Raw genomic sequence first — 230,686 nt, 5'->3', positions numbered from 1 at the left:
GAAAAAATATTAGACAGAAAAATCACCATCGCCGAAGGAGTATTAGAAAAAGGAGACTTTTTAGGCGCAGTTAGCGATGGAGTATTATATGCCGGTTTAGGAGTCGCCCTAAACTTTGGTTGGGGGTGGGAAAACATCGGAAAATACATCGAAAACATCTTTATCAACCACACCCACAACGCCCGAACAATCGTTCAAAAAGTCATAGCTGAAACCCATTCTCTTTATCGAACACAAATCGGAGATGACGCCACATTTGTCGGCGTTTATGTACGCAGCAGAAACCCCTTAATGATTTTCACCGGCCCCCCACTCGACGAAAAACAAGATATAATTTATGTAGAAAAACTCTTAAACTTTGAAGGCCGAAAAGTTGTCTGTGGAGGCACAACCGGCAACATAGTAGCCAGTTTCCTAGGCGAAACAATCGAAATGGACATCTCCACCATGCGAAAAGAACTCCCACCCATCGGTAAACTCAGCGAAATAGACTTAGTAACCGAAGGCATCCTTACCATTTCCAAATGTTTAGAAGTTTTAAAACAAGCAAATTGCGATATATCCCGCCTTTCCCATGACAAAAACGGAGCCGTCTTACTCGCCAAAGAAATCATCGAAGCCGACTCAATCTTATTTCTAGTCGGCCAAAAAATCAACGAATTTTATCAAAACCCCCTCCTTCCCAAAAACATCTCAATTCGCCGTAGTTTAGTCGAAGAAGTCGTTAAATTTTTGCGAGACAAGCAAAAAGAAGTACAAATCGAATACTGTTAAAAAAAGGTAAAAAACATGGATTGTAATATAGCCGCCAAACTCAAAAGCCTTCATCACCGTATCACCTTGATCGGCTATGGAAACGACCTCCGCAGCGACGACGGAGTAGGGCAAAAAATAGCACAAATAGTATCTCATTGGGGCGTTCCTAACCTCGAATCCCTTGCCGTTACTCAACTCACTCCAGAACTTGCAGAAACCTTATCCCAAACAGACATAGCTATCTTTGTAGATGCCTATCCAGCCAATCAAAATGATGAGCTACAAATAGTCGAATTAAAGCCGGCATCAAACCCCAATTCTGTAATCGGACACACAAGCGATCCTACAACCCTTTTAGCCCTCACCCAAGAACTATATCAACACACACCTAAAGCCTGGTTAGTAGCCATTCCCGCCACCAACTTCGACCTAGGAGAAACCCTCTCCCTCCTCACAGAAAAAGCAATGGCAGACGCCCTCGAAGAAATCGATTACTTAATCAGACATCCAGAATAAGCAGTTTTTGTCAACAATAAACCCAAGCAATAACTGATAAAAATGCACGAAATCAGCTTAATGCAAAACACCATAGAAATAGCCCTAGAACACGCCCACCGGCAACAAGCAACCAAAATACATCGCTTAGTTCTGCGGATAGGAGAAATATCTGGAGTCGTCCCCGAAGCCCTCGAATTTGCCTTTGATATTTGCACCCAAAACACCCTAGCCGAAGGCGCAAAACTTGAAATACAAACAGTCCCCGTTGTTTGCTATTGTCCCCACTGCCAAACAACCTTTCAACCAAGCGACATCATTATTTACGAATGCCCAAAATGTAACAAAATCACAAACCAAATTCAACAAGGAAAAGAAATCGAACTATCATCCTTAGAAATCTCCCAACCCGAACCATAAAAAACCCTATTAAAACAAAGAAAAGGAGAATTAAAATGTGTAAAGATTGCGGCTGCAACACCGGCGGAGAAATCACCCTCCACGATCACACCCACCCCCATGAGCACCACCACGATCATCACGATCACCACCATCACGAAACCCATCATAAAACCGTCCCCATCGTCCAATCCATCCTCGATAAAAACGACCGGCTTGCCGAAAGAAATCGTGGTTATTTCCTCGCCAAAAACCTCCTCGTTTTAAACATTCTCTCATCCCCAGGTTCAGGAAAAACAACCTTTTTAGAACGCACCATCAAAGACATCGGAAATCAAATTAAAATAGGCATCGTAGTAGGAGACTTAGAAACCGACAACGACGCACACCGGCTAAGTCATGCCGGCGCCCCAGCCATTCAAATAACCACCGGCACCCTTTGCCACCTCGAAGCCGAAATGGTATTAAAAGCCGCTCAAAAACTCAACCTAGATAACCTAGACCTATTAATAATAGAAAACGTCGGCAACCTCGTTTGTCCCGCCGCCTACGACCTCGGAGAAAACCTAAGAATCGTATTACTATCCGTCACCGAAGGCGAAGACAAACCCCTCAAATATCCTACCATGTTTAAAACAGCAGACATCGTAATTGTCAACAAAATTGACATAGCCGAAGTCGTAGGATTTGACAGAGAAAAAGCCCTCACCAACATTCAAAAAGTGGCCCCCCAAGCCACCATATTTGAAGTTTCATCAAGAACCGGCAACGGCATGGAAAACTGGTATAATTTATTACAGGAACACTTAGGCAAAAGCGCAAAAAAAACCGCTTTGGCCATTTAAAAAATGTTAAAAAGCTTCCCCAAAACCCAGGAGACAAAATGATGAAAGCAGCAGATATTATGACCCAAGAAGTCATCACAATAAAAGGCTCAGCCACAGTAGCCGAAGCCGTAAACTTAATGAAAGAAAAAAATCTTCGTGCCCTTATCGTTAACCGCCGGCACGATGAAGACGCCTACGGCATAGTAACAGAAACCGACATCATTTATAAAGTCGCAGCCTATGGCAAAGACCCCAAAAATATCCGTGTCTATGAAATAATGACAAAGCCCTGCATAGTCATCAACCCAGACTTAGGAGTAGAATACGTTGCTCGCTTATTTGCCAACACCGGCATCCGAAGAGCCCCCGTCATCAAAGATAAACTTTTGGGCATTATTTCTGTCACCGACATCCTGCGGAAAAGTGACTTTGTAGAAAAACCCAAAGAAACCGTTATTCAACAAAAAATTCAACAAGCCCTCGAAGAAGCCCGCGCCGTTTCTGCTCAAAAAGGAGCCACCTCAAAAGAAGCCGCCGCCGCCTGGGATATCGTCGAAGAATTAGAAGCCGAAGCCTCCCATCAACGCGCAGCTAAACCCCTCAAAACCTCCTTTCAAGTTTACTGCGAAGAAAACCCAGAATCCGCAGAAGCACGCATTTATGACACCTAAATTCTAGCCCGCTTTTAAGTAACTTTCCTTCCACGAATTACCCCCCTTTTTTAGGGGGGTTTAAGCGCTTACGCAGGCTCTTTCTTTGCAGGCTCTACATTTCTTAATCAAAAGTTATTTTTTTAGAACAAATTAACGCCATCAACTTACATTCTTAAAATTGTGCTCTTAGACAATAGACGGTGATTTTAAAAATAGGGAGGTTAGGAAAAATCAGCAATTATGAAAAAACCCTACTTATTAAAAAATCAAAGTCTCCAGCCTTCCAACTCCGCAGTCAAAACCAGGCTCCACATCATCATCCAAGGAGCAGTACAAGGAGTAGGTTTTAGGCCATTTATTTACCGGCTTGCCACAGAAATGCAGCTTACCGGCTGGGTAAACAACTCCTCACAAGGCGTATTTATCGAAGTAGAAGGAAACCAAAAAACCTTACAAGAATTCCTCTTAAAAATCGAAAAACAAAAACCACCCTTAGCCATCATTCAAGCCTTAGAAACAACCTGGTTAGACACCATTGGCTATACAAAATTTGAAATAAAACCCAGCATCACCGGCCAAAAAACAGCCCTAGTATTACCCGACATCGCCACCTGCCCCGACTGTTTAAAAGACATTTTCGAGACCAAAAATCGCCGCTATCATTACCCCTTCACAAACTGCACAAATTGCGGCCCACGCTACACAATCATCGAGCAATTGCCTTATGATCGTAGCAACACAACAATGAAAAAATTTACCCTATGTTCAGAATGCCAACAAGAATATGAAAACCCCCTTGATCGCCGGTTTCATGCCCAACCAAACGCCTGCCCAAATTGTGGCCCCCAACTCCAACTATTAGACAACACCGGCACCCCCATTACCACAAAAGACCCGGCAATTTCTAACACAATTCAAGCCCTAAAACAAGGAAAAATAATCGCCATCAAAGGCTTAGGAGGCTTTCATTTAATCGTAGACGCCGGCAACCCTACAGCAATCAACGAACTACGCCGGCGCAAAAAACGCTCAGAAAAACCCTTCGCCCTAATGTATCCATCCTTAGAACAAATCAAACAAGATTGCCACATTTCACCAAGCGAAGAAAGATTACTAACCTCCCCCCAATCACCCATAGTATTACTCAAACACAAAAACAAACCAACCCATCCCAACTCAATCCTTAAAAATCTCAACAACATAGCCCCAGGCAACCCCTACTTAGGAATCATGTTGCCCTACACACCCCTGCATCACTTATTAATGGCAGAATTAAACCAGCCAGTAATAGCAACCAGCGGCAACCTTTCCGATGAACCCATCTGCATAGACGAACAACAAGCCCTTATCAAACTATCAGAAATAGCCGACTTATTCCTCATACATAATCGCCCCATCCTACGCCCCGTAGACGACTCCATCGTTCGCATCATAGCCGGTAGAGAAATGATACTACGCCGCGCCAGAGGCTACGCCCCCCTTCCAATTTCCCTACCAACCTCAGAAAACAGCAAACAATCCCCAATTTCCAATCCCATATTAGCCACCGGCGCCCACCTAAAAAACACCATAGCCCTAGCCATAAAAAACCAAATATTTATAAGTCAACACATCGGAGATTTAGAAACCCCCGAAGCCTTCAACTCCTTTCAACAAATCATCGAAAACTTCAAGCAACTTTATGAAATCAAACCCAGCATAGTAGTTTGTGATGCACACCCCGATTATTTATCAACAAAATACGCCCAAAACTTAAACCTCCCAACTTTTACCATCCAACATCACCACGCCCATATACTCGCCTGCCTAGCCGAAAATCAACTCCTAGGAAAATCAGCCCTTGGCATCGCCTGGGATGGCACCGGCTACGGACTAGATAACACAATTTGGGGAGGCGAATTTTTCCAAATATTACCCATCCAAGAAACAAAAAATACCACCAACTTAAAAATACAAATATCCCGCATCGCCCACTTTCGGCAATTTCCCCTTGCCGGTGGAGACAAAGCCATCAAAGAACCCCGGCGCATTGCCTTGGGCTTACTTTACGAAATCTTTGGCAACAACATCTTTACCAACCCCCCAGAAAACCTTACTTTCCACACCCTCAAAGCCTTTACCCCCCAAGAAATAAAAATCCTGCAAACAATGTATCAACGCCGCATCAACAGCCCCCTAACCTCCAGCGTTGGCAGATTATTTGATAGCATCGCCTCCCTCACAAACCAAAGGCAAATCATCAACTTTGAAGGGCAAGGCGCAATGGAATTAGAATTTGCCATAGAAGACATCGAAAACAATCAAACCTACCCCTTTAAATTAACTCCCCATCCCCCATCCCCCATCATTATCGACTGGCAGCCCACCATCCTCGCCATATTAAACGACATCACCCAAAAAGTACCCTTAGCCACCATCTCTGTAAAATTTCATAACACATTGGTAGAAACCATAATCGCAGTGGCAAAATATAGAAAAGAACAAAAAATCATCCTCAGTGGGGGCTGTTTTCAAAACAAATACCTACTCGAAAAAACCATCCGCCGGCTACAACAAGAAAACCTACAACCCTACTGGCATCAACGCATCCCCCCCAACGACGGCGGAATAGCCCTCGGACAAATTATCGCCACCCTTTTTCAACATCCCTAAATAAAAACATTTCACCATCCCCAATCCCCAATTATGTGTTTAGCAGTACCCGGAAAAATCATCAGCATCAACAATAATGAACCCCTTCTCAAGAGCGCCAAAGTCAGCTTTGGAGGCATCCTCAAAGAAGTCAGCCTTGCCTATCTACCCGAAGCAGAAATAGGCAACTACGTTATTGTTCATGTCGGCTTTGCCCTCAGCATCGTAGACGAAGACGAAGCCCTAAAAACTCTTCAATATTTTTCGCAAATGCAAAAAATGTAACAATTCTTAAATTTTTTACATATTTTTTCAAGATTAACCGCTTTCCTTCATCCAACTGCTTTTAGTGCGGCATTTCCACACCACCCAACAGCCGCCTAAAAGCCCCCCAAAGCCCTAAAAATCAAGCAAAAACCCTCAACAGCCACCAGTCCCCAACAACAAAAATTAATCAAAAAATAATAAACATCACTATCACAAAAAGCTTTATAATTGATACTGTAAGAAAAAATTAAGCCCCTCAAATAAGGTTAAACAAACCTTAACAGAACCCCTTATGAAAAAGAAAAAATCATAGGGACACTCCCAGAATAAAACAACATGATTGTTGTTTAGAAGTTCCACCAAAATAGCTCATAAACAAACAAATTTTGCACCAAGTTCCCGGCCATACACGCCACCGTGCAAAAAATTCCTTCTTCACTTACAAGGTTTGAAAATATGACTACCGCCACCTTTTCCACATTAGACGGCAACGAAGCCGTTGCCCGTGTTGCATACAAACTCAACGAAGTCATAGCCATCTATCCCATCACCCCCGCCTCACCAATGGGCGAATGGGCAGACGCATGGATGTCAGAAGGACGCCCCAACCTGTGGGGAACCATACCCAGCGTCATCGAAATGCAAAGCGAAGCAGGCGCAGCCGGCACAGTACACGGATCACTACAAACCGGCTCCATAACAACCACCTTCACAGCCTCCCAGGGATTATTACTAATGATCCCAAATATGTACAAAATAGCCGGAGAATTAACCAGCGCCGTCATCCACGTTGCCGCCCGTTCCCTAGCAGCCCAAGGACTATCAATCTTCGGCGATCACCAAGACGTAATGGCAGTAAGGCAAACCGGCTTCGCCCTCCTTTGTTCAGCCTCCGTCCAAGAAGCCCACGACTTCGCCCTCATCGCCCAAGCCGCCACCTTAAAATCAAGAATTCCGTTTATACACTTCTTCGACGGCTTCCGCACATCCCACGAAGTCCAAAAAGTCCAACTACTCGAAGACAGCCACCTACGGGCCATGATCGACGACGAACTGATCTTTGCCCACCGGCACCGAGCCCTCACCCCAGACAACCCCGTAATGCGAGGCACCGCCCAAAACCCAGACGTTTACTTTCAAGGCAGAGAAACAGTCAACCCATTTTATGCAGCTTGTCCAGACATCGTACAACAAGCAATGGACAAATTTGGCGACCTCACAGGTCGGTATTACAAACTATTTGAATATCACGGAGCACCCGACGCCGAACGCATCATAATCTTAATGGGTTCCGGTTGCGAAGCAGTCCACGAAACCGTAGATTACCTAACAGAAAAAGGCGAAAAAATAGGAGTAGTAAAAGCCAGACTATATCGACCCTTCGACATGAAAAAACTCGTCGAAGCCATCCCCCAAACAGTCAAAAAAATCGCCGTCTTAGACAGAACAAAAGAACCAGGAGCCGGCGGAGAACCCCTCTACCTAGATATAGTCACAGCCCTCCACGAAGAATGGCCAAACGAAACCCTACCAAAAATCGTAGGCGGACGCTACGGGTTATCATCCAAAGAATTTAACCCAGCCATGATCAAAGCCATCTTTGACAACCTCAACCAAACCAAACCAAAAAACCACTTCACCATAGGCATTAAAGACGACCTCACACACACATCCCTAGACTACGACCCCAACTTCTCCACCGAACCCGAAAACGTAGTCCGAGCCCTATTTTACGGCTTAGGCTCAGATGGAACCGTTGGCGCCAACAAAAACTCAATCAAAATCATCGGCGAAGACACAGAAAACTACGCCCAAGGATACTTTGTTTACGACTCCAAAAAATCAGGAGCAATAACCGTATCCCACCTACGCTTCGGGCCGCAACAAATTCGCTCAACCTACCTCATAGAAAAAGCCAACTTCGTCGGAATTCATCAAGGTCATTTCTTAGAAAAACTCGACGTTTTAAAAGCCGCCGACAACAACGCAACCGTCCTACTAAATAGCCCCTACAGTCCAGAAGAAATCTGGGAAAATTTACCCCTAGAAACCCAAGAGCAAATAGTCCGTAAAAACTTAAAACTTTACACAATTAACGCCACCAAAGTCGCCCGTGAAAGCGGAATGGGCGGACATATAAATACAGTCATGCAAGTATGCTTCTTTGCCCTAGCCAACGTGCTACCCAAAGAAGAAGCCATTGAACGAATCAAAAAAACCATCGAAAAAACCTACGGCAAAAAAGGTGCAGAAATCGTTCGCATGAACCTCCAAGCCGTCGATAACAGCCTACAAAACCTCTTTGAAGTCAAACTCGGCACCGTCAGCAGCACCATTCAAAAAGCGCCCCCCGTTGCCGAACAAGCACCGGCCTTTGTCCGCGAAGTCCAAGGAAAAATGATGCTGCGCGAAGGCGACGAACTACCCGTCAGCGCCTTACCCTGCGACGGCACCTATCCCACCGCCACCTCCCAATGGGAAAAACGTAACATCGCCCAAGAAATCCCCGTTTGGGATGCCGACGTCTGCGTGCAATGCGGCAAGTGCATAATGGTGTGCCCCCACGCCGTCATACGCGGCAAAGCCTACGAACCGGCCCTCCTAGAAAACGCACCGGCCAGCTTTAAACACATCGCCACCAAAGACAAAGACTTCGCCGACACCGAATTTACCATCCAAGTATCCGCCGAAGACTGCACCGGATGCGGCATTTGTGTAGAAGTTTGCCCCGCCAAAAACAAATCCATGCCATCGCGCAAAGCGATTAACATGGAAGAACTCTTACCCTTGCGGCAACAAGAACGGGAAAACTGGAGTTACTTCGAGACCTTACCACTACCAGACCGGCGCCATTTGCACGTTGATCGCATCCGTCAACAACAATGGCAGTTACCCCTCTTTGAATTCTCCGGCGCCTGCGGAGGCTGCGGCGAAACCCCTTATCTCAAACTTGTCTCGCAACTCTACGGCGACCGCATGATCATCGCCAACGCCACCGGCTGCTCCTCCATTTACGGCGGAAACCTACCCACAACCCCCTGGAGTAAAAACGCCGAAGGACGCGGCCCAGCTTGGTCAAACTCCCTCTTTGAAGATAACGCCGAATTTGGTCTTGGTTTCCGAGTTTCCATCGACAAACAAGCCCAATTTGCCACAGAATTATTGCAAAAATTGGCCGGTGAAATAGGAGATAACCTCGTAGGCGAACTGCTCAACAACGAGCAAACCAACGAAGCCGACATCTGGGAACAACGCGAAAAAGTTGAAAGCCTCAAACAAAAACTGCAACAACTCAACTCCCCAGAAGCCAAACAACTACTCAGCGTCGCCGACTACCTCGTGAAAAAGAGCGTTTGGATTATCGGCGGTGATGGATGGGCTTACGATATTGGCTATGGTGGATTAGATCACGTCATCGCCTCTGGCCGTAACGTCAATATCTTAGTATTAGATACCGAAGTTTATTCCAACACCGGCGGACAAGCATCTAAAGCCACCCCACGCGGTGCCGTCGCCAAATTTGCAGCCGGTGGCAAACCCGCAGCCAAAAAAGACCTCGGCCTAATAGCAATGACCTACGGTAACGTCTATGTTGCCAGCGTCGCAATGGGTGCCAAAGACGAACACACCCTCAAAGCCTTCTTAGAAGCCGAAGCCTACAACGGCCCCTCGCTGATTATTGCCTACTCGCACTGTATCGCTCATGGCATAGACATGACCACCGCCATGAACCATCAAAAAGAAATAGTAGAATCAGGCCGGTGGTTGTTATATCGCTATAACCCCGAACTGGTTCACCAAGGCAAAAACCCCTTAACTTTAGATTCTCGCGCACCCAAGAAAACCGTCGAGCAATCGATGTACGCCGAAGCGCGGTTCAAAATGCTAACCAAAACCAAACCCGCCGAAGCAAAACGCCTCTTACAACAAGCCCAAGAAGACGTTAGCAGCCGGTGGCAGATGTACGAATACATGGCAGCCCGCAACAGCCACAGTGCGGATAAACCAGTAACCCCCGTATAACTCCTCATCCCTGTAGCAACCCAGTGGCGCAGGCGTCTCGCCTGCGATAGCCGACTGGGGCAACCACTGGGGGATTGCCCCTACAAAAAAACATTTGACCAACCACCCATAAAAAAGGACAAATAACTATGGATATCACCACAGAATACCTAGGCTTAAAACTGCGTTCCCCCCTTGTCCCCTCAGCCGCAGCGCCCTTAACAGAAAACATCGATAACGTCCGAAGAATGGAAGATGCCGGCGCCGGTGCAGTCATTCTGCATTCACTTTTTGAAGAACAACTGATCCGCGAAAAATTTGAACTTCACCATCACCTAACACACGGCACAGAAAGCTACGCAGAAGCCATTACCTACTTTCCAGAACCCGAACTTTTTCACGTTTCAGGAGAAGAATATCTCGAACATATCCGCACAGCAAAAGCAGCCGTTAATATTCCCATTATTGCCAGCTTAAACGGATTTACCACCGGCGGCTGGGTAGAATATGCAAACTTGATGCAGCAGGCGGGTGCCGATGCTATCGAATTAAACATTTATTACGTTCCCACAGATCCCAATCTTTCTGGTGCAGAAGTCGAGCAAAATTATATCAACATTTTGCGAGAAGTAAAAGCCGAAGTAACCGTGCCGGTTGCCATCAAAATCAGCCCATTTTTTAGCAACTTGGCAAACATGGCAAAACGCCTAGACGAAGCCGGTGCCAATGGCTTAGTATTATTTAACCGTTTCATGCAGCCAGATATTGATTTAGAAAATCTCGAAGTTTCCCCCCACATTTTGCTAAGCACCCCCCAAGCCATGCGATTACCGATGCGTTGGATAGCAATTTTATATGGCAAAATAGGTGCAGATTTGGCCTCAACCGGCGGAGTTCAAAAAGGACATGATGCCATTAAAATGTTAATGGTAGGAGCAAAAATCACTCAAATTTGCTCTGTATTAATGCGGCATGGCATAGAACATCTGAGTGTTTTAGAACAAGAAATAAAACATTGGATGGAAGAGAACGAATACGAATCAGTTAAACAAATGCAGGGCAGCATGAGTCAACAAAATTGCCCTGATGCTAGTGCTTATGAAAGGGCACAATATATGAAGGGGATTCAAAGCTATAAACCACCCTACTCTATGGCTGATTTGCGAGTCTCTCAATAAACCTTCCAAACAACCTCAGATTCAAACAATAAAACCATGTGTGGGGCAGGCAACATGATCTGCCATACATCTGCGCTTATTTATGAGTTTAATTTTAAACCGCAGATTAACGCAGATTAACGCGGATAGGGTATCTGCGTGCATCTGCGGTTTTTTAACTCTTGACAATCAAGCTAAAGCCCAACTACATCGAAACGCTCCTTTGTGTTAAAAAAATCTATTAAGCTACGGATGAAATGTTTTTTTAACCCCATATTATGTCCATAACACAAAAAAAACGAATTGGTGTTTTAACCAGTGGCGGAGATGCACCAGGGATGAATGCAGCCGTGCGTGCTGTCGTGCGTTCTGCTCTGCATTTGGGAATGGAAGTTTATGCTATCTATGAAGGCTATCAGGGAATGGTGGATGGCAATGAATGCGAACCGATAGAAACAGCCGCCAGCCATCCCCGTCTTGCCCGTCCCTGCATTCATGCTTTAAGTTGGGATGATGTGGGGGGAATTTTGCACCGGGGCGGTACGATTATTGGTACGGCTCGCTGTCTGGAGTTTCGCACCCAGGTCGGTCGAGTAATTGCTGCTCGCAATTTGTTGATACATGGTATAGACGCTTTGGTGGTAATTGGTGGGGATGGTAGTCTCACCGGCGCCGATCTTTTCCGCAAAGAATGGTCCCAAATTCTCACAGAGTTAGCTGATTCGGGGACTATAGGCCCAGAAATCATCAAACAGCATCCTTATCTCACAATTGTGGGTTTGCCGGCCTCCATAGATAATGATATGTGTGGCAGTGACATGACTATAGGCGCTGATACTGCCTTACATCGTATAACAGAAGCCATTGATGCAATTTCCTCTACCGCAGCGAGTCACCAACGCACATTTGTAGTGGAAGTGATGGGGCGAAATTGTGGTTATTTAGCCTTGATGGGAGCTTTAGCAACCGGCGCCGATTGGGTTTTTATTCCTGAATGTCCCCCATCAATGGATGATTGGCAGCATCAAATGTGTGAAGTCCTCAACGCGGGACGCGAGTCAGGCCGCAGAGATAGTATTGTTATTGTTGCAGAAGGAGCAAGAGACCGCCAAGGCAACCCGATTACTTGCGATTTAGTGAAAAAGGTTTTAGATGAAAGACTTAATGAAGATACTCGTATAACCATATTAGGCCACGTCCAGCGCGGCGGCGCACCGACAGCCTTTGACCGGAATTTAAGTACGATGTTAGGTCATGCAGCAGTAGAGGCGATTTTGGGTTCAACTCCCCACAGTGAGCCTTTGATGATTGGAATTCAAGGAAACCGCATCTGCTCAAAGCCTCTGATGCAATGTGTACGCGAAACTCATGCGGTGGCTGATGCTATTTCTCAAGGGCAATATGATCAGGCGATGGATATGCGGGGAAGTAGTTTTAAGGAAGCTTTTTATACGCTCAATACTTTAATGCAGGCTAAACCGAGTAGTCGCGGAGCTTCTTCTCCTCCTTTACGTTTGGCGGTACTCAATTGTGATGCGGCGGCGCCAGGGATGAATACGATTGTCCGTGCTGCTGTGCGTTTGGGAATTGATAAAGGTCATACGATGTTGGGGATAGAGCGCGGTTTTCGTGGTTTTATTGAGGGAAAGGTTAAGGAGTTAAATTGGCTGAGTGTGCGGGGGATGGCAACTACTGGTGGCTCGGAGTTGGGTACTTCTCGTCGCGTTCCCCAAGCAAAAGATTTTTATGCCATTGCTCGTCATATTGAGGAAAATAAAATTCAAGGTTTGCTTGTGATTGGCGGCTGGTCGGGTTATGAGGCTGCTTATAAGTTATTTTCTCAGCGTGATACTTTTCCGGCGTTTAATATTCCGATTGTTTGTCTGCCGGCTTCGATTGATAATAATTTACCGGCTTCCGAACTCAGCATTGGTGCGGATACGGCTCTCAATAATATTATTGAGGCGGTGGATAAGATTAAGCAGTCGGCTGTGGCTTCTAGTCGCTGTTTTATTGTCGAGGTGATGGGCGGTTATTGTGGTTATTTGGCCCTGATGAGTGGTTTGGCCACCGGCGCCGAGCAGGTGTATTTACATGAAGATGGTTTGAGTATGGGTCATTTACAGAAAGACTTGCAACGGTTGATTGATGGCTTTAATCAAGGTAAACGGGTGGGTTTGGTGATGTTTAATGAGGATGCTCACCAGGTTTATAACTCTAATTTTATTTCTTCGATGTTTGCTGAGGAAGGCAAGGAGGTTTTTCAGGTACGGCAAGCAATTTTAGGCCATTTGCAGCAGGGGGGTGATCCTTCTCCTTTTGATCGTATTCAGGGGACACGCTTTGCTGCTAAGTGTCTCGATTTTTTGATTGAGGAAGCGAGTAACCCTATCCCTGGTGCAGGGTTTATTGGTTTACAAGGCGGACAAACTTGCTTTTTTGATTTGGGTGAGTTACCACGTTTGATGGATATGAATTTGGGCCGTCCTAAACAACAGTGGTGGATGAGTTTGCGTGATTTGGCTAATATTCTTTCGATGTCGGCTCCTTAGTCGTGTCTTCTGCTCTTTAGTTGGCCAAGTCAACTTGTGGGCTGAACAAATACAGCCCACTTCTGTTTTTAGGTGTGATTTATTAAAGCCCCGGACGTCTGGGGCTAGTTTTTTTGCTTGTAGTGGTTGCTTCACTTCGTTTCTCTCCTTTCTTCCCCTAGGATTCGTTGACACCAACGCCCTAGTAATAGGTGGCAGACATTGTTTTTAGCGTTTCCTGCGCTCGTTGCAATCATATTTTCCTGAAAAAAATAACCGTAATAATACTGATTTTTGAGGAGGGGTTCCACTTATTAATAGAAAATTGTTAAAAATACTGAGGGAATTAGGCTCAATATTTCCAAGTGATTCAGGGTAATTACGGAGGCTTGCTAAATGGCAACGGAAAGGGGAGAGATTGACAGGTTCTTTATTCAATCTTTAAAAATTGTTGGAAAATATATTGTTTGATTCAAGCTTCCCAAAAAGGCTTGTCAAGGACAAAAAGCCATGCAATGATATATTCATACAAGAAAAGAAAAACATCTTACACAAACGACCCAACTATATCAGCTGCATCTCCGCTTAGTTAATTAATGCCAAAAGAAAACTAAGTATGAAAGTATTTTTCTAGTGGGAGGCCGGTAAGCAACAATTCTTTTCTGCTACACGTTTTAGAGCTAAGGCTTTTTAACTCGACAATATTTTTAGGAAGGACAGAGACCATGAAATCTACACATAATTTTCAACTTAAGTCTGCTTTGTTGATGGCCGGTGTTGCTCTTCCTTTGTTGGCAAGTCTGCCGGTTAAAGCGGCAACAACCAGCTTTGATGCAGCGAATTTTACGGGCGATCCTTTAAAAGTCAATGTTACCTTAGATGATAATGGCGGCAATGGCACGGTTACGGTAACTTTGCGGGTTGTCACTGATGCTCAGAACCCAAATACTGCTGATTTGCGAGGATTTTTCTTTAATGCTGCCGACGGGATTACCGGCCTCACAGCTACCGGTGCTCAAGTTAACGCTACAGATTTTAGCGGTAATGTTAGCAATGTTGGTAACGCTAACTTAAATGGTGCTGGCGGTCAAGCTTCTTATGACGGCGGAATTGAAATCGGTAACAATGGTTTAAGAGGCGGTGCTGATGATTTTCAAACCACTACTTTTACATTGTCGGCTAATCAACCGCTAACGTTAGCAATGTTTAGCGCTCAAAATATTGGTGTGCGTGCTACGAGTGTAGGTGCCCCCGGAAGCAGACGTGAAGGCAGCAGCAAAACAGAAGGGGCTGCTCCTGTATATACTCCGCCGGTCAGCAGCAACCCAGTCACCCCCAGCAACCCAGTCACCCCCAGCGAGCCTGTCACCCCGATCAGCCCTGTCACCCCCAGCGAGCCTGTCACCCCCACCAGCCCAATCGGCAGCGAGACTCCCGGTGGTGGCACCCCGGTCGAACAAGTACCCGAACCTACTACGATCATCGGTTCTATTATGGGTCTGGCCGGTTTGATGGGAATGCGCCGCAAAGCCAAAGCTAATAAAACTGAAGAATAGGCCGATTGGTAAAGCCCTTAAACCAGGCTCTACATAGTATTCTTCAAGACCTATAAGTAAAAAAAACCCGCCCTCTTAGAGAAGGCGGGTTTTTAATACATTAATACCTATCAAGGGGTTTGCAGTGTTCCCCGTACAGTTTGGGCCTTCTTTAAACCCACTCTAGGAGGTCGGGTTTTGGTCGTAGCAAGTCATAAGAAAACCCCTATAAAAAAACCCACCCTCTTAGAGAAGGCGGGTTTTTAAAACATTAATAGGGGAGAGGCATCTGGGAAACAGTAGGCCATCCCCACTTACTTACTAGCTCTTGACTTCTTGGGGTTCAGCCGCCGGCCCGCGTACAATTTCACTTTGTACCTGCTGGCGACCCCGCTTGATTAACTTCGGTTTGGGAGTTCCCGATAAATCTTCTTCCGGCATATCCGATGTTAGCCATGACGGACGAGTTTGGTCGTAAGCCATCTGCAAAGCGGCTGCGGCAATGGTGTGAGCATCGTATTCTTCACCCAATTGAGCGACTATGGGCAAGAAAGAAGCCAACCGCTCGCCAGACAATGCCTCCAGCACCTTATTTTTCAGCTTTTCTAGCTGACGGGCTTCAATTTGGGCGCGTGTCGGCACCGGCATGGTGCGTAAAGCTTGGCGAACATGGCGTTCAATTTGCTGCAACTTGCGGCGCTCAAAAGGTACCACCAGGGAAATTGCTGTTCCTGCCTTACCGGCCCGTCCTGTCCGTCCGATGCGGTGGACATAGCTTTCGACGCTATCCGGCAAATCGTAGTTAATAACGTGGGTCAAATGATCCACATCCAAACCGCGAGCGGCGATATCGGTTGCAACGATCCAGCGGACTTGTTGCTGGCGGAAGCGATTCAGCAAGCGTTCCCGCTGAGACTGATTCAAATCGCCATGATATTCATCAACACTGTGACCGGCTGCTTGCAGGTCACTGGTGAGTTCTGCTGCTGCTTTGCGGGTGCGGACAAATATAATTGCTGATTCTGGATCTTCTAGTTCCAAAATCGGTTGCAACGCTTTTGCTTTTGTCCAACCACGCGGTACGTTGTACACAACTTGGTTGATTTGCTTGGGTGTTGCTTTCGGTTGCTTGATGCTGACATTGACCGGATCGCGGAGGAATTTCGATATTAACTGACGAATCGAAAAGTCCATTGTCGCCGAGAAGAATGCAGTCTGGCGGTCTTTTGGCGCTTGGGATAAGATTTTTTCGACGTCATCGATAAAGCCCATGCTCAGCATTTCGTCGGCTTCATCTAATACCATCCAAGAAAGCTGATCAAGCTTTAAGTTACCGCGTTCGAGCAAGTCAATTACTCGTCCTGGGGTTCCCACGACAATTTGCGTACCGCGTTGCAGTGAGCGAATTTGCCGGTCAATTGCCGAACCACCATAGACGGATAAAATACCTATGCGCCGGTCGCCACTCAAGTCGCGCATGGCATTACAAACTTGCAATGCCAGTTCGCGGGTGGGGGTTAGAATCAGCGCTTGGATGACTGATTTTGTTGTATCAACGTTGTCCAAGATGGGCAGGGAAAAAGCCGCCGTTTTGCCGGTCCCGGTTTGGGCTTGCCCTACTACATCGCGCCCCGCCAATAATTCAGGTATTGCTTGCGCTTGAATGGCCGTCGGGGCTGTGAAACCTAGTTTCTCTAGTTGGCTAACACGAGCATCAGAGAGACCTAAGCTTGCAAATGTCAAATCCATTTAATCTCCTATAAACCTTATACTCTTTCAATGCACTTTGTTGGTGATGGGTTATTGGTCATTAGCTATTAGCCCTTTATTGGTTCTTGGTTTTTTTACCACTTACCAAATTTTTTCACTAATTTCTAGCCACTAATTCCCAGTCACTTTATACAGCGTGAGGTTTGGATGAATCTTTGGATCGAGCTTCAGGTATCTCTGATAGACCGGTATCGAACCTTAGAGAGTCGGCTCGCACCCAAACGATTCTTCTTGCGTAATCTTAACTCTATTGTAAACTATTGTTAAGTATTTCGCAACATTTTTTACAATTCCTAACGCTGTGCGGACATAGCCACTGGCAACAAGTCTGCTGCCGTCGCTACATGACCATACAGATCGTAGATATCTGCGTTGATTATTTTCACCGGCACTACTGAACCCAGCCGAGCCGACCCCTGAACGTAAACTAAACCATCTACATCAGGCGCAAAGCGGGCACTGCGCCCTACTAATTCGCCCGTTTCAGGATTTTCTTGCTCGATTAATACATCTACCACTTTGCCAATTTCTGCTTGATTTTTTTTCAGCGAAATTGGTTGCTGCGCTTCCATGATGGCATCCCGGCGGGCATCCATCACTTCTTGCGGCAGTTGGGAAGGCAAACTGTAAGCTGGTGTCCCCTCCTCTGGAGAAAATGTAAAGACACCTACATGATCAAATTCATGTCGCTTAACAAATTGTAGCAAATGTTCATGGTGTTTTTCATTTTCCCCCGGAAATCCCACAATAAATGTTGTCCGCAGTACAGCATTGGGGATTGCCGTTTTGATACGCTCGATAATGGTGTCGTTGACACCCGCTTGCCAGGGGCGATTCATGGCCCGCAACACTTCGGCATGGGAATGCTGCAACGGTAAATCGAGGTAGGGCAAGATGTTCGGGACTTCCTGCATCGCTGCGATCACTTTGGGAGTGAGGCCGGTGGGATAGGCGTAGTGCATCCTTATCCAAGGCACATCGACTTTACCCAGTTCCCGCAACAATTCGGCCAACTTTGGCTCGCCATAAAGGTCGAGTCCGTAGTTGGTGGTAATTTGGGAAATTAATATAATTTCCTGAACACCCTCTGCGGCTAGCTGTTGGGCTTCCGCGACAATCGATTCTATCGAGCGCGATCTTTGATTTCCCCGTAAATGAGGAATTATGCAAAAAGCGCATCGATAATCGCATCCTTCAGCAACCCGCAGGTAGGCGACTCCTTCGGTGGTGGTGCGATAGCGGGGGGTTGTTTCGTCGGCGATGTAAGTAGGTTCGGGGCTAATTTCTTTGACCCGTTCACCACTTTCTGCTCGCTCGATAACTTGCACAATTTTGTTATAGTCGCCGGTGCCAACTAAAGCAACCGCCTCTGGCAACTCTTCGAGGAGTTGCTCTTGGAAATGCTGCGCCATGCAGCCGGCGATCACGATTTTTTTATTGGCTTCTGCGAGTTCTACCAAGGTTCGCACCGATTCTTCGCGGGCGGCTTGGATGAAACTACAAGTGTTAACGATAACGTAGTCGGCTATTTCTTCGTTGCTATCGACTTCGTAGCCGGCTTGTACGAGCAAACCGAGCATATGTTCCGTATCGATGCGGTTTTTCTCACAGCCTAGGTGAGATACGGCAATGATTGGCTTTTTGCCCATCTATAAAATAGAGTCAAGTCCCTGTTTGTACGATATTTGACCGGGCGCGAGGCCGGGGTGTGCCATAGGGCGTAGGCCGGCGGATAGAGTTCCTGGTCAGCTTTATGAGTTTAACATATTTTAATGTCCAAATTCTGCCGCCACATAAATTTTTCTTTAGCATCTTTGCCATCAACAGGCGTCCATCCGCGAGAATTAGAGAATTTTAGAGTTTAACTTTTAGATTTTAAAGGGCTAAAAATCCTTTATCTACAAGGGTTTTAAGATTTATATCTCTAGCAGCGTTTTTGCTAAGTGGTATAAAATAAAAACAATTCCCTAGTCTCTGGGGAGTTGAGTTGAACGGAAATAACGGAAACAAGGTAAACAACTGGAAACCTATGTCTGACTTAAATCGCGGAATTATGAAGTTTCCAGGGGCAGATAGCCCCATTGCCGTCGCCATCTCTTCAGTAGTGGTTTTAGGCGGTGTAGTATTTCTGATTATCTGGGCGCTAAAGTCCGCCTATGCGCTTGGTTGATCGAGAATGGCTGATAGGGAGGGGTGATGGATGAGGGGCAATTTTTTTTATCCCGATGCTATCACTGCTTCCCCGATTCTCCAAAATTTTAGATACCTTCCTAAGAATGCTTTTTTGCGAGCGGTTATAAAAATAAGGCTTTACTGGCAAAATAAGAAAGTTTCTCACAAATGGCGGCAACGGGCCGGCCAATTGAATTAAGACAAATTTAGTCAGTATTTTAACGCAATGAATTAGATGCGCTCTGATAAAATTCAGTTGCATTTATGGGGCTTTCCAAAAAAATAAAACTGCAATAAATAATGATGATTTTTTGAGAAAATTTTAAAATCATCATTATTTATTACTAATCTTTTCTGACTAGCCAAAATTGTTAAATCGGGAAAACAAGCCAATATTTTTAACTTAAATTCCCTCTTACTTTGCCTCAACCATCATCCGCACAACATCAGGCATTTTATACTTCGCCTCCCATCCCAACTTCTCTTTCGCCTTAGCAGGATTTGCCCTCCCCACCGCCAACTCCGTCGGACGATATAAACTCTCATCAATCATCACATGATCCTGCCAATTCAAACCGGCACAATTAAACGCCTGCACGACAAAATCCTCCAAAGAATAACTCTCACCCGTCGCAATCACATAATCATCCGCAGCCTCTTGCTGCAACATCAAATACATCGCTTCCACATACTCCGGAGCCCAACCCCAATCGCGCTTAACCGAAATATTTCCTAACCGTAACTTCTCCTGACTTCCCTTAGCAATTCGACAAGCAGAAGCAACAATCTTTTGCGTCACAAAACGCTCAGGACGCAACGGTGACTCATGGTTATATAAAATACCAGAACAGGCAAACAAACCATAAGCTTCTCGATAATTTGCCAACTCCCAAAAGGCCGTTGCCTTCGCCACTGCATAGGGACTTCTCGGACGAAAAGGCGTCATTTCATCCGCCGGTTTATCTCCCGTATCCCCAAAACACTCACTTGAACTCGCATTATAAAGCTTAATATTCCCACCGTTAAAACGAATCGCCTCCAACAAATTCAAAGTCCCCGTCGCCACACTTTCCAAAGTCTCCACCGGCAAATCAAAAGACAACCCCACCGAACTTTGACCGGCCAAATTATAAACCTCATCAGGTTGAACTTTACTCAACACCTGCAACGTACTCCGAAAATCCGTCAAAGACATTGAAACCAACTTCACATCTTCCCGAATTCCCAACCGTAAAAGATTGCGAAAAGACGAAATTTGAGCATCTCGTGATGCCCCTATCACCTCATAACCCTTACTAATTAATAACTTCGCCAGATAAGCCCCATCCTGACCGGAAATGCCACAAATCAAAGCCTTTTTCATAAATTTTTCCTAATTAAAACTTTTCTTGAAAAACTCTAAAGCACCCCTATTTTATCCTCAAAAAATTACCCAAAATTTCCTGAGTTCGAGACAGAGATTTTTTCCCATCCAGTTTTGAGGCAGCCTAATTAACCACCGGCTTCGTCTAGTACGAATAATAAGCAGAATAATACACATTTTGGGGCCGGTCAACAAAATTAACCACCATCTCAGCCATATTACACCGACATCCCGCCAAAACCTCTATTCCTTCAGACAGAGACGAACGAGTAGCCCGTTCCACCCCAGCTACCAAAACCATCCTATCCAGCTTTGGCACCACCGTTTGAGCATTCGTCACCCCCACCACCGGCGACATATCCACCAACAAATAATCATAAGCCTGACACCATTCTTGCAGCAACAGCGACATCTTCACACAATCCAGTAAAGCCAAATAATTCGGAGGAGTTGGCACTAAACTTTTATTATCCAGAAATATTAAACTATGCAATTGATATGAAAATTATCTTTCATCATCCCGCCGTACAAATGCCGGTAAATCCACAATCTAAACTACACTCAATGGCCTTTTCAAAATTCCTTAAGCCTAGCCCAAGTTTTAGAAACCTTTTCTTCTTCAAAAAATAGCCAAAAAGCCAAAAAAATATCCTACCAACATATTAGTAGGACAAAAATATTGCCATTTTTATTATCTAATCAAACCCGACAAAAACCGATAACCCATCTGCGTTAATCTGCGTTTATCTGCGGGTAAATCAAATTCCCTCCAACCACCGCAAAACCAACTCATTAACAACATCAGGACGCTCATCATGGGGACAATGACCTGTATTAGGAATAGCTACAAACTCCACCGGCACACCCTTAAACTCCTCAAAAACCCGACCCCCATTAATAGGAGTCCAAGGATCATCAGCCCCCCATAAAACAAGCAAAGGATGCTTAACTTTTGGCAACAAATCAGCAAGACGTGGCCCAGGAGGAGCAGTCAAAATCGAAGCAAAAACCTGTTGAGCACCGGCATGACAAGAAGGCTCATAAAGCATCTCCACCAACTCATCAGTAATCGCCTCGTGATTGCGATAAACTTGGCGCAAAGTATTACGAATTCGGTGTTTTTGACGAATATTATTAAACATCAAACCACCCAACAATTTAGAACTCACCAACTTGGTAAAAGTCCCCATCACAAAACGCAGAGGAAAATTTAACTCATCAGGCCGGTGATTTAACCCCCCAGCACAATTAATTAAAACCGCACCCAGGCTAATTTCTGGATGATTTGCCACCACCATTAAACTCAGCAAAGCGCCGATAGAATTGCCGACAAAAATAGCCGGTTCATTAATTTTTTCTGTCCAAAAATCCTTAAGCAACTCTTGCCACAATTCCAAAGAGTAACTTAAAGCCGGTTTATCCGAAGCACCAAACCCCAGCAGATCCAGCGCAAAAACCCGATAACCCCCACTCGCCAACACAGGGATATTATTACGCCAGTGACCAATTGATGCACCAAATCCGTGAATTAACACCAAAGGCCGGCCTTCACCGCTTACAGTGTAATAAATTTGATGCCCACGCCAAGACCAGATAAACTTTTCAATTGTTTTGGAGACGGAAATCTGTTGTGTCGTCACGGTAGTGTCTTCTCAAATTTCTTAAACTAACTTAATAATAAAGGCGACTGGCGATTGTAACCTAGCTGGATGCGAACCCAGAAAAATCACCTCACCGGCACAAAATCAAAACCCGTACCCGAATTGCCACCAGGCACAATTTTAACCAATTGCGAAGCCCCATTTCTGTCTCCCGACGGCAAAAACTGAATTCTTCCGGTAGCGCCTTCAGTAGAAAAATTCAGACTCGACAAAGTTTTTTGCAGAGATTCTCGACTCGAACCACCCTTAAAAGCGGCAATAATAGCCTGAGTGGCATCATAAGCCAAAGCCGTGCGCCAATTCACCGAACCGCCCCAAAGTTTAGCCGCATTTTCTGTAAACAAATTATTTTCAATTGCCGCCGGATGCCAAGGAACCGCCAACAGCATCCCATTCACATCTGCCTTACCTTGATCTAAAGTTTGAAAAGTATAAAGCGCATAACTTCCCAACAAGTGTAACCTGTTTTTATTTGCCTTTGCCACCTGAATTGCCCGATTAATATTACCCACAGAAACCGCCAATAACAAACCATCAGCCCCATCACTTACCGCCTGAGAAACAATTTTTTGAGCATTAAAATCTGCCGCCGAAAAATCACAGCGATTCCCAGAAATTTTGCCTCCATCGGCAAAGAAATTTGACGTAAATTCTTCTTTGAAAGACAGACTCGCCTCTGCTTGAGAATCTGCACAAATGGCAATATTTTTTAACTTCTCCTTTCCAGCAGCATAGCGAGAAAGGACAGTTGCATCAAAGCGAATACTAGGAATCGTGCGAAAAATATAACTTCCAATACTTGATAAACTTTTGGCATGACTCGTCGGAGAAATCATCACCAGTTTGCCTTGTTGATAAACCGGCGCCGCCGCCAGCGAAGCCTCACTTGCATTATGCCCCACTACTCCTAAAATGCTGGAATCATTAACCAATTCCTGAGCCACATTTTTTGCCACACTTGCATCATTATCATCATTAGCAATTACCACTTGTAACAAAACCCCATTCAATCCACCGGCCTGATTAAATTCATCTTGGGCTTGCGCCACTCCTCGCAGCAATTCCTTCGCAACATTCAAATTGCCGCCAACCGGAACACTTGTGGCAATTTTATAAACTTTACCGGTCAACGCCGCCTTAGCATTATTCAAATAAATCAAAGATTCGGGGTCATTTCTATTTTGTTGCAGCGAAGTTTGAAACTCACGAATAGCCGTCGCATAATCCCCCTTAGCAAAAGCTTCAACCCCAGCTTTTTTATTATTATTTGTATCAGCCGTAATTAAAATTTTTTCGCCTAAACTCAACCGGCCCGAAGAAACATTGCCCCCAGAATTTTGGCTTGAATTAACCAAAGGAAAATTCACACCAGAACGATTCATTAACCACCAAAACCCTCCCGCCAATAACCCAACCGTAATCAACAAAGACAAAATCAGAACAGGCGCTTCATTTTTTTGAGACATAAAAAAACTTACAATTAATTATAAAAACTCATTCTAACAAAACCCCCCAACCACACACCGCCTCTTATCCCAACTACCAAACCCAAAAATTAACTTATCTGCGTCCATCTGCGTTTATCTGCGGTTTAAAAAATCCGTCCCCGAATTTTCTTAAAAAATCCGAGAAAGAATGACATAAACCAAACGAAATAAAGCCGTCACCGCCAACGCAGACAAAGCCGCACCCACAGCAGCGATCAGCACCACATCCAAAGCCAACCCCCCACGCAAAGGCGAAAACCAAACAATTAAACCTGTAATCACAGCAAAAATCGGTAAATCTTTTCCTTCAATAAACCGGCGATTTTGAGCAAAAATTAACAGCGACAAAACAAGCACCAATACCCCTATAAGTATTCCGGGCGTAGGTAACAAAGTCTGCAACCCAATAAATAATAATCCCCCTTCAAAGCCGGTAAAAGCAGCCCCAAACAAAATTTCTAAGGTCGAAAATTTACGTTTAGTCTGTTTTATACTTGTCGGCGGCGCTTGCGTAACGTTAACGGGGAAAGTCTTTGCGCCTGTCGGTGTATTTTTAGAACTTCTTTGTGTAAAAATTGCCAGCACTTCTTCAGCAGACTGAAAACGCGCTGAAGGAGAAGCTTTCAGCATTTTATCGAAAACCTCTGCAAGTTGTTTACTAACTTTAGCGTGGGGTCGCCAGTTCCACTGATTTGTATAAGAATCAAATAACTCAGATGCCGGTTTACCTGTCAATAAACAAATACAAGTCACCGCCAAAGCATATAAATCTGTAGAAGGAAAAACACTACTTCCTGTCATTTGTTCAGGCGGCGCAAACCCCATTGAATAAATTCCCGTACTGCGATCTAAATTGCCGGCCCCTTGAGCAATTTGTTTAACCGCGCCAAAATCAAGCAACACAACCTTGCCGGTGCGTTCCCTCATAATATTGGCCGGTTTGATATCACGGTGAATAGAATGGTGGGAATGAACAAAGGTCAATATTTTAAGAATTTCTTGCAAAACTTCTAAAATTTCAGCCTCAGAAAACTTGCCTTTTTGAGCTAGTTCTTCTTCCAAATTTTGACCATCAATGAATTCTTGAACCAAATAAAAAAAACGGGCCGGTTGACCGTGAGAACCGCCCGAAACTTCCAAAGGAAAAAAGGCAAACAAATCAGGAATTTGCGGATGAGTATTGCCAAGTTGTTCTAAAACTTCCGCCTCGCGTTCAAACAATTGACGAGCAATTTGCATTTGTTCGGCAGACAACTCGCCGGCCGGTTGGAATTGTTTCACCACACAGCGACGCATCCCTGGCGTATAGCGGTCGCGGGCCAAATAAGCCGTGCCAAAACCACCTCTACCCAAACGTTTCACCGGCAAATAACGGCCAACTAAAATCAAAGGCATCCCGCAACTAATGCAAAATTTTTGCTGCACCGTTGAGAGAGTATTACTATCATCAAGGTCAGCAAAAGAATTGACAGGACGAGGGCAACCAGGGCGCGTACAAAGAATTTCCATATCCGTACTAGGGGCTGTCGCCCGATAGGTTAACCGGCAGTAGAATTCGGGCTAGTAATTTCTATTTCTGTATCAAGGGTAGGAGTTGGGGGATTGGTCAGACGTTTATCAAGTCCGAGTGTAGCAAAAAGCGGCAAAACTTCGCGACTAAAAGCTTCTGCTGCTTTGGAACGATAGCGATTAGGATTATAGATAACCGAAAGCATCCTTTTAACAACCACATCATCAGTTTGAGCGCGATAAAGAATACCCATTTGCAGTTCTTTTTCGATAGCAGAAACCGAGACAAAAGCAGCGCCCAGGCCGGCTTGAACTGCATTTTTAATTGCTTCTATTGAGTTGAGTTCCATTTCAATTTTGAGCCGACGAGTATCAATTCCCGAACGAGTTAGAACGGCGTCAATTACTTTGCGAATCGTCGATTGCGAGTCTAGGGTAATAAATTGCAATTTATATAAATCATCTTTTTGAACTGTGCCGTTTTTCGCAAAAGGATGAGCCACCGGCAAAATCAAAGCCAGTTCATCTTCGGCGTATGGCACCACTTCCAAAGATTCTTGTAACTCTGCCGGCACCTCTCCCCCGACAATTGCCAAATCGATTTGACCATTGGCCACACTCCAAGACGTGCGTCTGGTCGAATGGACGTGCAACTGAACGGCCACATCAGGATAACGCTGGCGGAATTGACCAATCATGCGTGGCAATAGATAAGTGCCGGTGGTTTGGGATGCCCCAATAATTAAAGTTCCGCCTTGCAGGTTTTGTAAATCTTCAATAGCGCGACAGGTTTCTTGACATAAAGTTAATATTTTTTCACCATAGCTAAGTAACAAATATCCCGCCTCAGTGAGTTGCGCTCGCCGGCCCCCCCGGTCAAAGAGTGGCACATCCAACTGTCTCTCAAGGTTTTGAACTTGTAAGCTAACGGCAGGTTGGGAGACGTAGAGACTATCTGCGGCTCTTTTAAAACTGCCCTCAGCGGCAATGGCTTTGAGAATGCGTAACTGGTCTAAAGTGAAAGGGAGGTCAGACATATTCCTAAACCAAAAAGAGGGATGCGTAGGGGGTCAGCGAGTGGAGTTTGCTGAGCGAGGGAGCGGGCTGCGATTTTAGATGCCCCGCTAGGATGTTAGAGTGCAACGATTTTGACAGTAGCACGGCGAGGCAAATCATGGGAGAATCGTGTTACTTAGCGTTGTATTAACATTTACTTGATTTGGAAAATATATCAAAGAGAGATTGAAGGCTGTTCTGAATGTATCAGGAATTAACCGGCTCTCCTCAACTTGCGGCTGGGCCCGGATTGGGCCAAAACGCACCCTGTGCCTTTGACTGTATTTTATTGTTTCTTTTTAAAAGTCTGCGATGTCTCTAGTTTCCCTAACCACCAGCCATTTTATAATGCTGGGCTTGCTTTTTGTGTTTGCAGTAGCCCATAGCGGTTTGGCCGCCTTACGGTCAAGGGGCGAAAAATTAATCGGTGCCAGACTGTACCGAGTTTTGTTTGCCTTAGTAAGTTTACCGTTGGCTGTGGTCTTGATTGTTTATTTCTTTAACCATCGTTACGATGGCCTGCAATTGTGGCAATTGCAAGGAGTACCAGGAATACAACCTCTGGTGTGGATACTTTCAGCCATTTCTTTTATTTTTCTCTACCCGGCGACGTTCAACTTATTAGAAATTGCCGCTGTCCAAAAGCCAGAAGTCCATCTCTACGAAACCGGCATTATTCGCATCACTCGTCATCCCCAAATGGTGGGCCAGATCATCTGGTGTGTGGCGCATACGCTGTGGTTGGGTACTTCCTTTACGCTGGTTACTTCTTTGGGTTTAGTGCTACATCATTTATTTGGGGTGTGGCACGGGGATCGCCGTTTATTGGCCCGTTATGGCGAAGCCTTTGAGAAGGTTAAAGATCGCACCTCTGTGATTCCTTTTTTGGCAATTTTTCAAGGCCGGCAGTCTTTACAGTGGGCTGAGTTTCTCCGTCCCGCTTATCTAGGCATAACGGTGTTTGTTTTGTTGTTGTGGTGGGCACATCCCCTCTTGATGCGGGCTACAGCCAGCGTAAATTTGTGATTTGTCAAAAGTTTTTTGTCATCGGTCATTTTTTATCCTCTCAATATCTGCTGTTGTGAGGATTGACGAAACTTAAACTATATGTTAAAAAATTTCCTCTCAAAGATGACAAGTGACAATTGACAATTGACAATTGACAAAAGATTTTTTGTACCCAGACGATCCCAAATAGAGGTACCATGATCCCAAAGCAGATAGTAAACAGAAATAAGCACGAGGGATCATGCTGCTGTCATCGATTAGCGAGCGGGCTTTTACACAAGAAGTTTTAGAATCTCCTACTCCTGTCCTTGTCCATTTTTGGGCACCTTGGTGTGGTGTTTGCCGGCTGATTAACCCCCTTTTGATGCGTTTTCAAGCCGAATGGGGAGAAAATATTAAGGTGGTGGGCTTCAATGCGGATGAAAGTTTAAAGGTAGCGAATGCTTACCGACTCACTAATTTGCCCACACTGATTCTCTTTGAAGGCGGCAAAGTTCGTTATCGTCTCGATAGTTTCTCTGGACGGGAGGATCTGCGGCAGTCTCTCGAAGTGATGACTCAGATGTATGTCCACCCTAAAACGGTGTGGCTGCATTCTTCAGGAGAACGTCATCCCTATTCCGCTTAGGTTTTAGCAGTCAACCGGTTTTTTTTAATATCGCCCCGCCGGTTTTATCCCTTTATTTTTTCACCCCTCCCAGTTTTATGAATGGGTGGGGTTTTTTATCTGCAAAGAAGCAAAGCAGACTGAAGTATTTTAAAAATTGAGCGTGTTGTTTGCCTATCCCTAACTCGCCTGCATCCTTACTGCCGAGGTGTTTTCGCACCCCCCGAAGAGGTTTCCCTAACCTCCACAGCAGTCGCCCTTGTCTCCATAATTGTACTTAGGGCAGTTTTTCGCGGCGCACTGCTGTGCCACAATGAAATCAAATCTGCCTAAAACGTAAAGAAAATTAAAGTAGGCGCGAGCGTGATGGAACCTCTGTATCAATATGCCTGGTTAATCCCCGTGTTGCCGCTATTTGGCGCGATGGTGGTGGGACTAGGATTAATTTCCTTTAACAAGTTCACGAACAATCTGCGAAAAATAAATGCAGTATTCGTGGTGTCAACGCTTGGGGCAGCGATGGTGCTGTCATTTGCCTTGTTGTGGAGTCAAATTCAAGGCCACCCTACCTATACTCGTACCTTGGAATGGGCAGCAGCAGGCGATTTTCATCTGCGAATGGGTTACACAATTGACCACCTGACGGCGGTAATGTTGGTCATCGTGACAACGGTGGCCTTTTTAGTGATGATCTATACCGATGGATATATGTCTCACGACGCTGGTTATGTGCGTTTCTACGCCTACCTGAGTCTGTTTAGTTCATCGATGTTGGGTCTGGTGGTTAGCCCTAATTTGGTGCAAATTTACATTTTCTGGGAATTGGTGGGGATGTGCTCTTATCTCCTCGTCGGTTTCTGGTATGACCGCAAAGGCGCTGCTGATGCTTGTCAAAAAGCTTTTGTTACCAACCGCGTTGGTGACTTTGGTCTGCTGTTGGGGATTTTGGCCCTTTATTGGAGCACCGGCAGTTTTGAGTTTAATGTGATGGGCGAACGCCTGCACGATCTGGTTGAAACCGGCGCGTTGTCTGCTGCTTTAGCCGCGTTGTTTGCCGTGTTGGTATTTTTGGGGCCGGTGGCCAAATCAGCGCAGTTTCCGCTTCATGTTTGGCTGCCTGATGCAATGGAAGGCCCAACGCCTATTTCTGCTTTGATCCACGCCGCCACAATGGTTGCAGCCGGGGTATTTTTGATTGCCCGGATGTACCCGGTATTTGAAGGGGTGCCGGTGGTGATGGATATCATCTCTTACACCGGCTGCTTTACGGCCTTTTTGGGGGCGTCAATTGCTATTACCCAAAATGACATTAAGAAAGGATTAGCTTATTCGACCATCTCCCAGCTTGGCTATATGGTAATGGCGATGGGAGTTGGAGCCTATTCTGCCGGTTTGTTTCACTTAATGACTCACGCCTATTTCAAAGCAATGCTTTTCCTCTGTTCGGGATCGGTGATTCACGGCATGGAGGAAGTGGTCGGCCATGATGCAGTTCTGGCCCAGGATATGCGTTTGATGGGCGGTTTGCGTAAGTATATGCCGGTGACGGCTATTTGCTTTTTGACGGGAACTTTGGCCATCTGCGGGATTCCGCCTTTTGCCGGCTTCTGGTCAAAAGATGAAATCCTCGGTGCCACGTTTGCGGCAAATCCTGTTTTATGGCTTTTTGCTTGGCTGACGGCGGGAATTACGGCGTTTTATATGTTCCGTATGTATTTCTCGACGTTTGAGGGCAAATTCCGAGGCAATGATATCGATATTCGCAATGAACTTTTGGCAGAAAGTACGGTTGCTTTGGCACCGGCTTTTGGCCCTGGGGCAATGGATCCAAAAGAGTTGGAACATGATAGCGACTCCCACTCGCATCATCACAGCGAATATCCCCACGAATCGCCTCTAACCATGACTTTTCCTTTAATGGCTTTGGCAATTCCTTCTGTTTTAATTGGCTTTGTGGGAACTCCCTTTGCTAATTATTTTGAAGAATTTATCCACCCGCCGATGGAGGCTGTTGTAGAACACGGTGAGGAATTTAATTTAACTGAATTCCTAATCATGGGCGGTTCTTCTGTGGGCATTGCTTTAATCGGCATTACTCTGGCTTCTTTGATGTATTTGTCACGGAAAATTGACCCGAAAGCCATTGCCGAAAAAATTAAACCGCTTTACAACTTCTCCCGCAACAAATGGTATTTGGACGATATCAATGATTTTCTCTTCGTCAAGGGTAGCCGCCGGCTTGCCCGTCAAGTGATGGAAGTTGATTATCGTGTTGTGGATGGGGCCGTAAATTTAACCGGCTTGTTAACAGTTTTAGGCGGCGAAGGTTTGAAATATTTTGAAACCGGACGCGCTCAATTTTACGCCCTGATTGTCTTCGGTGCCGTCCTAGGTATCGTAGTAGTATTTGGCGTAACCTAATCCTAACTCATCATTTGCCCACCCATACCCAATGGTGGGCATACTCCTCTCCACAGAACCACAAACCCATCACAAAAACCCGTAACCTATCCGCTATAGGCTGCGTTTATCTGCGGTTAATAAAAAATAACAACCGCTACAACAAAACTTTTTCATCCATACGCTATCTTAAGGCTAAAGCCTAATTACGAAGCTATGAATTTAGAACATTTTCCCTGGTTGAGTTTTATAATCTTGTTTCCAATAGCAGCCGCGCTGCTGATTCCAATTTTGCCAGATAAAGATGGCAAAACTGTAAGATGGTTTGCCTTAATAATTGGACTAATTGATTTTGCTGTTACCGTCTATGCCTTTTACACCGGCTATGATCTGAAAAACCCAGAATTGCAACTTGTAGAAAGTTATTCTTGGGTACCGCAGTTAGATTTGAGATGGACAGTAGGCGCTGATGGCCTTTCAATGCCATTAATTCTGCTCACCGGCTTTATCACAACTTTAGCTATTTTAGCAGCTTGGCCGGTGACTTTAAAACCGAAACTTTTTTACTTTTTGATGCTGGCAATGTATGGCGGCCAGATTGCGGTTTTTGCGGTTCAAGATATTCTTTTGTTTTTCTTGGTTTGGGAACTGGAATTAGTGCCGGTTTACCTAATTTTGGCAATTTGGGGCGGCAAAAAACGTCAATATGCGGCTACTAAGTTTATCCTCTATACGGCTGGTGGTTCGCTGTTTATTTTAGTGGCCGGTTTGACGATGGCATTTTATGGCGATACCGTCACTTTTGATATGCGGGCAATTGCAAATAAAGATTATGCGATGAATTTGCAGTTGTGGCTTTATGGAGGATTTTTAATAGCTTATGGTGTGAAGTTGCCGATTTTTCCGCTGCATACTTGGCTACCAGATGCTCATGGTGAAGCTACTGCACCGGCGCATATGTTACTAGCAGGAATTCTGCTAAAAATGGGCGGTTATGCGCTGTTTCGTATGAATGCGGGGATGTTACCGGATGCTCATGCGGTGTTTGCCCCCATTTTAGTGATTTTAGGTGTGGTTAATATTATCTATGCTGCACTCACTTCTTTTGCTCAAAGGAATTTAAAACGCAAGATTGCTTATTCGTCTATTTCTCACATGGGTTTTGTTTTGATTGGCCTTGCTTCTTATACTGATTTGGGTGTTAGTGGGGCAATGCTGCAAATGATTTCTCATGGTTTAATTGGGGCGAGTTTGTTTTTTATGGTGGGTTGCACTTATGACCGGACTCATACTTTGATGTTGGATGAGATGGGTGGAGTCGGTCAAAAAATGCCGAAAGTTTTTGCTATGTGGACTGCTTGTTCTTTGGCTTCTTTGGCATTACCAGGAATGAGTGGTTTTGTGGCAGAGTTGATGGTGTTTGTTGGTTTTGCTACGAGTGATGCTTATAGTCCGGTGTTTAAGGTGATTGTGGTGTTTTTGGCGGCGGTTGGGGTGATTTTAACTCCGATTTATCTGCTATCAATGCTGCGGGAAATTTTCTATGGCCCGGAAAATAAGGAACTTGTGGAACATGAGGTTTTAGTAGATGCAGAACCTCGTGAGGTGTTTATTATTTCGTCTTTGTTGGTGCCTATTATTGGGATTGGTTTGTATCCCAAGATTATGACGCAGGTTTATGATGCAACGATGGTGCAGTTTACTCAACATTTGCGTCATTCTGTGCCAACTTTGACGGAGAATGTGGCGTTTGAGGGGCCGGCAATGGTTGCGCCTAAGCTTCGTTAGATAGGCTGAAATGGCCTTAATAAAGATTTTTAAAAAACCCGGTTTAGTTAATAAACCGGGTTTTTTTGATGTCTATAAAAGGCTGGTTTGGATGTCGCTTACTGCTAAAAGTAGCTTGTCGTTTTGCTCTGTATTTAGGGTATCTGGTTTTAGGTTATCAGCCACCGACAAACTGATAATATTTTCTCCGGGTAGGTTAATTATGGCTGGGTTTTCTCCGGTAAGAAAACTATCTATGTTTAACCCTTGAGGGTCTGTTTTTTCTGTTTTTGGTGTGTTTTGATTTTCCGAACTGGTAACTGGTGCATAGGGGTTTTGGGTATCTTTGAGGATGGCTAAAAGTTGGCCGGTGAGGCTGTCGCTGACGAGGGTATCTTTGGCGTTGATGTCTGTCCCTTGATTATATGTGAGATTAGAGAGGTTGAATTTATCTTTCTCGAAATTGAAGTTATAGATAGTATCAATTCCGCCGCTAAGTCCCAGTATGATGTTGTCAATGGCATTGCCAGCGTAGATTTCATCGTCTCCTAAACCGCCGTCAAAGGTATTAAAACCTCCGTGTCCGTTTAGCACATCATTGCCTAATCCGCCTAACAATGTATCATCGCCACCGGCCCCGTTGAGGCTGTCGTTGCCATCTCCACCAGCCAGATAGTCGTTGTCTTTGCCACCGTCGAGGTAGTCGTTGCCGGCTTCCCCATAGAGGCTATCACTACCATCAAGTCCTTTGAGGGTGTCGTCTCCGTCTGCTGCGTTGAAAATGTTGGCTTGTTCGTTGCCGGTGAGGGTGTCGTTATAGTTGGAAGCTTGGATATATTCGATGTTGCGGATATTGTCGCCTTCTGCATCACCAAACTGGCAGCGGTTTTGTTGGAGGTTGAGGCTGATAGCGGTGTTGGAGTTGAGGTAGGTAAGGGTGTCTATGCCGTTACTGCCATCCATATTATCAACACCGGCCCCTCCGATAAACCAGTCTTCGCCGTCGCCGCCGGTGAGGGTGTTGTTTCCGTCGCCGCCGTCGAGGGTGTCGTTACCAAGATCGCCGGAAAGGTTGTCGTTGTCTTGTTCGCCAAATAAGCGGTCGTCATTTTCGCCACCGGCTAAGTTATCGTTACCTTTACCGCCTTTGAGTACATCTTCTCCTGAGTCGCCGCTGAGGTTGTCGTTGCCGTCGTCTCCGTAGAGATGATCGTTATCTTCACCACCGGCCAGGTTATCATCGCCGGTTTCGCCACGCAATATGTCTTTGCCTTCGCCACCGGAAAGCTTATCATTGCCTTCTCCACCGAGTAGCGAGTCGTTGCCTTCGTTGCCTTCTAGGTTGTCGTTGCCTGCTTCTCCGAAAAGGGTGTCTTCTCCGAGACTGCCGCTTATTTTGTCGTTGCCGTCTCCACCGAGTAGGGAGTCGTTGCCGTCTCCACCAAGGAGGGAGTCGTTGCCGGCTTCTCCGAAGATCAGGTCGTTATCGAGGCCGCCTTCAATGGTATCGTGGCCGGTGCCTCCGTAGAGGGTGTCGTCGCCGCCGCGTCCGTCGATGATGTCGTTTCCACCTAAACCGTTGAGGATGTTGGCGCCGGTGAGGTTGTCGTTGCCTTTGTATTCGTAGGTTTTGTCGTGGCCGGTTGGGGGTGCGTTGTAACCGTATAGACTGTCGTTATATTCGGAACCTTCGGCATTTTCGATGCTGCACAGTTCGTCACCGGCTGCGTCGCTTTCCCAGGCTTTTTGTTGTTGCAAGTCTACACGAACTCCTGCGGGGGAGGTGTGATAAGAGATGGTGTCGTCTCCGTTGCTGCCGTCTAGGATGTCTCCCCCGCTGCCTCCTATCAGGGAGTCGTTGCCTTCTTCTCCTTTTAGTATGTCTTTGCCGGCTTCTCCGTAGATGGTGTCTTCTCCTGCATCGCCGTAGAGTTTGTCGTTGCCAGCATTGCCGTTGATGAAGTCTTGTCCGTCGTTGCCGTTGATGTAGTCATCGTTTGTTCCTCCGCTGATGGTGTCGTTTCCTGCGTCGCCGGTGATGTTGTCTTCTCCTGCATCTCCGTTGAGGATGTCGTTATCTTCGCCGCCACTGATACGATCATCTCCTGTTCCGCCGTTGGCTGTGTCTTCTCCTGCGTCGCCGGTGATGTTGTCGTTGCCGCTATCTCCATTTATGAGGTCGTTTTCTGTTCCACCGGAAATGATGTCGTTGTCTTCGCCACCGTTGAGGGTGTCGTTTCCTGCATCTCCGGTGATGTTGTCGTTGCCGCTATCTCCGTTTATTAAGTCGGTGTCTTCGTTGCCTGAAATAATGTCGTTGCCGTCGCCGCCGCTGATGGTGTCTGCGCCTTCGTTGCCAGTAATAGAGTCGCTGTTTTCGTTACCGGCTATGTTGTCGTTCCCGATACCGCCGCTGATGGTGTCGTTGCCTGTTCCGCCGGTGATGTTGTCGTCGCCGTCTTCCCCATAAATGCTGTCGGCGCCTTCGTTGCCGTACAGGAGGTCGTTGTCGGTACCTCCAAAGATGCTGTCTTGTCCGTTGTCTCCGTTGATGCTGTCGGCGTTTTCGTTGCCGTACAGGAGATCGTTGCCGATGCCACCGCTGAGGCTGTCGTTGCCTTCGTTGCCATAAGCGATGTCGTCGCCAGCGTCGCCGCTGATAATGTCGTCGCCTGTTTGGCCGGTGAGGCTGTCGTTGTCTTGTCCACCGCTGAGGATGTCGTTGCCGTCGTTGCCTTCGAGGGTGTCGTTGCCGATGTTTCCAAAGAGTAAGTCGTTGTCTTCGTTGCCAAACATGAGGTCGGCTTCGCTGCCGCCGCTGAGGGTGTCGTTGCCGGTGTGGCCATAGAGGGTGTCTTCGTTGGCGTCGCCGGCTAGGATGTCGTTGTCTTCGTTGCCGTTGAGGAGGTCGAGGCCGTTTCCGCCGCTGAGGTTGTCGTTGCCTTGGTGTCCGTTGAGGAAGTCGTCGCCGTCGTTGCCTTGGAGGGAGTCGTTGCCGGTTTGTGCTTGGAGGGTGTCGTTGTCTTGGCCGCCGGCTAGGTTGTCGTCTCCGTTTCCGCCGTCTAGGGAGTCGTTGCCAGAGTTGCCAAAGATGCGGTCGTTGTCGTCTTGGCCTTCAATGGTGTCGTTTTCGCTTCCTCCTAGGATGAGGTCGTCTCCGCTGCCGGCTTGGATGCTGTCTTCTCCGGCGTCTCCGTTGATGAGGTCGTTGCCAAGTTCTCCAAATATGGTGTCTTGGTTGTCGCCGCCGCTGATGTTGTCGTTGTCTTCTCCGCCAAGGATGCTGTCGTTGCCGGTGTCGCCAAAGATGCGGTCGTTTCCGAGTTGTCCAAATATGGTGTCGTTGTCTTCGTTTCCTGAGATGAGGTCGTTTCCGTCGTTGCCTTCTAGGTAGTCGAGGCCGGTGTTGCCGGTGATATTGTCGTTACCGGCGTTTCCGTAGATGGTGTCTTCGTTTTCGTTGCCTGAAATAATGTCGTTTCCGTCGTTGCCTTCTAGGGAGTCGTTGCCGGCGTTGCCTGAAATAATGTCGTTGCCTTCTTCTCCATAGATGCTGTCGTTGTTTTCGCCGCCGCTGATGCTGTCGTTGCCGAGACGTCCATACAAGAGGTCGTTGCCGTGATCGCCAAAAATGGTGTCGTGTCCAAAACCAGCATCGCCTGCAACGGTGTCATCGCCTCCACCGGCATAGATAAGGTCGTCTCCGTCTCCACCTCGGATCTCGTCTGCATCTCCGAGGTCGCTGATGTTTTCCAGGTCGCCGTAAAGGGTGTCTATGCCTAAGTTACCAAAGATTGTATCTTGTCCTAGGCCGCCGATTATGTTGTCGTTGCCGGTTTCGCCGTAAAGGGTGTCGGTGTTGTCTCCGCCGTTGATGGTGTCGTTTCCGCCGCCGCCGGTGATGATGTTGATGCTGCTGTTGCCGGTGATGTGGTCGTTGCCGGTGTCGGAGGCGATGACGTATTCAATTTTGGTGATGATGTCTGTGTTTCCCCAGCCGTCGGTGGTGATGCCGGTTTCTAGGTTTACGGTAACATTGCCTGGGTCTCGGCGATGGCTGAGGATGTCTTGATCTCCGTCGCCGCCGTCTAGGGTGTCGTTGCCGGCGGTTGAGATGAGTAGGTCGTTGCCGGTTAATGCGAGGATGATGTTGTGGCCGGTGTTGCCGATGAGGGTGTCATCGAAGGCTGAACCGATGATGTTTTCTAGGTTTCGGAGGGTGTCTGTTGTACCAAAACCGTCGAATGCTGTGCCAGGGCTGATGCTAAAGGTTTTTTCGAGGTCGGTGTAATATTCTATGGGGTTGAGGAAGTCGTTAACTAATGCGTTTTGCCGTTGTTGGGTGTCGTGTTGATAGTTGCGTGTTTCGTCTATGTTGACGACTACGCCGCTGGGGGAGTTGTCGTAACTGACGGTATCGTTTTCTGTTCCGCCGTCGATAAAGTCGTTGCCGGTGTCGCCTTTTAGGTAGTCGTTGTTGCTGTTGCCAAAAAGTTGATCGTCTCCGCTTTCTCCGTAGAGGAGATCGTTTTCTGTTCCGCCGTCTATGTAGTCGTTTTCTGTGCCTCCATATAATACGTCGCTGCCGGTTTCTCCTAATAGGGTATCGTTTCCTTGTTGTCCTAATAAAGAATCATTTCCACTACCAGCAGAGACATAATCATTTCCATCTTCTCCATAAACAGTATCATCTCCAGCTAACGCATCAACAACATCATTTCCACTGCCACTCGTAATGATATTAACTCCATCATCACTTTGTATTTGGTCACCAAAGCTTGAACCAACAACGTTTTCTACACCAGAAATAATATCTTGACCACCAAAACCATCTGTAGCAATACCATCTCTGAGGCTGACGGAAACACCATTAAGATCTCGACGGAAACTTATAAGATCAATTCCCTCACCTGCGTCTAGTTGGTCGTTTCCACCACTGCTAATAAGAAAATCGTCACCAGCACTCGCTTCAATCACATTATCTAAAGCATTGCCGATTAAAATATCGTTATAAGAAGAACCAACGATATTTTCAATTTCAACAAGATTATCCTGCGTACTAAAACCATCTAATGCTGTACCTGAACCAATAGCAAAATTAGTTTCCAGGTCAAATATTCCTGCTGTTTGTTGGTTTGTATAGCCCTGCGTTTCATCAATGTTGACAATAATTCCGCTACTTGAATTGTTATAGTCAATAGTATCTTTGCCAAAACCTCCATTTAATAAATCATTGCCTTGTTCAGCTTGTAAAATATCATCTCCTTGTTCACCATGAAGGCTATCATCACCAGTCCCGCCGTAAATAGTATCATTGTCTTCGGCACCCATAATTCTATTACGAGATGAATTGCCGTAAAGAACATCATTCCCTGCTTCCCCATATAGATTTTCATCACCAGCAGATTCAGGTAAGGTTAAAATGTCATCGCCAGCAGTTCCTACATTGGGATAAATAGAACTAAAGGGTATTGGAACAGAAATCTCGTTAAATGTTGGATCTGCACCATTATTAAACTTCGCGTACAGATCGTTGAAAGGTATGCTGACATCCGTCTTGAAAACATCAATGCGAGAGCTTAAGAAATCAGGAGCAATTTCAGGCAGATTAATAAGATTAACACTTCCACTGATATTGTTCAGAAAGGGAATGTTTTTGAATGGGGATGGTAGCTTATTAACGTCTAATTTTATCTTTCCTCTCCCAATGTCTACGTTAAACTGTGTTTCCAATTCTAATGCAATGGTTGGCTTAAAGAAAATATCTGGATTCAGTTCAAACGTAACATCTATGTTGGAATCATTATCTATATCCTTTGCAAGTAATTCATCAAGCTCAGAGTACGGAGTAGTGAAATCTAAAAATTCCCCTCCAATTATTTTTGGTTCAGTATTTCTAATTCCAACCTCAAGTTCATAAATTGCGTTTAGTATACCACTAAGTTCGATTGGTAGTAGCCTGTATTCAGCCTCAAATGGCCCAGCTTCTACTTTGTTAGCGAGAAATTTTAACTGTGGTATTTGTGCTAGAATTTTATCAAAATTTACGGTTAGGCGAGCCAACTCATCAGGATTAGATGGATCGGGGTTGGGTTCGCCCGGAGGAAGCTCTTCAGGATTGGGAGGGCTTTGATTACTAACCTTTATAGAAAACTGGTCTTCTGTAGATGAGTTTTCCACGCTAGAGTTGAACTTGGGAACGATACTTGCTTTGAAAGTTGCCAAGCCATCGAACAGGGAAATTTCATTAACGCTCATTGAAGAAGTTAGAAAATCAACTTGTCCTGGCAATAGGTTCACCTGTACTACAGGATCGTTTAAGGTATTGATATTAACCATTCGGTGTATGAAGCTTCCATTTACACCACCAATAAGGGTTTGCTCTATACCTGCTCCCGGAATACTTGCAAAAGCATTCAGTGATCCAATATTGTAGTCAAAGACAGCATCTAAAACTGCATAGGCAGAAGGAATTTTATAGTCAAGCTTGGCATCAAAGATAGTTGTGAAGTCAAACTGAAGTTTCTTCTCCGAATCACTCGCATTTAAAAGAGCTTGCAATGGGAGATCGAAATCTATTTCACCTAAATTTAAACCTGCGTATGCTTTAAATCCTGCACCAAATGATCCACCTTCTAGTTCAATTCCAGCCTGCAATCCCCCTTCATCTAAGAAGTTTGTCTTGAAGCCAGGGTATCCTGTACGTAGAATGAGAGAGTCTCCAGAGTCATATTCATAAGAATTATCGACTTGTATTCCTAAAAACTTTTCTATATAGTCTGCTGTTTTACCTTGAAAAACATAACGACCAAAATCGATACCATCAGAATAAGTTCCTGTTGTTATCGACTGTTCAACAAAGATACTAGAATTGCCTAAATTCAAAACTTTAGAGTCATCTTCTTGTTTCATTGAATCCAAAGTATCGGAATCTAAATTTTGGCCTAAAACTATCGCTGAGAAAATTGCTCCTTCATCCCCTGGTGTATCTTCACTATTAATCTGCAAATCTACATAATGCCCAATTTCCTCAATTAAAACTGCACTAATCGCTTCAGGATTACTCGCATACTTATTCAAGAAATCTTGAGATAAATAAATTGTATTTGTTATTCCTGCATAAGCAGCATTAGCCCCTTGTAGTTCCAACCCATCGACAATTTCAATTTTTGGAAGAGATGTAAAATTACTATTAATCCATTCGCTACGAATTTCTTCTAATTTACTACCGTTAAAATTACTACCAAATACACTTTCACTTTTTGTCAAAAAATCATCAGCTTTGGCAAAATTATTTAAGCTGCTGTAAACCTGTTGAAGAGAAACTTCAAGTGAAGAATTGAACAAATTTTCAGAATTAAACGTCGCCATGATTTTTTCCTCTTGGTAAATGCAAAAAAAAACAAAAAATCTCCCATCACCCACCCCCAACAGGGAATGAGCGCCTCAAATAAATCTCACAAACGTGAGATAACCGGCCCACAACCAGGCCATCAAAATTTAAGTAAAAACACGCAAGACAGTAAACTGCCTTTTCCAGTCCAAACTACGGAAAACCACTTATCTCAACGCCTTACTATGTAAAGGCTTACAACTCTAATCAAACTTAACCGTAATTTTACGGACAAACCAAATATAGCACGGCAATTACCAATGTCAAGTAGAAATATTTTACAAAGTGTGAACAAATGCGAGCCACATTAAATGACCGCACTAATCACATATATTTTTTTTGAAAATCAATCTATATCAACCATTCAGCCAAATAGCAACACATCCCACGACCTTCACAGTCGCAAGAAGAGAACTTATACATAGTTAACTTTTGTTAAACAACCGGCCCACCCAACCCAACATCAAAAACCGGCCCACCTACCCCCTCACAACCAACCCCAAAACCTCAACCGCCGCCCGTTCGCAAACACCCACCGGCCCCAACAACTCCCGCATCTCCTCATACCCCCCCAACACTTCCTCATACCCCTCACCACCCGGCAGCAACCGCAAAGCCTCATCCACAATTGCCTCTGGTGTAGCCTCTTCCTGTAACAACTCCGGCACCACCGACTTCATCCCCACCAAATTCACCGGCGACATAAACGGAATCTTAAACTTAAACAACCGGCGCGCCACCCCATACGTCAGCCCGCTCACCCGATACACCACCACCATCGGCACCTTCAAAAGCGCAATCTCCAAATTTACCGTCCCCGACTTAGAAATAGCCAAATCCGCCGCCGCCAACACCTCCCACGACCGGCCCGCCACCACCTTAGCCCGTAACCCACACGCCCGTATCCCTTCCTCAATCGCCCCTCGATACTTCTCCAACGACAGCGGAACCCAAAAACTCACCCCCGGAACCCGTTCCTGAAGCAACCTAGCAGCCTCCAAAATCACCGGCCACAAATACTTCACCTCCTGCTGACGGGATGCCGGCAACAACGCCACCGCTAACTCCCCCTCCTCAATCCCTAACACCTTGCGCGCTTCCTGGCGAGTCGGAAACTGCCCTAGCCGGTCAATTAACGGATGCCCAACCCAGCAAACGTTAGCGCCTTTTTCCTTGTAATAGCTTGCCTCCTGGGGAAACACCGCCAAAATTAAATCTGATATCTTGACAATTTGACGAGTTTGTGATGGAAACGGTGCCCACACCCACAACTGAGGCGCAATATAAAAAACCACCGGCACTCCGGGTAAATTTCCTTTTACATACTCCCCCAAAGCAATATTTGGCCCCATATAATCAATCAAAACCACCACATCTGGAGGATTTTCTTGTAAATACTTTTTGGCTTTCTTTTGCACTTCCAAAGTTGGCAAAATAAAAGGAATAGATTCTAGTAAACCCACTGAACCGATTGCCGTTGTATCTCTCAACAAATGGCAACCGGCATTAGCCATTCTTTCTCCACCTAAACCTACAATTTCTAACTCAATTCCAGTTTGTTTTGCATGGCTGAAAAGAGCTTCTATTAATAAGCCTCCTTGTAAGTCTCCTGAAACTTCGCCGGTGCTTATGAAGATTTTCAGGGTTTGGGGATTGGGAAGATGGGTTTTTTCTGGCATTTTTTCACTAAAATTTAGGCCGTAAAGTTTTTTTGGCCGGTGGAGGTTTGGGGTTTTGATTTTTTAACCGCAGATAAACGCAGATGAACGCAGATAAATAGGATAGGTTTTTGGGTTGGGTTTAGTCTTCGTCTGGGTGGGTTTCTTGAGTGTGGGATTTTGATTTTTTGCCTGGTGTTAAACCGCGCCGGCCTGGGGTTTGCGACATTTGTAAAAACCGGCTCAAATGTTGCAAATGTTCGTTTTCTGGTAATAAGCTTACGGCTTCTAAGGCTTGACTTACTGTTAACCCTGAACGGTAAATTGTTCGGAAACCTTTTTTTAGTAAACTTACATCCCCTGCTGTCAACTTTGCTCGTTTTAGACCCAGCAAATTGAGAGAATAAACCCGTGCCGGTGTTCCTTCTATTAGCATATAAGGCGGTACATCTCGGCTAATTCGACTCATTCCCCCAACCATAGCCAACCGGCCTATACGGACAAATTGGTGAACCCCTAAAACACCTCCAATAGTCGCCCTTGACTCAATATAAACATGACCCGCCAAGGCAACAGTATTGGCAATCACCACATTATCTTCAATTGTGCAATTATGGGCGACATGGCAATAGGCCATCAATAAATTTCCATTGCCGATTTTTGTAATTTCACCGGCCCCAGTTGCCCGATTTACCGTCACATATTCCCGAATCGTATTGTCATCGCCAATTTTTACACCAGTTGACGCACCATTGTATTTAAGATCCTGTGGTTCTAAACCAATAGCCGCCCCGGCAAAAATGCGATTTCTTGACCCAATTTCCGTATTTCCCTCAATAACAACATGAGGGCCAATTTCCGTTTGGGCACCAATTTTTACGCCTTCCCCAATCACCGCATAGGCACCCACTTTAACCGTTGGGTGTAACTCGGCCTGGGGATGAATAACAGCGGTGGAATGAATTAATGTTTTCATAATTGATTGATCGCTTGTTCAATCTTTCCTTGTGCGATTAAACTTGATGCTTCAACCCCACACAGTGACAGATTGAACTATCCAGCACACTCGAATAAATTTTTCAGTCCACCAAAGAGAACATCAGTTCACCTTCGGTGACCAATTTCCCATCTACCTCAGCACGGCCTTGCATTTTGGCGATCCGGCGTTGTTTGAGACAAATTAACTCTAAAGTCATTACCAATTGGTCACCAGGAACCACCGGCCGGCGGAATCTTACTTTATCAATACCGGCAAACACAAATAAACCTTTTGGCAAATCAGGTATTTGTGTTAAAACAATTCCTCCCACCTGCGCCATCGCCTCCACAATCAAAACTCCAGGCATAATCGGACGACCTGGAAAATGTCCCTGAAAATGCGGCTCATTGATACTCACATTTTTAATCCCCACCGCTTTTTTTCCGGGGACATAATCAATAATTCGGTCTACCAGCGCAAACGGGTAACGGTGGGGGAGTAATTGTTGGATTTCTTCAATCGTAAAAAGCGTTTTCGGGGCCGGTGTTGCTATCACTTGCTCGGAAACCTCTTGATTTGGGGAAGGGTACTCGGTCGAAATTTCGGGAGAAGTGGGAGCGTTAACGTCGGTCAAAGTGGACATGAGTTTTTTGGTAGATGGTGTGCTGGAATCTGAGTTTTTTGGCAAATCGGTGATCGAGGATTGGTGAAGGCGTGAAAAAATTACCATTACACCAGCCACCAGTCACCAAGGACTCTTGATCGGGTTGCAATAGTTGATTATACAAGCCGGTGGCCCACGATCTAACGCATCTTGCCACAAGTTTTGCCAAAGCACGCTCCGGCTCTTCACTGACAAATTTTCGCAACCATTGGAGACATTTTTTTCGGCATCAAACCACCGTTTCAAAGGTCAAGATCACACAACCCGACCTAATAACCGGCATCATTTGCAGCCAAAAGTCTCGCTAGTTGGACGTGCAACTTGTGACTGGCTTTGTAGGCCACATAATGAGCGCAAGGAATTTTTCCAAGCAAGCTTAGATCGCCCACTAAGTCTAAGATTTTATGACGTACCGGCTCATTTGCAAATCGCAGAGGCGGATTTAACCAGTCGGTTTCGTCACAAACCAAGGCACTCTCAAGATTTCCCCCTTTAATTAAACCGGCCTGCCGCATCTGCTCGACATATCGCGCCAAAGTAAAAGTCCGTGCCGGCGCAATTTCATCACTAAAACTTTCAATGGCCGGCGTCCAACTGTGCCACTGTTTACCAATGGCGGCAGATTCAAACTCAATACCATAGGTAAAACGAGTTACTTGAGCCGGTAGAGCAGTCACAAAGGCATCACCTTCTTGAACAAAAAGCGGAGATAAGGGCCGGCGAACGCTGTCACCCTTTCCTAGTCCCATTTCTCCTAGTGCCAGAATCGAAGACTGCTCAGCCCCACTCCCCGACACCGGCACCACTCCTGCGGAGGCAATTGCCATCACCCAAGGTTGAGCCGAACCATCCAATAGCGGTAATTCCGGCCCATCTACTTCGATCCGAACGCTCTCAACGCCCAAAGCCACACAAGCAGCCAGCAAATGTTCTACCGTCCGCACAGAAGCATCACCCTTAGCAAGTTCCACTGAAAGCGTCGAAGATCGCACAAATTCCACCAACGCCGGGATACTAGGCTTTCCAGGTAAATCAGTTCTCACAAAATAGCGACCTTCTCCCGCCGACGGCAAGATTTTCAGCCGAGTCAAAGTGCCGGTGTGTAACCCTACGCCTGAGATTTCAATCGCGCTTCCTACCGTATAGGAAGTCACAGAAGACGTTTCTATTGTTTTGAGCATCGTTGTAATGTTCCATTTAATTCACAACAACTATACAAATCAGCCATTACCCCATTACCCATTCCCTGTAGCTATCAGCCTTTCAAATCAACATTTCCAAGGCCGGCAAAATTGAGTCGGTAATTTTGACAACCCTTGGGTTCCAAAAATAAGTGGCCCCCAAAGGGCTAGATAGATGCTTGAAAACCGGGCAATTTTGTATCTAATTGCACACAAAAATAAGCCTTTTGAGGGTACTTAACTTTAGAAACGTTCTCCGATACCAAAGTGAAATCTGGCATCGCCTTCGGTACTGAAACCATAATCCACACGAATCGGCCCCAAGGGAGTATCAACGCGCACACCTAAACCGTAACCAAGGCCGGTGCCTGGTTTACCCCGCACTCCTGCCGGATCGCCTGGGACAGAACTGCCGCTGCCTAAATCACTGCCAAAATCCACAAATAACGCCCCATTCAAAAACGAAAACACCGGAAAACGATACTCAGCCGTCGCCTGAACAAAACTGCGACCGCTTCCTAAATCACCTTCATCAAAACCGCGTACCGAGTTGCTACCCCCCAAAGCAAACGCCTCATAGGGTGGCAAATCGCCTAAAATCGTACCGATTTGGAAATTAAATGCCAGAGTTTGCGCCCCTTCAGCAAATCTAAAAAAGTTCACCGGCACATACTGCGAATAACTACCGCGTAGGCGGTTGAGGAGAATATTTCCGGCACCAATCGGAATCGATTGTTCTGTGGTCAACCGCAGCACTGAACCCCTGGTTGGTTTTAAAGCGTTATCCCGCAAATCTCGGACTAAGCCAAACTGAACCGTAGTTAAATCATCCTGGCCATCTCCACTAAAACTTAAGGGACTGCCGGCTTCATCGACTGTGGCAATATCACCATCAGAGTCGCGGGTTTCCACGCGCTGATACTGCAAACCGAGCGAGGCTGTCCACTCAGAAGCTACAAGAGGATTGGGAGTCAAAGGACGAGTAAAGGTGACACCGCCGCCGGTTCGCACAATTCGAGGCCGTCCCTGATCATCCGGTAACTCGACTTCATTGGGCCCCCCAGCGAAAATTAAAGAAATCGACCGGCGGCGGAAACCGTTCACTGTATAAGAAGTACGGAAAGGATCACCGGCAATCCAAGGATCTGTGAAAGATACATCAAACAATAAAGCGCGTTCGCTGACTTGTAACTGCGCCCCTAATTTTTGGTTATTTCCACCTAGGTTTGATTCTTGATAGCTGACAGTACCAAACAAACCGGTGGCCGAAGATAAACCGGCACCGGCACCCAGTGAGCCGGTATTTCTTTCTGTAACATTCAACACCACCACAACCTTGCGGGGATCTTGACCTGGATTTAAAGACGGTTCGACTTTTTCAAAAATCCCCAACCCAAATAAGCGGCGCAGATCGGCGATCAAGGAAGTTTCATTAAGCACTCCCCCAGGCTTTAGTGCCATTTCTCGCGTAATAATAAATTCACGAGTGCGGCCTCGAATCGGATTCCCCTCTTCATCAGTCGCTTCTCCTTCTTTATTAAGAAAGCGAATTTGGACATCTTCGACGACACCTTCAGCTACTTGGAGAGTCACTCTGCCTTGGTTATCCACCGGACTTGAGGCGATGACCTGCGCCAAAATATAACCGTTGTCTTTGTACCACTGATTTAAACGTCTGACGCCTTCTTGAAATTGCCGCAAGTTGAGAATCGTGCCATACTGCGGCCTAAAAATTTCATCTACGACGCTTTGCGGCACCACACCAGCGGCACCGGCCGGCACTGCATTAATTACCACACTTTGCAAAATTGGGTTTTGTTGTACCACAAAGGTAACTCTCACCCCCAAGGGCGTGTCTTGTGGTTGGTAATCAACGGTGGAAAACAACCCCGTTGCAAAAATTCCGTTTATGTCTTCTTGCAATTGGCAGCGGTTGGTAGTCCGTCCGGGTTGTGTGCGAATCACGCGATACACTTCATTTTGCAATTCGCCTTCTACCCCACTGACGGCAACTTCGGCCACCAAAACTTGAGGCGCATTCGGATCAGGACAATCGCTGCTTTGACGCGGCGGTGTCACCGGCAAGGGTATGGGGGCCGGTGGCGGCGCTGGTCTGGTCGGTGGCGGTGTTTGTGGTGGTGGTGGCGGTGGGACTGGTTCGGGGTTTTGGGCAATGGCTGGGTGTTGTTGGGGTTTGAGTAGGCCGGTTGATAACACTGTTAACCATTCAGCCGTAGTCGCCTCTGTCTGGGCGGTCGCTATCTGTTTTTGCTCACTTTGAGCCCCGGAAGGCAAAAAAGACTTTATTTCCCGAAAATTTGTCGGCGTAGGGGCCGGTTGAACCGAGATGTTTCTAGGTTCGAGAGATTTCTGTGCACCTGCGCTTATATCATTGTCTGTACTTTTGTCGTCGGCAAGTCCGCTAAAAATCGCCCTGTTCGGCGCAGCTTTTAACAAATCCTCAGCCGGCATTTCCCTAGAAAATAAGGGTAAATTTTCGGTTTTTGTGGCAATTTCTGGGCTTTCAGATGTCTGTTCTTTTGCTTGCTCATTCAGACGACTGCCGGCCCGCATTCTTTCATTGATTGGCACAACTGCCATTTTCTCCGCGCCTTCGCCACGCTCAAAACTAAGGGATGTTTTTGGCAGGCCGGCTGAGAACAATGGGTTTTTTGCCAAACTCAGATGCTCACTGGCACTATCTGCGGAATAAGTATCAGTCGAAGTTAGAGTTTTTGCACTGATAGAGTTCGATAATGAGAGGGTTGTTGAGGCGGTTAAAACTGCCACCCATACGGGAGGTAGTCGCATTTTGTTAACGTTGTTGTTCACTTCCCACACACCTAAATTTTTGAAAGTTGATGATTCATGGTTCATTGTATGTGGTCAGCGCTCAGTAATCATCAGTATCTTGATTTGCTCGCCCTCATGCCGGCAGATTCTCTTTATCACTTTTGATTGGTTTTGTCAAGAAAATTACTTGCTTTTGACCGCTGTTTTTTAAACCATGAACCATGAATTATGAACAAAGCGCTTAAATTGTCTCAACAGCAGACAAAACGCGCTCTAAAACTCTTTGATAAGCTTCTTCGACGTTTCCGAGATCGCGGCGAAAACGGTCTTTATCCATAACGCGCTTTTGTGGATCTGCTTCGCTGTTATCCCACAATCGGCAAGTGTCGGGGCTAATTTCATCGGCGAGTTGCAGTTTTAAGAGGCTGTCAATACCAAATTCTAGTTTAAAGTCTACGAGGGTGATGTTACATTTTTCAAAAAAGTTTTGCAGGTACGAATTAATTTGCAATGCCATGTTTTGCAGTTCTTCAACTTGAGAGGGGGTGGCGAGTTCCATTTCGTAGAGGCGTCCGCGAGTGAGCAAAGGATCTCCGAGTCCGTCGTTTTTATAATAAAACTCGACTAGGGGAGTTTTGAGTACCTTTCCTTCCGGTATGCCGGTTTGTTTGCACAGACTGCCGGCGGCAATATTTCTCACCACCACTTCTAGGGGAATGATCGTTACACGCCTGACTAGCATTTGGTTTGCGGTGGGGCAGTCGATAAAGTGGGTGGGAATGCCGGCGGTTTCAAGTTGCCGAAAGATATGGCTAGAAATGGTACAGTTTATCTGGCCTTTGCCGACAATTGTGCCTCGCTTTTGAGCATTAAAAGCTGTGGCATCGTCTTTGTAATGTGCCAGTAAAATTTCTGGATCATCGGTTGTGTAGATAATTTTTGCTTTGCCTTCGTAAAGCTTTTGTTGAGAAGACATGAGGGATACCGTTATTTAGGGTTATTTAATTGCCGGCGGTTTCCCGATTGGTAGTGTGTTGTGCGGGTCAAAGAACACTGCAAACGTGGGTTTTTCTGCCACCGGCAACAGTTATTTTAGCTTTCTAGTGTACCGCACTGAGTATTTTAATCAGAGATTGGGAGATACATCAAGCTTGGTATGTAGTTGCACCTTGGCTCCGCTGTTGGTAGCATTTAATGGCCTGCAAAAGGTAAAAAATATGTATATATAGCGATATTTTTAAGACGGGGAACGACCAAAAACCGATTTTCATATAGACAGATTTTTAAAACGCCTAAACTGTATCAGGATCAATGAAAACCGCTATAGTTGCGACAATGTAGAATTTATTTAGTCGTCATAGTGTGAACACCATCCCAAGTTTCCGGCGGAGGATTTTTGAGATAATTTAAGCAGCGTTCCAGATATACAGCCACAACGCGATCTGTGGGGTCGATTTCTTCAATTTGATTAAAATAAACCAGTGACTTTTTAAAATTCCTTACTAAATAAGCATGGCGTCCAGCCTCATAGAGTTCTAGCATTTTCGCTTTTTGGCCATCTAAAGGCTGGCGGCGGTCGCCTATTAATTCATAGATATTAACAGCTTGATGTTTGCCTTTGACGCGAATTTTATCTAATTCTCGCACCCAAATTTTATCAGCGCATAACTCGTAAGTGTACTCGCTCAAAATAATATCACAGCCATATTCTTTAGTCACACCTTCCAAGCGAGAACTTAAATTAACGCCATCGCCAATTACCGTATAATCCATACGTTTTTGAGAGCCAATATTTCCTGATACGACGTCTCCCGAACTGATGCCAATACCGACATGAATTTGTGGTTGGGCTTCCACAATGCGTTTTCTATTAAATTCTGCTAAACGCCGGCGCATATCCAGGGATGATTCTACTGCCTTCCAGGCATGATCTGCTAAAGGAAGAGGTGCACCAAATACGGCCATCAAGGCGTCACCAATAAATTTATCTAAAGTGCCATCGTGATCAAAAACAGCCTCCACCATTGTTTCAAAATACTGATTAAGTAATGAGACAACTTCGGAAGCGCCTAAATTTTCTGTAAGGGTGGTATAACCGCGTATATCTGAAAATAAAATGGTGACTTCTTTGCGTTCTCCCACCATCAAAGAGTCTTCGCCTAATTCCATAACTCTTTCGGCCACACCAGGAGTTAAATAACGATACATAGTGTTTTTTAGACGTTTTTCGCGGCTGATATCTTCTAAGACAACTAAGCCGCCTCGCACGCCTCCTTCCGGGTTGGTGAGGGGGTTAATTGTGAGGTTGATACTGCGTTCAATTTGGGTGATTTTTTCTTGGGGAATTGGGGTAGCAATTTGAGAACCACCGGCCTCAAATACCAACTCATTCCAAGGAATATAAAAATCAGGTTTGATGCGATCTTGTACAGCTAAAATATAACTTTCTTTTTTCCTGGCTTGGGAAGAAGAACCCTTATGATCCACGATATAAAGCCCGACAATTAAGTTTTGTTCGGGCAGATAATGGTGACTTTTTTTGCTGAGACTATCTTGCAAACGCCAACGCAAACTCTCGATAGGTACGACTTCCCAAATGTAGCGATCAATTAGTTTATTTTCCCATAAAAGCCGGTGTTTTCCGCCTTCGGCTTTGACGGGACAGCCTAATAATTCAAGGGCGGCATCGTTGATGGTGACGATTCTGCCTTGCATATCTGTGGAAATGACTGCATCAGATAAACTTTGAAGAATGTCTTTTTGATATTGTTTTTCGATGAGGACGTTTTTAAAGAGTTGGGCATTTTCAAGGGCAATACCGGCCTGGCGGTTAAAGGCTGCCATAAAGGCTTCATCGGTACTGGTAAAAGTGCCTTGATTTTTTTTATTAATTAACTGAGTAACGCCAATTAAATCTCCCGATGAACTGTACACCGGCATACATAATATTGTCCGAGTCAGATAGCCGGTGCGTTGGTCGGTGCTAGGATCAAACCGAGGGTCTTGATAAGCATCAGTGATATTAAGGGTTTGGCCGGTGGAAGCAACATAACCGGCAATGCCTTTATTAGCCGTGATGCGAATTTCAACTTTATTTTTACTGTTTGTAGTAGCTACTTTTGTCCACAATTCATTACTTTCTTTACTGAGTAAAAATAAGGTACTGCGATCTGCCTGCATTAAATCACGAGCTTGCTCCATCACCGATTGTAAAGTGGCATCTAAATCTAAACTTTGTCCCAAGGAAGATGTCGCCCGTAAAAGTGCAGAAACGCCTCTTTGTTTCCGCGCCGCTACATAAAAAGACTGACAACTTTCTAAAATGATACCTATTGAGCTTGCAAAGTTACGAAATTCATCTTCATCTTCACTACTAAAAGGCACATTACCGGCTTTATTTAAAAGCTGGACTACGGCGACAACTTCGGAAGGATTTTTATTACTAAAAATCGGAATACAGAGCAGACTTTGGGTTTGATATCCGGGGTGTTCGTCAATTTCTTTGTTAAAAGATGGATGAGTGTAGGCGTCGGCAATATTGATAAGTTCGCCGGTTTCTGCCACTCGCCCAACAATGCCAATATGCACAGGTATGCGAATTTCTAAAGGTTTAGCATTGGGAGCCTGAGTAATTTTAGACCACAGTTGTTTTTTTTCTGTATCAACTAAAAAAATGGCGGTACGATCTGCCCGAATAATTTGCCCTAATTTGAGGGTAAAAGCATCAAGTAATTGCTCTAACATCGTCTCTAGGGCATCATTATTAATCAGTTCTATTGCCCTAAGAAATTGCTGAAACTCAGCGGTAATAAAATCGAGCAAGCAGACAAATTCGGGAACTGGTAGATCCTTAACGCGACGGGCTAACGCACCCATGCCATTAGCTTGTGTTAATGTAGCCAGAATGCTACCAGCATCAGAAAATGTCATAGTATTAATCCTTAAGAGGGTGGTTTTTGCCCACCGGCATGAGAGAAACTAACGTTAAATTGATAACATATAAATTTTTGAGCGTCGCGTATCCCCAGATAGGCAAAGGACACTCAGTTTTATTTGCTTAAATACGGGCCCTTTCGCTGTACATCGGTTTGGCTACCATGAGTTTTTACGCAAAGCTGATAATTTGCGTTTTGCCGCATAGTGGTACAGAGATGCTAGGGCTTTGAGCCGAGTTAAGCCTTGCTGGGGTTGGCAAGACTTGCCACCGGCGCATGGGAGTAACACTTATAGAGAAGGCACTTTACCTAAGATAATCTTGTGGGTGAAGTTTGACGCTTGGGGGTTTGAAAACCAACTTAACACTATCTATCAATTCCGACTACCGTTCATTTAGTATATAAGCCATCGGGATTGTTAGATGGGAATAAGAAGGGCCTGGTAGCTATTATTTTTTTATCTATGAGCCGGCTGTGATGTTACTGCACCCCTGAAATCATTAAGCGGCGTTGGACATTTCTAAGCAAGCAATGACTCGGTGATAATAGCGGCGCAGTTGGGCAGTTGCGGCTGGCCAGCCCCAGCGTTCTGCTTCTCGGCGGGCGTTTTGTCTTAAGGTTTCCCTTTCGCTGGCATGAGCTAACAGGCGTTGGGTGGCTGTAATAGAGCCGGTTTCGTCTGTTGGATCAAAAAGATAGCCATTGACACCATCAGTGACGATATCGGGAATGCCTCCCGACCGAGCGGCAACAACAGGACAGCCGGCAGCCATTGCTTCAAGCAAAACTAAGCCTAAAGTTTCTGTGCGTGAGGGAAAAATAAAGGCATCGGCGGAAGCGTAGGCGGTGGCGAGTTCGACTCCTTGGAGGTAGCCGACAAAATGGGTGGGGGTACCGGCAAAGTGTTCTTGCAGAGCTTGGCGGTTTGGCCCATCGCCAACAAGGGCTAGTCGGGCTCCGGGGATGGCTTCCAACACCGGCTTGATTCTTTCTATTTCTTTTTCTGCTCCTAAACGTCCTACATATAAGAGTAATGGATTGTCGGGGTTGCCTTGACTCAAACGCACTCGCATGGAGTGTGAGGCTAAACTTGGGTGAAAAGTTTCGGTATCAACACCGCGCTGCCAAAGATCAACTCGTTCGATGCCGTGACTCGATAATTCTTCTACCATTGCAGTAGACGTGCAAAGATTGAGTGCCGCTTGGTTGTGGGCATTTTTTAGCAATTCCCAGAGTAAAGGTTCCAGCACTGCCCAGCCGTAATGTTGCAAGTATTGCGGCAAGTGGGTGTGGTAGGAAGCCAAAAGGGGAATTTGCATGGTTTTTGCATAATAAATTCCGCCTAATCCTAAAATTGCTGGGTTGACAACATGAACAATATCGGGTTTAAATCTTTGCAGTTCCAATCCAATTGAAGGCCGAGGAAATGCCATTTTTAATTCGGGATACCAAGGCAAAGGATATCCCGAAATGCCGTGAATTTCTGCGCCTTTATATTCGGTGAGTCCTCCTTCTGGGCAGAAAATTAAGACTTGATCACCGCACCGCTGTAATTGTTCGACGGTGTGCCGCAGTCGGGTAACAATTCCGTCTACTTTGGGTAAAAAAGTTTCTGTAAATAAGGCAATTCGCATAAAGGTCAGTGGTCAGTGGTCAGTGGTTCTTTTAGTTGTTGTGTGGACAATAGCGAGATTAGTAATAGGATCAACGCATGGGGATTATGTCAATTTTTGAGGGTGCTGTTTCCTAGCTTTTCTCAAAAAAACAGGTTTTTTAACCACACATTAACACAGATATAAAATCAATGTTTTTTGAGGCTTTTTGGCAACAAGAGATAATCAAGAATTCTTAATTACCTCTTGCGCTTGTTGCTATTTACCGGCGCCAAGATACTTTGGGCAGGATATGGTTTTTATCGACTCGATTTTGATATTTGACTGCAAAGTTTAGCAGGGAGTCGAGCAGGGAATCTGAAAGTAAATGAGGTTGTAAACCTAGTTCGAGGAGGTTTGTATTTTTAGCGTTGAAATAGTGTTGTTCATTTTCAACGCGGGGGTTGTCGATGTTGTTGATTTCGACGTTTAAACCGAGTGCATTTCCGGCTTTTTTCACCATTATTGCCAAGTCGCCGACGTTAAACATTTCGGTGAATTGGTTAAAAACTCGAAATTCTCCGGCTTGAGCAGGATTGGCAATTGCTAATTCCATACATCGCACGGTATCTCGGATGTCTAAGAAAGCGCGAGTTTGTCCGCCGCTTCCGTAGACGGTGAGGGGGTGCCCGATGGCTGCTTGGATGCAAAACCGGTTTAAGGCGGTTCCGAATACTCCGTCATAGTCAAGCCGGTTGATCAGCATTTCATCCATGCCGGTTTCTTCGGTTAAGACGCCATAAACCACACCTTGATTTAAGTCGGTGACTCGCAATCCCCAAATCCGGCAAGCTAAATGTATATTTGTGCTGTCGTGAACTTTGCTTGCGTGGTAGAAACTACCTGGTTGTTTTGGATAGGGGAGGGTGTCTTTACGCCCGTTGTGTTCAATGGTGATGTAGCCTTCTTCGATGTCTATGTTGGGAGTGCCATATTCTCCCATTGTCCCCAGTTTGACCAAGTGGCAATCGGGGAATTCATCTTTCATGGCGTACAGAAGATTTAGCGTCCCGACGACGTTGTTAACCTGAGTTAAGACTGCGTGTTCGCGGTCAATCATCGAGAAAGGCGCGGAACGTTGTTCGCCAAAGTGAACAAGGGAATCGGGTTGAAACCGGCGGAGCGCATCAATTAAAAACTCGTAGTTGTTGATGTCGCCGATAAATAGGTCAATTTTTTTGCCGGTCAAATCTTGCCAGCGTTGGATGCGTTGCTGTATGGGAGCTATGGGGGTTAAGGTATCTGCTCCAAGCTGCATATCCCAATGACGCCGCACCAAGCTATCTAATATGCCGACTTCATAACCTCGATTTGAAAGATGGAGGGCAGTTGCCCAACCGCAATAACCATCGCCGCCAATAACCAGGACTCTCATCGTGTTCGCTTATTTTTGCTTGCTGACACTCGCTAAATGTACCAGCTTTGTGTACCTTGTGACATATCTGCCATTTGTGATTGGTCATTTGTCCAGAGTCAAGAGTCCAGAGTCAAGAGTCAAGAGTCATTTAACCGATAACTAAGGATAAATGACTATGGACTAGGGACAAATGACTAATGGACTTCTTGGGCAAAACTGGCCTTACGGATGAATTCAAAGGGGCCGGCTACTGATCCCCAGATATGCTCATCGGTTTCGGGGTCGCGTCCTCGATCATGGCTGATAAATTTGTGTTCGTCTATTTCAAAACTGCTTTCTAAATAGGTATTTTTGCCTTTGCGGAATACCATACAGCCTTTGCCTGGTTCGACTTCGCCTTTAAATCCGTTCCCTGTCCAGTGGGTGATAAATTTACATCCGGGTAAAAGTTTGAGCCGGTCGGCTGTTAGGGCTTTGAGTTTTTCGGGTTGGCGGGAGTTGCCATAAAATTCTTGTTCGTTTTCGATGGCGTAGTTTTCGATTTCGATGTGGTCGCCGGCGGCGATTATTTGCAGGACTCGAACTCGATAAGGTTGGTTGAGTATGTAGTCATAGGCTTGCTCGACGTAGAGGCTTATTCCTCCTAGCAGTTCCACCGGCAACGGCCTCATACAGACGCGAATGTGGGCAAAAAATGGCGGGTTTTCAAAGGCTTGGGCTTGGTTGCTGAAGTCTGCTGCCATTAATCGAGCCAATGCGACAATATCTGTGGAGTGTGACATAGCGATTTTATGCGTGGATTTTAGATGAGGTTTTAGAGGTTGACTAATTGTTTTGTTTATGGTATGTGCTTGAGGTGAAAGAGCGCTCAAGCGCAACTACATACCAACAGAGATTATCGTCATGGTAATAGGTAATGGGTGAGTTTTTAGATTAAGAATCTAGCAATTGACCAATTTTTTTATTTAGTCTAGCGATTTTATCCCCCGCTCAAAAAACGGGCCTTGATTAGCCCGTTAATTTTTCACCCTTCTATCTAGTAGGCTAAGATTCCAGGTTAACCCAGAAACTAAAAAACCGACACTTTGTATGAGTGCAGGTTTGTAGTTTTTTATAAAGGGAAGTTTGGGGAAGTTATTACCGCTTCCATTCCTTGACCAATTCCTTAAAGAGGAGTTTGACTGCTTTGGAGCAGTACCGACTTTGAGCGATCCTTTAATAGAACCCTTCAATTTTGACTTAGCCGTTTTATTGAGCTTACGGACTTGGGAGGCTTTGGTCATCTGTTGAAACGCGGGTATAACCGATATTCATACAAAAAAGGTGGTTTTTTAGACTTTGATTATTAGATGGCTTTATTTACAATTTTGCCGTAACAAAACCCTGAATAAAGAACAGACTCTTATTAAAGCCTTTGGGGGTTAGTATGCCATTAGAGCCGGTTTTTTTTAAATAGAAATTTAAGCCCTGAGATTACCTCCATCAATCAAGAGGTTTTGCTTTATACTCCATCAATTAAAGACAGCATCCCATTAGAGGGTTATTTGTTTGATATGAGGCTGTTTGCAAAGCTTCCTAGCATTCAAGAGTTAAAGTTTGCCAAACCGGCATCTACAGAACAAAAGCCCTATTATTCCGAAACGAAAATTGAGCAATATCAATACAATTTAGTTTCCGAAAACTTCCCTCACAAACTTTTAGAAATTTATTTTAGTGAAGGGTTGAATGGAGAGAAAAAATATAAGTTTTCCGTGCCACTATTTCATCGAAAACCCCATCAAGAAGTAAACTTATTAGAGATATTAACAAACAATCCGAGTCTGGTTCAAAACGGCACGCATATTTGGGGTAAGTGTTCATTAAGTGCAGATGATTCAATATCATTCTTTATGGCTGCTTATGAAGAAGGCTATCAGCAATTTTCAGATATTGCCAACTTGGTAGAGTACAGAAGTCTTGTAACCCTTACTGCAAACGAACCTCACACCTTTAGCCTACCAGACAATACGCAAGCATATTCCTTTAAATGTAGAGGGGCCGGTCAAATTGGTTGGGGAATAGGGAAAGCGATCCTTAACTGGATAGACCCAACAATTATTAGAGATTCTCAACTAGACGGGCCGGGAAGTTTAGAGAGAGAGGTAGATCGTCCTATTGAAAAAGAGGGTGGACAAAGAGAGAATCCCCTACCACCGGCACCGCCACCCGGTCAACCTTACCCACCGGGGTCAGGTTCGATAATTTCAACGCTTGAAATAAGCGGGATTTCCACAAGCGCATTTATTCAATTGAGTTATCCTAACGGCTCTCTAAATAATGGGGTAGGTGCCGGTTGTGTTTCCAGAATTTATGTAGTATATAGCACCTACGTTTTAGACATTAAAGAAGAGACGGGCTATAGAATTTTGTCAGCCCCAGTAGACCTCACAAAGGAACGCAATTGATTTTTAATGGCTGGTCTTATTTAGGCGTAAAAAAAACTATATTTCCAGGGTCAAAATCCAAACCTAAAACCTTATCTATTTGCAGCATCAAACAATGACCCCTATTCTCCTGCTCAATATTTATGGGGGGATGGGTTTAGATGGACAAATGTAAACTTTAGACCCATTCCGAATATTTGGAAAGATGTAAGAGCAATTCATCCCGATAGCCCTTTAATTATTCCAGATTATTTCTATCCCCCTTACAAAATAAATGGAGATGACCCTTTCAAACAAAGATGGGAAAAAACAGATCCTTGGAACACCCCACAAAGAGAGGATGAAGAAATGCCCTGTGATTTGTCGCCAATTATGCAACAGTTGCCACAGCAAAAGAACCAGATGACGACACAAAATACTGTTAATAATATATCTCTCAATAATTCCAGCATTCAAAATATAAACGCAAACACTACTACCGTCGTAAACAATGCCATTAGTAGCATTAACAGCAATACTTCTAGTGTAGTAAATACGGCTACCAATGTCATCAATACAAACACTGTAAGCGCTGTAAATACGGCTGCCAACGCAATTAATACCAATACAGTTAGCACTATAAACACGGCTGCAAATGCAATTAATAGTAATACCGTTAGCACGGTAAACACGGCTGCCAACGCAATTAATACCAATATTGCAAGCCTCTCAGCTAAATTGTCTACCAATTAACTGTGAATTTGCACTTAATATAGAGTCCCGGATATAATCCCAACCACAAACAGATAAAATCTCTTCAATTGTGAGAGATTCCAGAATCACATTGACGTTTTGTTTGAGTTCATCTAAACTGGAGTAGTTTGACCATTTTAGGTCTCGCTTTACATATTCCCACAATCTTTTAATGGGATTTAACTCCGGACTATAAGCAGGCAGATATATAGGAATCACATTATCAGGCGCTTGTTAAATCAATCGCTTTATGAAAGCTGCCATTATCCATAATTATTAAATTAATTTTTTTGGAATATCGTTGAGATAATTTGTTTCAAAATTCTTGAAATATCTCGGTATTTAGTTTAAAATACTGCTGCGGTTGTGGCCCGTGCGAGCCGATGCTCTAGTTCCTCAACCGTTTTCTGGATTTCGACCTGAAATTTGTTGGCCATATTAGCTCATCTCTAGTTGGGTTCTATGTATTTAGTGTACCTTCTTAGTGAATTGAAATTGTAGGTCAAATTCAATCCTCAGTACAAATTAATGGGGTAACAAATTATCCAATAACGACTTTACCTTTAGACTTTAGGCCATCGCTTAACAGACGGTTTGCTGTCCCATTAATAGTTACAGGATCAGGCGAGAGCAGAATAAATAGCAATGGAGTTTTATCTTTTATAACCGGCGGTAGTGCAGCGAGTGTTTTAACAATTTATGTCGAGATTTCCATGCCCTTGCTTTAACCAACCGACAGGATAAACACCCTAACAACCTTCAATTTACTAAAAACCATGCACCCAGCCTAACTCGAATTAACAGACGAAATTATCAAACAGATAAGCACCCTCGACAATTTATATTGTCTTGATTTGATTAAAAAGGCAGTAGAGGCGGAAATCGTCATCACGTCTGACTGTCCAAAATCTGATGATTTGTTTGATGACCTAATGAACGTTTTAATGGCAGCTAAGAAACCTAACCTGCAATAAGAAAAGCCAACACACCGACTTTTTGCCAAAATAATCAACAAAAAACCCACCGGGTAGGCGGGCAAACAAAAGCTATTAGAAGCGAATAAACATCACTTTACATCGATGGTAGACTCGGAGCGATAGTAAACCAATCCGCCTTGATCTGAGACAAAATGACAGCTACGGTAAGAGTTCCAGAAAGCCTTCAAGATAGGCTGATTAGAACAGCGGTAGAAGTCGCCCAAAACCGGCTTAAGCGCTTCCGTAGCCGTTTTCAGGTGATAGTGAGGAATCCCGATAAAAATATGATGGGCTACATGAGTACCGATATTGTGGTGGATATTATTGATCACTCCATAATCTCGGTCAATTGTAGAAAGCGCACCTTTGAGGAAATACCAATCTTTGCCACGATACCAAGGAATATCGGGTTCGGTGTGGTGCAAGAAAGTCACCAAGTCCAACCAAACCACAAACACAAGATAGGGGCCAAGATAGTATTTCAACAAGAACAGCCAGCCGTTTTGATAGGTAAGAAAGCCTAAAAAGCCCACCATCAAAGCACAGCAAATTGTACTGGTGATCACATCCCATTTTTCTGTAGGCCGAAACAGAGGGCTATCCGGCATAAAATGGGAAGCGCCCGGACGTTCGGGAGAGCGACGAAACAAATAAAGCGGGTAAGCAAACAACAAAACCGGCTCAAAGCGGAGAAACTTTTCCCACCATGCCATCTGCCGATATTTGCTTTCAGTCACCGGATACCAACTTTCATCGGTATCAATATTGCCGGTGTTGTTGTGGTGAGTGCGGTGAGAGATCCGCCAACCGTGAAAAGGAACTAAAATCGGAGTGTGGGCCAAATGGCCGATCAAATTATTGAGCCATTTAAGCCGAGAAAACGAACCATGTCCGCAGTCATGGCCCACTACAAACAACGCCCAAAACATCGTGCCGGCCAGCAGCCAAAAAACGGGCCAAACAAACCACGAGTCTAGGTAATGGGCCCCCGCATAGAGGCCGGCCACAATACCAATATCCAAAAAGAAATAAGAAAGCGATCTCCAAGTGGAGGGCACAAAACAATGTGCAGGAATAGCAGCTTTTAATTGCTGCAAGGTAAAAGGAGGTTCGGGAGAAAAAGGAGTCCCTGCCTTTATGTCCCCATTTTGTTGCTCAACTTTATTGATTGCGACCAAAGTTTTACTTTTACCTGTATGTAATAGACGTGCTTTATATTACCGCTCTCCGAGTCCTTGTAAATACCCCCGCCTCAGATTTTTTGCAATCATCCGGGGTAGTCAAACCCGTAGTACAACCTTCCACTGCGGGTTGTTTCTATTATTTTTATAGAGAAAAACTTTTCTGGCCCTTTCGTCCCAAGCGGCTGATAATCTGCAATACCACGAGTTCATAATTTTGTCAATAAAAACCCGCCAAATTTCCCTATTCGTCTGTTATTAAAAAAACCTCGCCACTTTTGCACAAACTCTAATTGTTTGGCTTCGCTTAAAGTTTATTCCTCTTGTTGATGATGCTGTTATTTAATTGCTAAACTACTGAGAGCGGCAAGAAACATACTTTCGATGCCAGCTAGAACGTCAGCACGTTAAAATCCGCCTGCCAAAAAAAACGGGGCAAAGGTAGAAATTAAAGCTTATTAAGCATAGAGTTGGGGGTATCTAAAGCCCTGATAAGGTAACTAGAAAGGTGGGTAAATATCAGGAATTTAGACTAAAAATTAATCAAGAAAGTCCGTAGGTTCATCAAATTTAATCGAAATAGAAGCCCAATTTTTAAAATCAGGAACGTGACGAATCAGCTTTTCGAGAACTTCATTAGTGACCCACAACACAACAGGAAAAGGAAACTCGCGGAATTTTTCCCTCACCAAATTAGCAGCTTTAAGAACCTCATGTCTTGCAATCACCGATTCTAAACCCACGACCATCAAAGCTTGCGGATAGTTGGAAGCCAGTTCATTTACAATTGTTGTATAAAGGGTTTTTGCAGAAGGGTCTAAAACAATCTCTTGAATTTTAAAGTTGCAGGCAGTTCGCACAGATTCAAGAATCTGGTTTCGTAAATCCAGATTATTGCAGCGCACCAAAACTAAAGAAAATTCGCCTTGAGACTGCTCGAGCGCCCGCACTAGCGTATTTAAGGAGGCTCGCATGACGAGGCGGGAAAATAATCTTCGATTCTATTCAAGCATTAAAGTAACAACGTGCGCCACTATCTTTAAATATATTTTTGAGGGCAAAGAAGAAAGGGCCGGTGTAATCAAGCCAAACGCCAAAACATTTAGATTTAGCTCAACCGGCCCCTATAGAACCTAGACTAGGAAAGCAATTGCCGTTGCCAAACTTTAAACTGTTCGGCTTCTGCTAGAGCCGGGTTGATATCAAACCACCGGCCCGTATCATCGCGGTATTCAAACAAAAACATACTGTAAAGCAGGCTTTTGTAATCCTCGTCTCCCCGGACGGTTTGCTGGCGCACCGCCTGCAAAAGCAACTCCCACTCATCAGCAGTGATCGGGCCTATCAAGTCGTCGCGGTCTTCTTTAATCACGTTTTCGAGACATTCGCGCGAGATGGGGGGGTCTTGACGCTGCAAACAACTGTAGAGCAGCCTGAGCAAATTTCGCACATGACCACCACTAACACGACAAAGCCGGTCGAGAGTGTCTGAGTGATCAAAAACTTGCTCAATCAACTCAAAACGAGATTGCTCCATCACGTCAGGAAAAGCTCGCGCCAGAACCATGCAGCGCAAAAGCGCCATCCCCGCTTGATTATCTGAACCATCTCGACGACGCACCGGCACCATTGGCAAAACTTTAGGCTTAATGCCAAAGCGACTCGTAAGCCGGCCTAACTCATTAGAAAAAATTAACTCCAAAGGAATCGTATAAACCAAATGGCAATTAATTTTTCGCAATTGCTCGCCACGCTCGACAAACAAATACTCTGGCTGAGAGCGGCCCGTAGAATTAGGATGATTGTCTACGCGGTCAAGATTATCAACAATTACCACCAAACCTTGCTTACCCCGTTGTTTGAGGGTGAGAGTAGCCGGTTCGATCAACTCCTTATTAATCGCTTCCAAGATATTATTGGTACGCGGTTCGAGATATTGACGTAACTGTGAGCGTAGTTGGGGGCTTTCCTTGGTTTTCGCGGTAATTTTGCCAATTCCCCCAGGCAAAGAAAAACCCAACTCACCCTCACCGGCACTAACCGTCCCGACAAGAGGAATTTCGGCCTGAGCCTTTAACTCAATAGGGGTTTGTAAGAGATCCGCCGCACCTTTGAGCAAAGCCTTAAAACCCTTTGGTTGTAAAGAAATGTCGATTTTTTCGAGACTTTCGCTAACTTGACGAGTAATGGCCAGCAAAATATCGCTGATATCCACATCCGCCATATCCAAACCCTGAGAAGACTCAAAATAAACCACATGAAAGTTTTTTTGCTCTAACTCATCCTTAAGCCTGAGCAACTCCGTTGATTTGCCGCAACCGATGTGGCCGGTAAAAAGCTGACAAGTGGGATCATCACCAGCCAAAAGCGAGATAGTCCGGCCCAACTCTCGAATCATGTTACCGCCGCGTACCGCCGAAAAATCGATGTAATACTTACGATCTTCGGGATTTTTGAGATCAAGCGTTTTAGACGGGTTGCAAGCTCGGTAAAACCGCTGTAAATCTAAATATTCTGTCATTAAACCTTACTCTCGTGAGCGCCCTGATGTTGTAAAAAGCAAGCGGCAGAAAAGCTTTAGCCACCAAACCACTTACTTGATGAGAGGCGGCTTTTGTGTGTGCTTCAATGCTTTGCTGATGATATTAATCACCGAAAAACCCCGCCGCTAACGCCCCTGAAAAAAGCGAGAAGTTTAGAGGAATATCCCCGCTTTTAATTCAGGTTCGGGGGAGCAAAAAATTTTCAACAGACACTAAAAGCGCCTCTTTCGATCAACCGATCTCATTTTAAAGTTCCGGGGGAGTTTTAGAATCATGGCTGATAAATTCTTAAATGCTACTTGACATGGGCCGGCAACTGTGCAAAAAGTCATAGCAGATAGATTGGCATTGCTCTTTGTGGTAAAGCAAGTTCTGGGCAAACCGGCTGGATGTGACTCTAAGGTTTATCATCAAAAAACATCTTGCCACTGTTGTTTGCTTGTCGGCCTCCGACCTCCCCTAACAGGGCATCCGGTTGAGGCTTATCGACTAATCCCAGAACGAAAATTTTAGGATTTGTCTGCTAGGAAGATAAAAAACCTAATTTCTAACAGCAAAAATTAGCAACTGCCCTATAAAAATAGCCACCCAAATACAAAAACCCAATGAAAAACTCTATAAACAAAAAGATAAGATTAACCTTAAACAACCATAATGGCGAGGGATAAAATGAGCGGCATCGCATCAGGAAGCGCCTCAGAACTAGGACAAAGACGCGCTAAGCTGCGAGCGCTACGCTCAGAGCGATTTTTCCAAATGTGCTGGCAAACTCTAGGCGTAAGTGGCTTAGCCGCCGCCTCAGTATGGGCAATTTCTCAACCGGCTTGGGTAATCCACCAGCCTGAGCAAATTTCCGTCTTTGGCAATAAATTTCTGTCGAGCGAAACCATCCGCTCGTTGCTGCCGATGAAATACCCCCAATCATTGTTATCAGTGCAACCCCAAGAAATTGCCCAAAAGCTAGAAACCGCCGCCCCCATTGCCAAAGCCACCGTCCACCGGCATCTTTTCCCCCCTGGCTTAACTGTCCACATTAAAGAACGTTATCCTGTAGCCATTGCTCAACTCAGCCAGGGCGCGTTAGATGCCAAACAAAAAGACTCCGGCAATTCGACTTCGCTCATTGTAGGCGTCCTTGACGAAAACGGCTGGTGGACTCCATTAAAAAATTACACAGCCCTCCAGCAAACTATTCCCCTACCTTCGTTAAAAGTCATCGGCAACCCCAGCAACTATCGGGAGAATTGGCCCCAACTTTACCAAACCCTCAGCCAGTCTCCCGTCAAAGTTTCAGAAGTTGACTGGCAAGATTCAGGCAATGTAATTTTAAAAACAGAAATTGGAACTGTCCATCTTGGCCCGTACAGTTCTAAGTTTGACGAACAACTGCAAGTTATTGATCGAATGCGCCAATTACCCAAACACCCGCGTTACAGTCAGATCGCCTACATTGACCTTAAAAACCCCCAATCCCCAGCTATTAAACTGCAACCGGGTAAAATTCAGCCACCCGCTGCCAAATCTCCCTAGCAGGGGAACTAGGCTTTGGCCATGCCTCCCCCAGTACCAGGTACGGTTGGTTGCAAAGCGCAACATCCCCTATAGTTGACAACAAGAACCGGCCACCTGAAGCGTTGTTTATTTACCTTAGCTAATACCAATGACACTTAATAGTAAAATAGGGCTTGAAAATGACAGCCCGCATTCCCAAGGGCAAACAGGTTTTCCGACTAGCGCGGATAATTCAAATCCTTTCGGTAACGCTGGCTTATATATAAATCAAAATCGAGATCCGAAAGGCATGGCTGGGGAAGAATCAAGGAGTGGAGATATTGTGCCCAGCAGCGTAGCAAGAATTAAAGTAATCGGTGTCGGCGGTGGTGGCGGCAATGCCATTAATCGCATGATTGCTAGTGAAATTTTGGGAGTTGAGTTTTGGTCGGTTAATACCGATGCTCAAGCTCTCAGCCAGTCTGAAGCACCTAAAAGACTGCAAATTGGTCAAAAATTGACGCGCGGACTCGGTGCCGGGGGCAACCCTGCTATCGGCCAAAAAGCCGCTGAGGAATCCCGCGATGAAATTGCCCAAGCTCTAGGGCAGTCTGATTTAGTGTTTATTACCGCCGGCATGGGTGGGGGCACCGGCACTGGTGCTGCTCCTATTGTGGCGGAAGTGGCTAAGGAGTTGGGCGCGTTAACGGTGGGAGTTGTTACCCGTCCGTTTACTTTTGAAGGACGCCGCCGCCTTAGCCAAGCTGAACAAGGGATCGACGCCCTGCAAAGCCGGGTTGACACGCTGATTGTTATTCCAAATAACAAACTTTTAGACGTTATCCAGGCAGATACGCCGGTTCAAAAAGCTTTCCGCGAAGCTGATGATATTCTCCGCCAAGGTGTTCAGGGCATTTCGGATATCATTACGATCCCAGGGTTGGTAAATGTGGACTTTGCCGATGTCCGGGCCGTTATGGCAGATGCCGGTTCGGCTTTGATGGGTATTGGAATTGGTTCTGGCAAGTCAAGAGCCGTTGATGCTGCTTCCCAGGCTATTTCTTCGCCATTTTTGGAGTCTTCTATCGATGGCGCAAAGGGCGTTGTCTTTAATATCACAGGCGGAACTGATCTTACTCTTCACGAAGTGAGTGCAGCGGCAGATATTATTTATGAAAACGTCGATCCCAATGCCAATATTATTTTCGGGGCAGTTATTGATGAGCGGGTTCAAGGTGAAATTAGAATTACGGTGATTGCCACCGGCTTTTCACCCGAAACGGTGGTAGGTGCACCGGCAGCAAAAACTGCTCCGGCACCACGTCCGGTTACTCCCACCAGCAGGCCGGCAACGCCACCCCCACCGGCACCGGCATCCGAACCTCAAAAAGCCCCTGATGGTTTAGATATCCCAGACTTTTTGAAGCGCCGGCGTCCCCCTCGCTAAAGCGCCTCTCTAACAATCAAGAAACTCGGTTTTTCTCAAAAGACCGGGTTTCTAAATCTACTCTCAACCTTGTTTTAAAGATTTTGCCCACTCGGCGGCGAGGGGAATTTCTGTAAAGGGAATTCGCTGGGGAGTAAGCTTGCCAAAGCTGAATTCCAGTTCAATTTTTTTGCCTTGGGTGGGGGGTGTATTAGCATCCACCGCAACTCCATCTACCAAAAACCGTATTTCTGTAACATCATCAAGGGAAAAACTTTGCAGATTAACCGGCCCCTTCTTTGTCGGTTTTCCCCAGGTTAGTTGATTGCCGGTTTTCCCTAAAACTGCATAAATATCATATTTGGCTTGTTCAAATTGTTTGGCCCACAGACGATAGGCTTCTACTTTTTGATATTCGTTACTGCCGGCCCAAGCCAACCATATAAAAACCGCCAAGAGTGGCAACCACAGCAAACCCCGTTCCATTTTATATCTTAGATTTTCGATTTAAGGATTGGTAGAAAATAACGCTTTCTCGAAAAACTCCCAGAAAGCAATTCATGCAATTTTATAGTAAAAATTCCTTTTTTTCAAGATTAGCTCCCGACTTAGGCCAAATGTAATACCCTTAAGCTATCTTCAAGATACACCCGCACGACCTTAGAGGTGTTTTATGCGAAAGTTTTTCCTGCTATCCCTATTTATTGTTGGGGTGGCTGTTGCTTTGTTCAATTTCAAAGGTTTGGCAAATCAAGGCAGTTTTAATCAAATTGTGCTGGATTTCCGCGAGGATATACCAGCTTCTCAAATTGAAACACAACTCAGCCAGCTTTCCCAGCAGTACGGCGTTACTCCTCAACTCAACAGTGAGTTTTCAGTATCAGATAATGTCTATATTGTCAAGGGGAATAAGCAACTTCTTAAAGCTTTGAAAAAATCCGATCTGCGACAATCAACAGAATTCATTGAACCGGATTATATTTACAGCGTTTTGGAAATTCCCAATGATCCCATGTATCATCAGCAGTGGAATTTTCGCAGCATTAATATTGAGAAAGCTTGGGAAGAAAGCAAAGGCAATGGCGTAACGGTGGCTGTCATAGACACCGGCGTCACACCCGTAGCAGATTTAAAAGATACAAACTTCACCCCAGGCTACGATTTTGTCAACGATAAAACCGAGGCTGCCGACGATAACGGACACGGTACCCACGTTGCCGGCACCATTGCTCAAAGTACAAATAACGAGTATGGCGTGGCCGGTATTGCCTATCAAGCCAGTATTATGCCGCTGAAAGTTTTGGCATCTTCCGGCGGTGGCACCATTGCTGATATTGCGGAAGCGATTAAATTTGCGGCTGATAATGGTGCCGATATCATTAACATGAGTTTGGGTGGCCCTGGTGAAAGCCAACTCATGCAAGAAGCCATTGATTACGCTCACAGTAAAGGCGTTGTGATTATTGCCGCCGCCGGAAACAGTGCTGATAGCTCGGCTGGCTATCCGGCTCGTTATCCTAACGTGGTGGGAGTTGCGGCGCTGGATGCTTCCGGGCAAAAAGCCTTTTATTCTAATTTTGGGGCCGGTGTGGATATTTCAGCACCCGGTGGCGATACCACAAATGGTGAAGTTGGCGGAATTTTGCAAAATACCATTGATGAGCAAGGAAACTCAATTTTTGCCGCTTATCAAGGCACGAGTATGGCGGCGCCTCACGTTGCTGGCGTGGCGGCTTTGATTAAAGCTGCCGGTGTTCAAGAACCAGAAGAAATTGTGCGGATCTTGAAACAGTCAGCGCGGACGGTTGCAGACGATCCGCTTAATCATTTTGGGGCCGGTCAATTGGACGCAGCAGCGGCGGTGCAGTTGGCAACCAAGGGCCAGATTACCTTCCGCGATTTCTTCCGGTGGTTGCGGGATAATGGCTATTTGAATCCTCGCTTTTGGATTGATGGCGGCGCGGTGGCGCTGTTGCCAAAACTGGCGATGGTGTTGGGTTCTTATATGTTGGCTTGGTTTTTGCGAAATTATTTCCCGTTTGCTTGGAGTTGGTCGCTTTCTTCCGGTTTGGTAGCTGGAAGTTCAGGTTTGTTTTTCCTGCGCGGCTTGTATATTTTTGATCTTCCCCAATGGCCTTTTCGGGCAATGGGTAGCTCGATTCCTGAATTGGGGAATGTTGTTCAGGGGAGTAGCGCTTTGAATCCGCTTTTTGCTTCAGCGTTGATTCCTGTGGGGTTGGTGCTGTTGCTGTTGGGCCACAAGTCTTTAAAGTGGTTTGCGATTGGTACGTCTTTGGGCGTGGCGAGTTGTTTGGCGGTGACGGCGCTTATCTCGCCGAATGTTTGGCTGTTGGGAGGCGGTTTTGTCGCCCAGGGATTTTTGGTGATAAATGCGCTGCTGTGTTTTGGTTTAGCAAAATTAGCTGCAAAATCTGAGGGGGTAGTTGTATGAGTGTGACGATTCAGGGCAAAATAGAAAGGAAAGGCTTCGGCCCTGGAACTTGGGCACTGGTATCAGAAAAGGGTGAAAGCTACGAAATTCATCAGGGAGCGCCGGCAGAGTTGCTCAAGTCGGGCCTAGAAGTCAAGGTTAAAGGGAAAGTCCGTGACGACGTGATGAGCTTTGCCATGATTGGGCCGGTGCTGGAAGTGGAAGAGTTTTCCGTCCTCAATTCGGATTGATCCCACCGGGGGCTGCGTCCGGGTGCTTGTTAAATACTCACTTTTTTGTTTTGCCTCAGTATGTCGTTACGCTTTAGCAGTATCTACCTGCGATGCGGCTGCATTCAGATTCTCTGAGGGGCAAAACAAATTTAATATCCCCTTTGCCTATTTGGCAGGGGGGGTAGGGTGAGGTTTGTGAATCTACTAGCAAAAAGCAAAAAAAACCCCGGTTGGTTTAACCGGGGAGCTTAATCAGGGTGCATCTACCATTTCTTTTTCCTAGGATGAGTGAAGTTAATCCGGAAAAGCTGAAGAAAGTTTTAAACTTTAAGGCTTGATGCTCATTAGGGGAAAAGAAGAGGAAAGTAGGGTTAAAAGCAGAAAACAAAAGGTTTTTTATGAATGCCTAAAAATTGAATCAAAATTTATTAGTTAGGATCAAGGGAAGAGTGATAAAAAAAACAAAAATCCCGGCCTAAAACGACCGGGAGCATCAATCAGGGTGCATCTACCATTCCAAGTTTCTGCGGTTGATGGGGTGCGTCAGGAAAATTTAAAAAAGAAATTGGTGAGAAGGTGGGGAGAAATTTTTGGGGGTATGACAAGCTGAATTTGGTGCCGGTTGGGGTTGGGAAAAATTAGGAATTTGTCTACATTTTTAGGCCATAAGAAAAGAATTGCCAAATAAAAAACCCCAGCAATGGTTAGCCAGGGCAATCTATCAGGGTGCATCTGTTAATAGTGTTCTTAGGGGTGCTGATGCAATCCGGAAAAATCTGTTATCTATTAGTAGTACCTGAAAAGTTTAGGCTAGGTGGTAACTTTTCCCATCAATAGGTAGTCGGATTGTTTGAATCAATAAAATATTGAGGTCTGGAGTCAATAGTTTTTAGCTACGGTGCCGGCTTTTCTGGCGCTGGGGGGTGGGAAACCCTCTTGTGGCTTCAGCCAAAAAATTGCGACAATACAGACAAATTGATATGAGTGTGTATTTGTAGCACATAATCGAATTCTAAGAGCAGGACTGACGTTGTGACTCAGGAACTAGAATTTCAAATTTCAGTAACCCCGGTTCGGGGTAATGAATATCTTGTGAGAACGGAAGATGTGGTGCAGGGGGCGCCATTGGCCGAGGAAATTTTAGAGTGGCCGGTGGATGACTGGCTTGTGCGTGCTTGTCAGCTTATGAATGACCCGTTGCTGGGTTTGTTAGAGGAAAGTGATATGGCTTGGCCTTCGCAAACTGGGAATGGGAAAACGAGTCTAGGAGAGGTCGGTTCTTCGCCTGAAGCTGGGGTGGCGAGTTTGGTTGCTTTGGGCCGGCAGCTTCATCAGCATTTATTTCAAGGTAGGCTGCGTGATAGTTGGATATCAGCCCAAAGTATTGCTCAGCACCGGCGCTCTCAGTTACGTCTGCGTTTGGCGTTGAAAGGTGATGTTTTGCCGCGTTTACCTTGGGAAGTTCTCCACGACGGCAACCGGCCTATTGCTACGGGGACGGATGTTTTGTTTTCGCGCTATCAACCGCCGACAACGGCGCTGATGAGTGAGGTGGTTGAGGGGACTCACAAGCAAACGACTTCGACGGCGTTAAAGATTTTGATGGTGTTGGCCGGCCCGACGGATCAGGATCGTTTACAACTTAAGCAGGAGGCTGAACACTTACAGAGAGAGTTGCTTTCTCGTTCTGAGTCTGGTGGGCCGGCTATGCAGCTTCAGATTTTGGAACAACCCGACCGGGCGACTTTGACTCAAGCGCTGGAACACAATCAATATCAGGTTTTCCATTATGCCGGTCATAGTAATTTGGGATCAAAGGGGGGCGAGCTTTATTTGGTGAATCGCAAAACCGGCCTGACGGAAACGCTGACGGGTTATGATTTGGCTGGTTTGCTGGCAAATAATGGGGTGCAATTGGCGGTTTTTAATTCTTGTCGCGGCGCGGGGATGTTAATTAGCGGACGTAATGATGATACCGGCCTTGGGAATTTGGCGGAAGCTTTGGTTAATCGAGGAATTCCTGGGGTTTTGGCAATGGCAGAATGTATCCCCGATGATGTTGCTTTGACTTTGGCGCGGCTTTTTTATCGCAATTTGAATTTGGGTCAATCGGTGGATTTGAGTTTGAGTCGGGCTCGACAGGGGCTTATTTCTGCCTATGGTTCTAATCAGCTTTATTGGGCGTTGCCTATTTTATATCTGCATCCTAAATTTGATGGTTATTTGCGGTCTAATTATCATATTAATTCTATTTCTTCAAGTCAATCTGAGGTGGTTTCGCCTATTTTGTCTCAAATTCGTTCGCCTCAAGTGGCGGAGCCTGATGATTTAGAAAATTTAGATGATGAGGAAATAGATTCGATTTTAGATGAAATGGATTATGCCGAGTTAAAGGAGGATTTGGGGCTTTTTAAGGATGATGAATTGATGGATTTGGAGGGGGAAAATGAGGCATGGGATGATGATTTTAATGAGGAGCCTTTGGATGATGGGGCAGAAGCAATGGTGGCTTCTTTGCTGCGTCAGCTTTCGCCTCCTGATCCTTTACCGGCCGGTGGTAATCCTCCAGCAAGCAATGTAATTGCCAGTGAAATGCGGCAAGCTGATTTGATTTTTTCGGATGAAGAATTAGAAGAGTATGATCTGCAAAAATACCAGCAATCAACTGAGGCGATTGATTCTAATTCACAAGAGAGAGAATCAAGTGAAAGTAATGTTAAAGCGAATTCTGGGGATCTTTCTCGTACAAAAACGCCTCGTTTAATTGCACCGGCACCGGAAAAGCTGAATAATGCTAAGAAAACGTTGCCGCCGGTTGACCGCTCTGCCTGGATACCGAAGGCGCTGGTAGGTGTTGTGGCAGTTGGGTTGTTGCCGATTTTGGGGTTTTGGTTTTTGCGAAGTCGGGTTGAAGAAAAAAATGTGGTGGGGAATTCAGGAAAGCAAGCTGTGACGATGCCGGTGGAGTCGGAGGTGCCGGTGCAAAGTTTAAATACTCTTGATTTCCAAAAAACTCCTACTTCTCAAGTGGTTGCTATTGCTATTGAGCGGTTTAGTCAGGGAAATTTAAAGGAGGGTTTTCCGGCGGTGGAGGCGCTTTTAAATCGTTCAGCTTTGCCGCAGGCGCAGGCGGCGTTGGCGGCGATACCAAAGGCACAGGAAAATCAGCCGGAAGTTAATTTTTTGAAAGGCCGGTTGGTGTGGCAGTTTGCGGCGGCGGGAAATCAACTTTATAGTCAATCGGATGCTCGCCGGTTTTGGGAGGTGGCGGTAAAAGATAATGGTAAATCTGCTGAATATTTTAATGCTTTGGGGTTTGCTTATTATGCGGAGGGAAATTTTGACCGGGCGGCTCAAATGTGGAGTCAAGTTTTGAATTTGCTTGAAAATAATCCTCAGCAAAATAGTACAATTCGTCAGGATTTAACGGCTTATTCAGGCTCGGCTTTGGTGTTTTATAAACAAGCAAGAAGTCTGGCCGGTGAGCAGAAGGAAGTTCGCTTAAGTAAGGCGATTAAGTTTCGCAATTATGTTTTAAGTGAAGATGCGGTAAGTTTTCAACCGGATGCGCTTGCTAAAAATTGGATGTGGTCGGATCAAGCGATTAAAGATTGGCAAGGGGTTTTACAGTTAAAAGAGTAATTTGTCATTTGTCATTTGTCAAAGGACTAAGGACTAAGGACTATTGACTTAACCATTTTAAGATTGCTAGGGAGCCGCCGGCACAAGTTACGATAATAATTATGATTGCTTCTTTTGGAATGCTGCCGTCTGTTTGGGGGGGCTGGGGCTTATTTGAACCAGGGAAAATTAAGCCAAAAATTGCTATGGCTGTTAGGGTTATTATTGTTAAAACGGTGAAAAACCACACTAAAACAAGGGGAGGAAGGCGCGGCGAGCGTTTTTTTGATTTCGGCATGGGAAATAGAACATTTTATTTAAGGTGGGCGAAGCCCACCCTACTATTTAGTTGGTGTGGCGTTCTATTGCTAGTTGAATGAGTTGTTCAACTAATTGGGAGAAGGGGATGCCGGTGGCTGCCCAAAGTTGGGGATACATACTGGTGGCGGTGAAGCCGGGGAGGGTGTTAATTTCGTTGATTAAGACTTCGCCGGTTGATTCTACATAAAAGAAATCTACTCTTCCTAAACCGGCTCCATCAATGGCTAAAAAGGCTTGGATTGCCATTTCTTGTACTTTTTGGCTAATTTCAGCGGGGATTTTTGCGGGAATAAATAAGTCGGCTTGGCCTGCGGTGTATTTGGTTTCGTAGTCGTAGAAGTCGCTATTAAAGGTGATTTCTCCTACTACAGATGCTTTGGGGTTGTCGTTTCCTAAAACGGCACATTCGACTTCTCTGGCGATGACTCCGGCTTCAACGATGATGCGCCGGTCATAACTGGCGGCGTTGTCTAATGCTGTTTCTAATTCGCTGCGGTTGCGTACTTTGGAAATGCCGACGGAGGAGCCAAGGTTGGCCGGTTTTACAAAGCAAGGATAGCCTAATTTTTGTTCGATTTCGTCGCAAAGTTTGGGAAATACGCAGGGGTTTGACCAAATTTGTGAGCGGTTTATTGCCATGTATTTAACTTGGGGTAAACCAGCTTCTGCAAATGCCATTTTCATTGCAATTTTATCCATTCCCAAGGCGGAACCTAAGACGCCTGACCCGACGAAGGGAACTTGCATTAATTTGAGTAATCCTTGTACGGTGCCGTCTTCGCCATTGGGGCCGTGTAAGATGGGAAACCAGACGTCTACTTGGGCGACTTCTGGGGGGGTTTGCCAGCGGGCGAGGGGTTCATTATCGCTGGAAGTTGAGAGGGGTTGGCCGGTGGTTAAGACTTGTTGTGCGGTGTCGCCGGCTTGCCAGAGGCCGTCTTTTTGGATATATACGGGCAAGATATCGTATTTTTCGCTGTTGCTGTCTGCGCTTAAGGCGCGTGCGATGGCTCTTGCGGAGCTAATGGAGACTTCGTGCTCGCCTGATCTTCCGCCAAATAATAATCCTACCCGTAGTTTTGTCATTGTCTGAATACTCCGCATTTGTGCTTCTGAATAAATATAGCCGGCGGTGGGCCGGTGATTTTCTCTTGGTTGGAAGTTTACGGAGTGGGAGAGTGGTTTTCGGGGAAAAGGTGGGGGGAGGTTAGGCTGTATGTTGAGAAACCGGGTTTCTAAGAAAAATTGAAGTTTATAGACTCAATATTTATTTAGAAACCGGGTTTCTGATGTGGATATAAAGGTGTTAAGAGTTTTGCTGCAACCAAGTAATTAAATCAGAAAATTGGGAAAAGTCTAAAAGCGCCTCTGCTAGGTCTTCTAATTTGGTTAAAGATAATGCCTGAATTTGCTGCTGAAGTTGCTCATTTACAACACCAAGCCGGCGGGATAGCAGGCGGATAATAAGTGATGCTGCTTCCTGTTGTTTTCCTTCTTGGCGGCCTTCTTGGCGGCCTTCTTGGCGGCCTCGTTGGAGACCTTGTTGGAGACCTTGTTGGAGACCTTCTTCGAGAATACTTTGATAGAAAACAGACTCGCGCATAATATTACTCCTGAATAATTGTTGAATCAATGTTTTTTCAAACCGCAAACCGGCCAAAATGCCGGTACAAGTTGCTATATTCTGACGTTCGGAGACTGACTCAATTCTAGCGACTTGTTGGGCCACTTGGGACAGCAATGCTTCAGGATCATTAGCTCTTGCTAAACTGGCAAACGGCAGTAGTGCAGGATTGGCTAAAAACGGCGTCGGGTCTTGTTCCCAGAGGCGAATGACGAACTATTGATGGGTTGTGCTACCCTCACGATAGATTTCTGTAAAAGCTACTTCGGAGGTTGTTTCTTTTAAAAAAATAACCACCTGTTCAACATCACAATTATATAGTCGTTTTAGCCTGACCCAATAATCAAGCATTCTGAATGGCAGCGGCGGCGTTGAACTGGGGAGGGTTTGAAATTCTATGTGTAGAATTGAAGATAGAACTCGCAGAAATGTAAGTGAGTCTGCACGAATCGGTTCTAGGTTTAATTCGGTTTTGAGAACCTGAATATCGCCGGTTTCCACTGATAGCAACCAGCGAGCTATATCTTGGGGGTATTTTTCGGCGATGTATTTACAGGTATTATCGTAAGCCAAGGGAAAGAAGATTTTTATACAGGACTTTTTTATTTTAGTTTAAAAATTTTGAATAATGCAACGATTTTTAAAATTTATTTCAACTCGATTTCAATAAAAGACACTGGTTTTTTGTTGAGTAAATATGTTAAAAACTTTTATCAAATCAAGGAATTAACCGGGTTGCCGGCTCATTTTATGAGGGAGGCAACCTGAGCGCTAGATAAAATATCCGGTTATCTGGTTAATAGATAGGATTTTTCAAGATGTAACGCAACATCCCTGGACTAGATGACATAAAAATTGTGATCAAGAAAACTAAGCCATAGGCGATAATTTGATTTGCTTCTGGTTTGATAAATCCGAAGCCGCCCAGTAAAGAAGTGATGAAATCAACGATAACGGCTAATAGCCAAAAACCCCAAATTATTTTTGCTTTCCTTTCAAAAATATCTATCGTGAAAATGTTAAATCCTGTGATAACTCCAGTTGCTAAACCCACAAATATTAAAACTCCAATGTCTTCTGAAGAATTTGCTGTTTGTCCGTTCAAGGCCGCCAACAAGCCAAAAAAAGTAGTGTAGGCATCACCTATCATGCCGGCAAAGAATAAAACTTGTAGCAGTTGTTGCATGATAATATCCAAAATTTAACGACGTAATTTAACTACTAAAATGGCTGCTCCTATTGCAATAGTTAGCGCAGCAGCACCGAAAAAAGCGAATTGTGTATCAGGGTCTAATCGTACTTTTTTAGGCTTTTTCCCGGCCTGCTTTTCTTCATAGCTGATGAAACAAAGCCTTGCCATGAATTCTTGCCAAATCTTGAGGCTGTTTTCTCTAAGAAATGAGATATCTTGCAATTGAGTTAGCTGGGTGCTTTTTTTGAGCAGCAAATTGATAATTTGCTGATATTTTGGCAAAAATTGCGCTGATAAATCCTCGAATTTAAACGAATGTGAGGAGCTAGAATACTGCTGATACCACAGGGCAATTGCGATGTCATGCAATGTCTGCCACTCTTTCAATGTGAAAGGTTTATGAGCTTTATAAGCTTGCTCAATTGCCCTTGTATAGCTGAGATATTTCGGCTTAACTGAGATGAATTTTGATGTTAGGAGTAAAACTTGCTCAAACGAGTTTGTATCTTCCTCAATTTGTTGCCAAATAGGTTTATTAGCCATGATTAAATTTCCAGAAAAGGCCGGTTTTACCACCAGTCACTACTGCTATAGCTACTGTCAGAGCTACTATCGCTGTCATTGTCACTGCTGCTGTAATCGGAAGTATCGCTTGGACTGGAATCATAGCTACTACCAAATAAATCCCAAGAGCCGCCGGTATCTCCTGAATCACTGCTGCTGTAATCGGAAGTATCGCTTGAGCCATAATCACCGCTACTGTTATCGGAAGTATCGCTTGAGCCAGAATTACTCCCGCCAAAGAAATCCCAAAAGCCACCACTATTTTCTGAATCATTGCTGCTGTTATCAGACGTATTGCTTGAGCTAGTTTCTTCGTATCTATTGCCAAACAAATCGTAATATACGTTGCTATTTTCTGAGTTGGAATTGTTATCAACTGAGTCACGATCATTGCTGCTATCATTATGAGTATCAATGGATTCGGATTGAGTCCCAGTACCAAATCCCTCCCAGTGATCTTGAAGGTCAGGCGGAAGTCCTGGGGTAACACCTGTCTCTTTGACATCCGATGGATCTGCAAAGAAAATATTGTCAACAGAAATTACAAAACACTGAGTTTGATTAAGCACTTCCATTACATCTTTGCCAAAGCAGTCAGTCGTTCCATCAGAAGTAGAAAAAATCAGCGGGATTCCTCTTTCTTCAGCTACATGAATTAGTCGGTTTACTTGATCAACTGCATTGGGTCCTGATAACCTTGAATTTGGCCCGTAAGCTTTGCATTCTATTATGGCGAGTTCCTCTCCATTATCATCTTCAATCGTGACTTCTACTTGGGTGAGTTTACCAAACTTCTCGGATGTTTCATCGAAAAGAAGCTTATTTTCTGGGGGATACCAGTTAGCATTTAACCCAAACTCTTCGAGTTGTTGTTCTGTGTATATCTCTAAGTCTTCGCCTTGTATATAACTGGCTTTGCCCCTTTCTTGAGCGCTGCTATTGCTTTTACCCTCCACCGGCACCGAATCACTCCCACCGGCATCATCTTTAAACACAGAAACAACGTGAGAGCCTATCTCAGATAAACCTTCACGAACCCAATTCAAAGGATTAATGTCATTACTGCTATTACTTTTACCCTCCACCGGCTCAGAATTACTCCCACCCGCATCATCTTTAAATACTTCTCCAACCTCAGAGACTATCGCAGAAAAGAAGCCCCCAATCCAACCGGGTAATCCTCCACTCATAGCTCTATCCTCCTGCCAAGCTTATCTCACTTTTGCTATCCCTATGCTAGACCGCTTGACTATCAACTGGAAAGCGGAAAAAGACGGATCTTTTTAATTTTTTAGGAGCAGATCGGATTAAGACGGATGAAGGCGGAAAAAGTCGGGTATAATAACAGCAAATTTCTCAGATTTATCCAAATGGACATCCCAGAAGTATTAAAATTTGTGGACGATTTGCTGTACGAAAAAACCGGCCAGCATTTAAATAGTTTACAGCGAGGAATTATTGAAGGAACCCTCAAGCAACAAGAATATTCAGAAATTGCTGAAAGTCACCGTCTTTCCGCCGGCCATGTTAAAGATGTGGGTTATGAACTTTTACAAAAGCTAAGTGAGGTTTTTGATGAGCCGGTTGATAAAAAAAATCTTAAAGCAGTCTTATAACGTCAAGGAAATTTCACTATTTCCGATTGTAGTTTTGGTGATAATAATATTGTAGGTTACATAAATATTTGCTCCGACCGGCCTAGTATTACCCCAGATAAGATTGAATCAATTATTAAATTACGGCAGTTTGGCTTGAGTGATAATAAAATTGCCGAGGCGCTAGGATTAACTGTGGAGCAAGTTAAACAAGTAATATCACGTCCGGTGGATTAACCAGAATATTTGTAGGGGGGTTAAGGGGGGTAGGATTCAAAAGTCAGTAGAAACCAGCCCCCATTGGTTTCTGATGTTGGGTTTCGTGCCTCAACCCAACCTACAAGAATTACACAGGCACCCCAGTCAAACTAAACGGACGCACCTCCGTAATTTTCATCTTCACAATTTGCCCCTTTAACTCATTAATATCTCCAGCACAAAAAGCGAGCCGGTTGCCACGAGTTCTTCCCATAACTTGTTCGGGATATTTGGGATTTTGCTCTTCAATTAACACCTCTTCAACACGACCAAAATAACGTTGCGAACGTTCAGCAGCCTTTTGATTAACCAAGTGATTTATCCGTTGCAAACGATCAGCTTTTACCTCCTCAGAAAGTTGATTTTCCCAAAGGGCTGCCGGTGTACTAGGACGCGGAGAATAAGCCGCCGTATTCACCAAATCAAACCCAATATCTTCAATCAACTTCAGCGTTTTTTCAAACTGTTCTTCCGTCTCACCAGGGAAACCAACAATCGCATCAGCCGTAATCGAAGCATCAGGCATATAAGAGCGAATTGTATCAATAATGCGGCGGTATTTTTCCTGCGTATAACCCCGCGCCATTGCCTTCAAAAGTTCATTATCTCCTGACTGAAAAGGAATGTGGAAATGCTCACAAACTTTCGGCAATTCCGCACAAGCTTTAATCAATCTTTCTGTGAAATAACGAGGGTGAGATGTGGCAAAACGTAGACGCTCTATACCGGGGATATCGTGGACGTAATACAGTAAATCAGTGAGGGTGTGGAGGTGCCGGCCTTCCGGCGTTGTCCCCGGTAAGTCGCGTCCGTAGGCATCAATATTTTGACCCAACAGCGTCACTTCCTTGTAACCCTGCCGGCTAAGTTCTTCCATTTCTGCGCGGATAGCTTCCGGTGTGCGGGACTGCTCGACGCCTCGCACGTTGGGGACAACGCAATAGGTACAGCGTTCATTACAGCCGTAAATAACGTTTACCCAAGCGCTAACGCGGCTGTCGCGGCGGGGTTTGGTGATATCTTCCATGATATGCACCGGCTCGGTTGCTACCACCTGCGAGCCTGCAAATACTTGCTCTAGTAAGTCTCCTAGCCGGTTGGCGTGTTGGGGCCCCATTACGAGGTCTAGTTCTGGTACACGCCGCAATAGGGTTTCGCCTTCTTGCTGGGCCACACAACCGGCCATAACCAAGGTCAGGTCAGGGTTAGAGCGTTTGCGGTGTGCTTGCCGGCCCAAATGCGAATAAACTCTCTGTTCGGCATTGTCCCGAATCGTGCAGGTATTATACAAAATTAAATCTGCATCGTTAGGGTCTTCTGACCAAGCAAAGCCCATATTTTCAAGGATGCCAGCCATGCGTTCGGAGTCGGCTTTGTTCATTTGGCAGCCGAAGGTTGTAATGTGATACCGGCGGGGTGTTGCAGTCATGGAAACCAGGGAAAAATCACGCTTATAAGTTTAGGCAGGTTCCGAAAATTCGGTTTTGCTGCCAATATAAAAATTATAGATTTGATTGGGGTTTTTACCTAGAGGACGCACTGAAGGCTTTTTTCAGACTAGCAAGCGCTAACATCCGGCTCTTGACATTTTTTAATGTTATCTGATACTGTAACGTTCTTAACAGGCTGGGCGTTTTCTATTGCCTAAATTTTGAGGAAAAAATGAGTCAAAGATTAAATCTGATAGGGTTTTCTGTTGTTTCTGGTTTGATGTTTTTGTTGGCGGGTTGTGGGGGAAGCAATGAAACGTCTTCTGCTAAGTCTTCACCGGCTGCCACTTCAACACCGGCTATAATTTCTTCGCCAACGCCTGAAACTGTACCCACCATTTCTTCTTCTTCACAAACATCGCCAACGGCTGAAACTTCCCCAACGGCTGAAAGTTCACCAACGGCTGAAACATCGCCAACGGCTGAAACATCGCCAACGGTTGAAATATCGCCAAATGCTGAATCTTCCCCAACTACTGCAACCGAAAATGATTCAGAGTTAAAAGTTGCCACATCAATTTTTGCCAAAGAAAATACAGCGACGGGTCAGGTTGAACCAATGGCAGAAGGAATTTTTAAAAAAGGCGAACCTGTGAATTTAGTATTGCTGAATGTTGGCAAATTTCAAAAGGGTGAAAATGGCAAAAATCAACTTGATTTAGATGTTGAACTTAAAGACGCTGAGGGTAAAGTTTTAGGCTCCCAAAAAAGTTTGCTAGGGGAAAAAGGAGTAATTGATTTACCGGATAATATTGCTAAGTCTCCTGTGGGTACTGTAGACTCTAAAACCACCAGTGAACTACCGGTAGGAGAGTACACAATTTCGATGACTGTTCACGATAAAGTAGCCGGTAAAAGCGTTACCGAAACCAAAACTTTTACTTTGGAATAACGTTTAAAATTTTTACCATCAGGGTTAATTATCGGCAAAAATTGGCGCTGCGGCTTTAAGGATTTGCGTTGAGTGAATCGAAAAGCGAGAGAAGTTGCGCCGGTTATTTTTTATTGGGGTTTTGTTTGTTATAGGTTGCCAATGTTAACACAAGAACAAAAGCATTTTTGGGACGAAAACGGTTATTTAATTTTACCGGCTTTTTTTTCGGCTGAACAGATAGATAAAGTGGTAAAACTCCATCGGCGTTTGTGGGAAGAATGCCCTAGTAATGTGGTGGTTGATGATATGGAAACTAACCGCCGGTGTTATATGATTGATTTGTCGGAGGAGGAAAAAAACCACCGTTGCAAGGTAAATGATTTATATCTAAATTATGAAGAAATCCGCGATTTAAGTTTAAATGAACGATTAGGAAATATTTTAGGGGAGTTGTTAGCAGATGTGCCAGTGCTTTGTAATACTCTGAGTTTAGATTATGGCACTGAGCAGTTTCTTCATGTTGATTCGCTTTACATGACTCCGTTTACAGATCATGCTTTGGTGGCAACTTGGATAGCTTTGGAAGATTGCCACCCAAATGCAGGGCCATTATGTTATATTCCAGGCAGTCATAAAATACCAATTTATCGTTTTTCGAGTGGTAGTCCTCATGTAATTGAAAATGAGTTCCCTGCTTGGCAAGAATATATGGCTGAGGAAGTGAAAAAGAATAATTTAAAGGAGGAATTTTTTACGCCTAAAAAAGGCGATGTTTTTATCTGGCACGCCCAACTTTTGCATGGCGGAAGTGCGATTAAAGATTTAAATTTAACTCGCAAAAGTTTAGTAAACCATTATTTTACAAAAACCGATTGTGTCAATTTACAATCTAAGTTAGTTCGCTGGGATGGCGGTTATTGGATGAATAAGCCGGTGTTGCAGGTTGTGCAAGAAAAGCCGACAGTTGAAGAAAAAAAAGAAGAAACTAAGCCGGAAATAAGCCAAATTGAACATAGTTTAAGGACAACTTTGCATTATTTCCGGTTGTGGAAACGCGATGTTTTTAAGCCCACCGGCTTATGATATGGTGGGCAAAATATCGTCCTAAGAAATAACCGGCTTGACGTAAGATAACCAGGTTTGCACCGGCTTGAAACCGACAGACTCATAAAGTCGCGTGGCGCCGGTGAGACTATCGGCATCAACTGCTAGTTTTACGGTATCCATTCCTGCTGTTTTGAAAGCCTGCATTGAACCTAGCAATACGGCTTTTCCTAAACCCATTTTACGGAAATTTCGAGAAGTACCTAACCAGTTAATCCAACCTTCTTTTGTCCCCAGACGGTTGTTTTGTTCCGGGTAAATACTGGCATAAGAAAAGCCTGCTATGGTGCCATTGGGGGCGACAATGACTAAGTTTAAATCTGGCCTATATTGGGCATCGTTAAACCAAAACTTTGCCGTTGTAAGGGTTAATTCGTGGTGATTCCAATGGTCGATAAACGATTGGTTAAAACAATCTACCCATGCTTTTATTTCTGTTTCACCGGCCAACGGACGCAGGCTAAAACCTTCTGGTAATTGAGGGGTAGATATTTCTTCATCCAGCCGGCGAGACATGGTGAAAAAACTGCGGTCAACTTTAAAGTTGTGTTCTTCTAACAAACTGCAACGATCTCTTAAATCATCTCGACTACTCGAACGCAAATTCACCGGCAGATGTTTTTCTTTTTGCAGTTGTCTCATTCGCCTTTCACTCCAGCGGATAATTTCTGCTTCCAGACTTTCTTGATGTGCCCTGGGGTGAACATAGAAATATAGATAACCGTCAATTGCTTCTTTTGCTTGAGGTCGAGAAATGTGCCCAAAACCCATCAAATTACCGCTGTTGTCTTCCCACAAACGCACGTCTTTTTTAGGCTCAAAAAACGGCTGCTCAATCTCCATTTCTAAGTCCGCAACAGACTTATCTTTATCTAATTGTCCGACTGGATCGCAAGTGTTTACTAAGTCGGCGATGGCTTTTATGTCTGATTTTCCCAAATAGGGACGCATCATTAGCGTATTCATACAAATGTTTTTGCCGGTTTTTCGGCTTTTTACTAGGGTTGAGACTGTTATTAAATAGGCAAAAATTTTCCTCTTTTTGGAGGAAATAGCTAGGAATTTTTGGCGCCCATTGGAGGCATTTTTAGAAAAATCCCGCTTTTCAATTGCAAACAGCAGCTATCCCGCTAACCACTATCTGCGGATAACAGTCTCAGCAATCCTCTGTATTTTTGTTCGTAAAGCCTTTGCAGCCTAAGTTGGTAATGGTAATAGAAGATTAATTCACCTCGATTTGGGGGAAATTTCCACCCGCTTCTTTAGGGGTTTTCTGGCCGGTTGCCTTCACTTTATCACAAGGCTGAGTTACGCCCCGTTGCTTTAAGTTATCTATTGGTTAACGTTTGTTTAAAAAATCCGATTTTTGGTTAAATCCTAGTGAAGTTAGCCACCCCCTGGGGGGAATTTTTGTTTAATTGGAATCGTAGCTCTAACCTAGCACAAGTTTTTATAACTGACCTCAGTGATAACCGAACCGAGCATGATTGGAAAAGTTTTAAATTCCCTCCCCACTGACGGGGAGGGCAAGATGGCGTAGAGAAAAGCGAATAGAAATTAAACTATTGCCGGTGCAGCTTTCATCTCAAAAATTTTCTCGATCACTTCTTCAACAACCTTATCAGGAGTCGAAGCCCCAGAAGTAATTCCCACAACAATTTCCCCCGCCGGCAACCAATTTTCTGAAACTTCCAAATCCCGATTTAACGGTTTATGCTCAATCGACTTTTCGCTCACAATTCGCTCCGCACAATCAATATGATACGAGGGAATATTTCGCTCAATAGCGATTTCTTGCAAATGGGTTGTATTAGAAGAATTAAACCCGCCAATCACAATCATTAAATCAAGCTGATCTTCGACAATTTTAAACATCGCATCTTGTCGTTCTTGCGTCGCATCACAAATAGTATTAAACGCCAAAAAATGCTCATTTAACTTGTCAGGGCCATACTTTTTCATCATTGTCCGCTCAAAAAGCTTACCCATTTGCTCGGTTTCGTTTTTCAGCATTGTGGTTTGATTAGCAATGCCAACTTTTTCTAAATCTTTATCTGGGTCAAAACCGGCACTCATAGACTTTTTGAACTTTGCCAAAAATTCCTCTTTATCACCGCCATGCAGAATATAATTAGCCACATATTCCGCCTGCTGCATATTAAGCACAATCAAATAAGTGCCGGCAAAAGAACTCGTTGCTAAAGTTTCCTCATGGTTATATTTCCCATGAATAATTGAAGTAAAGTCGCCTTTTTTGTGCTTCTCAACACTATTCCAAACCTTAGAAACCCAAGGGCAAGTGGTATCTACAATTGTGCAACCTTTATCATTAAGTAACTGCATTTCTTGAACCGTCGCGCCAAAGGCCGGTAATATTACCACATCGCCTTTTTCAACCACAGAAAAATCTTTATTTCCCCCTTTCACTTCAATAAACCCAACTTGCATTTCCCGCAAATGCTGATTTACCGAGGGATTATGAATAATTTCGTTAGTAATCCAGATGCGTTCGGTGGGAAAATGAGTACGAGTTTCATAAGCAATGGCCACCGCCCGCTCAACTCCCCAGCAAAAACCAAAAGCCTCAGCCAGCCGAATGGTCACATCACCGCGTTTTAAAGTGTAATTATTGTCTCGAATTTGCTGGATGAGGGGACTTTGATAAGCTGACTGCATGACACCGGCCACCTCTTCCTCATGGCCAAATCCTTTACGGTAGTAGTTTTCTGACTGTTGCAGTGACCGTTTGAAAGCTTTTGTATCCATATCCCTGTTTTGGTTTTCTTTTCTTTGATTTTATGTTTTTTTGGGGATTGACAAAAAAATAATCACAAAAAAATAAGCTGAGCAAAGCCCAGCCTACCAGATAGGATAGAACAGTTAGGAAAGTTTACTCTTTAGCTAAACTCAGACCAGAAGCAAATTCCTCGCCATAACCTTCCTCGCCGTGTTCGTTGATGTCGATACCTTGATCTTCAGCCATAGGCTTGACACGCAGATCCATTACAGCACCAAGAATTTTGAGAATAATAAAAGTGCCAACGGCTGCAAAAATGTAAGTTGCAATAACGCCCACAAGTTGCGTAACAACTAACCCCGGATTGCCATAAAACAAGCCATCATTGCCAAATTCATTAATTCCTTTGCTGGCAAAAAAGCCGGTGAGAATTGCCCCAACTGTTCCGCCGACACCATGCACAGGATAGGTATCTAAAGAATCATCAAACTGCCATTTTGCCCGCAAACTTACGGCAAAGAAACAGCAAACAGAAGTAATAGAACCGATTAAAATTGCTGCAATGGGAGCCACAAAACCTGCGGCTGGGGTAATGCCAACCAATCCCGCCAAAAAGCCACTCGCAATGCCAACAGCAGTAGGTTTGCCACGCAGTACCCATTCTAAAATCACCCAAGTTAAACCACCGGCAGCCGTAGAAATGATGGTTGTTACTGTTGCGACCGCTGCCAAACCACCGGCACCTAAAGCACTACCGCCATTGAAACCTAACCAGCCAAACCACAACAAGCCAATGCCTAACAATACATAGGGTACATTATGAGGGGCATGAGGTTTTACCATAAAGTCTTTGCGGGGGCCAATCATCCAAGCAGCCACCACCGCAGATATGCCAGAACTAATGTGAACAACGGTTCCACCGGCAAAGTCTAAAGAACCAATTGCAGCCAGCCAACCTCTGCCCCAAACCCAATGTGCTAGGGGGGAGTAAATAAAAGTTGACCACAGCAAAATAAACCAGAAATAAGCTTTAAAGCTAATACGTTCGACAATTGCCCCAGAAATTAAGGCAGGGGTAATCATAGCAAACATCATTTGATAAGCCATGAAAACTTGGTGCGGAATCGTGGGAGCATAGCCTACAGGATCGGGTGCATTAGCGGCAACGTTGTTTAAAAGTATCCAGTCAAAACCACCAATAAAAGCTTCAATGCCTTGGCCAAATTCTGGGGCTTTAATAGAAGTATCAAAGGCTAAACTGTAACCCCACAGTACCCAAGTTACACCTACCACCGCCATGAGAATTAAACTCATCATCATGGTGTTAAGGACGTTGCGAGAACGCACTAAACCGCCATAGAAAAAGGCTAAACCAGGTGTCATTAACATCACCAGGCCGGTAGAAACTAACATCCAAGCGGTATCGCCGGTGTCAATTTTTGAGCCTTCTGCGGCGGCTGGGGCTGCTTGTTCACCTGTGGCCGGTGTGGTGAGTGCCGGTGTGGGGGATGGGGTGGCGTTGGGTGCCGAGAGTCCGGGTGCCGGTGTGGCGTTGGTTTCTGGGGATGGGGAAGCCTGTACTGTTGGTGTTGCAGTTGGTTGATCTTGAGAGAGTGCATTGCCAATGAGCGGCACAAGCAGCACCCATACTGCCACTATCGCCCCTGTTAGTAACTTTTTAATCACGTTCCTACCTTTGTTGCCTTTGTTTTCTTCTATGGATGACTATGAATTGCATCAATTTTTAGATGGATATTTCGGTATTCTATGATACAAAATTGGATAGCCAAGTTTATAAGTTTGTTAAATTTGGTGCGGTTGCTGAAATACAAAATTGAAGTTTTGGTTAAGTTTCTATTAGTCTGGGTAGAGTTTTAAGCTATAATCAACTTCATTTTTAAAAAACTTTTTAATTTGGATCGGTGGGTAGGATGGGGAAGTTTTTTAACCGCAGATGGATAGCAGGCAAGATGCCTGCTCCACAGATGGTTTGTCTGCTGATTGCTGGGTTTATGAAACTTGTTTTAAAGAAATATAGTATATCAGTGGGGCAGGCATCTTGCCTGCCTTACCGAAGCGGTAGTAAGAGCCCATCCACAAAAAGGATTCATCTGGCATCGAATCTGGGATGAGGTTTTTTCGTCAAAAATAACCGATTAAAAGAACCGATTTTGTGAAACCGGCCAAAGAATAACAGAAAAATATAAAGATTTTTGATTTAATTTGGTTGGGGTTCTGGAGATTTTAATTCCATTTGGCTAAAAAGCTGTAATGCCGAAGCCCAAACCAAATAACCTTTATCATTTAAGTGTAAACCATCAGTCGTCAAATCGAGGCGCAGATTGCTTTCTGCATCGGCAAACAAAGGCAACAAATCGAGATATTTAACTTTTTCTTCTGCCGCAATTGTAGCAATTTGTCGATTGAGTTCTAAAATGCGATTGTTGGGAACTTCTAATAAACGGTCGCGGCCTTCCCAAGTTGCCTTAGCACCACTGTGGGGTAAAATTGATTGCACCACAATTTGAGCATCAGAATGTACTGATTTAACATCTTGAATAATTGAGCGATAGTTAGCTAAAATCTGCTCATCAGTAAAGCCGCGCAGCACATCATTAATGCCAATCATCACAAAAACAACTTCAGGTTTTGTGCGGTCAAGAATTGGTAAACGTCGCAATAATCCTTCGCTAGTTTCACCAGAAATGCCTTGATTTAACCAAGTAACTTTTGCCGGCAACAAAGAAGAAGGAAACCAAAGACTAATCGAATCTCCTGCCAAGATAGCTAAACGTTCGGGAGGATTGTCTGCCATTACACCGGCTTCTCTCTCTAACTGAGCCACCCATTGGTCATAAGTCCACTGTTGACGCGAGCCAAACGAACGACCGGCTGGGGGTTGTTCAAGCTTTGCTTGAATGTTGATGGTGGCAGTTTGGTTGGGGGCCGGTTTTTGACTGTCTTTATAAAGCAACAAAAACACTGTTACCAAAAGTAATACATTGGTTAACAAAGAAAGCTTTGCCCAAGAAACGGCTATTTTTTTGCCTTTTGGGGAACGAAGAGACGCAACAGGGTTGCGAAGAGATTTTATTTGCAATCGCTCCACGATTTGAAACTCCCAAGCCTGCACGCTTGTTTGAGGAGGTAGTTGCCGGTTTTGGAATTGTGCGGAAAGTTTGGTTTAAATTTCCAACAACAACTGCCGGCACAGAATCTCTCAATAGATTACGACAGTTGAGCCAATATGGGCAAGCCGTCCCAAGGAGGGGAGGAGCCATATCAATAAAAAAATCCCCCTTTTTGAGGGGGGGAAGGGCAAATCAAAGTGAATAAAAAACAAAGACTAAGGCCCACCGGCCATACCGCGATTATCTTTGACAAAACCGCTGTAAGCCTCCATACCGTGTTCGCCGATATCCAGACCTTGCTTTTCTTCTTCTTCGCTGACACGAATACCGAAAATCGATTTCAGCGCATACCAAAAAATCGTAGACAGCAGGACAGTAAAACCACCCACCGTAACGATGCCGATAATTTGGGGGATAAGTTGGGTTAAACCACCACCCATCAACAAACCGGCAGCCGGCCCATAGCCTTCTTCATACAAAACTTGTTCGCCAATTCTTGCACCAGGGCCAACAGCAAACAAACCAACTGCCAAAGTTCCCCAGATACCATTCACCAAGTGAACAGAAAGAGCACCCACTGGGTCATCAATATTAAGTTTGTCAAAGAAAGGCACTGCATAGACGGCCAACACACCACCTATTGCACCAATCAACACAGCAGAGGGAATATTGATAAAAGCACAACTGGCAGTCACAGCCACCAAACCGGCCAAAACGCCGTTAATAATCATCGAGAGATCCGGTTTACCCAGATAAAGCCAAGCGGTAATGGTAGCGGCAATACCACCGGCAGCACCACCCATATTAGTTGTGACGGCAATGTGAGCGATCTGCCAAGTAACGCTCATGGTGGAACCAGGGTTAAAGCCAAACCAACCGAGCCAGAGAATCAAACAACCCAAGGTAGCGATACTCATATTGTGACCAGGCATGGCGACAGTCTGGCCGTTGTAATATTTGCCGATGCGGGGCCCCAAAATGGAAGCACCCATCAAAGCTGCCCAACCGCCTACCGAGTGAACAACTGTGCAGCCGGCAAAGTCCCAGAAACCGGGTTTTTGGGCGGCAACAGACAGCCAACCACCACCCCAGATCCAGTGGCCGGTGATGGCGTAGGAAAACCCAACCAGCAAAAGGCTGAAAATTAAGAATTCTGCAAATTTAATGCGTTCTGCGACTGCACCGGAAACGATGGTGGCGGCGGTACCGGCAAAGGCAAGCTGGAAGAAGAATTTGGCTGCCAGGGGTACCCCTGTCCAGTTGAGGGCGTCAAAGATTCCATTGTAGGCATCTCCTGTGGCGGGGCTGTTGTCGGGGCCGGCCAGGAAAAAGCCATTCATACCCATAAAGCCATTGCCATCGCCAAACATCAAGCCAAAGCCAATCGCCCAAAATGCAAGGGTGGAGAGGGCAAAGACGATCAGGTTTTTTGCTAAGACGTTGACGGCGTTTTTTTGCCGACAGAGGCCGGTTTCTAACATACAGAAACCAGCGTTCATAAAGATCACCAGCATTGCGGCAACCATTACCCACATCGTGTCGATTGCCACCTTGAGGTCGGCTGTTGTCGGGCCTGCTGCTGTTGCGGCGGCGGCATCTGGGGCGGCTGGGATTGGTAGGGCCGGTGGGGCATCTTGGGCGACGCTGGCGGCTGTCCAGGCTAGGAAAATCAGGGTGGCTAAAACAATGCAAGCTTGCCAAGTCGGCGCTAGGCGGGCGATGGCAATTTGCAATTGTTTAAAAGATTTGCCCAAGGGTGAAAAAATTATGTTCCACCTCTGGCTTTTTGTTGGCAAGTTTTTTTTGGGCGTTCGTTTATAGTTCATCAGCAGGTTATAGCTTGATACGCGATAGAAATCTAAATTGGAACTGAGGCAAGTTTCATTAAATCAGAGAATGCGACCGCTATTGTTTTTCGGGTTTTTTGTGTGAATTGGAGGGGGGGCTGTCTTTTTGTTTTGCGTGGCTTGCAATAGCTCGCTTTGCAGGTTTTCCTGGCTTGGGTTGCCAGCCAAGTTAATAAATCTTAAAATTCCTAAGACTCATCTCTCGATTGCAGCAATTCTGATTAAAGGCTGCTGTATAATCAGTTACATTTAGAGCTTTTTATTTGATAAGCCGGTTTTGATGGCTGACTAAATAAAGCTCTCAGTCAGCCGCAAAAACTTTTTATTGTCCCATGTTTTGCAGATATTTTTGATAGCCAATTTCGTCAAGGCGTTTTTGTTTTTCCATAACGCTATCGTTGAGACTTTGCCGGTATTGTTGAACGCGGTCTAAAAGTTCTGGTTGGCCGGTGGCTAAAATTTGGATGGCAAGCAGGCCGGCGTTTTTGGCATTGCCGATGGCGACGGTGGCGACGGGGATGCCGGCGGGCATTTGAACTATTGAGTAAAGCGAGTCTACGCCTTGCAGTTGTCTGGTGGTGACGGGTACGCCAACAACCGGCAGGGGGGTGAGGGAGGCAACCATTCCGGGCAGATGGGCTGCCCCACCGGCACCGGCAATGATGACTTTTATGCCGCGTTTATGCGCTGTTTGGGCGTATTCTACCATCCGATTCGGGGTGCGGTGGGCGGAAACAATGGCGACTTCCCAGGGAATGTTAAATTGTTCGCAGACTTCAATAGCTGCTTGCATGGTGGGCAGATCCGAGTCGCTGCCCATGATAATACCGATTTGGGGTTGGGTCATGGTGGTATTTTTAAACTGTGCTCTCAGGTATTCTGGCCTGTAGGACAGTTGGCAATTATTGATTATTTAAACTCAATCTACTATGCCATTAAGTGTTTCTAAGATAAAGGTTTTGAATGCTCGTGTGCCTGGTTATGCAGGGTTACAAGCTATTTTTATAGATGATTTGGGGATGATTTCGCACATTGAGCCGGTGGAGTCTGCTGATAGAATATCCGGCAATTTTAAAGTTTTGGATGTTGGGGGTGATTGGGTTTCTTTGGGCGGTATTGATGTGCAAATTAATGGCGGTTTGGGTTTGGCTTTTCCTGATTTGTCTGAGGAAAATGCAGAGAAATTAGAGGATATATGCCGGTTTTTGTGGGAGCAGGGGGTGGATGGGTTTTTGCCTACTTTGGTAACGACTTCTGTTGATAATTTTCAGCGGTCTTTGGCAGTTTTGGCTGAGTTTATGGAACGGCAAAAAGAGGGGGAAACTGCGAAAATTTTGGGAGTTCATTTGGAGGGGCCGTTTCTTAATTTTGAAAAGCGGGGTGCTCATCCAGCGGAGTTTTTATTACCATTAAATATTGAAAATGTCAAGCGAATTTTAGGAGATTATGGGGAAATTGTTAAGGTGATGACGTTGGCGCCGGAGTTGCCTGGGGGTGAGGAGGTGATTGCTTATTTGCGAAGTAAAAATATTATCGTGAGTTTGGGTCATTCTCTGGCGACTGCTTCCGAGGCTGAGCAAGCTTTTGAATGGGGGGCTTCGATGGTGACTCACGCTTTTAATGCAATGCCAAGTTTACATCACCGGCAACCGGGGTTACTGGCGGCGGCGATGGTTGATCCGAGGGTTGCGTGTGGTTTTATTGCGGATGGCGAGCACGTTTCGCCTTTGATGTTAGATGTGTTTTTGCGTAGTTGTGGGGGTGCTTTTTTGGTGAGTGATGCTTTGGCGCCGGTGGGTTTACCGGATGGCTTTTATCCTTGGGATACTCGGAAAATTGAAGTGAAAAATGGTACTTGTCGGTTGCCAGATGGCACGTTGGCGGGAACGACTTTACCGCTGTTGGTGGGGGTGCAAAATTTGGTTAAATGGGGAATTTGTGAGGTAGAAAAGGCGATTTTTTTGGCGACAGAAGCGCCGAGGAAAGCTTTAGGGATGCCTGGTTTTTCTGTGGGGAGAGCGGCGAATTTGTTACGCTGGAATTTTGAGAAATCTGGGGAAAGTTTAAGTTGGCAAAGGTTGGAAGTTTAAGTTTTTTAGAAACCCGGTGTTTAGAAAAGACCGGGTTTCTAGCTAATCCCTAATCCTCTTTTTTGGCTGAAATTTTGCTAACGACTTCATACAATCCTGTGACTGGGGGTTTGGCAAAGAGGGGGTTTATTTCGTGGATGATGGCTTCGGATGCTTCGGTTTGGTTGGCTTCCATGTCCCCAGGACTTTCCCAAAAAATGATGGCGATGCCTTTGTCTGTGCCTGGTTCTTGTAGGAGATAAGATCCTTTGAAGCCTTCTCCGTAGTTGGATACGGCTTTTTCATAAAGTTGCTCGGCTTTTTCAAATTGGCCTGGTTTAAATTCGCCTATAGCAACGTAGGCGTAGTTATGTTTAAGGAAATCTTGGAATTCTGACATTTTTTTGTCCTCTGTTATAGATGATGTTTTCCTAATTGATAGGCTCGGCGATTTGGGCCATTCCCAAGGCTATAGGGTAGATTGCTTTTGGGGGATGGCTTTTGTTTGTTGTATTATTTTACGATACCATTATTGTTATTGCTAGAATTAAGAAAGTAAGGGGTTTAGAAACCGGGTTTTTTAATTGAATCTTTGCTCAGCCGCAAAAGTTGCAGAAACCCGGTTTCTCAAATGTCCTCTAACCAGGTTTGAATGGCAGATAACGAGGTTTTCGGTGAGGAGGGTGATGAGATCCTATGACTAAATATCCTATGTTTCTGGATCAAAATCCATGCTTTCAAAGCCTAACCATAAGCGTAAAATTTTTTCAATTTGTGACAACTGATCCGTGTCTAATTCACCTAATTTCCTCAGTAGCTTTGCATGAGGAATGGTAATCAAGTTTTGCGCGTCGAAAACTCCGGGCTTTAGGAAGCTTGTTTTAATCTCTACTTCAAAACGTGAACCTCTAGGGCTGGTTGTGTGAGGAATCAATGTTGTTAAGGCTCTATCCTGCATCAAAGCCGGAATACTCACCACAAGACATGGCCTAACCTTGGCGGCGTAACCTAAATCGACAAGCCAGACTTCTCCTCGGTTAGGGCTACTCATAATCTGTTTCTTGTTGGTCTAATGCTAAAAATAGCTCTTCTGCATTGAGGACTAAATCCTCGTCTGTCAGGGGTGGAACGTCAAAATTTCCCAACCGCTTCAATATTTCCACAGCGAGCGCCCGTTGTTCGGTATCTGGCAAATTATCAAAGTTTCTGAGAATTTCTTGAGCTAGGGTATTCATTATGAGTTGAGCCCGTTTTACTACGAAAAATCAGGTTTTAAAGTCAATTCTAATTTTATCCCAAGTTTAACGAAGAAAGCCGGTTTCTCAAATCTCCTCTAACCAGGTTTGAATCGCAGCCTATCAATTGGGTTGATTCGACGGAAAGCCTTTTATGGTAAATTAAGTTTTGGCAAACCCTTAAGCACTCAGCAGATTGATGAACGCACTTGATGATAAAACCATTGTCAAAGATTATTTTAATGCGACCGGCTTTGATCGCTGGCGGCGTATTTATGGCGATGGCGAAGTAAATAAAGTCCAGAAAGATATTCGTGAAGGACATCAGCGCACGGTTGATACTGTGGTTGGTTGGCTGAAGGCGGATGGCAATTTGAAGGGGTTATCTGTCTGCGATGCCGGCTGTGGTGTTGGCAGTTTGAGTATTCCTTTGGCTCAGGAGGGTGCGCTGGTTTATGGCAGTGATATCTCGGAAAAAATGGTTTTGGAGGCTTATGAACGGTCTCAGTTAGCAATGTCAAATCCAAGTAATATTGCCTTTATGGCGCAAGATTTGGAAAAGTTGACGGGCCGGTACAATACGGTGATTTGTTTGGATGTTTTGATTCATTATCCGCAGGATAAGGCGGCGGATATGATTGCACATTTAAGCTCGCTTGCAGAGTCTCGTTTAATTCTTAGTTTTGCGCCTAAAACTTTGGCTTTGTCGATGCTTAAAAAGGTGGGAGAGTTGTTTCCTGGGCCGAGTAAAACTACTCGTGCTTATCAACATCGTGAGGCGGATATTGTTAAGATTTTGCAAGCAAATGGTTTTTCTGTAAACCGTTCGTCGATGACTAGCACTCGTTTTTATTTTTCTCGTATTTTGGAAGCGGTTCGCCGGTAGCTTTGTAGGGTGGGCTCTGCCCACCATTTTATCAAGCCTGGGGGCTATATTCCACTCTTCAGTTTTGGAGGTTTAAGTTATGTTGATTCGAGTTTTTATGGGAATTGCGGCAGTTTTTGCCGGTTTGTCTGTGGTTTTGGGTGCGTTTGGTTCTCACGCTTTGAAGGATAAATTAAGCGAGCGTTATTTAGAGATTTTTGAAACCGGCACTCGTTATGAAATGTATCATGCTTTGGCGTTGTTATTGGTGGCGTTGTTGCTGATGGTGGCCGGTGAGCCTCAACCTTTTCTTGTGGCTGCCGGTTTTGCTTTTATTGCTGGGATTGCTATTTTTTCTGGCAGTTTATATGCGCTTAGTTTAACCGGCATTTCTTGGCTGGGTGCGATTACTCCTTTGGGTGGTTTGGCTTTTATTGTTGGTTGGGTTTGTTTGGCGGTTGGGGCTTGGAATTTTAAAGGTTTATCTTGATGGTTTTTTACAAAATTTGATGTAGATACTCTCGCTTTTATTAAGCTAGACAAAGAAACGTAACGAAGTTTAAAGGAATGAAAACTAATCATAACAATAGCTCATTTGAGGCCGGTAATCGTATCAAATTATTGAGAAGTTAGCCTAATTTTTAGGGAAGGCTATAAACTAAAAGTATCGAAGGAATCGGTACAAAATTATCCCGAATTCGAGGAGTCTTTATGAATTTCTCTCAATCGATGAGTGATGCAATCAACTATTTGATGGCGGCTTTTGCCCGGATTTTTACCCCCACTGATGATGCTTATCCGATGATTGGCGTTCAACCTTTTGAAGGAGATCCTTATAAAGGTTCGCGTTGGGCAGACTGACGGGCTTTAAGGAGAACACATTTTGACTGGAGAATTATGTCAGCTAAGGCTAAATTTTTTCGATGCCTGTCAATCTTTAGATGAGTTTGAACACCTAGATGGTGGAGAGTGACAATATCTCCACCAAATTTTTTTTAGAAGCCGGAAAAATGGGCGAGTAAAGCTAGATTTAAGAAATAGGCAATGGTGGCGCTTCCGAGAGGAACGGTGAGGTTATCTATGCCATATTTAGAAAAGGTTTCGAGGCCGGTGGCGGTGAGGGCAACAGCGGCGGCGACTAACCATGTGGGGGGGATATTGCCTTGAACTGTGAGCAAAATTAAGCCACAAACAAGAAAGGAAATAATGGTCATGGTTAGGGTTCCTTGGAGGCTTTTTTTGCTGCCAAAAACTTCATATTTGTTGCGGCCAAAACGCTGACCGATAATGGCGGCTAAACCATCGCCATAGGTCATAATTAAGATGCCAATGGCGGCGTATTCGGGTTTGCCTTGGGGCCAAAACCAGGCAATTAAAAGGCCAATGCTGAGGGCATAAAAGAAGGTTCCAAAACTTTGCCGGCCTATGCTATTGACACCGGGTAGGATGGGAAAGCGATAAGAGATAAGGGTGACAATAGCGGCTAAAATTGCTGCGCCAATACCAACCCAGGCGGGGATGTTTAAAAACCAGGCAAATAAAATAACGTTGCCGGTGCCGATATGGACAATTTTACGGGTAATTTCGCTATCGGTGCCGGCAAAGCGATTGAGGGATTCAGCTATTAGCAAAATTCCGCCTAGCCAAACGGCGACGAGGGAAATTTGCACCCACAAATTTGAGGTCAAGCTATCAGGTAATAGTTCATTCACGGTAGCCACGCTGGGGAGAGAGCAAAAAAATAAGATGAATGTTTTATCACTTTATTCGATTTATGACCTCGAAATGATGAATTAATGGGCAATTTTTTCAACCATGACTTGATACTCTTGCTGGAGTATTTTCAGCTTGGGTTGAAATGCTTTTAAAAAAGCATCAATGCCTATTTTTGTATCCTGAGTAGGTTGGTTTGGCACAGAGAAATCATAATCATCAAAAATCATCAAGCCTCCGAGTTTTAAAATTGGCCACGATAACACTGCATCTGCTAAAACATCACAGGCTAGGTGGGAACCGTCTATATAGATAAAGTCGTAGGTATTTAAAGGTAATGTTCGCAGAATTTCGTGAGAATTGCCGATTATTTTTTTGACTTTTTGACCGGCTTGTGTTAATTGGATATTGAAGTCAAACCGGCTTTCAATTGAGTTTATATAAGTTTGATTAAAAAAGGTTGTATGCTCAATACTTCCCTGAAAAGTATCAATACAAGTAATTTCTGCACTGGGATGAATGAGGATATTTTCTAGTAGCCAGCAGGTTGAACGTCCTTCCCAACTACCGATTTCTAAGGCTTTAATGTCGGCAATATTAACATATCGCTCTAGGTTTTTTTGGAAACCAGGGATATTTCTGCTAAACCAGTCTTGGGTAAATTGATAACCTTTTAACTGGGTTTTTAATCGGTATTGGTTTTTCTGAAGTTCGCTGGCGGCTTGGGCAAAGTTTGGCGATAAATTTAAACTGGCTTCAAACAAAGGAATTGCTGCTTGAGTTTTGTTTTGGCTGACACAGCATAATCCCTGCATATATAAAATTTCGGCTTGGGTATGGGGGGCCATATTATCTTTAAAATTTAGGGCTTTTTGCAATTGTTTAAAAGCTGAGGCAAAGCTTTTTTGCTGGTAGAGATGAATGCCCAATTTTATAAATAAACCCCTGTATTTTGCGGTAATTTTTTTGATTTCTTCGTTTTCACGTTCAAGCTTTGGACATTTTAATCCAACTTCGATAAAAGCATCATAAGGATTAATTTCGAGGACGGTTTCTAGGACTCGCAAAAGTAAGTCGCTATTGACTTTTTCAGCTTGGGCAGAGTTTAAAAGCACTTGTGTAGCTTGCAAAAGGGCGGATTGTCCTTCGGTTTCAAATTTATTCAATTCGATATAAAGCCAAGCTAATCCGAGCAAATTGTTGATGTTATGTGGTTCTAATTTTTGAATATAAAGACGAATGGTTAAAGCAGTTTCATAGTCAAATATTTCGACTTGTTTAGAGGCTTCGCTTATCAAAATTTCGATTAATTCTGCTTTGCGTAAATCTGCTTCTTCAGAGGTTCCCTGGCTGATTCCTGTAAGCCAAATGGCCTCAGCTTCAGTTTGTTGTCCTTGGAGTAAATAGGCTAAGCCCAAATGTGCATAATTTGACATTAAATGGGGGTTAACTTCAATTGCTTGCTCATAATGGCTAATTGTTTGAAGAGTGTTTTTGTTTAGTAAATCATCATTGGCTTGTTTTTCTAGTTGTACCATTTTGGCTTTTCTCATTTTGTGATTTTATTTAAGTTGGCAGTCTTGCCCAAGATGAAGTTTGAAACTAATACTTGTTTAAGACTGCTTTTTTTCTAAATTATACCTTTGACAAAGGCTTCTAACCGGCTCATTCCTGTTTCGATGGTTGCCAGATCGGTTGCATAGGATAAGCGAATGCAATCATCGGCACCAAAAGCTCCCCCTGGAATGGTGGCGACTTGCTGAGTTTCCAGCAAAGCATTACAAAATTCCATTGAATTCAGGCCGGTTTTACTGATGTTTGGAAACAGATAAAATGCGCCTTCAGGTTTAGGGCAATATAAGCCGGGAATGGCGTTGAGCATTTCATACATAACTTTGCGACGTTCTGCAAAGGCTAAACGCATTTTTTCGACGCATTCTTGGGAGTTTTCAAGGGCAGCAATTCCACCATATTGAGCGAAAGTACACACATTTGAGGTACTATGCCCTTGAAGAGAATTTGCTGCTTTAATAATCTCCACCGGCCCGGCTAAATATCCTAACCGCCAGCCGGTCATGGAGTAAGCTTTGGCAAATCCGCTGCTGATTATTGTCCGCTCAAAAATTTCTTTTCCCAGCGAACCGATGCTAATATGCTTGGCATCGTCGTAAATAATTTTTTCGTAAATTTCATCGGAAACGACTAAGATATTTTTTTCTACCACGACTTCTGCTAAGGCAGAAATTTCTTCCGGTGTGTACACCATGCCGGTCGGGTTTGATGGCGAATTTAAAACAAATAATCGGGTTTTTTCTGTGCAAGCATTTCGCAGTTGTTCGGGGGTAATTTTATAGTTACTTTCTGCATCTGTTGGCACAATTACTGAGACTCCACCGGCCAATGCTACCATTTCTGGATAAGACAGCCAATAGGGCGCAGGAATAATTACTTCATCCCCCTGATCAAGGAGCACCATCATTAAGTTATAAAGGGAATGTTTGCCGCCATTCGTAACAATTACGTTTTCGGCGGCATAGTCTAAATTGTTGTCATTCTTCAGTTTCCGGGCAATTGCTTCGCGTAATTTTGGCTCACCGGCAGCGGGGCCATATTTGGTTTTGCCGCTATCTAGTGCTTGTTTTGCGGCGGTTTTGATGTGTTCCGGCGTGTCAAAATCCGGCTCACCGGCGCTAAAACTACAGACATCAATTCCGTCTGCCTTCATCGCTTTGGCTTTGGCGGCGATTGCCAATGTGATAGAAGGTGTTACCTTACCCACTCGTGCTGCCAGCTTCATAGTTACCCTGCGTCTGGAATTTGTAGAGTTTTGAGTTTTCTTTTATGTTCCACTGGATTTTAACCCAAAACCCTAGAAGGAAATTTGAAAATTTGCTAAATTCTCAAATTTTTAACTTATTTTTGTCAAGCTATCGTAATCTCAGGATTGAGATAAACATCCTGTATGGCGTGAAACAGCTTGACACCTTCATCGAAAGGACGCTGGAAAGTCTTACGGCCCGAAATTAAACCGGCACCCCCGGCCCGCTTGTTGATCACTGCGGTTCGCACTGCTTCGGCAAAATCATTTTTGCTGGTGGCTCCGCCAGAGTTGATTAAACTCGCACGACCGCTATAGCAGTTTAACACTTGATAGCGTGTTAAATCGATAGGATGATCGGTGGTTAATTCGCTATAAACTTTGGCGTTAGTCATGCCATATTTTTTGCCGGTGGCGTCTGCAACTCCGCCGTAACCGTTGTTGCATTCTGGCAGTTTTTGTTTGATGATATCGGCTTGAATTGTTACGCCAAGATGATTGGCTTGGCCGGTGAGATCGGCGGCGGTGTGATAGTCTTTGACTTGTTTAAAAGCGTTATTACGAAGGTAGCACCAAAGTATTGTTGCCATGCCTAATTTATGAGCATGAGCAAACGCTTCGCTGACTTCTTGTATTTGCCGAGTAGATTGATCGGAACCGAAATAAATAGTTGCTCCAACGGCTACTGCTCCTAAATTCCAAGCTTGTTCTACGTTGGCAAACATGATTTGGTCATATTTGTTGGGGTGGGTAAGCAATTCGTTGTGGTTTATTTTGACAATAAAGGGGATTTTGTGGGCATATTTGCGGGAAACACTGCCTAATACTCCTAGTGTTGTCGCCACCCCATTGCAACCGGCTTCTAGGGCTAATTTGATGATATTTTCTGGGTCAAAATAGATGGGATTGGGTGCAAAAGATGCGCCGGCAGAGTGTTCAATTCCTTGGTCAACTGGCAACATAGAAAGATAGCCTGTGTTGGCTAAGCGTCCGCTGGAATAAAGTTGTTGCAGGCTGCGTAATACTTGAGGGTTTCTGTCTGTTTGCTGCCAAATTCTATCAATCCAATCTGGGCCGGGGAGGTGTAATGTTTCTTTGGAGATTTTGGCTTGATAGTTGAGGAGATAGTCCGCTTCTTTTCCTAGTAAGCTTTCAATGGATGAGGGGGTTATTAATGTGCCTGTCATGGGTTTATCCTCAAATTTTTATTCTAACAAAGGTATTTATTCTTCATAGTTGCCTCCTGCCTAATGCCCTATTGACGGTAGAATATTAAGAAACGTTAAGTAAAGCAAAAGTTATGAAAGTAGCAATTACAGGGGCCACCGGCTTTGTTGGGACGCGATTGGTTGAGAGATTGCAGGGAGAAGGGCATCAAGTTGTGGCGTTAACGCGGGATGCAGAACGGGGACGGAAATATTTTCCGGCGCAAGCGTTTCCTAATGTTGAGGTGGTGGTTTATGATCCCAAGCAGTCGGGGGAATGGCAGAATGCGATTTCTGGGTGCGATGGGGTGGTAAATTTGGCGGGGGCGCCGATTGCTGAGGAACGCTGGACACCGGCCCGCAAACAAGAAATTATTGAAAGTCGTCAACTTGGGACGCAAAAAATTGTAGAAGCGATTGCTAAAGCACAGCAGAAACCTTCGGTTTTAGTTAATGCTTCGGCGATAGGATATTATGGGGCGAGTGAAACAGCAACGTTTGATGAAAATAGCGCTGCTGGAAATGATTTTTTGGCACAAGTTTGCACGGCTTGGGAAACAGAAGCTCAAAAGGTAAAACAGACAGGAACTCGTTTAGTTATTTTGCGGACGGGGATTGTTTTGGGGATGGGAGGTGCGGTGGCAAAAATGTTGTTGCCGTTTAAAATGTATGCCGGTGGGCCGTTGGGAAGTGGCCGGCAGTGGTTTTCTTGGATTCACCGCGATGATTTGGTAAATTTGATGATTGAGGCATTAAAAAATCCCCAATTTGAAGGGGTATTTAATGCGACGGCACCTAATCCTGTACGGATGAATGATTTTTGTAAGGTGATGGGAGACGTGATGAACCGGCCTTCATGGTTGCCGGTGCCTGATTTTGCTTTAGAGATGTTGTTGGGTGATGCTGCTCAGGTGGTTTTGGAGGGGCAACAAGTGTTACCAAAACGTGCATTAAATGGCGGTTTTAAGTATCAGTATTCCACTGTAAAACCGGCCCTTGAGGATATTTTGAAAGGGGCTTAAATTTCATCGGTGGGATGAATACATTTCTGGTTTAAAACCTATAGTGGAGCGGGCATCTTGCCCGCTATAAATATCCCTCCTGTAAATATGCCAAAATATGCCCCCTATAGATATGTCAAGGCAAGATGCCCGCCCCACTAAAAAGATGAGTTTTCTTGTTGTAAAAATTCAATTTCTTCGGGGGTGCTTTCTCGGCCCAAAATGGCATTGCGGTGAGGAAACCGGCCAAAACGTTCCATTATTTTAAAATGCTGAATGGCATAATCAATGGCATAACCACTTTCGGGGTCGTCTTTTAACGCCTCAAACAATTCTATACACCGGCGTTGATGTTCCATATTTTCGCTATGTTCAAAGGGTAAATAAATAAACCATCTCTCCACCGGCAGCATTTCTTTATCAAAGCCTTTTTCAATGGCATTTTGAGCAGCAACAACGGCTTTAAAATCAGTGCCAAATGCCTCAATTTGTCCGCGAAATATATTGCGGGGAATTTGATCTAACAACAGAATTAAAGCTAAACAACTGCGCGGTGAGTCTTGCCAGGTATCGAGTGAGCCGGTGGTGGCTAATTGATAATCTGTATAAAATCGGTTGCGTAGTTCTTCATCAAACAACGGATCTTTTGTGAACCATATTTCTCGACGTTTGCCATAGTTAGAATCCGAAGATTTGCCAAACCAAAATTCTAAGATTTCATCAACTTTTGACATGATATCCTGCGTTCTTTCAAAAAGGTTGAATGGTAAAATCGCCTAGTGTTATTGTAAAACTTTCTTGGGTGCCGGTGGCTGCAAATTTAATAATAATTTCAGATGCGACAGCCACAGCCAATAACACTAGGTTTCTGGCTAAGGGATAATCACAGACATCATCATTGACGGGAGAGGGAACGCGATAATTTTGATTCCAAATAACCTCGGCATAATCTGATGCTAAACCAATGTGCAAGCAATCAAGGTTTGCTGCTACACAATAATCTTTTACGGTTTGGCGGGAGATGCTGTTATCAAAAGTATCGATAACTAAGCTGGGTTTGGCGATGAGTTGGGCTGCATTTTCTGCGGTTAATTCTTTGGTTTGTACCTCCATTTTTAACCCCAAGGCGCGATAGAGGCTGTTGCTGAGAATTTTGGCTTTGAATGCGCCAATATCTGAGCGATAATAGGGTTGGGTGGAAAGATTTCGCTCTTCTATGCGATCTCTGTCGATGATTTTGAGGTTAGAAAAACCGGTTCTTGCTAGGTTTTCTGTAAGGTTTGCTCCTAATGCACCGGCTCCACAAATTGTCACGGGTAGTTTTTTAATTTTCGCCATGACTTCCGGGGTTCTGTAAATTTGTTCGTGCAAAAAAATTGACATGGGAATTTTGATTTTGTCAAAGGGCTAATCTGCGTATTCAACTATTCCTACTAAAGATTGCAAGTCAAACTTACGATCTTCTCCGCTTAAACAAATGCCGGCGCTGATAACGGTGAGGTCGGTTTTAGAAATGGCGCTGCTGTGACGTTCGCCGGTGCCGGTTGTCCATTCTACGAGCCAATAATCGGGGCGTTCGCGGAATTCTTGCAAGGTTCCTCCACCCATTTTTAAGGCTTCTTTGAGGCGTTTTTCATCTCGCTCTTGTTGGAATTCTGCTTGAAATTCTGGGGTTTTTTGGGCGACTAATTCATAGACAATTCGCATTTCTGGGGTCATGCCTTTGAAACGTATTTGTTTGGGAGAAATGACGTTTTTGAGGGCGTTTTTTAAGTGTTCTACCGGCTCAATTTCGGCGCGGCGGTCGGTGTCTTCATACCAGAAGTTTTTGCCATCCCAGCGCGCAATAATTGTCTCAAATGCTGCGCCATCGCTGACTAGATAAACGGGGACGGGTTTAAGAATGCCGGTGCGCTGCTGCATATCGGACTCGTTAACAGGATAAGCCAGCCACGTTTGCTCACGCAAAACATTATTTGTTTGCTGAGGCAAAACGTTATTTGTTTGCTCACGCAAAACATTATTTGTTTGCTCACGCAAAACATGAGCTAAAAATAAACGAATTGGGGTAAATTTTTCTAGGTATTCTCCTATTTCAGGGAGGCTGGCTTGTTCGATGAGTTTTGCTTGCTTGGGGGAGGCCGGTTGAAAAATTCCCCAGCCTTCAAAGTTGCGGGGTTTGGGAGTAAAAGTGTACATCATTCCTGCTACTTTTGTCCGCAATTGTCCGCCGAGCACGCAGGGGGCAAGAAATTGAGTTTTCAGTAGTTGGTTTTCTTCTGCGGCAATTTGGTTGATAATTTGCTGAATTTTTTTCATATTTTGCCTTTTGAGGTAAGTTAAAATGGGCTACTCATCCAAATGATCCGGGGCTTTATAAATATACTCATTTTCAAAAGTAAAGTTTTGAGCGCAGCTTCCTAGAAAAATGACTTTTTCTAAAGTAAATAAGTCAAAAATATAATCTAAAAGTTGATGTTCTCCGAGCCAAGGCCGGTTATAATAATAATGACCAATTAAATCGCGGTTAATGACTTTTTCTTTGATGAGTTTAGCGCGAATAGGCCGAATATAGCGATAAAATAAGACGACTTGTGTGGAGTAGTTGCCTTGGATTTCAAAAAATCTCTGCTGTTCGACAAAGCTCATTAAAAATAGCATTTTGCTGATTTCTATTCCCAAAACAAAATTGACAAGAATTTTCAGAAATTCAGCGGTGAGTTTTTCGGGGATAGCGCCAGTGATTAGGTAATAGCGGTAATAATATTCGGCAATATCTTTTTTGTTGAGTTTTTTATCGATATCAAATTTGCTTAGAATTACTTTAATATTATCATACATATATCTCTCGGTTTTTTCTGCTAAAATAAACAGTTCCGATTGGATGAGGTCATTTAAAATTTGATGCTGTTGTTCGGGGGAGATACTCGCAAACAAAGTCATCGTGTTGAGTAAATATCGCCTGGTACTTGGATCTTTTCCACGAAAATCTTCTAAAAATGATTGGGGGGTGATTCCAAAGCGGTCTGAGCGTTTTTTTGAAAAATCTTTTGCCATACAATCATCCCCTTATGTTTTCGCTACCTGACAATTTCCAGTAGCTTGATAGCGTTGAAGTGAATACCGGTGCCGGTAGGCGGGAAGCCTTATAACCTAGTGTTATATCATTTTTTGGCGGTATTCTGGGTGCGTGGGGGGATTATGTTTTACCAGAGGAGGGGTGCGGTGAGAAGCGCACCCAAGGTTTGAGGATATTTTTCTTTGCGGAGAAAAACGTTGTTTTAATTACACAAAGCGATGGGTAAATTCATAGGTGAAATCAACGCGACCTTTTCGTAAAACGGCAGGATCGAGTCTTTCTGTGGTGTTACAAGTCATTAAAATGACAAACTTTTGTTGAGATTGAATGCCTTTTTCATCAATGACACTTTGATAAAGCGTTCCATCCAACAAGCTTAAAATATGCTCAGTTTTGGTATTGCCCATAGCGGCGGTACTACCACGATCTTGAGCTAAGTTATCGGCTTCGTTGATAATGATGCAAATTCGCTCTAAATAAGTGGGAGGAACGAAGTTTTCAACAGCATCGTGATCGAGGATGAAAATCACAAATCCCAGAGGAACTAAAATTTCTTTGGCGACAGCTTGAGTCCAGACAGTTTTGCCGGTGCCGGGGTCTCCATAGACAAGTACAGCTAATTGGTTTTGGTCAAGAATTGCCTGCTGGATACTATCGCTAAAGCTTTGAATATCTGCGGGAAATGAGCGCAGGGGATATTGGCTGTTAATTTGTCCAACTCGGCTTTTATAACCGCTGAGAATTACTGCCAGATTATAGGTAGATTTGTTGATCAAAGGGGCTAAGTTTTTGCCAATTAGTGTGTATTGCCGGCGTCCGCGATCATAGCGATCAATTTGCAGCCAAACTTGATCTTTTGACCAATAAGCAAATATGGTGCCGATGGTTTCTAAACGTTCCCAATTTACAAATCGCTCGACGGGATAGTAGAAATATCGCTCCAAATAATATTGAGTGATGATGGTGGGTTTCCCCAAAATTTCCAAAATTTTTAAAACCGTAATTTCTTGGAGTTTGTTGAGGACGTAATCAATGGGAATATTGTTGCGGCTAACAATTTGTACCACCGGGGTTTCTACGCTTAAAACGTCTTTATACCGATAGTCTGGGGATGCCGGTTCGGGGGTGATATAGTTCCAGAATTCATCTAAGTGGTAGCGGGTGTTTTCAGAAAAAACGTTTAAAATATTCGCCCACCAAGCGTATTGGTGTCGCCCTAAAGCATCGGCTATATCGCTAAACATATCCATTGTTTTTTGGGAAAGTTCCCAGGTGTCATTTACCATCAGATGTGATAAATACTCCCAGTCTAACTGTCGGGTTAAAGGCCGCCAACCGGCCCCCAGCAATCCTTTACTTTGCGGGTTGTTTTGCAGGTTTTTGTCGTCGTTTCCAAAAAATCCCTGGGTCATAGTTTCCTTTTTTTACGGTTATTTTAGCAAAAAAATAAGAACTTTAAACAAACAGCTTTTCCTGGTTATTCAGATAAGTTGCAAATACTCTGGGGGGACGCTTTCGACTAACCAAACTCCATTATCTGAACAGTAAAAAGGATATCCGGCTTTGTACATAGTTTGAGCATCAACTGCTAAAATAACCGGTTTACCGTGACGTTTTCCTACTTTTTTTGCAGTTTCCATATCGGCGGATAAATGAACGTGATGCCGAGACATTTTGGATAAACCTTTATGCAAAATTGACTCAACGGTTTTCTGTCCTGTACCGTGATAAAGGATATCCGGTGGGAGGGCTTCTTTTAATTGTAGATCGACTTTTATGCTGTGTCCTTGGTTGGCGCGGATCAGCTTGTCGGTAAAATCAAAGGAATAGCGTTTTTTATCATCTTTATCAACAACTTGTTTTAACTCTTCTAAGGAAATTGGAAACTGATCTTTTTTGGCGGACTCTAACAAGTCTAACACCGGCACCCACCCCCCTTCATCAAGTTTAAGGCCGAGTTTTTCTGGCGCGTGTCGCAGATGGTAACTCAAGTATTTACTTATTTTAACGAGGCGAGACTCGCTGAGCATTTTGTTTTCTTGTCAATAAAATTAACCTAGCATCCCAGATTAAAAAAATTGGAGCATTCCCCAGTTACCAGTCCCTAATCACCAGTCCTTTGTCTGGGTTTTTGTATTATAGCATAATACAGTTGCCATCAGTCTAACCGAGCGAACCAAAACATTATCCATTTTGCCGGCCCCAAAAATCCCTAAATTTTTCTATCTTCACAAAATAAATACAAAAAGATGTTTGATCGCTCGTTTTTTGCTCTAAAAACTTAGAGAAAAAAATCCCGCCGGTTCCTTAGTGCGGTAACCGCTATAAAACACAATAAATCCCATCAAGACGCAACGTAAGTCTGAGTTGTTCCACAGCAGACAATTTTTCGCAAACACTTCATTAAAGATTAACAATTTACCCATTGACACCTCTATCTAAAGGCAGATACAATTGACAGCACTATCTTTTTAGGGAACCTTTTTTACAATTTGGTGAATTCTCATTTCAACTAAGAACACAAAATGTTTAAGAAATCTTTGCAGACAATCTTAAGGCAGTATTTTAGCCTTACCCGTTGTGTCTTTTTGCTTGCCAAATACTTAAGCACAACAAAACAATAGCGTGGCTACTTTTACCTTGGTTGATAAAACTTCCCGCCCCTTGAAAGCGTTCTATGCAGCGCCTCCTCAAGTAGATAACTGGGAAGAAGATATTTTAGAGGGGAAACCTCTTATGCCGGGTGAATCAGTAAAAGTAACTATTGATGATGGCCGGCCAGATTGTAAGTATGATTTTAAAGGCACTTTGGGGCCCGCTCCCGATGGTTCTGTTGGACGCGGCGAACTGATTCAATCAGCCGTCGAAGTCTGCGATGGCGGAAGCTACGAATACACCGAGTAAAAGTAAAAAATCCCGCTTTTCTATTTAGTAAAGTTGGCATAAAACATGATGCCAATTTTCTAGTAGGGGAAAGTGAGATGTCAGCAAAAGAAAAAAATATCCATCCTGACTTGACAAAACAAACAAGTGTGTTTTAATTGAATTAAATCCCCAAATTTGGAACTTTCAGAGGAATTGAAATATGTTGAAAAAGTCATGGCGTAGTTTACTGGTTGCCGGCTTAATTGCCATCCCCGCAGTTGCCATTCCCGCACAAAGCGCCAAAACCCAAACCGACGATTTGGTTTTCAAACTTGTTAACAACACCTCCAAAACCATTGTAGATTTTCGTGTTGATCCTTCCAGCCAGCAAAATTGGGGGGAGAACATTTTAAGCGAACCCGTTCCACCCCGCGAAACCATCCCTGTGATCATTGCGGATGACCGCACAGATTGCACCTATGATATGTACACAAAATGGTCAGATGATACCGACAAGGTAGAGTTAAACGTCAATATGTGCGAGTTGGGCACATGGGAATATAAGGAATAAATTTTTTCTGCTAATTCACTAGAGATAGAAAAAACCCGGTTTCTTTCACAAAACCGGGTTTTTATCATTTGAAAAACCGGCACCACAAACCTACTTATCATCACGCAGCGGCAGCGCTGTCTCCATAATTTCCATCAACAAGTCAAGACGCGATGGACGAGACAAAAGCGGCACCAAATTAGGCAGCGAATAATAATCACCGGCAAACGTAAAAGTCTCCACCGGCACCTGCTTTTTCTTTAATTGAGTTTCCACCCAATTCGTAACAGAACCCACCCGAACAATCACCACATTAGGCATCACTGCCAAATCACGGCAATAACTCGTATAAGCATCAGCAAAATAAGGTGCAGCATTTTCCCCTTCATCCGTCACCAAAATGATTTGTTCAACCACCTGTTTCTTAACCCGCATCGCTTCCAAAGCGCAACCACAACTCGTACCACCCCCTGCTTTAATTAACTTAAAAGCCTTCTCCCAATCGCTCAATTCTTGACCATTTGCCTTCACCGGATAAGGCATCGTATCAAAAGCATAAACAACCAAATCTGCATCAGAAATACCCGAAATTAAAGCCGCCAAACGCTTGCCAAGTTCGATAGCATTTTCCATCGAGCCAGACTTATCAATTAACAAAGCGGTTGACTTTGCAATTTTGCCACGCTTTTTAACTTGCTCATTGGTGATATTTTCCAACTTCGCAGCCGTTTTTTCATCCAACAAAGCAACATCGCCGGCAACCCGCGCCTTAAAAGCAGAAACCCGGTCACTTTTAGCAGCTTCCTCAAGCTTTTGATCAATCAATGCCTTAACATCCGGGTGATCCATCGCACCGCGAACTTGCAAAGATTTCAGGTTATTAATAACCTCTTGAGGAGACATCGAATTAATCAACGCCACCAACACCGTTGGAGTAACTTGCTTAACCGCACCAACTGCCACCGTATAAGGCAAATTATGTTCAACAATTAAAGCAGCTTGTTGGGCCGGTGTTTCCGCTTTTGCTAATTGTTTTAAAACAAAAGCAAGGCTATTTTCCGGTGGATTTTTCTTAAACAAAACCGCATCTGCACGACTTGATGGCTTAATGTGCAACGTGGCGTAAAGATGCTTCATCGCCTTACGTCCCCGCATCGCAGCACGGTCAAAAAATTGCGGATTTTTTTCACGAGCACGCAGATAACGAGTAACAGCAGTACGCGCAGATCGTGGCATTTTATTTTGTTCTTTCTTCATAAAATCCACAATTCTCGCCACTTCATAAGGTGGGAATTCTTGCAGCATCATAAAACCGGCATCACGGTGTTCTACTACCGCAGATGTTAACAAGTTGCCCACAAAAACTTCCTTATGATCACGCACATCACCGTTGCGCTGATACCACACCGCTAAATGTCCATAAAAAAGCGGGTCAAGTTCGACAATTAACTTGTGTATTTCTGCTACTTTTTCCAGTTGCCGGTGAGGAGTTGTCAGCAAACTGTTGAGCATTTCTAAACGCAAATCGCGTTCATCCTTATTCATCACCTTTACCTCCTTTTGTAGTAGCGTAGTCAGGAGATAGTTATCGCGTTGCCGGTGTTTACAAAATCACCGCACAAGTCAAAAAAGCTTTTCTATTACCGGGAAAGGGTATGTAAGCTTTTTAGGTTAGGGCGCGGCGATAACTATCATTTTATGCAAAGTTTTTCAAATCAGGTTCCATCCACTTTATGCGAGCTTCCCAAGATAACAATCGTTCCCGACTGTAATATTTGAAAGGCAAATAAACCTCTCCCAAGTTTTCAATTAAACTCCTCGCTGTTTGTTCAAAATAACGAGCTTGATCAGTTTTTAAAAGATAACAACTCACCATTTTTATCCAGAACAGCGTTAAGGTTTCGTGATAGCCATTATCCTTTGTTGTTTTGATGCCACAAAGGCGGTTATATCTTTGAATTCCATAACGAATGCGGTTGATTGCTTGCGTTTCTGGATAATTCTGCAAATACCACAAAGCAACAATTAAATGCGCCTCATGGTTCCACTCACTTCTCGGCAAAGTTGCAGATTGAAAAGCCGTTAGTAATTTATCTATTTCTCCGGTTGTCCAAACTTTTGCCGATTTCGTTATCGAAGTTTCCTGAATTCGCTGCACCATTTCCCCTTTCTCTTGGTCGGTTAAGCGTTTAATTTTTTCTAAAATTCCTGTATTATTTGCCATAACTTTACCCTCCACAAACCTATTTTTTAAATTAAAAATTAACCACCCCGCGCAAGTCAGCAAAGCCTTGTTTACAAACGTGGGAATTAAACCCACAATCTCTTGCGAGACTTGATCTTGAGTCAAGCGCCTGTAATTCGGCTAGTATGTATGTAAGCTTTGCCGGTTAGGACGCGGAGTGGTAATTTTCGGCTGAAAAAAGGAGCAAGAAAGTTGTAAATTTCTTGAAATGGTTTTTGCAACAGGTAACAGAAATAAAATCACTTCACGCAAGTTAACAAAGCCGTTGTTTCATACGCAGGAATTGAACCCACATATACTTGAACCTAAATCAAGCGCCTTTTCCATTTGGCTAGTATGTAAGCTTTGTTAGTTAGGGCGCGAAGTGATTATTCGCCTAGTCCCGTTAGGGACTTTGTTCGTGTAGATGCCGGTTTTAACCGCCGACTAACTCCGACATAATGAACTGGATTTCTTTCTTACTACACTGGCGTTTGTGTGCTGCATAAACAGACCGGCCATAGCAACAATTTGCCTGATAGATAGTGATATTTTCCTTCATCACAACATCTCGCAACACCACCGGCCTAGGAAAATCTGCCAGCGTCACCACATACCACCGATCATCAATTAAGCGATATTGGCAGTAATCATTAATTTTCACAACCCCAAGACTCAACTTTTGCTCATCAAGAGATTGCAAAAACTTCAACTCATCCTGCCGGCACAATTGTTTTTTAACCGCATAAACAGCCTTGCGGTAAAAACACCAACACTCACGGCGAGAAATTTGTTTTTCCAAAATCACATCCCTTGCAATCAGAACCGGCGGAAAATCCTTAAACTCCACCTCATACCAAAAATCATTAATCTTTTGATATTCGTGGTAAGCATCAATAACAATTTTCTCGTTTCTGATTGCTGTTTTGGGCTGCCATATCGAGGGAGTTGACTCAAAAAAACAAAGAATGCCGGTTTCAGGGTGGATATAAAAACGATCTCTCCGGCCACCAAATCCGCCTCCAAAGCGCCGGCTTCCAGCTTTCAAATAAACCTCCCCGTCAATAATCTCCACATCCTTATAGACAAAATCCCAAACATGAGACAGAACGTGCAAGCCGGTTACAGTATTAAAATCAAGTCTCCGCCGCAATTCACTATACACCTCATCCCAAGGTTTCCCCACCTTAGAACGTAAAAGCCGGCGTAACGGGCCCAAATGATCCGACAGATATTTTGTCCGAGTTCTTGTCTTAATCAAATACGGACTCAACAAACCATCTTCGGTGGCAATTTTTGTTAGTTTGTACAGAGACTTTTGAAAACCTTTAACCTTTGTTGAACTCAACCTCATACCATTGCGAGGCCGTTCAATCACAATTTCATTTAAGCGGTGTTCGCTCATTCTTTCTTTTGACTGGCTTTTATGGGTTAACAAAATCCAGTTGCCGGCACCGCCAAACCTCTCATCTTTCACCCAAATAAAAGTCACTTCGCGCAAGTTAAAAAAGCCATGATCACATATACAGGATTTGTTCGCGTAGCGTGCGCGTAAGCGCATACCTGTGACAAATCGATTAAGAGTCGAGTGCTCTACCACTGAGCTAGTATGTAAGCTTTTTCAGTTAGGGCGCGAAGTGAAAATTTTGGGATTTTAAACTTTAAACGCAGAGGCAAAAACAGGAATTTAAAATTGTTTACTATCAGCATGAAAAGTCCCCCCGCGCAAGTCAAGAAAGCTATGGTGTTATACACAGGGGTCGAACCTGTAACCTTTACCTTAAGAGGGTAATGCTCTACCAGTGAGCTAGTATGTAAGCTTTCTAAATTAGGGCGCGAAAGGCAATTTTTCAAACCAAGAAAACCTTTTTACGTCAATGGCTATAGAAGCCGGCGTACAAGTCAAAGCAGCGTTATTTTGCCACCTCTCCAAACAACGGAGAGGGTGGGATTTGAACCCACAAAGAACTTTCGTTCCAATTACCAAAAGCGTTTGTAAGCTGCTTTTATTAGGGTACGCCGGCCTCAAAAATCCTCGCCAGATTTAGCCATAAACCGCTTCAGGACGAATAATTAAATCCCCACCGGGGCGCCGGTCAACCACATAAGACTCAAAGCGATTGTGATTAACATCAAAATGTTGCGCCAGACGTTCTTTAATCGCCGTGTCACTCATCGAAGCATTAACGCCAAGCTGCGTTTCTGCCACATCATAAGAACGCCCGTCAAAGCGAATATGAACCATGCTGACACCTCCTCTTAAATTTTCAAAAATTCTTACAACAAAAACCTTCGTTCCAAACGATACACCTTTCCGACTTTTTGGATTTCCTCACCCAAATTTCCTGAGTAGAGGCCGGTAGAACCACTCGGATCTAAATCCACATCGGAACTCTTAAAACCAGGCTGTTTTGGCCGGTCATTTAAACCAAACAGCCTCACAAAAAGTAACAACATCATCTGAAAGTCCCCCAACGGGACTTATAAATTGACGTGCCTTAAAATTGCCCAATTCTTATTAAATTTTCAAGGTTCAGCCGGCCCACATCCGCAGAGTTTTTCGCCCTTGCCTTTGTTTGCCACATTTACATACTACACAGCATACTACAAAATTGTCAAGAGGTTGGAAAAATTTTTTTTTGCAAGCTTATAACCCTTGTCCTGCAAAGCTTATAACCAATACAGCCCTCCACATTACAAGCCACTACACCAAAAAAATTACCCCCCTTCCTTGTCAGGGAAGAGGGGCTAGGGGAATTAAGATTATTGGAGAAATTACCAAACAAAATCCTTTCTTTCCCGCACAACCCGCTCATAAACCTCCTCAGTAGCGACAGCCAACTCACCCCACTTAAACCGCTCCAAATCCCTATAAGCATTTTCAACCAACCACTTAGCATAACTTGGATTTTTCAAAACCTGTAAAATTCCCCAAGCCAAAGAATTATAATCTCCCGCCCAAGTCACAACCCCCGTTTTAGTATGCTGAACCACCTCTGGTAAACCCCCAGCATCCGAAACCACCACAGGAACCCGCGCCGCAAAACTTTCCAAAGCAACAATTCCAAACGGCTCATAAAGACTTGGAAAAACCGCACAATCAGCAATCGCCTGAAACTTATTTAAATCATCCTCCGGCATAAAACCCGTAAAATAACACTTATGCCAAATTCCCAAATCCCAAGCCATTTTTTTCAAATGATCAGTATTTCCCCCACCAATAATCACAAACTTAACATCACCCCCCATTTCCCATAAAACCTTCGGCGCAGCACTTAACAAAACCGCCACCCCTTTCTCATAACTCATCCGCCCCACATAATAAACAATTTTCTCCTCATCAGTTGCAAAACGGCGGCGAAAACTCCAAGCATCAAACTCATCCCAGCGAGGCTTCTTTTCCCGGCGAATTCCATTATAAATAACATCCACCTTATCCCAAGGACTATTTAAAGCCCAAGCCACCTCACGACGCATATAACCACTACAAACAATCACCCGCCAAGCGTGATAAACTAAATCCTTTTCCTTATTACTAACATACCGATGTTCATCATTGTAAATCCCATTATATCTGCCATGTTCCGTCGCATGAATTGTCGCCACCAAAGGCACTCTAAAAAGATACTTCAAAGCAATCGAAGCATCACTAACCAACCAATCATGTGCATGAATAATATCAAAAGGCCCCTCCTCCAACATCAACTTACCAGCATGATCTCCCATACTGATATTCATCTTGCCAACCCACTCAAAAAAATTCGAGCTATCCCCAACCGGCACCCGATGAACACGAATTCCCTCCACCACCTCATACATCGGAGCATTGCCAAACTCAACCGTAATTAAATCAATCTCGTGACCTAACTTAATTAATTCAGGATACAACTCCGCCACATGACGGCTAATTCCTCCCACAATTCGCGGCGGAAATTCCCAACTTAAAGCAAGAATCTTCATCGTCTTTAATCTCAACCATTTATACAACTTTAGATAGATTGATTAATTTTGATTTCCATCCTCTCTCCAGCATGACACAAAAAAGCCAAGCCGAAGGAAATGCCTTGAGAGAGGAACAGAAACAACAAAACACACCCCAATCCCTAAATCCCCCCGTCCGCAAAAAATTCTATTCAACGCAAAACCGGCTCAAGCTGCTTGCGAAAAGCCAACCACCCCCGCACAGCCTCCGGCTGAGAAGCCACCCCCCGACGCATAAAAATTACCCCATCTTTAAAACCAACAATTCCGTACTCCCCATTACCAGTCACCTGATCAATAACCGGCACAATATTTCTAATGCGTTCCCGGTCATTTTTAAAAGCCACCTGATACTGTTGCAAATTCCACAAATCAGCCAAAACATAATCCATCCGAATCACCTCCCGTTTATCATTTCGTAAACTCAAAGACGGAAAACGCAAAATCTCCCGCCGGCCCGACAAATGCGGAATAATAAAAGTCGTCGCCGCCACACTCGCATCACTAGGAATTTGGCTCATAAAAGAGCGAATAGTTCCCACCTGCTGCCACTGACGGGGAAGCGAAACATAAACCCAAGGCTGAAAAGAATCAGGAATCGCAAAATAAAAAACTCGATTTGGACTAGACACCAAACTAAAAAACAAAGACACACAAAGGCAAGCAGTCCAAAACTTTTGAAACGAACGTTTTTTAAACACATCCTGATGTTGCGACCACCACAAAATCGCACCATAAAACAACCCCGGAATCACACTCATCGCATAGCGAATATTAATTGAAAGCGAAGACTCCCCCTGACTCAAAAACAACTTCAACAAAGGAAAACCAGCAATCATCCAAGCCGGCCCAGAAACCGCCGGCACAAAAGCCAGAGGCAACCAATGACCCACCAAATATTTCACCGTCGGAAAAAACGGCGTCACCAACTCCACAACAAACCGAAACGGATTACTAACAATTCCCCACAAAATCTCTACCGTTGAAGCTTCTTCTCCCTCCGCATATTGCCCAAACCGTTCCATCATAAACCGGCGAGAAATATCCTCAGAAAACAACGGCATAATCAAATTTGTCAGCGCCACAATATAACCAAAACTCACCACACAAAGCGCCAAACCGGCCCTAGGAAAACGCCGAGAAAGCACCATATAAACGCCAACACCAAACAACGTAATTCCCGCATCTTCTCGCACCGCCAAAGTCAGCGGCACCATCAACCAAAACAACCACCACCAGCGTTTTTCCATCGCCAACAGCAACGTAAAAACAAAAAGCGGAATTTGACAAATATCGTGAAAATTACCCAAAGAAGGCCCAATTACCGCATTAGCCGCATAATAACTCACCGTAATTTTTGCAGCCATTGGCGGCTCAAGATGCTGTCTAGCCAGGGCATATAAAACCAACCCACCCGCAGTAACAATTGTTACCAAAAGCACCGATAAAGTAGCAGGATTGGGAAACAAAGCATAAATCGGCCACCACAGCAACAAAGCCGGTGTAAAATGTTGACCCAGCCGGTGATAATAAACCTCTGGAACTTCCCCAGCATGAACACTATTCGTAGACAAAGCCGAAGAAAGCGAACTTTGGAAAAAACGACCGTGATAATTATTCCAAAAAACTTGGTTAAAAATCCCCTGGTCATAGGACGAATAAAAACTAAAATGCCGGTGTAACGTAAAAATTAGACCAAGCACCAAAAACAAACTCGCCGTAATCACAACAACCCGCAAACTCGGATTTTTTTTCAAATGCAGCAACATCACTTACTCACTTTCACAAACTATGCCGACATTTTATCTGTTGTTTGTTGAGATTTAACTTCACTCCTGCTCAATAACCTAGCTTGAACCCAAACCAGTTAAACCCGAAGAAGTTTCGCATCACTAACCGCAACTCACATTCACAGACAATCTCCCACTCCACAGGTAAAGGTGTCCTCAAAAAATCCCCAACCGTTTTAAAAAGTTTCATCCAACTTTTAACCACAGCCGGTCAACCTGCAACAGCGCCAGATTATCAGGATTGTCAGACACCAATTAGATTGGTATCATTTTATGGGTCACAATGCCACCCAATCAATAAATCAATAAACCAATAAGTAAGTCAACTTAATTAAACTAACGGTGTAATGTAGGTTGGGTAGAGGAACGAAACCCAACACTATCGAGGCTTTGATGGGTAAGGCTTACGCTAAAACCATCCTACAAATAATTAAGTGCTTGTACTTAACTCCATTTCCACAACCGTCTAGGCTTGCCAATCAACAACCCTGTCCCCTCATACCCCAACCAACCCATCAAACAGCAAACGATCTGACCGTACCGTGCAGGCGTACCCTTCAAACTCCTAACCTCATAACTTATAAATAGTTAAAAAATATCTACCAAAAGGAGAGGAAATACAGTTATTGTGGTAGGAGGGTTTTTTGTTTCCTTAACCCCAGTACCTCTGAGCAACCACTAGCTCAATGGTCGCTTCGCCTTAAAGAAACCCACACAACCCCCTGATTCCTGCTCAAAAGTGATTGGATGTTAGCACCACCTGAGCAACCCACCAACTCCGAAGCCCCTTTACAGCTATTGCTTTTTGTCGATAAGCGTCCCATTTCCTGGCAGCACATTCGACAAATTCGCACCTACTTACAACAAGTTAAAACTCAATACCCCTTTGACCTTCAAGTAATCGATGTCGGCGAACAACCATACTTAGCCGAACATTTTAAACTCATTGCCACACCATCGCTGATCAAAATCCATCCCGAACCCAAACAAACCCTCGCCGGCAGCAACATAATTGCTCAGTTAGAAAACTGCTGGTCTCGCTGGCAGCGTTCCGCCGAAGAATACCTCGCTCAGCAACATCCCCCAACTGAAGCCCTACAACTCGACGACCTCCGCGATATGGGAGCCGGCTCCATCAGTTGCTCCGCAGAAATGATGCGGCTGTCTGACGAAATTTTTCGCCTCAAACAAGAAAACGAAGAACTCTCCGCACAACTACACTTTAAAGACCGGCTCATCGCCATGCTGGCCCACGACCTGCGCAACCCCTTAACCGCCGTCTCCATCGCCATCGAAACCCTCGAAACCCATTACAAACCCCACGAACCCCAACGCTTTAACCTCCCCCCAGCCTTAACCACCCAATTACTCAAACACGCTCGCACCCAAACCCGCACCATCGAGCGCATGATCGGCGATCTTTTAGAAGCCGACCGAGGGGCCACTGCCTGTTTCTCTTCTGTACCTCAACGCCTAGATTTAATCGCCCTTTGCTTAGATGTCATTCAGCAATTTAAAAACCGTTTGAATGCTAAATCTCAAACTCTCAAAACCGACCTCCCCTCCGATTTACCCCTTGTCTATGCCGACCCCGAACGAATCCACCAAGTAATGATGAATTTACTCGACAACGCCAATAAATACACGCCAGAAGGCGGCACAATTCAGGTTTCGGCCCTCCATCGCACCACCCAAAGAGTACAAGTCACCATTTGCGACACCGGCAAAGGCATTCCCGAAGAATCTCAAAAGCAAATTTTTGAAGACCGTTTCCGCCTCCAGCGCGATACAACCGAGGAAGGCTACGGCATTGGCCTCTCTTTATGTCAGCGAATTATCCGCGCTCATCACGGTCAAATATGGGTAGATTCTAGTCCCAGTTCTGGCAGTTGCTTTCACTTTACTTTGCCGGTTTATCAACGTTAATACTTCGCCTTCATCAATAACCTTGATTGTTCCACGCCGCACACTATACAGCAGGCGTGTAATAATCGCATGGTGCTCTTCACTCAAAAAATCGTTCAGCAGCGCTAACTTCAACCGATAACAATCCCTCCGTCTAATTTCCCCACTCATCAAAATTTCCGCAAACAATTCCTCTAAACTCAAGGGCTGTAAAAAATCACCCCATAATTCTTTTTGCAGATGCCCCTTCATTGGCCTATCTCCTTGATGATTATCTAAACTCGTTTGTTTCACTATTAAAGAAGCCTTATTAACTTGTAAGTGACCCAATTCTTATCTACTCTGTGATTATTTACGCCCCCCAGCCTGATCAAAATCATTGACAATTTAATTTTCTTCTTGTAATAAAATTTTATTTGGGCTTTCCTAACTGCGGCAACCAGAAAGCCTACATCCCTTACCTAATTTTATAATCAAGCTTCAAGAAATTAACCCCAACAATCATCTTTTTCCATCCCTCAGTCTTCTCTATTCCTTTAGATATAGTCCACCACCCGCACTCTCAGTTTTTCCTCTATCTTTCGATATATTCCGCCCATACTGCTCACTACTGTGCCTACATTCCGGCTTTTGGGGGCCAATCGTTTTCATCTGAATCACCATTTTTACCCTTAATTTTTATCGCCATTGCCAACCTCACACCAACTCGCCAATCTTCAAGGCATTTGTCAGCATCAAAATCTTACAATCACTCGCGCCCGCCTTTCCCTCATTGCCAACCCCATCAAACCTCCAAAAATCCCATCCTTCTATTTCTCGTATTTGATTTCTTCTCAGTTTTATAATTTAGATTCCTACTGTTTGCTTTCTTTTACTTTCCAGCCACCTTTTTAATCAAAATCGACTTTTCAGCCTAATGTCTGTTTCCTAAATAAAGCTTTTTTGATTTTATTAAGTATTTTTCCCGACCCATCTCTCTCAAGAGAACATAAAAATCATCATTTTTTCACCAAAACCTATGAAACTTTATATGTGATTAGCGCTAAATGGTTAATTTTCTCTCTTTCAAGTTGTTAGCTTTCAAAAAACTGCCTTCTTACTGCTATTTCGACCCAAAATATTGTTATTTTAAAAAACGCTTTATCCCAACAATTTTAACAAAGCAACTTTCCGCCTTCCTCGCTTTAACTCGCTTGGCTAGTGGTAAAATCTTTTAGCAGTGATTTTGTGTTTGCCCACCTTCCACGAAGAAGGCGTTAAAAACCGTATTTTTAAATAATCTTCAAGCAAAACTAAGGAAGAAATTGCCAAAAAACTCTAAAATAACCAGGCTATCAGCAGAAGACAAGGGCGAAAATACCTCTATAAGCTTTCACTAAAAAGCTATTGGGATCAAAGAAATCCAAAGTTTATCGCCAAAATATTGCACTGGCCAGAACAATCATTGTGCTGGAAAAAACCCCAAAAACGGCATCAAAAAATAATGTCAGACCTCACCCGCCTTATATCTATCTTACGAGGGATGAAAGAGATCAACTCGTCCCACTAAAAATACGATCAGATGTTCAAAAAAATTAATGTCTGATTTTCATTTGCACCAATTTTCCTCGGCCTCCGCAGCCGCAAGCAACGCTACACAATCGCCCTTAATTATTCCCGCGACCTTAACAATCACAGCCTCAACCGACACCGGACGCATCCACATATCAGGATGCTGTATGTCAGTCACCAGAGTAGCCGTAGCAATATCCCAAGTTTTAGATCAAACCGGCGGTAGCATTGTCCGCTGTGCTGCCGAAACCGACGGCTTGCACCGGCACCTTTCCATTGAAATGCAGCTACCCTTACTTTCGCTAGTAGAAAACCTTCGTAACGCCATCACAGGTGCCGGTGGAATCATCGAAAGACTCCAAATACACTATGGCATTCAAGAAGCCAACAGCCCAACCAACAGCCCCGACTACCGCTCACAAATTTACAAAAGCTGGCCTAACCCTCGCCCAAAAACTTGTCAAGAATGCAAATACTATCACGGCCAACGTTACGGAAACAGCTTGCTGATCTGCGCCATTCATCCCGATGGCCCCGACGGCGACGAATGCAGAGATCGAGAAATTACAATGAGCCAAACGTGATATTTCCGTAAATTTACTTAAGTATATCCGTACTTTTAAGAAGGTTAGACCCCTTATTAACCTCTTTATGCAGCAGCAATATCCTTTTTTTGTTCGGAAAGGCAAGCTTTTAGAAGCTTTCCGCTGCTTAGTAATTTTTGCACTAACGTTTGCAAATTTTAATTTAAAATTCAGGGGTTACGCGGTTTCAAAAACAGCCCTTAATATTTTATGATCCCAAAAGAATAATAAAAAAATATCAAATAGAGACGGGTGTATGTTAGCAGACTTAACCACAAAAACCAGACCCAGCTTTACCAGAGAAGAAATCTTAGAAAAATATGCTGATGGGGCCAGAGACTTCAGCCGAGCAAGCCTTTGCAAAGCAGATTTGAGCGGAGCAGACCTTAGAGGAGCCTATTTAAGTGGAGCCGGTTTAAGCAAAGCTGACCTCCGCAACGCCAACCTCACCGGCGCCGACCTCAGAGGAGCAAGTCTCAGCGGAGCCAACCTCAGCGGAGCCAACCTAACCAAAGCAAACCTCACCGGAGCGCATTTAAACTGGGCCGACTTGAGTGCAGCGAACCTGACCGATGCAAATCTTAGCAAAGCAGATGTTTCCGGCGCAAATTTCAGCCGTGCCAACCTGACCGGTGCAAAGCTCAATCAAAGTTACTTAATTGGGACAACTTTAAGCAAAGCCAAGCTTAACAACGCCAATCTCAGCAATGCCAGCCTCAGCAAATCTGACCTCTCCGGCGCCGACCTCAGTAACGCTAACCTGAGTGGAGCAAAACTCAAACAAGCAAACCTAACCGCAGCCAACTTAACCGAAGCCAACTTAACAGGAGCAACTCTCAAGCAAGCCAACCTCAACAATAGCCACCTGTTGCGAGCCAACTTAAGCGGAGCCGACTTGTGCGAAATCTCCTTCATTGGAGCCAATTTGAGCAAAGCCAACTTGAGCAACACTGATTTAAGCAAAACCTGTCTCAAAACCGCAAACCTCAGCGGCATCAACCTCAGCGGCGCAAACCTCAGTGGCGTAGACTTGAGTGGAAAACTGCTCACCGACTCCAACTTCAGCGGTGCAGATTTAAGTTTGGCAAACCTTAGCGGTGCTTATTTAATTCAAGCCAACCTCAGCAACGCCAAACTGATCGCCGCCAACCTCACCAATGCTCAATTAATCTCAGCAAACTTATACGGAGCCGACCTCAGTAATGCCAACCTTTCCAAAGCCAACACCATGAACGCAGACCGCCGAAATCTCATTCTTAAGGGTGCTATCTTACCGAACGGCAAAACTTACACTGGCTGACTCAAAAAATAAAGATTCCCGCCGGTCAAAAACTTTGCCGCTGTTTAATCTTCTGTAAAAAAAACCTCAATTTTTTAATTTCTTCCCAGGTTTCTTTATCACCCAGGCTCAAGGCGGCACCACAGGAACACCCTCTTGATCTGTGGTTTTTTTTGAGAAAAATCCATCCGTCCAACAAACTTATTCTCAGTGGTAGCGATAGCCGTAAACAACCCACTCTCAGAATTTTTTAAACTAAAAACTAGCAAAACTCCCCTCAACTGCCGTTCAGACTTTAATTTTTACACCGGCCAGTCAGAAAAAACCATGCAATGCCAACTGTGTGAAAGAGAAATCGAACAATTAACCGTTCATCACCTCATCCCCAAACAAAAAAAAGGCACACACGGCCCCACCATCGAAATTTGCTCAGCCTGTCACCGTCAAATTCACACGCTTTTTGACAACAAACGCCTCGCCACCGAACTCAACACCCTCGGAAAACTCCAATCCGAACCCCAATTACAAAAATTTATTGCCTGGGTTAAAAAACAAAAACCCGATAAGCGTGTCAAAGTCCACCGGCATAAAACCTAACTTGTCAAGCCGCCACAGTCAAAAGCCAAAAACTCAGCACCTCTTGTCAAACCCACTAAGCCTGTGCTATAATAGTTAAGCTTTGATAAAAATTCCTCAAAACGCCTAACAGCGTTGCTAAAGGGAATTTCAAAACAAATCAACAACAGCGTTGTTTTAACGTCAAAATGCCATAAAATAAAAAAAGGCACTTACGGGATGTAGCGCAGCTTGGTAGCGCACCGCATTTGGGATGCGGGGGCCGCAGGTTCGAATCCTGTCATCCCGATTTATTTGTAGCACAATCAGCCTGCTAACAATAAACAACAACTAAACACAATAAACAAAAGGCCGGTATTTAAACCAAAACCAGCCAAAGTTTTCTCTGGAACTGTCAGCTATTGCAGCAAGTCAGGTAGCATTGATTGATCAAACCAACGCTCTAGGAAGAGGTAATTTTGGCTTGTTTGTCGCCTATAAACCCAAAATGATTTATCGAGAGACGTCTCAAAAATCTGTCTTTGTTGAATTATCCTGTCATAACCCTCAAACTCAAGTTATTCTATGAACCAGGTTGCACAATCTCCGAGTCCAGGCGCTTGAGCGAGCCGTAATATTTCTGAAGCTACTCTTAAAGCAAAAAATCTCGGCACCGTGAAAAGCTAAACTAGCTTCTCAAACCTGACTCAGCATAAGAAATGCTCATCATTAGAGCAGCTACCAAACAAATGCTCAGCAACTCTCGTCAACGTTCTCAGCACTAATCTTTAGACGCTCTCTCTCATCTGTATCCCAAGCTCAATTGTAGGAGAAAATATGAAATCACTAATCCGCTGGAGTGCCGTATTGGGTTTAGTTAGCACTACCTTTTTTGCTTCTTCCCTCAGTCCAACAATGCGAGCGCTGGCACTTTCAGAGCAACAAATTATGGAAAAACTCCGCCCGGTGCCGGTGTTTACCATTACCGATGCTCAAGGCTCTCCCCTCATCGCTAATGTTCCCAACGAAGGCAAACAAACTTCGGTGGCTGGTGTATTCATTAGTATGCAAGATGCACAAGCCTTTATCGATCAGTTAAAAAGTAAAAATCCGCAGTTAGCTCAACAAGTTAAAGTCGTTCCGGTGTCTCTGGCGGAAGTGTACAAAATGGATCAAGATAACAAAGCTAAGCCAGAACAACTCTCCGTTGCTTACGTTCCTATGAAACAGCAAGTTGACTCAGCCTTAGCTTTGCTTCGCCAGCAAGGTCAACAAGTTAGCGAATTTAACGGCGTCCCCATGTTTATTGCCACCGGCGGAGCAGACAAAGGTTATTTAACCATCAAACAAGGTAACGAACAAATTATCCCGATTTTCTTTAATAAAGAAGATTTACAGGGGATGATTACCCGTTTTGGACAACAGCAACCTGATTTAGCTAATCAAGTCCAAATTAAAGTGGTGGATCTCCAAGGGATTATTGAAACTTTGCAAAAAAGCAATGACCCTCAACTCAATCAAATCATTTTAATTCCTCCCCGCGAGTCTGTTGAATTTGTCCGCTCTTTAATGCCGGCCCAGGGTCAAGCACCAGCCCAACTGCCTGCCGGTCAGCAAGCACCCCGCTAACCCTAAATCACTTTTGTCAATTGGCAATAGTCTTTTGTTCTTTGTCTTGATTTTTTCTAATCAGATGACCACAAAGATCCCCCCTGGCTTCAAAAAAAGGGGGGATTTTTACACAAATGACCATTGACAATTGACTTTTGACAAATGACGATTGATTATTGATAAATGACACATATTATTTCAGGCAGAGAACTTTGGCAGTGGAGAAATCAGGCTGTTGCTGCTTCTTTGAAAGCTAATATTTCTGCATCAGAATTAAACTGGTTACTTAAAGAAATTGCCGGCCTCGATAGTCTTAGTTTGCGCTTAGAAAGTTTTAAGAATCAACCGGAAATTAAACTTTCTTTGCCTTTTTTTGAACTCAATCAATTGTGGCAACGCCGTCTGATCGAAAAGGTGCCGGTGCAATATTTGCTAGGAATCACTCATTGGCGTAACTTTTCGCTGACTGTTTCTGAGGCGGTTCTTATTCCTCGCCCGGAAACTGAACAAATTATTGATATTGTCTTGGCTGAAACTTCTGGGGGCATCAATTTTCAAGGAAACTGGGCCGATTTGGGTACCGGCAGCGGTGCTATTGCTATTGGTTTGGCAGAAAGCTTGACAAAATCTACAATTCATGCTATTGACTACAGCCCCGAAGCTTTAAGTATTGCTAAAACTAATGCGGAAAAATTGGGATTTGCAGAAAGAATAAAGTTTTATCAGGGTTCTTGGTTTGAACCGCTGGCAGAACTGCAAGGAAAATTAAGCGGTATTGTTTCCAATCCTCCCTATATCCCTGCGGGGATGATACCTGATTTGCAGCCAGAAGTTGCCTTACATGAACCGCATTTAGCCTTGGCGGGTGGGGAAGATGGTTTAGACTGCATTCGCCATTTAATTAACACTGCGCCCAAGTATTTGCAAAATGGAGGTATTTGGCTGATAGAAATGATGGCCGGACAAGCTGACACGGTAGCGAAGTTACTCCACTCACAAGGAAATTATCAGCGAATTTCCATTATCAAAGACTTGGCCGGTGTTGAGCGTTTTGCTTTAGCGTATATTGGAGATTAAAAATTGAAGAATCCGAACGCCAGCGCCACTGGGGGGCTTTTGGCGACCAATGAAGAGAGAAACAGGGAGATTTAAGAATGTAAAAATTATGTTTGGTGAATTTTATATTTTAAAATCTAAAATCTAAATTCGGAAATATCAAAATGCCGCTAGTTTCCATTCCTGAATTGATTGCCGGTGCAAAAGACGGTAAATTAGTTAGCTTTCCTACGGACACTGTACCCGCTTTAGCCAGCCGGCCCGACAAAGCGGAGTTAATTTTTGCCGCCAAACAACGCGGCCAAGATAAACCGTTAATTTTAATGGCCGGCTTTGCGGAAGACATCTGGCCCTATGTCACCGGCACTCCTGAAGAGTTGGAAATTTGGCAAAACACCGCTAAAAAATACTGGCCTGGGGCGCTGACTCTGGTATTGCCGGCCAGCGAAAAAGTCCCCCCACAAATGAACCCCCTTGATCCTACGACGTTGGGGGTTAGAGTGCCGAATTGTCCTATAGCCCGACAAATTTTGCAACAAACCGGCCCCCTCGCTACTACAAGTGCAAACAAAAGCGGACAGCCTGCTTTGCTTAGCCTACAAGAAATTGCTGCTGAATTTTTGGAAGTGCTTGCTCTATCGCCGCAAGAGTTTGAAACAACTCCTACCACCGGCATTCCTTCTACGGTTGTTAAGTGGAGGCTGGGCGGTTGGGAAATTCTACGTCAAGGGGCAATCATTCTATAGCATTTTTAAATGATAAGACTAAACCTAACCTACTCGTCCCCTTGCCGATAGGGGAAGCAAAGTAAGATTTTGATTTTCCTTTGCTTCTAGGGGTTCAAGGAGAAGTTTGATTTGTCTTTCCAACAATTGCAAAGCGCTATAAGTGCTTTATAAGCGAGGATAAGCTATCAATAAGTTATTCGTTGTGACGCGCAACGGATAACGCATGACTCCTCGCTTTTTGGTAAAACTTATGAACTGGACGAATTGGCTATATTGGGCTGTTGGCTTAGGAATTGGCTTCGGTGTAAAATCTCTCTGGAAGTCTACACCCACCGGCACTTTCAGCGCCACTGCTCCCCCGCCTGTGCCTACTCCCAACACATCTCAAGTATTAGAGCAATTAAAGCAAACTCAAGTAGCTTACTTGATGGCATCACAAATTAGCCAGTTTAAAGGCGGTTTTTTAGCAAGAATTTCTCACGAATTGCGAGCGCCTTTGAATGGGATTATTGGTACACATCAGTTAATTTTAACCGGCCTCTGTGACAGTCCTGATGAGGAAAAAGAGTTTTTAGAGCAAGCTTCGGAATCAGCGCTAAAGTTAGTTAAGTTAATCGATAATATTCTTTCGGTGGCTAAGGCGGAACACGGCACCGAAGAAATGAAAATGCAGCCCGTGTCTTTGGCTGAGGTTTTTGATGAATTGGAAGATTTAACGCATCTGCAAGCGGAAGACAGAAATTTGAAATTGCAAATTTTTATGCCTGAAGAGGCTATTTATGTTTTAGCAGACCGCAGCCGGTTAATTCAAGTTTTGGTGTGTTTGGTTGATGAAAATTTGCGGCTGATGAAAGAGGGCAGTTTGACTGTTTCCGCCTCTCTAAATTCTGGCGATGGAGAAGTTGGAATTATGATTGATAGTCCTTGTTTACTAACAAGTTGGAACGAGCCAATAGATTTATTAAAACATCTGCCGACCCCGCAATTGCCCATTAATCCAAGTTTCCAACTTTCACCCGGAATGTCGTTGTTGATGTGTCAAATTTTGTTGGAATTGATGAATGGAAAATTAGAACTTGTGCCGGCAGTTTCGCCGCGAAGTAATGTTGAAATTAGCCAATTTCGATGCTTAGTTCAACGTTGTGTTCTGCCTCAGAAACCTGGCTCACTAGCAGAGGGTTATGCAGCACCATCGTTGTAGTTTTGTTTTCTTCAAAACCAATCCGTTCATAAAATTTTTGCTGGTAACTGGTCATTAGATATACACGCTCAACTCGGCTCATTTTGGGATGACTTAAGACGGTTTGAACTAATTTTCTGCCTAAACCGGCCCCTTGGTAATCTGGGTGGATCACAACATCCCAAATTGTGCCTCTATAAATGCCGTCTGATGTGGCGCGAGCAAAGCCGATCATTTTATCTGTATCCCAAGCGGTAATCACGGGTTCGCTGTTGGCGATGGCTAGGCTTAAATCCTCAAGGCGACGGTCTGCTGCCCAAAATGCGGCTAGTTTAAAAAGGTCTTGTAGTTGGTAGAGGTCTACCTTTGTTTTTTGATCGCAAAATTTTATATGCCGACAATCCAATTTGTCCTGTGTCATTTGTACGAGTGTCATTAATTTAGACTTTTCGGCTGGGTTGCGTACATTTTTGATGCTCTTGATTGTTGAGGTTTTTTGAGCTTTTTTATGGCTCTTTTATCTTCTCAATAATTAGCTTTTCCCTAGAGCTTAAGCTGTTGCCGATTGCGTTCACCTTTAAAGGCCGCAAACTGCTGAGCATCTCGGAGGCTGACAGGCTTGTTAGCCGATTTTCATCCTATCCTATCTTTTCTGGTTCCATCACTCAATATCTCTGCGGCTTAATTTGCTGTTGGTGTGAGGATTTGTTGACATTATTTGCGGCCAGGAATTGCTTTTTTATAGCTAGAAGCGGCTTGAAAGTCCAAGGGCGACAATAATTTTTTTTATATTTACAATCTACAATCCCCAGCCATAATTTACCTATTTGCCAAAATCACGCCCCTCAACGACGATTTTTCAGAAATATTTAAATAGCAGCTTTTAAGCAAGTTAAATGTATAAAATCTATCAAAAATAAAAACTTCCAAAAAAACGCACCGTTGGAGGTGCGCTATTTTTCTAAAGGGGATTACGGGTTTGGCCACGCTTTCCCCTATTGTTCAGTTTTAAGCTTCTGCGGCGGCGACAGCACCGGCATAGACGCTGACTTTTTTACCGCTTTTGCCTTTGCGCTCAAATGTCACTACGCCATCGATCAAAGCAAACAACGTATCATCGCTACCACGACCTACATTATTACCAGGGTGAAATTTGGTGCCGCGCTGACGCACCAAAATATTACCGGCTCTGACCACTTGACCGCCAAAACGCTTGACACCCAAGCGCTGCGCGTTAGAGTCACGTCCGTTGCGTGTGCTTCCTGTACCTTTCTTATGAGCCATAATTTCCTCTAATCTTGGATTGTCAATTTTTGACGTTGCACAATGTCCATCCTAGTAGGGGTACTGCCCCCCTGCCTACTTTGGCTAGGGTGGCCACCCTTTTTCCTCTATTCTGCCGCCGGCTCGCTGCTTGCTGCCGGTGCAGTGCTAATGGCAGTACCGTTGAGGCTAATAGAGTTAATCATTAGGCGGGTGGTTTCTTGCCGGTGTCCCCGTTTTTTGCGGGTTTTCTTTTTCGGCTTCATTTTATAAACAATCACTTTGCGACCCCGGAAGTGACGCAAAATCGTTCCTTCGACTACCGCGCCAGACACAAAAGGCTGACCGATATGCAAGCTGTCTTCGTGCTGGACAAGCAAAACTTTATCAATCGTCACATTTTGCTCAGCTTCTTGAGCCAACAGTTCGATGTCGTAAAAACGACCGGGTTCGACGCGGATTTGTTTACCGCCGGTTTCAATAATTGCGTAAGTCATGGTTCCGTAAATGTGTGTTGCCGTACAGGTAGCAGAGTTTCCTCGCTTTTGCTGTGCTTTTTGCCCCAGCCTGACCCCTTATAAAATCTAGTGCCATAGCCCTAGAAGTCATACCTGATCCGAGCTAAAAAATTAGACAGCCAATCTTATATTATTTCTTGTTGTCGTCGTTTCTGTCAAGCTTTTAATTTTATTCCCGCTTCTGATAATGCCGGCATCCTTCACAAGGGCCATCAGGATTGACCGCACAGCGAATATAAGGCGATCTGGCATTAAACCGGCAAGTCGCATCCCCCACCTGCTGAGCTATCAAAACCGGATTATACAGTTCAGTGGAGCCTCGCACTGCGGGAAGTCGCCTCAACGATGCACTTTGCCTAGCAGCTAACAGTCTTGCTCCTACTGTTCTCTCAGTTTGCCGCCATTTCCACAAAGACACCAAGGGTGGTGTTAAAGCAATTGTAAAAATCAATACGATCTCTAACACGGCTGTTTCCTAAACAATCTTTTCTTTATCAAATAATAACGTTATCTTTTTTGACTGTTCCCCTCCTTTATGCTTCTTTTAGCCCTCTTGTATTAAAGATTAAACTCTCTTTGGTTTGTCATAATCCCTCTCCAATTGTACTTAACGTTTTTTCTTAAAAACGTCAATATTCCTAGAGATTGACTTTTGCCATAAAATCTCACTTCGGCAACCAAAAACAGGCCATTATGAGAGCGTTGCCATAAAAATTATTATCGGCTAAAATTTAACAGCTTCGCTTCTCATTTTGCATCCCAAATGCCACAAAAACCCCAATCCACCGCCAAACAATTAGTCCTCGTAGGCGGGGGTCACTCCCATGCGATTGTCCTCAAGCAATTGCGGGCCAAACCCATACCAGGGCTAGAAATTATTTTAATTTCAAATACCCGTTTCGCGCCCTATTCAGGAATGTTACCAGGGCATATTGCAGGATTTTATAGTTTTGAAGAATGTCATATTGATTTAGAGAAATTAGCAAAAACCACCGGCATTGATTTCATTGTTGACGAAGCGGTGGGATTAGACTTACAAAAAAATCTCGTATTTTCTACAAAAAGTCAGCCGATAAAATTTGATTTTCTGTCGGTGGATATTGGCAGCACACCGGCCACCCTTTCGGTTCCCGGTGCAGCAGAATACGCCATTAGCGCTAAGCCGGTGCCGCAATTATTAGAAAAATGGAAGCAATTGCTCACAGAAATTTTAGCCCAACCCCAAAAACACTGGCATTTAGCAATTGTCGGAGGGGGTGCCGGTGGGGTTGAATTAGCTTTAGCCCTTGAGGCGCATTTAGGCAAATTGATTAAAAATCCCCATCACTTAACGCTACATCTTTTGCATAAACAAGATGAAATCATGTCATCTCATAGCCAATGGGTGCGCCGGTGTCTAACAAATATCCTTACCAATCGCGGTATCCAACTACATCTCAATCAAGCGGTTTCTGCCATCAAAAAAACTTCTCAAAAAAAGATTATTTCCTGTGAGTCAGGCTTAGAGGTAGAGTGTGATGAGGTTTTTTGGGTAACTCAAGCTTCGGCACCGGCATGGTTAAAGGAGGCCGGTTTAACGACAGATGAACGTGGTTTTATTTTAGTCAACGACAAATTACAATCGCTTTCGCATCCGCAAGTATTCGCAGCTGGCGACATTGCCAGCATTATTAATAGTCCAACACCCAAGGCGGGAGTTTTTGCAGTCAGACAAGGTAAGCCATTGTATGAAAATTTGGCTTGCGTACTACAAGCAAAGCCATTAAAGCCATACCAACCCCAGAAGCAATATCTCTCCTTAATAGGCACCGGCACCGGGGAAGCTATCGCGTCGCGCGGAAACTGGGGTTTTGGCCCGTCTCAAGTCTTGTGGTGGTGGAAAGATTGGATAGACCGGCGGTTTATGAAGGGATTTTAGCCGGGCCGGTGTACTACAAAAAATTTTTTTTAGACTTTCCCCCTTTTTTTCCGTACTACAAAGCCTAAACCCTTGATGAACAAGAAGTTTAGGCTTTTTTGCTGATGCCCAAAAATTTTTGCCAGACCCCTTGACACTTTTTGTAGTATTTATGTAGTATAAAAGTAAGGCAAAAGGGAAACAGCCAAAAGCGATATCCCACAAGCCTTACAAACTCAGCACCTTGAAAATTTAATAATAATGGACAAAGACGGCTTGTAGTAAACCTGTATTATACCCCCTTGGGTTGTAAACACCGGCCGGCAAACCGTCAAAACGTCCAAACAAACCCATTAAATTCCTGGGGGTATAGCTTAGTTGGCTAAGAGCGCTCGTCTGTCGAACGAGAAGTCGCGGGTTCAAATCCCGTTATCCCCGCTCTCTATTTTTGGGTCAGGTAGCCAAGTTGGCAAGGCATCGGTCTGCAAAACCGAAAATCGTGGGTTCAAATCCCACTCTGACCTCTGGTGACATCGCACCGTAGCTCAAAAGCAGAGCAATAGGTTCATACCCTAAAGGTTGCGGGTGCAAGTCCCGCCGGTGCCACCAACAGGGGGTAGTGTAAATTTGAGCATTGCTGCTTCAAATCCAGATTCTTTGGAGAGGTGGCCGAGTGGCTAATGGCAGTTTCCTGCTAAGAAAGAGCGGTTTAACTAACCGTCAAGAGTTCAAATCCCTCTCTCCGTATATCAAAATCCCCTGGTAGCTCAGTTGGTGAGAGCGCTTGTCTGAAAAACAAGAGGTCGTCAGTTCGATACTGACCTGGGGGACTGGCATTGCCCTATAGCTCAATGGCAGAGCGACGCGCTGTTAACGCGGATGTTGTAGGTTCAAGTCCTACTGGGGCAGCCTGTTAATGCCTTGTGGTGTAAGTTGGCAGCACATCTGATTTTGGATCAGACAGTCTAGGTTCGAGTCCTAGCGAGGCAGTAAAACTCCTGTAGCCCAATTGGTAGAGGCGGCTGTCTTAAAAACAGTCTATTGTGTGAGTTCAAATCTCATCAGGAGTACCAATTTTTTCAATAAATTTTCACTTGCTCTTAGCTTGGAATTGGCAGATTCCGCATACTTAAATTTTGTTTTATTTTAAGTGTGGGTATGCCTAGGACACGCCAAGCGAACAACTTCCAAACTAAGAGCATAAACGGGATGTAGCGCAACTTGGTAGCGCGGCTGGTTTGGGGCCAGAAGGTTGCAGGTTCAAATCCTGCCATCCCGACTTTACCCCTGTGATGTAATTGGAAAACATCACTCGCTTAGAACGAGTGTTTTTGCTGGTTCAAATCCAGTCAGGGGGACTTGGTGAAAAACCAAACTTTTGCTTTCTATGGTGTCTGAAGTCGAAGTGGTCGAGACGCTGGTTTGTGGAACCAGTAAAAGCGGGTTCAAGTCCCGTCAGACACCCTCAATACCTGTAGGGGTAGGATTTCTCGATTTTACCCTCATCCACCGGCAGCCGAAAAGCGAGGCGCAGTCCTGATAAGACTGAGGTAGGAGGGGCAGTACCTCCCCGGTGGATTTTTTAGAGCCAAAAAGTCTATTTTTAAATCAAAAATCAAAAAACCTTGGGAGTAGGTTAGGTTGAGCAAAAAACCCCAATCTACAAATCAAAATTTTTCATTTTGGCAAAGCTATTCTTACAGAAAGCAGCTTTATTGATAGAATTATCAAAATTAGGGTTTTCTAAATTTTGCGCTAACTTAGTCTTAGTTGAAAATTTTTAAGCAATTTTTTATTCAATTCCCCAAATATGAACAAATCCTCTAAAAAAACCGGCCCCGTCAATTATGAAGCCAAAGTCGCCAAAATTGAAGAAATTATTCAAAAAATAGAAACCGGCAACCTAGAAATGACCGAAATGTTCAACTCGTTTACCCTTGCCAGTCAATACCTACACGAGTGCGAAGATTTTCTCACCGAAAAACAACAACAACTAACTATCAGTGTCGAAACCTTGGCGGAGGAATTAGATTTTTAAGACTTGACAAAATTAAAATTATATGTTATGAAAACCTCGAAATAAACCCGGAACCAAAAGCAGAAGCCGAGCAATGAGAGGAACCGAGACATGGTAAAAAAGAGAGATAAGTAAATATGCCGGGGAAACGATAAAGCTTATGAGCAACGTCACCCTAGAGAGAAATCCCAGTGTTCTCTTCATCGAAAGCGACCCAGTATTAGCACACCAGGTTAGCCTAGACTTAAAAGAATCAGGCTATGAGCCGGTGCTTGCCACCGACTCCAAAACCGGCCTAGACAAAGCCATTGAACTACAACCGGCCCTAATTATAATTGACCGAATGCTGGCCGGTGAATCGGGTATAGAATTATGCGCCCAATTACGCACAAAAGGCAACCGTGCGCCGGTGGTATTATTAATGGCGCGGGATACGATAGAAGATCGCGTGGCTTGTTTAGAGGCCGGTGCAGACGATTACTTTCTTAAACCCTATCGTAGCGAAGACTTTTTACGCTTAGTGCGTATTTATTTACAGCCAGAAACCAGTCCAACAGAGCAATTAAGATTTGGCGACTTGGTACTAGAGTTAGCAACGCGCCGCGCCTTGCGAAACGGACGCACCATTGAACTCACCATGAAAGAATTTGAACTGTTAAAATTTTTAATGGAACATCCCCGCGAAGTTCTCACCCGCGATCAAATTTTAGAGAACGTCTGGGGCTATGATTTCATGGGAGAATCGAATGTTATTGAAGTGTACATTCGGTATTTGCGCCTCAAAATAGAAGATGAGACTCAAAAACGCCTTATTCAAACAGTCCGGGGTGTCGGCTACGTCCTGCGAGAAACATAAAAAATTAGTCGATTGACCAATGAGAAAAAATAATTTATTTGCCATCGCCATAAGTATTTTATTGATGGGATGCAGCCAGCCAGCCACATCCACTATTCCAGAAACGGCCACCCCCACCCCTACTGCCCAAGCACAAACACCACAACCTCAAGACTTGCCAATTTCAGCAAAAGCAACAATAGCCGGTGAAATTTTCGAGTTAGAAGTCACCGAAACCCCCGAACAGCAAGCAATGGGGTTAATGTTTAGGCGTTCATTACCAGACAACCGGGGGATGCTATTTAGTTTTAATCCACCCCGGCCAGTCATGTTTTGGATGAAAAACACCCTCATTCCCCTAGACATGATTTTTCTGCGCGATGGCGAAGTCAAATATATTGCTGAAAACGTCCCCCCCTGTACAACAATGTCTTGCCCTACTTATGGCCCACCCGATCAAATTTCCATAGATCAAGTTATTGAAGTGCGGGCTGGACGAACTGCCGAACTCGGCTTAAAAACCGGCAACCGTATTACTATCGAATTTTTAGATCAAAAAAAACCCAGATAACCGCCCTAGACTTTTAGATTTTAGATGCTAGGATTTTAGAGGCTAAAATACTGTCGGGTGTTGCTCTCTAAGGATTCCATTTGTAGCTGTAATTTAGGTAAAGGCTAAACAACCTGCCAATTTAGATAAAAATCATAAGAATTTTATAATGTGTAGCTCTGTACACTGCGACAGTGATTTGTTACTCTGTCTGAATACTTGCGCGTTGCCGATAAAAAAACGGCACAGCTTTCGGGAAAAAAGTTTTCCCTGCTGTAGCACAAAACTTAGTATGTTTGTATTACACTGAGATTTGATGCAGCAGGAGACGTTACGTTACAATCAAAGCTTAAGATTGAGGCCGGCCCTCAACCTTAAGAAAGATTGGAAAGTCAGAGAAGGCCGGAACCCGATAATGCTGGTGAGAAATGCTTTTTTGGTGTGAGAATCAAAGCATCGCATAAAGCCCATAAACTACTCCAAAAGAGTAGAAAGCGCTGCAACGCAAAAAAAAGGTGGTTGTGCGTAACAAATCGAGATAATTCAGGTCTCAGTATAAAGGCTGAGACGGCATGAGGGAGTAGGACAAAAATCTGTAATTGTACAGATGTCGTTGATCCCCCCTAGTAATGCACTATGAATTAACAGCCGCAAACTTTAGCTGATGTTCAGCAATTAAGTTTGTAGAGGTTTTGCAACCGGCACAAAAGTCTGCACAAGGAAGAAAACCCCCCAAGCAGATCCAGTCAAGCTTTGCAACAAGCTTACGGCCTTTTGTCGTCAAAAAAACCACCAGACAGATAACGTACTGACCACTAACCACGATTAAGCACGGTGTTAATGGAACAAAATTGAATTTAACCGAGGAGTGAACTCTTAAATGGCACCAGCAACTTTTTCTCAATTTCTGCGATTTTTACAAGAAGATTTAGCTATTTCCGCGCCTTCGCTGAAAATTGCCTTACGCCATAGGGAACAAGATCCAGGCCCACTGCCCATGATTCTCTGGCAATATGGTTTAGTGACAATGGAACAATTAGAACGTATCTACGACTGGCTGGAAACAGCATAGGAATGGAATTTATGTCAATTGATTGCAGTGACAAATACCAACGGCAAATCAAAATTCCCTGGACAAAAAGGCTTCAGGGATATTACAAAAAAAAGAGCGGTACTGATTTTCAGCCCGCTTTTTTGATGTTAACTTTTTTCTTTACAAGGCTTTTCCTCTCTCGCCCTGATTAAGAGACGAGGTAGAGCCGGTGAAAAGCTGTCTGCCCTCTCCGGTGCCCGTTAAACTAGAAATGCCGAATCACTCCGCAAAAACCTTAGCCGCCGCCGCAACACCGGCACCCGAAGTAAAACCATTACCGCCAAGCTCAACCAGCGTAGCTTCCAAAGCACCAATCGCCGTTAAGATATCGCGTTCGCTGACAAAACCCAAATGGCCGATACGGAAAACCTTACCCTTCAAATGATCCTGCCCACCGGCCAAAACAATATCAAATTGCTTTTTCATAGTAGCGCGCACTTGTTCGGCATCCACACCCACCGGCGCCACCGCCGTAATAGCTGGACTAGCCGACTCATCCGGGCCATATAAAGGCAAATTCAACGCCTTAACCGCTTCTCTTGTGGCATTCATCAAGCGCTGGTGACGGGCAAAAATATTTTCCAAGCCTTCTTTTTGCATCATTTGCAAAGTGGCTTGCAGGGCAAAAAACAAATTCACCGGCGGAGTAAAGGGCGTTGTATTTTTAGCAGCATCCTTGCGATATTTGCCCAAATCTAAATAATATCGGGGTAATTTCGCCGTTTTATAAGCTTCCCACGCCTTTGCACTCACCGCCACAAATCCCAAACCAGGCGGAATCATGTAGCCTTTTTGAGAGCCAGAACATACTACATCTAGCCCCCATGTGTCAATAGGTACATTTACTGCACCTAAACTTGTCACAGCATCAACAATAATTAACGCTTCCCCATGTTCTTTAACATAGCGATTAATGGTTTCTAAATCATTAATCACACCCGTTGAAGTTTCGCTGTGAGTAACAATAACCGCCTTAATTTCCTTATTTTTATCCGCCTCTAACTTTTCGCGGATTTTTTCAGGATCAAGCGCTTTACCCCACTCGGTTGTCACCGTCTCCACATTCAAATTATAAGCCGTACAAACTTCTGCCCAGCGTTCGCCAAACTTACCATTAGTACCCACCAACACGCGATCACCCGGACTCAGAAAATTAATAATTCCCGCTTCCATCGCGCCGGTGCCACTTACCGTCAGACACAGCACATCATTTTGGGTTTGATGAAGCCACTTTAAATTTTGCGTCACCTCAGCCATGATCTTACTAAAATCACCGCTTCTATGGCCTATTGGGTGTTTTGATAAAGCGAGTAAAGCTTGTTCCGGCACCGGCGTCGGGCCAGGAATCATTAACATTAACTTATCGTCCATGATCCGTTTTTTCTCAGAAAATTCTTACTTGTTTGCTGTCAATTGACATTTTTTCACACCGGCGGTGTTGGGTGCACATTTGGGGAATTCAAAGAAGAACCAGACTTTCCATTACCTTCATTAAGTGACCAACGGTACTCTACCGGCAGATTTTCTCGCTCACAGCTTTCTTCTAAGTGCTTTTGTTGCGCCAAAGCTTTGCGGAGTGTTGCGATTAACTGCTGTACTTGCTCTCGCTGCGATGGCTTTTGCGACACTGCAAAAATCGTCTGACGCTCTAGCAATTGTAGTAGCAGTTCGTAATGAATATGAGAAGGAAGGGGAATCGGTTCCATCAAAGCTGATTTACCTCAAAAAAATTGAACCCCAATCAAGTTTAAGCATAGCCCAGCGTTCACCGTATCGGTAGTTTACCACAACTTACCACATCAACCACCCAACTTTTTATCCTTTTTGCTAAAAGAAATCCCCAACAAGAACAAAAGTTTGCTCTACGGGTGCCGGTGAGCCAATAGATTCTCCCCAAGGTCGAGATGTCAACCAATGCTCACTCTAAATCGTTGAATAACTGATCAGAATCTAGCCAATCAGACTTAATGACAATTTCTGCTTTAATCGTTCGCCTAATCAAATCAAGACAATATAAATTGTCGAGGGTGTTTATCTGTTTGATGATTTTGTCTGTCAATTCAAGTTTTGTGGGTTGGAGGGTTTTTTATCAAAAATTAGGATGTAAACTGGATGATTTTAAAATTTTTAAACAAAGCGGAATTTATGCCAAACAGTAGCTACAGCTTATAGCAGACAAATACTATCAAGCTATCAATCGCTATCAGGCTAACAGCCTAACACCTTCTAAAAAGCCAAGAAAAGCTAAACTAAGCCAAGAACAAAAACACCGGCTACGTCAAGATTTAGCGTGGCAATTCCCAGAGGTTGCACGGAAACGAGTACAACGCTCTCAAAGCAAAAAAGAAAATGCAGATTTAAGCCCGCCGCTTTGGGGGTGGATTGCTGGGGAAAAGTTGATACCACGATAGCACCGGCTTTACTCCAAGACAATCAAATCAAGTTTAACCGAATCATCCAGACTAGACACGGCGCGCCCCCCTCACCTAGAGAGAGAAATGGCAGCAATTGAAAAAGAGGTTTGCAAGAAGGTAGAACTTTAAAACTTGAACTGGCCAATCAAGGCCCGTTTTTTAATCTCGCATCAAAATAGGTAGACTAAACATAAGCAGGTTGGGAGATTGGATTTATGGGGTTATTTGACCGAATCGTGCGGGTGATTCGCGCTAATTTTAACAGTCTGGTTAGCGCTGCTGAAGACCCAGAAAAAATACTCGAACAGGCTGTTATGGATCTGCAAGAAGACTTGGTACAATTGCGGCAAGCTGTGGCCGGTGCCATCGCCAGCCAAAAACGCACCGAACGTCAATACACTCAAACTCAATCGACTGCCGAAGAATGGTATCGCCGCGCTCAACTGGCTCTCCAAAAAGGTGATGAACACCTGGCAAGAGAAGCTCTCAGCCGCCGCAAAACTTACCAAGAAACGGCACAAGCTCTTGCGGGGCAAATCGATCAGCAAAGTGTGATTGTCAACCAGCTAAAGCAAAATATGCGCCTGCTGGAAAGCAAAATTGCTGATGCTAAAACCAAAAAAGATATGTATATTGCTCGCGCTCGTTCTGCTATCGCCTCGGAAAAGTTAAACGAATTGGTGGGCCAAATCACTGCCGGCGGTACGGTTAATGCTTTTGAGCGTATGGAAGAAAAGGTCTTGCAACTTGAGGCTCGTTCCCAAGCAATTGCTGATCTCGGTGAGGATACTATGGAAAAACAATTTGCTTCTCTTGAAGCTTCCAGTGATGTAGATGCTCAACTGGCTGAGTTGAAAGGCCAAATGCTGAAAAGTTCTCAGCCCCAAAAGCTGCCTCCTACTGTTTGAGGTTTTCTCATGGGTGTGCTTTTATAGCCTAAAATGACGACAGCCAAAGCCAACGCACTAACTTAAACAAAATGTTAAGTTGAAATCAGTTGTTGCGGACTGACGGCAATGATGCGATCCGGTGTATTGAATAATATTGCCGGTGCCTGCTGCCAGTAGCCGCGAATCCTCGCAAACCCCTTTATAGGAAAGATAGAGTTATGGGATTGTTCGACCGCATTAGCAGAGTGATCCGGGCCAATGTCAATGATATGGTCAGCAAGGCGGAAGACCCGGAGAAAATTTTAGAGCAGGCCATTATTGATATGCAGGAGGACTTGGTGCAGTTGCGTCAAGCGGTGGCTACTGCTATCGCTACGCAAAAACGCACTGAGCAACAATATAATCAAGCCGAGTCTCAATCTAATACTTGGCAGCAACGTGCTCAACTGGCTCTCCAAAAGGGTGATGAAAATTTGGCCCGTGAGGCTTTGGTTCGCAAAAAAACTCATGCCGAAACTGCTGGTACTCTCAAGGCGAGTTTAGACCAGCAATTAGGCCAGGTGGATACGCTCAAACGTAATTTAATTGCCCTAGAAAGTAAGATTTCTGAGGCGAAAACTAAGAAAAATATGCTCAAAGCACGCGCTCAAGCTGCTAAGGCTAATGAGCAATTGCAAAATACGATAGGCAATTTGGGCACCGGCAGTGCTATGGGTGCGTTTGACCGCATGGAAGAAAAGGTTTTGCAACTTGAGGCTCGCTCTCAGGCGGCTGCTGAGTTGGGTGGTTCTAGTCTCGATGAACAGTTTAAGCTGCTTGAGTCTGGCCATGATGTTGATGATGAGTTGGCCTCTTTGAAGGCTAATATGGCTCTGGGTGGCTCCACCGGCGCCACTACGGCTTTACCGGGCACTGCTCAACCTACCGGCACTCCTAATAAACCAGCTTCGGCGGTTGATGATGAGCTCGAACAGTTGCGTAAACAACTCAATAACGAAGCCTAGGCTTTTTTTAGGGAAACGGTAAGCGCCGTTTCCTTAACATATTTTTTGAGAAATGGCAAAAATTTTTACAAAACTTAATAATTGACGGGCCGGTGCAAAAATTAATAATCTGATGACTTTATTAATTTGCATTGGGGACGCAAAAAGCCTGAAAATAAGATAACAAATTGTAACAATCGATGCGAAGTTAGAAACGAGAATCTATGAGTAGCAGCGTCCTGGTCATCAATGATGGAGAATTTCAAACAGAAGTCGTTAACGCCACAAAACCGGTGTTAGTCTATTTTTGGGCTGATTGGTGTGGGCCTTGCCGGTTGGTGTCTCCCTCCATAAACTGGGTGGCTGAAACCTACGGTGATCGCCTCAAAGTTGTCAAAATGGAAGTAGATCCCAACCCCAATAGCGTAAAAGAATACCAGATTGAGGGTGTACCTGCCTTGCGTTTGCTTAAGGGCAATCAAGTAATCCTCTCCTATGAGGGCGCCATCACCAAACAAAAATTAGCCGATTTAATAGAACCCCTCCTGTAACACCCATTAAACCCCTTGCATCCCACCGATAACTTATCTGCGTTAATCTGCGTTCATCTGCGGTTTAAAATTAAACTTATAAACAAGCGGTTTTTATTTAACCACAGATAAACGCAAATGCACGCAGATAATTTTATTGTTTTAATCTGAGGTTGGTTGTAAGTTTTATTTTTGTAGTTTTTTGGCTTGGTAATTATGAGATTTGCTAAACGTTTAGAGCCTTTACAAGCTAATGTTTTTGCTGATATGGATCGGGCAAAGGCTAAGGCTTTGGCTGCCGGTTTAGAAGTGATTGATTTGTCTTTGGGGTCTTCGGATCAACCGGCTGCTGAGCATATTTTAGCGGCGATTTCTGAGTCTTTGCATGACCAACAAACTCACCAATATTTACTTTTTAATGGGACGAGAGATTTCCGCAAGGCGGTGGCTGTTTGGTATGAAGAAAGATTTGGTGTGCCGGTTGATGCGGAAACGGAAGTTTTAACTTTAATTGGTTCGCAGGAAGGTACGGCTCATTTACCTTTGGCGGTTTTGAATCCGGGTGATTTTGCATTACTTTTAGATCCTGGTTATCCTTCCCATGCTGGGGGGGTTTATTTGGCTGGCGGGCAAATTTATCCGATGGAGTTACGGGCGGAAAATGGGTTTTTGCCGGTGTTTGAAGAGGTGCCGGTTCATGTTTTGGAACAAGCAAAAATGATGGTGTTGAGTTATCCTCATAATCCTACTTCTGCGATAGCGCCACTTTCTTTTTTTGAAAAGGCGGTGGATTTTTGCCGGCAGCATGATTTGGTTTTGGTGCATGATTTTCCTTATGTGGATATGGTTTTTGATGGGGAAAAACCGCCTTCTGTTTTGCAAGCTGACCGCGAAAAAAGTGTTTCGATTGAGTTTTTTACGCTTTCTAAGTCGTATAATATGGGCGGTTTTCGGATTGGTTATGCGATTGGAAATGCTGAATTAATTCGGGCTTTGCGTCAGGTGAAGGCGGCGGTTGATTTTAATCAGTATAAGGGGATTTTAAATGGCGCTATTGCGGCTTTAACCGGCCCTCAAGAAGGTGTTACAGCCACAATGTCTGTGTTTCGTCAACGGCGGGATGCTTTTATTAAGGCACTTAATGATGTTGGCTGGCCGGTGGAAATGCCGGTGGCGACGATGTATGTTTGGGCAAAATTACCGGACAATTGGGCAAAAGATTCGATGGGTTTTTGTCAGAAATTGGTGGAGAAAACAGGGGTTGCTGTCTCTCCGGGTAGCGGTTTTGGTAAGGCGGGGGAAGGTTATGTGCGGTTTGCTTTGGTTCACGAACCGCGAATTTTAGAAAAGGCTGTGTCAAGAATTGCTGAGTTTTTAAAGTCATCGGGTAGAGAATAATGCCACGAGTGATTTTAATTGCCAATACGGTGATTTTTGGTTTGGTTTTAATACCTTCTTAAGTTCTGATTTTGTGGCGCTAAAATTTGGCGAGGCAAAAAAAGTTTTTATAGCAGAATAAAAACCCGGTAGCTTAAAGAAACCGGGTTTTTAAAGTCATTTTCAACGTTCGCCTTAAAAAAGCGTCGCTTCCAACTGGTCTAAGAGTTTTTCAATGTAACTCAACGCCGATTGAATCGTTTGGGGATCTTCTAAATCTACGCCTACATACTGGCGCAAAGCTTCCACCTGATTAAGGCTACCACCGGCCCCCAATAATTTCATATAACCGGGGATAAATTCTTTGCCGGTTTCTTGATATTTTTGATAGCAAGCCAAGCTGACAATATTTGAGGCTGTGTATTGATAGCAATAGAAAGGTTTAAAGAAAATGTGAGCAATTCTTGCCCAATCATACTGATGTTCGCTCAACAATTTTACGGCATCGCCACAGAGATTTTGATACAGTTCCATCCATTTTTCATTTACCCAGTTGCGGTCAAAACTTCCTTGTTCGGCGCGTTCGTGAATTGCCAATTCAAGCCGGCTAATTGTGCTTTGACGAAAAAGCAAACTAAACTGGTCTTCTAATTGCCGAGTTAACAAAGCTTTGCTTAGAGTTTTATTGCCCTCAGCTTGTTTCAGCAGGTAATCGAGCAACAGTAATTCATTAAAGGTAGAGGCAATTTCTGCTAAAACTAGGGGCGGATTGCTATTAAAATAAGATTGCTTATCGCCAATCCAAGCAAAATGTAAACCGTGACCCATTTCGTGAGCGAGGGTAAACAATGAATTGTAATCCTCGGTATAGGAAAGTAGGAGATAGCTATGCTTACCGTGCGTGTAGGAACAAAATGCACCGCCACGTTTTCCAGGGCGTACTTTTGCATCTACCCAATTTTTTACAAAAAATTCTTCGGCGCGACGAGCATAATTTATATCAAATTCCTCAATGGCTGCAAGTAAGGTTTCTACACCAGCTTGATAATTAATACTCGGTAATGCCGATTCCTCCCCAGTTGTCCAAGGTGCATAAACATCGCAAATACGGATTTTTTGACCGAGGTATTTTCCTTTGAGTTGATAATAACGTTGGAACAAGTCAAACCGCGAGCCGGTGCCGTCCATAATTGCCCGAAAAACCGGCTCGTAAACTTCATCAATTAATAACTGTTTTTGCAACGTGGAAGCATAGCCACGCATTTGATTTTCGATGCGATGATCTTGAGCAACGTTGTTAAGAATGTAGGCGTAGAGAGAGTTGTGCTGTTTTACAACTTTTCTCACAGACTGGTATGCTTGATAGCGTAACTCTGCATTTGGTTGAAATAATAAAGCGCTGAGTTGAGCTTCTTCGCTAATCGTTTGGCCGTCAGGAGTAGTCACCGGCTCGTATTCTTGTTCACCTAAATGAATTGTGCGTAATTCTATAAACGCTTGTCTGCCGGTGAGGTTATCTTGGTTGCGAGTTTGTTCTACTTCTTCTAAGAGTTTGTGCGGGCGAAATTCAGCGATGCGATGCAAATAATGTCCATAGTTGGCGAGGGCCGGTGAGTTTTGTAATTCCGCAAATTGTTCCGCATTTAGCTCTTTGAGTTCTAAGTCAAAAAACAGCAACTGATTTTCGATTAAAGTCAGTGCTTCCATGACTTTATCGAGGTATTGTTTCGCCTCGCTGTTGCGAGTGTCCGCAGAAAACACAAGGGAAGGAAAGGCATAAAGATAGCCGGATTTTTCGGCAATTAGTTCTAGTTGTTTTAAGCAACTAGCGACTTCTTCCGGTCGGAGTTCTGCTACTTTACCGCGATAGTTTTCTCGAAACTGTGCGGCGGTTTGTTGCAGAGTTTGTAAGTCTTGGTTGAGGTTAGGATCGTCAAAGCTAGTGTAAAGATCGGATAAGTCCCATTGTTGCGGTGTGTCGAGTTGAGCCGTGATCTGAGCCAAGGTTGTACTCCTTAAATGAAAATTTTTAGGGTTTTCTTTATTATTTTGGCGCCAAAAGAGGCTTTTGTAATCCCCAAAAGTTGTTACATTGAGGATAAAGGTTCAAAAGAAGGTGTTATGAGCGATCAAAACTTAAAAGTGGTGCAGGATATTTACGCAGCGTTTCGACGCGGAGATTTATCGGGTATTTTAAGTAGGCTGGCCGAAAATGTGCAGTGGGAAACGGCGTTTAAGCGCGAGATGATACCGTCTACTGGCCGGTGGGAAGGCCGGCGGAGGGTGGAAGAGTTTTTTGGTGCTATGTTTGCAGCAGAAAAAGTTGAGCATTTGGAAGTTAGAGAGTTTATTGATGCCGGCGATCAGGTGGTTGTTTTGGGGTTTAATCGTATGCAAACGCCTTTCAGCGGCATGATTTATGAGAATGATTGGGTGATGGTTTGGACGCTAAAAGATGGCAAAATTACGCGGTTCCGCGAGTTTTCTGATCGGGTGCCGGCTCGTGTTTTGTTTGCTGGGTAGTTTGTGTTGGCTGGTTGGGAGGTTTTTTAACCGCATCCTATAGCAGATAAACGCAGATAAATGCAGATGTGGGATGGTTGTTTACTACTGCGTTTTGCGATTTTTTGGTGGAGAAGGTAAAATAAGATTAGTATCCGATGGGATGCCGGCACTTTTGAAATTTTACCTTTTTGTTTTTATTTGTAATGCCATTAATTAAAATTCTGACTTTGGTTAAAGATCCTGAAAGGTTGGAAAGTCGGCTTAAGGAAATTCCCGCCGAACCTGGGGTTTATTTGATGCGGGATGGAAATGAGCGCATCCTTTACATTGGTAAGTCTAAAAAGCTGCGTTCGCGTGTACGTTCCTATTTTCGAGAGTCGCAACGTTTGAGTGATCGCATTGCGATGATGGTGCAACAAGTCGCAGAAATTGAGTTTATTGTGACGGATACGGAAACGGAAGCTTTGGCGCTGGAAGCGAATCTTGTTAAGCAGCATCAACCTTATTTTAATGTGCTTCTCAAGGATGATAAAAAATATCCTTATTTGTGTATTACTTGGTCGGAAAATTATCCGCGAATTTTTATTACTCGCAAGCGTCGTGCCGGCAATAAAAAAGACCGCTATTATGGCCCTTATACGGATGTGCGGGCTTTGCGGACGACGCTGCATATTATCAAGCGGATTTTTCCCCTCAGACAACGCCCTCAACCTCTGTTTAAAGACCGGCCTTGTTTAAATTATGACATTGGCCGGTGTCCGGGGGTTTGTCAATTGTTGGTTTCGCCGGAAGACTACCATAAAACAGTGCAAAAAGTGGCGATGATTTTTCAAGGACGCTCTCAGGAATTGGTGGAAATTTTAAACGCCCAAATGGAAGAGGCTGCGGAAAATTTGAATTTTGAGAAGGCGGCGAAAATTCGAGATCAAATTAATAGCTTAAAGTCGCTGAATGCTGATCAAAAAGTTTCTTTGCCGAATGATACCGTTTCGCGGGATGCGTTGGCTTTGGCTACAAATGGCGAAATTGCTTGTGTGCAATTGTTCCAAATTCGGGCCGGTCAATTAGTTGGCCGGTTGGGGTTTGTGGCTGAGGTTCCTTCGGGAAAGGCTGAACCAGGGGCGATTTTACAGCGGGTTTTAGAAGAACATTATCAAACTGTTGAGCCGGTGGAAATTCCGACAGAAATTTTGGTGCAATATGAGTTACCCGATAGCGAAATGTTGGAGAGTTGGTTAAGTGAACAAAAGGGGAGAAAAGTAACCGTTGTTGCGCCGCAACGACAACTCAAAGCTGAGTTAATTGAGATGGTTGAGCGCAATGCGGAATATGAGCTTGAACGGATGAAAAAGCAGGGGGATCGCAATAACGAAGCGATGCAAGATTTGGCGGATATTTTGGATTTACCAGATGTGCCGCATCGGATAGAAGGTTATGATATTTCTCATGTTCAAGGCTCAAATGCTGTGGCTTCTCAGGTGGTTTTTATTGATGGGTTGCCGGCTAAACAACATTACCGTCATTACAAGATTAAAAACCCTAATGTTACTAGCGGACATTCCGATGATTTTGCAAGTTTAGCAGAAGTTATTGGGCGCCGGTTTCGTAAGTATTTGGAAGACCCAAATTTGCAGCGAACCGGCAATCCAGACTGGCCAGATTTGGTAATGATTGATGGTGGAAAAGGTCAATTATCTTCTGTAGTTGCTGTTTTGCAAAATATGAACTTGTTGGAAGATTTGCGGGTAGTCAGTTTGGCAAAACAACGGGAAGAAATCTTTTTACCAGGGGAATCTTTTCCTCTGGAAACAAATGCAGAACAGCCAGGAGTACAGTTATTACGCCGGCTTCGGGATGAGGCACACCGGTTTGCTGTAACGTTCCACCGGCAACAACGCAGCGAAAAGATGAAACGTTCTCGTTTAGATGAAATTCCGGGGTTAGGTTTTAAGCGGCAAAAAGAACTTTTAGCGCATTTCAGATCTATTGATTATATTCGCATAGCAACACCGGCACAGTTGTCAGAAGCACCCGGAATTGGGCCGCATTTAGCACAGGAAATCTACAATTATTTTCATCCCTAGTTTTTTAGTGGAAAGCTGAAATAAAACCCGCGCCGACGGGTTATTTTTTATCCATTTAAAATTTGCTCGGCGGTGAGGGTTAATTCGGGAAAAGTTGGGGAAATGAGAGTTTGCGGGCCGGTGAACACAGCCTCATCATAAAACCCATCAATTAACTGTAAAACTGTCACCTTTGCTTCAATCGGATCGACAATCCAATATTCAGGAATTGCCACTACTGCATATTCTGAACGTTTGTAACGATAATCATCTTGGGGGTTGCCGGGGCTGACAATTTCCACTGCCAGAAGTGGGGGGTTTTCCAACACAGCGCAGGACATGGTTCTGATTTCTTCGCACTGGTTTTGTGAAAGAATCACTAAGTCAGGAATTCGAGATTTTTTATCAGCCGTCCGAACGCCCACATTACTAGGAATGACTTTCCAATCTCGATTTAAACGGTTGATTTCAGCTTTCAACACATCGTAAATATAAACCAAAATCAGCGCATGAATTCCACTAGCTGGGGGCATAGGTTTTAATTCTCCATTAAATAGTTCATATTTGCTATCTGTGCCATCACAGTAGCTTAGATACTCTTCAAAGGTGTAATATTTTTGGGCTGTTAGTGTCATAGTGTTGCCTCCGGCAATAAGTTGGCTGCTTTAGGCGAAAGTTAAATTTTATCATTACACCCGTATTCTTGGCAATTTAAGCAGCATGATATATTTTCTCACAAAATGGCGGGCAGGATGCCCGCCCCACTGGTGGAGCAGGCAACATGAGCGCTATACATCTGCGGTTAAAAAAAACACCCCAACAAAAAAACATCAAAATAGGCTCTAGTATTATTAGAAAACCTAAAATCTGGCAATCAAAAATACCCCGATGGAACGTATCATAAAAACCGGCAATGGTTGGCGTTTAGGATGGCAACCAAACGCATCGCAATATAACGGGTTAGTAGCAGGAGAAAATTGGGCAATAGAACTCACAGAAGCCGAATTAAATGACTTTTGTAGACTTGCCAAACAACTAAGCGACACAATGCAGCAAATGACAACCGAACTCATGGAAGAAGAGAAAATAAGCTGCGAAGCCGAAAGCGAACAATTGTGGATGGAGGTAGAAGGCTATCCCAGCGCCTACAGCCTCCACTTTATCCTCTATTCAGGACGCGGAGCCGAGGGCAAATGGCCACCAGCGGCAGTGAGCGAAATGATCACCGCCATCGAAACCTTAAAAGTTTTTTGAAAAAAGGGGTTGACTTTCTTGCTGGTTGTGCTAATATAAATATTCGCAGGCGGGGCGTAGCGCAGCTTGGTAGCGCACTACTTTGGGGTAGTAGGGGTCGTGGGTTCAAATCCCGCCGCTCCGATTGCAAAATTAAACGCCAGAAACCCCACTGGCATCTTCACCTCAGAGGTCAGGCGATCTCTGAGGTGAATTGTTTTTTGCCCTCTGGCTATCGTAGTTAACTACTAATCCCCAGACACTCCTGGGCTTGAAATAAAATATTGCTAAACGCTATTTTGTTAGTTTGTGTAAAAGTAATTCCCTTAACGCTCCTATGACAACGGTAATTTCAACACCGGCTCACGCAATGGCAACTTCTCCCACAGTCACGCCAGATCGTGCCAGTCAAGTCATCCAAAAACCTTATCCAAATTACAAGGTAATCGTCTTAAATGATGATTTTAATACCTTTGAGCACGTTGCTGAATGTTTGATGAAATATATTCCAGGGATGACAGGAGACCTCGCCTGGGATCTCACCAATCAAGTACATTTTCAAGGACAAGCAACCGTGTGGGTGGGGCCGCAAGAACAAGCTGAACTATACCATCAGCAGCTAAGTCGGGCCGGTTTAACAATGGCGCCGCTGGAAAAAGCATAAATTCACAAGGCCGGTGGAATCTTTTTACCCTGTGACGTGAAAATTAATAGTTTTTGTCAATAAGCAGCCTAAACTAAAAAGGTACTGATTTGGAGGCAAAAATTATGCCAAATTCAACCACCGGCAGACTTGTTTGGAATCATTCGACCCATTTACCGGGATTAATTGCAATTTTAGAGCGCCTGTGCAAATGCGCCGGCATTCAAACCGTCACCCCCGGCGTTATCAGCAACGTCAAAGGGCACATCCCCCACATGACCGTCAGAATTTCTGTTCCCATTCGTGGCGGCTTTAAATTAATTGCCAGACAAGGCAAAACTGTTCAAGAAGTATTTATTATCACCGCACTCTCTCAAAAAGAGCTAGAATCAGCCCTAGAATTAGCCATCAAGAAAAAATAACTTTTCTTTAATGGCTTTTTGTTCTACATTTCAATTGGTTAGTGTCTGTGAAACAATCTAAAAATAGCATCTACCTAAAAGCCGGTTGCCCTAAGAAGCCGGCTTTTTTTAATTTCTCCAAAACCCCCATATTCGCCCATCCATTAGCCTTGTAGGGGCCGGTTCTCCCTAGCCTTAGCCTCTAAACAATAATCTCCCTTATTCCCGCCCCACCAAAGCCCGAAAAAAGCAGAAATAGCTCCTTAATTTATTGCATTTTCGCCCCATCATCTAAACCAAAGTTTCACAGAATTATCTTTTCCCGAACTTGCAAGGCTTTTGCCATCAGGACTAAACTGCACCGCATAAACCTCATCAGAATGACCCTCAAGAGTATTAATCAACTCCCCAGAATCTAAACTCCAAAGCTTCACCGTTTTATCCTTACTTCCACTCGCAATTGTTTTGCCATCAGGACTGATCGCCAGCCCCACAATTTGATCAGAATGTGCTTCAATTGTGCGAATTAAATCACCTGTTTCTGCATTCCAAACTTTCAAAGTTTTATCATAACTTCCACTCACCACCGTCCTACCATCCCGACTAATCGCCACCGCACGAACATCACTTAAATGTCCAGAAAGATTATGTAATAAAGTGCCGGTGCCAAACTCCCAAATTTTAAGAGTTCCATCCCGACTTCCACTCACCATAGTTTTACCATCACCACTAATTGCAAGCGAATACACATAATCTGCATGATCTCCTAGGGTATAAACCGGCCTCCCCGTCTCCAAATTCCAAACCTTAATCTTTTTATCCTCACTTCCCGTCGCCAAATTATTCCCATTAGGATTAAACGCCACACTCCACACCGCCGCGTCATGTTCCATAGTGCGAATTAAATCACCAGTTTCGGCATTAAATAACAAAACTCTCCAAAAAAAACTGCCGGTTGCTAACTGCTTGCCATCAGGACTAAACGCCACCGTCCAAACTGCACCCTTATCGCCATCTAAACTGCGAATCACCTCATTTTTTGCCAAATCCCAAATTTTTATTGTTTTATCTCGACTGCCGGTTGCTAACAGCTTGCCATCGGGACTAAACGCAACTGCACCCACAGCATCCGTATGGCCGGTTAACGTCTTCACTTCTGCATTTTTCCAATTAATACCGGCTTCACACAGCTTTAAAACTCGCTCCGATTTATAATAAAAACTGCTATTTTGTGGAAAGCCCTTAGCCTGTTCAATACACTTTTCGTAATTTCCCTCTTTAGCTAAAGACTCAATAGCGCTTAATTGCTTTTCTAAACCCTGCCGGCGCTGCGTAGATTCAAAAAACTTGACCACTCCCCAAATAACGCCAATACCCAGCAAACCGGCCACACCAATTGCCCACCAACGACTCGGAAACTTCCAATTTGGCAAAGTAGGAGATAACTTAATAGCCGGCAGTTTTCCCCCCAGCTTATTTTCTATTTTTGTAATATCCTCATCCTTTAAACCTAAAACTTGCTGCAACCGTTTCAACTCATCCAAAGTCTCTTGAGAAAGTGGGTTTTCTTGTTTTCGCGCTTCCACCAAAGCTCGCCGGTATTGGTCAACTTTTTCTTGATAATTTCGATAAGGTCTTAAAACTTCCTCTTCTATTTTCTCCGCCTCCTCAGATTCCAACTCCAAACTATTACGAAGCGCATCTAAAATACTGCGTCCCACCACCGAAACTTCACCACGACTGCTTGCACGTCTTTCCACTTCTTCCCGATAAATCATTAGCTTAGGAACCCGAATTCCTGAACGGTCGCCAATTTTAATTAAATCCGCCAACACCTCAGACGAAGACTGATAGCGCTGTCGGTAATCATGGCGCACCATTTTATCTAAAATATCCGCAAACTCCGCCCCTACAATTGCCAAATGTCGCCAGACAATATCCCCATTCTGGAAATGTTTAGGATCTCGAAGCTTTGGCAAATCATAAATCGGTAAACCTGTCAAAGCTTGAATGCCAATCATCCCCAGCGCATAAATATCGCTATTTAATTGGGGGTTATATTGAAATTGCTCCACCGGCATATATTCCATTGTTCCTATTCGCATCGTCGGCGGCATTGGAGTTTGGGAAAACTGGGTACCAATTTCTTTAACAGCGCCAAAATCAATTAAAACTAATTTTCCATCAGGATGCCGGCGAATTAAATTACTTGGTTTAATATCTCTGTGAATTACTCCATGTTTATGCACAAAAACCAAAATTTCCAGCACTTCCCGCATCAAAGTCATTACCTGATTTTCTAGCAACGGTTTACCCGGTAAAATTTCCTCTGCCAAAGAATGACCAGGCACAAATTCTTCAACTAAATAAAACTCTTTATTTTCTTCAAAATAAGCAAATAATTGGGGGATTTGTTCATGCTGACCTAACTTTTCTAAAATTTCCGCTTCCTTATCAAACAATCGACGAGCAGTTTCCAAAAGCTTGACATCATTTGCCGATGGTTTTAAATGCTTGACAAAACATTCTGGATGTCCTGGCCGGTGGGTGTCTTTGGCCAGATAGATGTGTCCAAATTCCGCCGTTCCAATAATTTCGGTAATTCGATAACGTCTGTCTAAAAGTTGACCTATCATAGCTGAGGATATCCTTGTGTTGGTAGATGATGACATGAAACTGTAATTTGTGATGCTTTGCAACCGTTGCCGGCAAAAAAGTATGAGATTCTTAAATCAGAGTCTTGAGATTTTAGCAAATCATAACACCCTTACACAATTCGTGAATTTCCCGAAACTACATTCAAACAGATAAAATGCCGGTCGCTTGCTCAATTTACTCATTTCTTGCTGTCATAGTCCGTCGAGAAGCCGGCACACAAATAAGAGCAACCCCAAATACAATAACTGCCCCCAAAACAGCATTAATCCCATTCATTTTTCCAAACCAAAGATTAATCATCCTAAATAATACCATTGCCGCCCCATTACCTCCCAAATATAAACCAGTCGCTAAACCGGTTTTTCCCTCAGAGACTACCTCCAAAGCAAAAGGAACCCCACAATTAAACACCATACTTAACCCCAAACCCAACCCAATTATTAACGCAAATGCCACAGCAGCACTACTGTTAACAACCGCCAACGCCATCAAGCCGGTTAACCCACCCATTCCCAACAATAAAGCCTTTTGATTCCCTAATTTAACCGCTAAATTGCCTAAAAAAATAGCACTCACACCCGCCACAAACAACATTAAAGCTGCAATAAACTCCACCCCCACCGCTAACTCTTCTTGCAAAACTATCGGAAAAACTGCCAACACAAAATTAACCAACATTCCCGCACAGACGCCTACCACAAAAATATAAATAAAAAAAGATAACTTTTCTCGATAATATATCCGGTTAGTTTTGACATTTAGCGCTTTTCTTGGTAAAAGATACTTCATCACAGTAGCCGCCAAAACTAACACAATTGCTCCCAACAAAAACGTAACAACACCCCCAAGCAAATCAATAACCTTGCCCACAAACGGCCCCAAAGAACCCACCAAACCCGCCACCAAAGTTAAAACCGCATTCGCTCTAGGTAACTCATCAGGAGGAGCATAACGGCTCAATAACGAAATAGCCGGAGTTTGAAAAATTTTCATCGAAGCAACCCAAAATAACATCAAAACCGGCAACACCCAACGCCAACCAACAGAAGGATTAATTTGCAAAGTCAAAGCCACAGAAACGAAAATTAAACCCGTTAAAATCACACCAATATTAATAACAGGCCACCGGCTGCCAGTAGTAATCTGGAATCGGTCAGAAAAAGCCCCTATTAACGGATCAATAACCGCACTCAGCAAACCTTGAGCCATGCCAAAATAAACTACTAAACCCGTAAACTCATAGGTTTGCAAAATTTTCGGCTGGGATATCTCATAAGCCATCCAGCTAAACGTAATCGCCGCTTGTAACGCTGCCAAACCCCAAACGCAGCGCCACAAAATCCCCCGCGTAACTATTGTATTGCTCATCTGGTTCCTCCTGTTTAATGCTTTGGCTGGCTCAGCCACCTCTCTTGATCCCGAAAAAAGGCCGAATTGTTGTTATTTTTTTCCTGATCCACTCAGCCAAAATTGTTAACTTTTATTTATAACTTCAGACCAGTTTGTGTTCAAAAGTACCGACAGGCTAGACAATAGAAGTTAGAACAGACCAGACCGACCTATCGAGCTAAAAGTTCCCATTGTCCAAAAGCTTGCCGACAAAAAAAGACGAGCAGGCAGAGGGTTCAAAAAAACTGAAAATTATCTCACCTGAAAACACATCAAAAAAAGGAAAAAAAATGGGTCAAACCATCAAAAAAATCTACCTTCACTGGACAGCTACCCCCTATAACTGGGTAGAAGCCGGTCACTATCACACCGTTGTATTAGGAAACGGTAAAGTAAGACGCCTCACAGCCTACGACCAATTTCTGCCAGAACACACCGCCTGCCGAAATCAAGACTCCGTTGGCATGGCAATTTCCTGCATGGGAGGCGACGGTTGGGAAGACTATCCCCCCACAGAAATTCAAATTGAAAACCTTTGCAAAGAAGTCGCTCAACTCGCATTTAAACTTGGTTGGAAACCCGATCAAGTGACCATCACGCGCATATTAACCCACGCAGAAGCAGCCGCAAATCGAGACTTTTCCATCGAAAGAGCTAAAAAAGTTTCTGGTTGGAGACTCCCCACCTCCACACCCCAAGCAGATCAGTACATGGACAGAGCTCGCGCATTAGGATTACCCCACGAAAATTACGGCCCTTCCTCCTGGTTTGATGGATGGCCGGGGGGATTTGTTGAACGCTGGGATTTATGGCAACTTAAACCCAACGAACGCAAAGGAGAAGGCGGTTTTATCCTCCGCGATAAAATCAAAAAATACCTCACAAAAATGACCACCCCCGAAATCGTCATTAAACCGGCAACTCCCACCCCCTCCAACGAATGTAAAATTTATCTTGATTCAAAATTAATCGCCACCGGCTACGTCTTATCAGACAACCGTTGCTACGTCCAACTAACCAAACTTACAGAAGCCTTAAAAATTTCCCTCAGAGTCAACAAAGACCCCGTTTATATCAACCTCTTGAGCGAAAAATTTACCCCCAAATATCTCGCTGATTCCCCCGTACTCATGGGTTACAGAAGCGTTGATATTTATATAAACCGGCCCGAAGACGAAGAAGGCGAAGCCATCAACGACCAAAAATTTCCTGCCCGTCCATTTATGCAAGGAATTCTTATCGACAACAGCACTCATGTTTTATTAGCAGACTTCTGCAATGAACTCAAAATTACCTGGGCGTTTCAAAGTTCCGACCGCTCAATTCGCATAACCACAACTCCACCCACCCCCGCAGCGAATACCAAATTAAAATAACCTCCAAATAGCTAAAAACCCGGTGCCTTAAAAAGACCGGGTTTTTATGAGCAAAAACTTGATTAATTGCGATGATTATTATCATAACGAATGCGCGCACCGGCCCACTGTAACTTTTCTCGCAAAGTTTGATAATAAGAATAATCGCCCCGCAAAATAATAAACTTTGCCTGACACTCAGCCATCCGTACATCAACTCGTTGACCAGACCAAATAGAAGTAGCCAAAACCCCATCCATCCACAACTTCATATCCGAACCGCGACTTGCCAAAGGCCAAATGCTCACCACAGAACCAGGAGGCAAAACCACAGGACGCGACGACAAACTCAAAGGACAAATAGGAGTAACAGCAATAGCCTCCATTGCATCGTGAATAATCGGGCCATTCGCAGAAGCAGTATAACAAGTTGAGCCCGTTGGAGTAGCCACAATCAACCCATCACCTTGATATTGATCAACCACCTCCCCATCAACTTCCATCTCCAAAATAGCCGTCGGCATACGATCAACAGCAGCCGGTTTCACACACATTTCATTTAAAGCCAAAAACCGATCAGAAGCCGGTTCTAAATTCTCACGACCGCCATCAAAAATCGTCGCCTGCAACATCATCCGCCGTTGAATTGCATAACGATCCTCCAACAAACGATCCCAAACCCCAACAGAATCTTGGAACAACTCAGAAGGCTCCGTCAAAAACCCCAAATGCCCCCCCACATTCACCGCCAAAATTGGAATTCCATCAGCCGCCACCTGACGAGCCGCCGCCAAAGCCGTACCATCCCCACCCAAAACAATCGCCAAATCAATCGGAGAACTAGCAGAAGCCAAAAAAACCGGATAAGGATTATCATTAGGCCCAGAAGGCCCCATCAAAACCTTACAGCCCCGCTCTTCCAACTCACGCCCACACTGCTCAGCCCTGCGCCGGCTCACAGCATCCCCCGCCTTATAAGCAATAATCACCTGCTTTAACAGCACAAATCCACCCCTAAACATCAAAAAAATTATAACAACCCGCAAAAAAAACCCGGCCTCTCAAAGAAACCGGATTGCCCCACAAAAAATCCGCAAATCAAGCCCTAAACCCATCTCATTTATCTGCGTTCATCTGCGTTCATCTGCGGTTAAAAACTTACCACTTCAGCAAATTAAACTGCTCCATATCAACAGTATCCCGGTTGCGATAAATCGCCAAAACAATAGCCAAACCAACCGCCGCCTCAGCAGCAGCCACAGTAATCACAAAAACCGTAAAAACCTGACCCTTAATATTTTGAGGATCAATATAATTAGAAAACGCCATCAAATTGAGATTAACCGCATTCAAAAGCAACTCAATAGACATCAAAACCCGCACAGCATTACGGCTAGTAATCAAGCCAAAAATGCCAATACAAAACAAAGCCGCCGCCAACAACAAAAAATACTGAACTTGCAACATAAAACTCCCCTCATCAAACGTAGTAAAAAGCACTTTCCCCAACTTTTAAAAACATTGAGGAGAAATGCCAGTCAACAAAAAAATTATTTGGAATTCCCCGAAGGAAATTGAGGACGATCTACCTGAGAAGCAACCAAATCGCGCGGACGTTCTGGCAGAGTCAAAACCGGCGGCTGAGGTAACTGAGAAGAAATTTCTTCCGGCAGATATTCCCGACGCGCCAAAATAATCGCCCCCACCATTGCCATCAGCAACAGCACAGAAGCCATCTCAAACGGCAACAAAAAGTCGCTAAAGAAATGTTCGCCCAGCTTAACAATCGACTCATCACCGGCCGGTACAGCCGCCGAAACAGCCCAAGGAGTAGACAAAACCATCGTCCCCAAAAGCGCAAACAAACCAACACAAACCAACGCCGTCGCACCTCTGCGAATCCAAGCATTAGTCATCGGCACAAAATCCTCGCGCTTATTGACGAGCATAATTGCAAACAAAATCAAAACGTTAACAGCGCCCACATAAACAAGCAACTGCGCCGCCGCCACAAAATCAGCATTTAGCAGCAAATACATCCCTGCAATACTGATAAAAACAGCCGCCAGCAAAAACGCCGAATAAACAATATTAGAAAGCAGCACCACACCAAGCGCCGCCCCAATCATCATCAATGCCAGCAACCCAAAAGAAACAACTTGAACGCCTTCCGCTAAATTCACAGCTTTTTGTCCTCAGTTAGTTGAAAATCACTTTGGGTAAGAGGTAATCGCTCAAAAAATCCAGCATTTTTTGTTTCCAATGAGCGACAAAATTTCCCCCTTACCACGCACAGAAAATTACTTTTTGGTTTGTTCCATAATTTGCTCAGGGCGCAAACCGGCACGCTGGGAACCCGCAGGCAAATCGTGACCATCAATTTCGCCCTTCGGCAAATAAGCAAACTCACGAATCGGAGTCACCATCGGGTCATTTGTTACCTTATAAGGCAAACGACCCAAAGCAACGTTATCAAAATTCAACTCATGCCGGTCATAAACAGCTAACTCGTACTCTTCCGTCATTGACAAACAATTAGTCGGGCAGTATTCCACACAATTTCCGCAGAAAATACACACCCCGAAATCGATACTATAGTGCTTAAGCTGCTTCTTCTTCGTTTCCTTATTAAACTCCCAATCAACCACCGGCAAATTGATCGGACAAACCCGAACACAAACCTCACAAGAAATACACTTATCAAACTCAAAATGAATCCGACCCCGGAAACGTTCAGAAGGAATCACCTTTTCGTAAGGATATTGCACCGTCACCGGGCGCCGGCGCATATGGTCAAAAGTCACAGATAAACCTTGACCAATATATTTAGCAGCTTGAAACGCTTCTTTTGTGTAATCGCCCACTTGATTGAGAAACTTTAACATGATGCTCTTTCTCTTTTGTTAGGTCAAAAATCCTTAATCAAAAGTCCTTGGTCATTGGGCAAATATATCGCCAATGACCCAAACTTTTTTAGCCACCAAAAGCAAACGGAAAAGCCAGTTTCAGACCGGCAGTTAGTAACAAATTAACTAACCCAACCGGCAACAAAAACTTCCAGCCTAGATCCAGCAATTGGTCAATACGAACGCGGGGAACAGTCCAGCGCAACAAAATCGCCAAAAACACAAAGAAATAAGCCTTGAGCAAAGTCATCGTAATGCCCAAAGTCCCATTCACAACTTGCAACCAAGGAGTAGACTCACTCACGCCCAACCAACCGGCAACCACGCCAACCGGAAGCGGAGACTCCCAACCGCCGAAATACAAAACCGCAACCATCAAAGCCGACAGCACAAGGTTTACATAAGAAGCCAGATAATAGAGCGCAAACTTCATACCAGAGTATTCAGTTTGATAACCGGCCACCAACTCTTCCTCAGCTTCCGGCAAGTCAAAAGGTAAACGTTCGCATTCCGCCAAAGCAGCAATCCAGAAAATAATAAAACCCACCGGTTGCCGCCAGATATTCCAGCCCAAAATTCCATAACCGGCTTGTTGGTTAACAATATCAATAGTGCTGAGACTATTCGACATCATTACCACAGCCAAAACAGCCAGAGCCAGCGGAATTTCATAACTAATTGATTGTGCTGCTGCCCGCAACCCTCCCAACAGAGAGTATTTATTATTAGAAGCGTAACCAGACATCAACAAACCAATCGGCTGAAGGCTGGCCAAAGCAATCCACAAAAACACCGCCGAACCCACATCACTAAGGATGAGATTTTGTCCAAACGGCACGATTAGATACGACACAAAAACCGGAATAATCACAATGATTGGCCCAGCCGTAAACAGAATCGTATCTGTTTTCGCAGCCACCACATCTTCCTTAAAAACCAACTTCAAACCATCAGCCGCCGCCTGCAAAACACCAAGCGGGCCGGCATACTCTGGCCCGATTCGCTGTTGAGCCGCCGCCGAAATTTTTCGCTCAAGCCAAACAGTCACTAGCACCCCAACGGTAGCCGCCACCAGCAACACCAGCATCGGCAAAGGCATCCAAAGCACCTTTGCAGTGCCGGCTGGCAGGCCCAAATTCCGCAGGGCTTCTATAAAACTTCCTTGCAGGTCTATTCCAGGGTTCATGTTTCCCGCTCAATGACAGATTATGAAGATATTTAACTTGCCCCAACTTAGTATATCGCTCGGTGGTGGACACAAGGAAAGCCCCGACCGGCTCTTTTACTCACCGCCCCATCATCCCTGCTTATAACCTTCATAGATTTTTCCCTTTCCGCCTACAGACGTTCCGCCGTCCAGACGTTCCAGCGGAACGTCTCTACCATAAACCCAAAAAACAAACAGACAACACATCTGTGGGGCATCCTGGCTGCCCTCAATATGCGCTAGTAAAACCCTCAACCACGCACCAGCAGCTTTCGCCCCACCAAAATCAGCAAAAACACCAAAAACTGCACCACCACAATACTAGGGCCAGACGCCAAATTAAACGAACCCGAAACCACCATCCCGCCAATACTACTCAAAGCCCCCAAAAACACAGAAATTCCCAAAAATCTCGCAAATTGATGCGTCACCAATTTAGCTGTCGCCGCCGGAATCACCAAAAAAGCATTAACCAACAACACACCCACCGCCTTAATAGCCACCGCCACCGCCAAAGAAAGCAACATCACAAACAAATATTGATGCAGCTTCACCGCAATTCCTTGAACCTTTGCCACCCCAACATTTAACGTAATCAAAACTTGCTGCCGCAACGTCGAAAGCAAAAACACACTACTACTAACCAACAACCCCAAAATCAACAACAAATCTGTATTCCCAATCCCTAAAATATCCCCAAACAAAACCCCCATCAAATTACCTTGATAGCCTTTAATAAAACTCGTCAAAATCACACCAGCAGCCAAAGCCGCCGAAACAGCAATACTAAAAACGCTATCATTATTTAAATCAGTTTGCTCAATTAAATATAAAACCAAAACCCCAAAAGCCAGCGTAAAAGGTAACAAAGTCCAAGTCGGATCTATCCCTAACAATAACCCTATTGCAATTCCCACCAACGCCGCATGACCGACAGTATGACTAAAAAAAGATAACTGTCTCAAAGTCACAAAACATCCCAATAATCCCCCCAACATTCCCATCAAAACCCCACCGGCAAGCGCTCTCTGCATGAAGGGATATTGCAGCAAAGTTAAAAAATCATTGCTTTGAGCCAAACCAAAAAACGAAGAAAAAAATAGCATGATTTCCAGCCGATAAAGCTTTAATGTTTGTGGTAATACCGACTAAAAGCCGGCCCATAAGTCGCCAAAAGATTCTGCGTAGAAAGAGCAATTTCTGGCGTGCCGGTGCAAACAATACTTTGATTTAGGCAAATAACGCGGTCACAATGCCGGCTTACCATATCTAAATCATGGGAAACTTGCAACACTGTCCAATTTTGCTCACTTTTTAGCTCATTTAACAACGAATAAAATTCAGCCTCCCCTTGAGCATCAACCCCCGCAAAAGCTTCATCTAATACCAACAACTGCCGCCGCATCACCAAACAATAAGCCAGCAAAACTCTTTTCAATTGTCCGCCACTTAAAGTCCCAATTGCTTGATGCCTCAAATGATAAGCATCTACTCGCTGCAAAGCAATTTTTACAGCCATTTCTTTTTCAGGATTTTTTTGCCAAAGTTCCTTAAATCTTAAAGAAAATTTCCCAGCCTTCTTTGTATTCCCATCCCCAGTTTCCCTTTTCTCTTCCTTCACCCATCCCAAAGCTACCAACTCCGCTACCGAAAGCGGAAAACTGCGATCAAATACAAAATTCTGTGGCACATAGCCAATTTGATGTGCTAAATTTCCCAACCTTTCTAAAGACCGGCCAAAAATTTCTATATTTCCAGAACTCCGTTTAATTAAGCCCAGAATCGCCCGCACCAGCGTACTCTTGCCCGCCCCATTTGGGCCGACTACAGCAGTATCCGTTCCCCGTTGTAATTCAAAGGAAACATTATTAAGCGCTGCATAGTTACCTTGATAAACCGTTAAATCGCTGACCTTCAAAACGGGCACATTTAAAGCAGCAAGTTGCCAACTTTCAGACAAATTATAATTACTCACGTTTTTTACTTACACGCCGATTTAATAGTTTCTAAATTTGTTCGCATAGCCGAAAAATAATGCTGAGGTTCCAGCGGGCCGGTTTCCAAAGAATCCAGCGGACGCAACTCTAAATTCAAATCTTTTGACAGACTCGACAACAACTTATTATCAACCCCAGACTCACCAAACAAAGCCTTAACATTATATTGCTTAACCGCTTCAATTGTTCTCTGCACATCTGCCGGTGACAAACTTGATTCGGGAATTTCCACCACAGCCACTTGTCGGAGGTTATAACGCTTCGCCAAATACGGAAAAGCGTCATGGAAAGTAATAAAAGTACAGTTCGGATACTTTGCTAATTGTTGCTTAAATTCAGCATCCAACTGTTCAAGCTGCTGAATATAAGCAGCGGCGTTTGCTTGATAGGTTCCCTTATTTTCTGGATCAACTTCCATCAAATTATCCCGAATCACCTCCACTTGCTGTTTTGCCAAAACTGGATCAAGCCAAACATGAGGATTACCATCACTGTGCGAGTGATCATGTTCTTTTTCACCGCCACTTTTAACCGGCTTCTCTACCGGCGAAACTTCTTCTAATATTGAAATACCCGAACTCGCTTCAATTTCCTTTAACTTTGTATTTTGAGCATTCTTAACCGTCGTTTCCAAAAACTCCTCTAAACCCATACCATTTTTTACCAAAATATCCGCTTTCGATATCGCTTGAACATTCGCCGGTGTTGCTTGATATTCGTGTAAATCTGTCCCCGGAGGTAGTAAAACTTCTACCTCTGCTTTTTCCCCCGCCACCGCCTTCGTAAACCAATACATCGGCAAAAATGTCGCCACTATTTTAAGTTGAGGTTTTTCAGATACCGGACTTTGCAATTTAGATGCAGGCGGTTGAGGCTGCTCACTGCACGCCAAAAGCAACAAAAAAGCCGGTAACAAATTCCGCAGGTTGAGATATCTCACACACTTTCTCCGCAAATCAAACTCAAAGCACCTTTGTGCTCTCGATCTTCATTTTAGCTCTATTATGAGACTTATTCTCATTCTCTTTTTAGGCCGAAAGGCCAAAGGAGTCAGCGAAAAACCGGCACCCCTACCCCCCATGAAGATGTTTTTCCACAAAATCACCCTCCCGAAGTTAGGATGAATTTTTCAAACCAACCTAGCCATGATGATCGCTTCCTGATCCAAACTTCCAGCCATCCAACCGGCGCTGCATATAATAATCCCATCCCGCCGGCAAACTTTTTAAACCCAATTCCAAGCCATTCCCCACCGAAAACAAGCCGGTATAAACCCCCAAATTCACATAATGCCCCATCCACTCCACCAACGGCATTATCCCCAACTGCGGAACTAAATTTGCAATTAATTTCGGATGATTCAAAGCAGTTTTTAACAACGTTTGACTCAATCCCGAAAACTGCACCACATCCTGCAAAAACGGCTTCAAAACCGGCTCACCCAACTTTTCCATTTCTGCAAACACCGCCGACAACAAACGATTAATTTGTTGAGGTTCTGCCTTTTGATTCAATCCCACAGTCATCGCCTTTTGAAACAACCAAGTCACCGACAAACTTGGCTGATAAGGTTGCAACAAAGCCAACGCATTCTGGCTCAAAATATCCGCTTTTAACGCCTCCTCAACCCCCACCGTTAACCGCTGCAAATGGCGCAACATTGCCCCAAAACCCCCAAAACTCAAAGGCGACTGACACCCACTACTATCCCCCACCGCTATCACCCGATCCCAAGGCATTTGGACAGGGCTTTGACGATAAGAAGGAAAAAAACCAAACAACGCCCGCACCAAGTTTAAATGCTCAATTTCCACATTTTGATATTGAGGCAATAATCGCAAATATTCCTCAAACAAAAACTCCAAACTAAACCTATCTGCCTCAGCATCCAAATAAGTAAATAAATAAGTCGTTCTGCCATCGCGTGCCGGAAAAGCTTCCCAAAAATATTGACATTGGTGCAAAATTGGAGTAAAAGAAACCAACAAATCCCCCGTTTCATTTTGTGCAAACCCTTTCGCACAACTCCCCACCACCAAACAAATACCATCGGGTTTTTCTCCTTGGCGGGCTTGTTTAATAATCGGCGAAAAATGCCCCATTGCATCCATTAACAACCGGCCTTTCAACTCTTGCTTGCCCGCCTCCACCACCACCCCATCAGGATATAGCACAGCTTCTTTAAATGCCGTATCTTCTAACAAATATCCACCGCAATCTAAAAATTTTTTCTTTAATTTTTCTAGCAAAAAAACAGGATCAACACCTATATTTAAAACATCCCTGATCCAAACTTCCTTACCCTCAAAAAATCTCACCCGCGCCGGATTATATTCGGTAGCAATAGCTTCATTTAACTCGCTTTGGGTTAATAAATCTAACTCCAAAAAAACCTCTAATTCCTGCCGAGAAACATTCCATTCCTGTTCCCTCCCTCGCAAAATTCCGCGTTCAATTAACGCCACCCGCCAACCACGAACAGCCAAAGCAGCCCCAATAAAAACTCCCAGAGTTCCCCCACAAATCACCACATCCCAATCAACATTTCCCAAAACTTGATTGCTTGTTTTTATAACCACCGGCACATCAGGGGACGTATTTTCTTTGATGTTTTTCCACAGGCTATCTACTCGTTGCAAACCGCTATAAACATCCCCCGGAAGTTGAGCTAAAAATTGTTGAGTTTTGGTCATGGGTGGGTGGGAATTTTAATAAAAATTATCTATGTAGTAGCGGTAATTGAGCCGGTATGTAGTATGGAGAAAAATAGCTAAAGTCCAACTACATACCTAAAATTTATTGATCTTCACCGCTAGGGACTTAGGAAGCCGATCTCTGCAAAAAACCGGCTTTCTACAACATTTTAAGTTCTCGGACGCGGCGTATAACTTCCAATCACACCCCCCGTCGAATCATACACCTGAACAGGAATACCCGCCCGATTACTAATAGTCTCCAAAGTTGATTGCAACTTCTGCACACGACTGTCTACAGTAGCCCGTGTTTTAGAATCATTCTTGCGATCTGCAATAGTCGCAGCTTGACGAATTGCCTTTTGATATTCAGGGCTAATATAAACCGTAATTCTATCTCCCGTCACCGCATAATCGCAAACCTTCAACCGGCCAGCGCAAGTTGTCCTTAAATCTTGCCGTACCTTTTGCAAAGTAACCGCAACTTGTAGCTTTGCTTGCGCTCGTTCCAAAGAACTATTATAAGCTTCCTTAAGAGGCAAAGACTGCTCATAATAATCGGTTCCCACCGGCACCTTTTCAGTATTAACAATCGCTTGTCGCCACAAAGAAACAGCTTGAGTCCACTGATTTTTTTCTTCAGAACGCTGAGCATTTTCTGCCAAACGCAAAGACTGATTATAAACCGCCGCCGCCTTTTCCTCCGTGATTTTCCGCGCTTGAGTTTCCAGCAACTTCGGCTGATAATTTTGCATTATTTGCTGAGCTTCTCGATGCGCCATAGTCCCCACCGGCACCTGCTGCAAAGCCTTTATTGCCGTTTGCCAAGTTGCATGAACTTGCTGCCAACCTTCCAAACTTTGAGCCACACCTTGACGAGCTTCCGCAATTTGTCCCGCTGAAATCGCTGCTCTTAGCTGATTTTCAGCTTTTTGCTCGCTTTGAATACGCTTGTTAACCACCTCTACATTCTTCTGGTACTCCTTAATTTTCTCCTCTCTCCAGCCATCAATTTGACTATCTGCGGGCAGCTTTTCCAATTTCGCAATAGCAGAGCGCCACAAACTTTGAATTTCTTGCCAAGTTCCCAGAGAATGCGGAGGATTTTGGCTTTTTTGTGAAGCTAAAGTAGCACTTTTTTGAATTTCCAACAAATCATCAAACACCCCGGCTCGATTTTGATAAGTTTGAATTAAACTCTGAGCTTCTTGATAGTAAAAAGACCAAAAAGGAATCGTTTTTAAAACTTCTTCAGCTTCTCTTAATTTGCTTTTTGCTTGTATCGGCGCAGCGGCAGTTTTCGCGCCTTCCAAAATTTTAACCGACTCCTGACCGAGTTCTTTTGCCGTTGCCAATTCCACACATTTGCCAATCACACAAGGCCGGGTCAAAGGATAAACAATCCCCAGCAATACCACCAAACTTACACCGGCACCCATAACCGTTGCCGGCAACCAGACGTTATCTTTCCTTGGCACCTCATCCACCGGTTTTGATACTGGCACCTCTTCCGTCATCATTTCCGGTTCTGGGGTAGAGGTTGCCTCCTTTGTTTCCCAAGGATCAGCCACATCCGCCGTCACTTTTGCCCTGTTTTCTGCCGTTAGAATCGGTTCCTCTGGCGAAAACTCAGCAGTAGCAACTTCCGACAGCGGTGGCATTTCTTCTTTGCTTACCAGTGGCACAGGCGGCACACCTGTAATGGTGGGCGCTGCAATACTAAAACTGTGAGTAGCGTAGGGTTGTTTTTTTTCTGTCACCTGGAGAAAAAGCTGCACTTTTTCCACCCAGTCGGGATGCAAAGCTGTGATGGCTTGCTCCAAAATGCTGAAAATTTGCTGAGTATCGGGCATTACTAACTCGCTATGCTGCCCCAAAACCATCAGCGTTTCGCTCCGGCGAGCACACCGCACTTGCATCGGGCCATTGGGAAATAATTTGAGTTGTAGGCGTTCTTCTAACTGCTGCCCTAAATGGCGTAAATCAGCCGGACGCACTGCTACTGTTGTTGTCATGGCTATCTCGTTTATTGCGTAAATTTCATTATGAAGCAGTTTTTAACATAACTTGGCTGTGTTGGTCGAATCCCCTCCTTAGCAGCTTGCTTAATCATCAGCCGTATGTCTAGTATCCTATCGCCTCAGCTTACCCCTACTGGCTCAACAATTGATCGCCGGCTCGTTTGGTTTTGGTGGCGATCATTTCCGATAAGCTAGATCAGGTGGCGACTCGCAGCTACCCACGCTCTTGCCGGAGTGCTGAACAGTTCTAACGGATATGACCACCACAAAAGATATACCAACTTGGATGTCATACCAAATCCGATGCCCAAAAGATACCCTATCTGTGATACAGCATCGGCGCTACTGTACATCTGTGGTTTAAAAAAAGCTCTAATGGGAAATCCAGAAAAAGACCTTGTATAAATCCAAGCTGCTATCCACCGGCAAAATTTCTACAAAATCAATTCCATAAGTGCTGAGTTACAAAAGCGAGCAATTTATAACTTTGGCAAGGGGCAATTAGCAATGGCAACATAAAAAAACTACCACTCCTAAAAACCACTCCCAAAAACCCTCCCTTATGATCCAAGACCAATAACCAAAAATTATGGATTTATTAGAATATCAAGCCAAAGAATTATTTAGAGAAATGGGCATTCCCGTTTTGCCTTCCCAAAGAATTGACCACCCCAGCGATCTTAAAGGGTTAAGAATTCCCTACCCCATTGCTTTGAAATCTCAAGTGCGTACCGGCGGACGGGGAAAGGCCGGTGGTGTTAAGTTTGTAGCAACTACCATCGATGCTGTTGCGGCTGCCCAAACTATTTTTAACTTGCCGATTATGGGAGAATATCCCCAAGTTTTACTGGCTGAATCAAAATATAATGCTGACCGCGAATTTTATTTAGCTGTGGTTTTAGATCGCAATGCCCGCCGGCCTGTTTTATTGGGTTCTGTAGAGGGTGGAATTGAGGCAGAAGCCAGTTTTCATCGCATCCAGCAAGTGGTGGTAGACCGGCAATTTTCGCCTTTTTATGCCCGCCGTTTAGCTGTGAAAATGGGACTGCAAGGTGCATTAATTCAATCGGTGAGTGCGGTGGTTGAAAAAATGTATCATTTGTTTGTAGATAAGGATTTAGATTTGGTAGAAATTAATCCTTTGGGAATTAGCGCCAGCGGTGAAGTTATGGCACTAGATGGCAAAATTAGCGCCAATGATGAAGCTTTGGGCCGGCATCCAGAAATTGCTACTTTGGCACGAATGATCGCTAAACAAGTTAAACATGAAGATGTGCCGGCTTTGCCTTTTAACCAAAATTTTGTTCAGCTTGATGGCAATGTGGCGATTATTTGCAATGGTGCCGGTTTGACAATGGCAACTCTGGATTTAGTTTGCTTTGCCGGTGGAGATCCGGCTTGTTTTTTAAATATTTGGCCGACTTATTGTGAAAGCAATAATTGTGTAATTTACAGTGATTCTAGCCCGGAATTATTACGCGAAAATGTCGAGCAAAGTTTGGAACTTGTCGGCAATGATAAAAAAGTTAAAGTGATTTTGGTGAATATTATCGGCAGCCCTATTGCCTGCGAAGCCGCCGTGACCGCTGTTGAAAGTTATGTGAAGCGGAGAGAAGTGAGTCTGCGCGGCAAAACTCCTTTGCATATTGTTATGCGCTTGATTGGAGCCGGAGATGAAGATTTAAAGCAACGATTAGCTACACTAAAATTGCATTTTTTGGAAGATTTAGAACAGGCAACAAAAAAAGCAGTTGACCTCGCAAGGCTTTAAAATTTGTCTTTACCTTTTCACCTATCACTTTTTCACCAATTAGCCATTTATGTACTCTAAATCAGACCTGAAAGTAATTATTCAAGGAATCGGACAGCCGCTAGGACAAACCCACGCCGCCCTAATGAAAGCTTACGGCACAAATGTTGTCGCCGGCATTAGTCCGGGGATGGGCGGCCAAACTATTGAAGAAATCCCGATTTTTGATATGGTAGAGCAAGCTTTGCCAGAAGTTGGGCCGGTGGATGCAAGTGTTATTTTTGTGCCTCCTTATTTGGTTTTAGATGCTGCCAAAGAAGCAATCGCTGCGGGTATTCGCCAAATTATTATTACAAGTGCCGGTGTACCTCCTTTGGATATGGTAACTCTGGTTAGAAAGGCAGAGGCTACAGATACTTTGGTAATTGGCCCCAGTTCTCCGGGTGTGATTGTTCCGGGTAAAGTTTTATTGGGTACTTATCCCGCCGAGTTTTATACCCCAGGGCCGGTGGGTTTAATTAGTCGCAGTGGTACCCTCAGTTATGAAATTGCCCGCGAACTCACAGAAGCCGGTATCGGTCAATCAATTTGTGTGGGTATTGGTGGTGATTCGATTGTCGGTTCTTCTTTTCAACAATGGTTACAAATTTTAGAAGAAGATGACAAAACTGAGGTGATAGTTTTAGTCGGCGAAATTGGCGGAGCAGGAGAAGAAGCAGCCGCCCGATATATTGATGAGGCAATTGATAAGCCGGTGATTGTTTATGTGGCAGGAATTCATGCCCCTAAAGGCCGGCGTTTGGGTCATGCGGGCGCCATTATTACCGCCGGTTTGGTGGGAGATGTGGGCGCAGAAGTTGGCACCCCTGAAAGTAAAATTGCCGCGTTTAAAGATGTGAAAGTGCCGGTGGCTGAACGCCCTTCTCAAATTCCTGAATTAGTTAAAAAAGTCCTTAAAAAATCTGGGCATAAGAAAAAGTAAAGCTTCAAAATTCAACAGCTAGGGCCGGCTACTTTATCCGGCCTTTCTCACCAAAATCTCTCTTAAGGCACAGGGGTTTTTAACGACTTTTTCATAACATTAAAATTGGAAAAGTCAAGAGATTTTAAAAATGATTTACTTCAAGAAAAGCTTGCCGGTTCTTGCCAAAACACTCCTATTTTCCTTGCTCTTGAGTTTGGTTTGTCTCACCGGCTCTTTTGCCTATGCCTCTACCCCCGGAACCACCACCGAACTCACACAAGGAGATTCTGTGGTTTCCAAAGAAAGAGTGCAGCGCATTGGCGCAGTGGAAGAATGCAGAAAATATCTCAAAAATGGCGATAATAAAACAACAGCCAACCTCGATAAACCCCTAGATAAAATGGGCAATAAACGCGTTGTTGGTGCTTTAAAAGCCAGCGATAACCCCGAACCAACACCAGCCGAAGTTGAGTTTAAACGCTGTCTGGAAGAACAAGGCGTTGCCCCGGAAATTTAACTTCTCCTTTCGGTTCTGTAGGGGCGGTTTCTCTTCAATTTATACGGCCAAAAAACAGCTTTTATAAACCGCTGAAACTTCGGATCACAAGCCTGCCCCACCTTTCTGATCCGAGCAAAAATTTCAAGTTCCTGGGCTTTGTTCGGGTTCTTTTTGCGCCGGCAACTTTTCCCCAATTCGCGGTTCTGTACCCGCTAAGAGTCGCTGAATATTGCTTTGGTGACGCAAAATTACATACAACCCACCGGCCAAAGCAAATAACAAGTAAGGCAAAGGTAGACCCGCAAAAAACATCAACACAGAACAACCCATTGCGGCAATAATTGAACTCAAAGAAACAATCCGCGAAAGCGCGATAACTACCCCAAAAATGCCTAACGTTCCCAACCCAACCGGCCAATAAAGCGCCAACAAAACGCCTAAACTGGTAGCCACAGATTTACCGCCGGTGAAGTTGAGAAAAATTGATTTACTATGGCCTAAAAGCGCTAATAAGCCGGAAGCAACCACCATCCAAGGCAACCAATTTTCCAGAATTGGCGGCGAAACCAAAACCGAAGTAAATTCCTGAGTATAAATTAAGCGAGTTAATAAAATTGCCGCCGCCCCTTTTAAAACATCAACCAAAAGCACAGCAATAGCCGGCCCTTTGCCAAGGGTTCGTAGGATATTTGTGGCGCCGGTGGAACCAGAACCCACTTCTCGAATATCAATGTTTTTCAGCAAGCGTCCTGCTATGTAGCCGGTGGGAATTGAACCCAGCAAATAAGCAGCAAGTAAGAGTCCAAGATTTAAACTTAACCAAAGAATCATTTTTGTCCTTTGTTATTTGTCATTTGTCATTTGTTTAGCAACCGGGTTTAGATTAAGGATTTTTGTAAAAAACCCGGTTTTTGTGGGATTTTAATTAAAAATCGCGCATAGATGGCTGCATTTGTTGCGGTTCTGGTGCAAAAGCTAACCATAGGGGAAATTGCAACAAAGAAAGGCTAATTTGATCTTCCGTTTCATCAATAATAACTAACGGCATTTGACCTTCTTTTAACAACCTTTCAGCTTTCTGCACCAAAGGTTCTGGCGCTTCAAATAAAACCACACCTCTTTCGGGGCCAAATTCGGTACGAGTAATACCCAAACAGTCTTGTAAACCCCGGCGCCACTCGCCTAAACGTTCCGGACTGTTGGCTAAAACTAAAGTTCTTAAACGATTTCCATAAACTTGTCTTAATACAGAAATCACCGAAGAACCCACCAAAATATTCTGCAACCTGCTACCCATAGAACGCAAAGCACCGCGTCCACCTTGACTGAAAAACCAGTTAGAAACTCGTTCCGCATGAATGGGTTCAAAAGTGCGGCGCAACTGCCAAGGCGGGCCGTAATAATCAGGCGTATTGCGATATTGATCTATGATGCGGCGAATTTGTTTTGCTTGGTCTTGAAACGCTTGTTCGGCAAATTTTGGAGACGACGCTTTGCGGTCATCTCCTCTTGTTTCTCTGGCCGTTTGTTGTGGTTGTTGTTGTTTTGGCGGCGCTTGGGGAGGCGCTAATTCTAATTGTTCTGCTGAACTTGCTAAATCTTGTAAACTGCCTACCAAATAATCTTTAAAGCCTTGAACGCGAATTGCTAAATCTTGGGAAACCCCAGCAAAAGTTGTCCGCATTTCTTGGCGAATGCGTTCTTGCCGACGTTCCAATTGTTCAACAGTAATTTGCAGCGCTTGTTTGCGTTGTTCTAGTTCGCTTAAACCTTCTTTTACCAGCCGGCCTAAAGCAGTTTGCGTTTCAACTTGTAACTCTAATAATTGATCTCTCGTTGCTTGCAATGAAGCTACTTCTTTTCGCAATTCTTCTTCTTGTGCTTGCAAAGATGCTACTCTTTGAGCTAATAAAGCTGCTGCATTTTCTGTTGCTTCCACCGGCACCAGTGGAGAAATTTCCTCCTCATTATTAGCAGCAATATTTTCTGCCTGCGGTTGATTTATTGCCCCAGTTTCCTCTTCACCGGCAGGAATAGTTTCCGCATCTGGTTCATCTGCCGGCACTGTATCCTCATCACTAGCAGTAATTATTCCCGTATCATATTCATCTGTCGGCACTGTTTCTTCTTTACCAATAGGCATCATTTCGCCATCTGGTTCATCTGCCGGCCAATTTTCGCTTTCTTCTGGCACCGAAACATTTTCTTGTTGATTTTCGTGATCTGAACTCATAACATCTAATCTCAATATTGCAAAAATTTCAAAGCCTAAATAACCTTTTGGCCGAGCCAAAAAAGCATTGTTTCTCTCAGCGTTTTTCTGCCTTCATCTGCGTTTCATCCCAAATTTGGTTTAACAATTAACCTATCTGCGTTAATCTGCGTTAATCTGCGGTTGAAAAAAAAACAACAAAAAGACACCATTACAATCATATCTAGTTTCATGTCTCAAAAATTTCTACCAATCCCAACAATTTTACCTGAAAATGCAAAACGTGATACCTCCTTAAAAAAATAGTATCACGTCTGCCAAAAACTCAAATTACTTTCGTGGACAACGTTGTTCGAGACAAACTTGCAGCATTTTTGCATCAAACAAAACCGGCAAAAAGTGAATACTTTTAACCTCTTTAAAGTAAAACAAAATTGGAAGGGCCGGCCAAAAAACGCGCCAATTTTCCCATTCTGCGTAAGGAAAACGTCTAATTAGCTTATCAGAACGGTAGACATCAAGAGCGGTATCGGTAAATTTTAGGCGAATTGTGGCGCTCTGAATCATCAAAAACAAGCCAAACAAAGAAATTAACCCAGCCACCCAAGGTTGAATAACAAAGAAGGGAACCGAAGAAATGACCAAAACCAGGGGGATCGCGTAACTGGGGGACAGTTCGACGGTTTGAGTCGCATTGACAGAAGAAGTGCTGATGGTCATGTTTTTAAAATGCCTTGGTTTCTTTTTAATTCTAAAGCGTCAGATTCAAAAATCGTTACAAAACCGCATTGCCGGTGCCTTGAAACATTACCCACGAAAGGAAAAAATTGCTAATAAAGATGGCCAAAAGCGAGGTAACAACCGCAGCGGTAGTAGATTGTCCTACACCTTTTGCACCTCCCGTTGTCGTTAAACCCCAGCTACAACCAATCACAGCCACCAAAGCCCCAAAGCAAACACCTTTTAGACAACAACTCGTTAGATCCCAAACATTGAGAAAATTGCGAGCAGACTCAAGAAAAACTTGTTGAGAAATGCCGTAATAAGTTGTGGCCACAAGTAAACCGCCGGCCATCCCGGTCAGCAGAGATAAAATGGTTAAAACCGGCAACATCATGCAGCAAGCAATCACACGCGGCACTACTAAATAATCAACCGGATCAGTTTTCAAAATATAAAGCGCATCAATTTGCTCGGTCACTTTCATGGTGCCAATTTCGGCGGCAAAAGCCGAGCCAACCCGACCGGCAATAACTACAGCAGTTAAAACCGGCCCCAGTTCGCGGGCCAAAGAAATCGCCAAAACCCCACCTACTGCTTTAGTAGCGCCAAAATTAATAAATTCTCGTGCTACCTGAATTGTAAACACCATACCAACAAACGCAGCAGTAATCAAAGCAATAGAAAGAGATTCTGGGCCAACTGCGGCCATTTGGTCAAGGGTATTGCGGCGGTGAATTTTACCCTGAATAATATGGACGAGAACTTGACCGCCTAGCAACACAGCGGCGGTTAAGCGTTGACCCCAAATGCCAAAAAGAAAGTTAAAGCTGCTTAGTTTCATAGGATGTTTTTTAACACAGAGGAACACAGAGGTTAACACAGAAAAGTTAAATAGACTCTATCTAAGTTCCTCTTGTTCAACCTCTGCAACTTCTGCGTTAAAAAAGCATGAGATACAAGCGTTAACGGCTTTCCATGTCAATATAAGGAGCATTGTGCGAGCCGGTGTAAATTTGAGTAGGCCGGTAAATGCGGTTTTCTCCGAGTTGTTCTTTCCAGTGCGCTACCCAACCGGCCACCCGTGCAATAGCAAAAATCGGTGTAAATAAGTCGGTGGGGATGCCTAGTTTTCGGTAGACTAAACCAGAGTAAAAGTCTACGTTGGCATAAATGCCTTTATGACCGAGTTTTTCGGCTACGACTTTTTCAAGTTCAAGGGCGATATCGTAGTATTTATCGCTGCCAAATTTAGCAAACAGTTGTTCCACTAAGCTTTGCAGAATGGTGGCTCGCGGATCTTTGACTTTATAAACGCGGTGCCCAAAGCCCATGATTTTTGATTTACCGGCCACACATTTGTCAACGTAAGCGCGGACGTTTTCAACGCTGCCAATTTCTTCGAGCATATCGATGACTTCTTCATTGGCACCGCCGTGTAGAGGGCCGGCTAGGGTTCCAACTGCTGATGCTACCACAGCATAGGGATCGGTTAGCGTGGAGGCAGTGACTCTGGCGGAAAATGTAGAAGCGTTGATCGTGTGTTCCGCGTGTAAGATTAGGCAAACATCAAACACTCTGGCTGCCAGTTCGTCGGGTTCCCGTTCCGTGAGCATATACAGGAAGTTGGCAGAATAGTCAAGATCATCGCGGGGTTGGATCGGATCGTTACCATTCCGCATCATTTGAAATGCTGCAACCATTGTCGGAATTTTGGCCAGCAGGCGGACGGTTGCTGCGCGAATATAAGCAGGATCATCAAGGGCCCGGCGCGAGTAAAATAGTCCCAGGGCGGCGGCGCTGGCTTGGAGGGCGTCCATTGGGTGGCCGGTTTCGGGGAAGCATTTCATCATGTCCCGAATACGGTATTTGATGCGCCGGTGATAGCGGATCTCGTGTTCAAATTCTGCCAGTTCTGCTTGGGTCGGCAGTTCGCCCCAAATTAATAAATAAGAGGTTTCAACGAACGAGCTTTTAAGAGCAACCTCTTCTATGGGAATGCCTCGATATTCTAATATTCCTTGTTTTCCGTCTACATAACTGATGCTGGATAGGGTTGCTGGTACTCCTTCTAACCCAGGCTTGAATTCAAAGCCGGTCTTAACTTCACTGGCGACACTCATGGCTTACCCTTTGCGTGTATCTAATATACAGGTTAAGTTACCAGAAACCGAAGACCTGATTTCTGTTTCAAAACAATCTTTTTACAAGATCAGCCGTCCACCAGATATGTTTTCGTAAAATTGCTCAGAAATAACTATCATCTAATCAAAGCTGTAATTGTAGAAACCGGCCCCCTAAGATTTATCACATCTCAGCAACCAAGTTTATTAAAAAAACCGGCTTTAAGAAGAGAGATTTTGCTTGACAACACCGCCCCGGACATGATATGCTAAACCTGATAAGGAAGAACTATCATCTAATCAAAGCTGGAATTGTAGAAACCGGCCCCCTAAGATTTATCACATCTCAGAAACCAAGTTTATTAAAAAAACCGGCTTTAAGAAGAGAGATTTTGCTTGACAACTCCGCCCCGGACATGATATGCTAAACCTGATAAGGAAGAACTATCATGCGATAAAAGCGGCAATTGTAGAAACCGGCCCCCTAAGATTTATCACATCTCAGAAACCAAGTTTATTAAAAAAACCGGCTTTAAGAAGAGAGATTTTGCTTGACAACTCCGCCCCGGACATGATATGCTAAACCTGATAAGGAAGAACTATCATGCGATAAAAGCGGCAATTGTAGAAACCGGCCCCCTAAGATTTATCACATCTCAGAAAAAACAACAGACCTAGCCGATGAGAAACTTAGGAGCAGTCAGCCAAAACATCTCACACCGGCCCAACGGCAGACCATCTTGAGGCAAAATTAAGCCAATAATGCCAGCCTTTTTAAGAACCAGCTTTTCTTTTACCTCTCCCCACACCAACAACTCCGCCCAATTAGCCAGATTTGGCTGATGACCAACCAGAGCCAGAGAATCACCACCGGCAGCCTGCCACTTCAAAAGCCAATCAAACCAGCCTTGAATATCTCCATTGGTCGCCAAAAAAATCGATTCCTCTAGTTTAGAAGATAAACCGGCATTTTTCAGCAATTCTGCCGTTTGCTTTGCCCGTACCAGCGGGGAAGTCAAGATTAAATCAAACTGCAAATCCAACTCTCGCAAGCGTTTAGCGATTTTTTGGGTTTTGCGCTTACCGTCCTCAGTTAAAGGCCGGTCTTCGTCTTTTTCGTATTCTACGGGATCAGCAGCAATGCCATGACGGATCAGATAAAGTTTCATAGCTCAGGGTTGGTAATACTTAACTTACTATTGTGATCTATAGGCTTTTTTTCAAAGCGAGGGCACGAAAGATAACACCGCCACTAAAAAACTAAGAAAAAGCCCAGTTTTTAGCGTAATTACCATTACCGAACCAATCAAAAAAGAACTTGAATAATATATTAACAGCAGATAAACGCGGATGAGATAAAATTGGGTAGAAAAAGTTTATTTAACCCAGACTACAAACAATTAACCCATCTGCGTTTATCTGCGTTTATCTGCGGTTAAATAAAAACCTCCCCTAGCAAGCAAGATTCTAATCTGAATGATGAGGATAACTCGTATCAGGATTAACCAACTCAAGAAGCTTTTGTTTAATTTGCATATCAAAAACCTCCCATTTCAGACGAGCATACTCCTTATTTTCATTACAACCAGAAAGAAAACCCATAGGAATTTCAAAACCACCGGCTTGACTTCTACCACCGCCAAAAAACCGGCCATGAGCATCTTGTCCAAAAGCCTCTTTGATAAACTCATCAGGATCTAAAGTAAGCTTATCAGTGCGGAGACTGCCGGTGACAACTTCCAATTCTTGATCCTCATCATGGACAATGCCATAAACAACAGCAGTATGGACATTTTCTTCAGTTAGCAGAAAATCAGCCGCTTGGGGGATGGCATCGCGGTCTTCATATCGGAGATAACCAACACCGGCAATAGAAAAATTATTTTGTATCATTCGGTTATGCAAAGCTCGCTCAATCACATCCATAACCCGCTTAGAGCGAGAAGCTTGCAAAACAGCGCTTAGTAATTGGCTATCATAAAACCGGCTCAAAAAAGCAGCCGCTAAAAAATCCTCTTCTTGAGCTTGGCGCAAAGCATCAGTATCAGAGCGTAAACCGTGCATCAGAGCAGTAGCACATTTGACATGATCATTAATTTGATTGTCAAACTTGAGCAGGCCGGCTTGCAGGTATTGGCTGAGAATAGTAGCAGTAGCGCGAATATGGGGGCGGATATCAATAAACTCGGCCTCAGTGTTGCCTTGTTGGGTGTGATGATCAATGATCATCGTGATTGGTAGCTTGGCAGCCTGGATGAGGGGGGTGAGGGTGCTGGTAGTGCCTTGGTTATCGATCAGTACGCAGCCTTGATAAATGGATAAATCTTTTCTTTTGGCAGTTTCCACCGCCAAGCGGGTGACAGGGAGGCCGGTGAGTTTAACAAGGGCGATGTTTTCTTGGTGAGACAGCGCTCCCGCATACACGATATCGCAGACAATGCCGTATTGCTGGGCAATGAGTTTATAGGCCCAGGCGCCGGAAAGGGCATCAGGGTCGGGGAAGTCTTGGAGGATGATAAGCTGACGTTCCCCTCGGTGCCGGTGGAGGGTTTGCCGCAGAGCTTCCAGTTTGCTGTCGAGCGACTGGGCTACGGGCAGGATGCTATTAGTAGACGGTGTTTTGACGATGATAGCAGTTTCAAGAACGGTGGGTGCTAGTGGGTCAGCGTCTTCTGCCGTTTCGGGTTCGGAGGCGGCAGAGTTGTTATGCTCAGTGGGACGTTTTGTTGTAGATGCCATTGTGGCTTGGTTGGCTGTTGAGAGTGAATGAGAAGATGGCATGGCTGAAGAAAACCGTATTTAAGGAGATTTGTAGATGACTTTGATTGATTTGTGATCTTAGATTTGAAATTTTATAGTTTATTTAAAAACTATCTCAAATTCCTATTCTTGATCTTGACAAAAAAAAGCGCCTACGGAAATGTGGGTCTGCCGAATACGGGTAAGTCGGCAGACACCTCCAAAAAAAGTAAAAGTATGGGTTATAGCAAAAAGCCCCCAGCGTTTTTTCAACGACCGGGGACTAGGAACCGATGACGTATTTTTGCCATTCGTCATTGTGTCCGTTTTTTAGGTGTTTGCTCACCTCAAAGTACAGACCGCTATACGGTTGGCGGGGTGGGTTATCGAGAGGCATATTCGCTTCTTTGGGGGTACGGTTGCCTTTTTTGACATTGCAGCGCACGCAGGCGGTAACAATGTTTTCCCAGGTATCAGGGCCACCTCTTGAACGGGGATGGACGTGATCGAGGGTCAGGTCGTCGCCGGTGTATCCGCAATATTGACAAGTGTGGCCGTCTCGGTGCAAGATGTTCCGGCGGGTTAGGGGAATTTCTTTGTAAGGGACACGAACGTAGTAGCGTAGCCTGATCACTGTCGGCAGGGGAAATTCGGCAGAGAGGTATTTGCCGTTATGCTCGACTTGTTCGGCTTTTCCTTTGAGCAACAAAACGACCGCTCGCCGCCAACTGGTGATGTTGAGCGGCTCGTAGGAGGCGTTCAGGACTAGAACCTTGCCCATTAGATTTTTAATAGGGGGGAATATTTTTCCCAGATGGTAGCACAGTTGGACAAGAAGGGTAGGGGCGTTCGATCAGTTGCGGTGGGACTGGTTTAGATAAAGTCTATTCTTGTCTGCTGAGTTCTTCTATCATGCCGGCTACTACGCGATCTCGTCCTTGCTGTTTTGCTTGATAAAGGGCTTTGTCTGCGAGGGTGATCAGTTTGTCTGGGCTGGTGTCAAGCCGGGGAATGAGGGTGCTTGTACCTAAACTTAGGGAGACTATTTTGCTGATCAGAGATTTGCTGTGAGGGATGGCTTGGTTTTTTATGGCGAGACGGATGTTTTCAGCGGTTTTGAGGGCTGTGGTTTGGTCGGTGTTGGGTAAAATTATGGCAAATTCTTCTCCGCCGTAGCGAGCGGCTAAATCTCCGGGCCGGCTGATGGTGCTACTCATGGCGCGTGCAACTTGTCGCAAACAGTCGTCACCGGCTTGATGTCCGTAGGTGTCGTTGTAGAGTTTAAAACAATCGACGTCACATAAAATTAAGGATATCGGTTGATTTTCTCTTGCCATTCGTCGCCATTCTTGGCTGAGAATTTGGTCAAATTTTCGCCGGTTTGCTAATAATGTTAGCCCGTCTAGGCTGGCTAAACGATGGAGTTCTTGGTTGGCTGCTTTGAGTTGTTCGTAAAGTTGGGCTTGTTGAATGGCGATGGCAATTTGTGAGGAAAATTGTTTGAGTAGGTCTATATCTAAGTTTTGCCAGGTTCGCGGTTCTGTGCAGTGGTGGGCGATTAAGAGTCCCCATAAACTATCTGTTTGAAGGATAGGTACTACTAGGTTTGAGCGAACTTGAAATTGTTCTAAAAATTCGATGTAGCATGGTTGTAAATTTGATTTATAGATATCTTTGGTGCTGTGGATTTTGCCTTGGCGGTAGGGCTTTATATAGTTTTCGCCGAAACAGGGGTCTGTGATTTGTTTATTAAGGATAGAAAATGTTTTTTTGCTAACAGATTCTACGACTACTATGCCACTCCAATCTTCTTGGAATTGATAAATAAGTACGCGGTCTGTTTGTAAAAATTTGCGGACTTCTTCGACGGTGGTTTTTAAAATTTCTTGGAGGTTTAAAGATTGTCTGATTCGCTCTCGCATTGAGCCTAAGATTCGTTCGCGGACGATTTGGTTTCGGAGGGTGGCTTCGATTTTTTGTTTTTTCACCGTTTCTAGTTGAAGTTTTTGGTTTTTATCTTCTAGGTTTTTGTGGAGCTTACTGAGGTTTAAGTGGTTGTTGATCCGGGCTAAAAGTTCTTCTGGTTGAATCGGTTTTGTTATATAGTCAACAGCCCCTATTTTAAAGGCTTGAACTTTATCTACGACTTCGCAAAAGGCACTTATAAAAATGACAGGAATGTTTTTTGTTAAACAATTTGCTTTGAGTATTTTGCAGGTTTTAAAGGCATTTGTATGTTCCCTCATTATGTCTAAAAGAATGATGTCTGGGTTTGCCTTTTGGGCTTTTTTTATGGCGCTCTCTCCATCGCTGGCTGTCAACACTTCAAAGCCTAATTTGGTTAAATCATAGCTCATGGTGTTTAAGGTGTCATCTACAATTAAAATGACGACCGGGGCTTTTTTATTATCGTTCATCTGTTTTTGGCTCTCTTGAATTTTTTGGTTTTGTTTTTTAATTCGAGAGGGACGAGACGTGCTGGGTTTTGTTGCAAGGTAGATTTGGGGAAAGTTTAGGTTTTAATTATAAAGGAGATTTTTGATTGCTTATAAAAAAGTAGAAATATTTATATTTTGGAAAATTTAGCAAAAAAATCCTTCTCCTTTGATCGCAAGGTGCGCGTCAAAAGAAAGCCGGTTTTTGGCGATTGGGATAAGTTTAAAAAGGGGATAAATGAGGCTTGTACTCAGTGAAAGGTTTTGGATGCCGGCCCAAAGATAAGTCAGCATTTCCATTTTTCCTTCGATGTGAATTGTACCGCGTTTTTGAAAAAGATATTTTTCTCTCTGGTGGGCCGTGATGTGTAGGCGGCCAAGAATGCCTTGGGACGGTATGCTAGAGGATAAGTTTTTCTTGGTAAATGATCAGGCCGGTATTGAGGGCTTGGCGCTTGCAGATGGGGGCTGTTGTCTTGATGCTGGATGGTTGTTTTTTTCAAGTTTCTAAGGCTTGCAAAACTTGCTGGGCGGTTGCTGTCCATCCGATGATACCCCCTTGGGCGGTGATCATTTCTAAGGTGGCTTGTTTAAATTGGGGAAAATAACTTTCTGTGGCGTCTTCTACTAGCAAACATTCAAAGCCTCTGTCGTTGGCTTCGCGCATGGTGGTTTGGACACAAACTTCTGTGGTGACGCCGGTGAGGATCAGATGGGTGATGTTTTTTTCTCGCAATAAGTGTTCTAAAAAAGTTTTATAAAATGCGCCTTTTCCTGGTTTGGAAATGACTATTTCTCCGGGGAGTGGTTGCAGTTGGGGGATGATGTTGTTTCCTGGTTCTTCTAAAATTAAAATGCGTCCCATTGGGCCTGTATCTCCAATTTTTAAGGTGGTTTTACCTCGATTTATTTTAGAAGGTGGGCAGTCTGATAAGTCGGGTTGGTGTCCTTCGCGGGTGTGAATAATGGGGAGATTTTTGCCGCGAAAGCTGGTTAATAATTGTTGGATAGTAGGGATAATTGTTTGCAACCGGCTGACGTCATTGCCGAGACTTTCTCCAAACCCACCGATTTCTAAAAAATCTCGCTGCATATCGATAATAACCAGGGCAACTTTTTGGAGATCGGGGAGTTCATAGTTGTAGGGTTGAGCAGGAATTGAAATCATATAAGTGTGCTTTTCGCAAATTTGAAATCGTAGTAATTAGGGGTGAAGATAAATCTTAATAAGAGTGGTTTTATAGTTTTTTTTGGGGGGGAATAGGTGAAAAAGTTAACTTTAATATAGTGACTGAAGATATCTAAAAATGCAGGCAAGATGCCTGCCCCACTGGGTTTTTGCAGATGGTTAATGTCCTGCCATCCGCTGACCAAGAGTAGATATATCTGTTTGATTTGTCAGGGTTTCCCAGACGATTTTGCCTTCACTCATCACGACAATTTTATCAGCAAGTTTGAAAAGTTCGTCTAAGTCTTCGCTGACTAATAAAACGGCTACACCTCGGTTTCTGGCTTCGATTATTTGGTTATGAATATACTCGACGGCTGCAAAATCTAAACCAAAACAAGGGTTAGCGGCTATGAGAAGTTTGATGTTTGGATCAGAAAGTTCTCTTGCTAAAACGCTTCGCTGAATATTACCGCCGGAAAGGTTGCTGATGGGGGTTTCTGGGGTGGGGGTTTTAATGGCAAAGGTTTGTATTAAATTGATTGCCCTTTCCCTGATTTTGGGTAAGTTTAATAAAAAGTTTTGGGCTTGGGGGGGCCGGTCAAAGGTTCGCAAGGCTAAATTTTCGGCGACACTCATGTTAGGAACGCAGGCGTTTTTTAGGGGTTCTTCGGGTAGGGTAAAAACTTTGTGGCGAAACATTTCTGCACGAGTGGCGGTATATTTTTCGCCGTTGACTAATAGTTCGCCGCAGGTGGGTTGACGCTGACCGGCCAACACTTCAACGAGTTCTTTTTGTCCGTTTCCAGATATGCCGGCGATGCCAACAATTTCTCCGCTTTGAACGGTTAAGTTAATGTTAGAAATGGCTTTTAATCCGTTATCTTTGTCGCTGTGGAGGTTGTTGATTTGCAAAATGGGGGCGGGGTTTGATGGGGAAATTTTGACGGTTTCTTGCACCGGCCTGATTTCTCCTAACATCATTTTTGCCATGTCGGAAACGTCGAGGTTTTTGACTAGGCCGGTGCCGACAAATTTGCCTTTTCTTAATACTGTGATTTCGTCAGCAAAGTTGCGAACTTCGCGGAATTTATGGCTAATCATTAAAACGCTTAATTTTCCGTCTTCTACTTGTTCTCGCAGCAGTCCTAATACTTCGTCTGCTTCTTGGGGGGTGAGGACTGATGTGGGTTCATCTAAAATTAAAATGCGGCTGTTTAGATAAAGTTGTTTGAGAATTTCGAGTTTTTGTTTTTCCCCTGCTGCTAATTGGCAAATGGGTATTTCTAAGGGCAGTTGAAAGGGGGAAAATGCCATGAATTCTTTCAAGTTTTCGTTTTCTTTTCTCCAGTTAATGAGGTTAGATGTTTGAAGACGGGAGAGAATTAAGTTTTCGGCAACGGTCATGGCCGGCACGGAGGTAAAATGTTGATAAACCATGCCGATTCCATATTTGTGGGCTTTGCGGGGGTTTGTGATTTTGGAGGGTTGTTTGTTGAGGAGAATTTGGCCGGTGGTGGCTGGATGAAACCCCATAATACATTTAACAAGGGTGCTTTTTCCTGCGCCGTTTTCACCGAGTAAGGCGTGGAATGTTCCAGGTTTAAGGTGCAGGTGAACGTTATCTAAGGCGGTGAATGTGCCGAATTTTTTTGTCATTCCAATAACTTCTAATTCTGGGGGAACTAAGGCATTATTGTTGTTGACAAAAGCGGAATTTTGTGTTAAGGTTTGGGTTGATTCCATGATTTGTTTTTCCTGGGTTTTTAATTCTCTTTAATTACGTCAAGAAAGGCTTGGGATTCGGCAACTGCTCCAAAAACTCCGCCTTGCATTTTAATCATTTTGAGGGCGGCTAAGTAGTTTCCGTAATCGGTGGCGCCGGTGCAGTCGGAAAGCAATAAACATTCATAACCTCGGTCGTTGGCGTCGCGCATGGTGGTATGAACACAAACGTCTGTTGTGATGCCGGTGAAGATTAAATTTTGAATGTTTTTGCGTTTAAGAATTAGGTCTAAGTCTGTGGCGTAAAACGAGCCTTTTCCGGGTTTATCGATGATTGTTTCACCGGCAATTGGAGCGAGTTCGGGAATAATTTCCCATCCTGGTTCACCTCGCACTAATATTTTCCCACAAGGGCCAAGATCGCCAATTCCGGCGCCAATTTGTCGGGATCTCCATTGTTTATTTTCGGGTAAGTCTGATAAATCTGGCCGGTGCCCTTCACGGGTGTGGATGATGTGATATTTTTTGATCCGGGCTATTTCTAGGAGTTTTTTGATTGGTTCAATGGGTGCGCGAGTTAAGCTTAAATCGTAGCCCATTTTATCAACATATCCGCCTTTTCCACAAAAGTCTGTTTGCATATCTATGACGATAATGGCGGTGTTTTCTGGGCGTAAGTCGCCGTTGTAAGGATAGGGGTAGGGATCGGAGTTGACAAAGCGTTTCATGGCTGGATTAAGGGGTTAAATTGTCTTAGAGTTAAGCATGAGAGCAGAAACCGGGTTTTTCATCAGTATTAATGGCTAAAAACCAGCATTTTTATAAAAAAACGGTTTCTATTTGCCGGGTAAAAATCAAGAAATTTTCAGCGGTTTTCTGCACCTAAAGCGCCAGGGGAACCGGCTAAGGTTCGTTTAGGTGAGCAAGTAAAAATCATAATAATTAAGGTGAGAATGTAGGGCGAGGCATTCCATAAATAATAATTGGATTCTACACCAACCGATTGCAAGGTGGGGCCGATGGCTTGGGCACCTCCAAATAAGAGGGAGGCGTATAAACATTGTATGGGGTTCCAACGAGCAAAAATAACGAGAGCAACAGCCATTAATCCTTGTCCGCTAGAGATGCGTTCTGTCCAACTCCCCGGATAATAAAGAGAGAGATAAGCGCCGCCAATTCCTGCTAGAAAACTGCCGCTAATAATGCTAAACATTCGGACTTTAAAGAGGGAAATTCCCAGGGCTTTTGCTGCATCAGGATTATCACCGGCGGCGCGGATATATAACCCCCAGCGGGTATTACGAAAAAACCATTGCATTAGGGGTGCAAGGATGACTCCTAAGAGAAAAAGTGGGCATATTTTTAAGGCTGATTGTAGTTGGGGTAAGTTGCTCCAAAATCCAAATTCTAGGGCTGGTAATTGGGGGGCTGAGGGTTGAATAAAGGGTTTACCAAAAAAGAAGGCGATGCCGCTACCAAAAATGATCATGGCGATGCCAACGGCGATGTCATTAACTCGTGGTTGTTGGGAAATTATGCCATAAATTATGCCTAATATCATGCCGCTAATTCCTGCGCCAAGTACGCCTAACCAAGGGGAGCCGGTGAGGTAGGATATGGCATATCCACTCATGGCGCCGGTGAGGAGAGTTCCTTCAAGTCCTAGGTTAATTTTGCCGCTCTTTTCTGTTAGGCATTCTCCTAAACTGACAAACAAAAAAGGTGCGCTACCTCGCAAGGTTCCTGCTAATATTCCTAGGGGTACGCCCCACCAGCCGATTGCTTCTGTCATTGTTTTTTTCTCCTGTTTGTGTTACACCGGCCCGGCTTGTATTTGAGTAGATTTTTGTTTAAATAGTTCTAATCTACCGTAGAGCGATTCGCTAAACAAAACCACTAAAAATACTAATCCTTGAAAAACTAAAACTGTGGCATCGGGTAAATTATGCGCTCTTTGTAATATACCTCCGCTGGCAAGAATACCGCCTAATAAAATGGCTACAACTGTTGCAGCCAGAGGGTTATGCCGGGCAATGAATGCAACTAAAATGCTGCTGTAACCATAGTTGGCGTTGAGGGATTCGCTGGCGCGTCCGTGTACGGCAGCCACTTCTACCATACCAGCAAGACCGGCACAGGAGCCGGCTAAAAAACAAATTGCTATCGTGATTTTTCCCACCGGCAAACCGGCTATTTTGGCGGCGCGAATGTTTCCGCCAACGGTTCTAGCAGCAAAACCAAATGTTGTACGTTGAATTAAAAAGTAGGCGATAGCACAGGCAATTAAGCCATAAATTAAGCCATAATGAACGCGAGTTCCGGGGATTTTTTCCAGCAAGTTGAACTCGGCGATGGGATAGCTGGAGGGTTTATTTAATGAGCTTGGATCTTTCATTGGCCCGCCCACTAAATGATTTAAAAAGGCAATGGCAATGTAGTTTAAAAGCAGGCTGCTGATGGTTTCATTGACTCCGCGATAGTGACGCAAGGCTCCAACGGCTGCGATCCATAATCCCCCAGCGATAATGCCGGCTATTGCCATGCTTATTTGAACTATTAAGGGGGGTAAATTTGCCAAGGCTAAACCGGCACTGACTGCTCCTAAACCGCCGACAATTAAAGCGCCTTCGTTGCCAATTATTACCAGTCCTAAACGTGCCGGTAGGGCGGTGCAAAGGCTGCTTAACATTAAGGGGGCGGCTCGAATTAAGGTGTTTTGAAAGGAATGCCAACTGCCAAAGGCTGCTTTATAAATTGAGCCATAGACTTCAAAGGCATTAGCACCGGCCAAAGTGCAAAAAATGCCAAATAAAATCAGGGAAAATAAAATGGCGCTGAGGGGAAGTAAAACGGCTTCCCAGTGGTTTTTCAAGGTATTTAACATGAGTTTGATGGCTTAACTGCTAACTTTTCCCAAAACTCCAGAAACTAACCAATTCATTTTTTCTAATTCAGGGTCTTGTTGTTGAAATTGTTTATCGTTGGGGATGACAATTTTGCCGGTGTTGTCTTTGATTTCGCCTTTATAAATGACCATTGAGCCGTCTTTAAATTTGGCAATAGCGGTTTCGGCATCTTTTTTTGCTTGTTCGCTGACGGCGGTGCCATAGGGGGAGATTTTCAAGAAGCCATCTTTTAAACCGCCGCGCACAATGTGGGGGATTCCTCCGTTCATTAAGGTTTTGCCTTCTTTGATCATTTCGGCATATTTGGAATAAACGTTTGTCCAGTCCCATTCTGCGCCGGTGAGGAAGCCTTTGGAGGCAAGGCTTGCTTGGTTGGCGTGGTATCCGCTGCTAAAAATTCCCCGTTTTTCGGCTGTTTCTACGATTACTTTGGGGCTGTCTACATGAGAGGTGAGAACGTCGATTTGTTGGTCGGCCATGCTATTAGCGGCTTCGGCTTCTTTGACCGGCAATGCCCAGTCGCCGGTAAAGATTACTTGGGTAATAATTTCTGGTTTGACGCTGCGTGCGCCCAGGGTGAAGCTGTTAATATTTCGCAAAACTTGGGGGATGGGTTTTGCGGCAATAAAACCAAGTTTTCCTGTTTTTGATGCGTGGGCGGCGATGATGCCGGCAATATATTGAGCTTCGTCTATATAGCCGAAATAACTGCCGACGTTTTTGGGATGTATTCCTTCTTGATACAGTCCGCCGCAGTGGATAAATTGTACTTCTGGATAGTCTTTGGCGATTGTTAAAATGTGGGGATCAAAGTAACCAAATGATGTGGGAAAAATTACGGTGGAGCCGTCTTGTTCAATCATGTTTCGCATGGTTTCTTGAACGGCTGTGGTTTCGGGTACGTTGGCTTCTTCGACGGTTTTTACCCAGGGTAATTTGGCGACACCGGCTCGCCCTTCGGCGTGGGCTTGATTGTATCCATAATCATCTTTTGGCCCTACATAAATGAAGCCCATTGTTATTGGTTTTTCTTGGCCGGCTGTGGATGTGGAAGCGGCGTTTGTTTGTGTTGTTGATGTGCAGCCGGTGCCAAATTTTGAGGTAACTCCAAAGGCGGTTGTGGCTAACAGCGCGCGGAGAACGTAGCGGCGCGATAGGTAGTTTTTCTTATTCACAGTTGGCACTCCTGTGTAGGGGGTAAGGGATAATTGAGGAGTTGGAAAAATATTAAAGATACGATTTTTCTTTCCGTCAAATAATATGCTTATCAAAGCATTGGTTGAAGAGAAATTTTGTATAAAAGAATACAGCGGAAAAGTTTTTTTAAAAATAGCTTTGCTAATTAATTTTTACAATTGATGGGGAATAGGCTTTACCCAGAGTGCTTTTTTGGTTGGTTTCTGTTGTGATGATGGGTTCTGATTTTTTAAGGGCAGATGTAAGGCAGGCTCTATAGCTCCCCCACAGACGATATTTATAGAAAGGGAATTGTTATAAAAAAGGGTTTTTTGAATTGTGATTTTTGGGGGTATTAGTTTTGGTTTTGTCTGCCGGTGAGTAAGTATGTGAGCATATCGCCTTTGCCTTTGATGTAGCTCATTCCTCTTTCTTGAAATGTGTATTTATGGCGTAGGAGAAGGTAGGTAGTTTCCGAGACTTGAATGGCGCCGGGGATGCCGTGTGATTCCATGCGGGAGGCTGTATTAACTGTGTCGCCCCAAAGATCATAGGTAAACTTTTTTAAGCCGATGACACCGGCTACAACGGGGCCGGTATTTATGCCAATTCGGATAGTAAAATTGAGGCCGATTCCTTTGCTAAGTTTGGCGAGTTCTATCTGCATATCTAGGGCCATTTCTGCTATGGCTTCGGCATGATCTTTTCGGGGCATTGGTAAGCCGCCAACCACCATGTAGGCGTCTCCTATGGTTTTGATTTTTTCGAGATCGTGCCGGTCGGCTAGTTGATCAAAACTTGAAAATATCTGATTAAGGTTATTGACTAATTCGGTGGGAGAAATGTAAGCAGAAAGTTCGGTGAAGCCTACTATATCTGCAAAAAGTACGGTGACTTCTTCAAAATGATCGGCGATGGAGGTGTAGTTTTGTTTGAGGCGTTCAGCTATCGGGGCGGGTAAGATATTTAAAATTAAACGTTCGACTTTTTCTTGTTCTTGTCGCAGAGCTTCTTGGGCTTGTTTGCGGTCGCCGGCTTCAATTGCTAAGGCGGCTATGTATCCTAAATAACTTGCAAAGTTTTGTTCTTCTAATGCCCATTTTCTGGCTTTTCCAACTTGTTCTAAACACACCACTCCAACAGTGCGACCGGCAACGCGAATGGGTACGTCTAGCATGGAGGTAATACCACAAGGAATGAGATAGGATTCGCAAAATTCTTTAGTGCGGGGATCGGTGCGGGCGTAGTTAGCGGCGATGGCACGATCTGCTTCCATTGCTTGAAAGTATGCCGGAAAGTCGGCGGCAAAAAGTTGGCTTCCGCTGGAGTGTTTGTTTAAGCTTTTTTGATATAAATTGATGCAGTTTAGGCCGTTTCTGTCTTCGTTGTAATGCCAAATACTTGCCCGTTCTACGCTTAATGTTTTGCTGGCCGCTTGGGTGATTTCTTGATAGGCTGCGATGATATCTCCGCTGTAAATCGGCTGTGACATTGCCAGTTCTACAAGGGCTTCTTGTTGAATTCTAAGCCGATTTTCGCTTTCTGTAAGGGCGGCTTCCATGCGCTTGCGTTTGGTGATGTCTTCGACGGTTCCTTCGTAATAAAGCAGTTTTTCGTCTGTGTCTTTTACAGAGCGAGCATTTTCAGAAATCCAGATAATTTTGCCGTCTTTGCGGTAAACTTGTGATTCAAATTGGGTGATTGAGCCGTTATGTTTCATTAGGGTAAGGAATTCTGCTCGCCGGTTGAGATCGACATACAGTTGGGTGGCGATGTTGGTAATTGATTCGATGAGTTGTGCCGGTGTATCATAGCCGTAAATTTTGGCTAAAGTGGGGTTGGCGTTTAGATATTTTCCTTCTGGTGTGGTTTGAAATATTCCGTCGGTTGAGTTTTCAAATATGCTGCGATATTTTTCTTCGGCTTCTTGGGTGGCTTCTAAGGCATTTTGGATATTTTCTTTGGCGAGGCTCACTATTTTGGCTGCATTTCTTAGTTTTAAGATGATGTAGGCGGAAATGCCGCTAATTAACACTATCGAGAACATATACAAAAGCAACCTGTAATAGTTCGATGTTTCTAAGGCTTTTTCATACTCGCTGTTATAGGCTTTATAAAGTTCTTCTCCTTTTTGACTGGTGGGTAAGGAAACGAGGTTTTGTATCAATAAATCAGCACGCGGTTTGTTTTTTAATATAACTTCTACATGAGCGATCATTAAATCTAAGTCTTTGCCTTCTACCCGCAAGGCATATTCGTTATGGTTTTGGGCAAAAATATCTAATTTTTCGCGGATTTGTGGGGCGATATCTTCCCTGGATGTTAAATTATACAAAAGGATGTCTTTTAATAAGTCGTTGATGCGAATTGCCAGCATATCATCGCCATTGTTTGAGGCTTCCTGGGCGAGTTCTGTGGCTAACACCGGCAAATAATACAGAGAATTTCTTAAAAGGGCATTTACTGATTTAAATTGTTCTATTAATTCTTCTTTTTCTTGCTGGAATTTTTGATAATATTCTAGTTTTAAAGCCAAGGTGTTGATGCCTTCTTGATCAATAAATTTAGGAATGTCCTTGAGGTTTTGTTGCAACTTTTCAATTTCTGTGACTCCCCGCACTAGGGAATCATAATGGCTTAAAATACCATACCTCAATTCCAAAACATCTTTGTTGAGGGTGGCATCAATTTGGTTGAGCCGGCGCAAAAATCCATTGTAACGGTCATGTTCGATAAAATCTACGGACAAAAACTTGAATATCAAAAAACAAAACACAAACACTGACAACAGAAAAATGGCGATTTTGACGTAAGTTTTTTGATATTTCATAATGGGTTTCCTTGATACTCACCTTCTAGGGTTCGCAAAAATTTCACGATTAACTCGGTTTCGTTTTTCGAGAGTTTCCGGCCCAATTGATACTCAGCCATAATATCGATGGCTTTGTCTAGGGTTTTGGCTGATCCATCGTGAAAATAAGGCGGAGTGAGGGTGATATTTCGCAAACTGGGAACTTTAAAAACATGACGGTCTTCTTCTTTGCCGGTAATGATAAAACGGCCAAGATCGGCTTCTGTTATGGGGGTTGGTTTGTTAGCTAAAGGATCGCCAATAATGCCAAACTTTTGAAACAAATTACCGCCGACATTCACCCCTTGATGGCAACTGACACACCCATATTCGTTAAAAATTCGATAGCCTTCTTTTTCTTTTTCCGTGATTGCTGCGCTATCTCCTTTTAAAAATTTATCAAATCGAGAGTTTGCTGTAAAGAGCGAACGCTCAAATGTTGCTATAGCATCTTCCACATTTTCTTTAGAAATTTCCTGGGAGTAAATTTGTCTAAATAAATTAACATATTCCGGCTCATTTTTGAGTTTTTGCAACACATCTTTCCAGCTACTTCCCATACTTCTGGGGTTGGAAATCGATGTTTCGATTTGTTGTTCAAGGGTGTTAGCCTTACCCGTCCAATTTTGTTTAAAGTTAAAGCCACTGTTAAAAACAGTTGGCGTATTAAATTGTGTAACAGTGCCATTCATACCCACAGAAAGTTTACGCCAGTCTACACCGCCTTTGCTGAGATTATGGCAAGTCGCACAGGAAATTTGATTATTCCCAGAAAGTTTTGGCTCGTGAAATAATTTATTTCCCAAGGCTACTTTTTCGGAAGCCAGAGGCATAACTTCTGGGATAGGTTGGATGGGGCCATTCACCGTCAGCACTATTTCTTGTGGTATTTCCTTCTCTGTGGAGTCGTTTAGCGTTGTTTTTTGAAAACGCGGCCAAGATAAAACTATAAGAAAAGCGACCACAATCGTAACTAAAAGAAAATATGTTTTAGAAAAGCGTTTTCCAAAAGCTAAATATTTCATAAAACCTCTTGTGAACCGTGAACAGCCATTCGCAATCAACAATGGCAGAAAGCCTTTACTTCCATATTAACGCCTCCCAATGAGTAGGTAAGTCACCATTTTTCCCTTTCCTTTCACATAAATGGCTTCTCGTTCCTTGAATAAATATTTATGAGACAATTTCTCATAAGTTACCCTACTCACTTGAATTGTGCCAGGTATTCCATGAGACTCCATCCGAGAGGCAATATTTACCGTATCTCCCCACAAATCATAAATAAACTTTTTAATCCCAATAACTCCAGCAATCACCGGCCCCGTATGAATACCACTTCGCATGGTTATATTGTGTCCAGTTGCCTCATTAAAAGCGATCAATTCTTGCTGCATATCCAACGCCATATCCGCAATTGCTTCTGCATGATCGCTGCGGTGTGTGGGAATACCTCCTACTACCATATAAGCATCGCCTATCGTTTTAATTTTTTCTAAGTTGTGCTGTTCTGCGAGCCGGTCAAAGGCGGAAAATATCTTATTAAGTAAATTAACCAAATCTTTAGGAGACATTTCTTCTGCAAGTTGAGTAAAACCCACCAAATCAGCAAATAAAACTGTCACTTCCGAAAAACTTTCAGCAATCGTATCAGGCTCAAGTTTCAAACGTTCGGCAATTGGCGCCGGCAAAATATTTAACAGCAAACGTTCGGCTTGTTCTTGCTGATATCGCAGAGCTTCTTGCATAACTTTGCGGGTAGAAATATCTTCCACCGTTCCTTCATAGTAAAGAATTTGCCCTTGATTATCCCGCACAACGCGAGCATTTTCACTAATCCAAATCACGCTGCCATCTTGCCGATAAACTTGCGATTCAAACTGCCAAACTGCCCCAGCAGATTCCATCGCCTCCACAAACTCAGCGCGTCGGTTTGGCTCCACATAAAGCTGCCGGTTAATATCTGTCACATTTTCCATAAGTTCCTGGGGGGAAGAATAACCATAAAGGCGAGCCAGCGCCAAATTAGCACTGAGATATTTTCCCTCTGTTGTGCTTTGAAAAATTCCCTCCACTGCATTTTCAAAAATCATCCGATATTTTTCTTCAGTTTGCCGCAAAGCTTCTTGTGTTTTTTGTCGTTCCCGCGCTTCTAAACTTAACGCCACTAAATCAGCAATTGAGCAGGCAAAATTTTGTTCGTCCTGCGTCCAATTGCGAGAATTACCGCTGTGTTCATGGCACACCACTCCGACAATTTCACCCGCAATACGAATCGGAGCATCTAATAAAGCTCGTACCTGCAAAGGTCTCATATAAGATGAGCGAAACTCTGAAGTTCTCGGATCAACATAAACATCTTTCACCACCAAAATTCGCTCTTGTTCCAAGGCTTTAAAATAAAAAGGATGATCTACTGCTGCGAGTTTATTTCCGCAGGAGTGCCGTTTGGTTTTTGGCTCATACAAATCTAAACAATAAAGTACAGAACGCTCTTCGTTATAGAGCCACACACTAGCGCGATCAATTTCTAACACTTTGGCTGCCGCTTCTGTCAAATTTCGGCAATATCCTTGCACATCTCCTTCGCTTAAGCTGCGACTCTTGGCAAGGCTTACCAGCACTTCATTTTGCCGGCGCAAGCGCTTTTCGCTCTCCTGTAAAGCCGCTTCAGCTTTTTTGCGTTCCGTGATGTCTCGCACCACAGCACAAACCGCTTTTCTTCCCTCATACCAAATAATATTGGCACTAACTTCGCAAATTATTAATGATCCATCTTTGCGTCTATATTGGCGTTCTCCTATTTGGATAATCTGAGGATCTAAAATTGCTGTGATCTGAGCAATACTGTTTTTGCCTTCTCCAAGAATCTCATATATACTAATCCCTAACAAGCTATTGCTGCTATACCCCAGTAACTTCTCAAGGGTTTTATTCGCTTCTATAATGCGTTTTGTATCTACATCAAATAAAAAGATTCCTTCAGAAGATTGCTCAACAACAGCACGATATCGCTCTTGGGTTTCTCTCCGTTCCTTTTGAGAAGTTTCTAAAGCCGCGAGCATTTCATTAATAGTATTCGCAAGACTAGATAGCTCATCATTGCCTTTTATCGGCAACCGCATAGATAAATCCTTACGTTTGCCTATGCGCGTAACATTTGCACTTACATCTGCTAGTTTGGACAGCACCAAACGCTCTAATAAAATTACTGTACAGCCACCAAACCCAAATCCAACTAAGAGCAGAGAAGTCACTAAATACCGCTGACTAATTTCGCCTTGTTTATAAATCTCCCTTGGTAAATCTACTCGCAAAATTAACGCAGGTTCTCCGTAAATATCCCTGATTAAGGTGTAACCGGCAATAATTTGGGTATTCACCGGCCTCACTACAATTGGGCTAGAATTTCCATCTTTACCAGCCAGCAAAACATCATTCCTATCAACCTTATTTTGCTCTTTATCAAAACCGGCTTGCTCCTCCACTAATTTTCCTCTAATGCTGGCAATCTCTGGGCTAATTTGCGGATCATTTAAACTATAAATCTCCAGAGATAAACGAGTAATTCTGCGTAGTCTTTCCAATTGAGTTTGATTCAAATAACGGCCAAAAATCACTGTACCTTCAATAGGGCCGGCTCCTTTACTCGTAACAATAGGTTGAGAAGTAATCAACATAGGGCCACCGGACAGCATCAAAATTCCATCACGGCGACTCGATGGCTGATCATGTTGTAAAAGCAAATTATTCAAAGAAAGATAAGGCTTAATATCATCCGGAACCGGTTTCAGTTCTTTGGTACTCAGGTCTACGCTAGTGCCAAACACTAAGTTACCAGACAAATTTAAAAACAACACTAAATTTACCCGCAAGCTGGCTAGTTGTTCTTCTACTAAATTTGATTCAATATACTCTTTATTTGGTTTTTTGATAAAGTTATAAGTATCATCCCAAGCTGACCAATCATCAAAACGATTGCTAAAATCTTCAGTAGTTTGATCTAAAATATTTAAAACTCCTTTCACTGTTTGACGAGTGTTTTCTACCTCCGCCTGTCTCAGGCTTCTTATTAAAATCAAAGAGGATGTAGCAAACAAAACACCCACCAAACTCACCAGGGTCAAACTAACAATTAATATAGTTTTTGTTCGCAGCTTCATAAGATTATTATTTCCTCACAAAAAAATCAAATTAACAATAACACCCCTATTATTTTATAAATTTGATGACAAAAAATTTAAAAAGAATTTTTCCAGGAAAACTTAAACTTTAAAATCATCGGCGAGTTTAGGTAAAGAATCTTAGGCTTTCTCTCCTACCGCCGAAACCAATGTTTTCGCAACTTTTGATGCAGCCTCATAACGCCCATATCTTCATTCTTGACATCAAATAAACGACAAATAAATTGGCATTTTTTAGTTTTTTAAACCAACCAATAGAAAATCGGAAAGACAGATGACGGGTAGCTATATTTTTACGGCCATCTACCATTTAAAATTGCAACTTTAAAGTCTTGTAATTCTCCCTTGCGTTCCTCAGCTTGTGACTTAATACTTATCCTAACCTAAGTCGTTCACCGGCAAAACTTTCCGTACCGGACAAACGGACTCAAATTTTTACCAAAAACACAACAGGCGACAAAAGGCAGCAAAGCACTTTTTTGGCCTTGCATTGCCGGATGATGTAAGTAGATCAGCCTAATTCAACCTTAAAAGCCTATCCCTTTTGTTTTTCTATGTTTAAAAAAGCTTAGTTCAATGTAAAGTATTCAACATCCAAAAAATACTCAAGCCATATCAAAAAAACGGCCCTATAGCGTTTCTCAATTAGATTAATTTCCATAATAGTAGTGAATAAAGCAACGCATTATTTTGGCTTTCACAAATCTCATTAAACCCATCATTACCAACAAATTAATCAATAAATAACTAGGAAATGACCTAGATAAAAAGCCTCTCTTTTCTTAGCAATTACAACATCAAAAACTTTCTTAGGAACCGCCTAAAGCGAGAAAAGTCGGCATTCTCTCTGAGGTTTAAGAGCTATAAAATACCCTAAAAAAATATTTGAAAATTTCGAGATGTGCAAAATTTTTTAGATTTCTGGTAATACTGCAAACCAACCAAAAACCCCAACATCAAGTTATTAAGAGAATCATTACAGCGCACCGGCAAGGCGGCACAGATTCAGAAGTTAAACAAAACCGCTTTCGGCAAAGTTAAAAGGAAACATTCGCGGCCCACTCAATCAAATTACTCAAAACCGGTGCTGTGCCAAAGCCGTCAAACTTTTATTTAGGGAGTTGATCAGGGAGTGGCGACGGGCTAATTAGTTGGTGGTGATTGATTCTTCCAACAGTGCCGGTGATCGCAGCCGGCTTTTTTTTCCACCGGTGCCGGTTTGATTCTCCCAAAGATGCCGGTGACGCCAGCAAAAATAGAATAATAGAGAGAAGATAAAAAACAATCGACAATCCTTGCACCATGAATGAACAGGCATCCCAACCCCAACAAAACGAAATCACCTGCACCGGCCCATCCTTCGAGGCGTGCGTCCAAAGTCTAGGACTCGCCCAAATTCAGAGACATATATTTATATGCGCCGATCAAACCCTCCCCAAATGCTGTGACAAACAAGCCAGCATACAATCCTGGGAATACCTCAAAAAACGCCTCAAACAACTCAAACTCGACGCCCCAACCCCAACCCAACCAAGCTGTATATTTCGCACCAAAGCCAACTGCCTGCGGGTCTGCGGTTCGGGGCCAATCATGGTAATCTATCCAGATGGAGTGTGGTATCACAGCGCCACCCCCGAAGTCATCGAGCGAATCATCACAGAACACCTAATCGGCAACCAAATTGTCCAAGAATACGCATTTTTAACCCATCCTTTACCCGATGCCTCATCTCAATTAAAAGGAGAAAAAGCAGCGCCACATCAAAACAACCAAGAAAGCTGTAAAACCCAAGGTGCAACCCCTTGTAATCAAGTTGCATGAATTAAAAAATAAACAAATTTACTCACTGGTATTGAAACCAATCAACAATCTAAAAGCCACCGCTCCAAATCCCTAAGCAAACAGCAAACCCAAGACCTTGTAGCGCCCCACAATCCCACCACAGCAAAGGAGACTCTAGCCAAACAAGAGCAGACAAGACTACAATACCAGAATAGTTAAAATAAATTCAAGCGCAAAGACTGTTTTCTCAACTTTATCTGCGGGCCTCTGCTAAGAACTTGACGCAAGGCAAAAAAAGATATCTAGTATCAGAAAACAGCTTTCAAAATCCCTCAAATATATAGATGGCAAATAGCACCCCATGAAAGAAACAAGCCCAAGAGAACAAAAACGACTTCTGCTAATTGACGATGACCCAAACCTTATCTTACTCGTCAAAGATTACTTAGAATTTCGCGGTTATGAAGTCATCACAGCAGAAAATGGTCGAGAAGCGCTAGAAATTCTCGAACAAGAACAGCCAGACATGATCATCTGTGACGTAATGATGCCAGAAATGGATGGCTATTCATTTGTCAGATGCGTAAGAGAAGACCCCCGCACAAGCTGGATACCAGTTTTATTTCTCTCAGCAAAAGGTCAAAGCCAAGACAGAGTAAAAGGCTTAAACACCGGCGCCGATGTGTATATGGTCAAACCCTTTGAACCAGAAGAATTAGTCGCACAAGTAGAGTCATCTCTCAAACAAGCCAATCGACTGATCCAACATCAAAATAAAAGCAGCGACGGCCCAAACAAAATACAAGTACCCGCAGAGGTAGATTTAACACCAACCGAATTAAAAGTCGTACAATTACTCGCTCAAGGCAAAGCCAACCGTCAAATTGCAGAAATAATGAACGTCAGCCAACGAACCATCGAAAGCCACGTCTCAAATATGCTAGGCAAAACCAGCCTCAATAACCGCACGGAGTTAGCGCGGTGGGCAATCGAAAGCAACCGGGCCTAAAAAAGCCGCCAAGGCAGGGGCCGGACGTGGCCAGTCCAAGCCTTCGCCCACAAAACCCCGGAACCCCACACACCAGGGACAGCATCAAAAATGCCTGAGATTACTAGCCATTCCTCGCCCAGAAGCATCTGTGGTATGTTGATTCAAGTGTGTAACTACAAAAATAAACAACTCGCATAATACAGATCATCAAATAGAGGTAAAGTTTAAAGATGGGGGTTGACTTGATGGGTGTCACTCCAAGATGCCTACGTTGCCTCTTGGCTGTCCTAACTGCCGTCAACCCCAAAACTGATACATTTGTTACATTCAGTTAAAATCGGAAAAAATATGAAAATTACGCTTTGCAGCCTAAAAAAACAGATCCAAACCTTATCTAACTCGGAAAGCCTTTGAGTGCATAGCTTGACCACCGTCTGCTGCACAAAAGCATCATAATCGCTCAAAATCCCTTTGTCTGCGGCTAAATAACCCAGACTTAACCAAACTGCCTTAACAGCGATTCAGGGCTTGTGCTCTTGCTCAATAACAAGCGGTTTCCTAAAAAAATATTAGTACATATAGTTTTTAACAGGAAATTGCGAAAAAAAAATATTCGGCTTAAAATCTCTACTACAAATATTAGAAGTAAATTTCTATGGGTAATTCAATGAACCGTCTCTCAATTTTTGTAGACGGAAACAATATGTTCTACGCACAGCAAAAAAACGGCTGGTTTTTCGACCCCAGAAGAGTATTAGAACACTTCACCCACAAAGACAAAGAGGTAATGTTAATCAACGCCTTCTGGTACACCGGCCTCAAAGACCCCCAAGACCAGCGAGGCTTTCGAGACGCCCTCATCAGCCTGGGCTACACCGTCCGCACAAAAATCCTCAAAGAATATTATGATGACTCCTCTGGACGTTACTCGCAAAAAGCCAACCTCGATATAGAAATTGTCGTAGATATGTTTAACACCGTAGATCAATATGACCGAGTAGTATTATTCAGCGGCGACGGAGACTTTGAAAGAGCAATCGAGCTACTGCGTTCCAAAAACACCCACATCACCGTAGTCTCCACAGAAGGAATGATAGCCAGAGAACTGCGAAACGCCACAGACCGCTACATCGACCTCAACGAAATTCGAGAAAGTATCGAAAAATTAGACTATTAAAGGAGTTATTAATCATTACTCATTAGTCATTAGCCATTAGCCCGTAGGGGTGGGTTAACCGATATCCTTAATAAAAAAAAAGATAAGATATTTGTAGACCGGCCCGTACATTAGTCATTAGTCCAGAGTCAATTGACAAATACCAATTTTACTTACCCAAAACCCCAAATCAAACAATGAGTCACCACCAAGACCGGATCATCTTTTTTGACACAACCCTCCGCGACGGCGAACAGTCCCCAGGCGCCACCTTAAACGTCGAAGAAAAACTCACCATCGCCCGCCAACTCGCTAAACTCGGAGTCGATGTCATCGAAGCCGGCTTTCCCTACGCCAGCCCCGGCGACTTTGAAGCAGTCCATAAAATTGCCGCCACCGTCGGCACCGAAACCGGCCCCATTATCTGCGGTTTAGCCCGCGCCACCTTTCAAGACATCGAAGCCTGCGCCAAAGCCGTTAAAGCCGCCGCCAAACCCCGCATCCACACCTTTATTGCAACCTCCGATATTCACCTCGAATACAAACTCAGAAAAAACAGAAACGAAGTCATCGCCATCGCCGAAGAAATGGTTAGTTATGCCAAAACTTTTGTCGATGATGTCGAATTTTCCCCCGAAGATGCCGGTCGCAGTGAACCAAAATTTTTGTACGAAGTATTAGAAAAAGCCATCGCCGCCGGTGCCAAAACTATTAATATCCCCGACACCGTTGGCTACCTCACACCCTCAGAATTTGGTGACTTAATTCGCGGCATCAAAGAAAACGTCCGCAATATTGATTCTGCAATTATTTCAGTACATGGTCACAACGATTTAGGCTTAGCAGTTGCCAACTTCCTCGAAGCCGTTAAAAACGGAGCCCGCCAGCTTGAATGCACCATCAACGGCATTGGCGAACGAGCCGGCAACGCCGCCTTAGAAGAATTAGTGATGGCATTGCACGTCCGCCGGCAATACTTTAATCCCTTCTTTGGCCGGCCCGCAGACAGCGAAGAACCCCTCACCAATATTGACACCAAACAAATTTATAAAACCTCGCGTTTGGTTTCCAACTTAACAGGAATGTTGGTACAACCTAATAAAGCAATTGTCGGCGCAAACGCCTTCGCACACGAATCTGGCATCCACCAAGACGGCGTATTAAAACATAAATTAACCTATGAAATTATGGATGCCCAATTAATCGGATTAACCGATAATCAAATTGTTTTGGGCAAACATTCAGGCCGGCACGCCTTCCAAACTCGCCTCAAAGAATTGGGTTATGAATTGTTAGACACCGAACTTAATAACGCATTCTTGAAATTTAAAACTTTTGCCGACAAGAAAAAAGAAATCACTGATTGGGATCTTGAGTCCATCGTCAACGATGAAATTCAACAACCCCCCGAAATGTTCCGCCTCGAACTCGTGCAAGTGTCTTGCGGCGACCGCGCACGCCCGACCGCTACCGTCACCTTGAGAACACCCGCCGGAGAAGAATTAACCGATGCAGCCATAGGTACCGGGCCGGTGGATGCCGTTTACCGAGCAATCAACCGCGTCGTTAACGTACCCAACGAACTCATCGAGTTTTCTGTACAGTCCGTCACAGCCGGTATTGATGCCTTGGGAGAAGTGACAATACGTTTGCGTCACAATGGACAAGTTTATTCTGGTCGTGCCGCCAATACAGATATCATCGTTGCTTCGGCTCATGCTTATGTCAATGCTCTTAACCGGCTTTATGTGGCTTTGAATGCGCCTAAAACAACACCTGCGGCGACAGCTTCTTAACTGTTTAGATTTTAATGCTTTATGTTTTTTGGGGTGCCGGTTCGCACCCCTTTTTTTTGTTAGATAGTTGGCGGTTTTTCCAAAGCTAAGAAAGTTTTTTTATCAACCCTCCCAGTGCAGAATAAATAGGAATATTTTTGAAAAAATTAGCTTAAAAAAAAGCCCCAAATCTTGCTAAAATTAGTGAACTTTCCAAGAAATAGGCCAAAAGTCAGGAGCCTTTTTTAACCAAACCATAATTTAAACGCTAAAATTTAAAATCTAAAATACTGGTTAGCGATCTTCTATCAATGATTCTGCATGAAAATTTCTAAAGAAGATTTTCACGCTTGCGCCTCTGAGGGGTTACTAACACCCGAACAGGCTGAAACGCTTTGGCAAGCGCTTCATAACCGCGTGCAAAATCGCCCAAAATACGACTTAGCCGCTATTGCCTATGCTCTTGGTATAGCAATCGTCATTGCAAGCATGAGTTGGTTAATGAGCGCCGTTTGGTATCCTTTTGGCGGCACCGGCATTTCCATAACAGCAATATTTTATGCAGCTTGTTTTGTTGTGGCTGGTAGTTGGTTGTGGCACAAACAAAACCGGCGAGTTTTGGGAGGGTTATTAGTGATGCTGGCAGTTTGCTTAACACCAGTTGCCGTTTATGGGTTGCAAATGTGGGCCGGTGTATGGCCGCAAAACGAAGCCGGCAACTATCAGGAATATTATTTATGGGTAAAAAAAAGTTGGTTTGTCATCGAATTAACAACCATTTTAACAGCCTTTTGCAGCTTAAAAATTATTCCCTTACCCTTACTCACCGTCCCCATAATTTTGTGCTTATGGTTAATGGCGATTGATTTTACGCCCTTGCTTTTAGGTCAAATAGAGCTAACTTGGGAACAACAACTTTTAGTTTGTCTGTGGTTTGGATTAACTTGTTTAGTCGTCGCTTATGGAATAGATTTACGCGAGAAAAAAAACGCTCCTGATTATGCTTTTTGGTTGTATTTTTTCGGTTTACTCTCCTTTTGGAGTGGCATTACCTTAATGGGAGGAGAAGATCAACTTCAGCGGTTTCTTTACTTCTTAATCAACCTAGGGTTAATAGTTCTCTCAGCCTTGTTAAAACGGAAAGTTTTTCTATTATTTGGAGGAGTGGGAGTATTGGGATATCTTTATCAGGTTGCCTACAGCTTCTTTAAAAATACCATTTTCTTACCCGTAGCTTTAAGTCTTTTAGGCTTCATCATCCTTGGCTTAGGAATTTTTATTTCCCAAAACCGGCACCGGCAACGCCAAAATAGAATGCTCCGGTGGTTGTCTCAAAGAAACAGAGAAATCAGAGAAAAAGATGCCGGTTAAATTCTTTAGGACAACACAGTTATGTAGTTGCGCTTTAGCGCTAAAGCGCAACTACAGAGGAATTAAAAATCCCCCCAACCGGCCTAAATAAACAAATCTAAATCAGTCACAGCCCCCAAACTGCTAGAAGAAACCAACTTAGCATACTTACCCAAAATCCCCTTCGTATAACGAGGAGGACGAGGTTGCCACTTCTCACGGCGAGCAGCCAACTCCTGATCAGAAATATGCAGATGGAGCGAACGCGCAGACGCATCAATAGTAATCGTATCGCCTTCTTGCACCAAAGCAATCGTACCGCCAACCGCAGCCTCCGGCGCCACATGACCTACCACCAAGCCATAGGTCCCACCAGAGAACCGGCCATCCGTAATCAAACCAACCTTATCACCCAAACCGGCCCCAATAATAGCCGAAGTAGGAGCAAGCATTTCCCGCATACCGGGGCCACCCTTCGGCCCTTCATAGCGCACAACAACCACATCACCGGCCTTAATAGTGCCATCAAGAATTGCCAGCAAACACTCTTCCTCAGAGTCAAACACTCTAGCCGGGCCGGTGATAGAAGCAACCTTAACGCCAGTGATTTTTGCCACCGCGCCTTCTGTAGCCAAATTACCGCGTAAAATCGCCAAATGACCTTGAGCATACATAGGATTATCCCAAGGACGAATCACATCTTGATTTGGCGAAGGTTCAGAAGGAACATCTGCCAAAACTTGCTCAATAGTTTGGCCGGTAATTGTCAACGCATCGCCGTGAAGCAACCCATGCGCCAACAACATCTTCATCACTTGAGGAATACCACCGGCCTTGTGTAGATCAGTCGCCACATACCGGCCACTAGGCTTAAGGTCACATAAAACCGGCACCTTAGCGCGGATAACTTCAAAATCATCAAGAGTCAGAGGCACCCCAATAGCGCGAGAAATCGCCAATAAATGCAAAACCGCATTCGTACTACCACCCACCGCCATAATCACAGCGATAGCATTTTCAAAAGCCTTGCGCGTCAAAATATCGCGGGGGAGGATTTGATTTTTAACAGCCTCCACCAAAACGTAGGCAGACTTTTCGGCACTTTCCGCCTTTTCTTCATCTTCAGCCGCCATTGTCGAAGAGTACATCAAACTCATGCCCATAGCTTCAAAAGCGCTTGACATGGTATTAGCCGTGTACATTCCACCACAAGAGCCGGCCCCCGGACAAGCTTTGCGCTCAACTTCTGTTAATTCAGACTCATCAATTTTGCCAGCGCTGTATTCGCCAACAGCTTCAAAAGAGCTAACAACCGTTAAATCGCGTCCGTTGTGGTGTCCAGGTTTAATCGTACCGCCATAGACAAAAATTGAGGGAATATTGAGGCGTGCCATAGCAATCATTGCCCCTGGCATATTTTTATCACAGCCACCAATGGCAAGAACGGCATCCATACTTTGACCATTGCAAACAGTTTCGATGCTGTCGGCAATAACTTCGCGGGAGACGAGGGAATATTTCATGCCTTCGGTACCCATTGAGATCCCGTCGCTGATCGTGATGGTACCAAACAGTTGCGGCATAGCACCGGCTGATCTTGCGGCTGATTCTGCTCGTAAGGCGAGGGTATTGATTCCCATGTTACAGGGAGTGATGGTACTGTAACCATTGGCGATCCCGATAATGGGTTTGGTGAAATCGTTATCTCCAAAACCAACAGCCCGTAGCATGGCCCGGTTGGGACTGCGCTGGACTCCTTGGGTTATAGCTTGGCTTCTCAGATTGTCTGGCATCGGTGCTTCCTTTGTCTCTAAGCGATGGGGCAGATCAGGGGTTGAATTTCGGTTAAAGGTTAGCCTCGTGAATTGGTCGAATGACTGTTGCGCGGGAATTGCTAACTCGTTGACCGCTGACTGCTATTTCTGATTGTCTCAGAAGGTTGGATCGTTTGCGCTGATTTTTGTGTTATCTCGGTGATTGTAATGGTTTGTTTAGAGAAAATTATGAGGAAGTGGGGGACAGCTTACAAACTAGATAAACTACTGTCTTCGTTTGTCTGTTGAGCGGTATTTTTCTGGCTGCTGCGAGAAAACCTGTTTTCTGTTTTCTTGTTAACACACAAACTATCTAACACTTAAAGTTATAACTTTATAAAAGGTGCGTAAAATCTATGGATGTCAGCGAAATTATACAAAAATATGCCGACGGAGAACGAGATTTTCGCAGTCTACGATTGATTGGTGCGAATCTTGAAGGTGTAGATTTGAGCGGGGCAAATTTGCGCGATGCTAACCTGAGTGGGGCGAATTTGCGAAATGCAAAATTGGTGCGATCAAATTTGCGAGAAGCGAATCTTCATACGGCGGATCTCAGTGGTGCGATGTTGAGCGAAATGAATTTGATCGGGGCAGATTTGAGTGTGGCTACTGTGGAAAAAGCGGATCTGCGAGAAACAAATTTGAGCCGGGCCAATTTGAGTGAGGCGAATTTGCAAGGCTGCGATTTGACGAGTGCGATTGTTTCTGAGGCAAAGTTGAGCAAGATTAATTTACGTTCGGCAAATTTAACAGATGCGAATTTGAGCCGCTCAATTATTACGGAAGCTGATTTGAGTCGCGCTATTCTGGAGGGGGCAAATATGACTATTACCATCCTTTCTTACTCGAATTTGGAGGGGGCAAATTTAACAAATGCTATTCTCAATGGCGCGACTTTGAGCGGGGCTAATTTGAATCGGGCTAATTTAAGTCGGGCTAAGTTGAGTGGTTCTAATTTGGCGGGCGCGAATTTGACTAAGGCTCAGTTACGGGGTACTAATGTGAGTTGGTCTACTTTGCGGGAGGTGAATCTGACGGGGGCTACTTTGTATCGCGCTAAGTTGAGTTGGTCGAATTTGACCGGGGCGATTTTGCGGGATGCTATTTTGATTGATACAAATTTGGTGCGGGTGAATTTGCGGGATGCTGATCTGACGGGGGCTATTATGCCGGATGGGAAGACCCATGAGTAGTTTTTAACCGCAGATGTATAGCAGGCAAGATGCCTGCCCCACAGATTAACGCGGATGGGTTTGTTGGCATGACCATAGTTGATCGATGTTGACGAATTTATAGCCTTGATCCAGTAGGCGGGGAATGAGAAGGGCTGCGGTTTCGGTGACGTCTTCTCCGCCGCAGTATCCGTCATGCAAAACGATTAATGAGCCTGGTTTGACTTGCTGTATGACTCGTTCTAGGACTATGGATACTCCGGGTCTTACCCAGTCTTCGGGTACTACGCTCCACATGACCGGCCGGTAGTTCCATTGTTGCAGGTGTTGCAGGGTTTGGGGGGTGAATATTCCGTTGGGGGGGCGGACGTCTCTGATGTTTTTTCTCACATAATTTAGGTCGAGGTCGCAGGCTTTGGCGATGGCGGTTTGGGTTTGTTCTAGGCTTTGTTTGAGTTGGTTGGGGCTAAGGCTGGGAAAGGCTTGGTGTGTCCATCCGTGTAAGCCTAGCCAGTGTCCGCGTTCGTACACTTGTTTGGCTATGCTGGGTGAGCGTTGTATGCAGGTTCCTAGCCAGAAGAAGCTGGCGGTTATGTTGTGTTTGTCTAAGACTTCTAGGAGTTTTGGGGTGTGTTGCGGGTGTGGGCCATCGTCGAAGGTGAGGGCGATGTGGGGGCTGTGCTCGGTGCCACTCCACAGGCAGGTGGGAAAGGTTGGTTTTAAGATTTGATGGATAATTGGGTAAAGGGGGGCGAGTTTGATCATGGCGTGTCGTCCTGATGGTTGCCAATTTTTTGCCAGAAGTTATTCTAATGCTTTAGTTTTGTTTGAGGGGTGGGGTTTATAACACTTGGGTTTTTGTAATGGCAGGGTTATAAATCTTTTTGGGGTAACTCCAGAGGTGTGATAATTTTTGCAGATGTGGAAGTAGGCCGGCAAAATTCCACTAAAAAAGTCTGAGTTCGTACTAGCCGGTATGTTGTAGTTGCGCTGGTAATGCCGGTATGTATTGGCAATGATCGCTCTCTCGGTATGTAGTTGCGCTTTAGCGCCATAACCTTACACTAAGAGGGCTTGATCTCTAAGACAAACCTAGATTTTATTTATGTTCATCTACTTACAGAACTGTAAAGTTATATTTTATTAATTTGTTTGACGCTGCGGTGTTGACGTCCTTAAAATTGGTGCTATAAATGCCACACGCTCACGGGTTCCAATCCTTTAACTTCTCTCAGTATGACTAATACAACTCGTCGTCATTTCTTACAAGGTGCCGGATCTGCACTGGCTGCGGTTGGAATCAATCAGCTTGTTTTTCAAAAGCAAGTTAAAAGCTACAGTCAAGTTTTAGCCCAAAATACGCCGCGCAAACTTGCTTTACTCGTTGGCATCAATCAATATACTTCGCAACCCCTAGAGGGATGCCTCAATGATATTGAATTGCAAAGAAATTTACTAATTCATCGCTTTGGTTTTAATCCAAAAGATATTTATGTTGTGGCTGATAAAGAAGCGACAAGGGCAGGAATTTTAACGGCGTTTGAAGAAGTTTTAATTAAACAAGCTAAACCGGGTGATGTGGTAGTTTATCATTATTCTGGACATGGTTCGCAAATTTTTGACCCTAACCCGATTGTAGTTGAACCTGGAAAAGAAGGTTTAAATGGAACTTTTGTGCCGGTGGATGGGAGTTTGCCGGCGGGTTATCCCGAAGTGGGGGGGGCTGTGCCCGATATTATGGGGCATACTTTATTTTTGTTAATGTCGGCGCTGAAAACGGAAAATGTGACGGTTGTTTTAGATAGTTGTTTTGCCGGTGGTGCTACGAGGGATGCGAGGGTTCGTTCCCGCGAGGGTGGGAAAAAAATTCTCGTTTCTAATCAGGAAAAAGCTTATCAGAAAGAGTGGTTAAGCCGGTTGAATATGTCGCCAGAAGATTTTGTGAAAGGCTATCGGCAAGGGGTGGCAAAAGGAAAGGTTTTAGCTGCAACATCGCCAACCCAATTGGCGAGAGAAATGAATGTTAATGGTTTTAAATGCGGGTTATTTACTTATTTGCTTACTCATTTTTTGTGGCAAGAGGATAGTAATATTGAGCGAATTTTCCCAAAGGTTCTCTCAGAGATTCCTGAAAGATTTAAGCAAGTGCCTCGCTATGAAGTTAAAGTGGGGAGAGACTATCAAGTACAACCGCCTTATTTTATTAATTCTCCGAAGTCTCCAGCCCAGGCAATTGTTACAAAAGTGAGTGGGGATAATGCTGTTTTGTGGTTAGGGGGAGTTGATTTAAGGAAGGTGACAACGGGAACAATTTTTACAGCTAGTAATGGTACAGGACAGGTGAAAGTTTTGGCGCGGGATGGGTTAGTGGCGCAGGCAAAGATTGAGAAGCCGGTGGCAGAAGGAACGCCGTTACGTTTGATGGCTTAAAGGTAGTTTGTGGTTACAGAAATTAAATTGAGGTGCGGTGATGGGTAAAACACAAATTGCTAAAAAAATGGTTTGGCGGTTAGTTAAGAAAGTTTCCCGATCAGGGACGATGATTGTGGTGTTTCTGTCAGAGTCTGGGATGGCAACACCTAAATCATTATCTCCAGTTTTTAAGGATAGTTTGAGTGGGGTTTTGATTGCTGAGGGGCCGGTTAATTCTAATGCTGCTGAACAAGTTTTTAAGGAAGCAATGAAACTCTATCAGCAGGCAACAGCAGAATCGCTGAGACAGGCAATTCCTAAATTTGAAGAAGCTGCTAGACTCTTTAAGCAGGCCGGTGATCTTGGCTTAGAAGCTAAGTCTCTTTTTAGGCTTGGCAATGTCTACGACGACCTCGGAGAAAAGCAGAAAGCATTGGAGTTCTACAACCAAGCTTTGCCTCTGTTACGGGCGGTGGGTGATAAAAGCGGTGAAGCCAATACCCTCAATGACATAGGCGTTGTCTACAACTCTCTGGGAGAAAAACAAAAGGCATTGGAGTTCTACAATCAAGCTTTACCTTTAAGAAGGGCAGTGGGAAATAAAGGTGGAGAAGCCACGACTCTCAATAACATTGGCCTTGTCTACGACTCTCTGGGCGAAAAGCAGAAGGCGTTAGAGTTCTACAACCAAGCTTTGCCTATGTTAAGGGCTGTGGGAGATAAACGTGGGGAAGCCAGGACTCTCAACAACATTGGCCTTGTCTACGACGACCTCGGAGAAAAACAAAAGGCATTGCAGTTATACAACCAAGCTTTGCCTATGTTAAGGGCAGTGGGAGATAAACGTGGAGAAGCCACCACTATCAACAACATTGGCGCTGTCTACGAGTCCCTGGGGGAAAAACAGAAGGCATTGGAGTTATACAACCAAGCTTTGCCTCTATTAAGGGCGGTGGGAGATAAACGTGGAGAAGCCAGGACTCTCAACAACATTGGCGCTGTCTACAACGAACTCGGAGAAAAACAGAAGGCGTTGGAGTTCTACAACCAAGCTTTGCCTATGTTAGAGGCATTGGGAAATAAAGGTGGAGAAGCCACGACTCTCAATAACATTGGCGGTGTCTACAACGAACTCGGAGAAAAACAGAAGGCATTGCAGTTCTATAACCAAGCTTTGCCTCTAAGAAGGGCAGTAGGGGATAGAAGTGGAGAAGCCACGACTCTCAACAACATTGGCCTTGTTTACAACGACCTCCAAGAAAAACAGAAGGCGTTGGAGTTCTACAACCAAGCTTTGCCTTTAAGAAGGGCGGTGGGAGATAAACGTGGAGAAGCCAGGACTCTCAACAACATTGGCCTTGTTTACGACGACCTCCAAGAAAAACAAAAGGCATTGGAGTTCTACAACCAAGCTTTACCTCTATTAAGGGCGGTGGGAGATAGAGGTGGAGAAGCCAGGACTCTTTTCAATATGGCTGACTTAGAACGTGATAGAGGCAATCTCGACACTGCACTCACCAAAATTGAATCTGCTATCACTATTGTTGAAGACCTCCGCACCAAAATAGGTAGCCAAGAACTTCGGGCTTCCTACTTTGCAACTGTTCAAAGTTACTATCAGTTGTACATAGATTTGTTAATGCAATTGCATCAACAAAAGCCATCAAAAGACTACGACGCTATAGCACTTCACGTTAGCGAACGTGCCCGCGCCCGCAGTCTTCTGGAACTCCTCACAGAAGCGGGGGCAAATATTCGACAAGGTGTAGACCCTCAACTCCTAGAAAAAGAACGCAATTTACAACAGCAACTCAACACCATTGAACGTCGTAAGCACGAATTTTTAAACAGCCAATATACCCAAAAACAACTTGAGGAAATTGTCCAGCAATCTAACTCTCTGTTCACTCAAATCGACCAAATAAAAGCCCAAATTCGCCTAAATAGTCCCCGCTATGCTGCTCTCAAATATCCTCAACCTTTGACATTACAACAAATTCAACAAGAGGTACTGGATGAAAATACCCTGCTTTTACAATATTCCCTGGGGGAAGAACGCAGTTATCTTTGGGCTGTCACCAAAAACAGCATTAATAGTTATGTCCTCCCTAAACAAAGCGAAATTGAAGCTGCTGTTCAAACTTTCCGCAAATCAGTCACTCAAAATAGCGGGGCAAATCTGGAAATCGGCCTGCCATTAAGCCAAATACTTTTATCTCCCATTGCCAATCAATTAGCCAATAAACGCTTAATAATTGTGGGAGATGGAGCTTTACAATATGTGCCGTTTGCAGCCCTACCAATACCATCTAATCCGGCAAATCCGCTTTTAGTTCAAAACGAAATTGTTACCCTTCCTTCTGCTTCCACTATTGCGATTCAAAGACGACTATTTGAAAACCGCACTCCGGCTGCTAAAACTCTGGCAGTAATTGCCGATCCTGTGTTTAATTTGAATGATTCTCGTCTGGCAAATAGGCAACAAGAAAAGCCAGAAACCGAAGTAAATTCTGCTTTAACTCGTGCTAGTCGAAATTTAGGTTTAGGGGAAGGAGGAGTGGTATTTGACCGGCTAAAATTCACTCGCACTGAAGCAGAAAAAATCCTAGCTTTAGTTCCAGAAGATAGCCGGTTACAAGCTTTAGATTTTAAGGCTTCTCGTGAAATTGCTACGAGTCCGAATTTAGAACAATATCAAATCGTCCATTTAGCTACTCATGGTTTACTAGATCCGGTGAACCCAGAATTGTCTGGCGTTGTTTTGTCTTTGTATGATGAAAATGGTAAAATTCGAGATGGTTTTTTACGGCTTCAAGATATTTTTAATCTTAATTTGCCGGCAGAATTGGTAGTATTAAGTGCTTGTGAAACTGGCCTTGGTGAAAATGTCAAAGGTGAAGGCTTAGTGGGGTTGACAAGAGGCTTTATGTATGCAGGGGCTAAACGAGTAGTTGTTAGTTTATGGAGTGTAAATGATGTGGCAACTTCGGAATTGATGGCTAAATTTTATCAAAAAATGTTGCAAAAAAAACAAAATCCAGCTACGGCATTAAGAGAGGCACAATTAGAAATGTGGAAGTCTGAAAATTGGCGTTCTCCTTATTATTGGGCTGCTTTTACTGTTCAGGGTGATTGGCGTTAATGATAAAAAACCTTGTATTACCGGGGTTGGCCCCAATTTAGGTATATTTTCTTAAACGGTGGATTGCTCTATGAGTAAAATGTGTTTATCTTTAAAGTTAGTTTTAGGATTTGGAGATGATTCAACCGCTTTCTGTTCGGGCTGTTACGCCGTTTGATGTTAAAGTTGCTGGGGGTTTAAAGAAGAGGCCGATTTCTGTTTTGCAGGTAAATTTAGGCCGGCGTTGTAATTTGTCTTGCAGCCATTGTCATGTCGAGGCTGGGCCAAAACGCACTGAAGAACTCTCCCCGCTTGTTTGTCAGCAATTAATTGAAATTATCCAGCGTTTTGAGCAAATTAAAACCGTTGATTTGACAGGCGGTGCGCCGGAAATGAACTTTGGGTTTAAACCTATTGTAGAAGCGGCGAGGAAGGCGGGTAAAGAAGTGATTGTGCGTTCAAATTTGACGATTTATTTTGAGCCTGGTTTTGAGGATTTACCAATTTATTTTGCTGCCAATAAATTACGGGTTGTGGCTAGTTTGCCTTGTTATTTGGCGGATAATGTTGATAAGATGCGGGGGTCTGGTGTTTTTGATGCTTCAATTCGGGCTTTGCAATGGTTAAACCGGCTGGGTTATGCTTCAGATCCGAGTTTAATTCTTGATTTGGTTTATAATCCTCCGCTTCCTTTGAATGAGGATAAATTTTCGCTTCCACCAGAACAAGGTAAGTTAGAAAAAGCTTATAAAGCTTATCTTAATGAGCATTTTGGCATCCATTTTAATCAACTTTTTACGATTACTAATTTACCCATTGGTCGAAGTAAGTTTCATTTAAAGCATCGCGGCCTGATGGAGCCTTATTTGGGCTTTTTGGAGAACAATTTTAATGGGGCGACGGTTGAAAATTTGATGTGCCGCAATCATTTGTCTGTGGATTTTTTAGGTAATATTTATGATTGTGATTTTAATCAGATGGAGAAATTGCCGGCCCGCAATAAGGCTGGGGAAAATATAACCCTGGGGATGTTGTTGGATGCGGGGCGTTTAGATTTAATTGAGGATGTGCAAACTGCTAATTTTTGTTATGGTTGTACTGCGGGGTCTGGTTCCAGTTGTGGGGGGGCTTTGGTATAAAAAAATTGGGTAATTGGGGTAGTATTAGTTAACCTTCTAAACGGTGAGATACTGCATCCTACTTAGGAGATTAAATGAAGGTTAAAAGTTAAAAAATGGCCGAGGATAAACTTATTTTTTTGGGCTTGTGTGATTCTATAGGGGTTTGTTTTGATGCTGAATTATTTACCTTTTCAAGAGTTTTTTACGGGTTTAATTGTTTGGATTGGCAGTTTGGGATTTTGGGGTGGGTTTATTTTTATTGGCGTTTATGTTTTGGCTACGGTTTTGTTTATTCCGGGGTTGTTGTTGACTCTGGGGGCTGGGTTTTTATTTGGCGTAGTTCGGGGTTCTGTTTATGTTTCGATTGGGTCAACTTTAGGGGCGGTTGCGGCTTTTTTGATTGGCCGGTATTTAGCGAGAAGTTGGGTAGAACAAAAAATTGCCAAAAATCAGAAATTTAAGGCAATTGATGGCGCTGTGGCGGCGGAGGCTTGGAAGTTTGTAGGGTTGTGCCGGTTGTCTCCTGTGTTTCCTTTTAATTTGTTAAATTATGCTTTGGGGGTAACTAAAGTTTCTTTGAGGGATTATTTTTTTGCGTCTTGGTTGGGTATGCTACCGGGGACGGTTATGTATGTTTATTTGGGGTCTTTGGTTAAGGATTTTACTTCGATTGGTTTGCAAAATCAACCGGTTACTCCTGCGGAATGGATTATCCGAGGAGTTGGTTTTTTGGCGACGGTTGGGGTGACAATTTATGGCACTGTAATTGCTAAAAAGTCTTTGAATTATGTTGAAAAAGAAAAAGGGTAATTACGACAAAAAAATGTAAGATATATTCTATTCAATTTTGAGGGGAATGGCGACTTGGAGGGTTTTTTGGGTTTGAGAGTCGTAAATTTCTACAAGCCGGTAAAGTTGTCTACCGGCAGGTGGGGGGGCGATTTCTTCTTCTTGGGTGAGAATAGGTAAAAATTTTATGAATTCATATCTTTGATTGGGGGTTTTGTCGGTATAGTGGCTCACCGGCAAATTTAATTGATTTCGGCTGATGGTGATTTGAACTTCGTTTAAAATGGGGTATTCTTTGCCGCCTAGTTTGATTGGGCTTTGGCTATAGGCGGGTAAGGGATAGCTGAAAATTAACAAAAATAAGGCCAGAATTTTGATGGGGTTTGGGTTCATCTGTATGGGAGAAGCGGGTTTTATGGGATTAGAGAAGTTTTGGGGCTGGTAAATGTTGCTAAATTGGACAAAGTTTTGTAAAGTTGGGGATGAGGTGTGGTGGAAGGTGTAGCGGCCCCCGGATAATTGAATTGACATGAGTATTAAGGCAGTTTTGTTTGATTTTAATGGTGTGATTATCAATGACGAGAAAATTCACGAGCAGCTTATTGAAGAATTGCTGATTTCGGAAAATTTGCGTCCCAGGCGTGATGAGTTTCGCTACGTTTGTTTGGGGAGGAGTGATCGGGTTTGTATTGCCGAGTTGCTAAATAGCCGGTATCGGGTGGTGACTGAGGCGTATTTGGATCAGCTTATTGCTCGCAAAAATGCGGCGTATTTGGAGAAGCTGGGAAGTTTGGAAGTGCTGCCAATTTATCCGGGGTTGCAAGATTTTATTTTAAGGTTGCAAGAAGCCGGTTTGAAGTTGGCTGTGGTGACGGGGGCGCTGCGTGTGGAGGTGGAAAATGTGTTAAGTCGTGCCGGTTTGGCGCAATATTTTTCGGTGGTTGTGGCGGCGGAGGATGTTACAAAAAGTAAGCCGGCACCGGATGGCTATTTGATGGCTGTTAAGCGTTTAAATGAGTGTTACCCTGAGTTGAATTTGTCGCCAAAGAATTGTTTGGTGTTTGAGGATACGCCGGCAGGAATTCAGGCGGGGCAGCAGGCGGGGATGCCGGTGGTGGGGGTGGCGAATAGTTATCCGTTTCACATGATCCACCGACAGGCGACTTGGGTGATAGATCGTTTTGCGGATCTGGAGTTAGAGAGGGTTTTGCAGTTTTATGGGGAGGGGACTGAGCCTTTAAAAGCTCAAATCTGAAATTTTTGCATCTAAAATTCTCTCAGGTGCCGGCTGCTATTGTTAGGAAATTTTTATTCTCTTGGCTTGACAAGTAGCAGGTTATATTGTACTTTTTAAAGATGTGACCAAAATTTGCTTGTTGCAGAGTTTGGCAGTCACGGGGAATTAGCTCAGTTGGTAGAGTGCTGCGATCGCACCGCAGAGGCCAGGGATTCGAGTTCCCTATTCTCCATTGTTTTCAGGGTTCATTGGTAGAAAAACAAGAGCCCAAATAACCCAATTTGGTAGAGAATTGGTAGAAAATTGGTAGAATTTTGTCTCCTAAAAGCCTTACAAATCCTAGGCTTTGCAAAAAATTGGTAGAAAATTGGTAGAAATCATGGCAAAGACTCCAAAGGGAACCGTCGCCATAACCGCAGACAAGTCCCGGCTAAGATTGCGCTGGCAGGTAGAAAGCAAAAGGTATACCCTCTATCTGGGAATCCCCGACAATCCCCAAAACAGAAAATTTGCACAGGCAAAGGCTATATCAATAGAATTGGACATCAACTCAGGGAACTTTGACGGATCGCTCGCCAAGTACCGAGAGAAGGTCAGCACAAAACTTAAAGCGGAATCGGAACCAAAAAAAGAACCTTCCCCCAGCGCAATCTTGCAACAATATACAGAGCACTGCAAACACTTAGACCCTCGCACTATACAAAAATACTCCGCACTCGTTAATCATCTACGGACATTTGAAAGCGAAAAACAAGAATTAATCCCACAAAAATTTATTGAATACCTTAAACAATTTCAGCAACCCCGCACCATACGAGACAGGTTGGCAATCTTAAAAGCAGCCTGGAAATGGGCTATCAAAGAAAATCTTGTACCTAGCAATATATGGGACGAAATCAATGCAAAGTTTATAAAAACAGGTACGAAACAACCGCCTAAACCTTTTTCTAAGCAAGAAATTGGAGCAATCTTAGAAGGGTTTGAAAATCACAAGGACTATTGCTTTTATTATAACTATGTCCGATTTTTATTTTTAACAGGCTTTCGTACTGGTGAAGCCGTAGGGCTACGCTGGCGACATATCGCTGATAATTTTTCTCATATCTGGGTAGGTGAAATAATAACCAACGGCCAGCAAAAACCAGCCAAAAATCACAAAGATAGAATCTTTCCCTGTAATCAAGAACTAGGAGAATTTTTATCATCAATTAAGCCAGCTATTTTCTCTGCCAATGATTTAATATTTGTTTCTCCAAAAGGTAAACCTATTAATGCAAATAATTTTTGTCGTAGAGCGTGGCGAACAATTTTAACCGAAGCGGGAATTCCTTTTCGTAAGCCCTACAACACTCGCCACACATTTGTGTCCCATTGTTTAGTAGCGGGAATGCACCCTTTGCAGGTTGCCCCAATTACAGGCCACGACGTGCAAGTTTTATACAAAAATTATGCAGGGAATGTCAGCGGAAAAGCAGAGGTTCCAAGGCTTACCTAGTAAAAGTTTTACTCAGCCACTATGCGGGCTTGATTGATAAGCCGGTTATCCCTGAGTTGTTTTGAGCAGAATCATCAAAAGCCCGATAAAGTTCAAAATATCTTCCATCATCGTCATCACAATCGAAATCCCTACTTTCCCAAGGATCAGGAATGCGGATAGCGTCTGCCCATCCAGCATTTAAAGCCTCATAGCAATCGGTTGTAATGTTAACAGAAACAACTAATTTAGCCTGAGATTTTGAGTAGGAGTAAGGCAATTTTTCTGCCCACATCCAACCCATTTCAATTAACTCCCTGCGGTGATGATCCTGTGCAAAATTCCGCACCTTGAAGCACTCTTTTTCCTTATCGACGACATAAGGAAGTGTGCAGAAATTTCTACGCTGAGCAGTAGCTAAGCAATGGTTTTTGTTTGGACACTGCCTAAAAGACTGTCCGGTTAAAGCGTCGCAATCTATAAATTGCGGGCATTCGTAAAACAATACAGTTTTTTCCATCAATAAATATCAATTTTGTCTAATTTATTGTACCATTCATAATAAGTACGCCTGCAAACCTTGGTTAACTTGCAAGCTTGCCTAATAGAAAGATAAGGTTTTGCTAACAAAAGTCTTTTAACAGTCGCCACATTTTGAATAGTGCGTTTATGGGGATTGGTGAGCGTCATAAAACCTGCCAGTGGTGCAAAAAATGGTGCAAGATTTAATTTTATTTTAGCTAAAAATCAGTTACTTTCAAATTAATCACACATCCTTGAACGCAAATGATAGAAGAACTCAAGCCTTTAGCAATATCCTTTCTAAGTTTAGGATGCGCGCTTATGCTCCTCAATATCTGCGTACTAGGGCTAAGCTTTGTTGCGGCTCTCGCAGACAGGGGAGATAGAAATGGCTTCTAATCCACCCCTACAAGCTATTTTTGGGCAAGGTTCATCGCAGACAGAAACGCAGCTAATAATACTCAAATCTGACTTAGTTGCCCCTGTTGAACTTAACCCCTCATATACATTCACCCCGGCTGCTGATAACACGAGTGAATCACTGTTTCTTGCCTTATACATGAGAGCAATGAGAAATCAAGACCAATCACCCGACAGTCAACTAAAGCTAACACCTTTTGAAATGACACTTGATTTTTCATTCTCCAAATATCAAAGGCTTTACACATCGCAATTAATAGTGCGAGTTGATGACACTCTCTCCCTATTTCCTAACCCATCTAGCATTTAATCGGAGTCAATAACTATGGCAGTAGATAGAGCTTTACCTGAATTTTTTGGTGACAGAGCGACACAAGATCCTGAAACCGGCGCCATCACTTTTTACCCACAAGATTTAACGTCTAATGCTACACCCCCCAGATGGCCGGCCCTAGTAGGGGTGGGGCCACATACAGCAGAGTCGGTTATGCTCTCCCTCGTTTTAAGAACAGGTGAAAGACAGGACACCAGCAACGACAGTCAACTAGCTATAGCAGGGCCCGACATTTCACTATCTAGCAGGTCAGTTGATGGAGTTATGAAAACTGCTATGGTGTACCTTTTTCAGATGCAGGTAGTGAACGTTTTTGAAGCTATGATGCCTAATCCATCCTTGATATGATGTTCGATACAGCTTTTGTTTTTAATTCTGGCGACTCTTGCTTTTTGCCCGCCTTTTCTCCGAGCGCATTGCCAAATTCCAGAAAAAATAAAAGCCCACAGACCCAACAAGATGATGAAGAAATTAAAGCAAGGTTTCAGTACAGCCTGAACGATGAAGAATCGTACGATTACAGTGTTTGGATAAATACAGATTACGGCAGTTCAGATTGTGATTGCAGTAGTTCAAGTTGTGATTCTGGAGGTTAACAAATGAGGCTGGCACCATCTTTCGGTAGCATTTCTAATTTCACCGTAGACCGTTCTCAAGGTGTGCAATCAGTAACAAATGGGGGCTTTAACTTTGTAGGCGGTTCAATGAACAACAGCCAAGGCAGTAATATCGGAGGCAACCCAAGCACACAGAAAAATGCGGAGGGGGAGGCTACAACATACACAAAAAAGATATCAATTCCCACCGGGGGAATTAAGTTAAGGCTGTCAACCGAAGCACCCCAGGGCGACATAGAAACCAATGTGAGCGGTAATGCAAATACAGCCAAACCAAACCAGATTACCAATAACTCAAGCTTTGGCGTTCAGCAAAATTACGGGGTAACAAATACTCAAGCTGACAGGTTAAAAAACCCTACAGAATTTGATAGCAACTTTCAAACGTACACCTTTGGCGGCGTTGTATTTGATTCATCTGTGAAGAAATAAGGAGGTTTTTATGGCTCTTGAAGCATCAGGATACGCACAGGCCCCGGCAAACCCAATGGCAGGACAAAGTACACCTATTTATGGTGGCGGCGGGTCAATGGGTGGTGGTGGCTACGCCAGCGGCGGTGGTGGGCCCGTACAAGGTCAACATGGCACTCACTACCCTTTGGGTTCCTACGGTCAATCAATGGTAGTAACCGCAAACCTAGAACACGGCGAGCCTATCATAATGGATCCAAAAACAGGGCAACCCTTACCCCCAGGCGTTGTACCTAACCTCAGAGATCCAAACCAGTATTATCCTTATCAGCCCTGGGAAGCTTCACAAGAGGCTCAGATGATAGCAGATGCTAAATCAAAGCAAACACTAAATCAGGCTATACAAAATATATATGGCCCTTACGATGAGGCTAGGGCTGAACAAATAACAAAAGGACAGGCAGCCAGAGACGAGGCGATATTGAGGGGTTCAGAGCAATTTAAGGCGGAGTCGGAGAAATTCTTAAATAACCCAGAAGGCTATATATCAGGGAAGGCTCAGGAATTCGGCAATAGCTTAAAGGGCGGTGGCGGTTCTAAGGTTGGTGGCGGCGGGGGTAAGTCAAGTACAGCCAACTCTAATATAGGCAAAACCGGCAATTCTGCTAATGACACGGGCTACGCCTTCGGACAAGGATTAAAAGGCGCTGGTGAGAGTATTGGCAAAGCCGCTGGCAGCGCTTGGAATACGGGTCAAGACTTCTTTAGGGGAGCTTGGCAAGGCTTGGGAGTTATCCCAGATGACCCCAACAGAGTCGGCCCAACTGGCCAAACTAACGAGCAGTTCTCCAGGTACGGCGAGGCTGTGATAGATGGGCATTTCAATAGACAAAACCGACAACAACAAGTAACAGATGCCAGAATACTCAAAGGTCTTGGATTAGAACCCGATCTAGGTTTTTTAAATAGAAATCAAGAGGACGTTTCTTTTGAACAAAGATCGAAAGGTTTGGGAGGAGGCTTGAACGCTAATCTAAAGCCTTTTACGCCTAGAATTTCATCGGAGAGTTCTCGCGTATTAGATCCGCGAATTAATAGACAACAGTCTATTATGAGATAACTATGGCAGTAGATACCTCAGAAAAAATCGTACAAATCAGGGCAACTTTAACAGCGCAAACTACCGAAGTTTCTTTAATAGCCAATAACACATCCCAAACAGTGTTAGGTGTTGCCGTACCCGACCAATACAGTATCTACGCTTTGCAAGGTTGGGCTGAAATACCATCAAAAGAAGAAGCCTTTTTACCAGTTGATGACCCCAGGGATTCAACTATGGCTAGACGACAAAAACGCGAATTCTTTCGAGCCGGTATCAAGGTAGGACTTGAATTAAGAATTCAACCCATCGGAGCAGCTTATACGCCTGGGGTAGGCAAAACCGCCGGCTATGATTTTTTTCCCGTCCGCCCTGGCTACTTAATCAATTTGTTTGAATATCTAACCCAAGCCGAAAAATTCAAACTAGCACAAGGCTGGGAAATAGTAGCACGTCAAATTGACCGAGGGTATGGGCTTTTAACAGGTTCGGATTTTATTTCTGTGACGGGGTACGGCACAAGATCCGGTCAGTTCTTGCAGGATCATAATTTGGTGGTAATACCATGATTCAACACGACAATAATCTAAAATCGTTACCCGCCAACATACCTATTATTAGGACGATTACATCTTTTCAGCAGGGATTGACGGCATCTATTTTTACACTTGCAGCCAACAATAACAGAGTTAAGTTATCAGTCCAAAACCTAGGAATGAATGACATTAATATCTGGGTAGGCACTCAGTTAATTTCAGTGATTGGCGGGGGTTTTACCCACTTTCTACCAGATTCGGAAGCTAGGCTATCAATAGGTTTATCGTCCGAGTTAGGGGCTAACGCTTTGGTTGTTTCTTATTTATCAGTTTAATTATGGATTGCCGAGAAAAATTCCCTGGTCAGATTTTGCTAACTCCTTTATTTCCCGACGGTAGAGGTGAGTTAATTGATATTTTATTACCTGGCTTAGAATGTGAAGTTAAATCATATTTCCTGCCAGAGGATTTGGATTTGAGGGGGATAAAAAGAAATAGGAACCCAGTGGAGTGTATAAAACCTCAGAAATCAAAATCAATAGGCGACGATTCGCCTAGCTCCGAAACAAACGACGACCCGATACCTCCAGAGCCTCTTATTCCTAATATACCCCCAGATACTATAGGTCTCTGGTTATTCGCTGGGTTTTACAGTTATAGTGGTTTTGTTGCGGCTCCGCCTATGAACATAGTCGGACCCTATACAAAAAAAACCACAAAATCATTTAGTAGAAGCTTCACAGATGGAAATAATTTAGTAGTAGTAATAACGGCTAATGGATACGATGGGTATTGGCCTGGAATAGGTCTCCCTAATGTTGCCCACAGATCCAGATCGCATTATTTTTTTGTCCTAGACGAAAATTTGAATTTAATAGAAAGAAGTGATACTCCACGTCGAAATAACAGATACAGTACGGTTTACGAAACAGGGGTGGAAATAGAGCCCTTTTTCCATCAGTTTCAATTTTTTTACGGCTCTTGGGATGATGCCGCCTCAGTTATTACCGATAGCTATAGCTTTAGGAGGCATCCGATGGCTGATGAGGGTTTCGTAGAAACCTCGACTTTCTATCAACAGTTGGTCTGGGGTTCTGCAATAGATAACGGGGGTGATAGTATTATTCAAGATGGAGATAACGGCATGAAAGAAGATTGTTGCGATTGTATAGAAGCTATGGCGGCTTTAATGGAAGCCTACATGGAAAAAGTAGAAAAACTTATCAAAGAATCGGAGGCTAGAATAAAAGAACACATCAACGACACGGCTTACAGGCAATGTGTTTTTTTTCAAGAGCAGTTAAAAGCATTTGATATTAAGGACGATGATAGGGTTATAGAACGAATTGATAGGTTAGAAAACAACATCTGGACGGGGGGAGAATTAACACCTTTAAACATCAATAGCGAAAATAAATAACCTAGGTACATTAGCGAGAAAATAAAGGTGAAAAATGATTAACTATACCACTGCGCCACCGATGTTATTTCCGAGAATACCTCCATCAAGTCAACCAGTGAGGAATACAGGTTCATTTAACCCCCCATCTAGTGTTGCAAATCAGCCTAGCGGTTCGAGTTTTAGTGTTTCTGATTTATCAAAATCTCAAGGTATTACATCACCACACAGAGGTAATAACTTTAGCTTTGGTGCGAAAAATAATCTAGGGGTTGAAAGGATTACAAAGTCTATCAGCCCGCGAGCCAACAACCTCTCACAGTTGTCACAATTTGGAGATGAAATAGCTTCTGGGGTGGGTAAGGCCGTCAGTTCTAATATTGATGATGTCATCGCAAAGGCTGCCGGTCTTGCTGGTAAAGTTGGCGGGTTGGTCGGTCGGGTTGGGGGTGCCTTAGGCGGCATTGGGTTGGGGGTTGCTATCGGTGAGGGAATATCTAACTTTGCCAACTGGGTAGACCCGGCAGGTAAACAATTTTTAGATGATTTCAACTGGCAAACCGGCAGACCAAATAAGCCACAAACTGAAAAAATGACCTCTGGCTTCCTGCCAGGGCCCGCTATTAATTTTCCAACCTCACCAGCACCGACCAAGACCCCACTGGGAAGCCCGACTAGGTTTCCTCAGTCATCGCCTACCGGTTCACCTGTTCAATCCCCGGCAGGCACACCGGCACCATCTCCCAACTCATCACCTGGTACAACTCGTAGCCCATCATCGCCAACTAGCCCAAGTCCGACTAAACCTTTCGCTCCCCCCGGAATTGAGCAACCACCACAACCAGGGGCTACACCTAAAGGTCAATATCCTGCCGGTTTGGGAGGTGTAAATCTTAATGTTCCTATCTGGCAACGTCTAAACAATTTAGAGCAACAAGAGGCAAAAGAGCCGGATCTTGACCCCATCCTCAAAGCAGTAGTAGGAATTGGTGTGGCAACCGTGACCGGGGTTACAAACTTAATTGAGCCAATTATTGCGGCAACAACATTCGCCAGCTTTTTGATTGACCAGGTTCACAATGTAGTCAGCGGTTTAAAGCTCACCAGTGCGGTGCAGATACCACAAACGCTTACTTCTATGGCGTTAATACCAAGCACGTTAACTTCTACGGCTTTAATGCCAAGTACATTGACTTCTACGGCTTTAATGCCAAGTACATTGACTTCTACGGCTTTAATGCCAAGTACATTAACTTCGACTGCTCTGCTACCAAAGACATTAACTTCTACGGCTGTACTACCTAAAACACTGACTTCTAGCGCCGTTATTCCACAGAAGCTAACAAAAACTGCAATTATCCCTCAGTTGTTAGAGGCGTTCTTTGAGAACCCTAATCAACAGATGGAGATGGACTTTAATCTTGGACAGAAAGAGCTAGATTTTGAGATTGATTTAGGTAGGAAAGGTTTAGAATTTGACATTAACCTTGGCAACAAAGAAATAGAGATTAATATCCCTCAAGGTCAGTCTAGTATTGAGATGGATGTTGACCTTGAACCCATTAAGAAAGAGGTAGAAAAATGCAGGGACGGTCATAAGAAATCAGAGGAAGAATGTAAGAAAACTGGGGACAATGTTAAGAAAATTAGGGAAAAGCTAGAGATAGAGTTTCCTGATATTGAGGGTGAGGGCGAGATAGTTTGCCGTGATGTTGCAACCTCCTACGCCTTTAAGGGTAAAGGTTTAAAAGGTTTGCAGCAAATGATTGATATCAATATGGAGATATCTAAGAATATCCTTAACCACATCTGTAACGGTTTGCAGCCACAGCAGGACACGATAGCGGGTGCTCTTGATTATGCGTTATGTGAGACAGACGAAAATGGCGATATACTCATCCAAGAAAACCGCTATGAAGGTATCGGGTTAGTAGGCATACAAAATCAAATTAACGCCCTTGCAAACCTCAATAAATACATTATCACAGAGGTTTGTAAGCACGGTGGTGGTGGCGCTTATCCTGTATATGCAGACCCACATCTTGAAGAGTTCCCAATCGTCCGACAATTAACTTTCACGCTAGTAGAAGTGAGATTTTATCCTTATCAAGAGGGTAGCTTGTGGCACATGACTATCCCTCAGCCACGGCCCGGTTTAGTCTGGGAAGATTTCGAGGGATTTAGATTTTGGAAGGGCTCCGTTTTTGGCAAAATAATTTGGCAAAATTCTAAGGTTTGGAGTGGTGGTTATTTCAGGGATGAGGGTGAAGCCCGCCGCGTACTGGCAATGATGGAATCTTACTCTTTGTTAGAGAAAGTTGGTGATTTTCGTATTGGTACGGGTGGAAGACCCCGCAAACCAGAAGTGCGAGAAGTCCGCGCTGTTCGTGCTGCTATAGCTGACTTGAATCCTACTACGGGCGACCCCGAAACAGTCCTTGCATTTGTACCAGCGGAGCGCTAATTTATGCCAAAGAAAAGTAGGCGGTTATACTCAAAAACCGCTTATTTATCAGCAGGACACCCAACCGAGCCTATCCCTTGTATAGACTTAGATTCTTATGCGGAAAAATACTTTTTAAGTCGCTCTCAGATATTAAGGCTGGTAAGGAAAAGACAGTTAAAAGGAGTTGCTTATAAGCATAAGTTTTTTGTAGAGGATTTGCCGCCTTTTTGATGTCAATTGTCGGCAAGTGACAACCCCCCAGAACCTACAAGCAAAACCTGATATAACCCGTCATTTCGACTCTACCGACCGTTTTTTTAACATCCTCATGCTTTGTCTAAGTGCGAGTAAAAGCGGGCGATAAACCCGCTTCTAACCCCATCAATTATTCCCAAGCAACTACACAGACATAGGAAGGGATATAGGGCGGAGACTTACGCGGACTGAAAATCTCAAAATCCTTTATTAGCCCCCAATCCTTCAGCCATTGAGCGCCGTCTTTCAAAAGCTCAACTTCATAATCAGAGGCATAGTAGGTGATGAAGTTTTTACGCTCAAGAGAACGTAGGCTTTTGATTAACAACTTCTCATCGCCTGGCTCTATCTGAGTGATAGCAACCCAGTCAGTTTCAAGGTCAATAAAAAGCTTAAGCACTCGCTCCTCAAGGGGGGTTAAGGAGATTTTCTTGGGTTGCTTTGCCTTTGATGAGACGCGGGTTGTAGTGGCTTTGTTGAGTCGTTTCACACTAATTCCCCCTCGGTTATGAGTTCGTGTTCTGCGTAGGTAAAGGTGTCAGAAGGAAAGTTGTCCCACTCAAGTGAGTAGCTGTAGCCGTGAGTTGGGTTGTACTTGATGCCGGTTACAATGCCGGTTCGCTCAACAATCACCAGGTCATCGGCAATCTGCTCGGTCAGGCAAAGGCGGTCGCCAAACCAATACTTAGGCATCGGCCAATCAGGAGGCATGGTTTTCATAGTTTCCCTTCCTGTTTAAACCGCGCCATGTCGTCTTCTAAGTCAGACTCGGTAGTGTAGCCGTCATAGTAGGTTTCATTCCATCGGCACACATAACCCCACTCGCCAATATCTTCAGGACTCCAAATGATGCCACAGATAACGCCTTTCCACCACGCGGTTTTACTGGGGCGGGGGGTGTCAAGGATGAATTCGGAGTAAACGGTATCCCCGATCTTGAATTTAGGTGCCGGCAATCCCTTGGGAAGGGGAAGGGATGCAGAAGGTAGGATGAGAGGCACGGCAGCCAAGGAGCCACCGGAAAGTAAGCCGCGCAGAAAATTGCGCCGTCGTGTTTGTTTTGGTAACATAAGTATGCAATGCGGTTTTACCGCTTGGTTTAGAAAGGCGCTGTTAACTTTGATCGGTCTAGCAGCGTCTTTCGCGTTTTCGGGGGTTTTGAGCGTTTACCATCCCTTACCAGGCAGGTCTTTATCTACTGAGGCTGCCATCTCTCAGCGTTTTGGAGGGGTTGGTTTTTAAGCTTGAACCTATTATAATATGAGTATCAGTTTTTAGCAAGATACTCACACTATAAACATGACAGGAGTTAAAGGCCGTAGTGGTCGCCCTGGTGGCAATCCCGATATCAAGGCGTATGGATTCAAGGTGAAAGGAGAAGATCCGCTTAACGTACAGGTAGGGGTGAGAATAAGCGAACAGCAAAAGCGGAAACTAGATGGAGTGGAGAATTGGCGGGACGTTTTTAGAGATTGGATCGATAGCCTCCCAGACCCCGAACCCGAAAACCAAAATTAACTTCAGTGCCGCCCCCCGACCAGGGCGGTTTTTTATTGCCGGCTAACTGTCCTTGGGCTGTCACAAAGTGATCCACTGGGGAGGGTGGATCACTTGCGGATCACTTTCTGTAACCCTTGCCCAGAGCAAGTTTTAGTCCAAAGTGATCCACTGATCCGGGGTAACGCTGAAAAATATTTTTTTAAAACAGATGTATCAAATGATACACAGAAAATAAAAATTTTCAAAATTCAAAAAAGGCGGATCAGTGGATCACCTCTAGCTGTAAACCTTGCCCTGTAAGGATTTGAGAAAGTGATCCACAAGTGATCCACTGGTGGGGGGTGGATCACTTTGTGACAGTTGAAATTGTCACAGTCAAGCTAGATGGTTTTGAGTGAGCCGGTGCCGACTTTGAACTGAATGTTGTCAGCGATGGTTCACTTTGTGCCAGTCCATAGGACAGTAGCGGATCGATACCTAAAACCACCTTTGCCTCTAAGATACGACTCGGAGTTTTTTACCTCAAACCCTTGATTTTGCGAGCGTTCGGCGTTTATCGTAGGGTTGTATCTTGAGGATGATGACAAATGGAATTAAACGAAACAGGAGTGAGCTTCACCCTAGAAGAACTAGGGCTGACGGCAGAGCAAGCTAAAAACCCCAAGTATCTACTAAAAGCAATACTGGAAAACTTTTATCAAGGTTTCCCACAAGATCGGGGGCAGCGGCTCTCTATCGAAGGTGGTGGAAGAGCGCAGATGCTGTCTTTCCCGAAAGACGCAAAGCGCTGGAAGATTGTTTACACCTACATAATGACCCCAGAAGAAGGCCAGCAACTCCCCAGCCTACCTGACAGAATGTACGGAGTTGATGGTCTTCTCGCCACCGAAAATGCGAAGAAAGCTGATAGCATCCCCGCCATCGAAAACGCAAAGAAGCTGGCTGAATCCAACGAAGGGGGTGATAGCTAATGGCTGATCAAGTTGTCTATGTTTTTGAAGGCACCTCCACTTATATAACGGACATAGGATTGTCGATAGATTGGGTGGGCAGATACAATGTGTGGCCGGGACTTAGTCACGCTCAAATGGCACCAATAGCGAGTGCTGCCGGGGCAACCCCTTACACCCCCGAACTGGCCCCTAAGCTGGTGAAAGACGTTTTGGAGAAAATCTTCGACCCCCGGCGATTAAAATTCACCATGCGAGATCCGGCGGGAAACAGGGCAACGATTGAGATTATTGTCCGCGACAGGCTCAACATAATCCCCACCGCAGAAGCTGTACGCGGAGCCATTCAAGCTATCGGCTCTTACCGTGTCAATCGAATTGACCTTGTGGGTGAGCGTTGGCGAGATATCTACGACTGGCTCGTATTGCCAACCGACAAAGTGACGACTATGGACGCACCGCGTCTAAACCAACGGCGCCGCTTTTCTGGACGTATGGAATACGACAGCGACGATGGGCGGGAAAAAATCGACAAATTTTCAATGCAGACAAGTGTAACGCCACCGGCGGCGCCCCCTCATTACACTGATGCTGTTGCCGTTGGTATTGACAACACCAGTAGCCCGCGAACAAACGATAATTCCCCAAGTGAGCCGCGACACTATGTAGTTAAAAGCCTCTGGACGGACGCATTAGACGGGGCGGTGCGGAGTCAGCAATCCAAGATGCCGGTATGTGAGAATGACGAAGATTTTATTATCAGCGTCGGAGAATTGCTTGCAGCCGTACCCTCGGTCAACAGCCTCTTGTACCAAGGCGAAAATATGAAGTTTATTGAGAAATTGCTGTCCGCACCGATTCCCTAATAGTTTATGACGCACACCTTTGAAGTCCCCGATATCAAGTCGGGGGTATTTACTCTCTCTGCTGTGGAACCCCCTAAGAGTCTCGAATTATTGTCCGTTAAAAATACTGGCAACGCCGAGATATTTGTATGGCTAGGAATCGCTAATCCCGCAATAGGCAATCATCGCTTTTCTTTGAAGCCAGGCGAGAGTGAGGCGGGAATTTATAAGGGTCAGTCTATTAAAATGGCTACAAAGAAAGGTCAGGGCTTGGCAAGTATCCAGTTTGAACCCTTCTCTAAGTAGTCAGTTTGCTAATAACTAGACGTTAGTTAAGCGCAATCTATTCATTACCAAAAGCACGGTCTTTTGAGGAGAGTATTAGCCATGAAATAATGAGTCTTTGTTTCAATAAACGTCAACTATTGTCAAGGGGAGGCTCAAACCTCCCTTAAAAACTCACCAACCAAAGTATTTAACGATGTGATTAACCACCCCTTATTTCTTGCCGATATCCTATCTAAAATGTCGGCAACTGAATTTTTCGCTTTCATTGTAGGTGCGGCTGCTGTTGTAACTATTATCGTGAACATAGTTAATGCTCAACACCGAAACAAGAGAGACTTAGAGAAGAGCATAGATAATCTAGCAACTGAAATCAACAACCTAGAATTTAAGTTAAAGTCCCTAGCATCTATAGCTAAGTTCAAGCAAGCTGAGAATGCAAGCAAAATAGCAGATATTGAAGGTTTCTTATCAGTACATCACGGGTACATCAAAAGGCAGTCCACTAATGATAGCGGTGATGATTTTACAAGGGCGTTCAGCGATTTTACATAGGTAAGCTTATGGCGATTTTTCAAACACGAAACACAGCCTTTAACAGTACGCAATGGTTTCCCGACGCCACAACCACAACCTCCGTTAGCGTCACAAACATTGCTGCTGGGGTAGAATTGGTACCCGCTGTGGCAACGCCTACCGCCCCTAGGCACGTAACAATAACCAATGAAGGAACGTCCGCTATTTTTCTCTTGGTTGGCACTGGCAGTGGGGCAACACCAACAAACCCCAGCGCAACTAACAGCACCTTTAGTCTCGATCCTGGTATGCAGTGGAGCGAGTGGATAACTGGAGACAGAATTGTTGCCGGCACCGCGGCGGGAACAGGTCAGGCTGTGAAAGTCGGTATTGCTCCTGGAATTCGTTTATAGAAAACTTTATGCCGCTTCCTAGGGAGGCGGTTTTATTTATGCTGAGAAGAGTTAGAGGCCCAATCCCTGAGAATCAGATAGATCCGGCGATTGCTAGAGATAGTGAGTTAACGTGGGAAAGAATTGTAAATAAACCTAGTGTTTTTTTTCAAGATTCTGGATGGATTAACCTAAGTCTTAATTCAGGGTGGAGTCTTCTTTCTGTCAATAGACCAGCTAGATGTAGAAAAATTGGCCAAACCGTGCTTGTAGAGGGATATATTAGCGTTTCAGTTAATTTCAGTGATTATGGGTTTCCGTTAGTTTTGCCGACAGGATTTAGACCGGCTCAAATAGCAGGCTTTATTGCGCCTAGATTTTTAACAAACGGGGGTGTAACGACTTGTCATATAGCTATTAGCCCTTCCGGTGCTTTAGGTGTCTCTAGTTTGAGTGCTAACGAAGCTGTGCAACTTTCCCTTTCTTTTGTTGCTGTGGATTAATCAATCTTTTATTTTGTCCTGACTTATTATGCGCCCAACCAAACTCGAATTAACCGACGAACTATCAAACAGATAAGCGCCATTGATAACCTCTACTGCCTTAGTTTGATTAAAAAGCAGTAGAGGCGGAAATCTGAGGAGTCAACAGAACCCCCTAGCGAGTAGGGGGCTTTTTGTAGGCTGACGCTTTACTCGTGTCTTTTATTCATTCTTTAAAAACGAATCTCCACAAGATTCCAACCAATCTTTGGCCTCATTGTAAGTGTAAATTTTGGGCGTTTTTCCGATAAATGCTTTTACTGATTCAATTTCACCCTTGACTATGTGGCATTCCCATCTTCCGGCAACATACAGAAGCACCGCCGAATATGTGGCGTCCTTGCCGGGGATGCCAGTAATTTTGTACCCTTCTTCCCAGTTTTTGGGAAGTCTCCACTCTCGTTGATATTGCATCAAATCAATCTCGTCATATGTCAGCTTTCTCTCTTCCCCAGAGGCAAAGTCTAGGATGATAAGCCCACCAGAACAACCTTTTAATATCTTGCCGATCTGCCTCCCTGTTTGTGACACAAATGTTTGTCCGGGCATAAAGTTGGTAAACCTATGAATCGGGCCGGGCCTGTGTTTTCCCTCAGATGGGTTCTTTTCCCAACGTGGTTTACGGTGGAAAAGTTCGAGGGCTGACATCTTCATAATTTCTGATGTCTTTGGTTCGCCTTTACTTTTGGCGTCCCACTCCACCATTACTTTGCCAGCCTGTTTGCCTTCATAGATGTGGGTGATCGTTCCCGTCAGTCCCCAATGGCCCATACTTTTTACTCTGTCGTTTAGTTGACCCGGTGGTGGGATTTCAGGTTGTCGTGCCGGTTGGGGTTCGGGTGTAACTTCGGGTTCGGGTGTAACTTCGGGTTCGGGTTCTGTGGTTTCAACTGTCGGCTCTGGTGCCGGTTCGGGTGTTGTCGGCTTAATTGAGTGAAAGTAAGTTTTTGCCTCTTTTGACAAGTGAGGCCATGCTTTTTCCATAGTCTCACCCTCAACAAACTTCACCCAACCTTTCACCTCATCCCAAGAGGACTGCTCTTTGGCGGCCTTCTCTAAGTCGGCAACCAGATAGTTTAGGGCTTCTTCATCAAGGGTGAATTTTTCTGTGGGTTCTGCCGGCACCGGTTCGGGTAAATTAACGAGTGTTTCGTCGAAATCCCTTACTGAGTCAGACTTTGACTCGCACTGACAGATAGCTTTACAGATTTCTGCCTTCTCTTCCGCAGAAAAATTGTTCTGCAAAAATTGAATCACTTCCCCCAAAATTGGCTTACCAGGCTTACCATCCTTACACAGCAAGGGTTCTTGGCTTACCCATTGGCTTACCCATTGGCTTACCACTGGCTTACCCGGATCGGGTAAGTCACTGAAGCAGATTCCGCTCAAATAAGCTCGATTTTTCCCCTCCCCATGTCGACCCTCTTTCCCAAATGTGCACTTAAAAATCTCGCCAAATCTTGCCCTGATTTGGTTTGGAGCTTTGATAGGCTTATCGTATTTGTTGGGAAACTCGTTCCACAGTAGGCGGTCACGCCCCTCTTCCTTCTCTGCGGTGCCGGTTTCGAGATACCACGCTCTGAGTTTTTCCCAGAGGTCATTGACGTAAACTTTTTGACCAGGCATCTCAACCAATCCGACATCTTTGGCAAACTGCCGTAGGTGATTGCCTTCCTGTTGCGCTTCTTCCAAGGCTTCAGCGCACGGCTCGTAGTTGATACCCTCTTCTAAGAGAGTTTGTAGCGCTCCTAAGATTTCGTTGAGCAGTGCCGGCGCCACCTTGCTCTTTAAAAAGTCAGGGTCATACTTAAAACGCGGGTCAACTTCTATCTCTCCCAATGCGGGCTTAGCGTTTTCTTTGAAGGTGTAGGGGAACTTGAGGAAAGCCCACCGGCTACGAATAGCTTCATTCGCACCCCTAATAATAGGCAGGTCATTACAGCTAAAAATCCCTATGGCACGGGGGTTGTAGCGGTACTCATCTTTATTTTTTCGCTCAATCCACAACGGGTCACCCGTTGCGAACTGCTTAATGCTTTGGATGTTGTCGAGGGTGGCAAACTGGCTATTTTCGCTAGGCCAGTTGATTAACGAGCCGTCTAATTTGGCGAGGGGAAATTTTCGCCCCTGGTCGTAAGCTTGGAAATCAGATAAGCTGGCTGCGGTCATGCCACGCCCGAAGATAATTTCTACCGCTTCCCTCAATGTGTCTTTACCGTTACTGCCTGAACCGTAGGCAACCAACAAGCGAACCATTCGACCGCGATACTTACGAATAGTGGGGAGGTCAAGGGCGGCGGCGATTGTTTGTAAGAATATTTTGCGTTGCGGTGCCGGCAGACAGGATAGCAGTTTTTCGCAATCTTCCTTGTGGGCTTCTGGGTTGAATTCAATATCAGAGCAGTAAATATAGTATTTCTCTGGGCTATGGGGTAGAAGTTCCCACGTTGCTCGCTTACCTTCCCAGCGAATCTCTACGACACCATTACGGCAATTAAGGCCGGCTGGGTTAACCTTATCGGGTGAGATGGTAAAGTTGCTGACGGCCCACGAAAAAACCTCAGAAACCGCACCCGTTTTTGCGCGATTGTGCGCCGGCCCTCGTCTGGTAAATTCTGAATATTTGTTCAACCATCTGGCTATGCGGGGGCGCTCTGATTCTTCTGCTTGCAGTTCATAGTGTGTGCCGTTCCACTTATAAAGCTCTCCCCCGACGGCAATCCAATGCCCCTGATAAAGTTCATCAAGTGCTTTTTGGGTGTAAATTTTGGCAACTTCTCTGGGTTCGTTTTCGTAATTCCGCTCTGGTTTGGGGCTGTCGCTGTCAAATTTCGGGAACTCTAGCTTATCTAAAAAAGGAGCATCAGCAGGTTCTACAGTTAGTTGCTGGATGATTTCTTCTCCACTCAGTGATTGGTAATCATCTAAGTAGTTTTTGATGTCTACCCCGTGTTTTTCTGGGATATTTTCCCAGCGAGGTGACTCTTTGAATGGCAATAAGAACTTGGCTTGCGGAAATTCTTTTAAAAGTAGTTTGGCGTGTTCAATTCCTGGTTTATCGCAATCAGGGGCGATGTAAACTTCTTTAGCCCCTACCAGATCCATCGTATCGGTTTTACGCCACTTTTTAGAGCCTCCGATGTTACAACAGGCGGCGAGCCCTTTTTCCCTTAAAGCATCAACTTTTCCCTCCCCTTCACAAATAACAATGGGTAATTCCCTATCTATTGCTTCGCGAGTCTCTTGGTATCTATAGATACGAATATCAGAGCGCTTGTAATGTCCGAAGCCTGTCTTCCACTCCCCCGTTTCTGGGTTTAAATGTTCAGGTTTAATGTCTTTTTCTTTACCAGGGGAATCAATGCGGCGTACTCTTAGATTGTCTGTGCCGTCTCTTAATGTGTAAGGGTAATATGTGGTTTTTTTCTCTCCGGTATATGCAGGCTTTTCACGTTGCCTTACATACATAGGAGAGCCTTCTGTATCGAATTTTCCTACATCTTCCCAGCCTACTGCCGGGGGCTGCTCTTTCTTGCAAACTGAGATTTCATCGCCTAGAAAATAACACCAAGATGTTTTGCCACAATGGGGACAAGGATTGCTTTTTGATGCTTGAACAAGACCCGCTTTCTGTGTTACCATAACTGTACAAGAATGTTTTTAAGAGTGTGGTTGGGGGGGGATTCCCCCGTTTTTTTGCTACAAAATAGTCCTGTGTGTTTTCATTGCTTCCAAGCGAGAATAGAGGTTAGCGCACTGCATCTCTAGATCCCGAATTTCTGATTTGAGGGCTGCAATAGTTTCCTCGTAAACTTCCATTGGATCTTGACGGGGTAAATAGACTTTTAAGTATTGGCGATAACACCTGGTTTCTCGCTGTTTAGCCACTCTTACTTCTGGATCTATCTCTAGGGAGCATTTGTGCAGCTTTGATTGTTCGCTTATTTCCAAGCATTTACTAATGGAATTAACGACTCTTTTAACATCGCCCTCACGACCGCCTATAACCTTTATTTGAATATATTGGTAGGCGTTAGGATCGTCTTTCCAGAAGTTGAGGTGATGTTCTATGAAAGTAAGCGCAATTCGCTTTTCGTCCTCTGTCATGTCATGCCATGTTCGCATAATTTTATTTTCTCCTTGCCTCCACTAAAATTTCAGCCTTTGTTAAAAGCCTGAGTTGGGCAAACTTTAATGAAACGAAAAACTCGCCACCGCAGGCCGTAAACGCTTTGCCTGTCTTAAGGTTTGCGTACCCACAGAAAGATAATGATTCGTTTTTGGCGAGGGTGAGAAAATGCGTTTCTGTTGCGTCCAAAGCCTCCTCTATGTATTCAACCTCGGTTATTTCAAACGCAAACTGGGGAAGCTTTTCTCTTGGAAAACAGGCATCCTTATCCTCGCGAAAGTTCTTCTGCAAGTAGTCGTTGATTTCTTTTGAATCCACACTCATTGCAGTTACATATTGTGCGGCGAACTTAATTGCGAGTTGGTTTGCTGCCAAGTCATTCAAAAGCACTACCGCAGATTCTATGAGGTGATTATTTTCAACGAAGGAGTTAGGGGCTGATTGTTGTGTAGCTAAGAGAATCTTTCCAAGCAGAAGGTTAACCGCTGTTGTAAGTTTCTTTTTCTGAACCTCGGACGCGGGGACGGATACCAACCGCAAAGCTTCTGAGGGGATGCTGTACTGTTGGGCGTTATTGAGCGTTGCAACTAAGCAAACATTTCCTATCACGTCAAGAACGATTGCTCTTTGGCCGTCTAGTAGGTAGCCGTTAATTAGAACGTGATCGCCTATCTTAAAGAATGGCTTTTGAGGCTCTACCTTCTCAGTGGCAACAGGGGTGAGGTTGGCTAGGGAAACAATGTACTCACCTTCGGGAATGCCAACCCTCGCTAAGTCGTCACCCGCACCGAGTAGTATGCCCTCTTTGCCATTTATAAGGATGTCTTTGCAGTGGATTTTTACTTTGCCGCCAATCTTTAGGGGTGGGGAAAAGTCAACGCTCTTGACCTCTGCCTTGCCGGCGCCCTCGATGTCGATCTGCTCCGGCGGCATCTCAGCAGAAAACAAGCCAAGCTTTCCTTTCATCGGAATATGCTTAACCGGTTGGGGATTCCGCAGTATCCACCAATATTGCCCTGTTATCCCCCAGGGCGTTGATTCGTTCCCTATGGCCGGTGCTGCTGATACTCGATCAAGCCACACCCGGCATACTAGGCAACCCTTCGGTAAATCTTCCCAATCAGGGCATTTCATCCCCAACGATTCAATGTAGCGGCGGTGGGCGTGGTAGTGAGTTTTGGATTTGCTGGCATGAATGTACAGCCAACCCGTGTAATTAGTGCGCCAACTCCGATTTTCGATTGACTTCTCTAGGTTTGCTATCGCGTACGCCATCGCCGGCTCTACGGATAAACAGATGATTTCGTTGGCGGTTTCGTCTGTGTCGGCAGCGGTAATCACTCGTTCAGCACCCGGCTCGTCATCCTCATCTTCATCCTGATCCGGCGGCACCGGCACCTCAACTTCACCAACATCACCGGCCACCACATCTAGCGCCTGCTCAGCCTCGGACGTGATGGCATCCCTGGCAGCAAAGTAACTCTCGCTGAATTTCTCGTAGATCCATTCAATCAGAGCCTTTTTGCCAGAGCGCTTAGCGGTTGAGTAACCGATTAACCCGTTGTCTTTGCAATATTGGATTAACTCTGCGACGGTCATTTGCTCTAATTCAGCAATCGTCGCTACGGTCGCTTGACTTGGTTTTTTCATTTTTTCCTGTTACTGCTGGCTTTTTAAGGTTTTTTGAGTAATTGCCCGTGCAGATGTAATAATATGTTTGCACGGGTACTTTCCAAAGTCAACCTGCCCGTGCAAAATGATGGGGGATAAACAAAGATGGACATCCGAGATGAAAAAACAGCAGGTAAACGCAACGATTCGGATAGACAAGGATCTATGGGATGCTTTCGACCGCAAGGCGCAGTCGATGGGGTTGAATCGCACTCAGTTAATAACTCAGATGGCGCTAGGACAGATGGAAGCAGAGCAAACCTTGACCAGCGAACAGAGGGAAATATTGGGAAAATAGTGGGCCAATTGAGAGAACTTCAGCGCTCTCACTTGGCCTATGTAGAAGCTCACGAAGAGCGCCTACGACAGAGACTGGAGCAGGCAAAGAAGCATCACCAGCAAATCTTGGGAAAGATGCAAGAAATGGAGGCTGCTATCGAAGAATTGATCGCCGTCTCTTCGGATGAGGAACATTTTTGAGGTTCACTGTCGGCATCTTGTCGGGTGCCGGTTCTTTTATTTAAGGAGTAGCGATGAAAAACGAATTATTGTTTGAGAGTCGTTTAGACGATTTACTGAAACAATTCGTTCAAAATCAGGCAAAGTTAATCAAAGAGGGGGATTTTGAAGACGGTTATTATGAGGCTTCCGATATAGATTTTGAACCCGAATTTTGCAACTGGATAAACCAGAAAGTCGCTGAATTTGCACAGGCTGTTGAATGGGATACAGTGCAAGAGCAAGTATCTGAAGCTACCAAATAAACCATTACAGCCCTATCAAGACTGCGGGATAGGGCGGAGCCGCAAAGCAGTCAATAACCTTTTCTCTTACTCTGCCGGCACTTTTTCATGCAAGGTGCCGGTTTACTTCAAAAAGGAGCATCATGCCAAAACCATTAAGTTATTACCTAATAATCGAACAAGAGCCAGCAGCTACAGCATTGCAATCTCTTGAGGCTAAATATGGTAGCTATTTCCAAGGACTCTCCCTTGAAGAAAAGCAGCTACTTTTAGCAATAACAGCGTATTCATTAGAGGATAGATTAGTTTCGGTTGACTACCAGCGAGATGAAGCTACCCTACAAATGTTAAACCGATTAGTCCCTGCAATTGAAGGTATTAAGACCCTCATTAGTAGCGGTTATGGCTTCAATGTTTTGGACTTTCTACTCAATCAAATTTTAGGGGCATTACATTAGGGAGGGTTTAATGTACATTCTTGAGGATTTACCAGAGGATATGTTGGTTGATTTTCTTTCACAGGAGCAAAAAAATGCTTGAACAAATTAAACGAGATTTAATTGCAAGCCTAGTCTTTAAGCTAAACCTACCAGTGTCAGCAGACCAATGCTTTGAGTGTGAAATTTTACGCGAATACCCCCCTAAGTGCCGTTTTATGAGTACAGATGGAATAATTATCATGGATTTTGATTTTAGTATTGAGGTGAGTTTGGATGCCCTTTGCTTGCCTCCAATCCAAGAGGAAGTATGATCAACAAAAGCCTAGACTATGGAGACGATTTTCCTGGTAATCACTGGACAGATGGACTTGAGAAAGAATATTGTTGTGACGAGGGTTGCCATTTTTGCCACTGGTCGGGCTATATCTATTTGCGAGTAAAGCGGGCGAGTGAAAACCCGCCCCCGACAATATCAGGCTTTTAGATTGCTTGGCTTCAAAAGCTTTCTCACTTCCTCAAAGTAGTAGTCTAGCTGTTTGTCACGGTCTTCGCCGTCGCAGTAGAAGGCGATTCCCTCGATTTTTGTTGACAGCAGCCTTTCTATTTCTTTGAGTGCCTTTTCTAGCTTGTCCGAATCGTATTTTCTCTTCATTTTTATCCTCCAAAGTTAATCATCCCAAGTAACTACACAGACATAGGGAGGGATATAGGGCGGAGACTTACGCGGACTGAAAATCTCAAAATCCTTTATTAACCCCCAATCCTTCAGCCACTGAGCACCGTCCTTCAAAAGCTCAACTTCATAATCAGAGGCATAGTAGGTGATGAAGTTTTTACGCTCAAGAGAACGTAGGCTTTTGATTAACAACTTCTCATCGCCTGGCTCTATCTGAGTGATAGCAACCCAGTCAGTTTCAAGGTCAATAAAAAGCTTAAGCACTCGCTCCTCAAGGGGGGTTAAGGAGATTTTCTTGGATTGCTTTGCCTTTGATGAGACGCGGGTTGTAGTGGCTTTGTTGAGTCGCTTCATACCAAATCCCCCTCGGTTATGAGTTCGTGTTCTGCGTAGGTAAAGGTGTCAGAAGGAAAGTTGTCCCACTCAAGTGAGTAGGTGTAGCCGTGAGTTGGGTTGTACTTGATGCCGGTTACAATGCCGGTTCGCTCAACAATCACCAGGTCATCGGCAATCTGCTCGGTCAGGCAAAGGCGGTCGCCAAACCAATACTTAGGCATCGGCCAATCAGGAGGCATGGTTTTCATAGTTTCCCTTCCTGTTTAAACCGCGCCATGTCGTCTTCTAAGTCAGACTCGGTAGTGTAGCCGTCATAGTAGGTTTCATTCCATCGACACACATAACCCCACTCGCCAATATCTTCAGGACTCCAAATGATGCCACAGATAACGCCTTTCCACCACGCGGTTTTACTGGGGCGGGGGGTGTCAAGGATGAATTCGGAGTAAACGGTATCCCCGATCTTGAATTTAGGTGCCGGCAATCCTTTGGGAAGCGGAAGGGATGCAGAAGGTAGGATGAGAGGCACGGCAGCCAAGGAGCCACCGGAAAGTAAGCCGCGCAGAAAATTGCGCCGTCGTGTTTGTTTTGGTAACATAAGTATGCAATGCGGTTTTACCGCTTGGTTTAGAAAGGCGCTGTTAACTTTGATCGGTCTAGCAGCGTCTTTCGCGTTTTCGGGGGTTTAAGCTTCGAGTTGCGGCGCGAGCAGGTCGTTGTTGTGTTCTGTACTGGCAGGCTGCTATCTCTGCCGGGTTTGCCCTTGGCTTTAAGCTTGATGTTTATTATAATAATGGGTGACAGCGTTTTAGTCAAGTCACCCCGAACAATAAAGCATGGCAGGAATAAAAGGTAAAAGCGGTCGTCCTGGTGGCAACCCAGATATAAAACTCTACGGATTCAAGTCAAAGGGCGATGCCGCTATTACAGAGAAAGTCTTTTGTCGAGTCACGCTTGCCCAGAAAGAGAAGATACGAGCGACACAAGACTGGCAAGAAAGATTCAGGCAGTGGATCGACAACCTCCCAGACCCCGAACCCGAACCCGAAAACCAAAATTAACTTCAGTGCCGCCGTGACCAGGGCGGTTTTTTATTACCTCGCTAAATTGGCTTACCCGATCCGGGTAAGCCAGTGGTAAGCCAGTGGTAAGCCAATGGGTAAGCCAAGAACCCTTGCTGTGTAAGGATGGTAAGCCTGGTAAGCCAATTTTGGGAGGAGTGATTCAATTTTTG

General features: G+C 44.2%; 204 protein-coding genes, 15 tRNA genes and 1 pseudogene (2 of these 220 cut by a window edge). 104 read left to right on the top strand and 116 right to left on the bottom strand.

The window, feature by feature from the left end:
• From NG798_RS01585 to NG798_RS01535, 11 genes are all read left to right on the top strand, one after another.
• Positions 1–774 carry the 3' portion of a serine/threonine-protein phosphatase gene (locus NG798_RS01585; RefSeq protein ID WP_261220040.1) on the top strand. It extends 387 nt beyond the left edge of the window, so only the last 774 of its 1,161 coding nucleotides appear in the window; its start codon lies beyond the left edge, outside the window; it ends in the stop codon at positions 772–774.
• A gap of 15 nt (positions 775–789) precedes the next feature.
• Positions 790–1,272 carry a hydrogenase maturation protease gene (locus NG798_RS01580; protein WP_261220039.1) on the top strand — a complete coding sequence of 161 codons (483 nt, stop codon included), beginning with the start codon at positions 790–792 and terminating at the stop codon, positions 1,270–1,272.
• A 42-nt stretch (positions 1,273–1,314) separates the two neighbouring features.
• The gene (gene hypA / locus NG798_RS01575; protein WP_261220038.1) at positions 1,315–1,671 is read left to right on the top strand and encodes a hydrogenase maturation nickel metallochaperone HypA; all 357 of its coding nucleotides are present in this window, start codon (positions 1,315–1,317) and stop codon (positions 1,669–1,671) included.
• A 35-nt stretch (positions 1,672–1,706) separates the two neighbouring features.
• Positions 1,707–2,495, top strand: a complete 789-nt coding sequence (gene hypB, locus NG798_RS01570; protein ID WP_261220037.1) for a hydrogenase nickel incorporation protein HypB — start codon at positions 1,707–1,709, stop codon at positions 2,493–2,495.
• Between the two features lie 38 nt (positions 2,496–2,533).
• Positions 2,534–3,148, top strand: a complete 615-nt coding sequence (locus NG798_RS01565; protein ID WP_261220036.1) for a CP12 domain-containing protein — start codon at positions 2,534–2,536, stop codon at positions 3,146–3,148.
• Positions 3,149–3,370: 222 nt separating this feature from the next.
• A complete protein-coding gene (gene hypF / locus NG798_RS01560) occupies positions 3,371–5,782 on the top strand; it encodes a carbamoyltransferase HypF (protein WP_261220035.1) in 2,412 nt (803 codons plus the stop codon).
• Between the two features lie 33 nt (positions 5,783–5,815).
• On the top strand, positions 5,816–6,046 hold the full coding sequence (locus NG798_RS01555; RefSeq protein WP_261220034.1) for a HypC/HybG/HupF family hydrogenase formation chaperone: 231 nt from the start codon (positions 5,816–5,818) through the stop codon (positions 6,044–6,046).
• 438 nt (positions 6,047–6,484) lie between these two features.
• Positions 6,485–10,051: a pyruvate:ferredoxin (flavodoxin) oxidoreductase gene (gene nifJ / locus NG798_RS01550; protein ID WP_261220033.1), complete on the top strand. Its 3,567-nt coding sequence runs from the start codon at positions 6,485–6,487 to the stop codon at positions 10,049–10,051.
• A 128-nt stretch (positions 10,052–10,179) separates the two neighbouring features.
• Positions 10,180–11,208, top strand: a complete 1,029-nt coding sequence (locus tag NG798_RS01545; RefSeq protein WP_261220032.1) for a dihydroorotate dehydrogenase-like protein — start codon at positions 10,180–10,182, stop codon at positions 11,206–11,208.
• Between the two features lie 257 nt (positions 11,209–11,465).
• Entirely contained in the window at positions 11,466–13,739 is a 2,274-nt protein-coding gene (locus tag NG798_RS01540) for a 6-phosphofructokinase (RefSeq protein WP_261220031.1), read from the top strand.
• A gap of 704 nt (positions 13,740–14,443) precedes the next feature.
• Positions 14,444–15,274 (top strand): PEP-CTERM sorting domain-containing protein, encoded by an 831-nt coding sequence (locus NG798_RS01535; protein ID WP_261220030.1) that lies wholly within the window; start codon positions 14,444–14,446, stop codon positions 15,272–15,274.
• A 300-nt stretch (positions 15,275–15,574) separates the two neighbouring features.
• Here the strand turns inward: NG798_RS01535 and NG798_RS01530 are convergent, their stop codons facing one another.
• Both NG798_RS01530 and rimO read right to left on the bottom strand, forming a co-directional pair.
• On the bottom strand, positions 15,575–17,002 hold the full coding sequence (locus tag NG798_RS01530; protein ID WP_261220029.1) for a DEAD/DEAH box helicase: 1,428 nt from the start codon (positions 17,000–17,002) through the stop codon (positions 15,575–15,577).
• Between the two features lie 314 nt (positions 17,003–17,316).
• Complete coding sequence (rimO, locus tag NG798_RS01525) at positions 17,317–18,672, bottom strand: 30S ribosomal protein S12 methylthiotransferase RimO (RefSeq protein ID WP_261220028.1); 1,356 nt, start codon at positions 18,670–18,672, stop codon at positions 17,317–17,319.
• Between the two features lie 380 nt (positions 18,673–19,052).
• On the opposite strand from rimO, the gene NG798_RS01520 reads away from it, so the two are divergent.
• The gene (locus NG798_RS01520; protein WP_261220026.1) at positions 19,053–19,193 is read left to right on the top strand and encodes a hypothetical protein; all 141 of its coding nucleotides are present in this window, start codon (positions 19,053–19,055) and stop codon (positions 19,191–19,193) included.
• Positions 19,194–19,610: 417 nt separating this feature from the next.
• On the opposite strand, the gene NG798_RS01515 is transcribed toward NG798_RS01520, so the two are convergent.
• From NG798_RS01515 to NG798_RS01490, 6 genes are all read right to left on the bottom strand, one after another.
• Positions 19,611–20,558: a GDP-mannose 4,6-dehydratase gene (locus NG798_RS01515; protein ID WP_261220025.1), complete on the bottom strand. Its 948-nt coding sequence runs from the start codon at positions 20,556–20,558 to the stop codon at positions 19,611–19,613.
• Between the two features lie 145 nt (positions 20,559–20,703).
• On the bottom strand, positions 20,704–21,015 hold the full coding sequence (locus tag NG798_RS01510) for a hypothetical protein (RefSeq protein ID WP_261220024.1): 312 nt from the start codon (positions 21,013–21,015) through the stop codon (positions 20,704–20,706).
• A 301-nt stretch (positions 21,016–21,316) separates the two neighbouring features.
• Entirely contained in the window at positions 21,317–22,198 is an 882-nt protein-coding gene (locus tag NG798_RS01505) for an alpha/beta fold hydrolase (protein WP_261220023.1), read from the bottom strand.
• 86 nt (positions 22,199–22,284) lie between these two features.
• On the bottom strand, positions 22,285–23,685 hold the full coding sequence (locus NG798_RS01500) for an ABC transporter substrate-binding protein (protein ID WP_261220022.1): 1,401 nt from the start codon (positions 23,683–23,685) through the stop codon (positions 22,285–22,287).
• A gap of 150 nt (positions 23,686–23,835) precedes the next feature.
• Positions 23,836–25,215 carry a serine/threonine-protein kinase gene (locus tag NG798_RS01495; protein ID WP_261220021.1) on the bottom strand — a complete coding sequence of 460 codons (1,380 nt, stop codon included), beginning with the start codon at positions 25,213–25,215 and terminating at the stop codon, positions 23,836–23,838.
• Positions 25,216–25,244: 29 nt separating this feature from the next.
• On the bottom strand, positions 25,245–26,252 hold the full coding sequence (locus NG798_RS01490) for a LysR family transcriptional regulator (RefSeq protein WP_261220020.1): 1,008 nt from the start codon (positions 26,250–26,252) through the stop codon (positions 25,245–25,247).
• A 331-nt stretch (positions 26,253–26,583) separates the two neighbouring features.
• Between NG798_RS01490 and NG798_RS01485 the strand changes: the two genes are divergently transcribed.
• From NG798_RS01485 to NG798_RS01470, 4 genes are all read left to right on the top strand, one after another.
• Positions 26,584–27,297 (top strand): NnrU family protein, encoded by a 714-nt coding sequence (locus tag NG798_RS01485; RefSeq protein ID WP_261220019.1) that lies wholly within the window; start codon positions 26,584–26,586, stop codon positions 27,295–27,297.
• A 226-nt stretch (positions 27,298–27,523) separates the two neighbouring features.
• Complete coding sequence (locus NG798_RS01480; RefSeq protein ID WP_261220529.1) at positions 27,524–27,907, top strand: thioredoxin family protein; 384 nt, start codon at positions 27,524–27,526, stop codon at positions 27,905–27,907.
• 345 nt (positions 27,908–28,252) lie between these two features.
• Positions 28,253–30,307: an NAD(P)H-quinone oxidoreductase subunit 5 gene (locus tag NG798_RS01475; RefSeq protein WP_261220018.1), complete on the top strand. Its 2,055-nt coding sequence runs from the start codon at positions 28,253–28,255 to the stop codon at positions 30,305–30,307.
• 195 nt (positions 30,308–30,502) lie between these two features.
• Positions 30,503–32,074 (top strand): NAD(P)H-quinone oxidoreductase subunit 4, encoded by a 1,572-nt coding sequence (locus NG798_RS01470; protein ID WP_261220017.1) that lies wholly within the window; start codon positions 30,503–30,505, stop codon positions 32,072–32,074.
• A gap of 72 nt (positions 32,075–32,146) precedes the next feature.
• Here NG798_RS01470 and NG798_RS01465 read toward each other — a convergent pair whose 3' ends face one another.
• The 11 genes from NG798_RS01465 to NG798_RS01415 all read right to left on the bottom strand — a co-directional run bounded on the left by NG798_RS01465 (position 32,147) and on the right by NG798_RS01415 (position 54,447).
• The gene (locus NG798_RS01465) at positions 32,147–39,424 is read right to left on the bottom strand and encodes a calcium-binding protein (protein WP_261220016.1); all 7,278 of its coding nucleotides are present in this window, start codon (positions 39,422–39,424) and stop codon (positions 32,147–32,149) included.
• Between the two features lie 501 nt (positions 39,425–39,925).
• A complete protein-coding gene (gene lpxB / locus NG798_RS01460; RefSeq protein ID WP_261220015.1) occupies positions 39,926–41,125 on the bottom strand; it encodes a lipid-A-disaccharide synthase in 1,200 nt (399 codons plus the stop codon).
• Positions 41,126–41,246: 121 nt separating this feature from the next.
• On the bottom strand, positions 41,247–42,080 hold the full coding sequence (gene lpxA, locus NG798_RS01455) for an acyl-ACP--UDP-N-acetylglucosamine O-acyltransferase (protein WP_261220014.1): 834 nt from the start codon (positions 42,078–42,080) through the stop codon (positions 41,247–41,249).
• 103 nt (positions 42,081–42,183) lie between these two features.
• Positions 42,184–42,726 (bottom strand): 3-hydroxyacyl-ACP dehydratase FabZ, encoded by a 543-nt coding sequence (fabZ, locus tag NG798_RS01450; RefSeq protein ID WP_261220013.1) that lies wholly within the window; start codon positions 42,724–42,726, stop codon positions 42,184–42,186.
• A gap of 290 nt (positions 42,727–43,016) precedes the next feature.
• Positions 43,017–43,928, bottom strand: a complete 912-nt coding sequence (lpxC, locus tag NG798_RS01445) for a UDP-3-O-acyl-N-acetylglucosamine deacetylase (RefSeq protein ID WP_261220012.1) — start codon at positions 43,926–43,928, stop codon at positions 43,017–43,019.
• Positions 43,929–44,171: 243 nt separating this feature from the next.
• Entirely contained in the window at positions 44,172–46,739 is a 2,568-nt protein-coding gene (locus NG798_RS01440; RefSeq protein ID WP_261220011.1) for a BamA/TamA family outer membrane protein, read from the bottom strand.
• Between the two features lie 223 nt (positions 46,740–46,962).
• Positions 46,963–47,697, bottom strand: a complete 735-nt coding sequence (gene purC, locus NG798_RS01435) for a phosphoribosylaminoimidazolesuccinocarboxamide synthase (protein WP_261220010.1) — start codon at positions 47,695–47,697, stop codon at positions 46,963–46,965.
• A gap of 368 nt (positions 47,698–48,065) precedes the next feature.
• The gene (locus tag NG798_RS01430; protein ID WP_261220009.1) at positions 48,066–50,651 is read right to left on the bottom strand and encodes an adenylate/guanylate cyclase domain-containing protein; all 2,586 of its coding nucleotides are present in this window, start codon (positions 50,649–50,651) and stop codon (positions 48,066–48,068) included.
• 505 nt (positions 50,652–51,156) lie between these two features.
• A complete protein-coding gene (locus NG798_RS01425) occupies positions 51,157–52,290 on the bottom strand; it encodes a glycosyltransferase (RefSeq protein WP_261220008.1) in 1,134 nt (377 codons plus the stop codon).
• A gap of 241 nt (positions 52,291–52,531) precedes the next feature.
• Entirely contained in the window at positions 52,532–53,683 is a 1,152-nt protein-coding gene (locus NG798_RS01420) for an NAD-dependent epimerase/dehydratase family protein (RefSeq protein ID WP_261220007.1), read from the bottom strand.
• 176 nt (positions 53,684–53,859) lie between these two features.
• Complete coding sequence (locus NG798_RS01415) at positions 53,860–54,447, bottom strand: chromophore lyase CpcT/CpeT (RefSeq protein ID WP_261220006.1); 588 nt, start codon at positions 54,445–54,447, stop codon at positions 53,860–53,862.
• A 714-nt stretch (positions 54,448–55,161) separates the two neighbouring features.
• Here NG798_RS01415 and NG798_RS01410 point away from each other — a divergent pair.
• Positions 55,162–56,109: a hypothetical protein gene (locus NG798_RS01410; protein ID WP_261220005.1), complete on the top strand. Its 948-nt coding sequence runs from the start codon at positions 55,162–55,164 to the stop codon at positions 56,107–56,109.
• Between the two features lie 381 nt (positions 56,110–56,490).
• Complete coding sequence (locus NG798_RS01405) at positions 56,491–56,820, top strand: hypothetical protein (RefSeq protein WP_261220004.1); 330 nt, start codon at positions 56,491–56,493, stop codon at positions 56,818–56,820.
• On the opposite strand, the gene NG798_RS28110 is transcribed toward NG798_RS01405, so the two are convergent.
• The 4 genes from NG798_RS28110 to NG798_RS01390 all read right to left on the bottom strand — a co-directional run bounded on the left by NG798_RS28110 (position 56,797) and on the right by NG798_RS01390 (position 61,499).
• Complete coding sequence (locus NG798_RS28110; protein WP_375338937.1) at positions 56,797–57,039, bottom strand: transposase; 243 nt, start codon at positions 57,037–57,039, stop codon at positions 56,797–56,799. The two genes, NG798_RS01405 and NG798_RS28110, sit on opposite strands and share 24 nt — an antisense overlap.
• 847 nt (positions 57,040–57,886) lie before the next feature.
• The gene (locus NG798_RS01400) at positions 57,887–58,966 is read right to left on the bottom strand and encodes a DUF3474 domain-containing protein (RefSeq protein ID WP_261220528.1); all 1,080 of its coding nucleotides are present in this window, start codon (positions 58,964–58,966) and stop codon (positions 57,887–57,889) included.
• 551 nt (positions 58,967–59,517) lie between these two features.
• Positions 59,518–59,952, bottom strand: coding sequence for a hypothetical protein (locus NG798_RS01395; protein ID WP_261220003.1), 435 nt, complete (start codon positions 59,950–59,952; stop codon positions 59,518–59,520).
• A 164-nt stretch (positions 59,953–60,116) separates the two neighbouring features.
• A complete protein-coding gene (locus NG798_RS01390; RefSeq protein WP_261220002.1) occupies positions 60,117–61,499 on the bottom strand; it encodes a KAP family NTPase in 1,383 nt (460 codons plus the stop codon).
• A 691-nt stretch (positions 61,500–62,190) separates the two neighbouring features.
• Here NG798_RS01390 and NG798_RS01385 point away from each other — a divergent pair.
• Together NG798_RS01385 and ftsZ are read left to right on the top strand one after the other, a co-directional pair.
• The gene (locus NG798_RS01385; protein WP_261220001.1) at positions 62,191–63,051 is read left to right on the top strand and encodes a cell division protein FtsQ/DivIB; all 861 of its coding nucleotides are present in this window, start codon (positions 62,191–62,193) and stop codon (positions 63,049–63,051) included.
• 130 nt (positions 63,052–63,181) lie between these two features.
• The gene (ftsZ, locus tag NG798_RS01380) at positions 63,182–64,459 is read left to right on the top strand and encodes a cell division protein FtsZ (protein ID WP_261220000.1); all 1,278 of its coding nucleotides are present in this window, start codon (positions 63,182–63,184) and stop codon (positions 64,457–64,459) included.
• Positions 64,460–64,522: 63 nt separating this feature from the next.
• Here ftsZ and NG798_RS01375 read toward each other — a convergent pair whose 3' ends face one another.
• Positions 64,523–64,924 carry a hypothetical protein gene (locus tag NG798_RS01375; RefSeq protein ID WP_261219999.1) on the bottom strand — a complete coding sequence of 134 codons (402 nt, stop codon included), beginning with the start codon at positions 64,922–64,924 and terminating at the stop codon, positions 64,523–64,525.
• Between the two features lie 187 nt (positions 64,925–65,111).
• Here NG798_RS01375 and NG798_RS01370 point away from each other — a divergent pair, with 187 nt between their 5' ends.
• From NG798_RS01370 to NG798_RS01360, 3 genes are all read left to right on the top strand, one after another.
• Complete coding sequence (locus NG798_RS01370) at positions 65,112–66,890, top strand: S8 family peptidase (RefSeq protein WP_261219998.1); 1,779 nt, start codon at positions 65,112–65,114, stop codon at positions 66,888–66,890.
• Entirely contained in the window at positions 66,887–67,120 is a 234-nt protein-coding gene (locus NG798_RS01365; protein WP_261219997.1) for a hypothetical protein, read from the top strand. The genes NG798_RS01370 and NG798_RS01365 overlap by 4 nt, the downstream gene beginning before the upstream one ends.
• 1,014 nt (positions 67,121–68,134) lie before the next feature.
• Positions 68,135–70,744, top strand: coding sequence for a CHAT domain-containing protein (locus NG798_RS01360; RefSeq protein ID WP_261219996.1), 2,610 nt, complete (start codon positions 68,135–68,137; stop codon positions 70,742–70,744).
• Positions 70,745–70,784: 40 nt separating this feature from the next.
• Here NG798_RS01360 and NG798_RS01355 read toward each other — a convergent pair whose 3' ends face one another.
• From NG798_RS01355 to NG798_RS01330, 7 genes are all read right to left on the bottom strand, one after another.
• Positions 70,785–71,021, bottom strand: a complete 237-nt coding sequence (locus NG798_RS01355; RefSeq protein WP_261219995.1) for a hypothetical protein — start codon at positions 71,019–71,021, stop codon at positions 70,785–70,787.
• Between the two features lie 47 nt (positions 71,022–71,068).
• Positions 71,069–72,130, bottom strand: coding sequence for a D-alanine--D-alanine ligase family protein (locus NG798_RS01350; RefSeq protein WP_261219994.1), 1,062 nt, complete (start codon positions 72,128–72,130; stop codon positions 71,069–71,071).
• A 220-nt stretch (positions 72,131–72,350) separates the two neighbouring features.
• Positions 72,351–72,785: a DUF4351 domain-containing protein gene (locus NG798_RS27955; RefSeq protein WP_317619540.1), complete on the bottom strand. Its 435-nt coding sequence runs from the start codon at positions 72,783–72,785 to the stop codon at positions 72,351–72,353.
• Between the two features lie 99 nt (positions 72,786–72,884).
• Entirely contained in the window at positions 72,885–73,241 is a 357-nt protein-coding gene (locus NG798_RS27950; protein ID WP_317619539.1) for a hypothetical protein, read from the bottom strand.
• Positions 73,242–73,464: 223 nt separating this feature from the next.
• Complete coding sequence (locus NG798_RS01340; protein ID WP_261219993.1) at positions 73,465–73,854, bottom strand: hypothetical protein; 390 nt, start codon at positions 73,852–73,854, stop codon at positions 73,465–73,467.
• A gap of 15 nt (positions 73,855–73,869) precedes the next feature.
• On the bottom strand, positions 73,870–74,403 hold the full coding sequence (locus NG798_RS01335; protein ID WP_261219992.1) for an LPXTG cell wall anchor domain-containing protein: 534 nt from the start codon (positions 74,401–74,403) through the stop codon (positions 73,870–73,872).
• A gap of 26 nt (positions 74,404–74,429) precedes the next feature.
• Positions 74,430–75,614: a hypothetical protein gene (locus tag NG798_RS01330; RefSeq protein ID WP_261219991.1), complete on the bottom strand. Its 1,185-nt coding sequence runs from the start codon at positions 75,612–75,614 to the stop codon at positions 74,430–74,432.
• 180 nt (positions 75,615–75,794) lie between these two features.
• Between NG798_RS01330 and NG798_RS27945 the strand changes: the two genes are divergently transcribed.
• Positions 75,795–76,040, top strand: a complete 246-nt coding sequence (locus tag NG798_RS27945) for a hypothetical protein (protein ID WP_317619538.1) — start codon at positions 75,795–75,797, stop codon at positions 76,038–76,040.
• A gap of 325 nt (positions 76,041–76,365) precedes the next feature.
• Here NG798_RS27945 and miaB read toward each other — a convergent pair whose 3' ends face one another.
• The gene (miaB, locus tag NG798_RS01320; protein WP_261219990.1) at positions 76,366–77,706 is read right to left on the bottom strand and encodes a tRNA (N6-isopentenyl adenosine(37)-C2)-methylthiotransferase MiaB; all 1,341 of its coding nucleotides are present in this window, start codon (positions 77,704–77,706) and stop codon (positions 76,366–76,368) included.
• 233 nt (positions 77,707–77,939) lie between these two features.
• On the opposite strand from miaB, the gene NG798_RS01315 reads away from it, so the two are divergent.
• Both NG798_RS01315 and NG798_RS01310 read left to right on the top strand, forming a co-directional pair.
• The gene (locus NG798_RS01315) at positions 77,940–78,659 is read left to right on the top strand and encodes a hypothetical protein (RefSeq protein ID WP_261219989.1); all 720 of its coding nucleotides are present in this window, start codon (positions 77,940–77,942) and stop codon (positions 78,657–78,659) included.
• Between the two features lie 141 nt (positions 78,660–78,800).
• A complete protein-coding gene (locus NG798_RS01310) occupies positions 78,801–79,724 on the top strand; it encodes a phytanoyl-CoA dioxygenase family protein (RefSeq protein WP_261219988.1) in 924 nt (307 codons plus the stop codon).
• 21 nt (positions 79,725–79,745) lie between these two features.
• Here the strand turns inward: NG798_RS01310 and NG798_RS01305 are convergent, their stop codons facing one another.
• The 6 genes from NG798_RS01305 to purE form a co-directional block, all read right to left on the bottom strand.
• Entirely contained in the window at positions 79,746–80,711 is a 966-nt protein-coding gene (locus NG798_RS01305; RefSeq protein ID WP_261219987.1) for a GNAT family N-acetyltransferase, read from the bottom strand.
• 591 nt (positions 80,712–81,302) lie between these two features.
• Entirely contained in the window at positions 81,303–82,511 is a 1,209-nt protein-coding gene (locus tag NG798_RS01300; protein ID WP_261219986.1) for a 4-hydroxy-3-methylbut-2-enyl diphosphate reductase, read from the bottom strand.
• 124 nt (positions 82,512–82,635) lie between these two features.
• The gene (gene amt, locus NG798_RS01295; protein ID WP_317619537.1) at positions 82,636–84,168 is read right to left on the bottom strand and encodes an ammonium transporter; all 1,533 of its coding nucleotides are present in this window, start codon (positions 84,166–84,168) and stop codon (positions 82,636–82,638) included.
• 532 nt (positions 84,169–84,700) lie between these two features.
• The gene (locus tag NG798_RS01290) at positions 84,701–85,582 is read right to left on the bottom strand and encodes a GDSL-type esterase/lipase family protein (protein ID WP_263012857.1); all 882 of its coding nucleotides are present in this window, start codon (positions 85,580–85,582) and stop codon (positions 84,701–84,703) included.
• Between the two features lie 246 nt (positions 85,583–85,828).
• Positions 85,829–87,439, bottom strand: coding sequence for an ammonium transporter (locus NG798_RS01285; protein ID WP_261219985.1), 1,611 nt, complete (start codon positions 87,437–87,439; stop codon positions 85,829–85,831).
• 343 nt (positions 87,440–87,782) lie between these two features.
• On the bottom strand, positions 87,783–88,307 hold the full coding sequence (gene purE / locus NG798_RS01280) for a 5-(carboxyamino)imidazole ribonucleotide mutase (protein WP_261219984.1): 525 nt from the start codon (positions 88,305–88,307) through the stop codon (positions 87,783–87,785).
• A gap of 82 nt (positions 88,308–88,389) precedes the next feature.
• Here purE and nagA point away from each other — a divergent pair, with 82 nt between their 5' ends.
• Positions 88,390–89,550, top strand: a complete 1,161-nt coding sequence (gene nagA / locus NG798_RS01275) for an N-acetylglucosamine-6-phosphate deacetylase (RefSeq protein WP_261219983.1) — start codon at positions 88,390–88,392, stop codon at positions 89,548–89,550.
• Between the two features lie 49 nt (positions 89,551–89,599).
• Here the strand turns inward: nagA and NG798_RS01270 are convergent, their stop codons facing one another.
• The 3 genes from NG798_RS01270 to NG798_RS01260 form a co-directional block, all read right to left on the bottom strand.
• Complete coding sequence (locus NG798_RS01270; protein ID WP_261219982.1) at positions 89,600–89,929, bottom strand: antibiotic biosynthesis monooxygenase; 330 nt, start codon at positions 89,927–89,929, stop codon at positions 89,600–89,602.
• A 309-nt stretch (positions 89,930–90,238) separates the two neighbouring features.
• Positions 90,239–90,580, bottom strand: a complete 342-nt coding sequence (locus NG798_RS01265; RefSeq protein WP_261219981.1) for a type II toxin-antitoxin system PemK/MazF family toxin — start codon at positions 90,578–90,580, stop codon at positions 90,239–90,241.
• Positions 90,573–90,764 carry a hypothetical protein gene (locus tag NG798_RS01260; protein WP_261219980.1) on the bottom strand — a complete coding sequence of 64 codons (192 nt, stop codon included), beginning with the start codon at positions 90,762–90,764 and terminating at the stop codon, positions 90,573–90,575. The genes NG798_RS01265 and NG798_RS01260 overlap by 8 nt, the downstream gene beginning before the upstream one ends.
• A 199-nt stretch (positions 90,765–90,963) precedes the next feature.
• On the opposite strand from NG798_RS01260, the gene bchM reads away from it, so the two are divergent.
• The 3 genes from bchM to NG798_RS01245 all read left to right on the top strand — a co-directional run bounded on the left by bchM (position 90,964) and on the right by NG798_RS01245 (position 92,490).
• Positions 90,964–91,650 carry a magnesium protoporphyrin IX methyltransferase gene (bchM, locus tag NG798_RS01255; protein WP_261219979.1) on the top strand — a complete coding sequence of 229 codons (687 nt, stop codon included), beginning with the start codon at positions 90,964–90,966 and terminating at the stop codon, positions 91,648–91,650.
• An 82-nt stretch (positions 91,651–91,732) separates the two neighbouring features.
• Positions 91,733–92,119, top strand: coding sequence for a DUF423 domain-containing protein (locus NG798_RS01250; RefSeq protein ID WP_317619553.1), 387 nt, complete (start codon positions 91,733–91,735; stop codon positions 92,117–92,119).
• A gap of 221 nt (positions 92,120–92,340) precedes the next feature.
• Positions 92,341–92,490, top strand: coding sequence for a hypothetical protein (locus tag NG798_RS01245; RefSeq protein ID WP_261219977.1), 150 nt, complete (start codon positions 92,341–92,343; stop codon positions 92,488–92,490).
• A gap of 134 nt (positions 92,491–92,624) precedes the next feature.
• Here the strand turns inward: NG798_RS01245 and NG798_RS01240 are convergent, their stop codons facing one another.
• From NG798_RS01240 to NG798_RS01225, 4 genes are all read right to left on the bottom strand, one after another.
• Positions 92,625–93,341: a diacylglycerol/polyprenol kinase family protein gene (locus NG798_RS01240; RefSeq protein WP_261219976.1), complete on the bottom strand. Its 717-nt coding sequence runs from the start codon at positions 93,339–93,341 to the stop codon at positions 92,625–92,627.
• An 81-nt stretch (positions 93,342–93,422) separates the two neighbouring features.
• Positions 93,423–94,880 (bottom strand): class I SAM-dependent methyltransferase, encoded by a 1,458-nt coding sequence (locus NG798_RS01235; RefSeq protein WP_261219975.1) that lies wholly within the window; start codon positions 94,878–94,880, stop codon positions 93,423–93,425.
• 92 nt (positions 94,881–94,972) lie between these two features.
• On the bottom strand, positions 94,973–96,139 hold the full coding sequence (locus NG798_RS01230; RefSeq protein ID WP_261219974.1) for a pyridoxal phosphate-dependent aminotransferase: 1,167 nt from the start codon (positions 96,137–96,139) through the stop codon (positions 94,973–94,975).
• Between the two features lie 125 nt (positions 96,140–96,264).
• The gene (locus NG798_RS01225; RefSeq protein WP_261219973.1) at positions 96,265–97,347 is read right to left on the bottom strand and encodes a class I fructose-bisphosphate aldolase; all 1,083 of its coding nucleotides are present in this window, start codon (positions 97,345–97,347) and stop codon (positions 96,265–96,267) included.
• 113 nt (positions 97,348–97,460) lie between these two features.
• Here NG798_RS01225 and NG798_RS01220 point away from each other — a divergent pair, with 113 nt between their 5' ends.
• Positions 97,461–98,387: a TIGR01777 family oxidoreductase gene (locus tag NG798_RS01220; protein WP_261219972.1), complete on the top strand. Its 927-nt coding sequence runs from the start codon at positions 97,461–97,463 to the stop codon at positions 98,385–98,387.
• A 137-nt stretch (positions 98,388–98,524) separates the two neighbouring features.
• Here NG798_RS01220 and NG798_RS01215 read toward each other — a convergent pair whose 3' ends face one another.
• From NG798_RS01215 to NG798_RS01190, 6 genes are all read right to left on the bottom strand, one after another.
• Positions 98,525–99,100 carry a DUF924 family protein gene (locus tag NG798_RS01215; RefSeq protein WP_261219971.1) on the bottom strand — a complete coding sequence of 192 codons (576 nt, stop codon included), beginning with the start codon at positions 99,098–99,100 and terminating at the stop codon, positions 98,525–98,527.
• Between the two features lie 16 nt (positions 99,101–99,116).
• The gene (locus tag NG798_RS01210) at positions 99,117–99,749 is read right to left on the bottom strand and encodes a ThiF family adenylyltransferase (RefSeq protein WP_261219970.1); all 633 of its coding nucleotides are present in this window, start codon (positions 99,747–99,749) and stop codon (positions 99,117–99,119) included.
• 24 nt (positions 99,750–99,773) lie between these two features.
• Positions 99,774–100,685: a hypothetical protein gene (locus NG798_RS01205; protein ID WP_261219969.1), complete on the bottom strand. Its 912-nt coding sequence runs from the start codon at positions 100,683–100,685 to the stop codon at positions 99,774–99,776.
• Between the two features lie 30 nt (positions 100,686–100,715).
• A complete protein-coding gene (locus NG798_RS01200) occupies positions 100,716–101,423 on the bottom strand; it encodes a hypothetical protein (RefSeq protein ID WP_261219968.1) in 708 nt (235 codons plus the stop codon).
• A gap of 228 nt (positions 101,424–101,651) precedes the next feature.
• On the bottom strand, positions 101,652–102,857 hold the full coding sequence (locus NG798_RS01195; protein ID WP_261219967.1) for an ATP-binding protein: 1,206 nt from the start codon (positions 102,855–102,857) through the stop codon (positions 101,652–101,654).
• A 69-nt stretch (positions 102,858–102,926) separates the two neighbouring features.
• On the bottom strand, positions 102,927–103,475 hold the full coding sequence (locus NG798_RS01190; RefSeq protein ID WP_261219966.1) for an RNA 2'-phosphotransferase: 549 nt from the start codon (positions 103,473–103,475) through the stop codon (positions 102,927–102,929).
• 595 nt (positions 103,476–104,070) lie between these two features.
• On the opposite strand from NG798_RS01190, the gene NG798_RS01185 reads away from it, so the two are divergent.
• The gene (locus tag NG798_RS01185) at positions 104,071–104,349 is read left to right on the top strand and encodes a hypothetical protein (RefSeq protein ID WP_261219965.1); all 279 of its coding nucleotides are present in this window, start codon (positions 104,071–104,073) and stop codon (positions 104,347–104,349) included.
• Positions 104,350–104,530: 181 nt separating this feature from the next.
• A complete protein-coding gene (locus tag NG798_RS01180; protein WP_261219964.1) occupies positions 104,531–104,881 on the top strand; it encodes a hypothetical protein in 351 nt (116 codons plus the stop codon).
• 90 nt (positions 104,882–104,971) lie between these two features.
• Here the strand turns inward: NG798_RS01180 and NG798_RS01175 are convergent, their stop codons facing one another.
• The 9 genes from NG798_RS01175 to NG798_RS01135 form a co-directional block, all read right to left on the bottom strand.
• The gene (locus NG798_RS01175) at positions 104,972–106,405 is read right to left on the bottom strand and encodes a hypothetical protein (protein ID WP_261219963.1); all 1,434 of its coding nucleotides are present in this window, start codon (positions 106,403–106,405) and stop codon (positions 104,972–104,974) included.
• A gap of 151 nt (positions 106,406–106,556) precedes the next feature.
• Positions 106,557–107,084 (bottom strand): hypothetical protein, encoded by a 528-nt coding sequence (locus NG798_RS01170; RefSeq protein WP_261219962.1) that lies wholly within the window; start codon positions 107,082–107,084, stop codon positions 106,557–106,559.
• Positions 107,085–107,373: 289 nt separating this feature from the next.
• A tRNA-Leu gene (locus NG798_RS01165) sits at positions 107,374–107,447 on the bottom strand.
• Positions 107,448–107,520: 73 nt separating this feature from the next.
• The gene (locus NG798_RS01160; protein ID WP_261219961.1) at positions 107,521–108,576 is read right to left on the bottom strand and encodes a hypothetical protein; all 1,056 of its coding nucleotides are present in this window, start codon (positions 108,574–108,576) and stop codon (positions 107,521–107,523) included.
• A 24-nt stretch (positions 108,577–108,600) separates the two neighbouring features.
• Positions 108,601–108,699: transfer RNA gene (locus NG798_RS01155), tRNA-Lys, on the bottom strand.
• A gap of 429 nt (positions 108,700–109,128) precedes the next feature.
• The gene (locus NG798_RS01150; RefSeq protein ID WP_261219960.1) at positions 109,129–109,329 is read right to left on the bottom strand and encodes a hypothetical protein; all 201 of its coding nucleotides are present in this window, start codon (positions 109,327–109,329) and stop codon (positions 109,129–109,131) included.
• A gap of 32 nt (positions 109,330–109,361) precedes the next feature.
• Positions 109,362–109,544: a radical SAM protein gene (locus tag NG798_RS01145; RefSeq protein WP_261219959.1), complete on the bottom strand. Its 183-nt coding sequence runs from the start codon at positions 109,542–109,544 to the stop codon at positions 109,362–109,364.
• Positions 109,545–109,859: 315 nt separating this feature from the next.
• Positions 109,860–111,044, bottom strand: a complete 1,185-nt coding sequence (locus NG798_RS01140; RefSeq protein ID WP_261219958.1) for a glycosyltransferase family 4 protein — start codon at positions 111,042–111,044, stop codon at positions 109,860–109,862.
• 173 nt (positions 111,045–111,217) lie between these two features.
• Entirely contained in the window at positions 111,218–112,834 is a 1,617-nt protein-coding gene (locus NG798_RS01135; protein ID WP_261219957.1) for a DUF2079 domain-containing protein, read from the bottom strand.
• Positions 112,835–113,602: 768 nt separating this feature from the next.
• On the opposite strand from NG798_RS01135, the gene NG798_RS01130 reads away from it, so the two are divergent.
• The 9 genes from NG798_RS01130 (at position 113,603) to NG798_RS01090 (ending at position 123,325) form a co-directional block, all read left to right on the top strand.
• The gene (locus NG798_RS01130; protein WP_261219956.1) at positions 113,603–114,781 is read left to right on the top strand and encodes a histidine kinase; all 1,179 of its coding nucleotides are present in this window, start codon (positions 113,603–113,605) and stop codon (positions 114,779–114,781) included.
• Positions 114,782–116,337: 1,556 nt separating this feature from the next.
• Entirely contained in the window at positions 116,338–116,895 is a 558-nt protein-coding gene (locus NG798_RS01125) for a hypothetical protein (protein ID WP_261219955.1), read from the top strand.
• A 256-nt stretch (positions 116,896–117,151) separates the two neighbouring features.
• Positions 117,152–118,195 carry a pentapeptide repeat-containing protein gene (locus tag NG798_RS01120; RefSeq protein ID WP_261219954.1) on the top strand — a complete coding sequence of 348 codons (1,044 nt, stop codon included), beginning with the start codon at positions 117,152–117,154 and terminating at the stop codon, positions 118,193–118,195.
• Between the two features lie 306 nt (positions 118,196–118,501).
• Entirely contained in the window at positions 118,502–118,771 is a 270-nt protein-coding gene (locus NG798_RS01115; protein ID WP_261219953.1) for an HNH endonuclease, read from the top strand.
• A 194-nt stretch (positions 118,772–118,965) separates the two neighbouring features.
• Positions 118,966–119,039 (top strand) — tRNA-Pro (locus NG798_RS01110).
• A 527-nt stretch (positions 119,040–119,566) separates the two neighbouring features.
• Positions 119,567–120,358 (top strand): Tic22 family protein, encoded by a 792-nt coding sequence (locus tag NG798_RS01105; RefSeq protein ID WP_261219952.1) that lies wholly within the window; start codon positions 119,567–119,569, stop codon positions 120,356–120,358.
• Between the two features lie 165 nt (positions 120,359–120,523).
• A complete protein-coding gene (gene prmC, locus NG798_RS01100; protein WP_261219951.1) occupies positions 120,524–121,417 on the top strand; it encodes a peptide chain release factor N(5)-glutamine methyltransferase in 894 nt (297 codons plus the stop codon).
• 143 nt (positions 121,418–121,560) lie between these two features.
• Complete coding sequence (locus tag NG798_RS01095) at positions 121,561–122,142, top strand: L-threonylcarbamoyladenylate synthase (protein WP_261219949.1); 582 nt, start codon at positions 121,561–121,563, stop codon at positions 122,140–122,142.
• Positions 122,143–122,347: 205 nt separating this feature from the next.
• On the top strand, positions 122,348–123,325 hold the full coding sequence (locus tag NG798_RS01090) for a sensor histidine kinase KdpD (RefSeq protein ID WP_261219947.1): 978 nt from the start codon (positions 122,348–122,350) through the stop codon (positions 123,323–123,325).
• Here the strand turns inward: NG798_RS01090 and NG798_RS01085 are convergent.
• From NG798_RS01085 to NG798_RS01070, 4 genes are all read right to left on the bottom strand, one after another.
• Positions 123,237–123,725: a GNAT family N-acetyltransferase gene (locus tag NG798_RS01085; protein ID WP_261219945.1), complete on the bottom strand. Its 489-nt coding sequence runs from the start codon at positions 123,723–123,725 to the stop codon at positions 123,237–123,239. The two genes, NG798_RS01090 and NG798_RS01085, sit on opposite strands and share 89 nt — an antisense overlap.
• A 587-nt stretch (positions 123,726–124,312) precedes the next feature.
• Entirely contained in the window at positions 124,313–124,588 is a 276-nt protein-coding gene (gene rpmA / locus NG798_RS01080; protein WP_261219944.1) for a 50S ribosomal protein L27, read from the bottom strand.
• Between the two features lie 107 nt (positions 124,589–124,695).
• Positions 124,696–125,064: a 50S ribosomal protein L21 gene (rplU, locus tag NG798_RS01075; RefSeq protein WP_261219943.1), complete on the bottom strand. Its 369-nt coding sequence runs from the start codon at positions 125,062–125,064 to the stop codon at positions 124,696–124,698.
• Between the two features lie 190 nt (positions 125,065–125,254).
• On the bottom strand, positions 125,255–125,551 hold the full coding sequence (locus NG798_RS01070; protein ID WP_261219942.1) for a DUF6464 family protein: 297 nt from the start codon (positions 125,549–125,551) through the stop codon (positions 125,255–125,257).
• A 297-nt stretch (positions 125,552–125,848) separates the two neighbouring features.
• Here NG798_RS01070 and NG798_RS01065 point away from each other — a divergent pair, with 297 nt between their 5' ends.
• The 15 genes from NG798_RS01065 (at position 125,849) to NG798_RS00995 (ending at position 131,456) form a co-directional block, all read left to right on the top strand.
• Positions 125,849–127,003, top strand: a complete 1,155-nt coding sequence (locus tag NG798_RS01065) for an FAD-dependent oxidoreductase (RefSeq protein WP_261219940.1) — start codon at positions 125,849–125,851, stop codon at positions 127,001–127,003.
• A gap of 342 nt (positions 127,004–127,345) precedes the next feature.
• Positions 127,346–127,420: transfer RNA gene (locus NG798_RS01060), tRNA-Asp, on the top strand.
• Between the two features lie 13 nt (positions 127,421–127,433).
• A tRNA-Cys gene (locus NG798_RS01055) sits at positions 127,434–127,506 on the top strand.
• 10 nt (positions 127,507–127,516) lie between these two features.
• A tRNA-Met gene (locus NG798_RS01050) sits at positions 127,517–127,591 on the top strand.
• Between the two features lie 147 nt (positions 127,592–127,738).
• Positions 127,739–127,812, top strand: a tRNA-Phe gene (locus NG798_RS01045).
• A 7-nt stretch (positions 127,813–127,819) separates the two neighbouring features.
• Positions 127,820–127,891, top strand: a tRNA-Asn gene (locus NG798_RS01040).
• 8 nt (positions 127,892–127,899) lie between these two features.
• A tRNA-Gln gene (locus tag NG798_RS01035) sits at positions 127,900–127,972 on the top strand.
• A gap of 4 nt (positions 127,973–127,976) precedes the next feature.
• Positions 127,977–128,055 (top strand) — tRNA-Leu (locus NG798_RS01030).
• A gap of 132 nt (positions 128,056–128,187) precedes the next feature.
• Positions 128,188–128,261: transfer RNA gene (locus NG798_RS01025), tRNA-Pro, on the top strand.
• 4 nt (positions 128,262–128,265) lie between these two features.
• Positions 128,266–128,340, top strand: a tRNA-Leu gene (locus NG798_RS01020).
• Between the two features lie 32 nt (positions 128,341–128,372).
• Positions 128,373–128,446, top strand: a tRNA-His gene (locus NG798_RS01015).
• A gap of 346 nt (positions 128,447–128,792) precedes the next feature.
• Positions 128,793–129,020 (top strand): exodeoxyribonuclease VII small subunit, encoded by a 228-nt coding sequence (xseB, locus tag NG798_RS01010; RefSeq protein WP_261219939.1) that lies wholly within the window; start codon positions 128,793–128,795, stop codon positions 129,018–129,020.
• A 139-nt stretch (positions 129,021–129,159) separates the two neighbouring features.
• Positions 129,160–129,855, top strand: a complete 696-nt coding sequence (nblR, locus tag NG798_RS01005) for a response regulator transcription factor NblR (RefSeq protein ID WP_261219937.1) — start codon at positions 129,160–129,162, stop codon at positions 129,853–129,855.
• A gap of 19 nt (positions 129,856–129,874) precedes the next feature.
• Entirely contained in the window at positions 129,875–130,405 is a 531-nt protein-coding gene (locus NG798_RS01000; protein WP_261219935.1) for a DUF192 domain-containing protein, read from the top strand.
• Positions 130,406–131,264: 859 nt separating this feature from the next.
• Complete coding sequence (locus NG798_RS00995) at positions 131,265–131,456, top strand: DUF2949 domain-containing protein (protein ID WP_261219933.1); 192 nt, start codon at positions 131,265–131,267, stop codon at positions 131,454–131,456.
• 240 nt (positions 131,457–131,696) lie between these two features.
• Here the strand turns inward: NG798_RS00995 and NG798_RS00990 are convergent, their stop codons facing one another.
• From NG798_RS00990 to NG798_RS00980, 3 genes are all read right to left on the bottom strand, one after another.
• Positions 131,697–132,848, bottom strand: a complete 1,152-nt coding sequence (locus NG798_RS00990; RefSeq protein WP_261219931.1) for an alanine--glyoxylate aminotransferase family protein — start codon at positions 132,846–132,848, stop codon at positions 131,697–131,699.
• Between the two features lie 53 nt (positions 132,849–132,901).
• The gene (locus NG798_RS00985) at positions 132,902–133,183 is read right to left on the bottom strand and encodes a DUF5340 domain-containing protein (RefSeq protein WP_261219930.1); all 282 of its coding nucleotides are present in this window, start codon (positions 133,181–133,183) and stop codon (positions 132,902–132,904) included.
• Positions 133,184–133,395: 212 nt separating this feature from the next.
• Entirely contained in the window at positions 133,396–133,536 is a 141-nt protein-coding gene (locus NG798_RS00980; protein WP_261219929.1) for a hypothetical protein, read from the bottom strand.
• A 570-nt stretch (positions 133,537–134,106) separates the two neighbouring features.
• Here NG798_RS00980 and NG798_RS00975 point away from each other — a divergent pair.
• The 4 genes from NG798_RS00975 to NG798_RS00960 all read left to right on the top strand — a co-directional run bounded on the left by NG798_RS00975 (position 134,107) and on the right by NG798_RS00960 (position 137,692).
• Positions 134,107–134,799, top strand: coding sequence for a PspA/IM30 family protein (locus NG798_RS00975; RefSeq protein ID WP_261219927.1), 693 nt, complete (start codon positions 134,107–134,109; stop codon positions 134,797–134,799).
• A 200-nt stretch (positions 134,800–134,999) separates the two neighbouring features.
• Positions 135,000–135,785 (top strand): PspA/IM30 family protein, encoded by a 786-nt coding sequence (locus NG798_RS00970; protein ID WP_261219926.1) that lies wholly within the window; start codon positions 135,000–135,002, stop codon positions 135,783–135,785.
• Positions 135,786–135,988: 203 nt separating this feature from the next.
• On the top strand, positions 135,989–136,315 hold the full coding sequence (locus NG798_RS00965; protein WP_261219925.1) for a co-chaperone YbbN: 327 nt from the start codon (positions 135,989–135,991) through the stop codon (positions 136,313–136,315).
• A gap of 195 nt (positions 136,316–136,510) precedes the next feature.
• Positions 136,511–137,692: an LL-diaminopimelate aminotransferase gene (locus NG798_RS00960; RefSeq protein ID WP_261219924.1), complete on the top strand. Its 1,182-nt coding sequence runs from the start codon at positions 136,511–136,513 to the stop codon at positions 137,690–137,692.
• 174 nt (positions 137,693–137,866) lie between these two features.
• On the opposite strand, the gene NG798_RS00955 is transcribed toward NG798_RS00960, so the two are convergent.
• Positions 137,867–139,675, bottom strand: a complete 1,809-nt coding sequence (locus NG798_RS00955) for a M3 family oligoendopeptidase (protein ID WP_261219923.1) — start codon at positions 139,673–139,675, stop codon at positions 137,867–137,869.
• A 117-nt stretch (positions 139,676–139,792) separates the two neighbouring features.
• Here NG798_RS00955 and NG798_RS00950 point away from each other — a divergent pair, with 117 nt between their 5' ends.
• Together NG798_RS00950 and uvrC are read left to right on the top strand one after the other, a co-directional pair.
• On the top strand, positions 139,793–140,194 hold the full coding sequence (locus NG798_RS00950; RefSeq protein ID WP_261219922.1) for a nuclear transport factor 2 family protein: 402 nt from the start codon (positions 139,793–139,795) through the stop codon (positions 140,192–140,194).
• A gap of 185 nt (positions 140,195–140,379) precedes the next feature.
• Entirely contained in the window at positions 140,380–142,260 is a 1,881-nt protein-coding gene (gene uvrC, locus NG798_RS00945) for an excinuclease ABC subunit UvrC (protein WP_261220525.1), read from the top strand.
• 47 nt (positions 142,261–142,307) lie between these two features.
• Here the strand turns inward: uvrC and NG798_RS00940 are convergent, their stop codons facing one another.
• On the bottom strand, positions 142,308–142,874 hold the full coding sequence (locus tag NG798_RS00940) for a Uma2 family endonuclease (protein WP_261219921.1): 567 nt from the start codon (positions 142,872–142,874) through the stop codon (positions 142,308–142,310).
• Positions 142,875–143,127: 253 nt separating this feature from the next.
• Between NG798_RS00940 and NG798_RS00935 the strand changes: the two genes are divergently transcribed.
• The 4 genes from NG798_RS00935 (at position 143,128) to NG798_RS00920 (ending at position 144,537) form a co-directional block, all read left to right on the top strand.
• A complete protein-coding gene (locus NG798_RS00935; protein ID WP_261219919.1) occupies positions 143,128–143,493 on the top strand; it encodes a DUF1818 family protein in 366 nt (121 codons plus the stop codon).
• A 50-nt stretch (positions 143,494–143,543) separates the two neighbouring features.
• Positions 143,544–143,617: transfer RNA gene (locus NG798_RS00930), tRNA-Pro, on the top strand.
• 225 nt (positions 143,618–143,842) lie between these two features.
• The gene (gene clpS / locus NG798_RS00925) at positions 143,843–144,136 is read left to right on the top strand and encodes an ATP-dependent Clp protease adapter ClpS (RefSeq protein ID WP_261220524.1); all 294 of its coding nucleotides are present in this window, start codon (positions 143,843–143,845) and stop codon (positions 144,134–144,136) included.
• Positions 144,137–144,240: 104 nt separating this feature from the next.
• On the top strand, positions 144,241–144,537 hold the full coding sequence (locus NG798_RS00920; protein ID WP_261219917.1) for a DUF2103 domain-containing protein: 297 nt from the start codon (positions 144,241–144,243) through the stop codon (positions 144,535–144,537).
• A gap of 266 nt (positions 144,538–144,803) precedes the next feature.
• Here the strand turns inward: NG798_RS00920 and NG798_RS00915 are convergent, their stop codons facing one another.
• Positions 144,804–147,152: a serine/threonine-protein kinase gene (locus NG798_RS00915; protein ID WP_261219915.1), complete on the bottom strand. Its 2,349-nt coding sequence runs from the start codon at positions 147,150–147,152 to the stop codon at positions 144,804–144,806.
• A gap of 196 nt (positions 147,153–147,348) precedes the next feature.
• A complete protein-coding gene (locus tag NG798_RS00910) occupies positions 147,349–148,542 on the bottom strand; it encodes an MFS transporter (RefSeq protein ID WP_261219913.1) in 1,194 nt (397 codons plus the stop codon).
• 311 nt (positions 148,543–148,853) lie between these two features.
• Here NG798_RS00910 and NG798_RS00905 point away from each other — a divergent pair, with 311 nt between their 5' ends.
• The gene (locus tag NG798_RS00905) at positions 148,854–149,939 is read left to right on the top strand and encodes an N-acetylmuramoyl-L-alanine amidase (protein WP_261219912.1); all 1,086 of its coding nucleotides are present in this window, start codon (positions 148,854–148,856) and stop codon (positions 149,937–149,939) included.
• A gap of 62 nt (positions 149,940–150,001) precedes the next feature.
• Here NG798_RS00905 and NG798_RS00900 read toward each other — a convergent pair whose 3' ends face one another.
• The 10 genes from NG798_RS00900 to NG798_RS00855 form a co-directional block, all read right to left on the bottom strand.
• Entirely contained in the window at positions 150,002–150,922 is a 921-nt protein-coding gene (locus NG798_RS00900) for an NAD(+) kinase (RefSeq protein WP_261219911.1), read from the bottom strand.
• A gap of 154 nt (positions 150,923–151,076) precedes the next feature.
• Positions 151,077–151,382 (bottom strand): NADH-quinone oxidoreductase subunit NuoK, encoded by a 306-nt coding sequence (gene nuoK / locus NG798_RS00895; protein WP_261220523.1) that lies wholly within the window; start codon positions 151,380–151,382, stop codon positions 151,077–151,079.
• A gap of 86 nt (positions 151,383–151,468) precedes the next feature.
• Complete coding sequence (locus NG798_RS00890) at positions 151,469–152,101, bottom strand: NADH-quinone oxidoreductase subunit J (RefSeq protein ID WP_261219909.1); 633 nt, start codon at positions 152,099–152,101, stop codon at positions 151,469–151,471.
• Between the two features lie 117 nt (positions 152,102–152,218).
• Entirely contained in the window at positions 152,219–152,803 is a 585-nt protein-coding gene (gene ndhI, locus NG798_RS00885) for an NAD(P)H-quinone oxidoreductase subunit I (RefSeq protein ID WP_261219907.1), read from the bottom strand.
• A gap of 88 nt (positions 152,804–152,891) precedes the next feature.
• The gene (nuoH, locus tag NG798_RS00880; RefSeq protein WP_261219906.1) at positions 152,892–154,010 is read right to left on the bottom strand and encodes an NADH-quinone oxidoreductase subunit NuoH; all 1,119 of its coding nucleotides are present in this window, start codon (positions 154,008–154,010) and stop codon (positions 152,892–152,894) included.
• A gap of 272 nt (positions 154,011–154,282) precedes the next feature.
• Complete coding sequence (locus tag NG798_RS00875) at positions 154,283–155,137, bottom strand: metal ABC transporter permease (RefSeq protein WP_261219905.1); 855 nt, start codon at positions 155,135–155,137, stop codon at positions 154,283–154,285.
• Between the two features lie 20 nt (positions 155,138–155,157).
• On the bottom strand, positions 155,158–156,006 hold the full coding sequence (locus NG798_RS00870; RefSeq protein WP_261219904.1) for a metal ABC transporter ATP-binding protein: 849 nt from the start codon (positions 156,004–156,006) through the stop codon (positions 155,158–155,160).
• Between the two features lie 5 nt (positions 156,007–156,011).
• Positions 156,012–156,968: a metal ABC transporter solute-binding protein, Zn/Mn family gene (locus NG798_RS00865; protein WP_261219903.1), complete on the bottom strand. Its 957-nt coding sequence runs from the start codon at positions 156,966–156,968 to the stop codon at positions 156,012–156,014.
• Positions 156,969–157,167: 199 nt separating this feature from the next.
• Positions 157,168–158,721: an FAD-binding oxidoreductase gene (locus tag NG798_RS00860; protein WP_261219901.1), complete on the bottom strand. Its 1,554-nt coding sequence runs from the start codon at positions 158,719–158,721 to the stop codon at positions 157,168–157,170.
• A 170-nt stretch (positions 158,722–158,891) separates the two neighbouring features.
• Positions 158,892–160,736: a hypothetical protein gene (locus NG798_RS00855; protein ID WP_261219900.1), complete on the bottom strand. Its 1,845-nt coding sequence runs from the start codon at positions 160,734–160,736 to the stop codon at positions 158,892–158,894.
• Between the two features lie 595 nt (positions 160,737–161,331).
• Here NG798_RS00855 and NG798_RS00850 point away from each other — a divergent pair.
• The 3 genes from NG798_RS00850 (at position 161,332) to NG798_RS00840 (ending at position 163,973) form a co-directional block, all read left to right on the top strand.
• Entirely contained in the window at positions 161,332–162,513 is a 1,182-nt protein-coding gene (locus NG798_RS00850; protein WP_261219899.1) for a succinate--CoA ligase subunit beta, read from the top strand.
• Between the two features lie 49 nt (positions 162,514–162,562).
• Positions 162,563–163,474, top strand: a complete 912-nt coding sequence (locus NG798_RS00845) for a CoA-binding protein (protein ID WP_261219897.1) — start codon at positions 162,563–162,565, stop codon at positions 163,472–163,474.
• Between the two features lie 130 nt (positions 163,475–163,604).
• Positions 163,605–163,973, top strand: a complete 369-nt coding sequence (locus NG798_RS00840; RefSeq protein ID WP_261219896.1) for a hypothetical protein — start codon at positions 163,605–163,607, stop codon at positions 163,971–163,973.
• A 123-nt stretch (positions 163,974–164,096) separates the two neighbouring features.
• Here the strand turns inward: NG798_RS00840 and plsY are convergent, their stop codons facing one another.
• From plsY to NG798_RS00750, 19 genes and pseudogenes are all read right to left on the bottom strand, one after another.
• On the bottom strand, positions 164,097–164,786 hold the full coding sequence (gene plsY / locus NG798_RS00835) for a glycerol-3-phosphate 1-O-acyltransferase PlsY (protein WP_261219894.1): 690 nt from the start codon (positions 164,784–164,786) through the stop codon (positions 164,097–164,099).
• A 94-nt stretch (positions 164,787–164,880) separates the two neighbouring features.
• Positions 164,881–166,188: a DUF3086 domain-containing protein gene (locus NG798_RS00830; protein ID WP_261219892.1), complete on the bottom strand. Its 1,308-nt coding sequence runs from the start codon at positions 166,186–166,188 to the stop codon at positions 164,881–164,883.
• 309 nt (positions 166,189–166,497) lie between these two features.
• Complete coding sequence (locus tag NG798_RS00825; protein ID WP_261219891.1) at positions 166,498–166,887, bottom strand: DUF3119 family protein; 390 nt, start codon at positions 166,885–166,887, stop codon at positions 166,498–166,500.
• Between the two features lie 55 nt (positions 166,888–166,942).
• The gene (locus tag NG798_RS00820; RefSeq protein ID WP_261219890.1) at positions 166,943–167,731 is read right to left on the bottom strand and encodes an MlaE family lipid ABC transporter permease subunit; all 789 of its coding nucleotides are present in this window, start codon (positions 167,729–167,731) and stop codon (positions 166,943–166,945) included.
• Positions 167,732–167,852: 121 nt separating this feature from the next.
• On the bottom strand, positions 167,853–169,010 hold the full coding sequence (locus NG798_RS00815) for a citrate synthase (RefSeq protein ID WP_261219889.1): 1,158 nt from the start codon (positions 169,008–169,010) through the stop codon (positions 167,853–167,855).
• 674 nt (positions 169,011–169,684) lie between these two features.
• Complete coding sequence (sixA, locus tag NG798_RS00810; RefSeq protein ID WP_261219888.1) at positions 169,685–170,179, bottom strand: phosphohistidine phosphatase SixA; 495 nt, start codon at positions 170,177–170,179, stop codon at positions 169,685–169,687.
• 298 nt (positions 170,180–170,477) lie between these two features.
• Positions 170,478–171,791, bottom strand: coding sequence for a bifunctional oligoribonuclease/PAP phosphatase NrnA (locus NG798_RS00805; RefSeq protein ID WP_261219887.1), 1,314 nt, complete (start codon positions 171,789–171,791; stop codon positions 170,478–170,480).
• Between the two features lie 241 nt (positions 171,792–172,032).
• A complete protein-coding gene (locus NG798_RS00800; RefSeq protein ID WP_261219886.1) occupies positions 172,033–172,530 on the bottom strand; it encodes an HNH endonuclease in 498 nt (165 codons plus the stop codon).
• A 103-nt stretch (positions 172,531–172,633) separates the two neighbouring features.
• Positions 172,634–174,166 (bottom strand): diguanylate cyclase domain-containing protein, encoded by a 1,533-nt coding sequence (locus NG798_RS00795; protein ID WP_261219885.1) that lies wholly within the window; start codon positions 174,164–174,166, stop codon positions 172,634–172,636.
• Positions 174,167–174,683: 517 nt separating this feature from the next.
• The gene (locus tag NG798_RS00790; protein WP_261219884.1) at positions 174,684–175,352 is read right to left on the bottom strand and encodes a cysteine hydrolase family protein; all 669 of its coding nucleotides are present in this window, start codon (positions 175,350–175,352) and stop codon (positions 174,684–174,686) included.
• A 180-nt stretch (positions 175,353–175,532) separates the two neighbouring features.
• Entirely contained in the window at positions 175,533–177,098 is a 1,566-nt protein-coding gene (locus NG798_RS00785; protein ID WP_261219883.1) for an ABC transporter ATP-binding protein, read from the bottom strand.
• A 20-nt stretch (positions 177,099–177,118) separates the two neighbouring features.
• Positions 177,119–177,805 carry a cysteine hydrolase family protein gene (locus tag NG798_RS00780; protein WP_261219882.1) on the bottom strand — a complete coding sequence of 229 codons (687 nt, stop codon included), beginning with the start codon at positions 177,803–177,805 and terminating at the stop codon, positions 177,119–177,121.
• 137 nt (positions 177,806–177,942) lie between these two features.
• On the bottom strand, positions 177,943–178,869 hold the full coding sequence (locus NG798_RS00775; RefSeq protein ID WP_261219881.1) for an ABC transporter permease: 927 nt from the start codon (positions 178,867–178,869) through the stop codon (positions 177,943–177,945).
• A gap of 21 nt (positions 178,870–178,890) precedes the next feature.
• On the bottom strand, positions 178,891–179,961 hold the full coding sequence (locus tag NG798_RS00770) for an ABC transporter permease (protein WP_261219880.1): 1,071 nt from the start codon (positions 179,959–179,961) through the stop codon (positions 178,891–178,893).
• A gap of 12 nt (positions 179,962–179,973) precedes the next feature.
• Entirely contained in the window at positions 179,974–181,158 is a 1,185-nt protein-coding gene (locus tag NG798_RS00765) for a BMP family ABC transporter substrate-binding protein (RefSeq protein WP_261219879.1), read from the bottom strand.
• Between the two features lie 356 nt (positions 181,159–181,514).
• Positions 181,515–182,651 (bottom strand): adenylate/guanylate cyclase domain-containing protein, encoded by a 1,137-nt coding sequence (locus tag NG798_RS28105; RefSeq protein WP_375338941.1) that lies wholly within the window; start codon positions 182,649–182,651, stop codon positions 181,515–181,517.
• A gap of 66 nt (positions 182,652–182,717) precedes the next feature.
• Positions 182,718–183,989 (bottom strand): annotated as a pseudogene (locus NG798_RS28100) (DAHL domain-containing protein); the annotation flags it as partial.
• Positions 183,986–185,035: a cytochrome-c peroxidase gene (locus NG798_RS00755; RefSeq protein WP_261219877.1), complete on the bottom strand. Its 1,050-nt coding sequence runs from the start codon at positions 185,033–185,035 to the stop codon at positions 183,986–183,988. The gene NG798_RS00755 and the pseudogene NG798_RS28100, both read right to left, overlap by 4 nt.
• Positions 185,036–185,101: 66 nt before the next feature.
• A complete protein-coding gene (locus NG798_RS00750; RefSeq protein ID WP_261219876.1) occupies positions 185,102–188,170 on the bottom strand; it encodes an adenylate/guanylate cyclase domain-containing protein in 3,069 nt (1,022 codons plus the stop codon).
• Between the two features lie 1,323 nt (positions 188,171–189,493).
• On the opposite strand from NG798_RS00750, the gene NG798_RS00745 reads away from it, so the two are divergent.
• The 5 genes from NG798_RS00745 (at position 189,494) to NG798_RS00725 (ending at position 195,266) form a co-directional block, all read left to right on the top strand.
• Positions 189,494–190,012: a ferredoxin gene (locus tag NG798_RS00745; RefSeq protein ID WP_261219875.1), complete on the top strand. Its 519-nt coding sequence runs from the start codon at positions 189,494–189,496 to the stop codon at positions 190,010–190,012.
• Positions 190,013–190,334: 322 nt separating this feature from the next.
• Complete coding sequence (locus tag NG798_RS00740) at positions 190,335–190,982, top strand: response regulator transcription factor (RefSeq protein WP_261219874.1); 648 nt, start codon at positions 190,335–190,337, stop codon at positions 190,980–190,982.
• A 637-nt stretch (positions 190,983–191,619) separates the two neighbouring features.
• Positions 191,620–192,141 (top strand): NYN domain-containing protein, encoded by a 522-nt coding sequence (locus NG798_RS00735; protein WP_261219873.1) that lies wholly within the window; start codon positions 191,620–191,622, stop codon positions 192,139–192,141.
• 176 nt (positions 192,142–192,317) lie between these two features.
• Complete coding sequence (locus NG798_RS00730) at positions 192,318–193,916, top strand: 2-isopropylmalate synthase (protein ID WP_261219872.1); 1,599 nt, start codon at positions 192,318–192,320, stop codon at positions 193,914–193,916.
• 300 nt (positions 193,917–194,216) lie between these two features.
• The gene (locus NG798_RS00725; RefSeq protein ID WP_261219871.1) at positions 194,217–195,266 is read left to right on the top strand and encodes a DUF2157 domain-containing protein; all 1,050 of its coding nucleotides are present in this window, start codon (positions 194,217–194,219) and stop codon (positions 195,264–195,266) included.
• A gap of 83 nt (positions 195,267–195,349) precedes the next feature.
• Here the strand turns inward: NG798_RS00725 and ilvD are convergent, their stop codons facing one another.
• Positions 195,350–197,038 (bottom strand): dihydroxy-acid dehydratase, encoded by a 1,689-nt coding sequence (gene ilvD / locus NG798_RS00720; protein WP_261219870.1) that lies wholly within the window; start codon positions 197,036–197,038, stop codon positions 195,350–195,352.
• Between the two features lie 377 nt (positions 197,039–197,415).
• Here ilvD and NG798_RS00715 point away from each other — a divergent pair, with 377 nt between their 5' ends.
• Entirely contained in the window at positions 197,416–198,255 is an 840-nt protein-coding gene (locus NG798_RS00715) for a pentapeptide repeat-containing protein (protein WP_261219869.1), read from the top strand.
• A 45-nt stretch (positions 198,256–198,300) separates the two neighbouring features.
• Here the strand turns inward: NG798_RS00715 and NG798_RS00710 are convergent, their stop codons facing one another.
• Both NG798_RS00710 and NG798_RS00705 read right to left on the bottom strand, forming a co-directional pair.
• Positions 198,301–198,996, bottom strand: coding sequence for a polysaccharide deacetylase family protein (locus NG798_RS00710; protein WP_261220522.1), 696 nt, complete (start codon positions 198,994–198,996; stop codon positions 198,301–198,303).
• Positions 198,997–199,106: 110 nt separating this feature from the next.
• The gene (locus tag NG798_RS00705) at positions 199,107–199,289 is read right to left on the bottom strand and encodes a hypothetical protein (protein ID WP_261219868.1); all 183 of its coding nucleotides are present in this window, start codon (positions 199,287–199,289) and stop codon (positions 199,107–199,109) included.
• A gap of 181 nt (positions 199,290–199,470) precedes the next feature.
• Between NG798_RS00705 and NG798_RS00700 the strand changes: the two genes are divergently transcribed.
• From NG798_RS00700 to NG798_RS00685, 4 genes are all read left to right on the top strand, one after another.
• Complete coding sequence (locus NG798_RS00700; protein WP_261219867.1) at positions 199,471–200,664, top strand: caspase family protein; 1,194 nt, start codon at positions 199,471–199,473, stop codon at positions 200,662–200,664.
• A gap of 40 nt (positions 200,665–200,704) precedes the next feature.
• On the top strand, positions 200,705–203,788 hold the full coding sequence (locus NG798_RS00695; protein WP_261219866.1) for a tetratricopeptide repeat protein: 3,084 nt from the start codon (positions 200,705–200,707) through the stop codon (positions 203,786–203,788).
• Between the two features lie 116 nt (positions 203,789–203,904).
• Positions 203,905–204,906: an arsenosugar biosynthesis radical SAM (seleno)protein ArsS gene (gene arsS / locus NG798_RS00690; protein ID WP_261219865.1), complete on the top strand. Its 1,002-nt coding sequence runs from the start codon at positions 203,905–203,907 to the stop codon at positions 204,904–204,906.
• A gap of 153 nt (positions 204,907–205,059) precedes the next feature.
• Positions 205,060–205,698, top strand: a complete 639-nt coding sequence (locus NG798_RS00685; RefSeq protein WP_261219864.1) for a TVP38/TMEM64 family protein — start codon at positions 205,060–205,062, stop codon at positions 205,696–205,698.
• 27 nt (positions 205,699–205,725) lie between these two features.
• Here the strand turns inward: NG798_RS00685 and NG798_RS00680 are convergent, their stop codons facing one another.
• Positions 205,726–206,208, bottom strand: coding sequence for a hypothetical protein (locus NG798_RS00680; RefSeq protein ID WP_261219863.1), 483 nt, complete (start codon positions 206,206–206,208; stop codon positions 205,726–205,728).
• On the opposite strand from NG798_RS00680, the gene NG798_RS00675 reads away from it, so the two are divergent.
• From NG798_RS00675 to NG798_RS00665, 3 genes are all read left to right on the top strand, one after another.
• Positions 206,207–206,932 carry an HAD family phosphatase gene (locus tag NG798_RS00675; protein WP_261219862.1) on the top strand — a complete coding sequence of 242 codons (726 nt, stop codon included), beginning with the start codon at positions 206,207–206,209 and terminating at the stop codon, positions 206,930–206,932. The genes NG798_RS00680 and NG798_RS00675 overlap by 2 nt on opposite strands.
• A 141-nt stretch (positions 206,933–207,073) precedes the next feature.
• Positions 207,074–207,146: transfer RNA gene (locus NG798_RS00670), tRNA-Ala, on the top strand.
• 114 nt (positions 207,147–207,260) lie between these two features.
• Positions 207,261–208,409, top strand: a complete 1,149-nt coding sequence (locus tag NG798_RS00665; protein WP_261219861.1) for a tyrosine-type recombinase/integrase — start codon at positions 207,261–207,263, stop codon at positions 208,407–208,409.
• Between the two features lie 19 nt (positions 208,410–208,428).
• Here NG798_RS00665 and NG798_RS00660 read toward each other — a convergent pair whose 3' ends face one another.
• Positions 208,429–208,908 (bottom strand): hypothetical protein, encoded by a 480-nt coding sequence (locus NG798_RS00660; RefSeq protein ID WP_261219860.1) that lies wholly within the window; start codon positions 208,906–208,908, stop codon positions 208,429–208,431.
• Complete coding sequence (locus NG798_RS00655; RefSeq protein WP_261219859.1) at positions 208,908–209,078, bottom strand: hypothetical protein; 171 nt, start codon at positions 209,076–209,078, stop codon at positions 208,908–208,910. Before NG798_RS00655 ends, NG798_RS00660 begins: the two co-directional genes overlap by 1 nt.
• A 220-nt stretch (positions 209,079–209,298) precedes the next feature.
• Here NG798_RS00655 and NG798_RS00650 point away from each other — a divergent pair, with 220 nt between their 5' ends.
• The 8 genes from NG798_RS00650 to NG798_RS00615 all read left to right on the top strand — a co-directional run bounded on the left by NG798_RS00650 (position 209,299) and on the right by NG798_RS00615 (position 216,190).
• Positions 209,299–209,640 carry a hypothetical protein gene (locus tag NG798_RS00650; RefSeq protein WP_261219858.1) on the top strand — a complete coding sequence of 114 codons (342 nt, stop codon included), beginning with the start codon at positions 209,299–209,301 and terminating at the stop codon, positions 209,638–209,640.
• A 15-nt stretch (positions 209,641–209,655) separates the two neighbouring features.
• Positions 209,656–210,012 (top strand): hypothetical protein, encoded by a 357-nt coding sequence (locus NG798_RS00645; protein ID WP_261219857.1) that lies wholly within the window; start codon positions 209,656–209,658, stop codon positions 210,010–210,012.
• Between the two features lie 251 nt (positions 210,013–210,263).
• Positions 210,264–210,713: a hypothetical protein gene (locus tag NG798_RS00640; RefSeq protein WP_261219854.1), complete on the top strand. Its 450-nt coding sequence runs from the start codon at positions 210,264–210,266 to the stop codon at positions 210,711–210,713.
• 10 nt (positions 210,714–210,723) lie between these two features.
• Positions 210,724–211,812 carry a hypothetical protein gene (locus NG798_RS00635; protein ID WP_261219853.1) on the top strand — a complete coding sequence of 363 codons (1,089 nt, stop codon included), beginning with the start codon at positions 210,724–210,726 and terminating at the stop codon, positions 211,810–211,812.
• Positions 211,813–211,814: 2 nt separating this feature from the next.
• Positions 211,815–212,360, top strand: a complete 546-nt coding sequence (locus NG798_RS00630; protein ID WP_261219852.1) for a hypothetical protein — start codon at positions 211,815–211,817, stop codon at positions 212,358–212,360.
• Entirely contained in the window at positions 212,357–212,662 is a 306-nt protein-coding gene (locus NG798_RS00625; RefSeq protein ID WP_261219851.1) for a hypothetical protein, read from the top strand. Before NG798_RS00630 ends, NG798_RS00625 begins: the two co-directional genes overlap by 4 nt.
• Positions 212,663–212,664: 2 nt before the next feature.
• Complete coding sequence (locus NG798_RS00620; protein ID WP_261219850.1) at positions 212,665–213,747, top strand: hypothetical protein; 1,083 nt, start codon at positions 212,665–212,667, stop codon at positions 213,745–213,747.
• Positions 213,748–213,781: 34 nt separating this feature from the next.
• A complete protein-coding gene (locus NG798_RS00615; RefSeq protein ID WP_261219849.1) occupies positions 213,782–216,190 on the top strand; it encodes a hypothetical protein in 2,409 nt (802 codons plus the stop codon).
• A 367-nt stretch (positions 216,191–216,557) separates the two neighbouring features.
• Here NG798_RS00615 and NG798_RS00610 read toward each other — a convergent pair whose 3' ends face one another.
• From NG798_RS00610 to NG798_RS00600, 3 genes are read right to left on the bottom strand one after another with little or no spacing between them, the layout of a single operon-like run.
• Positions 216,558–216,917: a hypothetical protein gene (locus NG798_RS00610; RefSeq protein WP_261219848.1), complete on the bottom strand. Its 360-nt coding sequence runs from the start codon at positions 216,915–216,917 to the stop codon at positions 216,558–216,560.
• Positions 216,914–217,138, bottom strand: a complete 225-nt coding sequence (locus NG798_RS00605) for a hypothetical protein (RefSeq protein WP_261219846.1) — start codon at positions 217,136–217,138, stop codon at positions 216,914–216,916. The genes NG798_RS00610 and NG798_RS00605 overlap by 4 nt, the downstream gene beginning before the upstream one ends.
• Positions 217,139–217,143: 5 nt before the next feature.
• Entirely contained in the window at positions 217,144–217,497 is a 354-nt protein-coding gene (locus tag NG798_RS00600) for a hypothetical protein (protein ID WP_261219820.1), read from the bottom strand.
• 229 nt (positions 217,498–217,726) lie between these two features.
• Between NG798_RS00600 and NG798_RS00595 the strand changes: the two genes are divergently transcribed.
• The 6 genes from NG798_RS00595 (at position 217,727) to NG798_RS00570 (ending at position 221,418) form a co-directional block, all read left to right on the top strand.
• Positions 217,727–217,945 (top strand): hypothetical protein, encoded by a 219-nt coding sequence (locus NG798_RS00595; RefSeq protein ID WP_261219845.1) that lies wholly within the window; start codon positions 217,727–217,729, stop codon positions 217,943–217,945.
• A 569-nt stretch (positions 217,946–218,514) separates the two neighbouring features.
• Complete coding sequence (locus tag NG798_RS00590) at positions 218,515–218,898, top strand: hypothetical protein (RefSeq protein WP_261219843.1); 384 nt, start codon at positions 218,515–218,517, stop codon at positions 218,896–218,898.
• Positions 218,898–219,743, top strand: a complete 846-nt coding sequence (locus NG798_RS00585) for a hypothetical protein (protein WP_261219842.1) — start codon at positions 218,898–218,900, stop codon at positions 219,741–219,743. The genes NG798_RS00590 and NG798_RS00585 overlap by 1 nt, the downstream gene beginning before the upstream one ends.
• Positions 219,744–220,247: 504 nt before the next feature.
• Positions 220,248–220,562: a hypothetical protein gene (locus tag NG798_RS00580; RefSeq protein WP_261219841.1), complete on the top strand. Its 315-nt coding sequence runs from the start codon at positions 220,248–220,250 to the stop codon at positions 220,560–220,562.
• A gap of 8 nt (positions 220,563–220,570) precedes the next feature.
• On the top strand, positions 220,571–220,936 hold the full coding sequence (locus NG798_RS00575; protein ID WP_261219840.1) for a hypothetical protein: 366 nt from the start codon (positions 220,571–220,573) through the stop codon (positions 220,934–220,936).
• 38 nt (positions 220,937–220,974) lie between these two features.
• Positions 220,975–221,418 (top strand): hypothetical protein, encoded by a 444-nt coding sequence (locus NG798_RS00570; RefSeq protein ID WP_261219838.1) that lies wholly within the window; start codon positions 220,975–220,977, stop codon positions 221,416–221,418.
• Positions 221,419–221,619: 201 nt separating this feature from the next.
• Here the strand turns inward: NG798_RS00570 and NG798_RS00565 are convergent, their stop codons facing one another.
• Genes NG798_RS00565 through NG798_RS00555 form a run of 3 tightly spaced genes read right to left on the bottom strand, consistent with a single transcriptional unit; the run spans position 221,620 to position 227,236 of the window.
• Entirely contained in the window at positions 221,620–225,099 is a 3,480-nt protein-coding gene (locus NG798_RS00565; RefSeq protein ID WP_261219836.1) for a DUF5906 domain-containing protein, read from the bottom strand.
• Positions 225,100–225,156: 57 nt separating this feature from the next.
• Complete coding sequence (locus tag NG798_RS00560) at positions 225,157–225,582, bottom strand: hypothetical protein (RefSeq protein WP_261219834.1); 426 nt, start codon at positions 225,580–225,582, stop codon at positions 225,157–225,159.
• A 4-nt stretch (positions 225,583–225,586) separates the two neighbouring features.
• Positions 225,587–227,236 (bottom strand): hypothetical protein, encoded by a 1,650-nt coding sequence (locus NG798_RS00555; RefSeq protein WP_261219832.1) that lies wholly within the window; start codon positions 227,234–227,236, stop codon positions 225,587–225,589.
• Between the two features lie 126 nt (positions 227,237–227,362).
• Between NG798_RS00555 and NG798_RS00550 the strand changes: the two genes are divergently transcribed.
• The 4 genes from NG798_RS00550 (at position 227,363) to NG798_RS00535 (ending at position 228,751) form a co-directional block, all read left to right on the top strand.
• On the top strand, positions 227,363–227,737 hold the full coding sequence (locus NG798_RS00550; protein ID WP_261219830.1) for a hypothetical protein: 375 nt from the start codon (positions 227,363–227,365) through the stop codon (positions 227,735–227,737).
• Positions 227,738–227,790: 53 nt separating this feature from the next.
• Positions 227,791–228,021: a hypothetical protein gene (locus NG798_RS00545; protein WP_261219829.1), complete on the top strand. Its 231-nt coding sequence runs from the start codon at positions 227,791–227,793 to the stop codon at positions 228,019–228,021.
• Positions 228,022–228,143: 122 nt separating this feature from the next.
• Entirely contained in the window at positions 228,144–228,458 is a 315-nt protein-coding gene (locus NG798_RS00540) for a hypothetical protein (RefSeq protein WP_261219827.1), read from the top strand.
• 74 nt (positions 228,459–228,532) lie between these two features.
• Entirely contained in the window at positions 228,533–228,751 is a 219-nt protein-coding gene (locus NG798_RS00535; protein WP_261219825.1) for a hypothetical protein, read from the top strand.
• Positions 228,752–228,912: 161 nt separating this feature from the next.
• On the opposite strand, the gene NG798_RS00530 is transcribed toward NG798_RS00535, so the two are convergent.
• From NG798_RS00530 to NG798_RS00515, 4 genes are read right to left on the bottom strand one after another with little or no spacing between them, the layout of a single operon-like run.
• A complete protein-coding gene (locus NG798_RS00530) occupies positions 228,913–229,092 on the bottom strand; it encodes a hypothetical protein (protein ID WP_261219824.1) in 180 nt (59 codons plus the stop codon).
• Between the two features lie 15 nt (positions 229,093–229,107).
• Positions 229,108–229,470 carry a hypothetical protein gene (locus tag NG798_RS00525; protein WP_261219822.1) on the bottom strand — a complete coding sequence of 121 codons (363 nt, stop codon included), beginning with the start codon at positions 229,468–229,470 and terminating at the stop codon, positions 229,108–229,110.
• Positions 229,467–229,700 (bottom strand): hypothetical protein, encoded by a 234-nt coding sequence (locus NG798_RS00520; protein WP_261219821.1) that lies wholly within the window; start codon positions 229,698–229,700, stop codon positions 229,467–229,469. Before NG798_RS00520 ends, NG798_RS00525 begins: the two co-directional genes overlap by 4 nt.
• On the bottom strand, positions 229,697–230,050 hold the full coding sequence (locus NG798_RS00515; RefSeq protein ID WP_261219820.1) for a hypothetical protein: 354 nt from the start codon (positions 230,048–230,050) through the stop codon (positions 229,697–229,699). The genes NG798_RS00520 and NG798_RS00515 overlap by 4 nt, the downstream gene beginning before the upstream one ends.
• A 238-nt stretch (positions 230,051–230,288) precedes the next feature.
• Between NG798_RS00515 and NG798_RS00510 the strand changes: the two genes are divergently transcribed.
• Entirely contained in the window at positions 230,289–230,513 is a 225-nt protein-coding gene (locus tag NG798_RS00510) for a hypothetical protein (protein ID WP_261219819.1), read from the top strand.
• An 83-nt stretch (positions 230,514–230,596) separates the two neighbouring features.
• Positions 230,597–230,686, top strand: partial view of a hypothetical protein gene (locus tag NG798_RS00505; protein ID WP_261219818.1) — the 5' portion only. Its footprint extends 36 nt past the window's final position; only the first 90 of its 126 coding nucleotides appear in the window; its start codon is at positions 230,597–230,599; its stop codon lies beyond the right edge, outside the window.

It is taken from the genome of Ancylothrix sp. D3o, from assembly GCF_025370775.1.
Taxonomy (GTDB): Bacteria; Cyanobacteriota; Cyanobacteriia; order Cyanobacteriales; family Oscillatoriaceae; genus Ancylothrix.
Note: the sequence above shows the minus strand (reverse complement) of the source record. Positions and strands in the feature narration are given on the sequence as shown.

Bases quoted from the DNA above. Each gene is read 5' to 3' on its own strand.
- NG798_RS01130 (WP_261219956.1), top strand. From the start codon at position 113,603: ATGTTAGCACCACCTGAGCAACCCACCAACTCCGAAGCCCCTTTACAG.
- NG798_RS01390 (WP_261220002.1), bottom strand. From the start codon at position 61,499: ATGACAGAATATTTAGATTTACAGCGGTTTTACCGAGCTTGCAACCCG.
- NG798_RS00825 (WP_261219891.1), bottom strand. From the start codon at position 166,887: ATGACCATCAGCACTTCTTCTGTCAATGCGACTCAAACCGTCGAACTG.
- NG798_RS00625 (WP_261219851.1), top strand. From the start codon at position 212,357: ATGATTCAACACGACAATAATCTAAAATCGTTACCCGCCAACATACCT.
- NG798_RS00915 (WP_261219915.1), bottom strand. From the start codon at position 147,152: ATGATAGGTCAACTTTTAGACAGACGTTATCGAATTACCGAAATTATT.
- NG798_RS00525 (WP_261219822.1), bottom strand. From the start codon at position 229,470: ATGAAGCGACTCAACAAAGCCACTACAACCCGCGTCTCATCAAAGGCA.
- hypA (WP_261220038.1), top strand. From the start codon at position 1,315: ATGCACGAAATCAGCTTAATGCAAAACACCATAGAAATAGCCCTAGAA.
- NG798_RS00630 (WP_261219852.1), top strand. From the start codon at position 211,815: ATGGCAGTAGATACCTCAGAAAAAATCGTACAAATCAGGGCAACTTTA.
- NG798_RS00570 (WP_261219838.1), top strand. From the start codon at position 220,975: ATGCTGAGAAGAGTTAGAGGCCCAATCCCTGAGAATCAGATAGATCCG.
- NG798_RS01375 (WP_261219999.1), bottom strand. From the start codon at position 64,924: ATGGAACGGGGTTTGCTGTGGTTGCCACTCTTGGCGGTTTTTATATGG.
- NG798_RS01260 (WP_261219980.1), bottom strand. From the start codon at position 90,764: ATGAATACCCTAGCTCAAGAAATTCTCAGAAACTTTGATAATTTGCCA.
- NG798_RS01565 (WP_261220036.1), top strand. From the start codon at position 2,534: ATGATGAAAGCAGCAGATATTATGACCCAAGAAGTCATCACAATAAAA.
- NG798_RS01085 (WP_261219945.1), bottom strand. From the start codon at position 123,725: ATGACACAGGACAAATTGGATTGTCGGCATATAAAATTTTGCGATCAA.
- NG798_RS00735 (WP_261219873.1), top strand. From the start codon at position 191,620: ATGGGTAATTCAATGAACCGTCTCTCAATTTTTGTAGACGGAAACAAT.
- NG798_RS01095 (WP_261219949.1), top strand. From the start codon at position 121,561: ATGCCGCTAGTTTCCATTCCTGAATTGATTGCCGGTGCAAAAGACGGT.
- NG798_RS00820 (WP_261219890.1), bottom strand. From the start codon at position 167,731: ATGAAACTAAGCAGCTTTAACTTTCTTTTTGGCATTTGGGGTCAACGC.
- NG798_RS00725 (WP_261219871.1), top strand. From the start codon at position 194,217: ATGAAAATTTCTAAAGAAGATTTTCACGCTTGCGCCTCTGAGGGGTTA.
- NG798_RS01210 (WP_261219970.1), bottom strand. From the start codon at position 99,749: ATGTCAATTTTTTTGCACGAACAAATTTACAGAACCCCGGAAGTCATG.
- NG798_RS00515 (WP_261219820.1), bottom strand. From the start codon at position 230,050: ATGTTACCAAAACAAACACGACGGCGCAATTTTCTGCGCGGCTTACTT.
- NG798_RS00755 (WP_261219877.1), bottom strand. From the start codon at position 185,035: ATGAAATATTTAGCTTTTGGAAAACGCTTTTCTAAAACATATTTTCTT.
- NG798_RS00845 (WP_261219897.1), top strand. From the start codon at position 162,563: ATGTACTCTAAATCAGACCTGAAAGTAATTATTCAAGGAATCGGACAG.
- NG798_RS01355 (WP_261219995.1), bottom strand. From the start codon at position 71,021: ATGCCGAAATCAAAAAAACGCTCGCCGCGCCTTCCTCCCCTTGTTTTA.
- NG798_RS01145 (WP_261219959.1), bottom strand. From the start codon at position 109,544: ATGATGTTGTTACTTTTTGTGAGGCTGTTTGGTTTAAATGACCGGCCA.
- NG798_RS01270 (WP_261219982.1), bottom strand. From the start codon at position 89,929: ATGTCAGAATTCCAAGATTTCCTTAAACATAACTACGCCTACGTTGCT.
- NG798_RS00910 (WP_261219913.1), bottom strand. From the start codon at position 148,542: ATGAGCAATACAATAGTTACGCGGGGGATTTTGTGGCGCTGCGTTTGG.
- NG798_RS01140 (WP_261219958.1), bottom strand. From the start codon at position 111,044: ATGAAGATTCTTGCTTTAAGTTGGGAATTTCCGCCGCGAATTGTGGGA.
- NG798_RS00730 (WP_261219872.1), top strand. From the start codon at position 192,318: ATGAGTCACCACCAAGACCGGATCATCTTTTTTGACACAACCCTCCGC.
- NG798_RS01500 (WP_261220022.1), bottom strand. From the start codon at position 23,685: ATGTCTCAAAAAAATGAAGCGCCTGTTCTGATTTTGTCTTTGTTGATT.
- NG798_RS01440 (WP_261220011.1), bottom strand. From the start codon at position 46,739: ATGCGACTACCTCCCGTATGGGTGGCAGTTTTAACCGCCTCAACAACC.
- NG798_RS00655 (WP_261219859.1), bottom strand. From the start codon at position 209,078: ATGACGCTCACCAATCCCCATAAACGCACTATTCAAAATGTGGCGACT.
- NG798_RS01175 (WP_261219963.1), bottom strand. From the start codon at position 106,405: ATGAATAAGGATGAACGCGATTTGCGTTTAGAAATGCTCAACAGTTTG.
- NG798_RS00785 (WP_261219883.1), bottom strand. From the start codon at position 177,098: ATGGAATCAACCCAAACCTTAACACAAAATTCCGCTTTTGTCAACAAC.
- NG798_RS00585 (WP_261219842.1), top strand. From the start codon at position 218,898: ATGGCTGATCAAGTTGTCTATGTTTTTGAAGGCACCTCCACTTATATA.
- NG798_RS01120 (WP_261219954.1), top strand. From the start codon at position 117,152: ATGTTAGCAGACTTAACCACAAAAACCAGACCCAGCTTTACCAGAGAA.
- NG798_RS00795 (WP_261219885.1), bottom strand. From the start codon at position 174,166: ATGAACGATAATAAAAAAGCCCCGGTCGTCATTTTAATTGTAGATGAC.
- NG798_RS01225 (WP_261219973.1), bottom strand. From the start codon at position 97,347: ATGACAGGCACATTAATAACCCCCTCATCCATTGAAAGCTTACTAGGA.
- NG798_RS01170 (WP_261219962.1), bottom strand. From the start codon at position 107,084: ATGGCAAATAATACAGGAATTTTAGAAAAAATTAAACGCTTAACCGAC.
- NG798_RS00555 (WP_261219832.1), bottom strand. From the start codon at position 227,236: ATGAAAAAACCAAGTCAAGCGACCGTAGCGACGATTGCTGAATTAGAG.
- NG798_RS00700 (WP_261219867.1), top strand. From the start codon at position 199,471: ATGACTAATACAACTCGTCGTCATTTCTTACAAGGTGCCGGATCTGCA.
- NG798_RS00590 (WP_261219843.1), top strand. From the start codon at position 218,515: ATGGAATTAAACGAAACAGGAGTGAGCTTCACCCTAGAAGAACTAGGG.
- ndhI (WP_261219907.1), bottom strand. From the start codon at position 152,803: ATGTTAAAGTTTCTCAATCAAGTGGGCGATTACACAAAAGAAGCGTTT.
- NG798_RS00960 (WP_261219924.1), top strand. From the start codon at position 136,511: ATGAGATTTGCTAAACGTTTAGAGCCTTTACAAGCTAATGTTTTTGCT.
- rpmA (WP_261219944.1), bottom strand. From the start codon at position 124,588: ATGGCTCATAAGAAAGGTACAGGAAGCACACGCAACGGACGTGACTCT.
- NG798_RS01545 (WP_261220032.1), top strand. From the start codon at position 10,180: ATGGATATCACCACAGAATACCTAGGCTTAAAACTGCGTTCCCCCCTT.
- NG798_RS00675 (WP_261219862.1), top strand. From the start codon at position 206,207: ATGAGTATTAAGGCAGTTTTGTTTGATTTTAATGGTGTGATTATCAAT.
- NG798_RS01535 (WP_261220030.1), top strand. From the start codon at position 14,444: ATGAAATCTACACATAATTTTCAACTTAAGTCTGCTTTGTTGATGGCC.
- NG798_RS01515 (WP_261220025.1), bottom strand. From the start codon at position 20,558: ATGAAAAAGGCTTTGATTTGTGGCATTTCCGGTCAGGATGGGGCTTAT.
- NG798_RS01245 (WP_261219977.1), top strand. From the start codon at position 92,341: ATGAATTTCTCTCAATCGATGAGTGATGCAATCAACTATTTGATGGCG.
- NG798_RS01540 (WP_261220031.1), top strand. From the start codon at position 11,466: ATGTCCATAACACAAAAAAAACGAATTGGTGTTTTAACCAGTGGCGGA.
- NG798_RS00775 (WP_261219881.1), bottom strand. From the start codon at position 178,869: ATGACAGAAGCAATCGGCTGGTGGGGCGTACCCCTAGGAATATTAGCA.
- NG798_RS01220 (WP_261219972.1), top strand. From the start codon at position 97,461: ATGAAAGTAGCAATTACAGGGGCCACCGGCTTTGTTGGGACGCGATTG.
- NG798_RS01195 (WP_261219967.1), bottom strand. From the start codon at position 102,857: ATGACCCAGGGATTTTTTGGAAACGACGACAAAAACCTGCAAAACAAC.
- NG798_RS00695 (WP_261219866.1), top strand. From the start codon at position 200,705: ATGGGTAAAACACAAATTGCTAAAAAAATGGTTTGGCGGTTAGTTAAG.
- NG798_RS00770 (WP_261219880.1), bottom strand. From the start codon at position 179,961: ATGTTAAATACCTTGAAAAACCACTGGGAAGCCGTTTTACTTCCCCTC.
- NG798_RS00985 (WP_261219930.1), bottom strand. From the start codon at position 133,183: ATGGAACCGATTCCCCTTCCTTCTCATATTCATTACGAACTGCTACTA.
- NG798_RS01000 (WP_261219935.1), top strand. From the start codon at position 129,875: ATGAGAAAAAATAATTTATTTGCCATCGCCATAAGTATTTTATTGATG.
- NG798_RS01495 (WP_261220021.1), bottom strand. From the start codon at position 25,215: ATGGAAATTCTTTGTACGCGCCCTGGTTGCCCTCGTCCTGTCAATTCT.
- NG798_RS00920 (WP_261219917.1), top strand. From the start codon at position 144,241: ATGCCAAATTCAACCACCGGCAGACTTGTTTGGAATCATTCGACCCAT.
- NG798_RS00635 (WP_261219853.1), top strand. From the start codon at position 210,724: ATGGCTCTTGAAGCATCAGGATACGCACAGGCCCCGGCAAACCCAATG.
- NG798_RS01395 (WP_261220003.1), bottom strand. From the start codon at position 59,952: ATGCGAGCCTCCTTAAATACGCTAGTGCGGGCGCTCGAGCAGTCTCAA.
- NG798_RS00650 (WP_261219858.1), top strand. From the start codon at position 209,299: ATGGCTTCTAATCCACCCCTACAAGCTATTTTTGGGCAAGGTTCATCG.
- NG798_RS00510 (WP_261219819.1), top strand. From the start codon at position 230,289: ATGGCAGGAATAAAAGGTAAAAGCGGTCGTCCTGGTGGCAACCCAGAT.
- NG798_RS00575 (WP_261219840.1), top strand. From the start codon at position 220,571: ATGGCGATTTTTCAAACACGAAACACAGCCTTTAACAGTACGCAATGG.
- NG798_RS00520 (WP_261219821.1), bottom strand. From the start codon at position 229,700: ATGAAAACCATGCCTCCTGATTGGCCGATGCCTAAGTATTGGTTTGGC.
- NG798_RS01465 (WP_261220016.1), bottom strand. From the start codon at position 39,424: ATGGCGACGTTTAATTCTGAAAATTTGTTCAATTCTTCACTTGAAGTT.
- NG798_RS00705 (WP_261219868.1), bottom strand. From the start codon at position 199,289: ATGGCGCTAAAGCGCAACTACATACCGAGAGAGCGATCATTGCCAATA.
- NG798_RS00550 (WP_261219830.1), top strand. From the start codon at position 227,363: ATGGACATCCGAGATGAAAAAACAGCAGGTAAACGCAACGATTCGGAT.
- lpxB (WP_261220015.1), bottom strand. From the start codon at position 41,125: ATGCCAGAAAAAACCCATCTTCCCAATCCCCAAACCCTGAAAATCTTC.
- NG798_RS00950 (WP_261219922.1), top strand. From the start codon at position 139,793: ATGAGCGATCAAAACTTAAAAGTGGTGCAGGATATTTACGCAGCGTTT.
- prmC (WP_261219951.1), top strand. From the start codon at position 120,524: ATGACACATATTATTTCAGGCAGAGAACTTTGGCAGTGGAGAAATCAG.
- NG798_RS00715 (WP_261219869.1), top strand. From the start codon at position 197,416: ATGGATGTCAGCGAAATTATACAAAAATATGCCGACGGAGAACGAGAT.
- NG798_RS01350 (WP_261219994.1), bottom strand. From the start codon at position 72,130: ATGACAAAACTACGGGTAGGATTATTATTTGGCGGAAGATCAGGCGAG.
- NG798_RS00740 (WP_261219874.1), top strand. From the start codon at position 190,335: ATGAAAGAAACAAGCCCAAGAGAACAAAAACGACTTCTGCTAATTGAC.
- NG798_RS01235 (WP_261219975.1), bottom strand. From the start codon at position 94,880: ATGGTACAACTAGAAAAACAAGCCAATGATGATTTACTAAACAAAAAC.
- NG798_RS00645 (WP_261219857.1), top strand. From the start codon at position 209,656: ATGGCAGTAGATAGAGCTTTACCTGAATTTTTTGGTGACAGAGCGACA.
- NG798_RS27945 (WP_317619538.1), top strand. From the start codon at position 75,795: ATGGACATCCCAGAAGTATTAAAATTTGTGGACGATTTGCTGTACGAA.
- NG798_RS00580 (WP_261219841.1), top strand. From the start codon at position 220,248: ATGTCGGCAACTGAATTTTTCGCTTTCATTGTAGGTGCGGCTGCTGTT.
- NG798_RS00935 (WP_261219919.1), top strand. From the start codon at position 143,128: ATGGAACGTATCATAAAAACCGGCAATGGTTGGCGTTTAGGATGGCAA.
- NG798_RS01485 (WP_261220019.1), top strand. From the start codon at position 26,584: ATGTCTCTAGTTTCCCTAACCACCAGCCATTTTATAATGCTGGGCTTG.
- NG798_RS00875 (WP_261219905.1), bottom strand. From the start codon at position 155,137: ATGCTATTTTTTTCTTCGTTTTTTGGTTTGGCTCAAAGCAATGATTTT.
- NG798_RS00855 (WP_261219900.1), bottom strand. From the start codon at position 160,736: ATGACAACAACAGTAGCAGTGCGTCCGGCTGATTTACGCCATTTAGGG.
- NG798_RS00750 (WP_261219876.1), bottom strand. From the start codon at position 188,170: ATGAAGCTGCGAACAAAAACTATATTAATTGTTAGTTTGACCCTGGTG.
- NG798_RS01365 (WP_261219997.1), top strand. From the start codon at position 66,887: ATGAGTGTGACGATTCAGGGCAAAATAGAAAGGAAAGGCTTCGGCCCT.
- NG798_RS01370 (WP_261219998.1), top strand. From the start codon at position 65,112: ATGCGAAAGTTTTTCCTGCTATCCCTATTTATTGTTGGGGTGGCTGTT.
- NG798_RS01190 (WP_261219966.1), bottom strand. From the start codon at position 103,475: ATGCTCAGCGAGTCTCGCCTCGTTAAAATAAGTAAATACTTGAGTTAC.
- NG798_RS00540 (WP_261219827.1), top strand. From the start codon at position 228,144: ATGCCAAAACCATTAAGTTATTACCTAATAATCGAACAAGAGCCAGCA.
- xseB (WP_261219939.1), top strand. From the start codon at position 128,793: ATGAACAAATCCTCTAAAAAAACCGGCCCCGTCAATTATGAAGCCAAA.
- NG798_RS01265 (WP_261219981.1), bottom strand. From the start codon at position 90,580: ATGAGTAGCCCTAACCGAGGAGAAGTCTGGCTTGTCGATTTAGGTTAC.
- ilvD (WP_261219870.1), bottom strand. From the start codon at position 197,038: ATGCCAGACAATCTGAGAAGCCAAGCTATAACCCAAGGAGTCCAGCGC.
- sixA (WP_261219888.1), bottom strand. From the start codon at position 170,179: ATGAAACTTTATCTGATCCGTCATGGCATTGCTGCTGATCCCGTAGAA.
- NG798_RS01475 (WP_261220018.1), top strand. From the start codon at position 28,253: ATGGAACCTCTGTATCAATATGCCTGGTTAATCCCCGTGTTGCCGCTA.
- NG798_RS01180 (WP_261219964.1), top strand. From the start codon at position 104,531: ATGTTGAAAAAGTCATGGCGTAGTTTACTGGTTGCCGGCTTAATTGCC.
- NG798_RS01430 (WP_261220009.1), bottom strand. From the start codon at position 50,651: ATGACATTTTCTGATGCTGGTAGCATTCTGGCTACATTAACACAAGCT.
- NG798_RS00680 (WP_261219863.1), bottom strand. From the start codon at position 206,208: ATGTCAATTCAATTATCCGGGGGCCGCTACACCTTCCACCACACCTCA.
- NG798_RS01530 (WP_261220029.1), bottom strand. From the start codon at position 17,002: ATGGATTTGACATTTGCAAGCTTAGGTCTCTCTGATGCTCGTGTTAGC.
- NG798_RS01405 (WP_261220004.1), top strand. From the start codon at position 56,491: ATGACGACACAAAATACTGTTAATAATATATCTCTCAATAATTCCAGC.
- NG798_RS00535 (WP_261219825.1), top strand. From the start codon at position 228,533: ATGCTTGAACAAATTAAACGAGATTTAATTGCAAGCCTAGTCTTTAAG.
- NG798_RS01470 (WP_261220017.1), top strand. From the start codon at position 30,503: ATGAATTTAGAACATTTTCCCTGGTTGAGTTTTATAATCTTGTTTCCA.
- nuoH (WP_261219906.1), bottom strand. From the start codon at position 154,010: ATGAACCCTGGAATAGACCTGCAAGGAAGTTTTATAGAAGCCCTGCGG.
- NG798_RS00560 (WP_261219834.1), bottom strand. From the start codon at position 225,582: ATGCGAACATGGCATGACATGACAGAGGACGAAAAGCGAATTGCGCTT.
- NG798_RS01340 (WP_261219993.1), bottom strand. From the start codon at position 73,854: ATGCAACAACTGCTACAAGTTTTATTCTTTGCCGGCATGATAGGTGAT.
- NG798_RS01520 (WP_261220026.1), top strand. From the start codon at position 19,053: ATGTCTGACTTAAATCGCGGAATTATGAAGTTTCCAGGGGCAGATAGC.
- NG798_RS01305 (WP_261219987.1), bottom strand. From the start codon at position 80,711: ATGAATACGCTAATGATGCGTCCCTATTTGGGAAAATCAGACATAAAA.
- NG798_RS00600 (WP_261219820.1), bottom strand. From the start codon at position 217,497: ATGTTACCAAAACAAACACGACGGCGCAATTTTCTGCGCGGCTTACTT.
- NG798_RS00615 (WP_261219849.1), top strand. From the start codon at position 213,782: ATGATTAACTATACCACTGCGCCACCGATGTTATTTCCGAGAATACCT.
- NG798_RS00940 (WP_261219921.1), bottom strand. From the start codon at position 142,874: ATGACACTAACAGCCCAAAAATATTACACCTTTGAAGAGTATCTAAGC.
- bchM (WP_261219979.1), top strand. From the start codon at position 90,964: ATGAACGCACTTGATGATAAAACCATTGTCAAAGATTATTTTAATGCG.
- NG798_RS00805 (WP_261219887.1), bottom strand. From the start codon at position 171,791: ATGCCATCTTCTCATTCACTCTCAACAGCCAACCAAGCCACAATGGCA.
- NG798_RS01555 (WP_261220034.1), top strand. From the start codon at position 5,816: ATGTGTTTAGCAGTACCCGGAAAAATCATCAGCATCAACAATAATGAA.
- NG798_RS01425 (WP_261220008.1), bottom strand. From the start codon at position 52,290: ATGCGAATTGCCTTATTTACAGAAACTTTTTTACCCAAAGTAGACGGA.
- plsY (WP_261219894.1), bottom strand. From the start codon at position 164,786: ATGATTCTTTGGTTAAGTTTAAATCTTGGACTCTTACTTGCTGCTTAT.
- NG798_RS01200 (WP_261219968.1), bottom strand. From the start codon at position 101,423: ATGGCAAAAGATTTTTCAAAAAAACGCTCAGACCGCTTTGGAATCACC.
- NG798_RS00830 (WP_261219892.1), bottom strand. From the start codon at position 166,188: ATGAGTTCAGATCACGAAAATCAACAAGAAAATGTTTCGGTGCCAGAA.
- NG798_RS00990 (WP_261219931.1), bottom strand. From the start codon at position 132,848: ATGGACGATAAGTTAATGTTAATGATTCCTGGCCCGACGCCGGTGCCG.
- hypB (WP_261220037.1), top strand. From the start codon at position 1,707: ATGTGTAAAGATTGCGGCTGCAACACCGGCGGAGAAATCACCCTCCAC.
- NG798_RS01230 (WP_261219974.1), bottom strand. From the start codon at position 96,139: ATGAAGCTGGCAGCACGAGTGGGTAAGGTAACACCTTCTATCACATTG.
- NG798_RS01105 (WP_261219952.1), top strand. From the start codon at position 119,567: ATGAAATCACTAATCCGCTGGAGTGCCGTATTGGGTTTAGTTAGCACT.
- NG798_RS00800 (WP_261219886.1), bottom strand. From the start codon at position 172,530: ATGGGCAAGGTTCTAGTCCTGAACGCCTCCTACGAGCCGCTCAACATC.
- NG798_RS00605 (WP_261219846.1), bottom strand. From the start codon at position 217,138: ATGCCTCCTGATTGGCCGATGCCTAAGTATTGGTTTGGCGACCGCCTT.
- rplU (WP_261219943.1), bottom strand. From the start codon at position 125,064: ATGACTTACGCAATTATTGAAACCGGCGGTAAACAAATCCGCGTCGAA.
- NG798_RS01150 (WP_261219960.1), bottom strand. From the start codon at position 109,329: ATGGTTCATATTCGCTTTGACGGGCGTTCTTATGATGTGGCAGAAACG.
- NG798_RS01115 (WP_261219953.1), top strand. From the start codon at position 118,502: ATGCAATGCCAACTGTGTGAAAGAGAAATCGAACAATTAACCGTTCAT.
- lpxA (WP_261220014.1), bottom strand. From the start codon at position 42,080: ATGAAAACATTAATTCATTCCACCGCTGTTATTCATCCCCAGGCCGAG.
- NG798_RS01580 (WP_261220039.1), top strand. From the start codon at position 790: ATGGATTGTAATATAGCCGCCAAACTCAAAAGCCTTCATCACCGTATC.
- NG798_RS01490 (WP_261220020.1), bottom strand. From the start codon at position 26,252: ATGTCTGACCTCCCTTTCACTTTAGACCAGTTACGCATTCTCAAAGCC.
- nagA (WP_261219983.1), top strand. From the start codon at position 88,390: ATGCCATTAAGTGTTTCTAAGATAAAGGTTTTGAATGCTCGTGTGCCT.
- NG798_RS01385 (WP_261220001.1), top strand. From the start codon at position 62,191: ATGAGCGGCATCGCATCAGGAAGCGCCTCAGAACTAGGACAAAGACGC.
- NG798_RS00745 (WP_261219875.1), top strand. From the start codon at position 189,494: ATGAATGAACAGGCATCCCAACCCCAACAAAACGAAATCACCTGCACC.
- hypF (WP_261220035.1), top strand. From the start codon at position 3,371: ATGAAAAAACCCTACTTATTAAAAAATCAAAGTCTCCAGCCTTCCAAC.
- NG798_RS00975 (WP_261219927.1), top strand. From the start codon at position 134,107: ATGGGGTTATTTGACCGAATCGTGCGGGTGATTCGCGCTAATTTTAAC.
- NG798_RS00530 (WP_261219824.1), bottom strand. From the start codon at position 229,092: ATGAAGAGAAAATACGATTCGGACAAGCTAGAAAAGGCACTCAAAGAA.
- fabZ (WP_261220013.1), bottom strand. From the start codon at position 42,726: ATGTCCACTTTGACCGACGTTAACGCTCCCACTTCTCCCGAAATTTCG.
- nifJ (WP_261220033.1), top strand. From the start codon at position 6,485: ATGACTACCGCCACCTTTTCCACATTAGACGGCAACGAAGCCGTTGCC.
- NG798_RS00995 (WP_261219933.1), top strand. From the start codon at position 131,265: ATGGCACCAGCAACTTTTTCTCAATTTCTGCGATTTTTACAAGAAGAT.
- NG798_RS00970 (WP_261219926.1), top strand. From the start codon at position 135,000: ATGGGATTGTTCGACCGCATTAGCAGAGTGATCCGGGCCAATGTCAAT.
- NG798_RS00660 (WP_261219860.1), bottom strand. From the start codon at position 208,908: ATGGAAAAAACTGTATTGTTTTACGAATGCCCGCAATTTATAGATTGC.
- clpS (WP_261220524.1), top strand. From the start codon at position 143,843: ATGGCAACTTCTCCCACAGTCACGCCAGATCGTGCCAGTCAAGTCATC.
- NG798_RS01090 (WP_261219947.1), top strand. From the start codon at position 122,348: ATGACTCCTCGCTTTTTGGTAAAACTTATGAACTGGACGAATTGGCTA.
- NG798_RS00905 (WP_261219912.1), top strand. From the start codon at position 148,854: ATGGGTCAAACCATCAAAAAAATCTACCTTCACTGGACAGCTACCCCC.
- NG798_RS00595 (WP_261219845.1), top strand. From the start codon at position 217,727: ATGACAGGAGTTAAAGGCCGTAGTGGTCGCCCTGGTGGCAATCCCGAT.
- NG798_RS01125 (WP_261219955.1), top strand. From the start codon at position 116,338: ATGTCTGATTTTCATTTGCACCAATTTTCCTCGGCCTCCGCAGCCGCA.
- NG798_RS00965 (WP_261219925.1), top strand. From the start codon at position 135,989: ATGAGTAGCAGCGTCCTGGTCATCAATGATGGAGAATTTCAAACAGAA.
- NG798_RS01135 (WP_261219957.1), bottom strand. From the start codon at position 112,834: ATGTTGCTGCATTTGAAAAAAAATCCGAGTTTGCGGGTTGTTGTGATT.
- NG798_RS00850 (WP_261219899.1), top strand. From the start codon at position 161,332: ATGGATTTATTAGAATATCAAGCCAAAGAATTATTTAGAGAAATGGGC.
- NG798_RS01310 (WP_261219988.1), top strand. From the start codon at position 78,801: ATGTTAACACAAGAACAAAAGCATTTTTGGGACGAAAACGGTTATTTA.
- NG798_RS01335 (WP_261219992.1), bottom strand. From the start codon at position 74,403: ATGGCTAATAAACCTATTTGGCAACAAATTGAGGAAGATACAAACTCG.
- NG798_RS00840 (WP_261219896.1), top strand. From the start codon at position 163,605: ATGATTTACTTCAAGAAAAGCTTGCCGGTTCTTGCCAAAACACTCCTA.
- NG798_RS01215 (WP_261219971.1), bottom strand. From the start codon at position 99,100: ATGTCAAAAGTTGATGAAATCTTAGAATTTTGGTTTGGCAAATCTTCG.
- nblR (WP_261219937.1), top strand. From the start codon at position 129,160: ATGAGCAACGTCACCCTAGAGAGAAATCCCAGTGTTCTCTTCATCGAA.
- uvrC (WP_261220525.1), top strand. From the start codon at position 140,380: ATGCCATTAATTAAAATTCTGACTTTGGTTAAAGATCCTGAAAGGTTG.
- NG798_RS01420 (WP_261220007.1), bottom strand. From the start codon at position 53,683: ATGAGAGTCCTGGTTATTGGCGGCGATGGTTATTGCGGTTGGGCAACT.
- miaB (WP_261219990.1), bottom strand. From the start codon at position 77,706: ATGACTGCAACACCCCGCCGGTATCACATTACAACCTTCGGCTGCCAA.
- NG798_RS01330 (WP_261219991.1), bottom strand. From the start codon at position 75,614: ATGAGTGGAGGATTACCCGGTTGGATTGGGGGCTTCTTTTCTGCGATA.
- NG798_RS00815 (WP_261219889.1), bottom strand. From the start codon at position 169,010: ATGAGTGTCGCCAGTGAAGTTAAGACCGGCTTTGAATTCAAGCCTGGG.
- NG798_RS01205 (WP_261219969.1), bottom strand. From the start codon at position 100,685: ATGAAAAAAATTCAGCAAATTATCAACCAAATTGCCGCAGAAGAAAAC.
- NG798_RS00620 (WP_261219850.1), top strand. From the start codon at position 212,665: ATGGATTGCCGAGAAAAATTCCCTGGTCAGATTTTGCTAACTCCTTTA.
- NG798_RS28105 (WP_375338941.1), bottom strand. From the start codon at position 182,651: ATGTCACAGCCGATTTACAGCGGAGATATCATCGCAGCCTATCAAGAA.
- NG798_RS01285 (WP_261219985.1), bottom strand. From the start codon at position 87,439: ATGAACTATAAACGAACGCCCAAAAAAAACTTGCCAACAAAAAGCCAG.
- ftsZ (WP_261220000.1), top strand. From the start codon at position 63,182: ATGACACTTAATAGTAAAATAGGGCTTGAAAATGACAGCCCGCATTCC.
- purE (WP_261219984.1), bottom strand. From the start codon at position 88,307: ATGACCCAACCCCAAATCGGTATTATCATGGGCAGCGACTCGGATCTG.
- NG798_RS00640 (WP_261219854.1), top strand. From the start codon at position 210,264: ATGAGGCTGGCACCATCTTTCGGTAGCATTTCTAATTTCACCGTAGAC.
- NG798_RS00565 (WP_261219836.1), bottom strand. From the start codon at position 225,099: ATGGTAACACAGAAAGCGGGTCTTGTTCAAGCATCAAAAAGCAATCCT.
- NG798_RS01415 (WP_261220006.1), bottom strand. From the start codon at position 54,447: ATGTCACACTCCACAGATATTGTCGCATTGGCTCGATTAATGGCAGCA.
- NG798_RS00685 (WP_261219864.1), top strand. From the start codon at position 205,060: ATGCTGAATTATTTACCTTTTCAAGAGTTTTTTACGGGTTTAATTGTT.
- NG798_RS00545 (WP_261219829.1), top strand. From the start codon at position 227,791: ATGAAAAACGAATTATTGTTTGAGAGTCGTTTAGACGATTTACTGAAA.
- lpxC (WP_261220012.1), bottom strand. From the start codon at position 43,928: ATGCTCAAAACAATAGAAACGTCTTCTGTGACTTCCTATACGGTAGGA.
- NG798_RS00780 (WP_261219882.1), bottom strand. From the start codon at position 177,805: ATGAAACGCTTTGTCAACTCCGATCCCTACCCCTATCCTTACAACGGC.
- purC (WP_261220010.1), bottom strand. From the start codon at position 47,697: ATGTCTTCTCAACAAAAGCTTTACGAAGGCAAAGCAAAAATTATCTAC.
- NG798_RS01315 (WP_261219989.1), top strand. From the start codon at position 77,940: ATGAGTCAAAGATTAAATCTGATAGGGTTTTCTGTTGTTTCTGGTTTG.
- rimO (WP_261220028.1), bottom strand. From the start codon at position 18,672: ATGGGCAAAAAGCCAATCATTGCCGTATCTCACCTAGGCTGTGAGAAA.
- NG798_RS01300 (WP_261219986.1), bottom strand. From the start codon at position 82,511: ATGGATACAAAAGCTTTCAAACGGTCACTGCAACAGTCAGAAAACTAC.
- NG798_RS00860 (WP_261219901.1), bottom strand. From the start codon at position 158,721: ATGACCAAAACTCAACAATTTTTAGCTCAACTTCCGGGGGATGTTTAT.
- arsS (WP_261219865.1), top strand. From the start codon at position 203,905: ATGATTCAACCGCTTTCTGTTCGGGCTGTTACGCCGTTTGATGTTAAA.
- NG798_RS01065 (WP_261219940.1), top strand. From the start codon at position 125,849: ATGCCACAAAAACCCCAATCCACCGCCAAACAATTAGTCCTCGTAGGC.
- NG798_RS00790 (WP_261219884.1), bottom strand. From the start codon at position 175,352: ATGATTTCAATTCCTGCTCAACCCTACAACTATGAACTCCCCGATCTC.